The organism is Achromobacter pulmonis (assembly GCF_902859765.1).
Taxonomy (GTDB): Bacteria; Pseudomonadota; Gammaproteobacteria; order Burkholderiales; family Burkholderiaceae_B; genus Achromobacter; species Achromobacter pulmonis.
On sequence record NZ_CADIJV010000001.1, the window covers coordinates 57672 to 282031 of the forward strand.

Sequence of the window (224360 nt, forward strand, 5' to 3'; positions counted from 1 at the left end):
CGCGTTCTCCCGGCCGCGGCGGGTCGGCCTCGGGGCTGCCGATGCGCAGCTCGACCCCGTCCACCGGGTAGCCGGCGCTGCAATCCGTGGGCGGCGCGTCGATGTCGGTGATGAACATGGAACCGGCGTACTCGGTGATGCCATAGCCGTGATGCATGGCGACGCCGAAATAGCGTTCGGCGTCGCGCTTGAGGGTGGGGTCGAGCGCCGCGCCGCCGGTGTACAGGTAGCGCAGTGCCGGCGCGCGCAGTTCGCCGCGCGGCGGCGCGGCCGCCAGCATGCGGTTGAACATGGTCGGCACGCCCTGCAGGATGCTGACGCCCGGATGGGCCAGCGCCTTGAAGGCATCCTCGGGATCGAAGCGGCTGCGCAGCACCAGGCTGGCGCCGGCATGCAGCGTGGCCATCAGCACGGTGGCGATGCCGAAGATGTGCGATAGCGGCAGCGCGGCGTAGCCGATGTCCTGCGGCGTGAGGCGGCGCGAGGCGGCCGAAACGCCGGCAAAGTGCAGCAGGCCGCGATGCGGCACCATGACCCCTTTGGGGGCGCCGGTGGTGCCGGACGTGTAGATCACGGTGGCGACCTCGGCGGCCAGAGCACCGGCTTCGGGTTGCGTCGGGCTGTCCGCGTGCCGCGCCTGCACGCCCGGGCCCCAGGTCTCGGCGTCGGCGGGACGCGCGCTGGCGGCCTCGGCGTGGGCCGTGGCGGCGGCGGAGACGCCGCAGGTATAGAGCGTGATCTCGGGCTGGGCATGAGCGCTGATCGCGGCGATCTCACGCGCCGACAGGCGCGCGTTCACCCCCACCGGCCAGGCGCCGGCGAGGCCGCAGCCGAACAGCGCGGCGATCATGGCGGCGCAATTCTCGCCGACCATCAACACGCGGTGCCCCGGCCGCACACCCGCCGCCGCCAGCCAGTCGGCCGCGTGCCGGACCCGTTGCCAAAGCTGCGCGTAGGTCAGGATGCCGCCGCCTTCCTCGTACAGGCAGATGGCGTCGGGCTGGCGGCTGGCCTGGCGGGCCAGCAACTGGTGGATGCGGGTAAGCGGTTCGGTGTGCGACATGGTTGCTGCGGTCGGGATCAAAGCGTGGCGGCGGTGCCGAGGATGGCGGTGGCCTGGCTGGACAGGGTGCCGCCGTTGCCATGCACCAGCGCCAGTTCGGCGCCGGCCACCTGGCGCGCCCCGGCCTCGCCGCGCAATTGCCGCACCGCCTCGATCATGATGAAGACGCCGTACATGCCCGGATGCACGCAGCACAGGCCGCCGCCGTTGGTGTTGACCGGCAGCCGTCCGCCGGGGGCGATGGCGCCGCCGGCGATGAAGTCCTTGCTCTCGCCCTTGGCGCAGAAGCCCAGGTCCTCCAGGAACAGCAGGGTGTTGATGGTGAAGGCGTCGTACAGCTCGACCACATCGATGTCCTTGGGCGTCACGCCCGCCATGGCGTAGGCGCGGCGGCCCGATTCGCTGGCGGCGGTGACGGTCAGGTCTTCCATCGACGAGATCTGGCGGTTCCAGACGGCGGTGGCGTTGCCCAGCACATAGACCGGCGGCCGCGGCAGGTCGCGGGCGCGGTCGGCGCGCACCAGCACGTAGGCGCCCGCGCCGTCGGTGACCAGGCAGCAGTCGCGCACGCTCAGAGGGTCGGACACCATGCGCGCGGCCAGGATCTGTTCCAGCGTGGCCGGGTCGCGCAGTTGGGCCTCGGGATTGAGCTGGGCCCACTGGTTGGCGGCCAGCGCCACCTGCGCCAGGTGCTCGCGGCGGGTGCCGTACTGGTGCATGTGACGCGCCGCCGCCAGCGCATACGACGACAGCGGGCTCAACGGGTCATACGGCGTCTCGTAGGGCTGCGGATCGAACTGCTTGCGCACGCGGCCGATTTCGGCGCGGCTCAGCGTCGAAGTGCGCTGCGTGCTGCCATAGCAGACCAGCACCGCGTTGCATTGGCCCGAGGCCAGCGCGTGCAGCGCCGGCAGCAGGTGCGCCACGAAGCTGCTGCCGCCCAGCATGGTGCTGTCGATGAAGCTGGGGCGGATGCCCAGGTGCTCGACGACTGGCATCGCCCACATCGGCGCGGCCACGCTGGCGGTGCAGAGGCCATCGATGTCGCGCATCGACAGGCCGGCGTCGGCCACGGCGCGCTGCGCCGCCTGCACCAGGATTTCCATTTCGGTGAAGCCGTGGGCCTGGCCCAGGCCGGCATGACCCACCCCTGCCACCGCGACGGCGCCGCGCAGATCGTTCAGCGTCATTGCGCCTCCTCGTTGGGAACAAAGACCAGCAGTCCGCGGCCTTCGGTCACGGCTACCTGTGCGCGCACCGCCATGCCGATGCGCACGGCCTCGGGCGCCACGCCTTCGACCCGGCTCATCAGGCGCACGCCGTCGGCCAGATCAATCAGCGCCACGTTGTAGTCGCCGCCCGCCTCGGGCTTGCGCCGCACGATGGTGGTGGAATAGACCGTGCCGCGGCCGTCCGGCACGCGCCACGACAACTGATCCGCGCCGCAATGGGGGCAGAGCATGCGGGGATAGAACACGGCGCGGTCGCAGGCGCCGCAGTGCTGGATCTGGAAGCGCCCCTGGTCGAGCGCCTGGCGGTACTGCGCCTCGACGCCTTCGGTGGCGCGTGGGTCGGTTGCGGTCATTGCATACGTTTCCGGATGGATGAGCCGCCAGTGTCGGGGCTGGCGCCGGCCCATGCCATTCTTCATTGCTGAAGCAGGCCTTTTGCCGACCCGTAGTGCCGTGCCCTACACCGAGGCAGAAGCCGGTCTTCGGCAACCGCAGATTGTCCGACGCGCGGTCGCCATGGCTAGATACCCGCCAAAGGAGGTAGGCCATGAATCTGACCTGGACGCCGGAAGAAATCCGGTTCCGCGAAATGGTGCGCGCGTTCGCCGCCGACCGGCTGCCGCGCGACATCCGCGACAAGGTGCGCCGGCACCAGCGCCTGGAGCGCGACGACTACGTGCGCTGGCACAACATCCTGGCCGACCAGGGCTGGGGCGCGCCGAACTGGCCGGTCGAGCACGGCGGCACGGGCTGGAACGCGCTGGAGCGATTGATCTTCGAAGTCGAATGCTTCAAGGCCGGCGCGCCGCGGCTGTTGCCGTTCGGCCTGTCCATGATCGGCCCGGTGCTGATGAAGTACGGCAGCGCCGAGCAGCAGGCGCGCTTCCTGCCGCGCATGCCGCGGGTGCAGGACTGGTGGTGCCAGGGCTATTCCGAGCCCGGCTCGGGCTCGGATCTGGCCTCGCTCAAGACCCGCGCGGTGCGCGACGGCGATGACTACGTGGTCAATGGCCAGAAGACCTGGACCACGCTGGCGCAATACGCCGACTGGATGTTCTGCCTGGCGCGCACCGATCCCGAGGCGCGCGCCCAGCGTGGCATTTCGATGCTGCTGCTGGACATGCGCGCGCCGGGCGTGACCGTGCGCCCGATCCGCACGCTCGACGGCGGCCACGACGTCAACGAAGTCTGGCTGGAGAACGTGCGCGTGCCGGCCGCCAATCTCGTCGGCGAGGAAAATCAGGGCTGGACCTACGCCAAGTACCTGCTGGGCCATGAACGCACCGGCATCGCCGGCCTGGGCCATTGCCATCGCGAACTCGGCATCCTCAAGGACATGGCCGCGCGCGCCACCGCGCGCGGCCGGCCCCTGCTGGCCGATAGCCGCATGCGCGACCGCATCTCGCGCATCGAGGTCGACATCATGGCGCTGGAAATGCTGCTGCTGCGCGTGGCCGCCAGCAACGGCGGCACGCCCGGCCCGGAAGCCTCGGTGCTGAAGATCCGTGGTTCCGAGATCCAGCAGGACCTGGCCATGCTGCAGATGGAAGTGGCCGGCCCCGATGCCTGGCCCTACGACCCCGAATGGATGCGGGCCGAGGCCGCGTATCACGGTCCTGGCCCGGAGCTGGCGGCGGCCTCGGGCGCCGGCTATGCCGACATGCGCAAGACCTCGATCTACGGCGGCACCACTGAAGTGCAGAAGGGCATCATCGCCCGCCTGGTGCTGGGCCTGTAGGCCCGGCCCGCATCCGCAAGGAACACGACGCATGGATTTCCTCTATACCGAAGAACAGCGCATGCTGGCCGACAGCCTGCGCCGCCTGGTGGACCAGGCATGGACCCGGTCGCAGCGCCGCGCCCGCGAGGCGGCGGGGCGGCTCGATCCGGCGGCCTGGGCCGCGCTGGCCGAGCTGGGCGTGCTGGGCCTGAATATCCCACAGGAAGCGGGCGGCTTTGGCGAAGTGCCGGCCAGCCTGTTGCCGGTGCACCTGGAACTGGGGCGCGGATTGGTGGCCGAGCCGGTGATCCCCAGCGCGGTGATGGGCGCGGCCCTGATCGGCGCCTGCGGCGATGCGGCGCGCGCGCACTGGTTGCCCGCCATCGCCTCGGGCGAAAAGGTGGTCAGCGTGGCCTACCAGGAACCCGGGCGCCGCTATCAGGACGATCCCCAGGCCTGCCGCGCCACGCGCGGCGGCAACGGCTGGCGCCTGGACGGCGCCAAGCATCTGGTGTGGCACGGCGCGGCCGCCCACGCCTGGCTGGTGAGCGCGCGTGACGAAGACGGCGCCACGCTGTTGTTCGCGGTGCCGGCCGATGCCGCCGGGGCGCATCTCACCGATACGCCGACGCTGGACGGCGCGCGCTGTGCGCGCCTGGATTTCGACGCGCTGTCGTTGTCGGCCGACGCCCTGCTGGCGCGAGGCGAAGCGGCCGACGCCGCCTTGGCGCAGGCGCTGCAATGGGGCACCGCCGCGCTGTGCGCCCATGCGGCGGGCGCGATGGAACGATTGCTGGAAATCACCGTCGACTATCTCAAGACGCGCAAGCAGTTCGGCCAGCCGCTGGCGACGTTCCAGGCGCTGCAGCACCGTCTGGCGGAAATGCTGGTGGCCAAGGAGCTGGCGCTGTCGATGGCCTACGTGGCCGTGGCCGCCCTGACCGAAGCCGACCCGGCGCAGCGCCGCCGCATGCTGGCCTCGGCCAAGCTCGAAACCGCGCGCGCCGGCCGGCTGGTGGCGCAGATGGCGGTGCAACTGCACGGCGGCATGGGCATGACGGACGAACTGGAGGTCGGCGACTTCTTCAAGCGCCTGACGGTGGCGGACCTGCTGCTGGGCGACAGCGCCGAGCAGTTGGCGGTGCTGGAGGAACTGGCATGAGCGCCGCGGACGATACCCAGATCATCTTCACCCTGGAGCAGGGCGTCGGCGTCATCACGCTCAACCGTCCTGAGCGCTTGAACAGCTTCACCGCTGTCATGCACGCCGAACTGGCGCGGGCGCTGGACACGCTGGAAGCGCATGCCGGACTGCGCGGCGTGATCCTGACCGGCGCCGGGCGCGGTTTTTGCGCCGGCCAGGACCTGGCCGAACGCAAGCCGGCCGAGGACGGCTCGCGCCGCGACCTGAGCGAGAACCTGGAAAAACACTACAAGCCGCTGATCCTGCGGTTGCGCGCACTGCCGGCGCCGGTGGTGTGCGTCATGAACGGCGTCGCGGCCGGGGCTGGCGCCAGCCTGGCGCTGGCGTGCGACGTGGTGTTCGCGGTGGAATCGGCGCGCTTCATCCAGGCCTTCAGCAAGATCGGCCTGTTGCCGGATGCCGGCGGCACCTGGTTCCTGCCGCGCCTGGTGGGGTCGGCGCGGGCCATGGGCGCGGCCTTGTTCGGCGAGGCGCTCAGCGCGCGTCAGGCCGAGGCCTGGGGCCTGATCTGGCGCGTGGTGCCGGATGCGGACCTGGCGGCCACGCTGGCCGAGGTCCGCGCCACCCTGGCGGCCGGGCCGACCCGCGCCTATGCCGCGACCAAGGCCGCCCTGCACGCGTCCAGCGGCAATACGCTGGCGCAGCAGTTCGACCTGGAATGCGGCTTGCAGCGCCAGCTGGGCTACACCGACGATTACCTGGAGGGCATGCGCGCCTTCGCACAAAAGCGCGCGCCTGCGTTCAAGGGACGCTAGGACGCGTAATCGAAGCAGGGGGGCAGCGCGCGAAAGCGCGCCGCCGCCGCGGTTACCGTTGCCGATCGGCGAGGCCTCAGGCGGCCGCCGGCTGTCGGATCTGTCCGATCAGTTCGCGCGCGCAGCCGGGCAGGGCGTCGATGTCGCGCACCAGCAGCTTGCGTTCGCGCACCACCCAGGGCTCGTCCAGTTCCACCACCTGCAGCTTCATTTCCGCGCCATAGCGGCGCGCAGCGGAATCCGGGATCACGCCCACGCCCACGCCGGCCTGCACCATGCGGCAGATCGAGTCGAAGCTGTACAGCTGGATGCGTTGCGGCAGGCGCTGGCCGACACGTTCGAGCTGGTCGCGCAGGAACGCCACCAGGGTCGAGCCTTCGTGCATGGTGATGAAGGGGTAGCGCACCGCGTCGGCCAGCTTGACCTTGTCCTGGCCTTGCAGCGCATGGCCGTTGGGCACCACCAGCACCAGGCGGTCGGTGCTGAAGTGGATGGTCTGCAATTCGGGCGCGTCGACCGGGCCGGCGACGATGCCCAGGTCGGTGGTGCCGTCCAGCACGCCGCGCACGATGTCGCGCGTCAGGCGTTCCTGCAGGTCGACGGTGACACCGGGATGGCCCGCCAGGAACTGCGCCAGGATGTCCGGCATGAATTCCGTCACCGCCGTGGTGTTGGCGAAAATGCGGATGTGGCCGGCGTCGCCGTCGGCCTGCTCCTGGAAGTCGTGCTTCAGGTGGTCGACCTGGCGCATGATGACCCGCGCATGCTGCAGCAGCCGCTGGCCGGCCGGGGTGATTTCCACGCCACGGCTGTCGCGGTACAACAGGCGGGTGTTGAGCTGGTTCTCCAGCGCCTTGATGCGCACGCTGACCGCGGCCAGCGACAGGTGCGCCCGCTTGGCGGCTTGCGTCAGGCTGGGGGATTCGGCGATGTGGATGAACAGGCGGAGGTCGGCGAGATCGAAGTGCATGGCGCCTATATTACGGCGGCCGGCGCTGGCCGCACGATTCAGGCGCCCCAAACCCGGCCTTGAGGAAAAATGAATTCACAGTATCCCCGCCATGCGGGATGCTAGCTGTCAGATCAATCATCAGAGGAATTTCGGCATGACATCGACAGACCCGGCCGGCTGGATCGGCAGCGGCGAGCGCCAGGCGGACGCCCTGGACCCCGGCCATGCGGCGCGCATCGCCGCCACGCTGGGCGCTCCCGCGCCCGCCGCCGGCGACCCCCTGCCGCCTTTGTGGCAGTGGGCGTTCTTTATCAGCACAGTCGCGGCCGACGGGTTGGGGACGGATGGGCATCCCGCCCGTGGCGGCTTCCTGCCGCCCGCGCACGACCGCAACCGGATGTGGGCCGGCGGCCGCGTCGAATTCCGCCAGCCGCTGCGCGTGGGCGTGCCGGCCGAACGGGTCTCGGTGGTGGCCGACGTCAAGGAAAAGGCCGGCCGCACCGGCGCGCTGCTGTTCGTGACGGTGCGCCACGAGTACCGCCAGGACGGCGAGGTGGCCATTCTCGAAGAGCAGGACATCGTCTATCGCCAGCCCTCGCCGCCCAAGCTCACCGGCGCCGAGCCGGCGCCGCAGGCGCAGTGGCGCGACACCATCGAGCCGTCGTCGGTGCTGCTGTTCCGCTACTCGGCCGTGACCTTCAACGGCCACCGCATTCATTACGACCATCCCTACGTCACCGGCACCGAAGGCTATCCGGGCCTGGTGGTGCACGGCCCGCTGATCGCCACCGAGATGGTCGCCGCGTTCCTGCGCGCCCATCCCGGCGCGCGCCCCACGCACCTGTCGTACCGTGGCCTGCGGCCACTGATTTCGCCCACGCCCTTCCAGGTGGCCGGCCGCCTCGACGAACCGGGCCTGGCCCGGCTCTGGGCCGAGCAGGACGGCACGCTGGCCCACCAGGCCGAACTGAGGTTCACCGCATGAGCACGCCAGCCCCCCGCCCGCTGGACGGCATTACCGTCGTCAGCCTCGAACACGCCATCGCCGCCCCGTTCTGCACCCGCCAACTGGCGGACATGGGCGCGCGCGTCATCAAGATCGAACGCCCCGGCGCGGGCGACTTCGCCCGCGGTTACGACGAGCGCGTGCGGGGCCTGTCGTCGCACTTCGTCTGGACCAACCGCTCCAAGGAAAGCCTGACGCTGGACCTCAAGCGCGACGAGGCCGGCGACATCATGGAACGCCTGCTGCAACAGGCCGACGTGCTGGTGCAGAACCTGGCGCCGGGCGCCGCGGCGCGCCTGGGCCTGTCGTTCGAGGCCCTGCACGCCCGCTTCCCGCGCCTGATCGTCTGCGACATCTCCGGCTACGGCGAGGGCGGCCCCTACCAGGACAAGAAGGCCTACGACCTGCTGATCCAGAGCGAAAGCGGCTTCCTGTCGGTCACCGGCACGGCCGACGACCCGGTCAAGGCGGGCTGCTCCATCGCCGACATCTCGGCCGGCATGTACGCCTATTCCGCCATCCTCAACGCGCTGCTGCTGCGCCAGAAGACAGGCCAGGGCAGCCGCCTGGACGTCTCCATGCTCGAAAGCATGGTCGAGTGGATGGGTTTTCCGATGTACTACGCGTTCGAGGGCGCCAAGCCGCCGGTGCGCGCCGGCGCGGCCCACGCCTCGATCTACCCGTACGGCCCGTTCCCCACCGGCGACGGCAACACCATCATGCTGGGCCTGCAGAACGAACGCGAATGGCGCGTGTTCTGCGCCCAGGTGCTGCGCCAGGCCGAGTTGGCCGAGGACCCGCGCTTTGCCACCAACTCGCTGCGCACTGCCAACCGCGAAGCCTTGCGCGCGCTGATCGTGGCGGCCTTCGCCGACCTCAGCGTGCAGCAGGTCACCAACCGACTCGAAGACGCGCAGATCGCCAATGCCCGCGTCAATGACATGGCCGGTGTCTGGGCCCACCCGCAATTGCGGGCGCGCGACCGCTGGAGCCAGGTCGACAGCCCGGCCGGCACGCTGCCGGCGCTGCTGCCGCCGGCCAGCAGCAATGCCTTCGCGCCGCGCATGGCGGCGGTGCCCGCCGTGGGCGAGAATACGGATGCGGTGCTAGCATCGTTGGGATACGCGCCCGAACAGGTGGCGCAATTCCATGCTTCGGAGGTGGTGTGATGCATTCCGTCGTTCGTACCGCGCTGTTCGTGCCGGCCTCCCGTCCCGATCGCATCCCCAAGGCCCTGGCCAGCGGCGCCGACGCCGTCATCGTCGACCTGGAAGATGCGGTCGAACACCTGGCCAAGGCCTCGGCGCGCGAGGCGCTCTGTGATTTCCTCGGCACGCAGCCGCAGGCGCGCGTGTGGGTGCGGATCAACGACGCCTCCACCTCGTGGCACGACGACGACCTCAAGGCCTGCCGCGGCAAGCCGGCGGTGGCCGGCATCCTGCTGCCCAAGGCCGAGAGCCTGGCGCAGGTGCGCCACGTCGCGCAGGCCGGGCTGCCGGTCATTCCCATCCTGGAAACCGCGCGCGGCATCCTCAACGCCGCCGAGGTCGCCGCCACGCCCGGCGTGGCGCGGCTGGCCTTCGGCAGCCTCGACTACGGCCTGGACCTGGGCCTGGCGCCGGACACCGCCGGCGCCGAAACGGTCCTGGACCACGCCCGCGTGCAGGTGCTGCTGCAGACCCGCTCGGCCGGGCTGGCGCCGGCGCTGGACGGCGTATTCCCTGGCGTCCAGGACCAGGCCGGCCTGTCCGCCGCCGCGGCGCGCGCGCAGCAGATGGGCTTTGGCGGCATGCTGTGCATCCATCCGGCACAGGTGCCGGCGATCCACGCCGCCTTCGCGCCCGATCCGGCCGAGCTGGCCTGGGCTCGCCGCGTGGTCGAGGCGCACCGCGACAAGGCCGCCGGCACCTTCATGCTGGACGGCGCCATGGTCGATGCGCCCGTCATCAGCCGCGCCCGCCGCGTGCTGGCGCAGGCGGGGGAGGCCGCCGGCGGCTGACCCGTCCGGCGCTGGCCGGCCTACAATCCGGCAACCCTTTTCGCGGACGGTCTCATGAGTGCAGCGCTTTTCATCGGGCATACCTATATCGACGTCACCGTGCTGGCCGACGAGTGGCCCACCGGCGACGAGAAAAGCGTGGCGCGCGACTACGCCGTGTCATTCGGCGGCAATGCCGTCACCGCGGCCTTCGCCTGCGGCCAGCTCGGTACGAAGCCCGACCTGATCTGCTCGCTGGCGCCGGACTGGCTGGGCCATATGTACACCGACATGGCGGCCGCGCACGGCGTCACGCTGCACGGGCGCCAGGTGCGGCGCTCGTCGCTGTCGTTCATCATGCCCAACCATGGCAAGCGCGCCATCGTGCGGGCGCGCGACGCGGACTATCTGAACGACTTCCCGCGCCTGGACGTCAGCGGCTATCGCGCGCTGCACCTGGACGGCCACCAGCCCGACGCCGCGCTGCACTACGCGCGCGCCTGCCGCCAGGCCGGCATCCTGACCTCGCTCGATGGCGGCGGCGTGCGCGAAAACACCGACGAATTGCTGCGCCACATCGACGTGGCGGTGTGTGCCGAGCGCATGTGCGAACAGCTGGGCCTGTCGCCGCACGGATTGCTGGACCTGCTCAAGCAGCGCGGCTGCCGCATCGGCGCGGTGACGCTGGGCGAGCGCGGCATGCTCTGGTACGACGAAACCGGCGCGGTCGACACGCTGCCGTCGCTGGACGTGCCGGCCGAGCGCATCATCGATACCTCCGGCGCGGGCGATGTGTTCCACGGCGCCTATGTCTGGTCTTACCTGAACCGGCCCGAGCTGGCCTGGAAAGAGCACTTCACCTTCGCCCGCGCCGCCTCGGCGCACAAGATTCAGCACCTGGGCAACGAGGCTGGCCTGCCCGCCGTGGACGACGTCGAGCGCGCCATGCTGGCGTTCGCGCCCAAGGCCTAGCGCGGCAAAAAAAGACAGGGAGGCGGGCCGCGCCGTCCGGCGCGGTTCAGGCCAGGCGTTCGATCGGCTGGTCGGTGAGGTCGCCGAGCCAGGCGTCGATGCCGCGCCCGGCCAGTGTCAGCGCCGGCGCCAGGTCGCGCAGCGGGCGCAGCACGAAGGCGCGCAGCCGCATGCGCGGATGCGGCAGTGTCAGGCGCTCGTGCGCCAGCGTGGTGTCGCCGTGCAGCAGCAGATCCAGGTCGAGCGTGCGCGGCGCGTTGCGGTAGGGCCGCTCGCGGCCGTGGCGCAGCTCCAGCGCCTGCAGCTGGTCCAGCAGATCCAGCGGCGCCAGCGTGGTGTCCAGGGCCGCGACCGCGTTGACGAAGTCCGGGCCGCTGGCATCCACCGGCGCGGTGCGGTAGAACGGCGAGGCCGTCACCGCCAGGATGCCGTCGGTGGCGGCCAGTTCGGCCAGCACCGCGCGCAGCGTGGCCGCGCTGTCGCCCAGGTTGGCGCCCAGCCCGATATAGGCGCGCACGGGGGCGGCCATGGCCTTATTCGGCGCTGCCGGCATTGCCGCCGCCACCGCCCGCGCTGCGGGAGGGCGAGCGGCGGCGCGGGCGGCGCTTGCGCGCGGCCGGCGCCGGGCCATCGCCGGCCTCGCGCGGCAGGCGCGAGATTTCCTCGATCATGTCGGCGCGGGTGGCGTCGTCGGCATTGGCCAGGTCCATCCACCACTGCGCCAGCACGCTGTCGAACTCGCCGGCGGCGGCGCGCAGTTGCAGGAAGTCGCAGGCGGCGCGAAAGCGCGGCTGCTCGATCATGCGGAAAATGGTCTTGCCCATGCGGCGCTCGAAGCGCGGCTGCATGAACCAGATCTCGCGCATGTCGGACGAGAAACGGCGCTGGATCGCCAGCTTCTCGGTTTGCTCGTCGAGCACCGAATCGGCGGCCTGCGACAGCGCCGGGATGGTGTGCTCGCCCTGGGCGCGCAACTGCTTCCAGCGCACCTCCACCTGCTGCCACAGCAGCGCGGCGAACAGAAAGCTGGGGCTGATGGTCTTGCCGGCGCGCACGCGGGCGTCGGTGCGTTCCAGCGCCAGCTCCACGAAGTGCTCGCCGCCCGGCTGTTCCAGCACCACGTCCAGCAGCGGCAGCAGGCCGTTGTGCAGGCCGTCGGCGCGCAGTTGGCGCAGGCAGTCCATCGCGTGGCCGCAGGTCAGCAGCTTGAGCATCTCGTCGAACAGGCGCGAGGCCGGCACGTTCTCGATCAGGTCGGCCATGGTGCGGATCGGCTGGCGCGTGGCCGGATCCAGGGTGCCGTTGAGCTTGGCGGCAAAGCGCACCGCGCGCAGCATGCGCACCGGGTCTTCGCGATAGCGCTTGGCCGGATCGCCGATCATGCGGATCTGGCGCTTCTTCAGGTCGGCCACGCCGTCGTGGAAGTCGATCACTTCCTCGTTGTGCGGGTCGTAGTACAGCGCGTTCATGGTGAAGTCGCGGCGCGCCGCGTCTTCCTCGTGGGTGCCGAACACGTTGTCGCGCAGGATGCGGCCGTGCGCGTCGGTTTCCTGGTCTTCCGAGGCAGGCGCGCGGAAGGTGGAGGTCTCGATGATTTCCTGGCCGAACACCACGTGCACCAGCTGGAAGCGGCGGCCGATGATGCGGGCGCGGCGGAACAGCGGGCGGATCTGCTCGGGCGTGGCGTTGGTGGCCACGTCGAAGTCCTTGGGTTCCAGGCCGACGATCAGGTCGCGCACCGCGCCACCCACGATATAGGCTTCATAGCCGTGCTGGCGCAGCACTTCGCACACCTTGATGGCATGGCGCGAGACATTGCGGCGGTCGATGCCGTGCTTGTCGCGTCCGATGCGCAAGGGCCCCCGGGCTGCCGGCGCGAACAGTCGGCCGACGAATTTTTTTATGGTTTCGGTGATCATTTAGGACTTGGCATCAATGACGTGGTCGAACAGGTCGATCACTTGCCAGCCCCGTTCCATGGCGATGGCGCGCAGGCTGGGGCTGGGGTTGGCGGCGATCGGGCGGGTCACCTTTTCGAGCAGCGGGACATCGTTGACCGAATCGCTATAGAAAAACGATTCGGGGAAATCCGCAAGCCCCAGGCCCATGGCGGCCAGCCAATCGTTCACGCGCACCACCTTGCCTTCCTTGAAGCTGGGGGTGCCGAGAATGCGGCCGGTATAGCGCCCGCGCTGGACTTCGGCGTCGGTGGCCACCAGGTGGGGGATGCCGAAGGCGCGGGCAATGGGGGCGGTGACGAAGCTGTTGGTGGCGGTGACCACGGCGCACAGGTCACCGGCCGCCAGGTGCGATTCCACCAGCTCGCGCGCGGCGGGCGTGATCGACGGCCGGATGACTTCGGCCATGAAGTCTTCGTGCCAGGCCGCCAGCTCGAACGGCGCGTGCGCGGCCAGCAGGCCCAGCATGAACTCGGCGGCCTGCTCGGCGGTGAGTTCGCCGCGGTTGTAGCGGTCCATCAGGTCGTCGTTGCGGCGGCGGGCCTCGTCGGGATCACCGGCGCGGCCGGTGCGTGCCAGGTAGTCGGCCCATTGGTAGTCGCTGTCCAGCGGCAACAGGGTGTGATCCAGGTCGAACAGGGCGAGACGTCGGGAGGTCATGTGCGTTGTGAATCAGGGTCTGCGAGCATGGCGCGCAGCAGGGGCAGGGTGATGGGACGGCCAGTGGCCAGGGAATAGCGGTCCAGCGCGTCCAGCAACGCCGCCAGCTTGCGGATGTCGCGCTCGTGGTGCGTCAACATCCAGTTGATGATTTCGGGCGCCAGGTGCAGGCCACGCTCGGCCGCTTGCGCGGCCAGCGCCGCCAGCTTGTCGGCGTCGGACAATGGGTCCAGGCGGAACACCAGGTCCCAGCCCAGCCGGGTGCGCAGGTCTTCGCGCAGCGGCATCGACAGCGGCGAGCGGTCGCCAGCGACGGCCAGCGCGAAGGCGCGGCCGGTGGCGGCGGATTCGCGCCAGCGGTTGTACAGGGCAAACAGGCCCGCCTGGCGGTGGTCGTCCATGCGGTGCACGTCGTCCACGGCCACGAACTTGGGCATGGGCGACTTGGAATCGGCTTCGGCCAGCACGCGCAGGATGTTGGCGCTGTTGGCCGCTTCGATATAGACGGCGTCGGGGCGCGCGGTCAGCGCGCGCAGCAGGTGGCTGCGGCCGCAGCCCGCCGCGCCCCAGATATACAGCGCGCGGCCGGGAGCGAGCGTGCGCACGGCTGCCAGCGCCTCTCCGTTGGGACCGGCGATGTAGTTGTTCAGCGAAGGCGCTGGCGCGGGAAGAACGTCGAGCAGCAGCTGGCGGTTCATGAGAGGTTATCGATCAGGCGGGGCATGGCTGGGGGGCGAACCCATGGCCGGCGGCGGCGTTGCCCGCCAGAAGCTGGCAAAATCACTATCGGCCAACCCTACACTTTAAACCACCCGGGGCGCCGGTGTCGCGTCCCAGCCCATTGCCTGGCTTGGGTTTGCGCCAAAATGGCGCCGCGCCGGGCCGGGGCCGTCCCGCCCGCCGCGGACGGCTTTCGCCGGCCGCCGGCCTGGACCGGGCCGCAACATCGTAAAATGCAGGGCGTTCCACCCCAATTCCCAGCAATTGTTACATATCCCACGGCATTTCTCATGACGAATCAACCCAAAGCTCCCCTGACCTACCGTGACGCCGGTGTCGACATCGACGCGGGCGACGCCCTGGTCGACCGTATCAAACCGCTTGCGGCGCGCACCATGCGCCCCGGGGTGCTGGCCGGTATCGGCGGCTTTGGCGGCCTGTTCGAAGTGCCCAAGCACTACAAGGAACCCGTGCTGGTCTCGGGCACCGACGGCGTCGGCACCAAGCTGCGCCTGGCGTTCGACTGGAACCGCCACGACACCGTCGGCATCGACCTGGTGGCGATGAGCGTCAACGACATCCTGGTGCAGGGCGCCGAGCCGCTGTTCTTTCTGGATTACTTCGGTTGCGGCAAGCTTTCGGTGGACACGGCGGCGGCGGTGGTGGGTGGCATCGCCAAGGGCTGCGAACTGTCGGGCTGCGCCCTGATCGGCGGTGAAACCGCCGAGATGCCGGGCATGTACCCGGACGGCGAATACGACCTGGCCGGGTTCGCGGTGGGCGCGGTCGAGAAGTCGGCCATCATCGACGGCAAGTCGATCAAGGTCGGCGACGTGGTGCTGGGCCTGGCGTCCAGCGGCGCGCACTCGAACGGCTATTCGCTGCTGCGCAAGATCCTGGAACGCGCCGGCGCCAAGCCCGACGACGACTTCCACGGCCAGCCGCTGGTCGACGTGGTCATGGCCCCGACCCGCATCTACGTCAAGCAGGTGCTGGCCGCGCTGGCCAAGCACGGCACCGCCATCAAGGGCCTGGCCCACATCACCGGCGGCGGCCTGCTCGACAACGTGCCGCGCATCCTGCAGGACGGCCTGTCGGCCCGCCTGCGGCGCGATAGCTGGGAAATGCCCAAGCTGTTCCAGTGGCTGCAGGAACAGGGCGGCGTCGAGGACACCGAGATGTACCGCGTCTTCAACTGCGGCATCGGTATGGTGCTGGTGGTGGACCCGGCCCAGGCCGACGCCATCGCCGCCACGCTGCGCGAGCAGGGCGAAACCGTCAGCAAGCTGGGCGAGATCGTCGCCCAGACCGAAGGCATGCCGCAGACCGTGGTGGTCTGAGCCGGCAAGGCCGCATGACAAGACCCGCCCTGGTGGCGGGTTTTTTACTTTCGCGGTTAGAAGAATTTCACCCGCCCCGCGTCCTCGCGGAATTCTTCCCCCGTATCCAGATCCGTGCGCCACAGGGTGTCGTGAACGGACAGAAAGCCACGCATATCCTGGTTGGCGGCTCGCGCGTCGCGCCACGCCGCCTGGAACCAGGCGAGGTATGTCTGCGTCATTTTTTCGCGCAGTTCATCGCAAAAATCATCGTCCTCGTTATCCATGGCTTCAGTCAACGCGGCGTCGACATCCGGCGGAATCAACGGCAGCGGCAACGTCAGCGGCAGGCCCCGCCCACAGTAGCCGGAACGCGTGTTCAATGGAATCGCGACGGGCGCGAACGACTCCCAGTCGTACTCGAAGTGAATGGCGTCCACGGCTTCCTTGGAAACGCCCGGATTCAGCGTGAACGGGCGCTCCTGAAGCAACCGCCGGATTTCGCTGATCAAGGCTTTGTCTTGCGTGCGCAGCATGGCGGCAAAAGACGGGTGTGCTTCGTTGATGTCCATCCGTTCAGTATCCAGGGATCCATGGCCGCCGCGGGCGGCCGGTTGCGATGCGAGGCCGGGCCCGAAGGCGGGCATCCACTTGCGTCAGGGCGCGTCGGCCAGCGCCACGGCCATCGCGTCGATGGTCTGCGCCACCGCGTCGGCCGCCAGGCAGTCGACGATGATGCGCTCGGGCTGCGCCCGCAGCCAGGTGATCTGGCGCTTGGCCAGTTGGCGGGTCGCGGCGATGCCTTGCTCGCGGGCCTCGTCCAGGCGGACCTCGCCATCCAGGTGGGCCCACATCTGGCGGTAGCCCACGCAGCGCACCGACGGCAGGCCGGGGTGCAGGTCGGCGCGCGCGTGCAGGCCGCGCACCTCGTCCAGCAGGCCGTTGCTCAGCATGGCGTCAAAGCGCTGTTCGATGCGCGCGTGCAGCGCGGCGCGGTCGGAGGGTTCGAGGCTGATGGTCAGGTAACGGTCGGCGCCGTCATCGGGCGGCCGTTGGCCGCGGCTGAGCAGGGCGGACATGGGCCGGCCCGACAACTGGCAGATTTCCAGCGCGCGCTGGATGCGCTGGCTGTCGTTGGGCGCCAGCCGCGCCGCCGTGACAGGGTCCAGCACGGCCAATTCGGCGTGCAGCGCCGGCCAGCCGTCGCGGGCGGCGCGGGCTTCCAGCTCGGCGCGCAGCGCGGGGTCGGCCTGCGGCAGGTCGTCCAGGCCGTCGCGCAGCGCCTTGTAGTACATCATGGTGCCGCCGGCCAGAAGCGGAATGCGGCCGCGCGCGCGGATCTCGGCAATCAGGCGCAGGGCGTCGGCGCGGAATTCGGCGGCCGAATACGACTGCGCCGGGTCCCGGATATCAAGCAGGTGCTGAGGCACCTGCGCTTGTTCGGCCAGTGACGGCTTGGCGGTGCCGATGTCCATGCCGCGATAGATCGTGGCGGAATCGACGTTGACGATCTCCAGCGGCCAGCGTTCGGCCAGCGCCAGGGTGGACGCGCTCTTGCCGGCGGCGGTGGGGCCGGCCAGGCAGATGACGAGCGGGGAGGTGGGCCTGGACAACGTCTATTGCCCGCGCAGGAACAGCTTGTACAGGTCGGACACCGACCATTGCACCCAAGTGGGCCGGCCGTGGTTGCACTGGTCGGCGCGTTCGGTGGCTTCCATCTGCCGCAGCAGACCGTTCATCTCTTCGATCGTGAGCTTGCGGTTGGCGCGCACTGAGCCGTGGCAGGCCATGGTCGACAGCAGCTCGTTGCGCTGTTCGGTCAGCAAACGCGACACGCCCACGCCGGCCAGATCGCGCAGCACGGCGCGGGCCAGTGTCTCGATATCGCCGCGCGCCAGGATGGCGGGTACCGAACGCACCGCGATCGACGTTGGGCCGGACGGGCGCATCTGGAAGCCGAGGTCTTCCAGCTGTTCCTGGAATTCCTCGACCACCGCCACGTCTTTTTCCTGGGCGTGGAACACCACCGGCACCAGCAGGTCCTGGCGCGGCAGGCTGCGCGCGTCCAGCGCCTGCTTGAGCTGTTCGTAGACCACCCGCTCGTGGGCGGCGTGCATGTCCACCAGCACCATGCCGCGGCGGTTCTGCGCCAGGATGTAGATGCCGTGCAGTTGGCCCAGCGCCATGCCGAGCGGGTGTTCCTCGTCGGCCGGCAGCGTCGGCGCCGGCGAGGCCAGGGGCGTTGGCGTGGCCGCATCGCGCAGCGGCTCGACGCGCGATGCGGTGTCGTCGTTCAGCGGGCGGTACAGCGATTGCCAGTCGGCGGCGGGAATGCCGGCCGGCTCCGCGTGCAGACGGAACGGCACTTGCGTGTGCGGGCGTTGCGGTGTCGGGGAGGGCCGCAGGCCGTAGCCGGGCGCGGCGCTCTGGCCGGCGCCGTGGTGGCCGGGGCGGGGCGCGGGCGCGTCGGCCAGCGCGGACGCGGGCAGTCCGCCGGACGCAACCGGGGATGACGGCGACACGGTCTCGAATTCATCGTCGTCGCGTGCGCTCGCGGCCGGCGCCACCGCCGATGAGCCGCCGGTCTGCGCCAGCGTCTGGCTGACCGCATGATTGACGAAGCGGTGCACGGCGCCGCTGTCGCGGAAGCGCACCTCGTGCTTGGCCGGGTGCACGTTGACGTCGACCGCGCCCGGGTCGATGTCCAGGAACAGCACGTAGGCCGGCTGGCGGTCGCCGTGCAGCACGTCGGCGTAGGCGGCGCGCAGCGCGTGGCTGACGGTGCGGTCGCGCACGTAGCGGCCGTTGACATATAGGTACTGCCGATCGGCGCGGGCGCGCGCCGCGGTGGGGCGGGTGATCATGCCGGCCAGGCTGACCGTGCCGACACTGTGCGACAGCAGCAGGCCATGCTCGGCAAATTCCGCGCCCAGCACGTCGCGGATGCGCTGCGGCGGCTCGGCCGGCAGCCATTGACGCTGCGCGCGGTCGTGGTGGAACAGGCGGAAGGCGATCTGCGGATGCGCCAGCGCGATGCGCTCCATGGCATCGACGCAGTGCCCGAATTCGGTGGCTTCCGAGCGCAGGAACTTGCGCCGCGCCGGCACCGCGTCGAACAACTGGCGCACGTCCACCGTGGTGCCCGGCGGGCCCGAGGCGGGGCTGACCTGCATGTTGCCGGCCTGGATCTGCCAGGCGTGTTCGCCGTCGCGCGTGCGCGAGATGATCGACACCTGCGCCACCGAAGCGATCGAGGCCAGGGCTTCGCCGCGGAACCCCATCGACGCGACCGATTCCAGTTCGCGCAGGTCGCGGATCTTGCTGGTGGCATGGCGCGCCAGCGCCAGCGGCAGTTCTTCCGGGGGGATGCCGCCGCCGTCGTCGGTCACGGCGATGCGGCGGATGCCGCCACCCTCCAGGCGCACCTCAATCGCGCGGGCACCCGCGTCGATGGCGTTCTCGAGGATTTCCTTGAGCACCGAGGCGGGTCTCTCGATCACCTCGCCCGCGGCGATCTGGCTGATCAGCAGATCGGGCAGCGCAAGAATGGAGCGGCGTTCTGTCATGAGGGATTCCGGTGTAGCTACAAGGATGATTTTAGCCTCTTGACCCGGTGGGCTATAGTCGTTGCCTGATTCCCCTTCCGCCTCCAGGGACGTATTGATGCTTGATTTTTTCCAAATGGTGCTCCACATCGACCAGACCCTCGGGGTCTGGGTCCAGCAGTACGGCGTGTGGGTCTATCTGGTGCTGTTCCTGATCGTTTTCGCGGAAACCGGGCTGGTGGTGCTGCCGTTCCTGCCGGGCGATTCGTTGCTGTTCATCGCCGGCGCCTTCGGCGCCACGGGCAGCCTGGACCCGGTGCTGCTGGCGGCGTTGCTGATCGTGGCCGCCATCACCGGCAACAGCGTGAACTACGCCATCGGCCGCTATATCGGCCCGCGCGTGTTCTCGATGAACCTGCGCTTTCTGGACCGTGGTGCGCTGATGCGCACGCATGCGTTCTACGAGAAGCACGGCGGCAAGACCATCGTCATGTCGCGCTTCATCCCGGTGGTGCGCACGTTCGCGCCGTTCGTGGCCGGCGTGGCCGGCATGCCGCTGTCGCGTTTCCAGCTGTTCAACATTCTGGGCGCGCTGCTGTGGGTGGTGAGCCTGGTGGCGGCGGGGTATTTCTTCGGCAACATTCCGCTGGTCAAGGAACACCTGAACACCATTGTGCTGATCGGCCTGGGCGCGGCCATCGTGCCGGTGGTTGGCGCGGCGTTGTTCAAGCTGCTGCGCGCGCGCCGGGGCGGCTAGCGGCGCCGCTGGGCGCGCAGCCGCTGCCGGAAAGGGAGCAAGGACGAAATCAGAAGATTGCCGTGACGCTTAGCTGGTAAGTCCTGCCAGGCGCCACGCCAAGAGCGATATCACGCAGATCCTGATCCGAGGTCATCGGCATTTTCCTATTGCTGGCGTAATTCCAATACTTGCGATTGGTGAGGTTGTAAATGCCCATCGCCAGTGTCAGGTGTTTCTTCACGTTGTAATAAGCCGTCAGATCGAAAATGCTATAGCCAGGAATGCGCTTGTAGTCCTTTTCGTATTTCTCGGCATATTCCTCAAATGTAAGACTGCCATTGTTGGAGAAATTCTGCCGGACGGGATCGACCGCCTGCTTCCCCTTGACGAAGGTGGCGGTGATGCTCGCACCATAACGGTTTTGAGGGTCGTCCCAGGCCAATGAGGCAATGGCTTTAACCGGTAGGACACTGTCCAGGTCCACCCAGCCATCGCCCGAATACGATGATTTCGATTTGCCTTGGTTGTACCCTACGGCAAAAGTGCTGCTCAGCCCTCTGGCGTTCCTGAACAGGGCGCCATAGTTGATCCGGGTTATCAATTCGGCGCCGTAGATATACGCCTTGTCGCGATTTTCCGCGATGGTGAGGCTGGAAATCGAGGCTGGAAGCTTGGCAAGCAGGTTCTCAACGCCGGGTTTCGGCAAGCCTGTTCGGTAATCCCGCAAGGCGTATTTGCGGTTGTAGATGAAATTATCGTAGCTGTTGTAGAACACATTGCCGCGCACGGTGATTCCACTCGTGGCCTGGCCAACCACCCCCAATTCAAACTGATTGCTGGTTTCGGACTTCAAGTCGGAATTGCCAACCATGGCTGGCGATGCGCGTCCAACCTTGGGGTGCAGCCAGATTCCCGCTATTTGACTGCTGGTGGGGTAGGAAACGCCGCGTTTGTATTGCAGATAGGTATTGAACTGGGGGTTGAGCGCATACATGACGGTCAACGAAGGCAACAACTTGCCGTCCGTGAACGTCTTGCTGTGTATCTGATTGATTTCTTCCAGAGTCAACCCGCCCAGTGCCTTGTCGTCGGCGGGCGCGTCAAAGCCTTGCGGTTTGATTCTGTGCCATGAATATTTCAGCCCCGGCATTACGGAAAAGGCGCCGATGGTGACGGTGTCACCCAGCCACACATTCGTATCGTAAGTTCTGTTGTTGCCCTGTGGCTGCAAGGTTGGATATTCGTCGCCAACTTGCCTGAAGGGCCGCGAAAACTGTACCGCCGAGAAATTCACGCCGTAATTCAGTGTCTGGACGCCATATTCCTTGGTGATTTCGCTCTGGAAGCCAAAAGTCTTGGTGTTCAAATCGGAGAAGGTCGACACATTCTCCAATGGGCTTTCCGTCTCTTGTCCGGTAAACCACGACATGAAGGAAGTGGCGATATCTTGCTGTGTAAAGGTATTGTCGCTGACGCGCGTCTGCTGGTAGAAGGCCCTGTTTTCCATCGTGTCTATCAGCCAGTTGTTTTTTGGCGTAAACACATGGGCCAGGCTGACTGAATGGCGTTGCGTGGCGTTCTTCTGCCTGGCCGAGCCAACAATGCTTTCGTGGGCGGCGAGGCTATTCAGCTTTTTGTACATGGGCGCGCTTTCCGCGCTGGATTTGTGATAGAAATCCAGTGTGCCCATGATGCGGTTGCTGTTGTCGATGTCGACCACGCCATTGATCAGCGCGGCGTCGGAATGCCAGCGCATCGGGTAGGCAGCCAGATAATCGCTGTTGTTTTGCGTCTGCCGGCCATCGCGCCGGCTGTAGGCGAACAGAACCCTGGCGCTATCGTTGCCGAACGCCGAGGTCACGCCGTTGTGCCAGGCATGGTCGGCCGAGTCGAACTCGCCGGTGTAATCAAAATAGCTGCTTTCAGTGTCGGTGAGATACGCGTCCGGCGATTTGCTGATAAATGACACCGAGCCGCCCACCACGTTCTTGACCGTACTTTGCCGCGCCGAGCCTGACGTAATGTTCACCTGGCCGTACAGATAGGGGTCGATGTAATCGCGGCCGATGCCAAAAGTGTCTTCGCCGGTCGTGACTGCGTAACTGCGGCCGGTGGCGTCCGGCAAGGGGATCCCGTTGACATCCAAGGCCACGCGGTTGCCATCCAGGCCGCGAATGTTATAACTGCTGTAACCGCCACGGTCAAAGCTGGATTTGCCGTTGCGAGAACCGCTATTTACGCCTGATGCGCTGATCAGGGGTTGATAGCGCATGATGGTGCCAAAATCATTCCCGCCTATCTTTTTCAGCTCGTCAGCAGAAATGGACTGGGTGGTCACGTCTTCCGGCTTGATGGTCGTGGTGACGGTGATCGGCGAGAAAATCTTCACCCCATTATGGGCGCCCTTCCTGGCCTCGTCAGGCACGGCCTCGCTTGGCGCGCTCTGGCCATACGAGGTTGTGGATAACAAGAGGGCGGCTGCCAGCGATATTTTCGTGCATTTCATTTTCCAGGATCCCTGCATGATAAATACAGGATGGCGCTGGAATGCGGGGCGGGGTGGCGGCGGCCATAAATCTTTCCAAAAGGATGGCTGCTAATTTACCCAGGCTGACTGCGAAGCGTTGTGGGGATCAGTCTGAAAATCCAGAGGCAAGTCTTGCACTCGCCTTTATATAAGATCGGGTAACCCGGGACGTGTGAATGAGCGCATGGGGGCGCCCCAAAAGAAAAGGGCCATGCGCGCGCGCATGGCCCTGATTGCGACCGGCGGGCGGTCAGCTGATGTTGCCCAGCCGCGCCAGCGGCGGATTGGCGGTGAAGTAGCGCTGGATGCCGGTCATCATGGCCTGCGCCAGCTTCTCCTGGTGCGCCGAACTCTTGAGCAGGGCCTCTTCCTGCGGGTTGCTGATGAAGGCCGTTTCCACCAGCACCGACGGAATGTCAGGCGCTTTCAGCACGGCGAAGCCGGCCTGTTCGACGCTGTTCTTGTGCAGCCGGTTGATCTTCTTGATTTCGTCCAGGAAGGCGCTGCCGAGCTTGAGCGAGTCGTTGATCTGCGCGGTGGTGGACAGGTCCAGCAGCACCTTGGCGACCTGGCGGTCGTGGCTGCCCAGATTGACGCCGCCGATCAGGTCGGCCGCGTTTTCCTTGTCGGCCATCCAGCGCGCCTGGGCGCTGGAGGCGCCGCGCTGCGACAGCGCGAACACTGAGGAACCGTTGGCCGTGGGCTTGATCCAGGCGTCGGCATGGATCGACACGAATAGGTCGGCATGCACCCGGCGCGCCTTCTGCACGCGCACATGCAGCGGCACGAAGAAGTCGTCGTCGCGTGTCAGGTAGGCGCGCATGTAGGGCTGGGCGTCGATCAGCGCTTTCAGGCGCCGCGCGATGCGCAGCACCACGTCTTTTTCGCGCAGGCCGCTGCGGCCGATGGCGCCTGGGTCCTCGCCGCCGTGGCCGGGGTCGAGCGCGATGGTCAGCATGCGCTGCTTGCCGCGGCTGGCGGTGGCCGGGGGCGACTTGGGTATCGGCAGCGGCGCGGCCGGCTGCTGGCCCTTCACCCGTGGCGGTTCCGGTGGATCGGCGCGCGTGGCGGGGTTGCGCTGGATGTCTTCGAGGATGCGCGCCAGCGGATCGTCGGCGTCGGGTCCGGTTTTGTTGAGAATCGCCACCAGGGGGTCCTGGGCGACCTTGGGGTACAGGTCCAGCACCAGGCGGTATTGGTAATCGGCTACCGGCTTGAGGGTGAACACCTGCGGCGCCACCGCCTGTTTCAGGTCGAACACCAGCCGCACCACGTTGGGACGGTTCTGCGCCACCCGCAGGCTCTGGATGTAGGGATCGCCGGGCCGGACCTTGGAGACCAGGTCGTTCAGGGCAGCGCTCAGGGTCAGTCCCTCGATATCGACCACCAGGCGATGCGGATTTTCCAGGGTGAAGTGTTCGGCCTTGAGCTCGCTGTCCAGTTCCAGCGTGACGCGGGTGTATTCGTCGGCGGGCCAGGTGCGCACCGCGAGGATGGTGGCGGCCTGCGCCAGCCGGGGCACCACCGGCAGGACGAGCAGGGTGGCGGCGACGCTGATCAGGCGGCGTCGGGTGGCGCCGGCTGCGGGGAGGGCGCCGTTACGGGCGGGGGGACAATCGCGTTCAACCATGTTTGTCCTCGGGCGGTGTACGCGGTCAGGGTGGCGTCGCGTCCCTGGCCGGCATACGCCAGGGAAATCTGCAGGTCGGGAGGGGGCAAAAGGCCCTCAGCCCGCTCCGGCCATTCGATCAAAACGACCGCATCTTCACGCAGTAAATCCCGGAATCCTGCGTCCAACCATTCGCGCGAATCACTAAATCTATAAAAATCAAGGTGATAGAAGTATAAGTTAGAAACTTTATAGGATTCAAGCAGCGCGTAGCTCGGACTCTTGATTCGGCCTGTGATGCCGCATTCCCGCAACAATGCCCTGGAGAAGGCCGTTTTTCCTGCCCCCAGGTCGCCTTGGAGATGGATACATGCGCCTGCCAGCCCGGTTTCGCGGCCAGAGACAAGCGGGGCGAGCTGCCGCGCCAACGCTTCCGTGGCGGCTTCATCGGGCAGGTGCAGGGTCAGGCTGCGCAGGGGAACGGACATGGCGCGGGTCGCGGGGCGAGTGGTAAAAGGTCAGGATGGGAAATACCGATTGAACGCGATTATAGGAATTCGGGTTTCTGCTAATCTTATAAGTGATTGCTATTCTCAAATGGTCCGGCCAGGCGGAGTCCCGCCGGCCGCGACGGACGCCGCCACGGAGCAGTAAGCGCCATGAAGACCCGCATCGAAAAAGACACTTTTGGCCCCATCGAAGTCCCCGAGGATCACCTCTGGGGCGCGCAGACGCAGCGCTCGCTGCATTTTTTCTCGATCTCCACCGAGAAGATGCCCGAGCCGCTGGTCATCGCGATGGCGCGCCTGAAGCGCGCGGCCGCCAAGGTCAATGCCGAACTTGGGGAGCTCGACCCCACGATCGCCGATGGCATCGTCCGCGCCGCCGATGAGGTCATCGCCGGCAAGTGGCCCAACGAATTCCCGCTGTCCGTGTGGCAGACCGGCTCCGGTACCCAGAGCAACATGAACATGAACGAGGTGCTGGCCAACCGCGCCTCCGAATTGCTGGGTGGCGTGCGCGGCGAGGAACGCAAGGTCCACCCCAACGACCACGTCAACCGCGGCCAGTCGTCCAACGACACCTTCCCCACGGCCATGCACGTGGCGGCCGCGGTCGAAGTCGAACACCGCCTGCTGCCGGCCCTGAAGGCCCTGCGTGCCACCTTCGCCGCCAAGAGCGCCGAGTTCTACGACATCGTCAAGATCGGCCGCACCCACCTGCAGGACGCCACCCCGCTGACCCTGGGCCAGGAATTGTCGGGCTACGTCGCCCAGCTCGACCTGGCCGAGCAGCAGATCCGTGCCACGCTGCCGGGCCTGCACCAGTTGGCCATCGGCGGCACCGCCGTCGGCACCGGATTGAACGCCCATCCGCAATTCAGCGCCAAGGTCTCGGCCGAACTGGCCCACGCCACCGAAACCGCGTTCGTGTCCGCGCCCAACAAGTTCCAGGCGCTGGCCTCGCACGAAGGCCTGTTGTTCGCCCACGGCGCGCTCAAGTCGCTCGCCGCCGGCCTCATGAAGATCGCCAACGACGTGCGCTGGCTGTCCAGCGGCCCGCGTTCCGGCCTGGGTGAAATCAGCATCCCCGAAAACGAACCCGGCAGCTCCATCATGCCGGGCAAGGTCAACCCGACCCAGTGCGAAGCCATCACCATGCTGGCGGCCCAGGTCCTGGGCAACGATGTCGCCATCAACATCGGCGGCGCCAGCGGCAACTTCGAGCTGAACGTCTACAAGCCCCTGGTGATCCACAATTTCCTGCAGTCGGTGCGCCTGTTGACCGATGGCATGGCGAGCTTCAACCAGCATTGCGCCGCCGGCATCCAGCCCAACCGCGAGCGCATCGCCGAACTGGTCGACCGCTCGTTGATGCTGGTCACCGCGCTGAACCCCCACATTGGCTACGACAAGGCCGCCCAGATCGCCAAGAAGGCGCACAAGGAAGGCCTGTCGCTGAAGGAATCGGCGCTGGCCCTGGGCTACGTCACCGAAGCCCAATTCGCCGAATGGGTCGTGCCGTCGAGCATGACGAACGCCGGCAAGTAAGCCCTGACGCCATCGAGCGCAAGCCGCCCCGCAAGGGGCGGCTTTTTTGATGCGCGTTGTACCGTCCTGTTGATCCTGGCGTCAGGCGTTCAGGCATTCCCCGTCAGCAGCAGCCACCCCGGAATCGTCAGCGCCGAAAACAGCGTGCCCAGGGAAATGAGCACCGCCACCATCCGCCCGTCCCCACCCATCCGCATTGCCAGCACGTAGGCCGCCGAAGCCGTGGGCAAGGCCGCGAACAGCAACAGCATCCGCCCCTCCAGCGGCGCCAGCCCCAGCACTCTGGCCACGGCCAGCGCCACCAGCGGCAGCGCCACCAGCTTCACCGCCAGCATCCACGCGATCAAGCGGCCGTAGCCCTTGCCGCCTTCCCATGCCAGGCTGGCCCCCACGCACAGAATCCCCAGCGCGATCGCGGCCGCGCCCAGCCGCGCCAGCACCGTGTCCACCGGCCCGGGCAGGTGCAGTCCCGCCAGATTGCAGGCCAGCCCCGCCAGCGTCGATATCACCAGGGGATTGCGCGCCAGCTCGCGCAGCAGATTGCCGCCGTTATGGCGCGCCAGCCCGTACACCGCGGCCACGTTGGCCATCGGCACGGCGAAGCCGATGATCAGCGCCATTACCGTTTGCCCTTGCGTGCCGCCCAGGCTGGCGGAGAGGGCCAGTCCGATATAGGTGTTGAACCGGTAACCGCATTGCGCCGACGAGGCCAGGCCCAGCGACGAGGGTTTCAGCACCGGACCCGCCAGCCACGACAGGGCCACGCCAGAGACGATCACCGCCGCGGTTGCCTGCAACAGTATTGCGGCGTTGCCTGCGCTGATCGGTGTGCGCAGGATGGCCTGAAATAGCAGGGCGGGGAACAGCACGAAGTAGACCAGGCGCTCGGTGCCGGCAAAGAATTCGCGCGAAAAATTCAATTTGTGGCGGAGCGCCCACCCGAGCGCGACCAGCATGAAATCAGGGAAAACCAGCAGTGCAACCGACATGGGAATTTGCGTTTTTTCGTGAGCGCCCGCCGGAGATCGGCGCGCTATGCGACGGTAAGCGTTTGCTGCTATTCTCCGTCATTCTGGCGGGCGCGTGTGCCACAAGCAACTCGATAAAAAGCACGGTTTTCTGCCCTGCATTCCAAGCGATGCCCCGCCGACGCTAACTGCTCACCCGTTCACAGACGGGGGCGCCACAAGACGGTCCGTTCACACTCGGGCACGCACATTTGGAGGAAACACACCAATGATTAAAGTTCGCTCCCTGGCTGTCGCCATCGCGCTGGCCGCCGGTACGGTCGGTGCCGCTCACGCCGCCGACGCCTATCCCAACAAGCCGATCCGCGTCATCGTGCCGTTCGCGCCGGGCGGTTCGACCGACATCATCGCGCGCCTGGTGACGCAGCGCATGAGCCAGGAACTGGGCCAGCCCATGGTGGTCGAGAACAAGGGCGGCGCCGGTGGCGCCATCGGCGCGGCCGAAGCCGCGCGCGCCGAGCCGGACGGCTACACCCTGTCGATCGCCACGGTCTCGACCATGGCCGTCAACCCGGCGTGCCGCCCCAACGACCTGCCCTACGATCCGATCAAGGACTTCCAGCCGGTCACTAACTTCGCCAACACCGCCAACGTGGTCGCCGTGAATCCGAAGTTCCCGGCCAAGGATTTCAAGGGCTTCGTCGAAGAACTGAAGAAGAACCCCGGCAAGTATTCCTATGGCAGCTCGGGCACTTGCGGCGTGCTGCACCTGATGGGCGAATCGTTCAAGATGGCCACCGGCACCGACATCGTGCACGTGCCGTACAAGGGCTCGGGCCCGGCCGTGGCCGACGCCGTCGGCGGCCAGATCGAAATCCTTTTCGACAACCTGCCGTCCTCGATGCCGCAGATCAAGGCGGGCAAGCTGAACGCCATGGCGATCGCGTGGCCGCAGGAAATTCCTGCCATCAAGGGCGTGCCGACCTTCAAGGAAGCCGGCTTCCCGGTCCTGAACCAGCCGGTCTGGTATGGCCTGCTGGCGCCCAAGGGCACCCCCATGGACGTCGTCAACAAGCTGCGTGACGCGGCGGTCGTGGCCCTGAAAGACCCGAAGGTCATCAAGGCGCTGGATGACCAGGGCTCGGCGCCGTCGGGCAACACGCCGGAGGAATTCGCCAAGGAGATCAAGGAGCAATTCGACTGGGCGAAAGACGTCGTGAAAAAGCAGAACATCAAGCTGGACTGACGACATCGCAGGCGGCACGGGCGCGCGCCCGTCCGCCGCCTCGCGTGGCGCGCCTTGCGCGCAGACCCTCGAACGCTGGACCTGGTCCCAGCATTCGAGGGTTTTTTACATGGTGGGTCAGGGTTCCAGCGCGGCCTGGCTGGCGGCGCAGGCCGCGCGCAGGCGCTCGATCAGGTCGCGTTGCAGGGCCGTCAGGGGATCCTGGCTGCGAGCCAGCACGCTGATCGGCACCTGCAGCACCGGCGTCAGGCGCCGCAGCCGCATGTCCGGACGCCGCATGGCCTGGGCCGTGATGGCGTCGACGATGGCATCGCCCGCGCCCGCCTGGGCCAGCGCGCAGGCCACATAATGAGTCTGCACCCGCACCGCTGCGCGCGGATCCAGACCCTGCGCATCCAGCGCCATTTGCAGCAACGCGCCCGCCGCGTCGCTGGCGTCCAGCAGGATCAGGGTGTCGCCGGCGATGTCGGCCAGCGCCAGCGGACCGCCGTCGCCGCCGCCGCGCCCCAGGTTCACCAGTTCGGTATGGCCCAGTTCGATCCGCGTCAGCCCGGGCGTGTCGTGGGTATCGAAGGTCACGGCCAGGTCCAGCTCGCGAGTCAGCATGCCGCGCACCAGTTCGGCGCTGTGATACGTATGGATATCGAAGGTGATGCCGGGTTGGGCGGCGCGGCTGTCGCGCACCACGCCGGGCAGCAGGCCCAGGCCGAGCGCCGGCGCGCAGCCCAGCCGCAAGTGGGCATGGGGGCGGTCGCGCAGGCTGGCGGCCAGGCGGCGCACGCTGTCCAGATCCTGGTTCAGGCGCGCCACCTCGGGTGTCAGGATATCGGCCTCGCGCGTGGCGACCAGCCGCCCCTTGATGCGTTCGAACAGTTTGAAGCCCAGTTGCGCCTCGGCGCTGGCCAGCAGCTTGCTGGCCGCAGGCTGGGTGATGTGCAGCGCCGCCGCGGCCTGGGTCAGGGAACCAGTACGGCGGATGGCTTCGAAGATCTCGATATGGCGCAGGCGCATGAGGCGGGCGGGGGTTGGCGCAAACCCGCATTCTACGGCGCATCGCGGCGCGCGCGACAGCGGCGGCGGCCTTGTCTATCATGGCATCCATGCCGGCCTGCCGGCGCCACCATGGAGTCCGTCATGCGCGTGTGCCGTGCCGCCGCCGCCCTCTTGTCCGCCGCCACGCTGGCCGCGGCCGCACCCGCCTGGGCTCGTTCGCCGGCGGCCACCGAGGACCTGAATCCCGAAGCCGCCACCGGCAGCCAGGCGCGGGCGCTGGTGCGCGCGCCGCATTTCATGATGGTCGCGGCCAATCCGCTGGCGACCGCGGCCGGCGAGGAAATGCTGCGCCGGGGCGGCAGCGTGGTGGATGCCGCCATTGCCACGCAGCTCGTGTTGAACCTGGTGGAGCCGCAATCCTCCGGCATCGGCGGCGGCGCCTTCATGGTGGTGTATTCAGCCAAGGACCACCGCATCGTGACCTACGACAGCCGTGAGACGGCGCCCGCCGCGGCGCGGCCGGACCGGTTCCTGGACGCCGACGGCAAGCCGCTGCCCTTTGCGCAGGCGGTCAACAATGGCATGGCGGTGGGTGTGCCCGGCCTGTTGCGCGGCCTGGAGCTGGCGCATAAGCGCCAGGGCAAGCTGCCGTGGGCCGACCTGTTTCAGCCGGCGATCCGCCTGGCCGAACAGGGCTTTGCCGTGTCGCCGCGCCTGCACAAGCTGCTGGCGGGCAACCGGGCGCTGCCGCGCCAGCCGGCGGCCGCGGCCTATTTCTATGCGCCCGACGGCAGCGCCTGGCCGATCGGCCATGTGCTGAAGAACCCGGCCTTCGCGGCCACTTTGCGGGCGGTGGCGCAAGGCGGCGCGGACGCCTTCTACCAGGGCGACATCGCGCGCGACATCGTCGCGGCGGTGCATGCCCACCCCAAGCCGGGCGACCTGACGCTGGCCGATCTGGCCGGCTACCGGCCGCGCCAGCGCGAGCCGGTCTGCGGCGCCTATCGCGGTTATGAATTGTGCGGCATGGGTCCGCCCAGCAGCGGTCCGATCGCGGTGCTGGAGATGCTGGGCGAGCTGGAGCAATACCCCATGGGCAGCTACGCGCCCGGCAGCGTGGAGGCGGTGCACTACTTCGCCGAGGCCGGCCGGCTGGCGTTCGCCGACCGGGATTTCTATGTGGCCGATCCGGATTTCGTGCATGTCCCGGTGCGCGCCATGCTGGATCCGGCCTATCTGCGGGCGCGCGGCGCGCTGATCCGTCCCGACCGCAGCATGAAAGTCGCGCTGCCCGGCGACCCCGAGGGCAAGCTGCTGGCGCCGGGGCGCGACAACGCCCTGGAACGGCCCTCCACCAGCCACCTGGTGGCGGTGGACGCCGACGGCAATGCGCTGTCGATGACCACCACCATCGAGAACGAGTTCGGCAGCAAGATCTTCGTGCGCGGCTTCCTGCTGAACAACGAAATGACGGATTTCTCGTCGTCGTTCCGGGATCCCGAAGGCCGGCTGGTGGCCAACCGCGTCGAGCCGGGCAAGCGTCCGCGCAGCGCCATGGCGCCGATGATCGTGCTGCGCGACGGCAAGCCCTATCTGCTGGTGGGTTCGCCGGGCGGCAGCGCCATCATCAACTACGTCGCCAAGACCATCATGGCGGTATTGGACTGGAAGCTCGACATCCAGGCCGCGGCGGCCTTGCCCAACATGGGCAGCCGCAACAAGGAGACTGAACTGGAGCGGGGCACCGCGCTGGAGGCGCTGGCGCCGGCGCTCGAACGCATGGGGCATCCCGTGAAGATCACCGATTTCCCCAGCGGCATCCATGGCATCGTGATCGACCGCGACGGCCTGCAGGGCGGGGCCGACCCCCGCCGCGAAGGGCTGGCGCTGGGCGGCTAGGGGGGGGCATGCCGCCCGGCGCCCGTATGCGCCGGTGCTGCCACGGGCCCGGCGCCGGGCGCGAGCGCGTCCGGCCGCGCCGCTACGGCCCGGTCGGTTCCAGGTCCGGCGGCAGGCTGCGCAACGTGGCTGGCGTGCGCGACAGCTTGATCGGCGAGCCGACGCCGCGATAGTCGCCCTGTTCCAGCACCATGCCGCGATGCCGGGTGTGCGGGTGCGCGAGCGCCTGGTCCACCGTCTGCACCGCTGCCGCGGGCACGCCGGCGCGCAGCAGGCGGTCCGCCAGCGCCACCGCATCGTGCCGCGCCAGCAACGCCGCCAGATCGTCGCGCAGCGCCTGCCGGTGCGCCAGCCGATCGGCATTGGCGGCATAGCGCGGGTCAGCGGCCAGCGCCGGTGCGTCCAGCACCTGCGCCAACAGCGCGAACTGACGGTTGTTGCCGACCGCCAGGAATATCGGCCCGCTGGCGGTCGGCAGGGTCTCGTAGGGGGCGATGTTGGGGTGCGCATTGCCGCTGCGGCGTGGCGTGTTGCCGCTGTAGAAGTAGTTTGGCGCATGCGGATGCAGCAGCGACAGCGCGCAGTCGTACAGCGTGATGTCGAGGAACTGGCCCAGCCCGCTGCGCCCGCGCTCGTTCAAGGCCAGCAGGATGGCCACCGCCGCGTTCAGGCCGGTCACCATGTCCACCACCGGCAGGCCGACGCGCGTGGCCTCGCCATCGGCCTCGCCGTTCACGCTCATCAGTCCGCACATGGCCTGGGCGCAGGCGTCGTAGCCGGGCAGCCCGCCCAGCGGGCCATCGGCGCCGAAGCCGCTGACGCGGCAGTGGATCAGCGCCGGAAAGCGCTGGCTCAGCGTGTCGTAGCCCAGCCCCCATTTCTCCAGCGTACCCGGCTTGAAGTTCTCGACCAGTACGTCGGCGTCGGCCAGCAGGTGGCGCAGCAGGTCCTGGCCCGCCGCTTGCGACAGATCCAGCGTCATGCCGCGCTTGTTGCGGTTGACGCCGACGAAGTACGAGGCCGTGTCGCCCAGGAACGGCGGGCCCCAGCCGCGCGTTTCGTCGCCGCCGGGCGGCTCGATCTTGAGCACATCGGCGCCATGGTCGGCCAGTATCTGGGTGCAATACGGCCCCCCCAGCACGCGCGACAGGTCGATCACTTTGCTGCCGGCGAGGGCGCCGGCGTTCGGTAGCTTGGGTGCCATGGCGCCTCTGGGGTCAGTCGATGGAAACGTTGGCGCTCTTGATGAGCGCGCGCCACTTCGGCACTTCGGTGGCGATGAAGGAGGACAGGCCCTGCGGCGTCTGATCCTGCGCGCGCACGATGCCCTGGCTGTGCAGGGTCTGTTCGATCACGGGGTCGGACAGCGCCGTCTTGAATGCCTGGTTCAGCTTGGCCACGACGTCCGCCGGCGTATCCTTGGGCGCGACAATGCCGAAGAACACGCTGACGTCATAGCCGGCCAGTCCTTGTTCGGACAGCGTGGGCAGCTCGGGCAGCGCATCGGAGCGTTGCGCGCTGGCCAGGCCGATGGCGCGCAGCTTGCCGGCCTTGATGTGCGGCAGCGCGGTCAGGATATCGGTGAACGACATCGACACCTGGCCGCCCAGCAGGTCGTTGAGCGCCGGCCCGGTGCCCTTGTACGGAATGTGCATGATGCGGGTGCCGGCCATCTGGTTGAACAGAATGCCGGCCAGGTGCGACGACGCGCCGTTGCCGGACGAGGCATAGCTGAGCTTGTCCGGGTTCTTCTTGGCGTAGGCAATCAGTTCCCGCGCGTTGTTGGCCGGCACCGACGGATTCACCACCAGGATGTTGGGCAGATGGCCGATGCGGATGATAGGAGCGAAACTGGTTTCGGGGTTGTAGCCTTGGTTCTTGTACAGGCTGATGTTGATGGCCAGCGGCCCCGAGGTACCGAACAGCAGGGTGTAGCCGTCCGGCTTGGCATTGGCGACGTACTCCGAGCCGATGTTGCCGCCGGCGCCGCTGCGGTTCTCGACGATCACGGTCTGGCCCAAGGGGTCCTTTAGCTTGTCGGCCAGGCGACGCGCCAGCGCGTCGGTGGGGCCGCCGGGCGGGAATGGCACGACCAGCGTGACCGGGCGCGCCGGCCAGGCGTCGGCGGCCAGCGCCGGCGGCGCGGCGGCAATGGCGGCGGCCGCCAGCAGCAAGGGGGTGAACAGGCGTTTCATGGGTGTCTCCAGTGGTGTGGGCGCGCTGGCTGTGCCGCCAGCGTCGGGGTGGGGCGCCGTATTACAGCGCGTCTTGCAGAATGCCGCGGCAGGCGGCGCTTTCGTCGGTAGGGATGGCGTAGGGGTCGCGCGGCGCCAGGCGATGCTGCAAGACCTGGTCGGCCAGCAGCGCCCGGCTGGCCAGGCCCGCGCCCGCGGCTTCCCAGCGCAGCGCCGCCATCGACACCGCGTGGTACAGCAGCGAGGCGGCCTGGCGCGCCAGTTCGTCGCGGCCCTCCCGCGCGGCGCGTTCGGCCAGGGCATAGGTCTGCCGCAGGGCGTCGGCCTGCATCGCGGCCAGCGCCGGGGGGCAGGGCACGCCTTCGGCCAGCAATTGGTCGACATGGCGTTGCAGCGCCGGCAGCGAGCCTTCCTTTTTGATGGCGCGCAGCACGTCCAGCGCGACGATGTTGCTCGTGCCTTCCCAGATCGAGCCCAGGTGCGCATCGCGCACCAGGCGCGGTTCGGTCCATTCCTCGATGTAGCCGCAGCCGCCGCGCACCTCCATGCCGTCGCCGGTGACCTTGCGGGCATCGCGGCAGGCGCGGAACTTGATCAGCGGCGTCAGGATGCGCGCCAGGGCCGGATCGCCCCTGCCCTGGTCGGCGTCGGCCAGCGCGCGGGCGGTCTGGAACATGACGCTGCGCGCCTGCTCCGCCCACACGGTCATCTTGACCAGTTGGCGTTGCATCAGCGGCATGTCGATCAGGCGCTTGCCGAAGGCGCGGCGGTGTTGCGATACGTAGACTGCCTCCGTGACGGCGCGGCGCATCAGGCCGGCCGCGCGCATGCCGTTGGACAGGCGCGAGTTGTTGATCATGTCCGCCATGTGCTTGAAGCCCTTGCCGCGCTCGCCCACCAGCCAGGCCACCGCGCCTTCCAGCCGGATTTCGCCGCTCGCCATGGAGCGCGTGCCGAGCTTGTCCTTCAGGCGCAGGATGCGGTAGTGGTTGTGCGAGCCGTCGGCCAGTTCGCGCGGCAGCAGGAACAGGGATACGCCCTTCAGGCCGGGCTCGCTTTCGCTGCGCGCCAGCACCATGGCGAAGCCGGCGTCGGGGTTGGAGCAGAACCATTTGTCGCCGTGGATGCGCCAGCTGCCATCGTCCTGACGGGCGGCCGTCACTTCGGTGGCGCTGACATCCGAGCCGGCGCCCTGCTCGGTCATGAACATGGCGCCCTGGCGCAGCGTGTCGAAGTCCTGGCTGGTGACCTGCGGTAGCACCCGTTCCACCAGCGCCGGATCGCCGAACTTGCGCAGAGTACGGGCCAGGGAATCGGTCATGCTGACCGGGCAGCACAGGCCAAACTCGGCCTGCACGAACAGATGGCTCAGGGCGTACTTGGCGGCGGCCGGCATGGGTTCGGGCCAGCCCAGCACGCCGCCGCGGTGCGACAGCGCCGCCAGGCCGAATTCACTGTAGGCCAGGCGTTCCAGTTCGACGTAGGCGGGGTGCTTGTCGAGGCGGGATTCGTCGGCGCCGGCGCGGCTGCGCACCGACAGGGTGGGGGGATGCTTGTCGGCGGTGGCCGCCAGTTCGTCCATGTGGCCGCCAGCCAGGGCCCCCAGGCGATCCAGGTGCGGCAGCAGGTGCGCATGCAGCGCGGGCGGCAGGTAGCGCTGAGCCAGCGGCGCGGCGTAGGGATCGGCGCGGAACAGGTTCAGGCCGCGCGCGTCCGGAATGGGCGGGGCGGCGGTGGCGACGGGGTGGGCGGGGGTATCCATGGCGGCATCCTGCGCAAAAGGGGATCGCTGGCATGGTGCGACGATGGATTAATCTATACAAATACCGTTTTAATGTAGACCTATCCAAAAAAAATATGGATCTCGGGGCGCCGCCCAGGGAGGAGACCGATGGACCTGGACCCGCGCCTGCTGCGCTATTTCATCGCCGTGGCCGAAGAGCGCCATTTCAGCCGCGCCGCCGCGCGCCTGCATATTTCCCAGCCGCCGTTGAGCTACGCCATCCGCCAGCTCGAGGACAACGTCGGCGCGCGCCTGCTGGCGCGCACCAGTCGGCAGGTGGAGCTGACCGCCGCCGGCCAGGTGCTGTACCGCGAGGCGCAGACCCTGCTGCGCCAGGCCGAGGACGTGCGCATGCTGGTGCAGCGGGTCGACGCCGGTCTGCGCGGCCGCCTGCGCATCGGCTTCGTGGGGTCGATGCTGTATCGCGGCCTGCCGGCCCTGCTGGGGACGATGCGGGCCGAACTGCCTGACGTGGAGCATGTGCTGACCGAACTGAATTCGCACGACCAGATCGAGGCGGTGCGGCGTGGCGAGCAGGATCTGGGCTTCATCCATGCCAACCCGGTGCCGGCCGGCGTGGCCGCGCGCGACCTGCTGGCCGAGCCTTTCGTGGTCTGCCTGCCCGCCAGCCACCCGCTGGCCGGGCGCCAGTCGCTGGCGCTGGCCGAACTGGCCGCGGACGATTTCGTGTTTTTCGCAAGAGCGGCGTCGCCCAGCTATTACGAGACGGTGCTGTCGCTGTGCGTGGGGGCCGGCTTCATGCCGGTGGTGCGGCACGAGGTGCGCCACTGGCTGAGCGTGGCCTCGCTGGTGTCGCAGGGGCTGGGGGTGTCGATCGTGCCGTCCTGCCTGTCGCGCAGCGGCCTGGCGGGAACGCGCTTCATCGCCTTCGAGCATCAGGCGCGCTCGGTCAGCCAGGTGATCTGGCCAGGGACCGAGCGCACGCCGCTGCAGGACAAGGCGCTGGCGCTGGTGGCGCGCCAGTTTCCCGCCAGCGCGCCCGGGAAAGACAAGCCCAGGCCTGGCGGCCGGGGCGCATGAAGCCTGGCGGACAAGCGCCTAGCGGAACACCACGGTCTTGTTGCGGTTCAGCAGAATGCGGTGCTCGACGTGGCTGCGCACGGCGCGCGACAGCACCAGCGACTCGATATCGCTGCCGACCTGGGTCAGGTCCTGCGCCGTCATGGTGTGGTCGACACGCTCGATGTCCTGGTCGATGATCGGGCCTTCGTCCAGGTCCGAGGTGACGAAGTGGGCGGTGGCGCCGATGATCTTGACGCCGCGCGCGTGCGCCTGGTGATACGGGCGGGCGCCCTTGAAGCTGGGCAGGAAACTGTGGTGGATGTTGATGGCGCGGCCATTGAGCGCCTGGCACATCTCGGCCGACAGGATCTGCATGTAGCGCGCCAGCACCACCAGGTCGATGTCGTAGCGGTCCACCAGCGCCAGCACCTGCCGCTCCTGTTCGGCCTTGGTGTCGGGCGTGACCGGCAGATGGTGGAACGGAATGCCGTAGGAGGCGGCCAGGCCGGCGTAGTCGTTGTGGTTGGAGACGATGGCCGCCACGTCCGCGTGCAGCTGGCCGCTGTGGACGCGGAACAGCAGGTCGTTCAGGCAGTGGCCCTGCTTGCTGACCATGATCAGCAGGCGTTCCTTGCGGCGGGCGTCGTGCAGCTGCAATTGCATGCCGTACTCGGCCGCCATCTCGTCCAGGCGGGCGCGCAGGGCGTCCGGGGCTTCGCCGGCGGGCAGGTCGAAGTGCACCCGCAGGAAGAAGCGGCCGGTTTCCTCGTCGCCGAACTGCTGCGAATCGAGGATGTTGCAACCCGATTCGAACAGCAGGCCGCTGACGCGGAAGACGATGCCGGTGCGGTCGGGGCAGGACAGGGTCAGGATGTAGTCGTTGTGCTGCATTGTTCAGGGAAAAGAAGGTGAGGAAGCGTCATCGGCCAGGCGCGCCAGGGCTTCTTCCGCCAGCGCCAGGCTGGAGGTCAGTCCGGGCGATTCTATGCCAAACAGGTTCACCAGGCCGGGCACGCCGTGCGCGGCCGGACCGGCGATGACGAAGTCGGCTGCCGGTTCGTGCGGACCGGAAATCTTGGGGCGGATGCCGGTGTAGCCGGGCGCCAGGGCGTCGTCCGGCAGCGCCGGCCAATAGCTGCGCACGGCGGCGTAGAAGACCTCGGCGCGCGCCGGGTCGAGGGTGTAGTCCTCGGTGCCGACCCATTCGGTATCGGGGCCGAACTTGGCCTGGCCGCCCATGTCGAGCGTCAGGTGCACGCCCAGGCCGGCATGCTGCGGCACCGGGTAGATCAGGCGCGAGAACGGCGCCCGGCCGGACAGCGTGAAATAGCTGCCCTTGCACAGGTAGTCGGTGGGGATGCTGGCGGCCGGCACGCCCTCGATGCGGCGCGCCAGCGCCGGGGCCTGCAGGCCGGCCGAGTTGATCAGCACGTTGCAGCGCAGGCTCATGGCTTCGTCGCCGCCGAATTGCAGTTCGAATCCGCCTTCGGGACAGGCACGGCCGGAGACCAGCGGAGTGTGGAACACGCATTGCGCGCCGGCATTCTCGGCATCGCCCTGGTAGGCCAGCATCAACGCATGGCTGTCGACGATGCCGGTGGAAGGCGACACCAGCGCGGCGGTGCAGCGCAGGGCGGGCTCCAGCCGCATGGCGTCCTCGCCGGAAATGAACTGCAGGTCATCCACGCCATTGGCGCGGGCGCGCTGCGCAATGCCTGCCAGTTGGGCGGCCTGTTCGGTGTCGGTCGCCACGATCAGCTTGCCCAGCCGCTTGTGCGGAATGCCGCGTTCGGCGCAATAGGCGTACAGCAGGTGCTTGCCGCGCACGCACAGGCGGGCCTTGAGACTGCCCGCCGGGTAATAGATGCCGGCGTGGATCACTTCGGAGTTGCGTGAACTGGTACCGGTGCCGATGGCTTCGGTGGCCTCGGCCACCAGCACTTCGCGGCCCGATTGGGCCAGGGCGCGGGCGATGGCCAGGCCGACCACGCCGGCGCCGATCACGACGCAATCGATATCGACGCTCACGAGACCGCTCCCTGGCCGCGGGAACCGGCCGGCGTCAGGTCGAATCCGCCGGCATGAAAGACCAGCGGCGGCTCGCTGCTATGTCCGCAACGTTCGACTTCTCCCACCATGATGACGTGATCTCCTTCGACGTAGCGGCTGCGGTTGTGGCATTCGAACCAGGCGGCGCAATGGCCGTCCAGCATCGGGGTGCCGCCCGGCGCGTGGTGCACGGTGAGGCCCGCATAGCGCTCGGGCGTCTTGCCGGTGGCAAAGCGCCGCGCCAGGGCAATCTGTCCGGCGCCCAGCACGTTGACGACATAGCGCTGGCACTGCTCGAAAGCGGCCAGCGACGAGGAATTCCGCGACAGGCTCCACAGCACCAGCGGTGGGTTCAGCGAGACCGAATTGAAGGAACTGACCGTGAGCCCGATCGGCGCGCCATCGAGGTCGGCGGTCGTCACGACCGTCACACCGGTGGCGTAGCGGCCCAGCGCGGTACGGAAAAAGGCGGCATCGAAATCAGGGGAGGAGGCTGGCATGCAAGTGAGAGATGGGGCGGGCGCCGCGGCGAGGCGCGGCGCCCGGCGGCGTCAAGGCGACAGGCGTTCGATCTTCCAGCCCTGGCCGTCGGCGACATAGCGCAGGCGGTCATGCAGGCGCGAGGGCCGGCCTTGCCAGAATTCCAGGGTGGTGGGCTTGAGGCGGTAGCCCCCCCAGTGCGGCGGGCGCGGCGGCTGGTCGCCGTAGCGGGCGCGGAATTCCTGCTCGCGGGCCTCCAGCTCGGCGCGGGTGATGGGCTGGCTCTGGCGCGAGGCCCAGGCGCCGATGCGCGAACCGGCCGGGCGGCTGTGGTAATAGGCGTCCGATTCCTCGGCCGACACTTTCTCCACCACACCCTCGATGCGCACCTGGCGCTCAAGCGGTTGCCAGAAGAACAGCAGGCAGGCGCGCGGCTCGGCCAGCAGGTCGGTGCCCTTGCGCGACTCGTAATTGGTGAAGAACGTGAAACCGTGCTCGTCGAAGCCCTTGACCAGGACGATGCGGGCGCTGGGCTGGCCAGCGGCGTCGACGGTGGCCAGGGTCATGGCGTTGGGCTCGGGCACCTTGGCGGCCAGGGCTTCGTCGAACCAGCGGGTGAACTGCTCGAACGGGGACGCGGCCGCCTCGCCTTCCAGCAGCACATTCTTTTCGTAGCTTTGACGCAGATCGGAGACAGACATGGGGCGTGTGTTTCAGCGTTGATGACAAGCAGTTTATACCGCCGCAGATACGCTCCCCTTATTGACCCCGCGCAGGGCCCGGGGAAGTTTTTGCGCCGGAAGGGCGCCGGGGACGTGTCAGGCGCCCTCGGGCAGGCCGTGGCCGTCCTGTTCCAGGCGCCGGGCGATAGTGTCGAGCCGGGCATCGTGGATGCCGGCGGCGCGCAGCGCCTGGGCGGTCTGCACCACGTATTCGGTGCAGGGGCCATAGCGGCCGGCGGCACGGCGCACGATGGCCAGCAGTTCGGCCTCGGGCAGCGCGCGGATATAGGCGGGGTTGTCGCGGTTCATGATGAACACCAGCGCGCGCACCGTGCCGGCGTCCGTGTTGCAGTTGATCCAGCGCGGCAGATAGGCCCCGGTCGACATCTCGCGCTCCCACAGCGCCGGGAAGTAGGCCGGCACCTGGCGGCCCGCCAGGCGGTAGACCACGCCGCGGCAGGAACCGCCGCGGTCCAGGCCGAACACCAGTCCGGGGCATTCCGGCGTGCCGCGGTTGACCCGTGACCACAGGCACAGCGCGCGGTGATGGCCGCGCAGGGTGGCCAGCCGGCGTTCCTCGAAGTCGAAGTCGGGACGCCAGATCAGTGATCCGTACCCATATACCCACACGTCCTCGCCGTCGCGCCAATGTTGCAGGGCGGCCTGCAGGGAGGCTTGCCGCTCTTCGGGGGTCCAGAGGCGGAAAGGCAGGCTGGCGCCGGCCACGGGGGGAGAGGACTGCATGTTCACGACGACGGTTTCCGGTCAGACTCGAGCGGGGGGTTGCGATTGGCCCAGCCACCGGCCATCAAGGCCACGGAATAGGCCCAGAACAGCGGGGCAACGCCGATGACCGCACCGAGCGCGCCGAAGGTCAGCGGCAGGGACACCTGGGATCCGTTGATCAGCGCCATCCGCAGCCCGACGGCTTCGGCGGCGCGGCCCGGCGGCGAATGCTGGTGCAGCAATGAAAGCATACTCGGTTGGCAGCACCCCAGCGCAAGCCCAAGGATGAATGACAGCACGATCAGGATGCCAACGTCGGTGAAAAGCGGGTAAAGCATGAAATCGATGGCGGCGGTGGCCATGGCCGTCCGTACCAGGGTCCACGACCGCACTCGGCGCTGGATAAGCGGCAATACGAGGCGGATGACGAACGTTGCCCCCGCGAAGGACGCAAGAATGACGCCGATGGTGGTGGCCGACAGGCCGATGGCAACGCCAAAGATCGGCACCACGAACAGATGCGTGTCCCAGGCGCCCGACAGGATGGTATTGACCATCAGGATGCGGCGCAGCGCCGGCACCGCCAACAGCTCGGTCACGCGGCGGCGCTGCGCCTGCCTGGCGCCGGACAACTGCGAATCGACCGCCCTCAATTGGCGGCGCAACATGTACAAGCCGCCGGCGGACAGCAGCGGGCCCAGCGTCAGCAGGCCGAATGCCAGCCGCGTGCCCAGATGGTCGATCGCCAGGCCGGCAATCAGCGGCCCCGAGAAACCCGAGCCGGCCAGCGCCAGCGACATCAGCGAAAAATTGCGCAGGCGCTGGGTCGGTTCGGCATGACCCAGCAGATCCTGCGTGGCCACCTGGTGCAGCATGAAGCCGATGCCGATGCAGCAGGAGGCCACCAGCAGCGCGGACTGGGTCTGCGACAGAAACGGCAATGCCGTGCCGGTTGCCACCAGCGCGGTACCGATGACCAGTGGGCGCACGATGCCGACCCGGTCGACCCAGCGGCCGGCGCCCACCGAGAACAGCATCGGCAATACCGCGAATACCGCCACCAGCGTTCCGACCTTGAAGGTCGACAGGCCCATCTGCAGCGCCGTCAGGGACACCGTGATCCGTCCCCCCGTGAGCGCCACGTGGTTCAGCATGGCCAGCACGCACAACAACGCCGCCCCGGAAAACTCCGGGGCGGCGTTGTGAGTAGAGGGAGAGGGGGGCGGATTGGACACGGATGCGGCGTAACTGAGTCCATTCTGTGCCTATCGTCGGCCTATGTCGAGGCGCGCTTATTTTGCGTCGCCGCAATCCATGATGAGCCGGGGCGAGCGGATAGGCTGCATCTATGGCCCTTCTACGGCAAGGATGCCGCAAGATGGCATCACGTTGCGGACAGGGTTGCGCAAAATGGAAACGCTAATGCGCCGCAACAGATGTATCGTTCATGCAACGGAACAATTCTCCTGGTCGCGCGACCCAATGGGGGCTTTACCGTTTTTCACCCTTTCGGCACAGATAGCCATGCTTTGACGGCACTCGCCGTTTAGCATGAGCGGTCAGTATGGGTACGCATGACTCCGCCGATCCGCGTCGACGCATTCGGGAGGCGGAGAGTGCCTCCGCCGCCTTCTCCTGACTGGTTCAATGAAAAAACCTCGCAGCAAAGTCCAGCGTTACAGCCTGATCGCCGTTGTTCTTCTGGTCATCGTCTTTGGCGTCCGGGCCGCGTTTTTCTCGTCGCCGCCACCGCCCACCTTCGCCGTGGCCGAGGTCGTGCGCGGCAACCTCGAAGACAGTGTGCTGGCCAGCGGCACCATGGATGCCATCGAGCGCGTCAGCGTCGGCGCGCAGGCCTCCGGCCAGTTGAAATCGCTGAAGGTGGCGCTGGGCGACCGGGTGAAAAAAGGGCAACTGGTCGCCGAAATCGATGACCTGACCCAGCAGAACGACCTGCGCAACGCCCAGGCCGCGCTGCAGACCCGCCGCGCCGAGCGCGCCGCCAAGGTGGCGACCCTGAAGCAGGCCGAGCTGGCCTTCCGCCGCCAGCGCCAGATGCTGGCGGCCGACGCCAGTTCGCGCGAGAACTATGAGGCGGCCGAGGCCACGCTGGGCGTGACGCGCGCCGACATCGCCGCGCTCGACGCCCAGATCGTCCAGGCCGAGATCGAGGTCGACAAGGCCAAGGTCAACCTGGGCTACACCCGCATCGTCTCCCCCATCGATGGCGTGGTGGTGGCGGTGGTGACCAAGGAAGGCCAGACCGTCAACGCGATCCAGAGCGCGCCCACCATCATCAAGGTGGCCCAGGTGGCCACCATGACCATCAAGGCGCAGATCTCCGAGGCCGACGTGACCCGCGTCAAGCCGGGCCTGCCGGTGTACTTCACCATCCTGGGCGAGCCCGATCACCGCTACCACGCTACGCTGCGCGCGGTCGAGCCGGCGCCGGACTCGATCCAGAAGGACGACGCCACCTCGTCGCTGACCTCGTCCAGCGCCAATTCCACCAGCGCGGCGGTCTATTACAACGGCTTGTTCGACGTGCCCAACCCCGACGAGAAGCTGCGCATTTCCATGACCGCGCAGGTCTCCATCGTGCTGGGCGAGGCGCGCGACGCCGTGGTGGTGCCCGCCTCGGCCCTGGGCAAGCGCGGCGCGGACGGCCGCTACGAAGTGCGGGTGGTGGGCAAGGACAACCAGACCGAGACCCGCCTGGTCAGGATCGGCATGAACAACAACGTGCAGGCGCAAGTGCTGGATGGCCTGGCGGTGGGCGAGCGGGTGGTGTCGGCCGACGCCGCGCCAGCGGCGGCGGGACGCTGACATGGCTGCACCGTTGATTTCGCTGTCCGGGGTCCGGCGCGAATTCCCCGCGGGCGAGCAGACCATCGCCGTCCTCAAGGACATCGACCTGACCATCGAGGCCGGGGAAATGGTGGCCATCGTCGGCGCGTCCGGGTCGGGCAAGTCGACCCTGATGAACATCCTGGGCTGCCTGGACCGCGCCACCAGCGGCGACTACCGCGTCAGCGGGCGCAGCACCGGCGAACTGGATCCGGACGAGCTGGCCGAACTGCGCCGCGAGCATTTCGGCTTCATCTTCCAGCGCTACCACCTGCTGTCCGACCTGACGGCGCAGGGCAACGTCGAGGTGCCGGCCGTCTATGCCGGCAAGCGCCGCGAGGCGCGGCTGGCGCGCGCCGCCGAATTGCTCGAACGCCTGGGGCTGGGCGAGCGCACCGGCCACCGTCCTGGCCAGTTGTCCGGCGGCCAGCAGCAGCGCGTGAGCATTGCCCGCGCGCTGATGAACGGCGGCGACATCATCCTGGCCGACGAGCCGACCGGCGCGCTGGACACGCATACCGGCCAGGAAGTGCTGCGCATCCTCGAAGAGCTGAACGCCGCCGGCCACACCATCATCCTGGTCACCCACGACATGAACGTGGCGCGCCACGCGCAGCGCATCATCGAGATCAGCGACGGCGAGATCGTCGCCGACCAGCGCAATCCCGACGCGCCGCGCATCGAGGCGGCGCGCGAAGCAGCCGCGCCGCTGCCGCCGCGCCCGGCCTGGCAGGCCTACCTGGACCGCTGTGGCGAGGCGCTGCGCATGGCGCTGCTGGCCATGAACGCGCACCGCCTGCGCACCTCGCTGACCATGCTGGGCATCATCATCGGCATTGCCGCGGTGGTGTCGGTGGTGGCGCTGGGCGAGGGCTCGCGCCAGAAGATCCTGGAAGATATCAGCGAGATCGGCACCAACACCGTCGAGGTGTTCCCGGGCAAGGACTTCGGCGACGAAAAGGCCATGACCATCCGCACCCTGGTGCCGGCCGATGCCGAGGCCCTGTCACGCGAGTCCTACGTGGACAGCGTCACGCCCGAGGTTTCCACCAGCAACACGCTGCGCTATCGCAATGTGGCGGTGAACGGCTCGATCCAGGGCGTGGGCGAGCAGTACTTCCGCGTGCGCGCGGTCAAGCTGGCGCAGGGCAAGTTCTTCGATGCCACCAGCGTGGCGCGGCGCGCCCAGGAAGTGGTGATCGACGAGAGCACCCGCAAGACCTTGTTCGGTTCGCACACCGACCCGATCGGGCAGGTCGTGTTCCTGGGGTCGATGCCGGCGCGGGTGATCGGCGTCACGAAAAAGAACGACACCGTGTTCGGCAACAACGAAACCCTGAATGTGTGGATTCCTTACACCACGGCGCTGTCGCGCGTGCTGGGACAGCAGCATCTGAAAAGCATCACCGTGCGCGTCAACGACGCCGCGCCGCCAGCGGCCGCCGAACAGGCCATCACCAAGGTGCTGCTGCGCCGCCACGTGGTGAAGGATTTCTTCGTGTTCAACACCGATGCGATCCGCAAGACCATCGAGCGCACCACGGCCACCATGACGCTGCTGGTGTCGCTGATCGCGCTGATCTCGCTGATGGTCGGCGGCATCGGCGTCATGAACATCATGCTGGTGTCGGTGACCGAGCGTACCCGCGAGATCGGCGTGCGCATGGCGGTGGGCGCGCGTCGCAGCGACATCATGCAGCAGTTCCTGATCGAAGCCGTGCTGGTCTGCCTGATCGGCGGCGCCGTGGGCATCGCGCTGTCGCTGGGGCTGGGCGTGCTGGTGTCCAAGGCTACCGGCGGTTCGTTCCGCATGATCTATTCGACCGCGTCGATGGTGGCGGCCTTCACCTGCTCGACACTGATCGGCGTGCTGTTCGGCTATTTACCGGCGCGCAACGCGGCGCGCCTGGACCCCGTCGAGGCCCTGGCCCGGGAATGAGGAAGATGAAAGTGGTTTCCCTGATCCGCAAACCCGCCGCAGTGGCCCTGACGCTGGCCCTGGCCGGCTGTGGCGGTCTGCTAAAAAGCGAATACCGCGCGCCCGCGACGCAGGCGCCGCCCGCCTGGACCCATGGCGCCGCTGCGGCCCCCGCCAGCGCGCTGGCCACCGGCGGCGCCTGGTGGCGCAATTTCAACGACCCGGTGCTGAACGGCCTGGTCGACGGCGCGCTGGCGCGCAACAACGACCTGGCCGCCGCCGCCATCCGCGTGCGCCGCGCGCAACTGCAGGCCGGCTTGGCGCAGGACCAGCTGATCCCGCAACTGTCCGGCACCGGCAACGTGACGCGCGCCCGCAACCTGCGCGGCGAACGCGAAATCACCCGCACCAACAGCGCCGAACTGTCGATCGGCTACGAGGTCGACCTGTGGGGCAAGCTCTCGCGCCAGCTCGATGCCGCCGAATGGGAGGCATTGGCCAGCGAGCAGGACCGCCAGAGTTCGGCGCTGTCGCTGGTGGGCACCACGGCCACGCTGTACTGGCAGACCGCCTTCATCAACCAGCGCATCGCCAGCAGCCTGGAGAGCATCGCCTACGCCCGCAAGACGCAGGACCTGGTGCGCGCGCAGTACGCCGCCGGCGGCGCCTCGGCGCTGGAGCTGGCCGAGGCCGAGCAGACCGTGGCGAGCCAGCAGGCGGCGCACGCGCTGCTGGTGCAGCAGCGCGTGGAATACGTGAACGCCCTGGCGATCCTGTTCGACGGCCCGCCCGACCGTACCATGGCCGACCCGCAACGCCTGCCGCAATACCCGCTGCCGCAGGCGCGCGAAGGCGTGCCGGCCGAACTGCTGGGTCGTCGCCCGGATCTGCGCGCCGCCGAGTTGCGGCTGCGCGAATCGCTGTCCAACATCGACGCGGCGCGCGCCAGCTTCTATCCGACGCTGAACCTGACAGGCGCGCTGGGCAGCTCCAGTCCGACGCTGTCGAATGTGCTGCAGAACCCCGTGGGATCGTTGGCGGGAGCGCTGACGCTGCCATTCCTGCAATGGAACCGCCTGAGCCTGAACCTGCGCGTGTCGCAGGCCGATTTCGACGAGCGGGTCGTGAGCTTCCGCCAAGCCCTGTACCAGGCGATGGCGGACGTGGAGAACGCCTTGTCCAATCGTACCCAGTTGCGCCTGCAGGCCGAGCAACTGGACGCGTCCCTGAAGGCGGCGCGCGAGGCCGAGCGCCTGTACGAGGTACGCTACCGGGCCGGCTCGGTCTCGTTGCGGTTCTGGCTGGACGCGCAGGAAAAGCGGCGCGCGGCCGAGATCGCGCGGGACGAGAACGCCCTGAACCGCCTGATCAACCAGGTGAAGGTCTATCAGGCGCTGGGCGGCGACGATGCCGTGCCGACGCGGAACGATTCCGTCGGTGTGAATGCACGCTGATCCTTCCGCCCCGGCCACGCGCGGCGCAAGACCCCCCTCCGCGCCCATATAAAATACCCCCATGATCCCCCCAGAAGAAAAAGCCGACATCGCCCGCCGCTTCGGCAGCCTGTCCCGCCTCTATGGCCCCGACGCTCCCGCCCGCCTGCAAGGCGCCCACATCGCCGTCGCCGGCCTGGGTGGCGTTGGCTCCTGGACCGTCGAAGCCCTGGCCCGTTGCGGCGTCGGCGCCCTGACGCTGATCGACCTGGACCACATCGCCGAATCCAACGTCAACCGGCAGATCCATGCCCTGACGCAAACCCTGGGGCAATCCAAGGTGGATGCCATGGCCGAGCGCGTCTTGGCCATCAATCCCGAGTGCCGCCTGACACGCGTCGATGATTTCGTATCGCCGGAGAACGTCGGGCAAGTGCTGCCCGGTCCCTACCACGCCATCATCGACTGCACCGATCAGGCCACCGCCAAGATCGCCATGATCCTGCATGCGCGGGCGCTGGGGATACCGATGCTGCTGTGTGGCGGCGCCGGCGGCAAGACCGATCCGCTGGCGTTGCGCGCCGGCGACTTGTCGGCCGCCGTCAACGACGCCTTGCTGTCCAAGCTGCGCAACAAGCTGCGGCGCGAGCATGGGTTTCCGCGGGCGTCCGACAAGAACGGCAAGGCGCTCAAGCGCGTGCCGAAGATGGGGATTCATGCCCTGTGGTTCGATCAGCCCGCCATCCTGCCCGATGAATGGACGCGGCAGGCCGAGGCCGAGGACGATATGGGTGCCTCGGCGCAGGCCGTGGCGCCGCAGGGGTTGTCCTGCGCCGGCTATGGCTCGGTGGTCACCGTGACCGCCGCCATGGGCATGGCGGCCGCCAACGAGGCCTTGCGGCTGGCGCTGTAAGGCGGGGACTGGCGCCGCCCGGTTCGGAATGGCGGGCCGCCGCGCCGCGCTTGCGGCGCCGCGCCATGCTCACAGCGCTACGAACACCACGCCGTCCTCGATCCTGACCGGATAGGTGGCCAGGTTGTCGCGCAGCGGCGAACAGAGCGCGCGGCCGTCGCGCACGTCGAAGCGGCCCTGGTGCAGCGGGCACTCGATCTCGTGGCCCGTCAGGAAACCGTCGCACAGGCGCGCATTGCCGTGCGTACAGAGGTTGTCGGTGGCGTAGACGTTGCCTTCCACGCCGTACAGCGCGATCTCGCGATCGCCCGCCTGCACGGCGATCACGTCCTCGTCCGGCACGTCGGCCAACGCGATGGCCTTGATCCAATTCGTAGTCATGTCCTGGTGTCCTGGTCAGATGGGGTAGATCAGCGAATTCGGGATCAGCTCGCTGTCGAAGATGCACAGGCGCGACGCGAACTTCAGTCCGTCGGGCGTCTGCCGGATCACGTCCAGGTAGCGGCCGACGTTGTAGACCGTGGTCAGCTGGTTCGGCTTGGTGCGGAACACCGCGTAGTTGGCTTCCGATTCGATCCGGTCGCCCTGCACCGACAGCACGCGCGGCGCGCCGACCACGTGGCGCTGGTAGTAGGGGTCGTGGAAGATGGTGTCGGTGGCGCCGTAGATGCGGTCCTTGAGCATGCCGCGGCTCTCGAACGACATGGTCGCCAGCGGGTAGCCGCGCTCGTGGTTCTCGCGCGGCAGCACCTTGTAGACACAGTCCTCCAGGAAGAACTCGGGCCATTGCTCCCACTGTTCGGCGTCGAGCGCGGCGGCGTAGTCGGTGTACAGCCGGGTCAGTTGGTAGTACAGGGGAAAGTCCAGCATCCTTACGCCTCCGCTTCCATCACGCGGCGCCAATAGGCGTACATGCCGCGGATCAGGGTTTCGGTCACCATGTGGTCGGTGTTCTCGGCGGTCTTGCCGCCCAGCTCGGCCACGCTGCGGTGCCAGGGCTTCTGCGCGAAGCCGGATTGCGAGAACTCGATGACTTCGCCGTCGTCGGCCGACACGAAGCCGGCGGGGCCGAACAGGTTGGCCTGGCGCAGGCGGCGCTGCGTCATCTCGGGCGTGTCGTCGGCAAAGCCGAAGTGCGTCCAGACAAAGTCGAAGGCGTCGTGGCCCACCGGCTGGATGTGGCGCGTCGACAGCGAATTGACCTGCTGCTGGATGATCACGCTGGGGAACAGCGTCATCAGCACGGCGGTCGGGCCGTTCCACCAGGGCTCCGGCACGATGTCGAGAAAGCGGTCGTCGTTCAGCGTCATCTGCTCCTTGAAGCTGGACACGCCGCTGGTGACGCTGCCCTTGCCGCCCTGGCCGCGGGTCGAGATCATGGCGGCGTGGCGGAAGTGGCGGTCCATCTTCAGCTCCGAGCGATTGTCCGCGCGCCACAGTCCGAAGGTGACGAACCAGGTGTGCAGCAGGCCCGGGTGGTACGGGTCCTTGATGTTCTCCTGCATCAGCTTCCAGTTGCCGGGAATGCGCTGGCGGCTGTAGCCGTGGATCACCAGTTGGCGGCCATCGAAGACCCGGTCGAAGTAGTGCAGGATGTCCGGGCCCAGGTAGTCCTCCAGCGGCTCAACCTCATGGTCGAACGAGGCGAACACCACGCCGTTGCGGCAGGCCACGGCCAGCTTGGTCAGGCCGTGTTCCTCGGGTTTGAAGTCGGGCGGCATACCGCCGTTGACGCGGCCGTCCTGCTTGACGCCGCGGCGGAACGGCACGCCGATCAGATTGCCCTGCAGGTCGTAATTCCATTGGTGGTAGGGGCAGACGAATTCGCTGCGGTTGCCGGACCGTTCGCGGCAGAACTGCACGCCGCGGTGGGCGCAGACGTTCTCCACCACGCGCACCTGGCCGTCGTTGTCGCGCAGCAGGATGACCGAACGCTCGCCCACGGCGGTGCGCTTGAAGTCGCCGGGGTTGGGGATTTCCGCTTCCAGGCCGACGTAGCTCCAGTGGCCGCGATAGAAGAAGCGCGCCAGCTCGCGCTGGTGCAGGGCGGCGTCGGTGTAGACGCCGAAGGGAATGCGGTGGCTGCCGTCGCCCTGCCAGGGCGGCACGAACGACAGCGGCTGTTCGGGGGCGTTCATCGGCGGCCTCCGGCGAGGCGGCCGCGCCGACAGGGCGGGGCGGGGGGATGGCGCATGGTTGTCTCCTTCATCCATCGGGGCCCGCGCGGCATGGGCGCAGGCGTTTGTTGCATCATCGGCCAGGGTGTGAAATAAATAAATAGAATCTGGATGATGACAACAATCACCAAAATGAATATTGGTGGAGACAAGCATGAACCTGCAAGACATGGACCTGAACCTGCTGGTCGTGTTCAACGCGTTGTGCAAGCACGGCCGGGTGTCGGCGGTGGCGCAGAACCTGGGCATCTCGCAGCCCGGGGTCAGCAACGCGCTGGGGCGGCTGCGCAAGCTGCTGGGCGACGAGCTGTTCCTGCGCACCTCGCGCGGCATGGTGCCCACGCCGTATGCCGAGGCGCTGGCGCAACCCATCGCCGACGCGCTGGCAGCGCTGCACGGTACGCTCAACGCCCGCGCCAGCTTCGATCCGGCGCGCAGCGAGCGGGCCTTCGTCATCGGCGTCAACGACGTCGGTGAAACCTATTTCCTGCCGCGCCTGATGCGGGCCCTGGACGGCGCCGCGCCCGGCGTCACCATCCGCACCGTGCGCACCACCTCGATCGACGTGAAGGACGAGATGGAGCGCGGCCGCATCGATCTGGCGATGGGGTTCCTGCCGGGCCTGAAGCACGGCTTCTTCCAGCGCCGGCTGTTCCGCCAGCCGTACGTGTGCATTTTCCGCGAGGACCACCCGCTGGCGCGCACCGGCGTGTCGGCGCGGCAGTTCCGCGCCGCCGAGCACGTCGCCATCGTGTCCGAGGGCACCGGCCACGGCGTGGTCGACCAGGTCATCGAGCAGGCCGGCATTCGCCGGCGCCTGCGCCTGACGGTGCCGCACTTCATGGCGGTGGGGCCGGTGCTGCAGGCCACCGACATGATCGCGGTGGTGCCGCGCCGCTTCGCCGATTGCGCCTGCAAGCCCTTCGGCCTGGCCACCGCGCCCTGTCCGGTGAAGATCCCGGAGTCCGTCATCAACGTGTTCTGGCATGCCCGTAACCACCGCGAGCCCGCCAACCAGTGGCTGCGGCAGGTGGTGGTGGAGCAGTTCGCGGATTAGCGGGACCCGCGCGCGAGGCGGGCGGCCGGTTCAGGCTTCGCGCAGGGTCACCGTGAACCAGCCGCGCAAGGCGTTGGACAGGCGGATCTCTTCAGCCGCATGCAGATCGGCCAGGGTCAGCACCCGTTCCTTGGCGTTGCCGGTGTCGAGCAGTTCGGCGCGCTGCACGCCGGGCAGACAGCCACTATCGACCGGCGGGGTGTACCACTCGCCATCCAGGCGCAGGTAGACGTTGCTGCGGCTGCCTTCGCACAGCTCGCCGCGTTCGTTCAGGTAGACCAGGTCGAAGATGTGCGGATGGGCCGGCAGCCATTCGATGGTCTTGGTGTACCAGGGCCGGTAGGTGGTCTTGTAGCGCAGCAGCGGTTCGGACGAGCGCAGCGCCTCGGGCGCCAGCATGATTTCCTGCACCGCCGGCAGCGGCGGCAGCACGGCGGTCTGGATGTGGCGGTTGCCATCGCGCGCGGCCAGCAGACGCAGGCGGTGCGCGCCAGGCGTGTTCAGGCTGAGGGCGGCGATCATGATGTCGCTTTCGACCGCGCCGCCGCCCCAGGCATAGCCCAGCGCCTTGCAGGAGTGCTCCAGACGGCGCAGGTGGCGCGCCAGCAGCGGCACGCGACGCTCGGCATCGACCAGGATGGTCTCGATCAGTTCGGGTTGCATGGGGGCTCCTGGGAAACGGCCGACGGTGGCGGGCGGGGCCGGGTTCTATCCTACCCCGCGGACGCGGATTGCGCACTCAGGCGCGCAGGATACGGGCCTTCCAGTGGCATTCCTGCCATTCCTCGGCCGGGTCGGAGTCATGCACGATGCCGCCGCCGACGCTGTAGACGCCATGCCCGGCCCGGTCCAGCACCAAGGTGCGGATGGCCACGTTGAGCGAGAAATCGCCGTCCGGGGCCAGCCAGCCGATGCTGCCGCAGTACAGGCCGCGCGGCGCGGTCTCCATCTGGCGGATGCGGCGCATGGCGGCGACCTTGGGCGCGCCGGTGATCGAGCCGCAGGGGAACAGCGCGCGCAGCACGTCTTCGAGCGTGGCGTCAGGCGCCCGCGCCGAGACGGTCGAGGTCATGGTCCAGACGGTGGGATAGCGTTCCAGCGCGAACAGCGCCTCGACCGTGACCGAGCCCGGTTCGGCCAGCCGGCCCAGGTCGTTGCGCAGCAGGTCGACGATCATCAGGTTCTCGGCGCGGTTTTTCTCGCTGGCCAGCAGCGCCTGGCCCAGGCGCTGGTCCTCGGCCGGATCGGGATGGCGGGGCGCCGTGCCCTTCATGGGGCGGGTGGTCAATCGCGCACCGCGGCGGGTCACGAACAGCTCGGGCGAGAACGACAGCACCGTGCGCGCGCCGTCCTCGATGTAGGCGCCGTGCGCCACAGGATTGCGGGCGGCGATGCGGCGGTATAGCGTGGTCGCGTCTCCCTGGTATTGCACGTCCAGCGGCTGGGTGTAGTTGACCTGGTACAGCTCGCCGGCGCCGATCAGGTCGCGGATGGCGTCGATCCGGCGCACATAGGCGGCTTCGGTCATGCGCGGCGCGGGAATGCTGAGCGCGCCTGGCGCGCTGTCGGCCGCCGGCGCGTCCCACGGGGCTTCGTCGAACTTGCGCTCGAATACCAGCGCCGTCAGGCGCGCCCGGCCGTCGTCATGCGGCGGCGTCCAGGGGCCGGCGGGCGCGGGCAGGGCGGCTTCCGGCAGCAGCCATTCGCCCAGCTCGTAATCCAGCAGCAGGGCAACCCAGTGCCCGCGTCGGCGCGCCGCGTCGATGGCGGCCAGGGCGGGGCCGACCTCGGCCGCCGCGCGCGCCTCGATGCGGGCGCAAAAACCGTCCAGCCGCAGCGCGCGGCCGGCCAGCCGGTCTTCAAAACGACAATGCATGACTCTCTTTTACTGTTGCGCCAGGAATTCCGTCAGGACGCGGCCGGTATGGGAGTGGTCGCGCAAGGTCATGACGTGTTCCGGCGAGCCCTGCGCCACCAGCTTGCCGCCGCCGGTGCCGCCTTCGGGGCCCAGGTCCAGCAGCCAGTCGGCTTCGGCGATGACGTCGAGATTATGTTCGATCACCACCACCGTGTTGCCGGCTTCCACCAGGCGATGCAGCACGTGGATCAGCTTTTCCACGTCGGCCATCGACAGGCCCACGGTCGGCTCATCCAGCACGTACAGCGTGTGCGGGATGCGCGAGGCGCGGCCGGTCTTGATCAGACCGTCGGTCAGGCGCGCCTTGGATAGCTCGGTCACCAGCTTGATGCGCTGCGCCTCGCCGCCGGACAGCGTTGGCGACGGCTGGCCCAGCGTCAGGTAGCCCAGGCCGACGTCCTGCATCAGTTGCAGCGGACGGTGGATCTTGGGATGGGCGGCGAAGTACTCGATGGCGTCATCGACTTCCATGGCCAGCAGTTCGCCGGCGTTCTTGCCGCGCATCTGCACGCTCAGCGTGTCGCTGTTGAAGCGCGCGCCGTTGCAGGCATCGCACGGCACCTTCACGTCCGGCAGGAAGTTCATTTCGATGGTGCGCATGCCCTGGCCTTCGCAGATCGGGCAGCGGCCGTCGCCGGTGTTGAACGAGAAGCGCGCCGCCGTCCAGCCGCGCATGCGCGCTTCGCGCGTGTCGGCGAACTGCTTGCGCACGTCGTCCCAGAAGCCGACGTAGGTGGCCGGGCACGAGCGCGGTGTCTTGCCGATCGGGGTCTGGTCCACTTCCAGCACGCGGTCGATCGCCTCCCAGCCGCGGATGCTCTCGCAGCCGGCCCAGCCGGGCGCCTTGCCCTGCGAAACGGCCTGCATCAGGTTGTCCAGCAGCACTTCGCGCGCCAGCGTCGATTTGCCGGAACCGGATACGCCGGTGACCACGCTCAGGCGGCCCACCGGGATCTTGGCGTCAACGCTGCGCAGGTTGTGCAGGCGCGCGCCCTTGATCTCGATCATCGGCGTGTCGGCCTCGACCGGGCGGCGGCCTTGCAACGGGTGTTGCAGCGGCTTGGCCAGGTAGCGGCCGGTGACGGATTCGGGCGCGTCGATCAGGTCCTGCGCGCTGCCCTGCGCCACCACGCGGCCGCCGCGGATGCCGGCGCCGGGGCCGATATCGATGATGTGCGAGGCGCGGCGGATGGTGTCGTCGTCATGCTCGACCACCACCAGCGTGTTGCCGTTGCCTTCCAGCCGCGCCAGTGCGTCCAGCAGGATGCGGTTGTCGCGCGGGTGCAGGCCGATGGTGGGCTCGTCCAGCACATAGCAGACGCCTTGCAGATTGGAGCCGAGCTGCGCCGCCAGGCGGATGCGCTGCGCCTCGCCGCCCGACAGGGTGGGGGCGGCGCGGTCCAGCGCCAGGTAGTTCAGGCCGACTTCCTGCATGAAGTTCAGGCGGCCGCGGATTTCGGTGAGGATGTCGCGGGCGATCTCGCCTTCGCGGCCGCGCGCCACCAGTCCGGTGAAGAAGGTATGCGCGTCCGATACCGGCAGCGCGGCCAGTTCGGCGATCGACTTGTCGCGCCAGCGCACCGCGCGGGCGACCCGGTTCAGACGCTGGCCGTCGCACTGCGTGCAGACCTTGGCCTCGCCTTCGTACCAGGCGTTCCAGGCGGTTTCCTCGCCGGTCTGCGCTTCGTCGAAGCCCTGCAATTGCAGGCCGGTGCCGAAGCAGCCGGTGCACCAGCCGTGCTTGGAGTTGTACGAGAACAGGCGCGGATCGGGCTCGGGGAAACTGGTGCCGCACGACGGGCAGGCGCGCTTGACCGAGAAATGCTGCTGCTGCAGTTCGCTGTTGAGCGCCTCGTGCAGCTTGTCCACCGGCCACACCACCGACATCACGCCCTGGCCGTTCTCCAGCGCGCTCTTGACCGCGGCGCGCAGGTCGGCCTCGTTGGCCGGGTCGACCACCACGTCGGCCACCGGCAGCTCGATGGTGTGTTCCTTGTAGCGGTCCAGGCGCGGCCACGGCGCCACGGGGATGAATTCGCCGTCGACCCGCAGGTGCGTATGGCCCTTGGAGCCGGCCCACTTGGCCAGGTCGGTGTAGTAGCCCTTGCGCGCGGTGACCAGCGGCGCCAGCAGGCCGATGTGCTCGCCTTTGCGTTCGCGTAGCAGGCGCGCCACGATCTGGTCGGTGTTCTGCGGCTCCACCGCGACGTTGCAGTCAGGGCAGTATTGCGTGCCCAGCTTCACGTACAGCAGGCGCAGGAAGTGATGGATCTCGGTCATCGTGGCCACGGTCGACTTGCGTCCGCCGCGGCTGGTGCGCTGCTCGATGGCCACGGTGGGCGGGATGCCGAAGATGGCGTCCACGTCGGGCTTGCCGGCCGGCTGCACGATGGCGCGGGCGTAGGCGTTGAGCGATTCGAGGTAGCGGCGCTGGCCTTCGTTGAACAGGATGTCGAAGGCCAGGGTCGATTTGCCCGAGCCGGACACGCCGGTGATCACCGTGAACTTGTCGCGCGGAATCTCGACGCTGACGTTCTTCAGGTTGTGCTCGCGCGCGTTGCGGATCTCGATCGCCAGGTTGTTGTCCTGGCGGCGCTTGCGCATGACCGATTGCAGCGGCGTGCCTTCGCCGGCGCCATAGCTGGCGGTGGGTTCGGCGACCAGGGCCGTCAGGCCGGCCTGCTCGGCTTCCTGCGCGTCGATGTCGCTGCTGACCACCACGTCGACCGGCAGGATGCTGACTTCGTAGTCGCGCAGCGCCGCGCCGGTGTGCGAGCCGGGGTTGGCCATCAGGTCCTGCGGCGTGCCGACGCCGATCACCAGGCCGCCGGCATCGCCGCCTTCGGGGCCCAGGTCGATCAGCCAGTCGGCCGCGCGGATCACGTCCAGGTTGTGTTCGATGACCAGCAGCGTGTGGCCCGCGGCCAGCAGCTTGCGGAAGGCGCGCATCAGGCGCGCCACGTCATCGAAGTGCAGGCCGGTGGTGGGCTCGTCAAACAGGAACAGGCTGCCCTTCTTGGCGACCTTGGCGGTGGAGATGCCGCTGCGCGCCGCTTCGGCCAGGTGGCCGGCCAGCTTCAGGCGCTGCGCCTCGCCGCCCGACAGCGTTGGCACCGGCTGGCCCAGCCGCACGTATTCCAGGCCGACATCGGCCAGCGGCGCCAGGCCGGTCTGCACGTCGCGCAGGCCCTTGAAGAACGTCAGCGCCTCGCTCACCGTCATTTCCAGCACCTCGTCGATCGAGGCGCTCTTGCCCAGGTGCTCGACGCGCACTTCCAGCACTTCGGGGCGGAAGCGCTTGCCGTCGCAATCGGGGCAACGCAGGTAGACGTCGGACAGGAACTGCATCTCGACGTGCTCGAAGCCGGTGCCGCCGCAGGTCGGGCAACGGCCGTCGCCGCCGTTGAAGCTGAAAGTGCCGGCGGTGTAGGCGCGTTCGCGCGCCAGCGGCGCCTGGGCGAACAGCTTGCGGATCGCGTCGAACGCGCCGACGTAGCTGGCCGGGTTGGAACGCGCGGTCTTGCCGATCGGGGTCTGGTCGACCATGACGACGTCGGCGATCTGCTCGGCGCCCAGCAGGCGCTCGAAGGCGCCCGGCGCTTCCGACGGCTTGCCCTTTTGCTTGAGCAGGGCCGGGTAGAGCACGTCCTGCACCAGGGTCGATTTGCCCGAGCCGGACACGCCCGTGACGCACACCAGCCGGCCCAGCGGCAGCTCGACCGAAACGTTCTTCAGGTTGTGCGCGCTGACGCCTTCGAGCAGCAGGCGCGGCGTGCTGGCCGCCACCGGCATGGGGCGCGGCGCTTCGACGCGCTGGCGTCCGCCGAGGTAGTCGCCGGTCAGCGTGCGGGCCGCGCGCAGTTGCGCCGGCGTGCCGTCGAACACGATCTGGCCGCCGCGTTCGCCGGGGCCGGGACCGATGTCGATGATGCGGTCGGCGGCCACCATGACCTGCGGGTCATGCTCGACCACCACCAGCGTGTTGCCGGCGCTGCGCAGGCGGTGCATGACCTCGACCACGCGGTGCATGTCGCGCGGGTGCAGGCCGATGGACGGCTCGTCCAGCACGAACAGCGTGTTCACCAGCGAGGTGCCGAGCGCGGTGGTCAGGTTGATGCGCTGCACTTCGCCGCCGGACAGCGTACGGCTCTGGCGGTCCAGCGTCAGGTAGCCCAGGCCGACGTCGCACAGGAACTTCAGGCGCGCGCGCACCTCGGTCATGAGCAGGTCGGTGGCGGCGTCGAGCGCGCCTTCGAACGACAGGGCGTCGAAGAACGCGCGCACCCGCTCGATCGGCAGCAGCATCACGTCGTGGATCGACAAGCCGTCCAGGTTGTCGAGCTGCTCGCGGCTCCAGTTGGCGCCGACCGGCATGAAGCGCTTGTAGCGGCCATCGTCGGGCGGCAGCACGGTGTCGGCCTCGGCCTTGGTGCCCAGGCGCCACAGCAGCGCGTCGGGCTTGAGGCGCGCGCCGTTGCAGGTGGGGCAGGGCGTGTAGCTGCGGTATTTGGACAGCAGCACGCGCACGTGCATCTTGTACGACTTGGTCTCGAGCCAGTCGAAGAAGCGTTGCACGCCGTACCACTGGTGTTTCCAGGCGTCGTTGCCGCCCTTCCAGTCGGGCGTGCCGTATAGCACCCAGCGCTTGTGTTCCTCGCTCATGCTCTTCCACGGCACCCCCAGCGGGATGCCGGCGCGCGGCGCGTATTTCTGCAGGTCGTCCTGGCATTCCTTGTACGACGGCGTGGTCCAGGGCTTGATGGCGCCTTCCAGCAGGGTCTTGTTCTCGTCGGGGATGACCAGGCCGAAGTCGATGCCGATCACGCGGCCGAAGCCGCGGCAGGCCTCGCAGGCGCCCAGCGGCGAGTTGAACGAGAAGCTGCTGGGCAACGGATCGGTGTACTCGATATCGCAGTCGGCGCAGTGCAGCCGGTCGCTGTACTTCCAGAGATGCGCGTCGGCGCCCTCGGCGTCCATGGCGTACACGGCCAGGTGCCCGGCGCCCATGCGCAGCGCGGTGTCCAGCGCTTCCATCACGCGTTCGCGCTCGGTGCCGGCGAAGCGGAAGCGGTCCTGGATGACATGCAGGATGCGGCGCGCCTCGGTGGCGGCCTTGGCCTTGCCCTTTTCCTTCTTGGCGCCCTTGGCCGGCGCGGCGGCGCGCGGCACGGCGGTTTCCTCGGTATGCACGCGGGTATAGCCCTGCTGCTCGAGGAAGCCGCGCACTTCGTCTTCGGTGAAGTTGGCGGGCACCGCGATGGGGAAGGTCACCACCAGGCGCGGGTCGCCGGCGGCGGCGGCGCGTTCGGCCAGCGAGCGGTAGATGGAGTCGGGCGTGTCGCGCTGCACCACCTTGCCGCAGCCGCGGCAGTGCAGGCGCGCGCCGCGCGCGAACAGCAGCTTGATGTGGTCATTGAGCTCGGTCATCGTGCCGACCGTGCTGCGCGAGCTGCGCACCGGGTTGGTCTGGTCGATGGCGATGGCCGGCAGGATGCCCTCGATACGGTCCACCTGGGGCTTGTCCATGCGGTCCAGGAACTGGCGCGCATAGGGCGAGAAGGTCTCCACGTAGCGGCGCTGGCCCTCGGCATAGAGGGTGTCGAAGGCCAGCGAACTTTTGCCGGACCCCGACACCCCGGTCACGACTACCAGTTCGCCGGTGGCGATGGTCAGGTCGAGGTTCTTGAGATTGTTCTGGCGGGCGCCAACGATGCGGATTTGGGAGCTCATGGACGGTATCGTAGCCTGAGGGAGGGCGGGGCCCCGGACGGCGGCCTGTGGCTGGTTCGGGGCGTGGCGATGTGGAATAATTGCCTATATCGTGAGGCATGTGTCCACAATGTGGGCAATCATGCGCGACGCTGCTATACAAATAAACAGTATCGCAGATTCGTCTGAATTTAGCGCGCTTTGCCTGCGGTATTCCGCAGCGACACGGGCGCGGGACATCTTCCAGAGGTGGGGGTGATGGTGTCGGAAACCAAGGTGGCGGGCGCGGCGGCGTTCGCCAAGTTCATGGTGGTGCTGCAGGCGGTGGCCGATGCCCCGCAGCCGCCCAGCGCGGCGGCGCTGGCGCGCCGTTGCGGCTATCCCCGGCCCACGGTCTACCGAATTGTCGCGGCGCTGGCCGAGCAAGGCATGCTGGCCGAGACCGGCGGCGCCTATCGCCTGGGGCCGCGCCTGCTGGCGCTGGCCAGCCGCGCCTGGTCGCAGTTCGACCTGCGCGCCACGCTGGCGGCCGACCTGCGGGCGCTACGCGATGCCACTGGCGAAACCGTGCACTTGGCGGTGCCGGCCGGCGCCGAAATGATCTACATCGACAAGCTCGAAAGCCCTGGGCCGGTGCGCATGGCCTCGCGCGTCGGCGCGGCGGTGGCGCTGCATTCCAGCGCGGTCGGTAAGGCCTATCTGGCGGCGCTTGGCGAAGCGGCGCGCGAACCCCTGCTGCGCGACCTGCCGCTGGAACCGCGCATGCCCGGCACGCTGGCGGACTTGCCCGCGCTGCGGGCCGCGCTGGCCGAGACGGCGGCGCGCGGCTATGCCCTGGACAACGAGGAAAACGAGCCCGGCATCGTCTGCTACGGCGTGGCGCTGCGCGACGCCGCCGGTCAGCCGGTGGCCTGCGTCAGCATCAGCACCCTGCTGTTCCGCCGCCATGATGACCCGCAATCCGCCTATATCGAACCCCTGCTGCGGCTGCGCGATGCGGCCACGGCCAGACTCGCCCTGCTGCCTGCCGGCGGCGCCTGAACGATCCCTCCCGAAAGGAATGCCATGACCGCTGCTCCCCGTGCCTCGAAACTCGACGCCTTGTTCGCCGCCCGGGTCGTGCCCGTGCTGCGCTACCAGGACGCCGCCACCGCGGCCTACGCCGCCGAGGTGGCCGTGGCCGCCGGCTGCGCCACGCTGGAACTGACCTGGACCATTCCCGGCGTCACCGACCTGGTGCGCGCGTTGCGCGACAAGCACGGCCCCGCGCTGCTGCTGGGCGTGGGCACGGTGCTGGACGAGACCCAGGCGCGCCAGGCCCTGGTGGCCGGCGCCGACTTCCTGGTGTCGCCGGCCCTGGCCACCGAGATCGTCGACTTGGCGCACGCCGCCGATGCCCTGTGCCTGCTGGGCGCCTTCACCCCCACCGACGTGCTGGCCGCGCGCCGCGCCGGTGCCGATGTGGTCAAGGTGTTCCCGGCCGACACCGGCGGCCCCAAGCACCTGGCGGCGTTGAAGTCGGTGTACCCGGATACGGTGTTCTGCCCCACGGGCGGCGTCACCGCCGAGAACATGGCGTCCTACTTCGCCGCCGGCGCCGGCCTGGTCGGCATCGGCAGCAACCTCTACGACAAAGCCGCCTTCGCCGCGCGCGACACCGCCGCGCTGGTGGCGCAGATCACCCGCACCCGCGAGGCCGCCCATGGCTGATTTCGATATCGTCGCGCTGGGCGAGCCGCTGGTCGAGCTGAACCAGACCGGGCAGGACCCGCGCCAGTTCCTGCAAGGTTTCGGCGGCGACACTTCCAATGCCATCATCGCCGCGGCCCGCCAGGGCGCGCGCTGCGCCTATCTGACACGGGTCGGCGACGACGCCTTCGGCGCGCAGTTCCTGGCGCTGTGGCGCGAAGAGGACGTGGACACCTCGGGCGTCGAGGTCGACCCCAGCGCCCATACCGGCCTGTATTTCGTGCAGCACGGTCCCGACGGCCATGCCTTCAGCTATCTGCGCCGGGGCTCCGCTGCCAGCCTGATGACTCCCGCCAGCCTCGACGGGGGGCTGATCGAACGCGCCCGGTTCTTGCACGTCTCGGGCATCAGCCTGGCAATCAGCACCAGCGCCTGCGACACCGTCTTCGCCGCCATCGCCCGCGCTCGCGCGGCCGGCGTGCAGGTCAGCCTGGATTCGAACCTGCGGCTGCGCCTGTGGCCGCTGGACCGGGCCCGCGCCGTGCTGCGCGAGGCGCTGTGCCATGCCGACCTGTTCCTGCCGAGCATGGACGACATGCAGCACCTGACCGGCAACGACGACCCCGAGCGCACGCTCGACTGGATCCGCGACGCCGGCGCCACGGGCGTGGTGGTGCTGAAGCTGGGCAAGGACGGCGCCATCATCGACGATGGCAAGACCCGCACCCCGGTGGCGGCGCTGCGCGTGGACGCAATCGACGCCACCGGCGCCGGCGATTGCTTCGCCGGCAGCCTGCTGGCGCGCCGCTGCCAGGATGACGACTGGGCCGACGCGGTGCGCTACGCCAACGTGGCGGCGGCGCTGTCGACGCTGGGCTATGGCGCGGTCGACCCCTTGCCGCGCGCCGAGCAGGTGCTGGCCAAGCTGCGGACCTGAGGCAGCGGTCGTCCTGACCGCCGGCCCAAAGAAAAATCCCCGCCGGTTCGCACCAGCGGGGATTTTTTTCGATCAGGCGGCGCGCCAGGAACCTGGCGCGGCGCGCGTGTCATTTAGACGCGCTTGATCTTTTCCAGCATCTTGAACACACCCTTGGGCGACTTGACGAACAAGCGCTTGAAGGCCTTGCCCAGGCAACGGCGTTCCAGGGTATTGCGACGCACGCGTTTGCGTTCAGCCATGTTGATTCTCCTGTTGAATTTGCGGAAATCGAATTAGCGGATCGAAATCTGCCTCCAGGCTTGGCTTGAAGGCGTCTTGGACCCGACCGCACAACCGGAAACCGGGCTGGCGGGGAAATTGGGTAACTCGGTATTCTAGCCTGAAAGTGGCGAGGGTGCCAATTTCGGGGGGGGCTAGCCTGCAGACCCAACAAGAAAAAAATAGGGACGCACTTAGGCCCGCCGATCCCGCCGCGCGCGGCTCAAGAACCCGCATCGTCCAAAAAACAAAGACTACTCAGCCGGTCCCAACTTAGGCCGAATGAAATCCATGAACGCCCGGGTCTTGGCCGGCTGGATACTCGACGGATAAATCACGTAGATGGAAATGGGATCCACCGACCACCCCGGCAACACCCGCCGCAACGAATTGCGCTTGATGATCGGATCCAGCGCCTGGCAATGCGGCATCCGCGTGATCGCCAGATCCAGTCCCGCCAGGGTCCCCGCGATACTCATGTTGTTGGCCGCCAGATGCCCGCTCACGGGAACCTGCTCGCGCACCTGGCCGTTGTACAGCGTCCAATGGGAATGGGCGTCATCGATTGTCGTGCGCAGGCACTGATGCTGCGTCAGGTCCCCCGGCGTCTTTGGCTCGCCGAAGCGTTCCAGATAGCGGTCCGACGCATAAAGGTAGTTGTCCAGCGACACCAGCTCCTGCACCACCGCGCCGTCGCTGCGCGGCGCCGGCGCGCCGCCATTGCCATTGCCGGTGTCGATATTGGCAACCGGATAGTCGCTGTTGCGGCCGAATCGCAGCACGATGTCGAACGGCGTGCCCTGGGCATCCGACGCCGTCATCATGCTCAGGTCGAACTCGCACTCCACTTCCGGATAGCGGTCCGTGAAATCCCTGATCGTCTCCGGCAGCAGCCAGATCGCCAGGCTATAGGGCATCGACACCCGCAGATTGCCGGACGGGCCGCCCGACAATGTCTGTAATTGCTCGTGCGCCAGGCGCGCCTCGTCGATCAGGCCCTGGCAGCGGCTCATGTAGGCCGCGCCCGCCTCGGTCAGGTCCAGGCGGCGGGTGTTGCGATTGATCAGGCGCAGGCCGATCGCGCGTTCCAGCTCGTTGATACGGCGTGACAGCGTCGACGTGGGCATGTTCAGGGCCCGGGCGGCCAGGCTGAAGCTCTTGCGCTTGGCAACCTCTACGAACAAGGCGATGTCATTGAGCTGGACGGTCGAAGCTTCCATAGGCATTCCGGTGTGGGCCGCCCGAGTTTACGCCACTCCGGCGCCCCGTCCCAAAGGGGGCGGCGGTTGCCAGGACCCGTCCGGGAATCCGCGCATTGTCAGATTTGATTGCAAATTTGCATGCGATGGCATCAGTTGGCACAGGCATTTCCCCTACACTTCAGGCAAAAACGACACAGACCAAGACCGCAGCGGTTGTCCGGAAATCGCAAAGGGGCACAGTTCGCATGACCGATACACCGACGTTCTTCACTGTCCTGACGCCCACCTACAACCGGGCGGGCACGCTGCATCGGGTGTATGAATCGCTTTCCCGCCAGACGTTCCGGGATTTCGAGTGGGTGATCGTGGACGACGGTTCCACCGACAACACGCACGAGGCCGTGCTCGACTGGCAGCAACGCGCCAACTTTCCCATCCGCTACTTCTGGCAGAACAACCAGCACAAGAAAACCGCTTTCAACCGCGGCGTGCGCGAGGCCCACGGCGAGCTGATCGTGGCGCTGGACAGCGACGATGAAATGCCGGCGCAAGCGCTAGCCACCTTCAAGGCCGCCTGGGATGCCATCCCGCCGGCGCGCCGGGACGCCTATGTCGCGGTGACCGGCCTGTGCGCGCGACCCGACGGCAGCATCGTCGGCGACCGCTATCCGCAGGACGTGTTCGACAGTACCTCCGTGGACGTGTACTTCCGTTACCGCATCAAGGGCGAGAAATTCGGCTGTATGCGCACCGACATCCTGCGCAAGTTCCCCTTTCCCGAAGACGTGGCCGGGTTCGTGCCGGAAAGCCTGGTGTGGTGGGCGATTGCGCGGGCCGGCTATCTCAGCCGTTTCATCAACCAGGTGGTGCGCACCTATCACGACACACCGGGCGGCTTGAGCCAGGGGGCGGTCTCGGTTGGCAACAATGCCCAGGGCCTGTACCTGCTGGCCTGGGACATGCTGCAGCATCACCTGGAATTTTTCCGCTTCCGGCCGCGCGAATTCATCATGGCCGCCGCGCGCTACACACGCTTCCGGCTGCACCTGAAGCACTCCGGCGTGCCGACGGCGGTGCAGGCGTACCGCCTGACCAACCCCTGGGCGCGGCTGATGGTGGGGGCGATGTGGCCGCTGGGTTATGCGCTGTATCGCCGCGACCGGCGGCGCGGCGTGGCCTGAACGGCGGCCGGACGCCCGCCGCGGCCTGCTGGCAAAGCGCTGCGCAATACTACGCCGGGGCCGGCGCTGCGTGTCCCAGCCCCAGGTAGACCTCGACCACGCGCGGGTCCACGGCGACCTGGGCGGCCGGACCTTCCAGCGTGACGCTGCCGGTTTCCAGCACGTAGGCGTAGTCCGCCACCTGCAGCGCGGCGCGCGCGTTCTGCTCGATCAGCAGGATCGACACGCCCATGGCGCGCAACTGCTCGACGATGCGGAACACCTCGCGCACGATGCGCGGCGCCAGGCCCAGGCTGGGTTCGTCCAGCATGAGCAGGCGCGGCTTGGCCATCAGCGCGCGGCCCACCGCCAGCATCTGGCGTTCGCCGCCGGACAGCGTGCCCGCCAACTGCGCGCGGCGTTCGCGCAGGCGCGGAAACAGGTCGTAGACCTCGGCCAGCGTCTGGTCCTGGTCGCGCAGGCCGCGGCGGAAGCGGTCGAAGGCGCCCAGCATCAGGTTGTCCTCCACTGACATCTCGGCGAACAGCTCGCGCTTTTCCGGCACCAGGTTCATGCCGGCGGCCACCATTTCCTCGATCTCGGCGTGTTCCTGGCGCTTGCCGCCGAACACGATCTCGCCGCGCGAGGGCAGCACGCCCATGATGGCCGACAGCAGCGTGGTCTTGCCGGCGCCGTTGGGGCCGATCACGGTCACGATCTTGCCCTCGTCCACCGACAGGCTCACGCCCGAGACGGCCTCGACCTTGTCATAGGCCACGCGCAGGTCGCGCACTTCCAGCAGTTTCGCGCTCATCATTCCGCTCCACCCAGATAGGCTTCCAGCACCGCGGGGTTGTGCTGGATCTCGGCCGGCAGGCCCTCGGCGATCTTCTCGCCGAAGTCCATCACCACCACGCGGTCCACCAGGCCCATCACGAAATCCATGTCGTGCTCGACCAGCAGGATCGCCATGCCCTCGGCCCGCAGCTTCTTCAGCAATTCGGCCAGTTCGCGCTTTTCCTGGTAGCGCAGGCCGGCGGCCGGTTCGTCCAGCAGCAGGATGCAGGGGTCGGACGCCAGCGCCCGCGCGATCTCCAGGATGCGCTGCTGGCCCAGCGCCAGCGAGCCGGCCTCGTCGTGCAGGTGCTTGCCCAGGCCAACGCGCTCGACCTGGCGCGCGGCCTCGGCCAGCAGGCGGGCTTCCTCGGCGCGGTCCAGCCGCCAGGCGGCCGGCAGCACGCCGCGATGGCCACGCAGGTGGGCGCCGATGGCGACGTTCTCCAGCACGCTCATGCGGCCCAGCAGGCGCACGTGCTGGAAGGTGCGCGACAGGCCCAGGCGGGCGATGCGGCGCGCGCCGGCGCCGGCCACCGGCTGCCCCAGCAGCGTGACTTGGCCAGAGGTGGGCGTGTCCACGCCAGAGATCTGGTTGAACATGGTGCTCTTGCCGGCCCCGTTGGGGCCGATCAGCGCCAGGATCTCGCCGGCGCGGATTTCCAGGTTCATGGCATTGTTGGCGACCAGGCCGCCGAACTTGCGGGTCACGTCGACGGCCTTGAGCACCACCTCGCCGCGCGGCGGCATCGGCTTGCGCGGCAGCGGCTCGGCCTGCGGGTCAATCTGCCGCGGGCGCTTGCGCACCGGCACGCAGCGCGCCAGCACCGGCCACAGGCCGCCGCGGAAGCGGTGCAACAGCAGCACCATGCCGAAGCCGAACACGATCACCTCGAAGTTGCCGCTCTGGCCCAGCAGCTTGGGCAGCCAGTCCTGCAGCCATTGCTTGAGCACCGTGAACACACCCGCGCCGACCAGCGCGCCCCAGACCTGGCCGGCGCCGCCGATGACGGTCATGAACAGGTATTCGATGCCCATCTGCAGGCCGAACGGGTTCGGATTGACGAAGCGTTGCATGTGCGCGTAAAGCCAGCCCGAGGCGCAGGCCTGCAGCGCCGCGATGATGAAGATCACCATGCGCGAGCGGGCCGTGTCCACGCCCATCGACTCGGCCATGACGCGCCCGCCCTTGAGGGCGCGGATGGCGCGCCCTTCGCGCGAGTCCAGCAGGTTGCTGGTCGACCACATGGCCACCAGCAGGAAGGCCCAGATCAGATAGAAGATGTCTTCGCCCTGCGTCAGCGCCCAGCCGAACAGGTGGATGGCCGGCACATCGGGAATGCCGGTGTGGCCGCCCAGGCCTTCGACCGAGCCGAAGGCGAAGTACAGCGACAGGCCCCAGGCGATGGTGCCCAGCGGCAGGAAGTGGCCGGACAGCTTGAGCGTGATGGCGCCCAGCAGGTAGGCCACCACGAGGGTCAGCAGCAGCCCGGCCAGCAGCGTCAGCCAGGGCGACGCGCCGATCCACGCCAGCCAGGCGGGCAGGGCGTCGGCGCGGGTGGTGAGCAGCGCGGTGGTGTAGGCCCCCACGCCGACGAAGGCGGCCTGGCCGAAGCTGGTCAGCCCGCCGACGCCGGTCAGCAGCACCAGCCCCAGCGCCACCATGGCGTACAGGCCGATGTAGTTCAGCAGGGTGACGTAGAACGGCGGCAGTCCCAGCGGCGCGACCGCCAGCAGCGCCAGGAACACGATGACGAGGTGGCGCGGGGTCATTCTTCTTCTTCCTCGACGTGGTGGCTTTTCAGGGAACGCCAGAGCAGCACGGGGATGATCAGCGTGAAGACGATGATCTCCTTGTAGGCGCTGGCCCAGAACGAGGAAAAGGCCTCGATCAGGCCGACCAGCAAGGCGCCGGCGGCGGCCAGCGGGTAGCTCACCAGGCCGCCGATGATGGCGCCGACGAAGCCCTTCAGGCTGACCATGAAGCCGGAATCGAAATACATGGTGGTGATGGGCGCGATCAGGATGCCCGAAACGGTGCCGATCAGCGCCGCCAGGAAGAATGTGGCCTTGCCGGCGAACACCGGCGAGATGCCCATCAGCCGCGCACCCAGCCGGTTGAAGGCGGCGGCGCGCAAGGCCTTGCCGTACATCGAGCGTTCGAAGAACTGGTACAGCACCACGATCAGCAGCGCCGACACCGCTACCACCCAGAGCGCCTGGCTGTTGACGTTGATCGGACCCAGCGCCAGGCTGGCCTCGTTGAACGGCGCGGTACGCGCGCCCTCGGCGCCGAAGGCCAGCAGGCCCAGGCCCACCAGCGCCAGGTGCACCGCGATCGACACGATCAGCAGCACCAGCGTCGAGGCCGAGGCGATCGGCTGGTAGAACAGGCGATACAGCTGCGGCCCCATCGGCACCACCAGCAACAGCGTCAGCAGCGCCTGCACCGCCATCGGCAGCTGCGCCAGCGGCAGGCGGTAGAGCAGCGCGGCCAGCGCCAGCGGATACACCGCCTTGGCGCCGATGCGCCACAGGGGCGCGCGGCGGCCGGAGCGCCTGGCGCGCGCGATCAGGTCGGCCACGGCCTCGGCCAGGGCGAAGGCCAGCAGCAGCCACACCAGCAGCACCGGTTTACCGGCCTGCAAGGCGGCCATCGTGAGCGCGCCGAAGGCGACGAACTCGCCCTGGGGGATGAACAGCACGCGGGTAACGGTAAAGACCAGCAGGATGGACAAGGCCAGCAGCGCATAGATGGCGCCGTTGGTGATGCCGTCCTGCCCGAGTATCAGGGCGATCTGAGCATTCATCGGTACTTCCGGATAGAACGGAAAAACATTGCAGCGGTTTTATCCCCCCCGAAGCGCTGCGCGCTTCCCCCCGGGGGGCATGCCTGCGGACCGGCGGAGCCGGCTCCGCGGCATCTCGATGTGGCAGCGTTCAAGGGGGGTTACTTGACTAGCGTCCAGTTGCCGTCCTTGACCATGATGAGTTCACGGCCGCGGTCGTCGAAGCCGCTGTGGTCGGCGGCGCTCATGTTGTAGACGCCCTGGGTGCCGACCAGCTCGTGGGTCTGTTCCAGCGCGTCGCGCAGCGCGCTGCGGAACTCCTTGGTGCCGGGCTTGCCGGCTTTCTCGGCCAGCGGAACCGCCTTTTCCAGCAGCAGGCCGGCGTCGTAGACGTTGGCGCCGAAGGTGGCGGGCTTGGAGCCATTGAGTTTTTCGTAGGCGGCGATGTAGTCGCTGGCGACCTTCTTGGACGGATTGCTGTCAGGCATTTCCGGCAGCACCAGCATCAGGCTGGCCGCCAATATGGTGCCTTCGACCTTCTTGCCGCCAAGCTTGAGGAAGTCGGGCAGCGCGGCGCCGTGGGTCTGGTAGAACTTGCCCTTGTAGCCCTGGTCGAACAGCGTCGTCTGCGGCAGCACGCTGGCGGCGCCGGGCGCGGCCACCAGCACGGCATCGGGCTTGGCCGCCAGGATCTTCAGCGCCTGGCCGGTGACCGAGCTGTCAAAGCGCAGATAGCGCTCGTTGGCCGTGATCTTGATGCCTTTGGCGGCCGCCAGGCCGGAGAACACCTTGTACCAGTTCTCGCCATAGGGATCGTTCAGGCCGATGAAGCCGACCGTCTTGATACCGGTCTTGGCCATGTGGTCGACCAGGGCGCGGGCGATGATGTCGTCGTTCTGGGTGGTCTTGAAGACCCATTTCTTCTGTTCGTTCATCGGCAGCACCACGGCCGCGGTGCCCACCGGCGCCAGCATCGGCACGCCGGCCTCGGCGGCGAACTGGATCACGCCCATGGCGTTGGGCGAGCCGGACGGGCCGATCAGCGCGTCCACGTTCTGTTCGGTGATGAGCTTCTTGAAGGCCGTGACCGAATTGGTCGAATCGCTGGCGTCGTCCAGCGAGATGTACTCCACGGTCAGATCGCCAATCTTCTTGGGCAGCAGCGGCACCGTGTTCTTCTGCGGGATGCCGACCAGCGCGGTGGGGCCGGTGGACGAGGTGACGACGCCGACCTTGACCTGGGCCAGGGTGGGCAGGGAGACCAGGGCGGCCAGCACGGCGGCGGCCAGGGGGAGTTTCTTCGACAGCATGGCAAAACCTCCGGATAGGGAGCAGAGTGGGTGCGGCTGGAAAACGGAGAAAACGGGCAAGGCGGAAATTATTTTCGGCTTCAACTTTCTGAGAGACGCGGCACTGCACTGTAGACCTGGTCTCGGTGCTTACCTATCCGTCAAAACCCGAAGCGGATGCGCGGGACGCCGCTCAGATGGTGATGGAGCTGACGCTGGCGCCGCCGCAGACGAACAGCGTCTGGCCGGTAACGAAGCTGTTGGCCGGGTCGGCGAAGAACATCACCGCCCGCGCCACGTCGTCCGCGCGCCCCAGCCGCTTGACCGGGATGCCGTTGGCCAATTGCTTTTCGCGTTCGCTGCCGGGTTCGATTACGTCGTAGAACATGTCGGTCTGGATCGGGCCCGGCGCCACCACGTTGACGGTGATGCCGTAGGGCGCCAGTTCCAGCGACCAGGTGCGCGCCATGCCGACCATGCCGGCCTTGGTGGCGGAATAGGCGGTGCGGGTGGGCAGGCCCAGCGCGCCGCGCGAGGACATCATGACGATGCGGCCGAACTTGCGTTCCTGCATGCCGGGCAACGCCGCCTGCGCCAGGCTGATGGCCGCGCCCAGGTGGATCTGGGTCAGGCCGTGCAGTTCCTCCTGGGTCACCTGCGGCAGCAGGTTGGGCCAGATGACGCCGGCGTTGTGGATGACATGGCTGACCGGAAAGCGCGCCACGATTTCAGCGCCCGCCTGCGCGGTGGCGTCGGCGTCGAGCAGGTCGACCTGCACGTTGTGCAGGCGCGGGTGGCTGAAGTCGGCGGCGCGGCGCGCCATCGAGATCACCTCGTAGCCGGCGTCGAGCATGCTGCGGCAGATCTCGGCGCCGATACCGGCGCTGCCGCCGGTGACGATGGCGACGTTGGTTTGCGTCATGGTGATTCCCCCTGTGTTCTGTTGTTATGCGTGGCCGGTCAGGCGCGCGGCGCCAGCGCCAGCACCCGCAGCGGGCTGCCCGAGCCGCTGCGGATCTTCAGCGGCGCCGAGAAGATCACCGCGCCGGTGGGCGGCAACTGATCCAGGTTGGTCAGGCATTGCAGCCCATAGCGGTTGTTGCCGTGCATGAAGTAGTGGCAGGGGTAGGGCGGATTCAGGTGGTGGGCCTGGCCGGCGTCGGTGCCCACCGACTCGGTGCCGAAGCCGTGCACGTCGCGTTCCTTGATCAGCCACGGCACCACCTCGGCGTCGGGGCCGGGCGAATGGGCGCCGTCTTCCTGCATGTTCAGGTATTCGGCCGGCTTGGCGCGCTTGGACCAGTCGGTGCGCATCAGCACCCACGAGCGGGCCGGAATGCGGCCGTGCTTTTCTTCCCACGTCTTGACGAAGTCGATGGTCAGCAGGAAGTCGGGGTTGTCGCGCGCCTCGGCCGAACAGTCGATGACGCAGGCGCCGGCGATGAAGGCCTCCACCGGGATAGTGTCGACGGTGTTGTCGGGCTGGTCCTTGCCGGTGACCCAGTGCACCGGCGCGTCGAAGTGGGTGCCCGTGTGCTCGGAGCAAGAAAAATTGTTCCAGTACCAGGCCGGGCCGCGCTCGTCGTAGCGCGAGATCTCCTCGATGCGGAAGGGCCAGGCCTGGCCGAACTCCGGCGGCAGCACGATGGTCGGGAACTCGGGCGTCAGCGTCTCGGTCAGGTCCACCAGGCGGATGCGGCCCGACACCAGTTCGGTCATGAATTGCGCAAGTATGGGTTGGCTCATCTGTTGCTCCTTTGGTTTGCGTGTCGGGGGCGTCAGGCGCCCAGTTCCCGTTCCAGTCCCTTGGGGTTCTCCGCCAGCCGCGCGCGGAATTCCTGCGCCACGTCGCCGACGTACACGTCCTCGAGGCCTTCCTTCAGTGCGCGCACGATGGCGTTCGCGATGGCCGCGGGGGCCACGCGCGGGGGCGGTGTGCGCTGCTCCCACTCATGGTCCACCGGACCCGGAAACACATTCACCACGCGCACGCCGGCCGGCCGCATTTCCGCCCGCAGGCATTGCGCCAGTGACAGCGCGGCGGCCTTGGAGGCCGACCACATGCCGCGCGCCGGCAGGTTGACGTGGGCGTAGATCGACAGCACGTTGACCCAGGCCGTGGCGTTGTTGACGCCGTCGGCGGCGCGGCCGCACAGCGCCGGGCCGAAGCCCTGCGCCAGCCGCATCAGGCCCAGCACGTTGACGTCCAGGGCGTCGCGCGCGGTGTTGACATCCTTGCGCCCGAGCAGTCCGCCTTCGCGCTCCTGGTCGGCGGTGTTGACCAGGATCTCGACCTTGCCGCCGATCGAGGCGGCCGCGCGCTCGACCGCGTCGCTGTCGGTTACGTCCAGCGCCAGCACCTGCACCCGCGGATCGGCCGCCAGCGCGTCGAAGGCGGCATCGCGGCGCCAGGTCTGCGGGTCGCCGACGAACACCGTGGGACTGCCGGCGTCCAGCAGCGCGCGCGCCACCGCCAGGCCCACCGCCGACTTGCCGTCGGTGACCAGCGCCCGGCGGAACTTCGGATCGCACGAGGTCTCGCGCAAGGTCTTGTCGTCTTCCATGTTGGGCGTATTCCTTTCGGGCAGGGCGATCATCACGGCCTGGCCGCTGCGATCGAGCTTCAGCGCCAGCCGCACGCGGGCGCCGTCGGCGCAGTCCTGGTGCACGTGCGCCACCACCGACGGGCCGGCGTCCATGCGCACCGTGCCCACGCGCCAAGGCAGGCGTTCACGGAAATAGAGGTCGTTGCTGTGGTGCAGGGTGGTGCTGACCAGCAGTTCGCCGCGCGGGTCCACCGGCCGCCACGGCAGGCGTTCCGACAGGCAATGGCCGCAGACTTCACGCGGCGGGTATTGCACCGCGCCGCAATCGGCGCAGGTCTGCAGTTCGAAGCGCCCTTCGGCGGCCGCGGCCGTCAGCCCCAGCGCCGCGCGGCTGCGGGCGCCGGGCGGCAGGGTCGGCTGGCGTGTGCGCGCCACGGGATTCTTGCGCGGCGGCTTGGCTAGCGGCTCGGTCATGCGTCGCTCCTGGCCAGGATGGCCGCGGCGGTGCACAGGCCGCGGTCGTAGTTGATCATGCCGAAGCCGCTGACCAGGCCCAGCCGCGCGTCGGCCACCTGGGTGCCGCCGGCCGTGCCGGTCAACTGGCGCAACGCCTCGACCAGGCCGAGGTAGCCACCGGCAGCGCCGGCCTGGCCCACCGACAGCTGGCCGCCGTTGGTGTTGAAGGGCAAGCTGCCGTCGACGGTGAAGGTATTGGCGCGCACGAACGCCGGCGCCTCGCCCTTGGGGCAGAAGCCCAGGTCTTCCATCTGCATCAGGTTGATGACCGGGTAGTCGTCATAGGCCTGCAGGAAATCCATGTCGGCCGGCGCGGCGCCGGCCATGCCGTAGAGCTCGTCGATGTCCATGGTCCAGCCGCCGCGGGTCTGGATCGGATCCTCGATCCAGGCGTTGTGGCGCTCGATGGTGGACAGGATGCGGGCGTAGGGCAGGTTCAGCGCCCGCGCCCGGTCCTCGCGCATGACCAGGAAGCCGTCGGCGCCGGCGCACGGCATGACGCAGTCGAACAGGTGGATCGGGTCGGTGATGACGCGCGCGTCCAGGTATTGACCGAGCGTCAGCGGTTTTTTCATCAGCGCGTGCGGATAGCGCAGGGCGTTGTCGCGCTGCGCCACGCAGACCTTGCCGAAGTCTTCGCGGGTGGCGCCGGTGCTGCGCATGTAGTGCGCGGTCAGCAGCGCGAAGCTGGCGTTGGGGCCGCCCGCGCCGTACGGATAGACCGCATCCTGGGCGAAGCGCGAAAACTGGCTGACGGTGTTGCGGAACGAGTCGACCTGGTTGGTGTCGCCCGCGATGCAGGCGACGATGCCGGCGTCGCCCGCCTGCACCGCGCGCGCGGCGCGGCGCAGGGCGCCCACGCCGCTGGCGCCGCCCATGGGGATGTGATCGAGCCAGCGCGGACTCATGCCCAGGTGCTGCGTCAGGCCCACGGCGGTGTCCGGCGCCAGCGTGAAGCTGGACACGCACAGGCCGTCGATGTCGGTCTTGGCGATGCCGGCCTGGCGGATCAGCGCGCCCAGCGCGCGGCCCAGCCACCAGTGGGCGGCATGGGTGGAGTAGCGCTCGTAGGGAATGCTGACGGGCAGGGCCGCCACCACGCCGTCGTAGCGGGCGCGCGGCGCGCTCATCGGGCCGGCTCCTGGCGTTTCTTCATGGCGGTGGTGTCGACGCAGCAGGCCGTTCCCGGCAGGGTTGGCGCCAGCGCCTTCATCTCGCCGCGCTGGATCTTGTTGGTGGTGGTCAGCGGCAGGCTGTCGACGAAGGCGACGTAGCCGGGCGCCTTGTAGTAGGCCAGTTGCTGCAGGCTCCATTGCACGATGTCGCGGGCCGCGCCGGCGCGGGCGGCCGCGTCGGCGGTCGGCGTTTCGGCCACCACGCAGGCCAGCACCTCGTCGCCGCGCACCGGGTCGGGCACGGCGGCCACCGCCACCGCCTTGACCAGCGGATGCTGCAACAGCACGCTTTCGACTTCCACCGCCGAGATGTTCTCGCCGCTGCGGCGGATCACGTTCTTCTTGCGATCGACGAAGCGCAGCGCGCCGTCGGCCTCGCGCCGGACGATGTCGCCGGTATGGAACCAGCCGTCTTCCCACGCCTGGGCGGTGGCGTCGGCGTCCTTCAGGTAGCCGGCGAAGAAGCCGTAGCGCGGGTCTTTGCCGGCATGGCGCACCAGCAGCTCGCCCGGCTCGCCCGCCGCGGCCTCGGCGCCATGATCGGCGACGATGCGCACCAGCACGTCGTCTTCCTCGCGGCCAAAGCAGCTGCTGCCGATGTGGCGCGGTTCCTGGTTGGCGATGATGACCGCGCCGGCGCCGGTCTCGGTCATGGCCCAGGCTTCCAGCAGCGGGAAGCCGAAGCGTTCCTCGAACGGTTGGTGCAGCTTGCGGTCAACGCCGGCGCCGAAGCCGAAGCGTATCGCCGGCTGCCTGTCCCGCGGCGACGGCTCGGCCTTCATCAGGATCGCCGGCATCACGCCCAGGTAGTGCAGCACGGTGGCGCCCGAGTCGCGCACGCTGTCCCACCAGGTCTTGGGGTGGAAGCGATCCAGCGGAATCAGGCAGCCGCCGGTCAGCACCATGGCCATGGCGGAATAGGCCATGGCGTTCATGTGCACCAGCGGCAGCGGCGTCAGCATGCGTTCCTCGCCGGGACGCAGTTCGGCCAGGCCGCCGATGCGGGCGTACCAGCCGCCCGCGTGCAGGAAGTAGCGGTTCGGCAGAATGCAGCCTTTGGGGCGGCCGGTGGTGCCGGACGTGTACAGCAGCGCGCATTCGCTCAGCTCGTCGGGTTCGCCTGCCAGCGGCGCGGGGAAGGGCGCCGCGGGCGGCGCGTCGTCCGGGCCCATCACGCGCAACGGCCGGCCAGCGCGCTCGGCGGCGGCCAGCAGGTCGGCGTGGCGCTCGGGCAGGGCCACGGCCAGCGCGATCTCGGAGTGGCCGGTCAGGTATTCCAGTTCCGCCGCGCGCAGGTCGGGATTGATCGGCACCACCGACACGCCCAGCGCGTTCAGCGCGAACCAGTGCAGGAAGAAGGCCGGACGGTTTTCCAGCAACAGGCCGGCGCGATGGCCGTGACCGTAGCCGGCGCGCGCATAGGCCGCGCGCAGCGTTTCGATGGCGCTGGCCGCCTGCGCATAGCTCAGCTCGCCGGCGCCGATGCCATAGATGGCGGCGGTTTCCGGCAGGATGCACAGGAAGGGGCGGGCGCCGTGGCGCGCTGCGGTGTCCAGGAATGCCTGGTGGACGGTGGTGCTCACAAGCCGCTCCTACATGAACAATTGGATGTTGCCGAAGGCGGCGTCGCAATTCACCAGGTCGACGCGCTTGAGGCGGATGCGCAGCGCGCCGTCCTGCTCGACCAGATGATGCGTGGCCCAGCCGGCGTACAGGGTCTGCGTGTCCTGCCGCGTCTCGACGTAATGGAAGGCGGTGCGCAGCACGTGGCGGCCCTGCCCGGGCGCCGATTCGGGATGATCGCGCTCGATGGTGGGCGCCTGCAACAGGTGGTGGCAGCGGCTCCTGGGTTGCTGCGAGAACGTGCGCTGGCCCGCCAGCCGCTCGACCCGCACGCGCAGCAGCAGCTTGTCCTCATACATCAGCGAGGCGTGCAGCCGGGCGTCGGTCTGGTCGTGCGCCAGGGGCATCCAGTAGTAGCCATCGTCGGTGTACAGGTCGAGCCAGTCCTCGAAGCGCAGTTCGTCAAGCAGGCGCGCCTCGGCGTAGACGAAATCGATCAGGTCGCGGTCGCTCAAGCTCATGCCTGCTCCGTCATGTAGCGGCCCCATGCGCGGTACTGGTTGCGCATCTGCCATTCGTTGGTGCCGTTGGTGGTGACGTTTTTCTGGCCGGCTTCGGCCGGGTCGTACAGGCGGCCGACATTGACCCAGTCGCGGGCGCGCGATTGCAGGCCGTCCTGGGCGCGTTCGTACATCTCCAGGTCGTCGTGGCCGACCACGGAGGTGGGGGCGTTGATCAGGCGGTTGTACATGAGCGTGCGCTCCAGCAACAGGTCAGGCGCGCCGACCAGGCGGAAGGTCCACGACTCCACCAGGGTGCGGTCGGCGGCGATCGGCTTGAACACGCGCAGGGTCTGGATCGGGCCCTTGACCATGATGTTGGGGAAGTACACCGTGTTGTGGCGCACGTCGCCCAGGATCTGGTGCGCGCGCTCCTCGCCATAGGCCGCGACCATCGATTCCCAGTAGCCGGGGACGCCCGAGTACGCGGCGTGGATCGAATCGGATACGCCGGTATGGCCGTGGCCGTTTTCCCAGACGCGGATGCCCATGTTCTCGAAGAATTCGTAGGGCGAAATGAACGGCGCGAACAGTTCCACCGCCATCGGCTTGGGCGTGCCGGCGGGCGCCTGCTCCCACACCTTGACCGCGGTGCCGGCCGACGATTCGTGCGCCACCATCGGGTGGCAGGTGTCGGTCTGGTTGTCGACCAGCATCTTCCAGTTGCAGCGGTGCATGTAGCGCAGCACGCCGCCGGCCACTTCCAGCCGGCCCTCGGGCGAGCGGTCGACCATGTTGTCCAGCGTCGACAACGCGTCGCCGAAGAAGTCCTCGAACGATTGGCCGTTGGGATTCAGGCGGCAGAACACGAAACCGCGGTGGTTGCGTACGTCCTTCACCGCCGCCATGCCCTGGCTGGCCTCGCACTGTTCCAGGCCGGTGTTCTCATAGCCCTTCTTCAGCGGAATCGACAACAGGCTGCCGTCGGTCTTGAAGGTCCAGGCGTGATACGGGCAGCGGAAGAACTTGCCGGTGTTGCCGCAGGCGTCGCCCGCCACCATGGTGCCCTTGTGCGGGCAGCGGTTGTGCAGCACGCGCACCGAGCGGTCGCTGTGGCGCACCATCACCACCGGCTGGTTGCCGACGGTAGTGGTGATGTAGTCGCCCGGGTTGGGCACCTGGCTGTCGTGGCCGACGTAGACCCAGGTGTTGGCGTACAACCGTTCCATCTCCAGGTCGAACAGCTCGGGGTCGATGAACAGGTCCTTGTGCACCTCGGTCTCGCGCAGCAGCGCGCGGATGGCGTCGGGGTTGTCGCGGTATTTGGCCATGGGGGTCTCCTCGTCTCGCGCCCGCCGCTACAGGTCCAGCACCAGGCGCGCCGACTTGGCGCGAGAGATGCAGATCTGGATGATCTTGCCGCTGGCTTTCTCGGTATCCGACAGGTAGTAGTCGCGGTGGTCGGGCTCGCCTTCCAGCACCGTGGCCTGGCACACGCCGCATTCGCCGCGCTTGCAGTCGTACATCGGGTCGCAGCCTTCCTCTTCCATCACGTCAACGATGGTCTTGTCGGCGGGAATGGTCAGCACCCGGCCGGATTGGCGCAGCTCGACCTCGAAGGGCTGGTCGCCGGCCTGCGGCGCGGCGGTGGCGAACAGCTCGAAATGGATGTGGGCGTCGGGCCAGTGGCGCGCGCGCGCTTCCTGGATGACGGCGTCGATCAGGCCCTTGGGGCCGCACACATACAGGTGCTGGCGCGGATTGGCGGCGTCCAGCAGCGCCTTCAGGTCGAAGCGGCAGGCGTCGTCGTCATCGGCATGCGGCACCAGCGCGTCGCCGGCCAGCGCCTGCAGCTCCGGTAGGAACGCTAGCTGGTCGCGGCTGCGGCCGCTGTAGTGCAGTTCGAAGGCGCGGCCGGCGGCCTTGAGCGCCGCCGCCATGGACGCCACCGGCGTGATGCCGATGCCGCCGGCGATCAGCAGCACCGGCTCGTCGCCGGCCGGACCTTCGTGCAGCGGGAAATCGTTCTTGGGGCCTTCGGCACTGAGTGTGTCGCCAACCGCCAGGCCGTGCATGTGGCGCGAGCCGCCCGCGCTGGCTTGCTCCAGCCGCACGCCCAGGCGGTACTCGACGGGTTCGGCGAAGCGGCCGGCTTCCGGCGTCAGTTGCACCAGCGAATAGCAGCGCGGTTCGCGCAGGCCTGGCACGCTCACCTTCAGGTGCGCGCCGGGGCCGAAAGCGGGCAGGGTGCCGCCATCCTCGCGCGCCAGGCGCAGCGAGCGGATCAGCGGCGATTCCTGCCGCACTTCACGGACGATGAGTTTCAGGGTTTGCACGGCGTCGTCTCTATCTCGGTGTCAGGCGGCCAGTTTCTCGGCCAGTTGGCGTTCCAGGGGGCCGCATTTCTCGTCGGCCAGCGCGGCCTGGCGCAGCGCGCGCAGCGATGCCGCCGCGTCCGGCCGGCCCGCCAGCTTGGCGGCGGCCGCGATCAGTTGGCGGTACTTGCCGCCGCCGCGCACGTGGGTGTCGCTGTAGCCTTTGACCAGGCGGCGGCAGTTCACGGTTTCCACCGCCAGGTCGTAGTCGCGCGGCGCCAGGCTGGCGATCAGGTCGAGCCATTGCGCCAGGCCTTCGGATTCGATCTGGTGGCGCAGCGTGCGGCGGCGGAAACGGCGCATGCCGGCCAGCGTGTACAGCATCAGGAAGCCGCCCAGCGTGCCGCTCTGCATGCGGCGGCCCTTGCCCAGGCGGCGCTCGACGAAACCGCCGAAGGCCTTGGATCGTTCCAGCCAGCGGCCCAGGCCGGCCGGCAGCGTGCCGCAGATCTCTTCCAGCCGCGGGTGCATGAATTCGGTCGTGTAGACCAGTTGGCCGGGCTTGGCGCCGACCTCGGCGCGCACCCGTTCGAAGCGCGTGCCGCGCGTCTTCAGGTCGGCCACGCGGATGACGTCGTCGTAGGCCATGGCGGTGGCCAGGTAGCGCGCGGCGGCACAGGTCAGCGCCCATTGCTTCGATTCGCCGCCATGGCGCGCGTCCAGTTCGCGGATCGCGGTCATGCGGGCCAGGTAGTCTTCGGCGTATGCCAGATCCTGGAACTCGATCTGGCGGCGCGCGCCGGCCGTCAGCAGTGGCTGCGCACAGGCGGGAAAGTCGCGGGTGATGCGGTCCAGCAATGCCTGTGCCCGCGGGCTGGCGGCGCGTTCGGGCACGGCGGGCACGGGGCGCGTCAGGTCGATTGCGGCCGGTTGCGCCGGCGCCTGTGCGGCGGCCTCGAAGCCCAGCGCGAAGGCGCGCAGGCTGGCGTCCACGCCGACGCCGGCGCGGCGCACGGTGGCCTCGAAATCGTCGCGCGAGAACGGCAAGGCGCCGCTGCCGGCCACGGCGCCGAACAGGCTGGCGCTGATGACGCTGCCGGCGCGGTCGGCCAGTTCCTGCAAGTCGAAGCAGAGGAAGCGGCGGGCCGCGGCGCGGCCGGCTTCCAGCACTTTGTTGGGATCGGCGATGCCGTTGCCCGGCGCCGATTTCTCGCTGACCGCGTAGCTGCGGTGCGACGAGGCGATCAGCACGCTGCGGTCGGGCGTGACCAGACCGCGCTGGATGGCGCGGCCGCCTTCCATCAGCTCGGCCGCCACCACCAGGTCGACGTCGCCCGGCGTGGGCATCAACGCCAGCGCGGGCGCGCGGCCGGCGCGGTCCACGTCGGCCTCGGGCAGCAGTTCCAGGTAATAGATGGTGGCGCCGGTGCGCTGGGCCACGCCCGGCACCGAGGTGGTCTGGGCCCACCAGCCGGCGTGCTCGGCCATGTCGACGATCCAGTCGGCCAGCACGCCGCCGCCCTGGCCGCCCATGGCCAGGATGGCGATCTTGATGGGAGTGCCTTGCTGCAATGCCACCGGGTTCATGGGGCGGGTCCTCACAGGGCGAATTTGGCCAGGCGCGCTTCGCGGCGGCGCTGCAGGTAGCCGATCACGCCCTGGCGCAGGCGCGCCAGGAAACGGTCGCGGCCGCTGGGGTTGTGGACGATGTCGGCGCGGTAGAAAGACGGGCACAGCACGGCGGCGTGCGCCACTTCGCCGCAGTTGCCGCAGCCGACGCAACTGCTCTCGACGTGGGCCACCGGGTCTTCCTTGAGGGGATCGCCGCTGTCCTTGACCGTCAGCGACGGGCAGCCGGACAGCCGGATACAGGCATGGTCGCCGGTGCAGACGTCGGGGTCGACGCCGAAGCGTTCCTTGACCACGCGCTTGCCGGCCTTGACCGCCTGGTTGAACAGCGGCTTGATGCGGCGCTGCTTGTTCAGCATGCATTCGGACTGGGCGATGATGACCTTGGGGCCCTTGATGTCGGTGGTCAGCGCTTCCTCGATGGTGGCGCGTACCTTGGCCACGTCGTAGGTGCGGTCGAGCGTGCGCACCCACTTCACGCCCACGCCGCGCACGGCCTGGTCGATGGGGTTATTGGTGGAGCGATCCGGATTCTCGGCGCGCGAGGACAGGATGTCCTGCCCGCCGGTGGCCGAGGCGTAGAAGTTGTCGACGATGACGATGACGCCGTCGTACTTGTTGAACACCGCATTGCCGATGCCCGAGGCCAGGCCGTTGTGCCAGAAGCCGCCGTCGCCCATGATGGAGATCGGTCGCTTGGCCGCCGGCACGTTGAAGGCCGCGGCGCTGGAGGCGCCCAGGCCGTAGCCCATGGTGGTGGCGCCCAGGTTGAAGGGCGGCAGGATCGAGAACAGGTGGCAGCCGATGTCGCAGGAAATATGATGCTGGCCCAGCGTCTCCTGCGCCAGCGTCAGGGCCGAGAAGATCGGCCGTTCCGGACAGCCGGTACAGAAGCCGGCAGGACGCGGCGGCACCACGGCGGCCAGTTCCGCGACGTGCTTGTGGAAAGTGATGGGCTGTTCGGCCGGGCGCGGCGCCGGCTTGGGCCGCGTGATCTCGGTGACCTGCAGCGCGGGTTGCGCCGCGCCGCTGTCGGCGGCCACGGCCGGATGGGTCTGCAGCGATTCCGGACGCTCGCGCTTGAGGAATTCACGCAGGCCGTCGCGCATCACCTGGGTGGTGTATTCGCCCGCCATCGGCAGCACGTCCTTGCCGGACAGCTTCGTATCGACGCCGGCCTTGCGCAGCACCGCGTGCAGGGCCTGCTCCAGGTAATCGGGCTGGCCTTCCTCCAGCAGCAGCACGGCGCGCTTGTCGCGGCAGAAATCGATGACCTCGTCCTCGATCACCGGGTAGGCCACGTTCATCACATACAGCGGAATGCGGCTGTTGCCGAAGTTGTCCGCCAGGCCCAGCAATTGCAGGGCGCGGATCACGCCGTTGTAGAGGCCGCCTTGCAGGATCAGGCCGATGTCGTCCTGGTCGCCGTCGAAGTGCTCGTTGAGCTTGTGTTCCTTGATATAGCGGATGGCGGCGGGCCAGCGTTCCTTGATTTTTTCCTGCTCGTGCAGGAAAGAGGCCGGCGGCAGCACAATGCGGCTGGTGTCGCGCGCCGGGTTTTCCAGCGCCTCGGCCAGCGAAAACGCCGGCCGCTGGTTGTCCTTGGCGATGAAGCGGCCATGCACGTGGCAGCCGCGGATGCGCAGCTGCAGCATCACCGGCGTCTTGCTGGCTTCCGACAACGCGAAGCCGTCTTCCACCGCCTTGACCATGCTTTCAAGGTTGGGACGCGGATCGAGCAGCCAGATCTGCGATTTCATGGCGAACGCGTGCGAGCGTTCCTGCATGATGGACGAGCCTTCGCCGTAGTCTTCGCCGACGATCACCAGCGCGCCGCCGGTGACGCCGCCCGAGGCCAGGTTGGCCAGCGCGTCCGAGGCGACGTTGGTGCCGACGGTGGATTTCCAGGTGACCGCGCCACGGATCGGATACATGACCGAGGCGGCCAGCGTGGCGGCGGCGGTGGCCTCGGAAGCGCTGGCCTCGAAGTGCACGCCCAGTTCCTGCAGGATGTCGTTGGCGTCGGCCAGCACGTCCATCAGGTGCGAGATGGGCGAACCCTGGTAGCCCGCCACATAGCCCACGCCGGATTGCAGCAGCGCCTTGGTGACCGCGAGAATGCCTTCGCCGCGGAACTCTTCGCCCGCGCCGATGCGCAACTGCTGGACTTCTTTCTTGAAAGACCTTTCAGCCATCTCGAACTCCTCTACGCGGACCGGCATCCGGGTCCCGCAGCCATGCTGCTTAGCAGCAACGCCATGTCACGAAATTTCGCCCTGAAAAATACTTTAGGAGTCAACGTTTTAGCTGTCAACAAAAAAGATGAAATTTCATGGAATCAAAAAAATATCACGCTAAAACAAGGGTGTATATACTGGTTGTTCTCTATCCCGAGCGCCCGAAAAAGGCGCTTTGATGGTGCAAAAACGGGTTGCGCTTCGGGGTATACCCTGTGCTGCGCAACAGCATTGCGCCGCGTCATGGCGCGCGCCCGCGCCAACGTGGTGCAATGCGCCTGCCGGCCTCGGGTCGTCCATTCAATATTGATGCGTGGGAGCGGAACAACATGCGGTCGGACAAGCAGGGCGAAGGTACCCAGGGCGGCGGCGCGCGCTTCGTCGACGACTACCTGGCCTACCTGCTGGCGCAGGCCAGCCAGCGCATCTCGGCGGAATTCCATCAGCAGGTCAAGGCGGCCGGATTGTCGGTGACCGAATGGCGGGTGCTTGCCAGCCTGGAAGGCAGCCAGGGCGAGACCATCGGCGATCTGGCGGTGCTCGCCATCACCAAGCAGCCGACCCTCAGCAAGGTGGTGCAGCGCATGGAAGCCGAAGGTCTGGTGGCGCGTACGGGCGTGCGCGCCGATCGCCGCCAGACGCGCGTGGTCATCACCACCAAGGGCCGCAACCTGATCGCCGCGCTGTGCGGCCAGGCCATGCAGCACCAGAAGGCGGTGCTGGCGCCGTTCGGCGAGGACAAGGCGGCCTTGCTGATCGACATGCTGCGGCTGCTGATGACCGAACACGTGCCGCTGGACCTGCCGCTGGATACCGACGAATAGGCGCGTACACGGCCCGCCCCCGGCCCGGAAGCTCGACGGCGGCTTTTTGGCCGGGCAAACGTTGTTCACTTTCGGGGAGCAGCGTTTTTTTTCTCATATTCATATATGTCCCTGAATAGGTTTTCCCTGTGAAAACCCCCTCCGCTACGCATAAACCCTTAATTGACGGGGTTCCTGGCGCTAGGCAATATCGCGCCGATATTCAGACTACTGTCAGGAGTTGAATCTATGCGCCGCACTTTGATTGCTATCGCGATCGCCGCCGCCGTGGCCGCGCCCTCGATCGGGCAGGCCAAGACCTTCCGCTGGGCCGCCCAGGGCGACATCCTCACCTTCGATCCCCACTCGCAGAACGAAGGCATGACGATCGCCGCCAACAGCTACGTGTATGAGCCGTTGGTGGACTACGACAAGGACTTCAAGGTGGTGCCGCGCCTGGCAACCGAATGGCAGCAGGTTTCGCCCACGCTCTACCGCTTCAAGCTGCGCCCCGGCGTCAAGTTCCACGACGGCGCCGCCTTCACTGCCGACGATGTGGTGTTCTCGGTGCACCGCGCCATGGCGCCCACCTCGAACTACAAGGCCTATACCACCGGCATCAAGGAAGCGCGCAAGATCGACGACCTGACGGTCGAGATCGAGACCTCCGCGCCCAACCCGGTGCTGCTGCGCCAGTTGCCCAACGTGTTCATCATGAACAAGGCCTGGTCGGAAAAGAACAACATCGCCAAGCCGCAGGATTTCGTCAACAAGGAAGACACCTTCGGCGCGCGCAACACCAACGGCACCGGCCCCTACAAGCTGAAGTCGCGCGAAGTCGACGTGCGCACCGTGTTCGAAGAGAACAAGGACTGGTGGAACAAGGCCAACAAGGTCGGCAACGTCACCGAAGTGGTGTTCACGCCGATCAAGCAGAACGCCACCCGCACCGCCGCGCTGCTGTCGGGCGAGATCGACTTCGTGCTCGATCCGGCCGCGCAGGACCTGGACCGCCTGCGCCAGTCGGCCAAGGTGGTCGAGGGCAATGAATACCGCACCATCTACCTGGGCCTGGACCAGAAGCGTCCCGAGCTGCAGTACTCGAACATCAAGGGCAAGAACCCGTTCCAGGACATCCGCGTGCGCGAGGCGCTGTACCGCGCCATCGACGTCGACGCCATCAAGCGCGCCGTGATGCGCGGCCTGTCGGCGCCCACCGGCACCATGATCGCGCCGCAGGTCCACGGCTGGACCGAATCGCTGCACAAGCGCGTGCCCTACGACCCCGCGAAAGCCCGCGCCCTGCTCAAGGAGGCCGGCTACGACGGCACCCTGAACTTCACGCTCGACTGCCCCAACAACCGCTACATCAACGACGAAGCGATCTGCCAGGCCGTGGTCGGCATGTGGGCCAAGGTGGGCGTGAAGGCGAGCATGAACGCCATGCCGCGTTCGACCTACTTCCCCAAGGTGCAGAGCGCCGACACCAGCGCCTATCTGTTCGGCTGGGGCGTGCCGACGTTCGACGCCATGTACACGCTGCAGAACCTGATCCGCACCAAGGGCGAGGGCGCGGACGGCATGTACAACCTGGGCAACTACAGCAACAAGGAACTGGACGCGATCATCGATCGCATCAAGACCGAGACCGATGCGGCCAAGCGCGACGCCGACATCCGCAAAGTGCTGGAAGTCCACGCCCAGGAATTCGGCCACATCCCGCTGCACGACCAGGTCATTCCCTGGGCCATGCGCAAGAACGTGTCGGTGATCCACCGCGCCGACAACCGCCTCGTTGCCGACTGGGTCAAGGTCGACTGACCCCGCCCCGGCTAAACAGACAGCGAAGCCCCGCGGGGTTTCGCCGTCCTGCCTTTCCCGCCTATGTTCGCTTTCATACTGCGCCGCCTGTTGCAGGCCGTAGCGGTGATGCTCACCGTCGCGCTGCTGGCCTTCGTGCTTTTCCAATACGTCGGCGACCCTGTCACCATCATGCTGGGACAGGACGCCACCGATGCCGAGCGCATCGAACTGCGTGAGCGCCTGGGCCTGAACCAGCCCGCCATCGTCCAGTTCGGCCATTTCGTGGCCAACGCCGCGCAAGGCAATTTCGGTATTTCCCTGCGCCAGAGCGAACCGGTCTCCAGCCTGCTCAAGTCGCGCCTGCCAGCCACGCTGGAGCTGTCCATGGTGGCGGCCCTGCTGGCGCTGGTGGTGGGCGTGCCCCTGGGCGTATACACCGCGCTCAAGCGCAACAGCCTGCTGTCGCAGCTGCTGCTGGCCGGCTCGCTGCTTGGGGTGTCGTTGCCGACCTTCCTGATCGGCATCCTGCTGATTCTGGTGTTCTCGGTGCAATTGGGCTGGCTGCCCAGTTACGGCCGCGGCGATACCGTGGCGCTGGGCTGGTGGACCTCCGGGCTGTTCACCGCCAACGGCTGGAAACACCTGATCCTGCCCTCGATCACGCTGTCGCTGTTCCAGATGACGCTGGTGCTGCGGCTGGTGCGCTCGGAGATGCTGGAGGTGCTGCGTTCGGACTACATCAAGTTCGCCCGCGCCCGGGGCCTGAAGCGCCGCGCCATTCATTTCGGCCACGCGCTCAAGAACACCATGGTGCCCGTCATCACCATCACCGGGCTGCAGCTGGGCGGCATCATCGCCTTCGCCATCGTGACCGAAACGGTGTTCCAGTGGCCCGGCATGGGCCTGCTGTTCATCCAGGCGGTGCAATTTGCCGACGTGCCGGTGATGGCCGCGTACCTGTGCCTGATCGCGCTGGTGTTCGTGGTGATCAACCTGATCGTCGATCTTCTGTATTTTGTCGTGGACCCGCGCCTGCGTTCCGGGCTGACCCGCGGCGGAGGTGGCCACTGATGCGTGCCGTACTGAAACGCTGGTGGGACAGCGATATCGCCTGGGCCTGGCGCCGGGCGCCCGTGGCCATCGTCGCCACCGTCATGCTGGCGGCGCTGCTGATCGGCTCGTTCGGCGCCGGCTGGGTGGCGCCGCACAATCCGTTCGACCTGACCCAGGTCGAGTTGCTGGACGCGCTGCTGCCGCCGGCCTGGTCGCCCGACGGCCAGTCGACCTATCTGCTGGGCACCGACAGCCAGGGCCGCGACCTGTATTCGGCCATCCTCTACGGCACTCGCGTGTCGCTGCTGATCGGGCTGGCCTCGGTGTTGCTTTCGATGCTGATCGGTATCGTGCTGGGGCTGGTCTCGGGGTACGCGGGCGGGCGCATCGATGCTTTCATCATGCGCGTCGCCGATGTGCAGTTGTCGTTCCCGGCGATCCTGATCGCGCTCCTGATCGACGGCGTGGCGCGGGCGGCGGTGCCGCGCGAGCTGCACGAGATCATCGCGTTCCCGGTGCTGATCGGCGCCATCGCGCTTGCCGGCTGGCCGCAGTATGCGCGCACGGTGCGCGGTTCGACCCTGGTGGAGAAGAACCGCGAATACGTGCAGGCGGCGCGCGTGATCGGCGTGGCTTCACCCGTCATCATGTTCCGCCATGTGCTGCCCAATGTGTTGGGGCCGGTGCTGGTGCTGGCCACGGTGCATCTGGCGACCGCCATCATCACCGAGGCGACGCTCTCGTTTCTGGGGGTGGGAGTGCCGCCGACAGCGCCGTCGCTGGGCACGCTGATCCGCATCGGCAACGATTTCCTGTTTTCCGGCGAGTGGTGGATCACCATCTTCCCGGGCGCGGCGCTGGTGCTGCTGGTGCTGTCGGTCAACCTGCTGGGTGATTGGCTGCGCGACGCATTGAATCCACGCCTGAACTAGAGATATACCCATGAGCGCATTACTTGAAGTCCGCAACCTGCGCGTCGAGTTTCCGACGCGCCGCGGCACGCTACGCGCCCTGGACGATGTGTCCTTTTCCATCCAGGCGGGTGAAGTCCTGGGCGTGGTGGGGGAATCGGGCGCCGGCAAGTCGCTGACCGGGGCGTCCATCATCGGCCTGCTGGAGCCGCCCGGCCGTATCGCCGGCGGCGAGATCCTGCTGGCCGGCCGCCGCATCGACAACCTGCCCGACGAGCAGATGCGCCGCGTGCGCGGCCGCGAGATCGGGGCGGTGTTCCAGGATCCGCTGACCTCCCTGAACCCGCTGTACACGGTGGGCCGGCAATTGGCCGAGACCATCGTGACGCACCTGGACCTGAGCTGGTCGCAGGCGCGCGACCGGGCGGTCGAGCTGCTGGCGGCCACCGGGATCCCGGCGGCGTGCGAGCGCATCGACCATTACCCGCACCAGTTCTCCGGCGGCATGCGGCAGCGCGTGGTGATCGCGCTGGCGCTGGCGGCCGAGCCCAGGCTGGTGGTGGCCGATGAGCCGACCACGGCGCTGGACGTGTCGATACAGGCCCAGATCATCGAACTGCTCAAGCGCCTGTGCCGCGAGCAGGGCACGGCGGTGATGCTGATCACCCACGACATGGGCGTGATCGCGGAGACGGCCGATCGCGTGGCGGTGATGTACGCGGGCCGGGTGGCCGAGATCGGCCCGGTGCGCGATGTGATCCACCAGCCGCGTCATCCCTATACGGCGGGACTGATGGGATCGATTCCCTCGCTGCAGGGGCATACCGAGCGGCTGGTGCAGATCGACGGCAGCATGCCGCGCCTGAACGCGATTCCGCCAGGCTGTGCCTTCAATCCACGCTGCGGCCGGCGCCTGCCGCGCTGCGGCCACGACCGGCCCGAGTTGATGCCGGCGGGCACGTCCCGCGCGGCCTGTTGGTTGCATGCAAACGAAACCGAGGTGACGGCATGAGCACGCCGCTGGTGCAAGTGAACGACGCGGCGCGCTGGTTCGATGTGTCGCCGCCCTGGCTGGAACGCAAGCTGGCGGGCAAGCCGCGCGTGCTGCTGCGCGCGGTCGATGGCGTGTCGTTCGAGATCAATCGCGGCGAGACGCTGGCGCTGGTGGGCGAGTCGGGCTGTGGCAAGTCGACGGTGGCGCGCATGCTGGTGGGACTGTATGGCCTGACGCGCGGCGACATCCGCTTCGACGGCCAGCCGCTGTCGCGCATGGCGGAGCCGGGCGGGCGCGCGCTGCGCAAGCGGCTGCAGATGATCTTCCAGGACCCGTACGCGAGCCTGAATCCGCGCTGGCGCGTCGGCCGCATCATTGCCGAGCCGATGCTGACGCATACCAAGATGACGCCGGCCGAGCGCATGGCGCGGGTCGGCGACCTGCTCAGCCAGGTGGGGCTGGACCCGGCCGACCAGGGTCGCTATCCGCACCAGTTCTCGGGCGGCCAGCGCCAGCGCATTTCGATTGCGCGGGCGCTGGCGGTGAATCCCGAGTTCCTGGTGTGCGATGAGCCGACCTCGGCGCTGGATGTGTCGGTGCAGGCGCAGGTGCTGAACCTGATGAAGGATCTACAGCGCGAGCTGGGGCTGACCTATCTGTTCATCTCGCACAATCTGGCGGTGGTGCATCACGTGGCCGATCGGGTCGGGGTGATGTATCTCGGGCGGATGGTGGAGGTGGCGCCCCGCGATGAGCTGTTCGCGCGGCCGCGGCATCCGTATACGCGGATGCTGCTGGAGGCGATTCCGGACATCGACGGGGCCGGCAAGCCGCGCACGGCGGTGGCGGGGGAAGTGCCGAATCCGTTGAATCCGCCGTCAGGGTGTACGTTTCATCCGCGCTGTCCGCATGCGAACGAGCGGTGCCGGGCGGAGGCGCCGCAGGCTCGGATGGCGGGGGTAGCGGTTGTGGCTTGCCATGCGGTGGAGGAAGGGCGGATTGCAGTCTGACCCGGTGTTGGCGCCTTGGTGAATTCTTGAGGTGTCTCGCGGCGGGCGGCTCGTCGTGTCCGCCTGCTTTCTCGTTCAGTGGCGGTGGCCGGAATCGTTGTGGTCGTGGACGTGATCGTGGCCGTCGTCTTCGTCCTCTTCGTCTTCGTCGTCTTCCTCGTCCGGATCGGGCAGGGGCTCCTCGGTCAGGGCGAAGGGCAGCACGTCTTCCAGGCTGTCGGACCAGGCCGACTCTTCGCCGTCGTGGTCCAGCTTGATGAAGCGTTCGCCTTCGTTCAGCGAGATCTGGATGGCCCAGAGGTAGAGGCAGTCGTAGGTGTCGTCGCCGGTCTGGGGCAGGCCGCCGCGATTGCCCAGGAGGCGGGCGCCGGGGCCGCCCAACTGGACGCGGGTCTGGTCTTCGCCGGGTTCGGCGTTCTCGTCGATGGGCACGCCATAGGTGACCCATTCGGTGCCTTCTTCACCCAGGACCACTTCGGCCAGGACCGGCTTGCCCAGGTAGGCACTGAGGGCGTCGGCGGTCTTGGCGAGCATGTCCAGCTCGGTCGCGCTGAAATGGGTCAGGGAAGGCGGGGGCGTGGCGGAGGCGGACATGGAGGTTCCTGGCGCGATGATGCCGCGGGGACGGCGTTACGAAAAAACAGACGCTATTGTCTCGCGATCGCGCGCGGCTTGCATCCGACGGTTGGATGACGAAGGTGGCGGGTGGCCGCGAGGTTGCTTCAGGCGGGCGCGGCGGCGCGCTTGCGGGCCGTGTCGGGTGACTGGCCGGTCAAGCGCTGGAACATGGCGATGAAGGCCGAAGGGGTGCTGTAGCCGAGTTCGCGTGCCACGGCCTGCACGGGTTGGCCGGCGTCGAGCCGTTCGAGCGCGCTGACCACGCGCAGGCGTTGCCGCCATTCATTGAAGGACATGCCCAAGTGCTGCTGGCAGTGGCGCAGCAGCGTGCGTTCAGTGATGCCGGCGGTGGCGGCCCAATGGGCGGCGCCGCGCTTGTCGCCGGGTTGGCGTTGCAGCGCGGCCAGGACGGACGCCAACACGGGCTCGGTGGTGGACGGCAGATAGCTGGCGTAGACGCGCGCGACGCGGATCTGGTCGATGACGACCTGGGCCAGGCGCCGGTCTTCCGGCGTATCTGGATAGGCGATGCCGCGCCGTTCGAAGTCGGCCAGAATAGCGCGCATGACCGGGCTGATCTCCAGCGTGCACGGCGTGGCGGGCAGGTCGGCGCAGGCGGCGGCGGGGATGTCGATGCAGGCGTAGTGCACTTCGACCTGGTTCTGGCAGCAGTGCGGTACGCCGGGTGGTATCCAGATGGCGTACTGCGGGGGCGACAGGTAGGTCGAGTCCTCGATGCCGATTTCCATGATGCCGGACAGCGCGAAATTCAATTCGCCCCACGGCGAGGCATGGCGCTGGATGCGCGAGTGCGGCAGGAAGTGCAGGATGCGGCAGGCCAGCGGATAGGGCCGCGCCGGGCCGAGGTCGGGCGGGGAAACGGCAGGGGCCATGTCCGAAGTTCGGTGGAGTTTGTCGGTTTTTCATTATATACAGCGAGTCGGACAGATCCTAAACTGGCCAGCCATCTTTCCGCTCTGGCTGTTTTTCCATGACCCGCGCTGCTGTTTCGCCCTCTCCCGCCCGCTATTTGCTGTTTCCGTTGCTGGCGGCGCTGATCTGGTCGGTCAACATGATCGTGACCAAGATGGCGGCCGGCGTGATCGCGCCCGCCGCCATCGGCTTTTACCGCTGGGCGCTGGCGGGGCTGCTGCTGACGCCTTTTGCGTTGCCGGCCGCCTGGCGCCAGCGGCGCGCGCTGTGGCCGTACCTGCCCAAGTTCGCGGTGCTCGGCGGCCTGGGCATGGCGCTGTACCAGGGCCTGGCGTATGTGGCGGCCGGCAGCACCACCGCCACCAATATGGGCATCATCACCGCGATGATTCCGCTGCTGACCATCGCCGTCAGCGCCGTGGTGCTGCGGGAGCGGCCTTCCGTGATGGCGCTGCTGGGCGGCCTGCTGTCGCTGGCGGGATTGGCGCTGTTGATCGGCGAAGGCGATCCGGCGCGGTTGCTGGCGGTGGGCGCGAACCACGGTGACGTGTTGATGGGCGTGGCGGCGCTGGCCTATGCGCTGTACGGCGTGCTGCTGCGGCGCTGGGGCCTGCCGGCCGGGCCGTGGGTGTCGCTGTACGTGCAGGTGGCGTTTGGCGTGCTGTTCCAGTTGCCGGCTTTCCTGATGGCGCCGGCCTCGCCGCTCAATGGCGACAACCTGCCGCTGGTGCTCTATGCCGGCCTGTTCCCGTCGCTGTTCGCGCCGTTCCTGTGGATGCAGGGCGTGCGCCACCTGGGGCCGGCGCGCGCCAGCGTGTTCCTGAACCTGATGCCGGTGGCCACGGTGGCGATCGCGGCGCTGTTCCTGGACGAAAAGCCGCATCTGTTCCATATCGTCGGCGGCGCGATGGCGCTGGCCGGCGTGATGCTGGCACAGATGCGCGCGCCATTCGCCGGCTCACGGCCGGCTCGGGCGGCGTCGTAGGGCGCGGCGGGCGCGGGCCGGGATGCGGCGCGCGCCTGTCCGGGTTCCGGCCTACAATCAACGATTCTTCAGCTTTCTTACCCTATACGAGCCCATGGCCCAATACGTCTACACCATGAACCGCGTCGGCAAGATCGTGCCGCCCAAGCGGCAGATCCTGCGTGACATCTCCCTTTCGTTTTTTCCTGGCGCCAAGATCGGCGTGCTGGGCCTGAACGGCTCGGGCAAGTCGACGCTGCTGAAGATCATGGCGGGTGTGGATCGCGAGATCGAAGGCGAAGCCATCCCCATGCCGGGCCTGAATATCGGCTACCTGCCGCAGGAGCCGCAGCTCAACCCCGAGCACACCGTGCGCCAGGCGGTTGAAGAAGGCCTGGGCGCGGTGGTCACCGCCAAGAAGCGCCTGGACGAGGTCTACGCCGCCTACGCCGAGCCGGACGCCGACTTCGACGCGCTGGCCGCCGAGCAGGCCGAGCTGGAAGCCATCATCGCGGCCGCCGCTTCCAGCGGCGCCGACGACATCGAGCATCAGATGGAAATCGCCGCCGACGCGCTGCGCCTGCCGCCCTGGGATGCCATCGTCGGCAACCTGTCCGGCGGTGAAAAGCGCCGCGTGGCGCTGTGCCGCCTGCTGCTGTCCAAGCCCGACATGCTGCTGCTGGACGAACCGACCAACCACCTGGATGCCGAAAGCGTCGAATGGCTGGAACAGTTCCTGCACAAGTTCCCGGGCACCGTCGTGGGCGTGACCCACGATCGCTACTTCCTGGACAACGCGGCCGAGTGGATCCTCGAACTGGATCGCGGCTACGGTATCCCCTGGAAGGGCAATTACAGCTCGTGGCTGGAACAGAAGGAAGACCGCCTCAAGCAGGAAGAGTCGTCCGAATCGGCCCGCCAGAAGACCATCAAGAAAGAACTGGAGTGGGTGCGCCAGAACCCGAAGGGCCGCCAGGCCAAGGCCAAGGCGCGCCTGGCCCGCTTCGAGGAACTGTCGTCCTACGAATACCAGAAGCGCAACGAAACCCAGGAAATCTTCATTCCGGTCGGTGAGCGCCTGGGCAACGAGGTCATCGAATTCAACAACGTCAGCAAGGCCTACGGCGACCGCCTGCTGATCGACAACCTCAGCTTCAAGGTGCCGCCGGGCGCCATCGTCGGCATCATCGGCGCCAACGGCGCCGGTAAGTCGACGCTGTTCCGCATGATCGCGGGCCGCGAGCAGCCCGATTCGGGCGAAGTGAAGATCGGCCAGACCGTCAAGCTGGCCTACGTCGACCAGTCGCGGGATGCGCTCGAAGACAAGAAGACCGTGTTCGACGCGGTCGCCGACGGCGCTGACCTGCTCACCGTGGGCAAGTTCGAAATGTCCTCGCGCGCCTACCTGGGCCGCTTCAACTTCAAGGGCGGCGACCAGAACAAGGTGGTCGGCCAACTGTCGGGGGGTGAACGCGGCCGCCTGCACATGGCCAAGACGCTGATCGCCGGCGGCAACGTGCTGCTGCTGGACGAACCGTCCAACGACCTCGACGTCGAAACGCTGCGCGCGCTCGAAGACGCGCTGCTGGAGTTCCCCGGCAGCGTCATGGTCATCAGCCACGATCGCTGGTTCCTGGACCGTATCGCCACGCACATCCTGGCCTTCGAAGGCGATTCGCAAGTGGTGTTCTTCGACGGCAACTACCAGGAGTACGAAGCCGACAAGAAGCGCCGCCTGGGCGAAGAGGGCGCCAAGCCCAAGCGCCTGCGCTACAAGGCGCTGAAGTAAGCGCGCCCGCCAGTCAGCCTGAGAATCCCGGCCATTGCGCCGGGATTTTTTTTGCCGGCCTGGGCCCGGGTGACGGTCCTGGCGCCAGGCAGGCAGGCCGGCGAGCCTGCCGCGATATCATGAGCGCTATGGCGTCGCGCAGGCGGTGGCCCGCCGATGCGGCGCGATCAGGCCGTTCTCAAGATTCCAGGAGATCCCCATGCTGCTGCAAGCTTCCGATTCCACGCTGCTCATCGTCGATATGCAGGGGCGCCTGATGCCGGCGATCCACGACGGCGACGCGGTGGTGGCGGCCAACGCCAAGCTGGCGCGGGCCGCGCGGCTGCTGGAGGTGCCGGTGGTCGCCACCGAGCATCACGGCAAGATGCTCGGTGTCACGGTGGCGCCGCTGGCCGAACTGGTGCAGTCCACCTTCCAGAAGATGCACTTCGGGGCCACGCGCGAACGCGGCTTCGATGCCTGGCTGCCGGCCGCGCGCAAAACCGTGCTGGTCACCGGTTGCGAGGCGCACATCTGCGTGTTGCAGACCGTCATCGGCCTGACTGAAATGGGCTACAAGGCGGTGCTGGTGACCGATGCGGCCGGCTCGCGCAAGCCCGCCGACCACCATGCCGCGCTGCGCCGCGCGCGTGCCCATGGCGCCGAGATCGTCACCACCGAAATGGCGATCTTCGAATGGATGGAAACTTGCGAGCATGCGCGGTTTCGGGACGTGTTACGTCTGGTCAAATAGGGGGCGCCAGCTGCAACATTGTCCCGGGGAGTCGCAAAGATTCCCTCGCCCTTTGACACAATTCCTGGGCAAACTTCACACCCCGCGCACGGATATTTTGCGATCCTGGAGATTCCAAACCCATAAGGGGTATCGTGCGCTCGCGTCAGGACTCAGGTGCGGCCCCGGGGACAAGAATAGGAGCCTCATCATGAAAATCGCATCTCTTTCCAAAATCTGTGTCGCTGTGGCCATGACCGCCGCAATGGCGGGATGCTCGTCGTGGGACAGCATGAGCCACCGCCAGAAAAGCACGGTGGGCGGTGCGGCGCTCGGCGGTGTGGCGGGTGCTGTCATCACCAATGGCGGCATCCTGGGCACGGTGGGGGGCGCGGCCATCGGCGGTGTCATCGGCGACCAGGTGGGCAAGCACTGAGCCACGGCGCCCCGCGCCGCCGCCTGTGCGACGGCGCCAGACGCAAAAACGCCCGGCATCGCCGGGCGTTTTTCGTTGCGGGCGCCGCGAGCGCCCGCGTCCGGCGCCGGCCAGCGGCGCGCGGAACGCTTCAAGACTCGCTTTGCGGCATCTCGATCTTCACTTCCAGGACTTCCAGGGTGTCCTGGCGTTCCAGGTGCACCTTGATGTCTTCGGGATTGATCTTCACGTACTTCGAGATCACCGCGATCAGCTCCTGCTGCAATTGCGGCAGGTAGTCGGGCGAGTCGCCGCGGCCCCGCTCGTGGGCCAGGATGATCTGCAACCGTTCCTTGGCGACGGACGCGGAAGTTTTCTTTTGACCAAGCAGAAACGACAGGAAGGACATTGCTTACTTGCCTCCGAACAGGCGCTTCAGGAAACCCGGCTTTTCATAATCGGTAAAGCGCAGGGCCTTGTCTTCGCCCAGGTAGCGGGCCACGACGTCTTTGTAGGCCTCGGAGACGTCGGTGTCTTTCAGGTGGATGGCGGGCAGGCCCTGGTTGGAGGCTTGCAGCACGGCTTCGGATTCGGGAATGACGCCGATCAGCTTGATGCGCAGGATGTCCTCGATGTCGCCCAGCGACAGCATTTCGCCGTCGACCACGCGCTTGGGGTTGTAGCGCGTCAGCAGCAGGTATTCCTTGACCGGTTCGTCACCCTCGACGGCGCGCTTGGACTTGGCCGCCAGGATGCCCAGGATGCGGTCGGAGTCGCGTACCGACGAAACCTCGGGGTTGGTCACGACCAGTGCGTCGTCGGCGAAATAGGCCGCCATCAGCGCGCCGGTTTCGATGCCGGCGGGCGAGTCGCAGACGATGTAGTCGAAGCCCATTTCCTTCAGGTCGTTGATGACCTTTTCCACGCCTTCCTGCGTCAGCGCATCCTTGTCGCGCGTCTGCGAGGCCGGCAGGATGAACAGGTTTTCAAGCTGCTTGTCCTTGATCAGCGCCTGGTTGAGCGTGGCTTCGCCCTGGATCACGTTGACGAAGTCGTACACCACGCGGCGCTCGCAGCCCATGATGAGATCGAGGTTGCGCAGGCCGACATCGAAGTCGATGACAGCGGTCTTGTGGCCCCGCATCGCGAGGCCCGCGGAAAAACTGGCGCTCGTCGTGGTTTTGCCCACGCCGCCTTTGCCGGAAGTCACCACAACAATGCGTGTCATGACGATCAAACCCTTATGTTCGAATAAATCGCGTTATCGTAAAGCAAAAAGCCCGTGTAAGGCTTCTTACAGAATGTGTTGAATGCGCGCGGATTGCGTTGATGCAACCGTGGCTTGCAGGAACGGCCCGGGCCGGGATCGGCGGCGCCCATCATGGGGCCGCGGCGCGGGTGCGCCATGTCAGGCTTTCAGCGCCTCGATGCGCAGGGTATCGCCGTCCAGGCGCACCAGCGCGGGCTGGTTGTGCAGCGACCGGTCCAGCTTGTCCTCCACCACGCGGTACACGCCGGCCACGGCCAGCAGTTCGGCATCCAGATGCGTGGTGAAGATGCGCGCCGAGGTGTCGCCGCGCGCGCCGGCCATGGCCTTGCCGCGCAGCGGGCCGTACACGTGCACGTTGCCGTCGGCGATGACTTCGGCGCCCTGGCTCACCATGCCGATCACGACCAGGTCGGTATGGCGCGCATAGACCCGTTGGCCCGAGCGCAGCGGCCGGGTAATGACCAGGGCCGACGAAGACTGGGGCGCGGCCGGCGTCGGGCTGGGCGCCGACGTGGTGCTGGCGGCGGCGCGCCCGGGCAGCGGATCGGCGGCTTGGGCGGGTTGCTCCGCGGCCTTGTCCTTTGCCTGGCCGGCGTCGATGGCGCCTTCGGCGGCGGCAGAGGGTGTGGCAGTGGGGGCGGGCGCGATCTCGACCGCGGCCGCCGGCACGGACGGCACCGGCGTCGCCACGTCGTTGGGCGGCGCGGTGTCGATCACTTGCGCCGGCCGGGCCGAAGGGGTGGACAGTTCCACGGGCGTCAGGCCGGCGGCGCGGGCCGCGTCCAGGTTGGCGCCCTCGGCCACCACGCCGATGGGGGGCAGGTTGTGCGCGCGCAGGGCGGCGACCAGCGCGTCCCAGTCAATGGTCTCTTCGACGCGGCTGGCGTCGACGACCACGGGCTCGTTCTCGAAGAAACTGCCGGCATCGGCCATGCGCTTGGCCAGCGCGGCGTTCAGGCGCTCGGGGTCGGCGCTGTGCAGGACCACCCGGATGGCATACAGGGTGGCGCTCTTGAAGTCCAGGGCTAGGGATTCAGTGTTCATCTTGATTGGGGCTGGCGGTTCGGGGCGCCTGGAAGGGGCGCGCGCAACCGGCTGCGGAATGTCGGGCATGATAACCCGCCGCGGGCCCGCGCAATCGCTTCGCCAAGGGGAAAAACCCCGGGCTGTGCGGGGGATAGCGGCGCGGCCGGCCCTGGAAAACCGACCGCGCGGCGGATCAACCCTGCGCCCAGGAATCCCGCAACGTCACCACGCGGTTCAGCACCGGCTTTTCCGCCGTCGAGTCCTTGAGATCGGCGGTGAAGTAGCCCAGGCGCTCGAACTGCCAGGTGGCCCCCGGCGTGGCGATCGTGCCCGGCTCCAGCCAGGCGGTTACCGTCTGCTTGGAGTTCGGGTTCAGGCAAGCGATGAAGTCCTTGTCGCCGCCGTCCGGGCGCGGGTCCGCGAACAGGCGGTCGTACAGGTGGATCTGCGCCGGCACCGCATGGGCGGCGCTGACCCAGGTGATATTGCCCTTGACCTTGACGCTGTCCGCGCCCGGCGTGCCGCTCTTGGTGTCCGGCAGGTACTCGGCCTGCACTTCGACCACCTCGCCCGCCTCGTTCTTGGTGAAGCCGGTGCAGCGCACCACATAACCGTACTTCAGGCGCACCGTGTTGCCCGGGAACAGGCGGAAATACTTCTTCGGCGCTTCCTCGCGGAAATCGTCGCGCTCGATCCAGAGTTCGCGCGACAGCGGGAATTCGCGCACGCCGGCATCCGGATCGTGCGGATTGCGCGGCGCCGTGCAGAGCTCGGTCTGGCCTTCCGGATAGTTGGTGATGACCAGCTTGAGCGGGTCCAGCACCGCCACCGAGCGCGGCGCGATCGGATCCAGGTCGTCGCGCACGGCCTGTTCCAGCAGGCTGTAGTCGATGCGCGAATCCGACTTCGACACCGCCGTGCGGTCGCAGAACAGGCGGATCGAGGCCGGGGTGTAGCCACGGCGGCGCAGGCCGAAAATGGTCGGCATGCGCGGATCGTCCCAGCCGTCCACGTGGCCTTCGCGCACCAGTTGCAGCAGCTTGCGCTTGCTGGTGACCACGTAGCTCAGGTTCAGGCGGGCGAATTCGTACTGGTGCGGCAGCGGCCGGGCCAGCTTGCCCAGTTCCGCCAGGCGTTCCAGGATCCAGTCATAGAACGGCCGCTGGTCTTCGAACTCCAGCGTGCAGACGCTGTGGGTGATGCCTTCGAGCGCATCCTCGACCGGGTGGGCCCAGCTGTACATCGGGTAGATGCACCACTGGTTGCCGGTGCGGTGGTGGGTGGCATGGCGCACGCGGTACATGACCGGGTCGCGCAGGTTGATGTTGGGCGAGGCCATGTTGATCTTGGCGCGCAGCACCAGGCTGCCGTCCGGGTGCTTGCCGTCGCGCATCTCGCGCAGCAGCGCGATCGACTCGGCGGCCGGGCGGTTGCGCCAGGGCGAGTCGGTGCCGGGTTCGGTCAGGGTGCCGCGGTTGGCGCGGATCTCGTCGGGGCTCTGTTCGTCGACATAGGCGTGGCCGGCCTCGACCAGCGCCTCGGCGAATTCATACATGTAGCCGAAGTAGTCGCTGGCGAAATACAGGTTGTCGCGGCCATCGGCCTTCCAGTCGAAGCCGAGCCAATGCACCGCCTCGATGATGGCGTCAACGTATTCCTGGTCTTCCTTCTCGGGGTTGGTGTCGTCAAAGCGCAGGTGACAGACACCGCCGAAGTCGCGGGCCAGGCCGAAGTTCACGCAGATGCTCTTGGCGTGGCCGATGTGCAGGTAGCCGTTGGGCTCCGGCGGAAAACGGGTGCGGATCTTCGCCGGATCGGGCTCGCCCTGCTGCTGCACGGCGGCCGGCCCAGGCTTGCCCGCCCAACGCTTGCCCTGGAAGCGGTTGGCTTGCAGGTCGTCTTCGACGATGTTGAGCAGGAAATTTGATGCGGCGGGGGTCGGCGTCGTGGCGGAGGTCATTCTTGAAAGAATAGGAAAAAGCAGCGACAAAGCGTCAATTTTGCCACGTTCCCGCGGCGAGCCCTTTTTGGCCCGCTGCAAGCGGTTTCAAACCGGCCCCCATTGTCATGTAACTGGCTCTACACTACGGGCCATCATGGATATCTCCACCCTTTCCCTGGCCCGCGCGCAATTCGTGGCCAGCCTGAGCTTCCTGGCGCTGTTCCTGGCCGTGGCCCTGGCGCTGGCTTGGGTTCTGCTGTTCTTCAAGATCCGCGCCCGCGTTTCGGGACGCAGCGGCTGGACCGCCGCCTATCGCTTCTGGGTCCGCATCTTCGCCCTGTCGTTCGTGCTCACGCTGGCCGCTTGCGTGCCGGTGCTGATCCAGCTGGGCAGCTTGTGGTCCGGGCTGATGGACAAGATCGGTAACGTCGCCGGCCCGCTGCTGGGCTACGGCATCCTGTCGGTCTTCATTCTCAAGTCCTGCTTCCTCGGCGTCATGCTGTTCGGCCAGCGCCGGGTGTCGGATGGCATCCATACCCTGGCGGTGCTGATGGTGGCGGTCGGCCAGCTGGTGGCGCTGTTCTGGGTGCTGGCGCTGCAATCCTGGATGCAGACGCCGGATGGCGCGGTGCTGGTCGATGGCCGCTACCAGGTCTACGACTGGGCCGCGGTGGTGCTCAACCCCTCCGTCGGCTGGCGCCTGGCGGGGGTGGTGGTGGGCGCGGCCCTGGCCGCCGCCTTCCTGATGATGGGCGTGACCGCGCTGCAAGCGCTGCGTCGTCCGCTTGGCGACGGCGAGCGTGCCACGTTCAAGACTGGCCTGGTCATCGCCGCGCTGGCCGCCGTGCTGCAATTGCCCGTGGCCGTCGGCGCCGGCCAGACAATGGCCAAGTACCAACCGGCCAAGGCTGCCGCCGCCGCTGGCTACTGGGAAAGCGGCAGCGAGCCGAACCTGGTGCTGTTCGGCTGGCCCGACGCCCGCGCCCACACCAACGTGGCGGACTGGACCCTGCGCAATGCCGGCGGCATGTGGCTGCACCGCAACGAGGACGGTACCTACCAGGGGCTGGACAAGTACTCGGGCATGCTGCCGCCGGTGGCGCTGACGTTCTGGTCGCTGCGGGTCGCCGCGGGGCTGGGCCTGCTGATGCTGGCCGTTTCCTGGGTCACCTTCCTGTGGACCTGGCGCCGCGGCATGGACGTCGCGGTGCTGCCGCCATGGTGGCAGCGCGTGCTGTGCGGCATGATGTTCTCGGGCGGCATCGCCGTGGTGGCCGGCTGGTGGGTTTCCGTGATCGGTCTGCAGCCCTTCGTCGTCAACGGCACGGTCACGCAATCCGAGGTGCTGGGCAGCGTGTCCTCCAGCACCGTGCTCTATGGCCTGGCCGGCTACGGCCTGTTGTACGCATTGCTGCTGGCGGCCTTCGCCGGCATGCTGTTCCACGCGGCCCGCTACGGCGTGGTGCCGGTGCGCAAACTGGGTGGAGGCACGCCATGATTGCCATGCTCGCGGCTTCGCAGGGGTTGAGCCCCGACGATCCCTCCTTCTGGATGCCGCTCGCGTTCATGGGCCTGCTGTTCATCGTCATCGCCGCGGGCGTGGTGCTGGACGGCTTCGACCTGGGCGTGGGGATTCTGCTGCAACTGGCGCCCGAGCAGGAGCGGGGGCGCATGATGAGCCTGCTGAGTCCCTGGCGCGATGCCAACGAGTTCTGGCTGCTGCTGGGCATGGGCCTGTTCGCCTCGGCCTTCCCGTTCGCGTGGGGCGCCGTGCTGGGCAAGCTGTACGGGCCGCTCACGTTCATGGTGCTGGGGGTGGTGCTGCGCAGTGTGGCGTTCGAATTCCGCATCCGCGCCCGCACCGAGGCCAAGCCGCGCTGGATTCTCGGCTTCTGGGCCGGCTCGCTGATAACCGCCTTCGGCCAGGGCATGCTGCTGGGGCGCATCGCCACCGGCTACCAATCCGATGCCGGCTACGGCTGGTTCGCGCTGTTCGTCGGCCTCTGCGCGGTGGCTGCCTATGTGCTGCTGGGCGCGTCCTGGCTGGTGATGCGGGTCGATGGCGACCTGCAACGCCGCGCCGCCAACTGGGCGCGCCACGCGATCCGTTGGACTGCCGTCGGCATGGTCGCCATTGCCGTCACGCTGGGCCTGGCCAACGCCGGTATCTTCTACAAGTGGAGCAACATCGCCCACCTGAGCCTCGCGGCCACCGTCTGGCTGCTGATGCTGGCGGGCTTTGTCGCCGCCGAAATGCTGCTGGCGCGCCTGCCTGGCCGCGCCGACCGCTTCAGCTGGCTGCCGTTCGTACTATGCGTGGCGCTGTTCCTGCTGATGCTGAGCGGCCTGGCCTACAGCCTGTTCCCCTACTTGATCCTGGACGACATGACGCTGTGGGACGGCGCCGGCGCGCTGGGCTCGATGCGGCTGGTGATGGCCGGCGCGGTGGTGGGGATCCCGGTGGTGCTGGTGTTCAATATCCTGGCCTACCGCTCGGTGTTCGGCAAGGAGCGCGCGCCCGTGCCGCTGTTGCCGCCGCCGTCGTCTTGACCGCTGCCGCGGGATACGCCGGCGGCCGGCAGCCGTGCCGGCGCGTCTTGGTCCCGCACCCCGGCGCGCGGATGCCGTCCGGCGCCCGGCGCTACAGCACCGGCCGCGCCACCCGCTGCAGGATTTCCTCGCCGTAGGCTTCCAGCTTGCGCGCGCCGACGCCACTGATGTGGCTGAGTGCGTCCATCGAGTCCGGCTGGGCCAGCGCGATCTCGCGCAGCGTGGCATCGTGGAAGATGACATAGGCCGGCACGCCGTGGCTCTTGGCCACTTCTCCGCGCCAGGCGCGCAGCGCCTCGAACACCGGCTGCAGTTCGGCGGGCAGGTCGATCGCCGCGGCCTTGGCGCGGCTGCCGCCGGTCTTGCCGGAGCGGGTCTTCTTTTCGGATTCGCGCCGCAGCATCAGTTGGCGCTCGCCCTTGAGCACGGCGCGGCTGCCTTCGGTCAGGGCCAGCGTGCCATAGCCTTCGTTGTCGACCGTCAGCAGGCCCTGCGCCAGCAGCTGCCGCAGCACGCCGCGCCAGGCCGTGTCGCTCAGGTCTTCGCCCACGCCAAACACGCTGAGGGTTTCGTGGCCATGCTGCCTGGTGCGTTCGGTGACCTTGCCGCGCAGGATGTCGATGATGTGGCCGGCGCCATAGCGCTGGCCGCGTTCCTTCCAGAGCCGGTACACCGCCGACAGCACTTTCTGCGCGGCCACCGTGCCGTCCCAGGCCTGGGGCGGGTCGAGGCAGACATCGCAATTGCCGCAGGCGCTGATGTGCTGGCCGAAATACGCCAGCAGCCGCACCCGCCGGCATTCCACGGTTTCGCACAGGCCCAACATGGCGTCCAACTGCTGGCCGAGGCGGCGGCGATACGCGTCGTCGCCGGGGGATTCGTCGATCATGCGGCGCTGCTGCACCACGTCTTGCAGGCCGTAGGCCAGCCAGGCAGTGGCGGGCAGGCCGTCGCGGCCGGCGCGGCCGGTCTCCTGGTAATAGCCCTCGACCGACTTGGGCAGGTCGATGTGGGCCACGAAGCGCACGTCGGGCTTGTCGATGCCCATGCCGAAGGCGATGGTGGCGACCATGACCACGCCGTCCTCGCGCAGGAAGCGCGCCTGGTTGGCGGCCCGCACCTGCGCGCTGAGCCCGGCGTGATAGGGCATGGCGTCGATGCCCTGGTTGCAGAGGAATTCGGCCGTTTCCTCGACCCGCGCCCGCGACAGGGCGTAGACCACGCCGGATTCGCCTTCGTGTTCGGTGCGGATCATGTCCAGCAACTGCTTGCGCACCTCGTTTTTTTCGACGATGCGGTAGCGGATGTTGGGGCGGTCGAAACTGGAAACGAAATGGTGCGCGTCGGTCAGCGACAGGCGCTGGGCAATTTCGGTGCGGGTCTCGGCGGTGGCGGTGGCGGTCAGCGCGATGCGCGGCACGTCGGGCCAGCGCTCGTGCAGCATCGACAGGCCCAGGTATTCCGGCCGGAAGTCGTGGCCCCATTGCGAGACGCAGTGGGCCTCGTCGATGGCGAACAGGGCGATGTTGCCGCGTTCCAGCAACTGCAGGCAGCGGTCGGTCAGCAGGCGCTCGGGCGCCACATACAGCAGGTCGAGCTCGCCGGCCAGGAAGGCCTGCTCGACGTCGCGGGCCACGCGCCATTCCTGGGTCGAATTCAGGAAGGCGGCGCGCACGCCGAGTTCGGTCAGCGCGTCGACCTGATCCTGCATCAGCGCGATCAGCGGCGACACGACGATGCCGGTGCCCGCGCGCACCAGCGACGGAATCTGGTAACAGAGCGACTTGCCGCCGCCGGTGGGCATCAGCACCAGCGCGTCGCCGCCGTCGATGACTTGCTGGACGATGGCTTGCTGGTCGCCGCGGAAGGATTCGTAACCGAAAACGCGCTGCAGGACACCTAGGGCGCGCGTGTCAGACATGGGGGTAGGCCGTGAGCATCATGGCGGGGATTTTAAGCCGCAAATCCGGCCGCCCGGGCGCGGCTGGACATTTCCGTCCGTCGGCCCGCCGATTCACCAGCTCAGCCACGTGCCGCGCATGAAGGCGTCCACCGGCATGCTGAGATTGGCGCGCCACTCGTAATGGCCCGAAATGATGTCGCGATCGGCCCCCACCGCCAGCTTGACCCGCGGCGCCACGAACATGCTGTGACTCAGGCCGAACCGCTGTTCGGCCAGCGCCGAGCCTTCGTGCAGCCCCGAATAGGTGCCGCTCAAAGTGCCCCAGCCGGTGATGGGCACCCCGGCCGAGAAGGTGTTGCGGGTTTGCGGCGCGCTGGCCACGCCGCTGGTATAGGTGGACAGGTCGCCGAAACCGGCGCCGATCTGTTCGTTGGTGTAGCCCAGATTGACCATATCGGCCACGTCGACGCGGTAGCCGAAGCGGTAGCGCCAGGCGTTGGTGGCATCGAACGAACTCTGGGTGGCGCCGGCCTGGAAGGTGCCGTAGTCGCCGGCGGAGTAGGTGGTGCCCAGGCCGCGGGTGGTCAGCGATGGCGCGCTCTGCATCTGGCCTTCCAGTGTCAGCACCGGCGTCAGCCCGTAGCGCACCGTGCCATTCCCGACCGAGGCGCCATAGTCGACCGCTCCCGAGGTGGCGGCCGGGTCCATGCGGTTGAGTCGTCCGAGCGACGACGAATAGCCGAACGCGCCCTCCGCCAGCGGTGCCGTGCTGCTTTGCAGGTTGGAGATCTGCAGCCCGCCGACCGGCGCGCTGCTGCCCCAGGCGGGCGCATTGGCGCTGATATTGCCCACCGCGAACGACGGCCCGCTGAGGTTGCGGTAGGTCCAGCTGCGGTCGCCGTCGTAGCGCAGGCCGTCCTGGCCGCTGACCGAGGCAAACCAGGGGCGGCTGGGGCGCGACACGCCGGAGATGACGACCACTGGCGGCCGGGGTATGTCCCCGCTTTCGAGGTCGAACGTATAGTCGGGCGTTTCGGCCGGGGCCGCGGCGATCTCGGCGGTGTCGCAGCCCAGCGGGCCGGCGGCGGCATCGCCGGACAGGGTCGGCCCTGTCCCCGGTATCACTTCGGCGTCGCTGCCGGCCACGCTGGTGTCCATGGCCGGCTCGCTCGTCTGCATTTCGCAGGGAGCCGGGTCCAGCGGCACCGCCCGCGAGGCCATCGAGGTGGCCGGCCGCACCGGCACCGGCTGCACTGGCGACAGCACGCCGATGCCGCGCGCGATGTAGGCTGGCACCGGCGCAGCGGATGTGGAGACGGCCGACGCGCTGCCGAACGCCGGCATCATAGGGCTGGCCAGTCCAGCCACGAATACCGTGTGCAGCAATAACCGTTTGCGCCAATGTGCAGGGGCGACCATAACCGACAGTGTAGAAAGGGGACGTTGCCGCCGCTGTAAACGATTTTTAGTAAACCCGACCAGCGTATGCGCGGGCAATGGGCGGTATTTTAGGGCCAGTCCGATTGCCGTGCCATGTCGGCGCCAATGGGCCGGCATCCGCGCCAAACATCGTGCAACAGGTATATTTCAGATGATTTCCCGGCTCTTGCCGCCGACGTCGGACGGCTCCACTATGGCATCCATGGACAATCCCCACACCAAGCTGCTGGTCGTCGACGACGACCCGGCCCTGCGGCAACTGCTGGCCGACTACCTGAACCGCCATGGCTACGACACGCTGCTGGCGCCGGACGCCAGCGACCTGCCGTCGCGCATCACCCGCTATGCCCCCGATCTGCTGGTGCTGGACCGCATGCTGCCGGGCGGCGACGGGGCCGATGCCTGTCGCCGCCTGCGCGAACAGGGCGAGGACATCCCCGTGATCCTGCTGACCGCCCGCGACGAGGCGGTGGATCGCATCATCGGCCTGGAGGCTGGCGCCGACGACTACGTCGGCAAGCCCTTCGATCCCCGCGAATTGCTGGCCCGCATCGAGGCCGTGCTGCGGCGCAAGCGCGGCCCCTCGGCGCTGACCAAGGACGCGCCGGTCACCTTCGGCCCGTTCCTGTTCGACCCCTCCACCCGCCAGCTCTCGCGCGACGGCACGGTGGTCAAGCTCACCGGCGGCGAAATCAACCTGCTCGAGGCGCTGGTGCGCAATGCCGGCAAGCCGCTGTCACGCGAACGCCTGCTGGCGCTGGCGCGTGACGACGACGCCGGCGAACGCAACGACCGCGCCATCGATATCGCCATCCTGCGCCTGCGCCGCGTCATCGAGGACGACCCCAAGCAACCCCGCTGGATCCAGACCGTCTGGGGCATCGGCTACCGGTTCTCGCCCTGATGCGCTTCTCCGCCAGTTCCCTGGTGCCGCGCTCGCTGCGGGCGCGGCTGATTCTCCTGATTCTCGGCTCGGTGCTGTTGACGCAGGCGGCGACGCTGGTGACCGTCTCGTACTTCCGCCACAAGTTCATGGAAGACGTGGCCATCGGCTACATCACCACCACCATCCGTACCCTGCGCGCGGCCGTGTCGCAGGTGCCGGCCGAGGACCGCGCCGATTTCGTGCGCGCCGCCTCGCAGAACCAGTGGCGGCTGTGGTCGCGGGTATTGCCGGCCGAAGCCAAGCTGCAACGTTTCAATGGCCGCCGTCCGCCGCCGCGCAATCTGCCGCGGCCGCCGCTGCCGAACGCGCAGATCCACGGGCCGCCTTTGCCGCCGGACATGCGCGGCGACGAGCGCGAGGTCGACGAGCAGGCGGCCGAGCGCGCGCGTCAGCGCGAACGTGAAGAATATGTGCGCCGCCACAAACCCGAGCCCGACGACATCCGCCGCGATCTGCGCGGGCTGGTGCAGCAGCTCAACGAGCGCCTGAACGACGGCACCCGCGTCGCGCTGTCGCATGGACCCACGCCGGAAATCTTCATTTCGCTGGCGCCCAACCCGGCCACCGAGGACGCGCCGCGCCTGCGCGAATGGCTGGTCATCCCGCTCGACCGTCTCGATCCGCCCGTGGCCACGCCGTTGGTCGCGGCCTGGCTCGGCGGCCTGGGCCTGTTGCTGTTGCTGGCGGTGGGCTTCTCGTGGCATATCACCCGGCCCATCACCCGCCTGGCCGACGCTGCCGATCGCCTGGCCGCCGGCCAGCCGCAGCGGGTCGAGCCCTCCGGTCCGCACGAAACCCGCGTGCTGGGCGAGCGCTTCAACGCCATGCTGGACGCGCTGGCCGAGTCCGATTCGGTCAGGCGCACGCTGTTGTCGGGTTTGCCGCACGACCTGAAGGGGCCGCTGTCGCGCATGTGGCTGCGCATCGAACTGGCCGACGATTCCGCCCTCAAGGAGGGGCTGCGCACCGACCTGCAGGACATGCAGCACATGGTCGACCAGTTCATCGGTTTCGTGCGCGGCACCGATCCGGCGGCCTACCGCTACGCCTCGATGGCGCTGCCCGACTGGCTCACCGAGCGCGTCAATGCCTGGCGTGGCGCGGGCACCGACATCCAGCTCAAGACCTACGACGGCGATGATGCGCTGGTGGTGCAGGGCGATGCCGTCGCCCTGGGCCGGCTGCTCGACAACCTGATCGGCAACGCCCTGAACCACGGCGCGCCCCCGGTCGATGTCAGCCTGCGCCGCGAAGGCCGCGATGCGGTGCTGGACGTGGCCGACCATGGCCCGGGCATCGCGCCGGAACGCCGCCAGGAGGCATTGCGGCCGTTCAGCCGCCTGGACGATGCCCGTACCCGCACCGGCAGCGTCGGCCTGGGACTGGCGCTGGCCGAGGCCATCGCCCGCGCCCACGGCGGCTCGCTGGAACTGCTGCAGGCCGGGTCGGGCGGGTTGTGCGTGCGGGTCAAGCTGCCGGTCGCGGACGGCGGCTGATCCGGCCCGGGCGCGTTTTGCACCCGGCGCCGGCGCCGCGTGCGGCGGTTACGGTACGATGCAGCATCCCGCTCAGCATTCTGTTGTTTCCGCACCATGGCCATCCAGTCCGATTCGCTTTCCTCTCGTCCCGACGCGCCCCGCATCGTGGCGCCGCAGCCGGCGTCGCCCAACGAGGAGTCGATCGAACGCGCCCTGCGTCCCAAGGCGTTGCAGGAGTATGTCGGCCAGCAGCGTGCGCGCGAACAGCTCGAGATCTTCATCGCCGCCGCCCGCAAGCGCGGCGAGGCGCTGGACCACGTGCTGCTGTTCGGCCCGCCGGGCCTGGGCAAGACCACGCTGGCCCACATCATCGCGCACGAAATGGGCGTGCAGCTGCGCCAGACCTCCGGCCCCGTGCTCGAACGTCCCGGCGACCTGGCCGCGCTGCTGACCAACCTGGAAAAGAACGACGTCCTGTTCATCGACGAAATCCACCGCCTGTCTCCCGTGGTCGAGGAAATCCTCTATCCGGCGCTGGAGGATTTCCAGATCGACATCCTGATCGGCGAAGGCCCGGCCGCGCGCAGCGTCAAGCTCGACCTGCAGCCGTTCACGCTGGTCGGCGCCACCACCCGCGCCGGCATGCTCACCAACCCGCTGCGCGACCGTTTCGGTATCGTTTCGCGGCTGGAGTTCTACAACGCCGACGACCTCGGCCGCATCGTCACCCGCAGCGCCGGCCTGCTCAATGCCATCATCACGCCGGATGGCGCCGCCGAGGTGGCGCGCCGCGCCCGCGGCACGCCGCGCATCGCCAACCGCCTGCTGCGGCGCGTGCGAGACTACGCCGAGGTCAAGGCGGGCGGCACGATCGACGCCGATGTCGCCGGCCGCGCCCTGGCCATGCTCGAGGTCGATCCGCAAGGCCTGGACCTGATGGACCGCAAGCTGCTCGAGGCCATCATCCACAAGTTCGACGGCGGCCCCGTGGGCGTCGACAGTCTGGCCGCCGCCATCGGCGAAGAACGCGACACCATCGAGGACGTGATCGAGCCCTACCTGATCCAGCATGGCTATCTGCAGCGCACGCCGCGCGGCCGCACCGCCACCCTGAGCACCTGGCGCCACCTGGGCTTGACCCCGCCCGCGGGGTCAGCCAGCGGCAGCGGCGAGCTGTTCGGCAAGTAAATCGCTCGGGCATCCCGGGGCAGCGGCGCCGGCGGGTTTATGATCCGGAGGTTTCGTTTCCGACTTTCTCCGCGATCCAAGGACTGCTTCCATGCTGCCCGAACTACCTTCATTCGACGACGTCGCGCGCGCCAGCGAGCGCCTGGCCGGCCATGCGCATCGCACGCCGGTGCTGACCTCGACCACCGCCGACGCCATCGCCGGCGCCTCGCTGTTCTTCAAGTGCGAGAACTTCCAGCGCATGGGCGCGTTCAAGTTCCGCGGCGGCTTCAACGCCATCGCGCGCCTGACCCCTGAGCAGCGTGCCGCCGGCGTGGTCACATTTTCGTCGGGCAACCATGCGCAGGCGATTGCGCTGGCCTCCAAGCTGCAGGGCGTGCAGGCCACCATCATCATGCCGCTGGATGCGCCCGCGGCCAAGCGCGCCGCCACCGAGGGCTACGGCGGCCGGATCGTCACCTACGACCGCTACACCGAAGATCGCGAGGAAATCGCCCGCCGCATCCAGGCCGAGACCGGCGCCACGCTGATTCCGCCGTACGACCACGAGGACGTGATCGCGGGGCAGGGCACCGCGGCCAAGGAGCTGTTCGAGGACGTCGGCGAATTGGATTACCTGTTCGTGTGCCTGGGCGGCGGCGGGCTGTTGTCGGGCTCGGCGCTGTCGGCGTTCGCGCTCAGTCCGCGCTGTCTGGTCTATGGCGTCGAGCCGGAAGCCGGCAACGACGGTCAGCAATCGCTGCGCAAGGGCGAGATCGTCCGCATCCAGGCGCCCAAGACCCTGGCCGATGGCGCCGCCACCACCCATCTGGGCCATCTGACCTTCCCCCTCATCCAGAAGTACGTGCGCGACATCGTCACGGTGACGGATGAGCAGTTGGTCTCGACCATGAAATTCTTCGCCGAGCGCATGAAGATGGTGGTGGAACCCACCGGCTGCCTGGCGGCCGCGGCCGTGCTGCAGGGGGTGGTGCCGGTGCGCGGCGCGCGCGTGGGCGTCATCATCAGCGGCGGCAACGTCGACCTTCCGGCCTACGGCAAGTTGCTGGCGGGCTGACCCGGCCAGGCCGGAGCGCCGGCGGGATATCGTCCGGCGCTTTGGCCGCGCGCTTGCGGATGCGGCCGGTGCAAGGCAGAATCGGGCCTGAATCCTGAAGAACAGGGGCTGCTACATGCGTATCCTTGTCATCGGCGGCACCGGCTTCATCGGCCGTCATCTCATCGCCCGGCTGTCGGGCGGGCAGCACCAGATCCTGGTGCCCACCCGCCGCTACGGCCAGGGGCGCGAACTCCAGATCCTGCCCACCGTCACGTTGGTCGACAGCGACGTGCATGACGACGACGCGCTCGATCGCCTCGTGCGCGGCTGCGACGCCGTGGTCAACCTGGTCGGCATCCTGCACGGCAATGCCGGCCGACCCTATGGTTCCGATTTCGCGAAGGCGCACGTGCACCTGCCGCAACGCATCGCGCGCGCCTGCCGCCGCCAGGGCGTGCGCCGGCTGCTGCATGTCAGCGCGCTGGGGGCGGATTCCAGCGGCGCCAGCATGTACCAACGTTCCAAGGGCGATGGCGAGGCCGCCATCAAGCAGGAACTGGTCGGCTGGCGCGAAGGCGGCTGGACCCTCTTTCGCCCGTCGGTGGTGTTCGGGCCTGATGACAATTTCACCAACCTGTTCGCGCGTCTGGCGCGCTGGCTGCCGGTGCTGCCGCTGGCCGGCGCGAATGCGCGCATGCAGCCGGTGTATGTGGGCGACGTGGTGGCGGCGATGCTGGCGGCGCTGGGCGATACGCATACCTGCGGCAAGACTTACGAGCTGGGCGGGCCGCAGGTCTACACCCTGGGCGAGATCGCGCGCCTGTGCGCAGCCTGGAGTGGCCATCCGCGGCCCGTGGTGGGCATGCCGATGGGCGTGGGCCGCATGCAGGCCTTGCTGTTCGAATGCCTGCCGGGCGAACCGCTGATGTCGCGCGACAATCTCGATTCCCTGCGCAGCGACAACGTCTGCGGCGCGCCGATGGCGCCCGAATTGAACGTGGTGCCGACCGGCCTGGAGGCCGTGGCGCCCGGTTACCTGGCGCCGGCGCGATAGGGGCGCGGTCCGGGCGCGCCGCTCAGCGCACCAGCGCCTTCAAGGCCTGCTTGATGCCGTCCGACACGCCGACGCCTTCCGGCAGCGTCTTCAGGGCCGACAACGATTCCTTCTCGGAGTACCCCAGCGCCAGCAGCGCATTCAGGATGTCGGACTGGTTGTCCTGCACCGCGTGCGCGCTGGCGCCGATGTCCGCGCCCAGCTTGCCGCGCATTTCCAGCAGCAGACGTTCGGCGGTCTTCTTGCCGATGCCCGGCACGCGCGTCAGGCGGCCCGATTCCTGCAGCGTGATGGCCTGGGCCAGATCGGCCACCGACAGGCCCGACAGGACCGATAGCGCGGTGCGAGCGCCGATGCCGCTGACCTTGATCAGCTCGCGGAAGGCGCTGCGTTCGCCGGCGGTGGCGAAGCCATAGAGGATGTGGGCGTCTTCGCGCACCGTCAGGTGCGTATACAAGGTGACGCGCGCGCCGGTTTCCGGCAGCGAATACAGCGTGCTCATGGGCACGTCGATGTCATAGCCCAGACCGTTGACGTCCACGCACACAGTGGGCGGCAGTTTCTCGATCAGGGTTCCGGTGATGCGTCCGATCATGGTGGCAGTGGCCTGGCAAAAGAGGGGCCGCGTCAGTCGCGGCGGATGCGGGGATTCTATACGGGTCCGCGCGCCGGGGGGCGGGCCCGCCTCAGCCGAGCAGGCGGCCGTTGCGCATGCGGGTTCTGCCGCCCAGGCTCAGGCGGGTGCCCAGTTGCGTCAGCTTGTCCTGCAAGGGGCCGACGTGGGCGTGGCAGATGGCACAGGCCAGGGCGTCGGCCGAGTCGGGGGCGGGCGTGCCGTCCAGCGCCAGCAGGTGCTGCACCATCATCTGCACCTGCTCCTTGGCGGCGCGGCCGGTGCCCACCACCGCCTTCTTGATCTGCAGCGCGGTGTACTCATGCACCGCCAGCGAACTGTCGGCCAGCGCGCAAAGCGCCGCGCCGCGCGCCTGGCCCAGCAGCAGGGTGGAGGCCGGATTGGTGTTCAGGAAGACGATTTCCAGCGCGGCCACGTCGGGTTGCGTGTCGCGCGCCACCTGGCGCAGATTGTCCAGGATGACCTTGAGGCGTTCGGACAGCGTCAGCGCCGGCGGCACCACGATGGTGCCGCTGGCGACGTAACGCAGGCGCGGGCCGTCGGCATCGATCACACCGAAGCCGGTGCGGCGCAAGCCGGGATCGATGCCGAGGACGCGCATCAGTGGCGGAAGTGGCGGGTGCCGGTCAGCACCATGGCGATGCCGTGCTCGTCGGCCGCGGCGATGACTTCGTCATCGCGCACGCTGCCGCCGGGCTGGATCACGCAGGTCGCGCCCGCGGCCACCACCACGTCCAGGCCATCGCGGAACGGGAAGAAGGCGTCCGAGGCCACCGCCGAGCCCTTCAGCGTCAGGCCGGCGTTCTCGGCCTTGATCGAGGCGATGCGGGCCGAGTCGATGCGGCTCATCTGGCCGGCGCCCACGCCCAGCGTCATGCCGCCGCCGACGAACACGATGGCGTTGGACTTGACGTACTTGGCGACCTTCCAGGCGAACGCCAGGTCGTTCATTTCCTGCTCGGTGGGCTGGCGCTTGGTGACCACTTTCAGGGCGTCGCGCGGCACGTTGTAGGCATCCGGCGTCTGCACCAGCCAGCCGCCGCCGACGCGCTTGACGTCGAAGGCGTTCTGGCCCGTGCCCATCGGCACTTCCAGCACGCGCACGTTCTTCTTGGCGGCCAGGATGGCGAGCGCCGCGCCGTCATAGGCGGGCGCCAGCAGCACTTCCAGGAACTGGGCGCTGACCGCTTCGGCAGTGGCGGCGTCGACCGGGCGGTTGAAGGCGATGATGCCGCCGAAGGCCGAGGTCGGGTCGGTCTTGAAGGCCTGCTGGTAGGCGCCCAGGGTGTCGGCCGCCACGGCCACGCCGCAGGGGTTGGCGTGCTTGACGATGACGCAGGCGGGCGCCTCGAAGCTGCGCGCGCATTCCCAGGCGGCATCGGCGTCGGCGATGTTGTTGTACGACAGTTCCTTGCCCTGCAACTGGCGGTAGTTGCCCAGCAGGCCGGCGGGACGTTGCGCGTCGACGTAGAACGCCGCATTCTGGTGCGGGTTCTCGCCATAGCGCAGCGCTTGCTGTTGCTTGACCTGCAGGGTCAGCGTGCCGGGCCATTCCTGGCGGGCCGGCACGGCATCCTGCGCCGGCTCGGCCTCGGTCAGGCTGGTCAGGTAGGCGGCGATGGCGCCATCGTAGGCGGCGGTGTGGGCGTAGACCTTGGCGGCCAGCGCCAGGCGCAGGCCGTAGGAGGTGGCGCCGCCCTGGTCCATTTCGGACAGTACGCGCGAATAGTCGGCCGGGTCGATCACCACCGTCACGCCACCGGCCTCGGTGCCGTGGTTCTTGGCGGCGGCGCGCAGCATGGCCGGGCCGCCGATGTCGATGTTCTCGACCGCGTCGGCGAACGTGCAATCGGGCTTGGCCACGGTTTCGCGGAACGGATACAGGTTGACCACCAGCATGTCGATGCGATCGATGCCGGCCGCCTTGATGGTGTCCATGTGCTCGGCGCTGTCGCGGCGGGCCAGCAGGCCGCCGTGGATCTTCGGGTGCAGCGTCTTGACGCGGCCGTCCAGGATCTCGGGCGAGCCGGTATGGGCGGCCACTTCGGTGACGGTCAGGCCGGCGTCGGCCAGCAGGCGGGCGGTGCCGCCGGTCGACAGCAGGCGTACGCCACGCGCGGCCAGGGCGCGGGCAAATTCAACGATGCCGGTCTTGTCGGACACCGAAAGCAGGGCGGTTTCGATTTTCATGGTGAGGGACGGGAGTGGGGCGCGTACGCCTGTCTCGCTTCAGGTCGGGATGGGAAATCGGTGAAGCGGGCGCGCCTGCCGGCCCGCCCGCGCGGCAATGCTCTATACCTGGATGTTGTGGGCCAGCAGCTTCTTGCGCAGGGTGTTGCGGGTGATGCCCAGCATTTCGGATGCCCGCGACTGATTGCCGCCAGACCGTTCCAACGCCACTTCAAGCACCGGGCGCTCCACGCAGCGCATCACCATGTCCCACATGTCGTGGGGCTCGGATTCACCCAGGTCTTCGAAATAGCGCTCCAGGCTGGCGCGCACGCATTCTTCCAGGACATCTTTCTTGCTCATCGGAGTACAGATATTTTTATGTTGGTGTTGAGGCGGTTATGCCGCCAGCAGGGCTTTCGCGACCGGCGCCGGGTTGGGGTTGCCGTCACGGGAAAGATTGAGGAACCATTCCGACACCGCCCGCCACTGGTCGCGGGTGTTGTCGATGAGGTTCATGCGGTCGCGGAACGAGTCCGCGCCCGGCAGGCCGTCCAGATACCACCCTATGTGCTTGCGCGCCGTGCGTACGCCGGTGTGTTCGCCATAGAAGCGGTAGTGGTCGTCGAGATGTTCGAGCAGCAGTTCGCGCATTTCCCCATAGCTGGGAGGGGCCAGTATTTCGCCCGTGCGCAGATAGTGATCAACTTCGCGGAAGATCCAGGGCCGCCCTTGGGCTGCCCGGCCGATCATGACCGCGTCGGCGCCAGTGTAATCCAGGACGCGCCTGGCCTTTTCGGGCGAGTCGATATCGCCATTGGCGATCAGCGGGATTTTCAGCTCGGCGCGGACGGCGCGGATAGTGTCATATTCCGCCTCGCCCGTATAGAGGTCGGCGCGCGTGCGTCCATGCAGTGTGAGCGCGGCGATGCCGGCGTTTTCGGCCAGCCTGGCCACGCGCAGGGCGTTGCGGCTGTCGCGGTCCCAGCCGGTGCGGGTCTTGAGCGTGACCGGCACGCCCAGCGGCGCGCAGGCCTCGACCACGGCCTCCAGGATGCGGGCGATCAGGTCCTCGTGGCGCAGCAGGGCCGAGCCCGAGGCGACGTTGCAGACCTTTTTTACCGGGCAGCCCATGTTGATGTCGATGATGCGCGCGCCCTTGTTGGCGTTGAACACGGCGGCCTCGGCCATCATGGCCGGGTCGGCCCCGGCGATCTGCACCGATATGGGGGCGATCTCGCCATCGTGATTCAGACGGCGCGAGGTCTTGACGCTATCCCACAGCCTGGGGTTGCTGGCGGCCATTTCCGAGACGGCATAACCCGCCCCCAGTTTCTTGCAGAGCTGACGGAAAGGGCGGTCCGTCACGCCCGCCATGGGCGCGACCAGAACGTTGTTGGGAAGAGTCCACGGGCCGATGCGCATGCTCACATTTTAACCGGCTCGATCGAACCCTCTTTTTTGTCCCGCAACCGCTTGGTAACAGCCGGACGAAAAAGGGCAGGATCAGACCCGGAAACCCTGTAGCAGATGGCGCGCCAGCGGCGCCCGCAGTGGCGTGGCCAGGTCCAGGCCCAGCAGGGCCAGGCCGCAGGCATGCTCGACCGGCGCCAGGCCGGTGGCGAAGATGCGCGGCATCAGGTCGGTGACACTGGCGGTGATGAGCCGGTCCACCTGGCGTGCGCGGGCGAAATCGCGCAGCGCCTGGGCCGGAGTGGCGTTCGGCTGCGCCAGCCAGCCGCCCAGTGACTGGGCCAGCCGGGCGGCATCGCGCAGTCCCAGGTTGAGCCCCTGGCCGGCCACCGGGTGCAGCGTCTGCGCCGCATTGCCGATCACGGCTACGCGGCCTTGCACCAGGCCGCGGCGCGCGTTCAGCGCCAGCGGGAAGACGTGGCGCGGCGCCTGGCACGTCAGGCGGCCGAGACGATCGCCAAAGGCCGCGCTCAGGGCCTGCGAGAAGGCGAGATTGTCCAGCGCCGCCAGTTCGGCCGCGCGCTCGGGCGCGCTGCACCAGACCACTGAATAAGCGTCCGGGGTCTGCGGGTGCGGCAGCAGCGCCAGCGGCCCCTCGGCGGTGAAGCGCTCCCAGGCCCAGCCGCGGCGCGGCAGGCTGGCGTGGGCGGTGGTCAGCAGGGCGTGCTGGCCGTAGTCGCGGCGCACGTCGCCGCCGCCGGCGCCATCGGACTGCACCGCGATCCGGCAACTCAGCGCGGTCTCCCCCTGGCTGATGCGCACGCCGTCGGCATCCTGGCCATCGACCACGGCCGGCGGCCCGGACAGCAGCGTGACACCGCTGGCGGCTACGCATTCCTCCAGCCTGGCGTGCAGCGCCGAGTAGGCGACCACGCAGCCCAGCTGCGGTACGTCGAAATCGGTGTTGCGGATCACGCTGCGGCCGAGTCGGCCGCGCTGCGAGACGTGGATGTTGAGGATGTCCGCCGACCTGGCCGGCCAGGCATGCAACGATTCGAGCAGCACGCGGCTGCCATGGTTCATGGCCAGCACGCGCGGGTCGGTGGCGGGCACGGCGGCGGGCGCAGCCGCCGCGCCCTGCAGCAGGGCAATGCGGGACGGGTCCGGCGCCACGCGCGCCAGCATCAACGCCAGGACACGCCCCACGGGGCCGGCGCCGAGAATCGCAATGTCGAAGGCGGAGAGAGTCATGCCGGGATTTTACCTGTCCACTACAATCCGGTTCTGCCGGCGCGGCTTGGCGCCCGGGACCCATTACCGGTTGATCGATATGACGCAGCTTGAGGCTTCTTCTTCGCTGTCCGCCACCGTCGCGCGCCGCCCTCGCGGCAAGGTCGCCGTCGGCCTGCTGGCCTGTCTGTTCGGCTGGCTCGGCGCGCACTGGTGGTACCTGGGGCGGCGCCATGCCTGGCTGGTGACGACGCTGGCGCTGCTCAGTCTGTTCTGCGCGCTGCGCTACTACCCCGTCTGGTACGACAACCCGGCCTTCTTCCTCTTGTTCATTCCCATGATCGACGGTTTCATCGAGAGCGCGGTGTTCTCGCTGATGCCGGACGAGAAATTCGACCGGCGCTACAACCCCGGGCTACCGCCATCGCCGAAGACCGGCTGGGGGCCGGTGCTGGTCGCCATCCTGGCCTGCCTGGTCGGCGCCACCGTATCCATGTTCGCCATCGCGATGGTGGTGGTCTATGTGTGGGTGGCGATGGGCTGGCTGGATGGGCTGGCGCTGTAGGCCGGGGGCGGGCCGGCGGGAGGCGCGCCGCGCCCGGCAAGCGGCGCGGCCCCGCGTGCCGATGGGTTATTCGCGCATCAGCGCCTCGATTTCGCCGGCCTGCACCGGCACGCCGCGGGTAATCAGCTCGCAACCCTCGTCCGTCACCAGCGCATCGTCCTCGGTGCGGATGCCGATGTTCCAATAGGCCTCGGGCACGTCATCGGCCGGGCGGACATAGATGCCCGGCTCGATCGTCAGCATCATGCCGGTTTCCAGCTTGCGCCAGGGGCGCTCGGCGCCTGGCGCCGCGCCCGGCTGGCGGTAGTCGCCCACGTCATGCACGTCCAGCCCCAGCCAGTGGCCCGTGCGGTGCATATAGAAGCGGCTGTAGTCGCCCGACTCGATCACCCCGTCCAGCGACCCTTTGAGCAGTTTCAGGTCGAGCATGCCCTGCGCCAGCACGCGGACCGCGGCCTCGTGGCCGTCGTTCCAGCCGCGGCCCGGCGCGGTGGCCTGGGCCGCGGCCTCCTGGGCCGCCACCGTCAGGTCGTACAGGGCGCGCTGGGGGCCGCTGTAGCGGCCATTCACCGGGAAGGTGCGGGTGATGTCGCTGGCGTAGCTGTCGACTTCGCAGCCGGCGTCAATCAGCACCAGGTCGCCGTCGCGCAGCACCGCTTCGCCGGCAGGGTAGTGCAGCACGCAGGCATTGGCGCCGGCCGCGACGATGCTGTTGTAGGCCACCGCCTGGGCGCCGTGGCGGCGGAACTCATACAGCAGTTCCGCTTCCAGTTCGTATTCGCGCATGCCCGCGCGAGTGGCCCGCATGGCGCGCGCGTGGGCGCCAGCGGAGATCTTGGCGGCGCGCCGCATCGCGGCGATTTCGCTGGCGTCCTTGATCAGCCGCATCTCGGCCAGGATCGGGCGGATGTCCAGTTGCCGCGCGGGCGGCTGGTGGCCGCCGCGGCTGGCTTCGCGCGCCGCCGCCAGCCAGCGGTGCAGCCGGCCGTCGCTGCGCTTGTCGCCCGCCAGCGGCGCATACAGGGTCGGCTGGTCCAGCAGCAGCTTGGGCACCAGTTCGTCCAGCGCGTCCAGAGGATGCGCGTCGTCGAAGCCGAAGTGCTCGGCCGCCGCTTCCGGGCCGAAGCGCCGGCCTTCCCAGATCTCGTGCTCGATATGGCGAGGCCGGCAGAACAGCAGGGCGCGGTCGGTGGCCCCGGCGATCAGCACCAGCCAGGCGCCGGGTTCGGTGAAACCAGTGAGGTAGAAGAAGTCGCTGTCGTGCCGGTAGGGGTATTCGGCGTCACGGTTGCGGATGGCTTCGGGCGCGGTGGCCAGGACGGCGATGCCGCCGCCGTCGGCGCGCATCCGCGCCATCAGGCGCTGGCGGCGGGCGGCAAAAGGGGCGATATCGGTGGGAGGCAGGCTCATGGGCAAGGGGGGCGCAAGGCCCGGCGGGAAGCTGTGGTGCCACTTACTTTACTCGCCGTGCCGCCGATGCGACAGCCCGCGCGCATTCCCCCACCCGACACATGGATTCACTGGACTGTCACCGATGGACTGCTACAATCGCGGCTCTGTCATTGGGGAGTAGCCATCCTTTGTCCCCAAAGGAGTTAGCGTCAACAGACTTGGTGGTTCGGTACCGCGCAGCGGTCGCCAGAACGCCATGGCGCTAACGGTCTCCATGCCGCGGTCCGCCCGCGCATGGATCAGCCAGGCGAGACCTTTGGCCGCGTAGCGTTCACCCTGGCCGGGCGAGCCGCTGCGTCGCGCCAATTGGTTTCTGCTCGTCCGGCTCGTCCCCATGTTGCTTACCCTGTTCCTGTTTTTCCTGTCCGCGGCAGTGATCTATCTCGCCTGCGAATTCTTCGTCAATGGCGTCGAATGGGTCGGACACCGCTTCCAGCTCGGCGCCACCGCGACCGGCACCGTGCTGGCCGCATTCGGCACCGCCCTGCCCGAAAGCGCCGTGACCTTCATGGCGGTGGTGTTCGGCGATACGCCCGAACAGAAGGACATCGGCGTCGGCGCCGCCATGGGCGGCCCGCTGGTGCTGGCGACACTGGCCTACGCGGTGGTCGGTTTCGCCCTGTGGCGCGCCCGTCGCGGCCAGCCTGCCCAGGCCAACTGTATCAACGCGGACCAGCGCCGGCTGGCCCGCGACCAGGCCTGGTTCATGGGCATCTTCGTCTTCAAGGTCGGCCTGGGCCTGCTGGCCTTCGCCTGGAAGCCGTGGCTCGGCATCCTGTTCCTGGCCACCTACGGCCTGTACGTCAAGCGCGAGCTGAGCAATGACGAGGAATGCCTGGACTGCGAGGACCTGGAGCCGCTCAAGCTGCGTCCCCGCGACGACAATCCCTCGATGTTCTGGGCCGTGACCCAGACGCTGCTGGCGCTGATCGTGATCGCCGGCGCGTCGCACGTGTTCGTCAACCAGATCGAACTGCTGGGCATCGCCATGGGCGCCTCGCCGCACGTGGCCGCGCTGCTGCTGGCGCCCGTTGCCACGGAACTGCCGGAGATCATGAACGCGCTGATCTGGGTGCGCCAGGGCAAGGAACGCCTGGCGCTGGCCAATATCTCGGGCGCCATGATGATTCAGGCCACCATCCCCAGCGCCCTCGGCATCTTCCTGACCCCCTGGCTGCTCGACGGCCCGCTGCTGGCCGCGGGCTTGTTCACCATGCTGTCCATCGGCCTGTTGTGGCTGCGCTTCCGCCGTGCCGGCATGAGCGTGCCGGCGTTGTCGGCGGCGGGCGGCTTCTACGCGCTGTTCGCGGCCTACTTGGGTTGGCATTTCTACGCGTGACGGCATGACGGCGCGAGGCCTCGCGCCGGGTTGCACAAAAAGCAATTTTTGTGCCGGAAAACCTTGTCCATCAGTGGAAACCCGCGTAAAATCGTGCCCGTTATCCATCCCAGGAGCAGTCTTCGTGAATACCGATTCCGGCGAAAGTAGTCGATCTTGTATCGACGCCGCTGTTTGACAGGTCCACGCAGAACTCCGTCTGCCGCAGCCTGTTGAGCAGGTTGCGGTTTTATCCCAGGTCCGGGGCCTTATGCCCGGCGACAGCGCAAGCCAACGGCTTGCGGGGATGCTCCCCAACATAATCCGCCAGAACCGCCGCCAGTCGCAGCGCTTGTGGTCGTGCACGTCTCTTCCGTGCGCGTCAGGCGCGGTGGACTTGCGTGCGCGCGTATACGCGAAAGCCGCTCCCCATTCGCAATGGAGGTCGCTATGCGTTTCTTCGACTTGTTCCTGCGCCGCGCCGGCGTCGACCGTGCCACCGCCTTGGGCCGCCGCCGCGGCACGTCGCGCCTGACGGTCATCTGCCCGCGTAATGAATTGGGCGCGCTGCGCAAGCAGATCTGCCTGGACTTCAGCGCCGCCGGGCTCGATGTTTCGCAAGTGCAGATCGACCAGGGGCGCGACCCCGGCATGGCGTCGGCCTGCATTACCGTGAATTGCCCGCCCGAGCTGCGTGGCGAACTGATGTCGCAAGCCCGTCGGCTGAGCGCCAACCCCGCCGTGCGCCATGTGCATTTCGGCGCGCAACCGCTGGCGGCCTGAATCCGCCCGTCATCCCAAGGAGAGACCATGCCCAGTGCCTTAGACCCCGAGCCTCGATTGCGCCCTGCGCGCGGTACCGGCCTGCCTGTCTGACCTGTCTCCTCCTTTGCGAGCCGACTGGCCGGACACTCACCCGGTCTAGTACGGAATCCGCAGCCCCGAACCCCCGGCCTGGCCCGCTCGACGCGCGTCACTGCCGCCGGTCCCGGTTCTCCCGCTAGTTTCCCGTTCCGCTTCCCGCACCCGGCGCGCCTCGACGCGATCCGGACGCCGGCAACATCGCCCCGGTGCCTGCGCACGCCCGTACGGGGCGGCAACGGCCCGCCTCCGTGCGGGCCGCGGCCCCGTGCTGCCCGCGCGCGGCGCCTGGCGTCTGTCGTCCGTGTCTTCCCCAACAACACCAATAACGGGAACACTCCGATGTTCACATTCCTCAAGACCTTTTTCTCCTCCGCCGCCGGGCTGCGGCGGTCGGGGCGCCATTTCCGGCGTTCTCCCCTGCTGGAGCAGGGCGGCGCGCAAGCCGCCGCCGACAGCTCCGACGCCGCGCGCCGCGCCAATCGCCGCATGCTCGATGTGGCCCAGCGGGATGTCGAGGCGCTGTTCTCTCTGTTCCGCAGCAGCCGCGGCGGACTCTCGCAGGCCCAGGCAGAAGAGGCCCGCGCCCGCTACGGCGCCAATGACGTCGACCACGAAAAGCCGCTGACCTGGTATGCGCACCTCTGGCAATCGTTCCGCAATCCCTTCAACCTGCTGCTGACCGGACTGGCTTTGCTGTCCTGGGTCACCGACGTGTACATGGCCGGACCCGACGACCCGTCATGGAAGGGCGTCATCATCATTGGCTCGATGGTGGCGATCTCGACGCTGCTGCGCTTCGTGCAGGAGCGCCGTTCCAATCGCGCCGCCGAAGCGCTCAAGGCCATGGTGCAGAACACCGCCACCGTGCTGCGCAGCGATCCCGCCGGCATGGCCGAGGGGGATGCCCGCCGCTTCTTCGGCGCCACACTGCACGGCTCGGGTTCGCGCCAGATCGAGGTGCCACTGGCGGAGCTGGTGCCCGGCGATGTGGTGCTGCTGTCCGCCGGCGACATGATCCCGGCCGATTGCCGTATCCTGGGCGCGAAGGACCTGTTCGTGGCGCAGGCCGCGCTCACCGGGGAATCGCTGCCGGTGGAGAAGTACGCGGAGGCACGGGCCCAGACGGGCAACGCGCTGGAACTGGAGAACATGGCCTTCATGGGCACCAACGTGGTCAGCGGTTCAGGCAGCGCGCTGGTGGTGGCCACAGGCGCCGGCACCTATTTCGGCCAGTTGGCCGGACGCGTGACCCAGGCCTCGCGCATGCCGACGCAGTTCCAGCAGGGGATCAACCGCGTCAGCTGGGTGCTGATCCGCTTCATGCTGGTGATGGCGCCGATCGTGCTGCTGATCAACGGCTTCACCAAGGGCGACTGGCTCGAGGCCTTGCTGTTTGCGCTGGCCATCGCCGTCGGCCTGACGCCGGAAATGCTGCCGATGATCGTCACCGCCACGCTGGCCAAGGGCGCGGTGCGGATGTCGCGGCGCAAAGTCGTGGTCAAGCGGCTGGACGCGATCCAGAACCTGGGCGCCATGAACGTGCTCTGCACCGACAAGACCGGTACCCTGACCCAGGACCGCATCGCGCTCGAACGCCATACCGACGTATACGGCGCCACCAGCGACGATGTGCTGGCCTACGCCTATCTCAACAGCTACTACCAGACCGGCCTGAAGAACCTGCTCGACGTGGCCGTGCTGCGCCACGCCGAGGTGGAGCGCAAACTCGACCTGGCCGCCCGCTACCGCAAGATCGACGAAATTCCGTTCGACTTCTCGCGTCGCCGCATGTCGGTGGTGGTCAGCGAAACCGAGAACGGCCGCGAGCATCATGAACTGATCTGCAAGGGCGCGCTGGAGGAAATGCTGTCGGTCTGCACCCGGCTGCGGGTCGGCAATGACGTCCACCTGTTGACCGACGCGCGCCGTGCCGACATCCGCGGCGTCACCGCCGACCTGAACCGCGACGGGCTGCGGGTGATCGCGGTGGGCGTGCGCGAGTTGCCGCCCACCCAGCAGGCCTATGGCGTGGCCGACGAGGCCGACCTGGTGCTGGTCGGATACATCGCCTTCCTCGATCCCCCCAAGGAATCCACCGGCCCGGCGCTGGCCGCCCTGCGCGACTCCGGCATCGAGGTCAAGGTGCTGACCGGCGATGTCGAACTGGTGACGCAGAAAGTGTGCCGCGAAGTCGGCTTCGACGTGCGCAAGGTCTGCCTGGGCGCCGACATCGAGTCCATGGATGACGGCCGGCTGGCCGTGGCGGTGCGCGAGGCCAATGTGTTCGCCCGCCTGACCCCGGCGCACAAGGAGCGCATCGTGCGGATGTTGCGCGCCCAGGGCAATACCGTGGGTTTCATGGGCGATGGCATCAACGACGCCCCGGCCCTGCGCGCCGCGGACGTGGGCATCTCGGTGGATTCGGCGGTCGATATCTCGAAGGAGGCCGCCGACATCATCCTGCTGGAAAAGAGCCTGATGGTGCTGGAGGACGGCGTGATCGAGGGCCGCAAGACCTTCTGCAACATGCTCAAGTACCTGAAGATGACCGCCAGCTCCAATTTCGGCAACGTCTTCTCGGTGCTGGTGGCCAGCGCCTTCCTGCCGTTCCTGCCGATGTTGCCGATCCACCTGCTGCTGCAGAACTTGATGTACGACATCTCGCAGACCGCGATTCCGTTCGACAACGTGGACGAGGAGCTGCTGAAAAAGCCGCAGCAATGGGATCCCGCCGGGCTTGGCCGCTTCATGGTGTTCTTCGGGCCGATCAGTTCCCTTTTCGATATCGCCACGTATGCGCTCATGTGGTACGTGTTCCAGGCCAATGCGCCCGAGCACCAGACCCTGTTCCAATCGGGCTGGTTCGTCGAGGGCCTGTTGTCGCAGACGCTCATCGTGCATATGATCCGCACACGCAAGGTGCCGTTCCTGCAGAGCCGGGCCGCCTGGCCATTGATGGCGATGACGGCGATGGTGGTGGGGTTGGGAGTGTTCCTGCCGTTCTCGCCCTTGGCCGGATATTTCCAGTTGCAGGCGCTGCCGTGGAGCTACTTCCCCTGGCTGGCGGGCATCCTGTTGGGCTACTGCGCGCTGACCCAATTGCTCAAGGGCCTCTGGGTACGCCGCTATGGTTGGCAATAGGCATTCTTGACATGTACCGCGGCGGGCCAGCCCGCCGCGGCTTCTGGAGAACAGCATGAAAATCTCGACTGTTGCCGCCGCCATGGTGGCGGGCGCGGCCTGTTGGCTGCCGGGCGCCTGTGCGGCCGCCGACCCTCCGGGGGTGCAGCTCTACGGCGTGGTCGACGCCGGTATCGCCACCACGCATATCTCGGGGCAGGGCAGCCATACCGGCATGCTCAGTGGCGGCCTGACCGATTCCCTGTGGGGGTTGCGCGCAAGCGAGGATCTGGGCGATGGCTGGCATACCCGCTTCCAGCTTGAAAGCGGCTTCGACCCGGCCACCGGCAAGCGCGCCGACGATGCGCGCCTGTTCAACTATGGCGCCTGGGTCGGTTTGGCCCACGAACACTATGGCGACCTGCGCCTGGGGCGCCAGTACACCGTCGGCAAGACCTACGGCAATGCGCTGGAACTGGCGTCCTGGAAGGAAATGGGCATGGGCGCCACTTTCAAGGCTTCGGACAACTACCAGTTCAGCAACCTGATCAACTACTACACCCCCACCTGGAACGGCTTGCAGGCCGGCATCGGCTACGCCTTCGATGCCGACGACCGTGGCCGCTTCCAGACGGCGGCCAACAACCGCGCGCTCAGCCTGGGCGTGAAGTACGAGGAAGGGCCTTGGCTGGCGGTCGCCACCTGGGATCGGATGCGCCTGGCCGAGCCGCCCGCGGGCAGCGACGGACAGCCGCAGGCGCTGCAACTGGGCATCGCCTACGACTTCGAGGTGGTCAAGGTGTCGCTGGCCTGGTCGCGCCAGCGCAACGGCTACGTCGGTCTGGACGGGGGCGATCCGGACAACCTGGGCCAGAACCTGGGGCCGGCGGCCTTCGTGCGCGGCGGTCGCGTCAATGCCTGGCTGCTGGGCGCCAGCGTGCCGGTGGGCCATGGCGCGGTGGTGGCGCAGTGGTCGCTGGCGCAGCCCGACTGGAAATGGGAGGACGGTTCGACGGCGCGCAATGCGCAAGTGTTGACATTGGGTTATACGTATGATCTGTCGCCGCGCACCACGCTCTATGCGTTCGCCGGCTACGCGTCCAATTACACCCTGGACAACCAGTTCGACCCGGGGCATTCCCACACCACGCGCTTCGGCACCGGCATTGCGCACCGGTTTTGAGGCGCGAAGGGCGGCCGGGTCCACTACAATCGACCCGGCCGCGCGTTCAGGCCCGGCAGGGCCGGGGCGCGCCCCGTCGGCATTTTCCGGATGACCCGCATGGACAGTCTCGAATGGCTCATACCCTGGGAGTTCTCTCCCACGCTGGTGGCCTCCTTTCTGGTGGCCATCGTGCTGTTCGTGCGCGGGCAGCGCGTGCACCACGTGACGGCGGCGCGCCGCGTGCTGTTCTGGGTGGGCATGGTGCTGTTGTACCTGTCGCTGCACACCCGTCTGGATTATTACGCCGAGCGCATGTTTTTCATCCACCGCATCCAGCATCTGGTGCTGCACCACCTGGGGCCCTTGCTGGTGATGGCGGCGTTTCCCGGGCAGGTCATGCGGGCCGGGCTGCCGCTGCGCTGGCGCGTGCGCCTGCGTGACTTCCTGCGCACCGGCGCCGGCCGCGCCACCGTGGCGGCGCTGACCCACAAGATCCTCGTGCCGGCGCTGTTCGTGTTCCTGGTGCTGGTCTGGTTGATCCCGTCGGTGCAGTTCTACTCCATGCTCGACTGGCGGTTGTACCGACTGATGAACTGGTCGGTGGTGATCAGCGGCTTCATGTACTGGAACCTGATCCTGGACCGCCGCCCTGCGCCGCCGGCCGCGATGACGCCGGGCGGGCGCGTGATATCACCGATCCTGACGATGCTGCCGCAGATGGTGGCGGGCGCCGTCATCGCCTTCACCGAAAGCGATATCTATCCCTTGTTCGAATTGTGCGGCCGGGCCATCGCCATGTCGGCGCAGACCGACCAGACCATCGGCGGGCTGACCATGTGGATTCCCGCCGCGTTGGTCGAGGTGATCGGGCTGATGGTGGCGCTGGGCACGCTGATGCGTTTATCGGCCAAAGGCCGTTTGCGCAAGGCCGACCGCGATGCCCTGGCACGTGCCAGGGCGCGCCGGGCGGCGTCGGTCTAGCTGCCACCAGGGCCTGGCGGCGGGCATGGGGCAGGCGGCCGCTTGCGGCCGCCGTGTCATTCCGGCAGCAGGCCGTGGTATTTCTTGCCGAGCGCCACGGTGGCCTGGAACATCCCGGCCTTGTTGCCGCAGTCATAGCGCGTGCCTTCGTAGCGATGCGCATACACCGCGCGTTCGCGCATCATCGAGGCGATGCCGTCGGTCAGCTGGATCTCGTTGCCGGCGCCCATCTTGGTCGAGCGCAGGTGATCGAAGATCGCCGCTTCCAGCACGTAGCGTCCCACCACCGCGAGGGTCGACGGGGCGGCGGCGGGATCGGGTTTTTCGACGATGTGGGTGACGCGCTCGGTACGGCCATCGCCCTCGCCATCGCGGGTGGCCACGATGCCATACTTGCGCGTGTCTTCGCGCGGCACATCCTGCACGCCCAGCACGCTGGCGTTCTGCGCCACGGCGATGTCCACCAGTTGCTTCATGGCCGGCGTGTCGGCGTCGATCAGGTCGTCGGCCAGCAGCACGGCGAAGGGCTCGTCGCCCACGGCCGGCGCGGCCGACAGCACCGCGTGGCCCAGACCCAGCGGCGCCGATTGGCGGATATAGAGGCAATTGACGTGGGCGGGTAGAATGCCCCGCACCATGGCGAGAAGCTCGTGCTTGCCCTTGCTTTCGAGGTCGGATTCCAGCTCGGGCGCGGAATCGAAATGGTCTTCGATGGCCCGTTTGTTGCGACCCGTAACGAAGATCAGGTCGGTGATACCGGCGGCCACGGCTTCTTCGACGGCGTACTGGATCAGCGGCTTGTCGACCACGGGCAGCATTTCCTTGGGCATCGCCTTGGTGGCGGGCAGGAACCGCGTGCCCATGCCGGCGACAGGGAAAACGGCTTTACGGACGGGACGCATTGAAACCTCGTTTGGGGTATCGATGAAACATTTTAAGCGCATCGCTATCATAGGCTCATGAACCGCAGGAAAATGCCATCCATTTGCTCGATTGCGCGGCGAGGCGCGACCATCGGAATCTGTGTCGCGCTGGCGGTGCCAGCCTTGCCCGTGACGGCCTGGGCCCAGCCGGTGGGCCTGCCCTCGATGGGCGCGGCTTCCGCCGCGGACCTGTCGCCCGCGCTGGAGCGCAGTCTGGGCGAAGCCATCATGTCGCAGGGGCGGCGCGATCCGACCTACGTCGATGATCCCGAACTCAGCCAGTACCTCACCACCATGGGGCGCAAGCTGGCGGCGTTCTCGCCCGGCGCGGTGCCCGATGTCGAGATGTTCGGCGTGCGCGACCCCGAGATCAACGCGTTCGCCATGCCGGGCGGCTTCATCGGCGTCAACACCGGGCTGATCGTGTCCTCCGGCAGCGAATCCGAACTGGCGGCGGTGCTGGCGCACGAAATCGGCCACGTGGTCCAGCGGCACATCGCGCGCGGCATGACGCAGCAGAGCCAGAACAGCATGGTCATGCTGGCGAGCCTGGCGGGCGCGCTGCTGGCGGCGCTGGCCGGCGGTGGCGGCAACCTGGCGATGGGCGTGGCCGCGTTCGGCCAGGCCGCCGCCATCAATCGCCAGCTGGGCTTCTCGCGCGATGCCGAGCGCGAGGCCGACCGCGCCGGCTTCACCATGTTGACCAAGGCGGGCTATGACCCGCAAGGCATGGCGCAGATGTTCTCGCGCCTCATGAGCGCCTCGCGCCTGAACGAAGGCGCCGGCGGCGGCTCGTGGGCCAGTACCCACCCGCTGTCCATCGAGCGTATGTCCGATGTGCAGAACCGGGTGCGTTCGCTACCGCCATCTCGCCATGTCGACAGCGATGATTTCTGGTACATCCGCGCCAAGATGCGCGTGGTGCAAGGGCGCGATGCGGTCAGCCTGCGCACCGCCGGACAGCAGTTGCAGGACGAGGCCCAGGCCCTGTCCGGGGTGCGCCGTTCGGCCGCGTACTACGGGCTGGCCCTGCAGGCGTTCCAGCGCAACAGCCTGGACGAAGCCGAGCGCCAGCTCGCGCAGGCCGCCGCCGACGGTCGCGATTCGCCGCAGATGGCCAAGCTTGCCGTCGATATCGCGTTGGCGCGCAAGGATTACCGGCGGGCCCAGGACCTGGCGCAGGCCGCGATCCGGCGCTGGCCCGGGCAGCGGGCGCTGGGCATCGCCTACGCCTCGGCGCTGCAGGCCAATGGCCGCCACGCCGAGGCCCAGGAGTATCTGCGCGCCAGGATCAAGCAGTGGGGCTCGGACGAGCCCAGCCTCTACCAGATGCTGGCGCAGAGCGAAGAGCGCACCGGCAAGCCGGTGCAGGCGCGCCGCGACCTGGCGCGCTATTACGTGATGACCGGCGCCTTCGCGGCGGCGGAGTCGCAGCTGCAGCAGGCGCGCGGCATGTCCACCGATTTCTACGAGCAATCGCAGATCGACGTGCAGATCAAGGAAGTCAAGGACCGGCTGGCCGAAGAGCGCCAGTTGCTGGAGCGTTTCAAGTCGGGTTGATGCGGCGCCGGTGCGCGCGTGGGCGCTGCCGGGGCGAGCCGGGCCCGCGCCAGCGCCGGAACCGGTGCGCAGGCCGCGCCTGGCGAACGACTACAGGCCGGTCTCGAAGAATCGGCCCAGCCGCTGCGGCAGCCAGCCCAGATGGGCCGGAAACGCCCCCGTCGGGAATCCCGCGTGGCCGCCGTCGGTCGGCTGGTGCAAGAGGATGCTGGACGAGCACTCGTCCGGCTTGGGCAGGGCGCTGGCGGGAATGAACGGATCGTTCAGCGCGTTCAGCACCAGCGTCGGCACCGCGATCCGTGGCAGCCAGGGCTTGCTTGAGGCCCGCGTCCAGTAATCGAGCGCATTGCGGAACCCATGCATGGGCGCGGTGTAGGCGTCGTCGAAATCGCGCAGGTCGCGCGCGTGGGCGATGCGCATCACGTCGATGGCGCCGGGATAGCGGTGCGCCTTCTCCAGGACCTTGTGCTTGAGCGTCTTGAGGAAATGGCCGGTGTAGACCTTGCGGTTGAAGAACCCGGTCGACAGCGTCTTGCCGCAGGCCACCAGGTCCAGCGGCACCGACACGCCCGCGCAGGCTGTCAGCCAGCCGGTGTCTTCCTGGTGTTCGCCCAGGTATTTCAGCAGAGCATTGCCGCCCAGCGACACGCCCACCGCGTGCCAGCGCGCGTGCGGGATACGGTCGCGCACCGTGTTCAGCAGGAAGCCGACCTCGGCCGAGTCGCCGGAATAATACGCCCGCGCCAGGCGGTTGGGCACACCCGAGCAGCCGCGGAAGTGGGCGATGACGACGATCCAGCCACGCGCCCGGAAGTGGTGCGCGATGGACTGGGCATAGCGGCTGTTGCTGCCGCCTTCCAGGCCATGGAACAGCAGCAGCGCCGGCGTGTCGGCCGTCTGCGGCAATGATTTCCAGTCGGCTTCGGTCATCCAGCGCGCGGCCGCGGTCTTGCCGTTGGCGACCGGCCGCTGGCCGCTCACGGGCGCGCCGTCGGCGGCCTTGTGCGGGAACAGCCCGGGCCCGGTCCAATCGAAATCGACGAAGTCGGTGTCGGGCGTTTCGACCCGGTCTCGCACGAAGGCGATGCGGTGGTACTGCGCGAACAGCGCGGCGTAGACCGTCTGGGCATCGCCTCCGGGCAGCCAGGAGGGAACAGGGCAGGGCGTTGTGTCGAAGCGAGCAGCAGCCAAAGTCGACCCGGTCAGTGCAGCATGTCGGGCACGTCGTGCAAGTCGAGCACCCCGGCTTCGGTGGGCGCCGACGAGGCGTGGTGCATGACCATGCGCCAGCCGGTGGGGCCCTTGTGATAGATATTGGTGGCGTAGCAGTTGGCGAACTGCGTGCCTTCCCGTGTGCGCACCGCGACCTGCTCGACCAGTACATGCACCGCGCACATCATGCTCAGCATGACCAGCGGGCGCAGCGGCCGGATGTGCAACGGCCCATTCGCCAGCACGTGTTGCCAGGATTCCTGCACGGCCGAGTGGCCGACGATACGCAGGCCGCCCGGGTGAATGCAGACGACTTCCTCGTCGTCCGCCCACACCTGCATCAGGCGGACGGTGTCCCCCTGCTCAAGGGCTTCATAGAAGGCGTGTTCTGCTTCTTCGGGCGTGGCGAACATGGTGGCGGAACGGATGGCTATTGGGCGGCGGGTCTTCTCAGTGGCCGTGGCCGTGCAGCACGGTGCCGGGCTTGAGCCGATACTCGGCGCCACAATAGGCGCAGCGCGCCGAGCCGTTGTGGGCGACGTCCAGGAAGACGCGCGGGTGCATGCTCCACAGCGGGGCCTTGGGACCCGGACAGAACACAGGCAGGTCTTCGGCGCCGACTTCGATGACTTCGTGGGGGGCGGCGGCCGGGGCAGCGGCGGTCATGGAATTTCCTGAATAAAAAATACCGGTGATACGGTAGGTTGGGGCAGTAATGCTGCCCTGCCAGGGCAGGGCGGCGCGAATCAGACTTTGCTCAGCCAGTGATGGTACTTCGGGTTGCGGCCATTCACCATGTCAAAAAACGCCTTCTGCAGTTTCTCGGTGATGGGGCCGCGCCGGCCCGAGCCGATCTGGCGGTTGTCGACCTCGCGGATCGGCGTGACTTCCGCGGCGGTGCCGGTGAAGAAGGCTTCGTCGGCGATGTAAACGTCGTCGCGCGTCACGCGCTTGGTCACCACGCGCAGGCCGAAATCGGCCGCCAGCGCATGGATGGTGGAACGGGTGATGCCGGTCAGCGCCGAGGCGATTTCGGGCTCGCACAGCACGCCATCCTTGACCAGGAACAGGTTTTCGCCCGAGCCTTCGGCCACGAAGCCCTCGGTGTCCAGCAGCAGGGCCTCGTCGTAGCCGTCCTGCAGGGCCTCGGTATTGGCCAGGATCGAGTTGGCGTAGGTGCTGGCGACCTTGGCGCGCGGCATGGTCACATTGACATGCTGGCGGGCGAACGACGATACCTTGACCCGAATGCCCTGCGACAGGGCTTCTTCGCCCAGGTAGGCGCCCCAGGGCCAGGCGGCGATGGCCACGTGCACCTTGGCGCCCTTGGGCGACACGCCCATCTTTTCGGGGCCGTAGAACACCAGCGGGCGCAGGTAGCAGGATTCCAGCTGGTTCTCGCGCACCACCGCGCGCTGGGCTTCGTTGATCGTGTCGCGATCGAACGGCATCGGAATCTGGTAAATGTGCGCCGAGTTGAACAGACGGTTGGTGTGGTCTTCGAGGCGGAAGATGGCGGTGCCGATCTCGGAGCGGTAGGCGCGCACGCCCTCGAATACCGACAGGCCGTAGTGCAGGGAGTGCGTCAGGACGTGCGTGGTCGCATCGCGCCAGGGCACGAGCTTGCCGTCATACCAGATGAAGCCATCGCGGTCAGCCATCGACATGGTCTGCTCCCTGTCTAAACCCGAGGGCCGTATTGTATCAAGCGGCGAGGTTACAATAACGCGCTATTCGCGCACCGGCGCGGTGCCCTCGGGCGCCGACGGGCCCGGCGGGCGAACAGGTTGTCGTGCGTTTCCTTTCCCACAGAGTTTCCATGTCGTCCTGTCCGAATCCCCAGGGGCCCGCCGTTGTCCTCTGAGTCTGCGCTTTCCGAATCCGAAGATCCGCGGCAGGTCCGCCAGGAGCGCATCGCCGCTTTCCGCGCCGGGGTCCACGCCATCGTGCCCGCCCTGATCGCCACCGCCACCTGGGGGCTGGTGACCGGCGTGGCCATGGTCAAGTCGGGCCTGACCGAATCCATGGCATTGGCCATGACCCTGCTGCTGTACGCCGGATCGGCGCAGCTCACGTCCCTGCCACTGATCGCCACCGGCGCGCCGCTCTGGCTGGTCTTTGCCGCCGGTTGCGTGGTGAATCTGCGCTTCCTGATCTTCGGCGCGGCGTTGCAACCCTATTTCCGCCACCTGTCCTGGCCCAAGCGGCTGGGGCTGGGCTACTTCACCACCGACATGGGCTTCGTGCTGTTCATGCCGCGCTTCGGTGACGCCGCCGAGCGCGGCACCCGCGAACAACTGTGGTATTTCCTCGGCACCATTGCGCCGGGCTGGTTGGTCTGGCAGACCTCGTCGATCATCGGCATCTACCTGGGGACCATGGTGCCGTCGGCCTGGTCGCTGGATTTCGCGGCGGTGCTGGCGCTGTTGGCCATTACGGTGCCGCTGGCCAATTCCAAACCCATGCTGGTGTCGATGCTGGCCGCGGGCGTGGTCGCCTGGACCGGCCAGGTGCTGCCGCTGCGCCTGGGCCTGGCGGCCGCGGTCATCGCGGGCGTGGTGGCCGGCATGTGGGCCGAACGCTTCTTCAAGGCGCGCACATGACATTCTGGCCGTCCGAAATCTACGTCTATTCGGCGATTCTGCTGCTGGCGCTGTGCAGTGTGCTGACGCGCGCCGGCTTCATGCTGTTCGGCGACTACATCCCGCTGCCCGATGGGGTGCGCCGCGCGCTGCGCTATGCGCCCGCCGCCGCGCTCACCGCCATCGTGGTGCCCGACCTGCTGCCCTGGAAGGCCGGGCTGGGCCCGCTGTTCGACTACAAGCTGGTGGCTGGCATCGTCGCCATTCTGGTGTTTCTGCGCACCCGCAGCGCGGTGCTGGTCATCGTGGTCGGCATGCTGGTGCTGTGGGGGCTGCGCTGGCTGGCGGGTTGAGGCCGGTCAGCCGAGCGCCGCGGCGGCTTCCATTTCGGATTTCAGCCCGCTGAGGAAATAGCGTTTCAGGATCAGCCTGGGCAGCAGGCGTAAGGCCGTATTGCGCAGGCCAAAGGCGAATGCCGAGGCCGGCACGTAGACGGGCGCCAGCTTGCGGCTGCGCTGCTGCAGGCTGTCGATCACCGGGCGCAGCCGCCGCTCATGGGCCGCCAGGGCCTGTTCGATCGGCAGCCTGCCCAGTTCCTGCGCCAGCACGTAGGCGCCGGCCAATGCCATCCCCGCGCCCTGGCCAGAAATCAGGGACAGACTATGGGCGGCGTCGCCGGCCAGCAGGATGCGGCCCTGATGCCAGCGCGGCAGCTCGACCAGCGCCAGGTCATCCATGACGATCGGCGTGTCGGCGGACAGTGTGTCCAGCTGCCGGCCCACTTCCGCGTGGGTGGTGCGCGCCAGTTCCCGCAGCAGGCCCAGCCGCCGCGGCGCCTCGACCCAGCCGGTCTCGTGGCTGCGCCAGACGTGCAGGGCTGCTTTGCGGCCGCCGCCCAGCCCGTGATATTCGACCTGATGGCCCGGCGCGGCATAGGACACGAAGTCGCGCGCCATGCCGGTGTCGTCGTCGACGTCATAGGCCGCATAACGGTAGCCCAGCGGCGATGGCGCCGCCGCTTCGGCGCCGAAGACCTGGGCGCGCAGGGGCGAGCGCACGCCATCGGCGCCGATCAGCAGATCGGCGCGCAATTGGGACCCATCCGACAATGTCACGTCCACGCCATGGGCATCCTGGCTACAGCCCGCCACCGTGGTGGCCAGCCGGATCTCGGCGTGGTCGCGCACGGCGGCGTGCAGCACCTGCACGAGATCGGTGCGGCGCAGGGTGATCCAGTCCAGTTGCCGCAGCAGTTCGCGATAGCGGATCCGCATCACCTCGCGGCCGCGGCGGTCGCGATAGACGTTCTCGCCGATTTCGCGCTCCACGGCGCGCAGGGCGGGCACCAGTTCCATGCGGCGGGCGGTCAGCAGGCCGGGGCCGGACAGGCCCATCATGTAGCCGCCATCGCGCAGATGCGGCGCGCGTTCGGCCACCACGGCGCGCCAGCCCTGCCGGGCCAGCCACCAGGCGCAGGCCAGCCCGGCGACGCCGGCGCCCGCAATGACGACGGTGCGTTCAGACATGTTCATTCTCCAGAAGACGAGGGCGGCGCGGCGCGCCGCATCAGGACGAAAAGGGCGGGCAGGCCGGCCGCGCCCAGGACGGCGGCGATGCCGAAGCAGGCGCCATAGCCCAGGTGCTGCGCCAGCCAGCCGGCGGCCAGGCCGCCGACCATGGCGACCAGCGCGTCGGCGCACTGGAACAGCGTGAAATCGACGCCGGCCTGGGCCGGCGAGGCCTGCCCCATGAGAAAGGCGTACAGCGCGACGAAACCGGTGGCGGCCGTGGCCGCCTTGAGCAGCGCCAGCGCCACCAGCCAGCCGGGGCCGGCGGCCGGCAACCCCAGGCCGGGCGCGGCGACGCCGGCCACGAACAGGATCAGCGCGGCCGCCTGCAGGGCCATGGCCGCGACCACCGCGCGCGGCGCCCGCCAGCGTTGCAGCGCCAGCGCTCCCAGCAAGGTGCCCGCCAGTCCCGCGACGACCGCGCCGGCGCCGTTGATCCAGCCCACCGAGGCCAGCGGCACGCCGCGGTCCAGCAACAGCGGCGAGGTCATGCCGGCGGCGAGCCGCGAGCCGACCTGGAACACCACGGTGATGAGCAGGCCAAGCCGCACGCCTGGCCGGCCCAGCGCGTGCGCCAGGCTGGGGCGGTGCGCAGGCGCATCGGCCGCGCGGGCCGGCTCGCGCAGCCCGGCGAACGGCAGGGTCAGCAGCAGCACCAGCAGGCCCATCACGGCGGCCGCCACGCGCCAGCCATGGCTGTCCGCCAGCACCACGAACAGCCCCGCCCCCAGGAACATGCCCAAATAGCTGGAACCGACCTGGGTCGCATTGCCCCAGCCGCGCCGGCGCGCCGCCAGTTGCTCGACCGCGAAGGCGTCGCCGGCAATGTCGACGGTGGCCGCGGTGAGGGAGATCAGGCCAAGCACGGCCAGCAGCACGGGCAGGGTCGGCTGGCCCAGGATGGCCAGCAGGAACAGCAACGCGGCCAGCAGCCATTGGCCCGGCAGCACGATGCGCCGGGTGCGCCGCCGCGCCTGGCCCTGGGGCAGGCGATAGCGCTCGATCCACGGCGCCCACAGGAATTTCAGGGCCCACGGCAGGAAGGCCAGATAGGCCAGGCCCACCTGGCCCAGCGGCGCGCCACTGTCGCGCAGCAGCGCCGGCACGCCCTGGAAGGCGATGCCGCTGACCAGGCTCTGGACCATGCAGATGCCGCCGATGGCGGCAATGACCCGCGCGGTCGGCAGACGCGCGGGGGAGGCGTTCGGCATCGCGTCGGGTCCCGGCGTCAGTATTCGAAGGCGACGTTCAGGCCCACGGTGCGGCCGGGATCGACCTGCGCGTAGCTGCCGCGCGCGCCGCCGCCAAAGGCGTAGGTGCGGTAGCGCCGGTCGGTCAGGTTGTTGACGTACAGCGTGGCCTCGACCTGCGGCCGGATGCGCCATGCCAGGCTCAGGTCGACCAGCGTGTAGGCGTCCTGGCGCAGGCTGTTGCCGATGTCGAAGAACTGCGCGCCGATCCGGCGCACGGTCAGGGCCGGCGAGAGGCGGCCGATGCCCGCGTCGAAGTGGCCGCGGGCGCTGGCGTTCAGGCCGTAGCCCGGCGAGAACGGCACGCGGTTGCCGTCGCAGCCGGGGCAGACCGCATCGCTGTTGAAACTGCGGAACGTGGTGTGGTTTAGAAAACCGTCCAGCCCCAGTGTCCATTGCGACGTCACGTCCCAGCTCAGGTCGAACTCGACGCCGGTCGAGCGCGTATTGCCGACGTTCTCGATGTGCTGATAGCCGATCTGGTCGCTGACATAGAGTTGCGCATCGCGGATGTCGGTGCGGTACAGCGCGGCCCCGCCGCGCAACGTATCGCCGTCAAAGCGCGCGCCCGCTTCGTAGCTGACGCCGCGTTCCTTGCCGAAGGGACGCGCATCGGCCGGGTTGGACGGCGCCAGGTTGTAGCCGCCGGGCTTGTAGCCTTGCGCCGCATTGGCGTACACGCGCCATTCGGGCGACAGGCGGTAGCCGGCGGACAGCTTGCCGAGCACCGTGCTGCCCGACGTCGTGCCCGCGCCGCCGAAGGGGTCCTGGCCGTAGGTCACGCCATTGAGCGTCGAGCCGTCGTAGCGGGTGGATGCCTTGTCGCGGGAATAACGCAGGCCGGCCGACAGATCGAGCGCGTGGGTGGCGTGCCAGGTGGCGTCGCCATAGAGGGCGATTGATTCGCTGGTGTTGCGGGAGCCGGCCGTGAATGCGTCGATTTGCATCCCGGGCATCTGCATCTGGCTGAGCGCGGAACGCGACTGCGTGACCCGCTGGCGGTACAGGCCCACGACGCCGTCGACCGCGTGCGTGCCGGTGGTCGACAGGCGCAGTTCCTGCATCTGCTGGCGCCAGCGCTCGGGCTGGCTGGTGTAGGTCGGCCCGAGGGTGAAGTGGCGGTCGTAGTGCAACTGCTGCCAGGCGGCCACCGCATTCAGGCGCCAGCCATCGAAATCGTAGCGGCCGGTCAGCGCCTGGCTGCCGCTGCAGCGCTTCTGGTAGGGATCGGCCAGCGACGCAGGCATGTCCGGGGAAATCGCGGCTTGCCGGCTGCCGGGATCGTCGAAGGGCACGTAGACGTCCTGGCTGCCGCGGGTGCATTCGCCGCTGACCGCCAGGCCCATTTCCCAGGGGCTGCCGGCCGGCGCCAACCGCAGACGCGCCGCGCCCGCGTTGGCCGAGGTGCCGCCGACATGGCTGGCGCCGGTGACCGGGTTGTCGAGCCGGCCGGGGGCGTCGTTGACCGCGGCGGCCACCGAGCCGTACAGCAGGTTGTCGACCAGCGGCCCGCCGCCGCTGGCCTTGAACAGGTAACCGTCGCGGCTGGCGACGCCGGCGGCGGCGCGGAAGTAGGGATCGTTGTCCGGTTGCCGCGACACGATGTTCAACACGCCGCCCATCGCGCTCTTGCCATACAGCGTGCCTTGCGGGCCTTTCAGCAGTTCCACGCGTTCGACGTCGGTCAGCAGCTGTGAGGCGAAGGTGGGCAACTGCGGCACGCCGTCCACGTAGACGGTGAGCGCGGGGTTGTAGAAGTCCTGGGCCGACGTGATGCCGCGCACCGAAATGACGGGGAACAGGAACGACCCGCTGCTGGACATCTGTACGCCCGGCAGCACGCGCGACAGTTGCAGGGTGCTGTCGACCTGCGCGGCGTGCAGGGTGTCGGCCGGCACCACCACGGCGGCGCCATTGAAATCGCGCAGCGCCTGTTCCTGCTTGCTCGCGGTGACGGTGATGGGGGCCAGCTCGCTGACGGACTGGGACTGCGCGGCGGCGGGAACGGCCAGGGCGCACAGGGCGGCCGTCAGCGCGGTGTGGCGGAAGGGGAGCGAAAGTGTCATGTCGTCAAAGCGGGATTTCAGTAGAATTATTAATGAGAATTATTGTTATTGGTATCGGGGCGCACTAACGGTTTCCGTACCCGCACTGTTCAATTCGGGGTCTAAATTTGGATTTCGCCACTGGCGCGCTGGCGCCCGCGACCGACTGGCCGGGACACCGTTGCGGCCACCCCTTGCTGCCCGCCGCGCCGATTCCCGCTGCATGGGCGGCGCTGTCACGGGTGGAGGCGTTCGACGAAGACCTGACCCTGTCGGTCTGGAACGGCGCGCCGGAAGTCGGCCTGGACGTCGCCGCCGAGGGCCCGCCCATGTTCTGCATCGCCGTCTTCCTGGAAGGCCGGGCCTGCATGTCGATCGACGGCGGGGTGCCGCTGAACGTCGGCTCCGGCATGGCCGTGGTGCAGACGGGCGAACGCGGGGCGCGGGGCCGTTTCCAGATGCCGGGCGGGCAAGCCGTCCGCCTGGTGGACATCCGTTATTCATCCGCCGGGCTGTTACGCGCCGGGGGCCGGCCGCTGGCGGCCCTGCGCGGCGCGTTCGTGCTGGATCACAGCGTGCCGGCGGCCGGTTCGTTGATGGCCGGCTTTCCGGCGCCGCCCGGCCTGCTGCGGTTGGCCGCCGACGTCCTGGACTGCCGCCACGAAGACGCCACCGCGCGCCGGCTGTACATGCGCGCCAAGGCGCTCGAGGCCCTGGCCATCGTGCTGGAAACCATGAGCGGCGCGGCCGGAGAGACGCCGGTGGCGGCCCGCGAGCGGCGCCAGCTGGCGCAGGCCCGGCGCCTGATCGAGGCCCGCTATGGCGAGGAATGGACGGTGCTGCGCCTGGCGCGCGAGGTTGGCCTGAGCGAGAAAAAGCTCAAGGCGGGCTTTCGCCAGGTGGCCGGACGCTCCGTCCACGCCTACCTGAAGGCGGTGCGGCTGGATGCCGCAGCGTCCATGCTGGAGGCGGGATACCGGGTCACCGATGCCGCGCTGGCCACCGGATTCGGCAACCTCAGCCATTTCAGCAAGAGCTTCCGCCAGGCCAAAGGAGTCGCCCCCCGGCACTGGCTTGACCGCCCCGGCGCCCGGCTGCGCTAAAATCAAGTTATCCACAGCAATCCGGGCCTGGTACTGCCCTCATAAGTATCGAAACCAGAATGCGCCACCTGGCCAGCAAGGCAGGGTGCTGATTACCCGCGATGCGCATGCGTCTCGAGGTGGTTCGCACATGGCCGCGCGAGCGTGGCGCGCGTTCCGGTTGTCCCGATGCATATGCAGTGCAGTGCTCGCAGCTCTCTCGTTTTGTTCTTTTTCACTGGTCCCGGTACTTGCCTAACCCTGATGACTGAATCCACTCAATCCGCAGCACCCACCGCCGCAGCAGCGGCGCCCACGCCCACGTTTTCCGACTTCGGGCTGCATCCCCTGCTGTTGCAATCGATCGCCGAAACCGGCTACACCACGCCCACCCCGATCCAGGCGCAGGCCATTCCCGTCGTGGTCGAAGGGCGCGATGTCATGGGCGCGGCCCAGACCGGCACCGGCAAGACGGCGGCGTTCACGCTGCCAATCCTGCACCGCCTGATGCCGCTGGCCAACACCAGCGCCTCGCCCGCGCGCCATCCGGTGCGCGCGCTGATCCTGACGCCCACGCGCGAGCTGGCCGACCAGGTATACGAAAGCGTCAAGCGCTACAGCAAGCAGACGCCGCTGCGTTCCGCGGTGGTGTTCGGCGGCGTCGATATCGGTCCGCAGAAAGAAGCGCTGCGTCGCGGGTGCGAAGTGCTGGTGGCCACGCCCGGCCGCCTGCTGGACCACGTCGAGCAGAAGAACGTGAATCTGAGCCAAGTCGGCATCCTGGTGCTGGACGAAGCCGACCGCATGCTGGACATGGGCTTCCTGCCCGACCTGGAACGCATCATCCGGCTGCTGCCCGCGCAGCGCCAGGGCCTGCTGTTCTCGGCCACCTTCAGCAACGAAATCCGCAAGCTCGGCCGTTCGTACCTGAACCATCCGGTGGAAATCGAAGTCGCGGCGCGCAACGCCACGGCCAACACCATCACGCAGATCGCCTACAAGATGAGCGGCGACCAGAAGCGCGCGGCGGTGGTGCACCTGGTGAAGTCGCGCGGCCTGAATCAGGTCATCGTGTTCTCGAACACCAAGATCGGCACGGCGCGCCTGGCGCGCGAACTCGAGCGCGACGGCGTCAAGGCCGAATCGATCCACGGCGACAAGACCCAGGCCGACCGCATGAAAGCGCTCGAGGCCTTCAAGGCCGGCGAACTCGAAGTGCTGGTGGCCACCGACGTGGCGGCGCGCGGCCTGGACGTGGCCGGCGTGCCTTGCGTCATCAACTACGACCTGCCGTACAACGCTGAAGACTACGTGCACCGCATCGGCCGCACGGGCCGCGCCGGCGCCTCGGGCGAGGCCATCGCGCTGTTCACCGCCGATGAAGAGCGTTTCCTGCTGGACATCGAGAAGCTGATCAAGCGCGAAGTGCCGCGCGGTACCCTGGAACTGCCGGCCGATCTGGTCGCCCGCAGCCACGGCCGGCGCGAAGAGCGCGGCCCGTCGTCGCGCGATGGCGGCCGCGAGCGTGGCCGTTCGTCGGATCGCCGCTCGGGCGGTGGCACGACGCGCCAACCGGTGGATGATTTCTTCCTCAAGCCCTACGAGCCTTCGGCAGCGTCGGCCCAGGTCGAAGAGCAGGCGCCGCGCCAGAATGGCAATTCGTCTGCGCCCAAGCGCCAACTGGCCGTGCTGTTGGGCGGCAGCCGCAAGTAGCGGGCACGCCTGCGTGGTGGCATCGTTGATGTCATCCACGACCATGAAAAAAGCGCCAGGCACGGCGCTTTTTTTGCGGCTGGAGGCCTCAGGCGGCGAGGAGCCGGGGTAGATCCGGCAGCGCTGTCGTCACGGGCGCGCTGTGCTCGTCCAGGCTGTCGAGCAAGCGTTCGAGATGGCCGATGTGGGGCAGCATGGGGCCATAGAAGACGACCCGCCCGCCGATCTGGACCAGCAGGGTGGGGAAGTTCTCGACGTCGACTTCGCCCAGCAGCTCGGCGTGGTCTTCGATGTCGATCCAGGTGAATACATGCTGGGGCCGGGCGCTGGACAGCGCCCGCAGCTTGGGTTTGTATTCTTCGCAGGTGTCACACCACGCGGCGCAGAAGCAAGCGACCAGCCAGGCTTGCGGCGAGGCGGCCAGTTGTGCCCGCAGGGCGGTGAGATCGGAGCCGGGTACCAGTAATGTCATACGAGCGCGGGAAAGCAGGTTTGACTATCATACCCGGGATGATCACCCGCCATTCCTGCCTACATGCCTGTCCTGCGTCCTGACTCCGAATCCACCGGCACCAGCCGCTTCGCTCGCAGCACCGGGGGCGTGGCGCAGGCCTTCAAGCGCGCCCTGGTGTCGCAGTGCCACCCGACGATGCTGTTTGCGCTGCTGCTGCCCTTCCTGATTGCGCTGCTCGGCGCGCTACTGCTGTTCTGGCTGTTCTGGACACCGCTCACCGACTGGCTGGCCGCTCAGGCATCGCATTGGGACTTCATCAACCGCACCGACGAATGGTTGCTGGCGATGGGCTTGTTCTCGCTCAAGCTCTATCTGGTGCCGTTGGTCGCGGTATCGATCCTGTTGCCGCTGTCGGGTGTGCTGGGCCTGGCGATCGCAGCGGTGTTCGTCATGCCGCTGGTGCTGCGCCACGTGAGCCAGCGCGAATACGCGAGCCTGCGTCATCAGGGCAAACTGGCCACCGCCGTCAGTGTCTGGAACGCGGTCTGGGTGTCGGGCGCGTTCGTGCTTGGCTGGCTGTTCACCCTGCCGCTCTGGCTGGTGCCGCCCATGGCCCTGGTGCTGCCGGTCTTCTGGTGGACGTTCGCCTTCTCGCGCATGATGCGGGTCGACGCCATCGTCGAGCATGCCAGCCCCACCGAACGCAAACTGATCCTCGAACGCCACAATGGCGGGTTCTGGATCATCGGCCTGATCTGTGCCCTGCTCAACCTGTTGCCACCGGCCTGGATCGTCCTGCCGGTGTTTTCGGCGCTGGTCTATGCGCACTATGGACTGGACGCACTCCAGCGCCTGCGCCAGGAACGCACCATCGATGTCGCCTGAGGCGGTATCGCGCTCATTCAATCCCACTCTCTGGAACCGGACATGGCAGCAGAACCCGCCTCCCGCCGCATCGGCCTCATCATCGTCGGCGACGAAATCCTCTCTGGCCGCCGGCAGGACAAGCACTTTTCCAAGGTGGTCGAATTGCTTGGCGCCCGCGGCATGCAGCTGGGATGGGCGCAATTCCTGCCGGATGACCGCGACACCCTGGTGGACGCCTATCGGCGCAGCTTCGCCAGTGGCGACGTGGTGTTCTCTTGCGGCGGCATCGGTGGCACGCCCGACGACCACACCCGGCAGGCCGCGGCCGCCGCCCTGGGACGGGCGCTGGCCTTGCACCCCGAGGCCGAGCAGGCGATCGCGTTGCGCACGGCCGAGATGGCGGCCAAGGGGCAGGGCACGGCCGACATGAGTGCGCCCGAGAACCAGCAGCGGCTGCAGATGGGCATGTTCCCCGAGGGCTCCGAGATCGTGCCGAACCCGTACAACCGCATCCCCGGGTTCTTCATCCAGGATCACACATTCGTGCCGGGATTTCCCGTGATGGCGTGGCCGATGCTCGAGTGGACGCTCGATACACGCTATCGTGCGTTGCAGCATATCCGTCGTCACGCCGAGCATTCCTTCCTGGTGTTCGGCATGCCCGAGTCGCGCATCACGCCGGCCATGCAAACCGTGGAAACGCGCTGGCCGGGTGTGCGGGCCTTCAGCCTGCCCAGCGTGGGCGAGGCCGGCGGCACGCCGCATATCGACCTGGGCGTGAAGGGCGAACCCGAGGGGGCGGCCGAGGCTTTGGCCTTCTTGCGGGCGGAAGTGCTGCGCCTGGGAGGCAAGCTGGCGCCGCCGGGAATCTGATGGATAGGCATGGCCCTGGTCAAGCGCCTCGGCAGTCCGATGGGCAAAAAAACGATTGCCAAATGGCCCGGTAAATTTCACAATACGGGAAAGAACTGTTTGCTGCGTTGCCGCAAGTAAGGTCTCTTTCGGCGGCGCGGCGCTAGCCACTGTTGGTCCCATGTCCCGTCCTTCTTTCACTCGCAATGCCCAGGAAGCCGAAACCGATGGCGCCGCGGGCAGTCCCATCGCCATCCAGGTCATCGAGCGCGCCATGCGCCTGCTCGACGCGCTGGCCGCGCAGCCTGATCCCGTCACGCTCAAGGAATTGTCCGCGACCACGGGCCTGCACGCGTCCACCGCGCACCGCATCCTGAATGACCTGGTGGTGGGGCGCTACGTCGAGCGGGTGGACAATGGCCTCTACCAGCTAGGCATGCGCCTGCTGGAGCTGGGGTCGCTCGTCAAGGGACGGCTCAATGTGCGCGAAGCGGCGATCGCCGCGATGCGCTCGCTGCACAAGCTGACCGGCCAGACCATTAACCTGTCGGTGCAGCAGGGTGATGAAATCGTCTATATCGACCGGGCCTGGAGCGAGCGCTCGGGCATGCAGGTGGTGCGCGCCATCGGGGGCCGTGCGCCATTGCATCTGACCTCCACCGGCAAGCTGTTCCTGTCCACTGCCGATACGCGTCAGGTGCGCGCGTACGCCTTGCGCACGGGCCTGGCCGGGCATACCCGCAACAGCCTGACCGATCTCGACCGGCTCGAGCGCGAGCTGGCGCTGGTGCGCCGCCATGGCTACGCGCGCGACAACGAGGAACTGGAGCTTGGGGTGCGATGCATCGCCGCCGGTATTTTCGATGACACCGGCAAACTGGTGGCGGGTCTGTCGATCTCGGCGCCGGCGGAACGTCTGCAGGACGACTGGATCAAGGCCCTGGTCGATACCGCCGCGAGTATTTCCGAGGCGCTCGGCTATGAACCCTCGGTGTCCAGCGGTTTCAACGGATTGGGCATGGCGGCGGAAGCCCTGCGCCCCTGAGGCGCGCCGGGCGTCCATCCTGCCGAAGGACACGACAGGCCCCGCCAGGGCGGGGCCTGGTCAGGTTACTGCGGTTCGACGCCGGCTTTCTTGAACAGCTCGGCCCACTGCGGCACTTGCTGCTTGACCTTGGCCTCCAGGGCCTGGGGATTGGCGTCGGCGGTCAGCACCGTGGCGCCCAGCTGTTTCATGCGTTCCTGGAACTTCGGATCCGCAAGGCCAGCCTGCAGGCTCTTGACCAGCTTGTCGACCACCGGCTTGGGCGTGCCCTTCGGCACCCACATGCCATGCCAGATGCCGACCTCGAAGCCCTTGTAGCCGGATTCGTCCATGGTCGGGAGCTTCGGCAGGGTGGGCACGCGCTTGAGGCTGGTGACGGCATAGGCCTTGACCTTGCCGCCGTCGATCTGTTGCGTGGTGTTGGTGGTCTGGTCGCAAAGCATGTCGACCTGCTTGCCCAGCAGGTCGTTCATGGCGGGGGCCGTGCCCTTGTAGGGAATGGTCAGCAGCTGCACGCCCAGCGCTTCGACCAGCATGGTGCCGCACAGGTGGCTGGCGGCCCCGATGCCGGCGTTGGCCAGCGAAACCTTGTCCTTGTTCTTTTTGACGTACTCGGCCAGTTCCTGGATGGTGTTGGGCGGGAAGTCGGCGCGCGCGATGATGGTCATGGGCACATCGACGACCAGGCCGATCGGCTCGAAGCTCTTGTAGGGGTCGTATCCCGGATTCTTGTACAGCGAGGGCGCGGTCGAGAAGCCGGCATGCATCAGCAGCACCGAATAGCCGTCGGGCTGCGAACGGGCCACCTGCGTGGTGCCGATCGTGCCGCCCGCGCCGCCCTTGTTTTCGACCACGACGGTCTGGCCCAGCGAGTGCCGCATGGCTTCAGCCAGCGAACGCGCGACGTTGTCCGTCGGGCCGCCTGCGGCGAACGGCACCACCATGTTGATGGGGCGTTCCGGGAATTCCGCGTGGGCGGCGCCGGCCGCGAGCATGGCGCTGGCCGCGAGCAGGGCCGATAGCGTGCGGGGGATGAGGGTCATGAAGTCTCCAATTGCAGGGTTTTGCTTGCTGCGATGTGTTTTTGACCGCTGACTTATTGTTTGTATTTGTCTGTCATCAGCGTGCAAGCAGTGTAGAAAAGAATTGATACGCCGTCATGTCCGGTATTTCCCGGATCCTGGGAAATCCTTGTCCTGGATCAAACCCGGTCCGGGGCTTGCACTGTTAATGTGCAAATAGTTGTTGCGTTGCACCAATATTGCTTGACAACGATTTTCAGGCCCGTAGAATGTCAATTGTGCAGTGCATCAAACGGGCCGGCGGTAGCTTGTAGTACCAGTTTCCGCGCACGTTCCTTATTTCGTCGCAGACACCATCCTTACCTGCCGGACAGCCTCCGGCGACCCCTAAAAGGAGCAATTCTATGAGCGCTATCCCGCAACAAGTCCTGGACCGTCAAAAAGCCGGCATCAATACTTTCGTGGCCGCCCAGTCGGCCGTGTTCGCCGGTTTCGAAAAACTGGTCGAGCTGAACCTGAAGGTCGTGCGCGCCACCCTGGACGAAGTCGCCCAGAAGTCGCAACAAGCCGCTGAAGTGAAGGACCCGCAGGAAGCCGCGGCGTTCGCCTCCGGCCTGCTGCAGCCGGGCGCCGAAAAGGCCCTGGCCTACACCAAGCACGTGTACGACATCGTTGCCGGCGTGCAAGGCAACCTGGTCAAGCTGACCGAAGAACAAATCGCCGAAGGCCAACAGCAACTGAGCGACGCCGTCGAGCAGTTCTCGAAGAACGCCCCCACGGGTTCGGAAAGCGCCGTCGCCCTGATCAAGTCGTCGCTGGCCACCGCCAACAGCGCCTACGATTCGCTGACCAAGGCCGCCAAGCAGGCCGCTGAAGTCGCCGAATCCAACATGAATGCCGCCGCCAACGCGACCTTCAAGGCCGCGACGGATGCCGCCGACGCCGCCACCAAGGTCGCCAGCCGCAGCCGTCGCAGCGCCTGAGTATTCGCGCGCGCAGGGCTGCGCAAATCGCAGTTATGTAGTACTGTTGAGTGACAGAGCAGAGCTGGAATTAGGGCCACCCTTCGGGTGGCCTCTTTTTTTGCCTGTTCCTGCGCGGCGCGTCCGGCCGGCGGCAGGGGGCTGCCCGGGCTGCAAAGGCCCGCCAGGCGGTCTTCGCGGCCAAGTATCCCGGCCCTTCGGGCGGCAGGGGGCGATCAGGCCCGGCGGGCCACCGCCCGCACGCATTCCCCCACCAGGGCGGGGCCGCGGTAGATCAAGCCCGTGTACAGCTGCACCGCGTCGGCGCCGGCCTCGATCTTTTCGCGGGCCTGCCGGCCCGATAGCACGCCGCCCACGCCGATGATCGCCAGGCTGTCGCCCAATTGCTGCCTGAGGCGGCGGATCACCGCCAGCGACAGCTCATGCACCGGCGCGCCGGACAGGCCGCCGGCCTCGTCGGCGTGCGCCATGCCCGTGACGGCCTCGCGCGACAGCGTGGTGTTGGTGGCGATGACGCCGTCGATGCCGTGGCGCGGCAGGGCCTCGGCGATCGCATCGATCTGCTCGGTTGTCAGGTCCGGGGCGATCTTCACCGCCATCGGCACGCGGCGCTGGTACTGGTCTTCGAGCGCATGGCGTTTGTCCGCCAGTTGCGCCAGCAGCGCCGACAGTTCATCGCCGCCCTGCAGCGCGCGCAGGTTCTTGGTGTTGGGCGACGAGATGTTCACCGTCACGTAGTCGGCATGCGGATAGACACCCGCCAGGCCGATCAGGTAGTCGTCGGCCGCGCGCTCGATCGGCGTGTCGGCGTTCTTGCCGATGTTCAGCCCCAGGATGCCGCCCTGCTTGCGCCATTGGCTGCGTTGCACGTTGGCCAGGAACGCGTCCAGCCCCTGGTTGTTGAAGCCCAGGCGGTTGATCAGCGCATTGGCCCGCGGCAGGCGGAACATGCGGGGCTTGGGGTTGCCCGGCTGCGCGCGGGGTGTCACCGTGCCGACCTCGATGAAGCCAAATCCCAGATTGCCCAGCGCGTCGATATAGGCGCCGTTCTTGTCCAGTCCGGCCGCCAGCCCGATGGGGTTGGCCAACTGCATTCCCATCAGCCTGCATGGCGCCTTCGGCTGCGCGTGCAGCAGCTTGCGCGTGGCGCCGCAATCATAGGCCCGCTGCAACCCCGACAGGGTGACTTCGTGGGCGGTTTCCGCGTCCATGGCGAACAGCGCCGGGCGGGCCAGGGGATAGGCGTGGAAGAGGATCGACATGGAGCGGGATTGTAAAGGGTCTGGGCCCCGACATCCGCGGCGACGCGCTGGCGCGCTTCAGGCGGGGCCCGGGGTGGGCGCAGGACGTTCGCCCCAGGTGCCGTCCATCAGGTATTGAGCCGGGTGGAAGCTGGCCTTGTACGACATCTTGCGGCTGTCCTCGATCCAGTAGCCCAGATAGAGCCAGGGCAGGTTGAGGGTGCGGCACTGCTCGATCTGCCACAGGATGCTGTAGGTGCCCAGGCTGCCCGGCACGTCGGGATCGTAGAAGGTATAGACGGACGACAGGCCATCGTCGAGCACGTCGATGATCGAGACCATCATCAGCACGCCGTCCGGATCGCGGAATTCCACCAGGCGGGTATTGACGCGGCTGGTCAGCAGGAATTGCGCGTACTGGGTGCGGCTGTCCTCGTCCATGCCGCCGCCCGGATGGCGGCCCTGCTGGTAGCGGGTGTAGAGCCGGTAGTGTTCGGGAGACCAGGCCAACTCGGCCACGAATGACTGCAGGTCGCGGTGCTCGCGCCAGGCGCGGCGCTGGCTGCGATTGGGGGCGAAGCCGGCGGTGTCGACGCGCACCGGCACACAGGCGCGGCAGTTGTCGCAGTGCGGTCGATAGGTGAACAGCCCGCTGCGGCGAAAACCCTGTTCGACCAGTTGCGAATAGGTGCCGGCATTGATCAGGTGGCCGGGCGCGGCAACCTGCGACCGCGCTTGGCGATCCGGCAGGTAACTGCAGGGATACGGCGCGGTTGCGTAGAACTGCAGCGTGGAGAAGGGGAGTTCTTTTAGCTGGCTCATGTGGCGTCCCGGCCAGTGCGTGACGGAGACAGGTACATATTAACGCCTAACCTGCGATCACATGTGGACCGGGACATCCTCTTGGGGAGGCGTCAGGTTCGCGCCGCCGTCAGCGGCGTCAGCCGGCCGCTGCTGTCGAGCCAGCCCGGTGCCCAGGCAAGGGGGGGCTCGGCGCAGGCGGCGCGGACATGCGCCAGGAAGTGCGAGCGCGGCACGGGCCGCGCGCCCAGGCTGGCAAGATGGCGTGTCTGCTGCTGGCAGTCGATCCACTGCACGCCCTGGGTGCTGAGGTAGCGCACCAGGTAGGCCAGCGCGATCTTCGAGGCATTGGGCACCAGCGTGAACATCGATTCACCGAAAAACATGCGGCCCAGGCTGATGCCGTACAGCCCGCCCGCCAGTTCGCCGTCGATCCAGGTTTCGATGCTGTGGACGTAGCCGGCCTGGTGCCAGGCGGCATACGCCTGGCGCATCGCCGCGGTAATCCAGGTGCCCGGCTGGCCGTCACGCGGCGCGGCGCATTGCGCCATCACGGTGCTGAAGACCGTGTCCACCCGCACCTGGACGCGCGGCGCGGCGTCGTGTTTCTGGCGTGCGATCTGGCGCAGCAGCTTGCGCAGTGAGTGCGAGGGCGCGAAGTCCTGGCAGGCCAGCACCATGCGCGGATCGGGACTCCACCACAGGATGGGTTCGCCTTCGGAATACCACGGAAAGATGCCGTTCGAATAGGCCTGGATCAGGCGGGGCGCCGACAGGTCGGCGCCAGCCGCCAGCAGGCCGTCCGGATCGGTCAGGGCGAACTCGGCTGGCGGAAACGGCGTGTCGGCGGCGAGCCAGGGCAGCTTCAACGGTGCGATTCTAGGGTGTAGTGGTGAGGGCCGAATGTGCCGCGCTTGCGGTCCTCGAAGTAGCGTTGCAACGTGGTCGCCACGGTGCGGAACGCCAGGTCGTCCCAGGGAATCTCGGCCTCGTCGTAGAAGCGGGCCTCCAGGCTCTCCGGGCCGGGATCCAGCTCGGGGCCCAGCACCTCGGCCAGGTAGAAGACATGGACTTGCTCGATCTGCGGCACGTCGATGATGGTGTAGATATCGCCCAGCCGGATGCGCGCGCCGGATTCCTCCAGCGTTTCGCGGCCGGCTCCCTGCGCGGTGCTCTCGCCCAGCTCCATGAAGCCGGCCGGCAGCGTCCAGGTGTTGTAGCGCGGCTCGATCGCGCGTCGGCACAGCAGCACGCGGTTGTCCAGCACCGGCACCGTGCCCACCACCAGGCGCGGGTTCTGGTAGTGGATCGCGCCGCAGTGGTCGCAGATGTCGCGCTCGCGGTTGTCGCCCTCGGGCACCCGGCGGTTCACCGGCGAGCCGCACTGGCTGCAGAAGTTGGCACGGCGCGGCGCGGGGAAGTATTCGAGGGGCGATTTGGCGGTCATGGATACGATTCTAACGGCTGCGGCGCCGGCTGGCGCGGCGGGCGGGCGCCATCGGCGTTCCGCTGCCGAAGCGGGCTTCCAAGTGCTCGACAAAGGAGCGCACCTTGGGCGACAGGAAGCGCCGGTGCGGATACGCGGCGTACATGGAAATCGGGGTATGGGTGTAGTCCGGCAGCAGGGCGGTGAGGCGGCCGCTGCGCACGTCCTCGCCCACCAGGAACTCCGGCTGCAGAATCACGCCGTGTCCGGCCAGCGCGGCGGTGCGCAGCACATCGCCATTGTTGGCGCGCAGGGCGGCATTGATCCGCACCAGATGAGTGACGCCGTCCTTCTCGAAATGCCATTCGTTGCCGGTACTGGCGTAGGCGTAGTGCAGGCAGCGGTGCAGCTTCAGGTCTTCGGGGGTGCGCGGCACGCCGTGACGTTCCAGATAGACCGGTGCCGCGCACACCAGCAGTTGCTGCGGCGCCAACGGCCGGGCCACCAACGAGGAATCCTGCAGCGGGCCAATGCGCACGGCGACGTCGTAGCCGTCCTCGACCAGGTCGACCACGCGGTCGTTCAGGTCCAGGTCGATGATCACGTCCGGATAGCGCAGCAGGTATTCGGCGATGGCCGGCCCCAGGTGCAGGATGCCGAACGACACCGGGGCGCTGACGCGCAGGCGGCCGCTGGGCACCTGGCCTTCGGCCTGCAGCGACAGTTCCAGGTCGGCCACTTCGGCCAGGATGGGGCGCACGCGCTCATAGAAGGCGCGACCCGCGTCGGTCATGCTGAGCTTGCGGGTGGTGCGATTCAGCAGCCGCACGCCATACTTTTCTTCCAAGTAGGCGATCTGCCGTGTAACCACGGAACGTGCCTGGCCCATCTTGTCCGCGGCGGCCGCGAACGAGCCCAGTTCGACGACCCGGGCATAGGTCTGCATGGCAGTGTGGGTATCCATGATTGTTTCTTAAAGGGGAACAATAAGTTGCGATTTTGCAGGTTTATCTTTGTTTTTGGAATCGCAAGAATAGCGGCCATGAAGAATCTTCCCGTCCTGGGCGATTCGCTCACGGAGAATGCAATGATCGATACCCGTACCGCGCCGTATGCCGCGCTCCTGCTCCGCCTCGCGCTGGGCGTGATGTTCCTGGCCCACGGCCTGACCAAGTTGCTGGTGTTCACGCTGCCCGGCACCGCGCAGTTCTTCGCCAAGATCGGCTTTGCCGGCTGGTTGGCGTATCCGGTGACCTTCTTTGAGATCGGCGCCGGCGTGCTGTTGATTCTCGGCGTATGGCCGCGCTGGATCGCGGTGATCGCCGCGGTGCAACTGTTCGTGGCGTCGACGGTGCATTTTGGCAATGGCTGGGGTTTCAGCAACCCGGGCGGCGGTTGGGAATACCCGATTTTCCTGGCCGTGGCGGCCGCCGTGCTGGCGCTGCTGGGGGACGGCAAGTACGCGCTGCTCAAGCGCGGTCGCGGCGGCTGAGCGTCTCGCGCATCACGCAGTCCGCAGGAGCGGGCGTCATCGCGGCCGAGGCGTGGCCGCCGCGGGCAGGCAAGGCCCGCCACGCCCCTTCGGTGGGCCTTAGGCCTCAGGGTTGGCCTGGAAGCCCAGCGTGAGGGGCACGGCGCCGCGCTCGAGCAGGCGCAGCGGCGCCGTGCCGTAGATGCCGGGCAGCGTGACATCCAGGGGGCGCGCCGGCGCCAACTGTTCCAGCGACGCCAGCAGCGGCTTGCCGTCCGGCGTGGCCAGCCGCTCCATCAGCGGCGCCAGGTCGCGATCCAGCACGATGCCGCCGCCTTGCGCGGTCATGGCATACAACTGCCCGGTGTCATCCAGCCACCAACTGGCAATCGCGGTTACCGGTTCATCGGTGTGGGTGCGCAGCGCGCGGCCTTCGTCGTCCAGCCGCAGCACATACGGTGCCGCGTCCAGCCGCAGGAACACGCGCTGCGGACCGTTCTGGAAAAACCAGCGGCCCGCGTCGTCGTGTTCGTAGTTGCGGTTGATGAAACCCAGGATCTGCGGATTGGTGATGGGCTCGCCTGCGCCGCCCTGTGCCGCCAGTCCTTGTGGATGCAGGCGCCAGCGGCCGCGCGGATCCAGCGACAGCCAGCCGAACACCGCGGGCACGTCGGGCCAGCGGGCGATGGCGTCTTTGACCGAAGGATCCATGTTCAGGGGCGGATGATGATGGGAGGCGGATTGATGACGATGGCGGGCGCGGGCATGGCCGGCACCAGCACCGGCTGCGGCGCGTAGCCGTAGCGGTAATCATCGCGGCATTTGCGCTTTTCGGTGTATTCGCCGTTGCGCTTCCACTTGCGCTCGACTTTGCACGCACCGTCCCAGTACTTCTCTTTGTACTCGCCGCGGCCATGTCCATGGCGGTGGTGATGTCGATCGGAATCCGCTTCGGCGGCCCAGGGCGCCAGCGCCATCAATGTGGCGGCGGACAGGGCGAGCAGGGAGGGGCGGCCGCGGCGCGATGAGTGATTGTTGTGCATGGAGTCGGCGTCAAATGAAAACGGCGTCACCTTAGCAATCAATCGATTGACCGGGCGTAGGGATGGGTAACGAGATGCAGGGGGGGAGATACTGGAGGCGCAAGCCGGAATCGAACCGACGTACACGGATTTGCAATCCGCTGCATAACCACTCTGCCATTGCGCCAGTACTGCAAGAAAAAAGGAAGCGCGGTATAGGCCGGTGCTTCCTTTTTGTATTTGGAGCGGGAGACGAGTCTCGAACTCGCGACCTCAACCTTGGCAAGGTTGCGCTCTACCAACTGAGCTACTCCCGCGGGGCACTGCGTTTGATGAACCGGGGATCAGATCCCACTAGTCGCTTTTTGAACTAGCCGCTTTTTTGAAAGAGGCCGTGTCCACCAAAGACAGCGATTATACACAGTTTTTAGGACTTGTGCGGGCCTGTCGGCAGGTCTCGCAAAAAAGTCGCCGCAACGATGCGCGGGCCCCGGATTCCCTTGCAATGGGCCGAGAGATTGCGCGGGCAAGGTGCGTGGCATTGATGGCGATGCGGGCATCGAGGCGCAAGGCGGCAAAGCAGAACTGGGGAGGGGAGACGACGGGAATCCGTCGTTGAAGAAAGCGGCGCCGATGATGCCGGGCGATCCGGTCAATAAGACATCCGGCTGGCGGATCCAACGATGCGGCGCGTTCAAGAAAACGGCACATCGGATGGAGCGGGAGACGAGTCTCGAACTCGCGACCTCAACCTTGGCAAGGTTGCGCTCTACCAACTGAGCTACTCCCGCGCGGATACTGCGTACTGCGAAGAGGCGAGAGTATACCTTAATTCGACGCCGGAGCAAGCGGGCGTGCCCGCATCGCGACCCGGGCGGTGTTGCCCAGGCAATATGGCCCAGGCCAAATGCCGATTCATGGCGCTTTTTCATCGGGGCTCCTGGCGGCACCATGAGGGTATGCGGCGATGTCGTCCGCAATCCATTCCACAAAGGTGTACGCAACATGACCCAGCGTTTGAATTATTTCCAGGTCTCCGCCGACCTGTCCAAGCATTACCTCGACTTTAGCGCCGCGCTGAAAAAGAAGGCTGTCATCCGGGAGTTCAATGACCTCGTGACGATCCGCGCCTCGCAGATCAATGGCTGCGGTTTCTGCCTGGACATGCACGTCAAGCAGGCCAGGATCGGCGGTGAGCGTGAGCTGCGCCTGCACCATGTGGCGATCTGGCGTGAATCCCCGCTGTTCAGTCCGCGCGAGCGCGCCGCGCTGGAATGGACCGAGGCGCTCACCACATTGCATCCGCACGGCGTGGCGGACGCGGTGTACCAGCAGGTCCGTAGCCAGTTGTCCGAAGAGGAAATCTCGGATCTGACCTTCCTGGTGGTGGGCATCAACGGCTGGAACCGCCTGAACGTCGCTTTCCGTACCGAGCCAGGTTCCGCCGACGAGGCGTTCGGCCTGGACAAGGCCGGGTTGAAATAGGCGGATTCAAGCGGCGGCGGCGCCTCGCCCGTGGGCGGCGCCGTCGCTACATCAGTTCCAGGATGCGGCGGCCAAGCTGCTCGGCGCGTTCCTGCGACTCGATGTTGGTGAAGCTCATCAGCAGGCCGGCGCCGCATGGCGCGGCGCTCGTCCAGCGCGACAGGGCGTGTGCGTAGATGCCGTGCTCGAGCATGCGCTGCGCCAGCGGGCGATCCGTCTGGTGACCCTGCATCCGCACCAGCAGGTGCATGCCGCCCGGTTGCGGATCGATCGGCATGGCGGGGCCGAATACCTTGGCCAGCCCCGCTGCAGTGGCGTTGCGGCGTTCCGCATAGAGCCGCCGCATGCGTTGGATGTGGCGCGCGAAATGACCCTCCAGCATGAAGGCGCTGACCAGCGCCTGGGTCAGTCCGGGGATGCCATTGCCGAGCACGCGGTTGACATCCTCGAAGCGCCGCACCTGGGCCTCGGGCACCACCAGGTACGCGAGGCGGATGCCGGGAAACATGACCTTGCTGAACGTGCCCGCGTATAGCACGCGGCCTTGCCGGTCCAGGCTCTTGAGCGCCGGCAGCGGCCGGCTGACGTAGCGGTATTCGCCGTCGTAGTCGTCTTCGACGATCCAGCGTTGATGGCGCCCGGCCCACTCCAGCAGCGCCTGGCGCCGCGTCAACGACAGGGTCACGCTCAGCGGGCTTTGGTGGGCGGGTGTCACGATCGCGGCGCTCGCATGCGGCGCCTGCGCGATACCCCGCGACACCATGATGCCCTCGGCATCGACTTCCACCGGCGCCGACGCCAGGCCCGAGTGCTTCAGCAGCTCTCGCGTGGGGGGGTAACCTGGGTCTTCCACCCAGACCTGGTCCCCGGGTTGCAGCAGCGCCTGGATCACCAGGTTCAGGCTTTCGCGATAGCCGGACGTGATGAACACCTGCGCCGGCGTGCAGTGGATGCCGCGCGCGACCTGCAGGTGCGCGGCGATCGCATTGCGCAGCGCGGGCAGGCCATCGGCGGGCGGGTAGGACAGGTCGGCCGCCTGCGTGGCGCGCAGGTGGCGGGCGCCAAGCCGCGCCCAGATCTTGCGCGGAAAGGCATCCAGCGCCGGTAGCCCCATCTGGAACGGCAGCAGCGTCGGCGGCTGGCGCCATGTGTCGGGGTCGGTCTTGGCGGGGGGCGGCGAGGGGCGCGGCGCGGCCTGGGCCTGCAGGCCGGGCGTGACCACGGTGCCGGCCTGGCCGCGCGGCTGCACATAGCCTTCGGCGTGCAGCAGCGAGTAGGCCATCTCGATGGTGCCGCGCGCCACGCCCAGGTCCTTGGCCAATGCGCGCGCGGATGGAATGCGGTCGCCGGGCTTGAGCGTGCCCTGGGCGATGGCGCCGCGGAAGCGCTCATAGACCTGCCGGTACAGCGGATCGTCGTCGGAAGTGGCGGGCGGCAGATTGGCGAGGGAGGCGGGCGTCATGGCCTAGTTAGAAGATCAATTTATGGTTCTTCAAATTATGGCATGGCGTCCTTAGCATCATGCTTGTGCCCGCCCTTGCGGCGGGCGGTTTCTTTCAAGACAGGATCCTCATGAGTCAACCGGACATCCGCCCTATCGAGACCGACGAGGCGCTGCGCGCCTGCTTTCCGGTCATGCGGGAATTGCGCCCGCACCTGGCCGGCGCGCCCGATTTCGTCGAGCGCGTTGCGCGCATGCGCGCCGAACATTACGCCCTGCTGGCGGTGTGGGAGGGCGATGCGCCCGTCGCGCTGGCCGGTTATCGCTTCCAGGAAAACCTGATCTACGGCCGCTTCCTCTACGTCGACGACCTGGTCGTCACCGAACAGAGTCGCGGCACGCGTCATGGCGCCAGCCTGCTGCAGGCGCTTGAGCGGATGGCGCGCGCGGCCGGCTGCGCTAAGCTGGTGCTGGATACTGGGCTGGCCAACGCGCTGGCGCAGCGCTTCTACTTCCGGCAGGGGTTGCTGACCGGCGCGATGCGCTTCAGCAAGGCGCTGGGGGAGCAAGCGGCATGAGCGTCCTGCGTTTGACCTGCAGCCCGCGCGGCACGGAATCGGAAAGCCATCGGCTGTCGCAGTTCATCGTCGATGCCTTGGCGCGTGCCGATATCGAACGCGGCCGCGATGTTATCGAGATCGATGCCAATCTTCTGGCGCACGTGGATGCCGAGTATGCCCGCGCGTTGGGTTCGCCCGCTGACCCCGACGGCGATCCGAGCGGCGCGCTGCGCCAGTCCGATCGACTGATCCAATCCCTGGCCGAGGCCGACTACGTGGTCATCGCCACGCCGATGCACAACTACACGGTGCCGTCGGGGTTGAAAGCGTGGATCGATCATGTGGTGCGGGTGCGCAGCACGTTCAGCGTGACGCGCGAAGGCAAGGTGGGCGTGCTGGCGGACAGGCCGGTCTTCGTGGCGGTGTCGTCCGGCGGCCTGTTCTCCGGAGCCGAGGCGCGCCAGCCGGATTTCCTGACGCCCTACCTGAAGGCGGCGCTTGCCACGATCGGCTTGAAGCGCCTGACGTTCTTCTCGGTGGAGGGCACTGCGATGGGCGGGCTGGCCCTGGAGGCGGCGCGGCTGCGGACCCAGGCGGCGATAGCAGCGTATTTCGCGGGCGCGACGGACGCCGTGGCCGAGGTTGCCATCCAGGCATCCATCCATGCGTCTTCGTAGCCCTGGTCGTCAATGATGAACTTCGCGCCTGGGGGGCAGGCGCAGGTAGTCGACGATCCGCGGCGGCAGCGTCGCCAGGTGCGCGGCGGGGATTGGCGGGTAGAAGCCTTCGGCGGCCGAGTCTTCGCTGCAGTGGATGAACCAGCTGATGGTGCCGTGCTGCGGGCGACCCAGGAGCGAGCCGTTCATGACCGGCTCGGAAATGAAAAAAGGGCCCGCGGGCCCTTTCTTGCAACATGGATAGTGTAAGAACACTGTCCATAGAATCTGGAGCGGGAGACGAGTCTCGAACTCGCGACCTCAACCTTGGCAAGGTTGCGCTCTACCAACTGAGCTACTCCCGCATGGGTCCGCAAGGGCTGGCGGGTGGAAATTCCACGCTTGCCAGATGCAAACCATTTCTTATTGCCAACCGCTTTCGCGATTGCCTGATCAACTTGGTTATCGATCAGAAGGCGCGCATTCTACATGATTTTTTTCGATCGTGCTTGCCGCGGGCAGTTGCCGGGACAGGCGGATCGCGCTGAGCTTTGCGTTGCCGCGCCAACCCTTGCGGGCGTCCTGGCGAACCTGGCTGCCAAGCTCAATCAAGTAATATGAGCGAAGACAGAAAATATAGCATACCCGGTAGTATCCATGTCAAATTCCTCTACCAGCACGCCTGCCTTGATCCCCACGACACGGGATCTTTCCGTCCTGAATACCCTGGGCCTGGCCGCCACGGCCCGGGCCTGCGTGACGCTCGAGGATGTGGCGCAATTGCCGGGGCTGTCCGCCCTTGCCGCGCAATACGAGCCGCTGCTGGTGCTGGGCGGGGGCAGCAATGTGGTGCTGCCCGAGAGCGTGCCGGGCCTGGTGGCGCGCGTGGCTTTGCGCGGTGTGCGCCTGCTGCGGGCAGAAGCCGGCGCATGGCTGGTGGAGGCGGCCGGCGGCGAAACCTGGCACGGTTTCGTGGCCGAGTGCGTGAAGCAGGGGTGGGATGGCCTGGAAAATCTGGCGTTGATCCCGGGCACGGTCGGCGCGGCGCCGGTGCAGAACATCGGCGCCTACGGGGTCGAGCTGGCCGACCGCTTCGATAGCCTGACGGCCTGGGATGTGCAGGCAGGCCGGTATGTCGACATGAGCGCGGCGGATTGCCGTTTTGCCTATCGCGATAGCGTCTTCAAGCATCAGCCGCCCGGCCGTTGGGTGATCGTGGCGGTGCGCTTGCGCCTGCCGCGGCCCTGGCGGCCGGTGCTGTCGTATCCGGACCTGCAACGCTATCCCGGCCTGGCGGGGGAGCCGTCGGCGCGGGCCATTTTCGAGGCGGTCTGCGAGATCCGGCGCGCCAAGCTGCCGGACCCGGCGGTCACCGGCAACGCTGGCAGTTTCTTCAAAAATCCCATTGTGTCGGCCGCGCGGCGCGACGCGCTTGCCGCACTTCATCCCGGGCTGGTGTCGTATCCGCAACCGGACGGCAGCTACAAGCTGGCCGCCGGCTGGCTGATCGACCAGTGCGGCTGGAAGGGCCGCAGCCTGGGCGCGGCGGGCGTGCACGAGCGGCAGGCGCTGGTGCTGGTGAATCGGGGCGGCGCCACCGCTGCCGACATCCTGGCGCTGGCGCGCGCGATTCAGGACTCGGTCGCCGAGCGCTACGGCGTGGCGCTGGAGCCGGAACCCGTGATGGTGTGAGCGGGATGCCCAACAAGAAAAGGACCCTCGCGGGTCCTTTTCTTGGCGTGGCGGCATCAGAGTCCCAGCACCGCCTGCATGTCGTACAGGCCATTGTGCTTGTCTTGCAGGAAGCGCGCCGCGCGCACCGCGCCTTCGGCGTAGGTGGCGCGGCTGGCCGAGCGATGGGTGATCTCGATGCGTTCGCCGATGCCGCAGAATGACACCGTGTGGTCGCCAACGATATCGCCGCCGCGCAGCACCGAGAAGCCGATGGTGCCCGGCTTGCGCACGCCGGTATCGCCGTGGCGGCTCCAGGTGGCCACGTCGGGCAGGGCGACGTCCCAGGCCGAGGCGATGGTCTCGCCCATCTTGAGCGCGGTGCCCGAGGGGGCGTCGACCTTGTTGCGATGGTGGGCTTCGAAGATCTCGACGTCGTAGCCCGAATTCAGGATGCGGGCAGCCATGTCCAGCAGCTTGAGGGTGGCATTCACGCCCACGCTCATGTTGGGAGCGAACACGATGGCGGTTTTCTGCGCGGCCACTTCGATGGCGGCGCGGCCGTTGTCATCGAAGCCGGTGGTGCCGATGACGGCCTTCACGCCCAGCCGGGCGCAGGCATGCAGGTGTTCCAGCGTACCCTCGGGGCGGGTGAAGTCGATCAGGCAGTCGGCGTTGGCCAGCGCGGCCAGGTCGTCGGTGATGGCGACGCCGGTCTGCTGGCCTAGCGGAGCCCCCGCGTCCTGGCCCAGCGAGGCTGAACCTTTGCGGCCGAGGGCAACCGTCAGTTGCAGGCCGTCGGCGTTGAGGACGGCGTCGATCAGCATCTGGCCCATACGGCCGCCGGCGCCGGCGATAGCGATACGCATGAAGAAAGTCCTTGGGGTTAGCGCAGCGGCTCGGGCGCGTTGCCGGGCTGGCCGGGGTACTGGTTCATCGGGCTGGTGGGGGCGGCGGCGTCGCGCTTTTTCTGATCTTCTTCCTGCTTGAGCCGGGCTTCGTCTTCGCTCAGGCGCTTGTCGGCCTTTTCGTCGGCGGCGGCGCTGGGAGTGTTCAACTGATAGGGCTGCAGGTCGGGCTGCTTGTCGCCTTCCCAGCGGGTCAGCCGGTCGTTCTCGAACCAGACCGTGAACTTGCGTTCCTGGGCTTTACCGTAGCCGGGCTTGTAGTAGTAGGGGTAGTCCCAGCGATTGGCGTGCAGCACGCTCGTCAGGGTGGGGCTGCCCAGGGCGAAGCGGACCTGTTCGCGCGTCATGCCCGGCTGCAGCAGGGCGACCTGCTCCTGGGTGATCCAGTTGCCTTGCTGGACACCGGCCTTGTAGGGGAAGCCCCACTTGTCCCCCGTGCAGCCGGCGAGGGCGACGGCCAGGGCGGCGATGGCCAAACCGGTCTTGAGCGAGCGGGAAGGAATTCGTGCAATCATGGACACTACGCGCCCCTATTATTTGGAAGCAGACAAAACCGTTATCATAAAGGTTTCATAAGGATAGTTCTGCGGGGCGGCAGGAATTCTGGGGGAGCCGGCTCGCGGTGACCGAGTATCCTTGCCCATGCCCACGCGGACGGAGAGCGATTACACCATGAGCGACCAAAGCGAACTGAAAAACATGGGTTTGAAGGCGACTTTCCCGCGCCTGAAAATTCTTGATATCTTCCGTAAGTCGGACCAGCGCCACCTCAGCGCCGAAGACGTCTATCGTGCCCTGATCGGCGAAAACGTCGAAATCGGCCTGGCCACCGTCTATCGCGTCCTGACCCAGTTCGAGCAGGCCGGCATCCTCGCCCGTAGCCAGTTCGACAGCGGCAAGGCCGTGTTCGAGCTGAACGACGGCGACCACCATGATCACCTGATCTGCACCAATTGCGGCAAGGTGGTCGAATTCTCCGATCCGGATATCGAAAAGCGGCAGCAGAAGATCGCCAAGGACAACGGTTTCGCGCTGGAAAGCCACGCCATGGTGCTGTACGGCATCTGCGGCAGCTGCCTGAAAGGCCGCTGAGCGGCCGTCGCGCCGGACCGTGGCAGCGCTCGCCGCGGTGCGGTGAAGGCAAAAGCCCCTTCTTCAAGAAGGGGCTTTTTTTATTTCCGGACGCAATCCCGGTGCAGGAGATCGCGCCCGGCAAGGGCGGTGGGGGGAACGGATGACGCCTGCGCCCCGCCTCAGGCGGGCGCGCGGCCGACGCTTTCCAGCATCTCCCGCGCGTGTTCGCGAGTGGTGGCGGTGAGCTTGATACCGCCCAGCATGCGGGCGATTTCCTCGACCCGGGCGCTGTCGTCCAGCTCCTCGATGCGCGAGCGCGTGGTGCCGCGCGATTCGGTCTTGCTGACCAGAAACTGGTTGTTGCCGCAGGCCGCGACCTGCGGCAGGTGGGTGACGCACAGCACCTGGTGGCGTTCGCCCAGTTCGCGCAGCAGTTTGCCGACGGCTTCGGCCACGGCGCCGCCAACGCCGCTGTCGACCTCATCGAAGATCAGGGTGGGCACGCGCGCCGCGCGGCTGGCGATGACTGACAGCGCCAGCGAGATGCGCGACAGCTCGCCGCCCGAGGCGACCTTGGCCAGCGGTCGTGGCGTGGTGCCGGCGTGGCCGGCCACCAGGAATTCCACCTGCTCGGTGCCATGGGCCGATGGCGCGGCCGCCGCCAGTGTGGGTTCGAACTTGCCGCCCTGCATGGCCAGCGTCTGCATCGCCAGCGTGACTTGCTTGCCGAGATCCTTGGCGACCTTGCGGCGCGCCGTCGTGAGCTTGGCGGCGACGGCTTCGTATTGCGCCTGCGCCGTCTGCGCCTGGGCGCGCAACGCGTCGATATCGGCGGCCGCCTGCAGGGCCGACAGTTCGGCGTGCAGGCCGTCGCGCAATTCGCACAGGGCCTCGGGTTCGGCGCGGAACTTGCGGGCGGTTTCGAATACCGCGCTCAGGCGCGCCTCGACGTCGGCCAGCCGCTGCGGATCGAGATCGACGCGGCTGACGTAGTTGTTCAGGTCGGATACGGCTTCGCTAATGGCGATGCGCGCGGATTCGAGTTCGTCGTGGATATCCTGCAGGCCGGGGTCGTGCCGCAGCATCTGTTGGAGGCGATGGTTGGCGGCGGTCAGGCGGTGATGGGCCGAATCTCCCTCGCCGTCAAGGGCGTCCAGGATCTGCGTGGCGCCATCCAGCAGCGACTGCGAGTGCGACAGGCGGGTGTGTTCAGATTGCAGCGCATCCCATTCATCCGGCGCGAGGCCAAGGCGATCGAGTTCGTCGACCTGCCATTGCAGCCGCTCACGCTCGGCGGCCAGGCCGGCGGCGTCCTTTTCGGCCAGTTCCAGCTGCCGCGCCAACCCGCGCCATTGCTTCCAGGCGTGCGCCACCGCCTGACGCAGTTCGCCGTGGCCGCCGTGGGCATCCAGCAGGTCACGCTGGGCCTCGGGCCGCATCAGGCTCTGGTGCGCGTGCTGGCCATGGATGTCGACCAGGCTGTCGCCGAGTTCGCGCAATTGCGTGACGGTGGCGGGCGTGCCGTTGATGTAGGCGCGGCTGCGGCCCTGCGCGTCGATCACGCGGCGCAGCGCCAGTTCTTCGTCGGCGTCGAATTCGCGTTCGGCCAGCCAGGCGCGCAGGGCCGGCGGGGTGTCGAAGACGGCGGTGATGTCGGCGCGCGCGGCGCCTTCGCGCAGCACGCTGACGTCGCCGCGTTCGCCCAGCGCCAGGGCGAGCGCGTCGATGAGGATGGATTTACCCGCCCCGGTCTCGCCGGAGAAGACGGTGAAGCCGGGGCCGAAATGGATTTCGGTCTGCTCGACGATGACGAAGTCGCGGATGTGCAGGGTGCGCAGCATGGCGGGGCGCTTACTACTCTACGTTGTCGGTGGCCTGCGGCATCAGGTTCCAATGCAGCTTGCGGCGCAGGGTGGAAAAGAAGCTGTAGCCTTCCGGGTGCACGAATCGGATGGTGTACGGCGCGCGTTGCACCACGATGCGGTCGCCGGGCTGCAGGTCGGACCAGGTCTGCATGTCGAAATGCACGCTGGCGCCGACCTCGACGCGGCCCATGGCGGTGAGCGTCATGTTCAGCACGCCGGTGTCGGGAATGACGATGGGGCGGTTGGACAGGGTCTGGGGCGCCACCGGCACCAGCACCATGGCGTTCATGCCGGGGTGCAGGATCGGACCGTTGGCCGACAGCGCGTAGGCGGTCGAGCCCGTGGGGGTGGCGATGATCAGGCCGTCGGCGCGCTGGGTGTACATGAAGGCGCCGTCGAGTTCGACCCGCACTTCGATCATGCCGCCGCGCCCGGCGCGGTTGAGCACCACATCGTTCAGCGCCGAGGCCGCGTACATCTGCTGATCGCCGCGCCAGGCGCTGCCTTCCAGCAGCATGCGTTCCTCGATCTGGAAGTTGCCTTCCAGCACGCGCGTCAGGGCGCCGTGCGCGTCCTGCACCGGGATGTCGGTAATGAAGCCCAGATGGCCGTGGTTGATGCCGACCACCGGCACGCCGTAGGGGGCGAGATGGCGGGCGGCGCCCAGCACCGTGCCGTCACCGCCCATGACCACCGCCAGCGAGGCATCCTTGCCGATCTGCTCGTAGGTGGCGACCGGATATTCCGTGAGGCCGGTATTGCGGGCCGTGTCGGCGTCGACCAGCACCTGCCGCCCGGCCTGCGTGAGCGCGTGCGCAAGCGCCCTCAACGGAGTGGCCAGGCCGGCGTCCTGGTATCTGCCGATCAGCGCGACGATAGGAAAGTGCATGGTGGCGAGGCGAATCAAAAAACGGAATCGGCCCGGAATCGGGCCCGTTGGCCGATTATATGGGGCCGCATATCGGCTTGCGGGACAAAAATCGCCTTAATTGGAAAAGATTCCCTAAAATACGGGGTATGGATGACCGCGCACGCGCTTTACTGAAGGCGTTGATAGAACGCTACATCGCCGATGGGCAACCAGTCGGCTCGCGGACGCTATCGAAAGTCTTCGATCTGTCGCCCGCCACTATCCGCAATGTCATGGCGGACCTGGAGGAATTGGGGCTGATCCACAGTCCGCACACTTCGGCGGGGCGTATTCCGACGCCGCGCGGCTATCGCATGTTCGTCGATTCCCTGCTGGCGGTGCAGTCCTATCAGCTCGAACCGCATAACATGGGCGACATGCTGGCGGCGGCCGAGCCCACCCGCGCGGTCAATGCGGCGGCGGCGCTGCTGTCGAACCTGACGCAGTTCGCCGGCGTGGTGCTGACGCCCAAGCGCGCCCAGGTGTTTCGCCAGATCGAATTCATCCGCCTGTCCGACAAGCGGGTGTTGCTGATCATCGTCACCCCCGACGGCGACGTGCAGAACCGCATCCTGTTCGTGCAGCGCGACTATGCCGAGGCCGAGCTGCTGGAGGCCGGCAACTTCTTCAACGTGCATTTCGCCGGCAAGTCCTTCGACGCGGTGCGGCGCACCCTGTCCACCGAACTGGCCCAGTTGCGCGAGGACATCTCGCGCCTGATGCAGGCGGCGGTCGAGGCCAGCGCCGAGGCGGCCGAGGACGGCGACGCCGTGGTCATTTCGGGCGAGCGCAAGCTGCTCGACGTCACCGACATCGCCTCCGACATGGACCGGCTGCGCAAGATGTTCTCGCTGTTCGAAAAGAAGACCGATCTGCTGCAGTTGCTCGACGTTTCCAGCCGCGCCCAGGGCGTGCAGATCTATATCGGCGGCGATTCCCAGCTGGTGCCGATGGAAGAAGTCTCGGTGATCACCGCGCCCTATGGCGTGGACGGCAAGGTGGTCGGCACGCTTGGCGTGATCGGTCCGACCCGCATGGCCTACGAGCGCGTCATTCCTATCGTGGACATCACGGCACGGCTGCTGTCCAACGCCCTCAGTCACAACCAGTAGTTCCATTCGAACCGACATCCTCCTGGCGGAGGAAGGGGAGTTTTTGTGTTTCTTCGCCTGTTCAAGTATCTCTGGCCTGAACGCTACCTGCCCGAAACCGAGCAGGACGACCCCTTCAACGAAGACCCGCCGCCGCGCGCGGCGGCCAAGGTCGGCGTGCTGCTGGTGAACCTGGGTACCCCGGATACCCCGACCAAGCGCGATATCCGCAAGTACCTCGGCGAATTCCTCTCGGACCCGCGTGTGATCGAGATCCCGCGCTATCTCTGGAAGCCGATCCTGCACGGCCTGGTGTTGACCCTGCGCCCCAAGAAGTTGGCGCCGCGCTATGCCGGCATCTGGCTCGAAGGCGGCTCGCCGCTGATGGTCTACAGCCAGCGCCAGGCCGAGGGCGTGCGGGCCACGCTGGCCGCCGCCGGGGGCGAGGCGGTGGTGGAGTTGGGTATGCGCTACGGCAACCCGTCGATTCCCGATGCCATCTCGCGCCTGCGGGCGCAGGGGTGCGAACGCATCCTGACCGTGCCGCTGTATCCGCAATATGCCGCCAGCACCACCGCCACCGTGGTCGATGCCGTGACGCATCACGCCGGCCGGCTGCGCGACCAGCCGGAAATGCGCTTCACCAAGCGTTTCCATGAGGAACCGGCCTACCTCGATCCGCTGGCCGCCCGTATCGAGGCCTATTGGCGTGAACATGGCAAGCCGCAGCGATTGGTGATGAGTTTCCACGGCCTGCCGCGCTATTCCATCGAACTGGGCGACCCGTATTACCGCGATTGCATGGAGACCGCGCGGCTGCTGTCGCAACGCCTGTCGCTGCCGCGCGAGCAGATCGAAGTGACCTTCCAGAGCCGTTTCGGTACCGCCCGCTGGCTTGAGCCCTACACCGAGCCGACCCTCAAGGCGCTGGCCGCCTCGGGCGTTACCGAGGTGGATGTGGTGTGTCCGGGATTTGTGGCAGACTGTCTGGAAACCCTGGAAGAGATCAGCCTGGAGTGCCGCGACGCCTTTCTCGGCGCGGGCGGCCGGCAGTTCCGTTACATCCCGGCGCTGAATGACGATCCGGCCTGGATCGCGGGGTTGGCCAGCCTGGTGGAACGACACTTGCAGGGGTGGCCCACACATCCACGGACTTGAAGGAGAGGGCGCATGCAGCATGATCCCAAGACGGACAAGATTGTGAAAAAGGGGAACGTCAGTACCCCGGTGGACGAGGATCAGGTCGAGCACGAGCTGGACGAGGCGCTGGCCGAGACCTTTCCAGCCAGCGACCCCATCGCGATCAATCCTGAACCCGAAGATGATCCCGAGGTCGACCGGGCCCTGAAGGACTCCTTTCCCGCCAGCGACGCGCCGGCCCCGGCCCAGCCGGGCAAGAAGTGACCTGTCGATGATCGGAACGGGCGCCGTTTTGCGCCCGGATCCCGGAGGTCGAGGGGAATTTCCTGGAGGTTGAGCGCTTTTGGCCGTAGGTTTGGTCCCGCCGCAACGGTGGCCCGCGACGGGGAATATTTGCTCTCCCGGGCTTGAAATAGGGGTATTGGCCCCCATTCATGGTTGCGAAAGCCATTCTTTTTGGAGGATTCCCCATGACGGCACCCAACGAGCCTGTAGATCAGACGCCCGGATTCGGCGAAGACGCCGATGCGGCCCCCGCGGCCCAGGGCGCGGCACAGGCCGAGTTGAACGAATTGCGGGCCCAGCTGGACGCGGCCCAGGCTACCGTCAACGAGCAACAGGACCAGCTTCTGCGCATTCGCGCCGACGCCGAGAACGTGCGCCGCCGCGCCCAGGAAGAAGTCTCCAAGGCGCGCAAGTTCGGTATCGAGTCGTTCGCCGAAAGCCTGGTGCCGGTCAAGGACAGCCTGGAGGCCGCGCTGGCCCAGGCCGACCAGACCGTCGAAACCCTGCGCGAGGGCGTCGAAGTCACGCTCAAGCAGCTGGCGGCGGCCTTCGAGCGCAACCTGCTCAAGGAAATCGCGCCGGCCCAGGGTGACAAGTTCGATCCGCACCTGCACCAGGCGATTTCCTCGGTCCCGTCGGAGCAGCCCGCCAATACGGTGATCCAGCTGCTGCAGAAGGGCTACGCCATCGCCGACCGCACCCTGCGTCCGGCCCTGGTGGTGGTGTCCGCCGGCCAAGGCTGAACGGACGGCGCGCCATGACCGACCCCAGGTTCGACCCGGCCCAGGTTTTCGCGGTGTTCGGCATGCGGCATGTCGACACCGCGGGCTTCGATGCCGCCGTGGTCGAGGCGCCGGGGACGGACCTGCGCTGCGTATTCCTGTGGGGCCAGGATTGCTATAACTGCAATCTCTTCAAGCAGGCGGCGTTGCTGCACCAGGAATCCCTGCTGGACCTGGGTCTTGGCTGGTTCGAGGCCGACGTGTACGCCGATGAACCCTTGGGCCGCCGCTTTTCCCTGCATGGCGTCCCCACTTTTGTGTTCTACCGAGCCGGAAAGCGGCTCGGACGCATTACCGGTTGGCCCGGATTGCCCCAGTTCACGGCGGCGGTCCGGCGCCTGCAGGAAGCGCCGGCGGAAAATTCCAGCCAGGTGTCTTGAAAAACCCTGTAGGCAGCCCCAGTTATGTGGGGACAGGAAATTTCTCTCTAATTTCACAGATTTATCCAAGGTAACCCGACCATGAGCAAAATTATTGGCATCGACCTGGGCACGACCAACAGCTGCGTGGCTGTCATGGACGGCGGTCAGGTCAAGATCATTGAAAACGCCGAAGGCGCCCGGACCACCCCCTCGATCGTCGCCTACATGGACGACGGTGAAACGCTGGTGGGCGCGCCCGCCAAGCGCCAGGCGGTGACCAATCCCAAGAACACCCTGTACGCGGTGAAGCGCCTGATCGGCCGCAAGTTCGAGGAAAAGGCGGTGCAGAAGGACATCAACCTGATGCCCTATGCCATCGTCAAGGCCGACAACGGTGACGCCTGGGTGGAAGTGCGCGGCAAGAAGATGGCGCCTCCCCAAGTGTCGGCCGACGTGCTGCGCAAGATGAAGAAAACCGCCGAGGACTACCTGGGCGAGGAAGTGACCGAAGCCGTCATCACGGTGCCGGCCTACTTCAACGACAGCCAGCGCCAGGCCACCAAGGACGCCGGCCGCATCGCCGGCCTCGAAGTCAAGCGCATCATCAACGAGCCGACCGCGGCCGCGTTGGCCTTCGGCCTGGACAAGACCGAAAAGGGCGACCGCAAGATCGCCGTCTATGACCTGGGCGGTGGCACGTTCGACGTGTCCATCATCGAAATCGCCGACGTCGATGGCGAAAAGCAGTTCGAAGTGCTGTCGACCAACGGCGACACCTTCCTGGGCGGCGAAGACTTCGACCAGCGCATCATCGACTACATCATCGGCGAGTTCAAGAAGGAACAGGGCGTCGACCTGTCCAAGGACGTGCTGGCCTTGCAGCGCCTGAAGGAAGCCGCCGAAAAGGCCAAGATCGAGCTGTCCTCGAGCCAGCAGACCGAGATCAACCTGCCGTACATCACGGCTGATGCCTCGGGTCCGAAGCACCTGAACCTGAAGATCACGCGCGCCAAGCTGGAAGCGCTGGTCGAGGAACTGATCGAGCGCACCATCGAGCCCTGCCGCGTGGCCATCAAGGACGCCGGCGTGAAGGTTTCCGACATCGACGACGTGATCCTGGTCGGCGGCATGACCCGCATGCCCAAGGTCCAGGAAAAGGTGAAGGAATTCTTCGGCAAGGAGCCGCGCAAGGATGTGAACCCCGACGAAGCCGTCGCCGCGGGCGCCGCCATCCAGGGTTCCGTGCTGTCGGGCGACCGCAAGGACGTGCTGCTGCTGGACGTCACCCCCCTGTCCCTGGGTATCGAAACCCTGGGCGGCGTGATGACCAAGATGATCCAGAAGAACACGACCATTCCGACCCGGTTCTCGCAGACCTTCTCGACCGCCGACGACAACCAGCCGGCCGTGACGATCAAGGTCTTCCAGGGTGAGCGTGAAATCGCCGCGGGCAACAAGGCCCTGGGCGAGTTCAACCTCGAAGGGATCCCGCCGTCGCCGCGTGGCATGCCGCAGATCGAAGTCACGTTCGACATCGACGCCAACGGCATCCTGCACGTGTCGGCCAAGGACAAGGGCACCGGCAAGGAAAACAAGATCACCATCAAGGCCAACTCGGGTCTGTCGGAAGACGAGATCCAGCGCATGGTCAAGGATGCCGAGGCCAACGCCGAGGAAGATCACCGCGTTGCCGAGCTGGCCCAGGCCCGTAACCAGGCCGATGCGCTGGTGCACGCCACCCGCAAGTCGCTGACCGAATACGGCGACAAGCTCGAGGCGTCCGAGAAGGAAGGCATCGAAGCGGCCATCAAGGAGCTCGAGGACACGCTGAAGGACGGCGACAAGGCGGCCATCGACGCCAAGGTCGAAGCCTTGTCGACCGCTTCGCAGAAACTCGGCGAAAAGATGTACGCCGACATGCAGGCGCAGCAAGCCGCCGGCCAGCAGCAGGCCGCCGACAACGCGAAGCCGGTGGACGACAACGTCGTCGACGCCGACTTCAAGGAAGTCAAGCGCGACCAATAATGGCCGGGCGCTGACCTGCCTCTGCCGCCCGGTAGCCGGAGAAATCCGCCTACCGGGCGAACTCATTCTGTAGCACTGAAAAGAAGGCTCCTTCCCGGGCCCACCGATCATGGCAAAACGCGACTATTACGACATCCTGGGCGTGGCGAAAAACGCTTCGGATGACGAACTCAAGAAGGCCTATCGAAAGCTGGCCATGAAATACCATCCGGACCGCAATCCGGACAGCAAAGAAGCCGAAGAGAAGTTCAAGGAAGCCAAGGAAGCCTACGAGGTCCTGGGCGATGAACAGAAGCGCGCCGCATACGACCGCTACGGCCACGCGGGCGTCGACCCCAACGCCGCCGGCATGGGCGGTGGCATGGGCGGCGGTTTCGCCGATGCGTTCGGCGACATTTTTGGCGAGATATTCGGCGGCGGCGGTGGCCGTCGCGGGGGCGGCGGCCCGCAGGTGTACCGCGGCGCCGATCTCAAATATGCGCTGGAAATCACGCTGGAGCAGGCGGCCGCCGGCTTCGACACCGAGATCCGCGTCCCCAGCTGGGAACACTGCGACACCTGCCACGGGTCCGGCGCCAAACCCGGCACCTCGCCCAAGACCTGCCGCACCTGCGGCGGTTCCGGCGCGGTGCGCATGCAGCAGGGCTTCTTCAGCGTCCAGCAGACCTGCCCGACCTGCCATGGCAATGGCAAGGAAATCACCGATCCCTGCACGGCCTGCGATGGCGTCGGCCGCATCCGCCGCAACAAGACCCTGCAGGTCAAGATTCCGGCCGGCATCGATGACGGCATGCGCATCCGCTCCAGCGGCAACGGCGAACCGGGCATCAATGGCGGTCCGCCGGGCGATCTGTATGTGGAAATCCACATCAAGCAGCACAAGATCTTCCAGCGCGATGGCGATGACCTGCACTGCGAGCTGACCATCCCGTTCACCACGGCGGCGCTGGGCGGCGAGCTGCAGGTGCCGACGCTGGGCGGCAAGGCCGAGATCTCGATTCCCGAGGGCACGCAGTCGGGCAAGACCTTCCGCCTGCGCGGCAAGGGCATCCGCGGCGTGCGCGGCAGCTACCCGGGCGACCTGTACTGCCATGTGGTGGTCGAGACGCCGGTGCGCCTGAGCGACGACCAGAAGCACATCCTGCGCCAGTTCGAGGCCTCGCTGAACGACGGGGGCGACCGCCACTCGCCGCAAAGCAAGTCGTGGACCGATCGCGTCAAGGAGTTCTTCAGCTGAATCGCATGAGCTGATCGCCGCCCCGCGAGGCGCATCACGGCCCAGCATCCGGAGACTTCCGGGTGCTGGGCCGTTGTCCTTGGGCGTTCCTGCGCCGGGCAAAAAAAACCGCGGCTTGCGCCGCGGTTTCACTGCAGGTACTGCTACTTCAGACTTCGTACTGCTACTTCAGGTACTGCCACTTCATACTGCTACTGCGGGTACTGCTACAACAACCGCGTGGTGCGGCCTTATCCACGCGCCTGTTTTGCCGCTGTGGCCGAAAAAACCGACCCCGGGCCACGATGCCGCCCGAGGCCGGCCGGGCTACAGCAAGCAGCTCACCGGGTGATCGGGGGATACTCGAGTTCGCCGAAGGTGTATTGGCCGCTGGCCTTGGCCTGGGCCAGTTCCTGCTGGACTTCAGCGCGCGACTTGGCGCTGGCCGGAGCCGCGGCGACGGGCGGGTAGTCCAGTTCGCCGAAGGTGTATTCGCCGCTGGCCTTGGCCTGTTGCAGCTGGGCTTGCACGTCCTGCGAGCTCAGGCTGGTGGTCTGGGGCAGGGCGGGCGGGTAGTCCAGTTCGCCGAAGGTGTATTGACCGTTGATCTTGGCCTGTTGCAGTTCGGTCGCCACTTGGGCGCTCGACTTGGCTTGTTCGACACCGGCGGCCTGGGCGCCGGCTCCCGCCAGGGCTAGGGAAATCAGCAGGGTAGTCGTCAGGGTTTTCATAATGACCTCCAATATGTTGTGGGGCGGGGCCGCATCTGGCGGCTTGCCGTCGTGGTTCGTTGTTTGTTCCCGATGAATGAATTGTGCGCGGCATTTCACCTGGGATAAACCCGTATATCCTGAAAACATCTTTCCAAATAAGCATGCAATAAAAATTTGGATAAGAAATTTCCCCGTTTATGGCATGATCTTGGTGATGGTCGGCCCCTTTTTCTGTCGCCGGCATGCGCGGCAGGCGAAAAAAAACCCCTGCCGCAGCAGGGGTCGGAACAGCGGGAGGACGCGGCGCGTCAGGGCGCTTTTTTCTTGAAGTCACCGGCGACGGCGGTACTGAAGCCGTCGGGCCGCAGGTACTTGCGCAGCGCCGCGTTGACTGCCGCGGGCGTGAGCGCGCTGATCTTCCGGTCCATCTCGGCCGACCATTCGAAGCTGCGGCCGCGCTGCAGATAGTCGAGCCACGTGCCTGCCAGCACGTCGTCCTGGGCGCGCGCCAGGTTGCGGTAGTTCAGCAACGCGGTGATGCCATCCGAGATTTCCTTATCGCTGAAACCGTCCTTGAGCACGCGGGCGAGTTCTTCGCCGATGGCCTTTTCCAGGCGTTCGCGGTTCTGCGGCGCGTAGATGGCGTACATGGTCCAGCTGGCGCTGGGTTCGAACGACGAGACCGACAACGAGCTGCGCACGTTGTAGGACAGGCCTTCGGTTTCACGTACGCGGTTCCACAGGCGCGAGGTCTCCGAGGCGCCGAACAGATAGTTGGCCAGGTACAGCGCCGGATAGTCGGCATCCGTGTCCTGCAGCTTCAGCGGCATGCGCGAGATGTAGAACGCATTGGCCTTGTCGGGCGTCTCGATGTCGAACTGCTTGGCCGGGATGTCGCGGTAGGGGTTGGCGACGCGGGTATAGGCGGGGGCGCGCTTCCAGCCGGCCAGGCCATCCGCAATGGCCTTTTCCACCGCGCCGGGCTCGAAATCTCCCACCGCGGTGTATTCGATCTTGCCCGCGCCGTAGAACTTGGCGTGGAACTTGGCCAGCGCCTCGCGGTTCAAGGCGCGGATGCCGGCCAGCGACTCCTCGAACGTCGGCACATAGCGCAGATCGTTGGCCGGCCACGGATTGTCCTGGCGAGCCAGGGCGCGCGCGGCCAGGGCCTGCGGTTCGGTCATGGCGTTCTGGATCGAGGTTTCGAGTTGGCGTTGGTATTCCTCGATCTGTTCCTTGGGGAAGTTGGCGTTGCGCACGATGTCCAGCGCCAGGCGGGTCAGCTCGGGCAGGTTCTCGCGCTTGGTGGACATGGCGATCTTGAGCGTAGTGCCGCCGCCGCTGAAGCCCAATTCGGCCTGCAACTGGTCCAGGCGGTCCTGGATGTCCTGACGCGACAGCTTGGCGGTGCCGCGCATCAGCAGGTCGGCCACGGCGCTGGCGTTGACGCGCTGGCCGAGCAGGTCTTTTTCGTTGCCGAACTGGATCAGCATCTGCGCCTGCACGCGGTTACCGCGGGTGGCCTTGGGCAGCAGGGCCAGTTGTACCGGGCCATTGGGCAGGTCGAGCGTCTTGCGCTGAGTCAGGCGGTCGATGTTCTGCGGCGAAGGGTCGAAGGCGGAGGCGGCCTTGAAATCGGGGTCTCCCTTGTAGTCCTTGAAGACCTCGGTGAGATCGGCGCGCTGCATCTGCGGCGTGCGCACCGGCTTGTCGGTGGGGATGTAGCGGCCTTCGATGCGGTTGCTCTGGATCAGGTAGGTGGTGGCGGCCTGCTGCACTTCGGCCAGCGTGGCCTTGCGAGCGCGGTCGCGCTGCAGGAAGAACAGGCGCCAGTCGCCGGCGGCGATGGCCTCGGACAGCGCCACGCCGACCTGTTCGGGATCGCTGTAGGTCTGCTCCCAGGAGGTCAGCCACTTGCTGCGGGCCCGGTCAAGCTCCTGCTGGGTGAAGGGCTTCTTGCCCAGGCTTTCCAGCGTGTTGGTCAGGGCCTTCATGGCGGCGTCCTGGTTCTTGCCCGGCGTCAATTGCGCCGCGAACATCGCCAGGCCCGGGTCCAGGTTCTCCATGGTGAAACCGAACACGCCCGAGGCCAGCTTGGTCGGCACCAGCGCATGATAGAGGCGGCCCGACGGCGTATCGGCCAGGATGGTGGTGGCCAGGTCGAAAGGCACGAAGTCGGGGCTGCCGGCGGCGGGGATGTGGTACATCGCCGCGACCAGCGGCGTGCCGCCGGCGCGGCGCAGGGTGACGCTGCGCTCGCCGTCCTGGGCCGGCTCGATGGTGTATTCAGGCGGCAGCTTGCGGTCCGGCTTGGGCAGCTTACCCAGGGTGGCTTCGATGTCGGCCAGGGTGGCCTGCGGATCGAACTTGCCGGCCACGATCAGCACCGCGTTGTCGGGCTGATAGTACTCGTGGTAGAAGGCGCGCAACTGGCCGATGTCGACGTTTTCGACGTCGGAACGGGCGCCGATGGTGTTCTTGCCGTAGCTGTGCCATTGGTAGGCGGCGGCCTGCATCTTCTGCATGAGGATGCGGAAGGGGCTGTTTTCGCCGCTTTCCATCTCGTTGCGCACCACGGTCATTTCGGAATCGAGGTCTTCCTTGGCGATCAGGGAGTTGACCATGGCATCGGCCTGCCAGCCAAGGTACCACTTGAGGGTGTCGGGGTTGGCGGCGAAGCTGGCGAAATAATTGGTGCGGTCGCTGGAGGTCGAGCCGTTGGCCTGCAGGCCGCGGCGCGAGAACTCGCCCATCGCATTGCGGGTGGTGGAGGTGCCCTTGAACAGCATGTGTTCAAGCAGGTGGGCCATGCCGGTCTGGCCGTAATTCTCGTTGCGCGAGCCGACCAGGTAGGTCATGTTGACCGTGGTCGACGGCTTGGATTCATCGGGCACCAGCAGGACCCGCAGGCCGTTACTGAGACGGTATTCGGTAATGCCTTCAATCGAGGCGGCCTCCGTGACGCCATCCGGCAGGCTGGCGGCTCCGGCCTGGAAGGCCAGGAAGGATGTGAACAGCAGCGCGCCCAGAGGGCGCGGCAGCTTCGATATGGACAGGCGCATGGCGGACTATTCCTTTGGCATGGCAGAATCCGTTGGAGTGTATACGGTGTGAATGGTTCAGGGGCCCGCCCCTGGCGCACCGGCCTGTCGTTCCGTCTGGAAAAAACGCGCATGTCGCTATCCCTTGAAATTGAGACTCCCCGCTTGGTGCTGCGGCAGTGGCTGGCGGCCGACCGCAAGCCGTTCGCGGCCATGAATACCGATGCGCGCGTGACGCGTTACCTGTTGCCGCTGACCGCGCCGGAAAGCGACGCGCTGGCCGACCGGCTGGCCGCCGGCATCGATGAATACGGCTGGGGCTTCTGGGCTGTCGAGGCGCCGGGCGTCGCGCCGTTCATCGGGTTCGTCGGCATCAAGGCGCTGGCGCCGACGCTGCCGTTCGCGCCCGGCGTGGAAATCGGCTGGCGCCTGGCCGCGCCCTATTGGGGCAGGGGCTATGCCAGCGAAGCCGCGCAGGCCGCGCTGCGGGTGGGATTCGAGCAGGTCGGTCTTTCCGAGATCGTGGCGTTCACGGTTCCGGAGAACGAGCCGTCACGCGCGGTGATGCGGCGCCTGGGCATGCGCGAGGAAGCAGCGCGCTTCGCGCATCCGGCGGTGCCGGACGGCCATCCGTTGAAGACGCACGTGCTGTACCGGCTGGCGCGCGAGGCCTGGCATGCGCAGAAAAATAGTGACGCAGGCCCAGGCTCGGAGCCGTTTGCAGCGGCATAAGTACCGGCAGCCCCTGTCATGCCGACGTGTTGCGGCGCAACATCCTGGCGTGGCGCGGCCGATTTGAGGTCGGGACGGGCGCGGGTGTAAGCTTTGCAGAACGTAGTTGCTGTTGTCGACGGGACGCGCGACAGCCGTCTACAGGTTTCCCGTCCAACGCCAGCCGCCGCCTCGCCGGGTCGCAGACCGGCCCCATGCCGGATCGCGTCCCCACCCCGCGGGCGACGACGGTGCTTGTTGTTCGCGCCTTCGCCGCCGGCATCCTGCCGGCGCATCTTTCGGAGGAACGACCCATGCTGACCGAGATCGTCACGCGTGCCTTGTCCCAGTTGACCGGCAGCCCCATGAGCGGCGACCGCATCAAAGGACAATTCCAGTACGCCTATGCCAGTGATGACGGCCAATTCGTGGCCATACTGACCCATGACATGACCACCTACGTGGTGGATCTGCGCGCGCAGCGCTACTTCGCGGAGTGCGGCGGTTCGCCGCGCGGCTTTGCCGGGCACGTGCTCGAAATGGAGGGCGCGCAGGCCCGCGAACATCCCTGGCCCGCGGCCAACGACCTGTTTGACCTGGACATGGACGCCGACGAATTGTGCTGGCGCCAGTGCCCTGGCGTACGCGGCATGGCCGGGATCCCCCACCGATCAGTCGAGAGCCGCGCCGCCTGAGAGTGGCCAGAAGCGGCAGTCCCTTCACTGAACCGGCGATTACGCCGGTTTTTTTTGTCGCGGCATTGCCGCGGATCGCTACAATCCGCGGCATGACTACGCACGCTGACACGGGCGCCCCGCAGGGCGCCATCCTGGTCGATTGCACGCACGAGCGCCACGCGGACCAGATTCTGGCCATTTTCAACGAGGCCATCCTCACCTCGACCGCGTTGTATGACTACAAGCCGCGGCCGCGCGAGGCGATGCAGGGCTGGTTCCAGGCCAAGGCCGGTGGCGGATTCCCGGTGGTGGGTTTCGAAAACGCGGCGGGCGAGTTGATGGCATTCGCCAGCTATGGCACGTTCCGCGCCTGGCCTGCCTACAAGTATTCGGTCGAGCATTCCGTCTATGTCGACGGCCGTTTTCGCGGGCAGGGATTGGGCGAGGCATTGATGCGCGTGCTGATCGGGCGCGCCCGCGCCAACCAGGTGCATGTGATGATCGGCGGTATCGACGCGGCCAACCAGGGCAGTATACGGCTGCATGAGAAGCTGGGTTTCGTGCACGCCGGCACCATTCGCGAGGCCGGTTTCAAGTTCGGCCGCTGGCTCGACCTGGCGTTCTATCAGCTGACGCTGGACACGCCGGCGCAGCCGGTGGATGGCTGAGGCGCGACACCGCGGCGAGCGGCCGGCAGGTTACTTGGACAGCACCCGCATCGCCTGCTCCAGCCCCGCGACCGTCACCGGGTACATGCGGTCCTGCATGATGTCGCGCATCAGCGCGATGGACTGGCGGTACTGCCACGACGCGGTGGGCTCGGGATTGAGCCACACGGACTTGGGCCAGGCGTCCAGCAGCCGGCGCATCCACTGCGCGCCGGGTTCCTTGTTGTAGTGCTCGACCGAGCCGCCCGGCTGCAGGATCTCGTAGGGGCTCATGGTGGCATCGCCGACAATGATCAGGCGCCAGTCGGGGTTGTATTTACGCAGCACGTCCCAGGTGTCGAAGCGTTCGTTCTGACGCCGCCGGTTGCTCTGCCACAGGCTCTCGTAGGGGCAATTGTGGAAGTAGTAGACCTCGAGGTTGCGGAACTCGCTGCGCGCCGCGGAGAACAGTTCCTCGACGCGGCCGATGTGGTCGTCCATGCTGCCGCCGACGTCCAGCAGCATCAGCACCTTGACCGTGTTGTGGCGCTCCGGGACCATGCGCAGGTCCAGGTGGCCGGCGTTGCGCGCGGTGCTGGCGATGGTGTCGTCCAGGTCCAGCTCGAGTTCGGCACCTTCGCGCGCGAAGCGCCGCAGGCGACGCAGCGCGATCTTGAAGTTGCGCGTGCCGAGTTCGACCTGGTCGTCGTAGTCCTTGAACTGGCGCATGTCCCAGACCTTGACCGCGCTGCGGTTGCCGGCCGACTGGCCGCCGACGCGGATGCCTTCGGGGTGGTAGCCGCCGTTGCCGAAGGGCGAGGTGCCGCCGGTGCCGATCCATTTGCTGCCGCCGGCGTGGCGCTCCTTCTGCTCTTCCATGCGCTCCTTGAAGAGCGCCATCAGCTTGTCCCAGCCGTGCTTCTCGATGGCGGCTTTTTCTTCCGGCGTCAGGCTTTTCTCGAACTGCTTGATGAGCCAGTCCAGCGGGATGTCCTTGCCGGCCGGCAGCGCCGCCTCGATGCCCTTGTAGTAGGCGCCGAAGGCCTTGTCATAGCGGTCGTAGAGCGATTCGTCCTTGACCAGCGCAGTGCGCGCCAGGAAGTAGAAGTCGTCCAGCGTGGGCGTCATCAGGTCCTGGCGCAGCGCGTCCACCAGTGTCAGGTATTCCTGCACCGAAACCGGCAGTTTGTGGGCCCGCAAGTGGTAGAAAAAGTCGATCAGCATGGCGGCCGCCGTTGGGGGCGCGTCAGCGGCGCTGGGTGCCGCGGGTCATGGCGGCGAGCCGTTCCAGCAAGTGCACGTCCTGCTCGTTCTTGAGCAGGGCGCCCGCCATCAGCGGCACCGCGGTGGCGGTATGGGCGTCGATCTGCGCGGCGCTGACATCTTCGGCCAGCAGCAGGCGCAACCAGTCCAGCAGTTCCGAGGTGGACGGCTTTTTCTTCAGGCCAGGCGCATCGCGCAGGGCGAAGAAGGTGTCGAGCGCCGCGCGCAGCACGTCCTGCTTGAGTTCGGGGAAGTGCACCGCGACGATGTCGCGCATGGTGTCGCGATCGGGGAAGCGGATGTAGTGGAAGAAGCAGCGGCGCAGGAAGGCGTCGGGCAGGTCCTTCTCGTTGTTGGAGGTGATGATGACCAGCGGGCGGTGGCGCGCGGCGATGGTCTGGCGCGTTTCGTAGACATGGAATTCCATGCGGTCGAGTTCGCGCAGCAGATCGTTGGGGAATTCGATGTCGGCCTTGTCGATCTCGTCGATCAGCACCACCACTGGCTGCTCGGCCTCGAACGCCTGCCACAGCGTGCCTTGCACGATGTAGTTGCGGATGTCGCGCACTTTCTCGTCGCCGAGCTGCGAGTCGCGCAGGCGCGACACCGCGTCGTATTCGTACAGACCCTGATGCGCCTTGGTGGTCGACTTGATGTGCCACTGCAGCAAAGGGCGGCCCAGCGCGCGCGCCACTTCCTCGGCCAGCATGGTCTTGCCGGTGCCGGGTTCACCCTTGATCAGCAGCGGGCGTTGCAGCGTCAACGCGGCGTTGACGGCAAGCTTGAGGTCATCGGTGGCGACGTAACGATCGGTGCCATCGAAGCGTGTTTGCGGTGCGGAAGGAGCGGTCTGGGCAGCGGACATGGATCGGTGGGCTTCTCGGAGTTGAGGGAGATCAAGGCCATTTTCGGGTATTAATCCTAGACAATTATCGTACAATCAGGCGGTTTTGCAGTGGGGTTCGACCCGCAACGTGTTTGCCGGGGGCCTTTCCGTGTGAGCAGGCCCTAGTCCTCAAGCCATACCAAGAAGAGCCATCCCAATGAAGTTGCGATTCTCTCTGAAGTACACGGTTTCTCTGCTGACCTTGGCCTCCTGTGCGATCGCCGGCCAGGCAGCCGCTGCGGACGCGGCGCCGGTCGGCAACGTCCAGAATGCCCGTGACAAGGTCTCCATGTGCATCGGTTGCCACGGCATCGAAGGCTACAAGGCGACCTTCCCCGAGCTGTACCACGTCCCGATGATCGCCGGCCAGAACGCCAAATACATCGAGACCGCCCTCAACGAGTACAAGAAAGGCGCGCGCAGCCATCCCACGATGGACGCCATTGCCGGCAGCCTGTCCGACCAGGACATCGCCGATCTGGCCGCGTACTACTCGAATCTGAAATGACAGGGGGCAATCACATGAACCGCATCATGCTTGCCCTCGCGGGCGCGACGTTGGCCATTTCGGGCGCGACTGCCCAGGCCCAGGACCTGGCGGCCGGCAAGGCCGTGTTCGACAAATTCAATTGCGCCTCCTGCCATGGCGCCGACGCCAAGACGGCGGTGGACCCGGCCTATCCGACGCTGGCCGGCCAGCACGCCGACTACCTGGTGCATGCGCTCAAGGCCTACCGCCGTGGCGCCTCGGGCAGCGCGGCCACGGCCAACGTGCGCAAGAATCCCATCATGGGCGCTTTCGCCACTCAACTGTCCGACCAGGACATCGGCAATGTGGCGGCCTGGCTGTCCTCGTTGCCGAGCGACCTGGGCGTGCGCAAATAAGGCCGCGCGCCCCGGCGCAAACGCAAAAAACCCTCGGGTGACCGAGGGTTTTTCATGGGGCGCGGCAACGGCCTAGCGCTCGGCGCGCTGGCGGATCAGGTCGATGTAGGTATCGCTGTCCAGCGGCGTGCCCAGGCGTTGGGCTTCCCAGACCACCCGGCCCAGGCATTCCATGATCTCGTGCGCCGCCTGGTGCGCATCGCTGCGCGCCACCAGGCGCTGGTAGGCGTTGCGGATGCCTGGCGGGTGGTCGATGGACAACTGCTCGGCGATGGCCAGGTGCATCGACAGGTGCAGGAATGGGTTGGTGCGGCCTTTCTCCACCGCGTATTCGGCGCTCATGGCCTCGGGGCTTTCCAGGTCGGCATGGTATTCCTGGTGCTCGATGATCCAGTCCAGGGCCATGGCCTCCAGCGGGGTCAGGACTTCGTTGGCGCGGTGCTTGCGCCAGGTTTCGATGAAGAATTCGCGGACTTGGTCGCGGGAAGGGTTGAACATTGTCAGACGGTTGCCAGGCTGGCCAGAGAGGCCTTTATTTTACCGCCCGCCGGCACGTCGCCCGCCCGCCGGCGCCAATGCGATATAGAATTGGTTGCTATCCGCCATCCAGTGGGCGTTCGGCCAGGGCCACGCGGCCCGCGGCGCTCACGCCAGCCGATGCGGCGCGCGTGCAGAAAAACCACCCGGAGCAAATGGAGCATTCATGTCCTATCAACATATCAAGGTGCCCGCTGGGGGCCAGAAGATCACGGTCAATGCTGATTTCTCGCTGAATGTGCCTGATCAGCCCATCGTGCCCTACATCGAGGGCGACGGCACGGGCGCGGACATCACCCCCGTGATGATCAAGGTCGTCGATGCCGCGGTGCAAAAGGCCTACGGCGGCAAGCGCAAGATCCACTGGATGGAAGTCTATGCCGGCGAGAAGGCCACCAAGGTCTATGGCCCGGACGTCTGGCTGCCCGACGAGACCCTGGAGGTCGTCAAGGACTACGTGGTGTCGATCAAGGGCCCTCTGACCACCCCGGTCGGCGGCGGCATCCGTTCGCTGAACGTGGCGCTGCGCCAGCAACTGGACCTGTACGTCTGCCTGCGCCCGGTGGCCTATTTCAAGGGCGTGCCTTCGCCGGTGCGCGAACCCGAAAAGACCAACATGGTGATCTTCCGCGAGAATTCGGAAGACATCTACGCCGGTATCGAATACATGGCCGAGAGCGAGCAGGCCAAGGAACTGATCCAGTTCCTGCAGACCAAGCTCGGCGTCAAGAAGATCCGTTTTCCCAACACCTCGTCCATTGGCATCAAGCCGGTGTCGCGCGAAGGCACCGAGCGCCTGGTGCGCAAGGCGGCGCAGTACGTCATCGACAACGACCGTACCTCGCTGACCCTGGTGCACAAGGGCAACATCATGAAGTTCACGGAGGGCGGCTTCCGCGACTGGGGCTACGCGCTGCTGCAGAAGGAATTCGGCGCGCAACTGATCGACGGCGGCCCGTGGTGCAAGTTCAAGAATCCCAAGACCGGCCGTGAGATCATCGTCAAGGACGTCATCGCCGACGCGTTCCTGCAGCAGATCCTGTTGCGCCCGGCCGAATACGACGTGATCGCCACGTTGAACCTGAACGGCGACTACATCTCCGACGCGCTGGCCGCGCAGGTGGGCGGCATCGGCATCGCCCCGGGCGCTAACCTGTCCGACTCGGTCGCCATGTTCGAGGCCACGCACGGCACGGCGCCCAAGTACGCGGGCAAGGACTATGTGAACCCGGGGTCCGAGATCCTGTCGGCGGAAATGATGCTGCGCCACATGGGTTGGACCGAGGCGGCCGATCTGATCATCTCCAGCATGGAGAAATCGATCCTGTCCAAGAAGGTGACGTACGACTTCGCCCGCCTGCTCGAAGGGGCGACGCAGGTGTCATGCTCGGGCTTCGGCCAGGTCATGATCGAAAACATGTGACGGGATCTTTCCTTGTCGGCGTGCCACCTGAAAACCCGCAAGCCCTCTGGCCTGCGGGTTTTTTCAGGGCCCGCATGTTCTTTCCGGTCTGGCCTGCGCAACTGTGCGCGCTTTATGCGTCGGGGTATGACAAAAAGAAATAATTTGTGATTATTGTGACAGTATAATTACAGCGCTTGTAATACGGTAATCCCTTCAGCCCGCGTATTTTTCTTTGATATGGCACAACCCGCCCCCGATATGCCGCCTTACGATGCCTCGGCTTCTGTGCGTGGCTTGCGCGAAGCCAAGCGCATCGCGCTACTGATGGCGCCCAGGCTGGGCGACACGCTGTTGATGATGACGATGGCGCACAATCTGGCTGCGCATGGGCGCGAGGTCACCGTTTTTGGCGATTTTGCCTATGGCCTGAGGACCTGGTTCCCGGGTATGGACATCCGGCCGTCGCTGCCGAAGGAGCAGGCCGCGCAGGCGCTGGCCGGCTATGATTGCGCGGCGCAGATGCATATAGGCTGGCCATACGCCCTGCACGACGTTGCCGCATCCTATTTCTATTACGACGCGCACGTGGTCATTACGGGCAAGGGCTTCGTCAAGCTCAACCAGATCAGTGATTACTGCCGCGATGTATTGGAACTGCCTTTGTCTGGCACCGATATCGGCCTGCGGCCCCCGGTGGCGGGGCGTCATCGTGTGTTCGAAGCCCGGGTGGCGGTGCATCCGTCGTCCACGGGCGCCCAGCGGTGCTGGGCGCCCCGGCATTTTGTCGAGCTTGGCCTGCGCCTGCAGCGACAAGGGTATGAGCCGGTTTTCATTCTGGCGCCGCACGAGCGGGCCGAATGGGCCTGCCTGACGGATGCGGGCCTGCCCATCCAGCAGTCACCATCATTGGCTGATGTGGCCGCGTTCATCCATGAGTGCGGTTGGTTCATCGGCAACGAGTCCGGCATTGGCCACCTGGCTTCCAGCGTCGGGGTGCCAACCTTGACCTTGACGGGCCGCCCGACCCGTACCAAGGCCTGGCGGCCGGGCTGGTCGATGTCGCGCATCGCCTATCCCGCCTACATCCCGGGCGGCCGTTGGCGTGACCGGCTGTGGCGCGAGTGGTTGCGACCGGGCAGCGTCATGGCGGCGTTCGAAGGGTTGACGCGCGACTATAAAAAATCCATGGCGGCCTCCAAGGCCGTCCGTTCTTGACTCCGGACAGCGGTGCCGCGGTAAATGGTTGCTCGATTCCGCGCAAACCGTTGCTGCCTGTGCGCTGGCCAATTCCTATCCCTAGATGTGCCGACCGGTCGTCGCAAAGGCTGAGCTGAACCTATCATGTCCATTAATTGCTTGCGCAGCGTCGCATTCCTGACGTTGCTGATCCCCGCTCTGGCCCTGACCAGCGCCGTGGGCGGACCCGCCATTCTCTACCTGACGGCTGTGATCGCATTGACGGCGATGGCGATGAACCTGGTGCGCTCCGGCGAACCCTTTGCGTTGCGCGAACTGTGGCCGATGGCCGTGGCACTGATGGCGCCGCTGCTGGCGATGCTCGTCAGCAGCACCTACCTGGGGGTGTGGAGTTCTTCTGAAATCGAGAAGCTGCTGCGATTCGCCCTGGCGGTGCCGGTCTGCTGGCTGTTGCTGCGGGTGCCCCGCAACTGGCTGCAGCATGTGCAATGGAGCTTCCTGTTCGGTGCCTTCGCCGGTTCGCTGATGCTGATCTACATCGTGCATTCCCCGAGTCTGGGCCGTGGCGCGGTTTCCGATTTTGGCGGGCGCTATAACGCCGTGGCCTTTGCCGACCTGACGATTCTTTTCGGCCTGGGAGCGCTCCTGACGCTACCCTGGCGGTTGTCGCCCTGGCCTCGTCTCGAGGCGGGGCTGAAGATTGCCGCGGTGCCCCTCAGCATCTATGGCGTCTGGGTATCGCAGACGCGCAGCAGTTGGGCCTTGCTGCTGGTGTTCGGCCTGGTCTATCTGCTGACCAAGCGCCAGTGGCGCCTGCGCAGCAAACTGTTGTTCCTGGGCGGTCTGGTCATGGTGATGGCGGTGGTGGCCGCCGTGTCCTGGCATTCGAAGGAAAGCCGCTGGAAAGGGGTGGTGTCGGACCTGAACCGCTACGAGCAACATGATCGCGATACCTCGGTGGGAATCCGCATCCAGCTGTGGGAAGCCTCGTGGCTGATGTTCAAACAAAGCCCGCTGGTCGGTGTCGGCGTGCCGCACTTCCGGTCCGAACTGGTGAAGCTGCAGAAGCAGGGCATCGTGACGGAAGAGGTGGCGGTTGGTTATGGCGAGCCCCACAACGATATGCTGGGGGCGTTGGCCGGTTATGGCCTGCTGGGCCTGCTCAGCATCCTGGCGCTGTATCTGATTCCGGCGGCGATTTTCTGGCGCCGTTCCGCCAGCAACGACCCGGTGGTGCATGTCGGCTCGCAGATCGGCATGCTGTTCTGCCTGGGCTACTTCGTCTTCAGCCTGTCGGAAATGATGTTCCGTAACATGCGCAGCGTGCCGATCTATGCGTTGACCGTGGTGGTGCTGTATGCGCTGACCTCGGCTCGTACCGGACTGGCGCAGCAGCATCTGGCGGCGCGGCGCTAGACGGCATCGCCGCCTGCGCGGGCGGCTTGTCCGCAAAAAAAGCGAGGCTTGTATGGCCTTGCTTTTTTTTCGCGCGCGCGTTGCGCAACAAATGCCGAATGCGATTGACGTAGATCAAGCCAGCCTGCCCTCGTCGGTGAAAACCCCTGCTGCACCCTCGTATGCTGCTCGGACGCAACATATAAATAGTCACATTCCGCAGTCTTTGGTTGCGAGCGCGGAAGGACAGGACGAAGAGGGTCTATGAAGAATTCAAGCTTGCGCAGGGAGCTACTGTGGTTCGTGTTCGCCGTTGGCGCCGCCGTGCTCGCGTTGGGAGGCTGGGAAGCATGGGAGCGGCGTGGCGAGATGCTGGTCGACCGCAAGACGGAACTGCGCCATGTACTGGACCTGGCGGCCGGTATCGTGCGCAACGGCAAGCAACGCGCTGTCGACGAAGGCTTGTCGGTTGAGCAGGCCAAGCGCAATGTGGCGCAGCGCCTGGCGCAGTTGCGCTATGGCGCGGATGGCTACGTCGGGGTGTTCGATGACCGCTATGCGCTGCTGGTGCATCCCGATGCCAAGCTTGTGGGCACCCATGTGCGCGCGGTCAAGGACAGCGACGGCCTGCCGATCTTCGAGGAACTGTACGACCGTGGCAAGCAGGGGGGCGGCTTCATTGAATACCGCTTCCCGCGGCCGGGGGCGGATGCTGCCCTGCCCAAGATCAGCTATGCGGTCTACGATGCGGAATGGGGCTGGTTGCTGTTCACCGGGTTGTATGTGGACGACGTCGATGCGGCCTTCAGCGCCACGCTGTGGCGCCAGGGAGGGGTGACGGTGGGACTGCTGGCGGTGTTGTTGGCGGCGGCGCTGCGTTTTTTCCGCTCCCATATCATCCGTCCGCTGGACGAGGCGGTCGAGGTGTGTGAGCGGGTGGCGCGGGGGGATCTGTCGAGCGTCATCTCACGCCATCACCGGGGCGAGATCGGCCGGCTGTTCGGCGCCATGGCGCTGATGCAGGAGCGCCTGGACGTGGCGGTGCGCAGCATCGTTCATTCCACCGGCTCGATCGCCGCAGCCTCACGCCAGATCGCAGCGGGCAGCATGGACCTGCATGACCGCACCGAGAAGCAGGCGGCGGCGTTGGAACAGACCGCGGCCAGCGTTGAGCAGATCACCGCCACCGCCAGGCAGAGCGCGGAACACGTGCGCGAAGTCAGTTCGTTGGCGGGGCAGTCGGCGCAGCTGGCGCGCCAGGGCAGCGAGGAAACCCAGCACGCGATTGATGCGATGCGCGAGATATCGCAAAGCTCGCAGCGGATTGACGAGATCATCCGCCTGATCGACGAGATCGCGTTCCAGACCAATATCCTGGCGCTCAATGCGGCTGTGGAGGCCGCGCGCGCGGGCGAACAGGGCCGCGGGTTCGCGGTGGTGGCCGGAGAAGTGCGGGCATTGGCGCAGCGTTCGGCCACCGCCGCCAAGGAAATCAAGACGCTGATCGAGGCGTCCTCGGATTCCGTCGCGCGTGGCAGCCAACGGGTGGAGCAGGCCAGTGCCACCATGGGCAGTGTGTTGCAGTCGGCCGCGACCAGCGCGCCCTTGATGGGTGAGATCGCCACGGCCTCGGCCGAGCAGAGCGTGGGCATCGAGCAGATCAATCAGGCAGTGACGCATCTGGACGGCGTGACGCAGCAGAACGCGGCGCTGGTCGAGGAGTTCGCGGCGTCGGCCTCCACCCTGCACGACCAGGCCGACGACTTGGCGCGCGCGGTGGCCGTGTTCAAGCTGTCTGCAGCCTACTAGGAGAACCCTGTGCCACGCTCATGGCGCGTTGCAGGCGCGCGGTCAATTCGCGGCTGGCGCTGGTCATGGGCAGGCGCAATTCTTCGGCGATGAGGCCCTGCAGGGCCAGCGCGCGCTTGATCGGCGCCGGATTGGGCTCGGCGAACAGCAGGCGGATCAGGCCGCGCAGCGGTTCGAACAGATCGCGCGCGGCATCGGCGCGGCCGTCGCGCGCCAATTGCATGACTTCGACGAAGCGTTCAGGAAACAGATGCGCGGCGGCGGGAATGGCGCCCCGTCCGCCGGCCAGGAAATGGTCGAGCAGCGCCATGTCCTCGCCGCAGAGCGCCGCGAGGTGGCCGCGCGCGTTCAGCGCCATCAGCACCGGGGGATTGCATTCCTTGACGGCGCGGAAATTGGGCAGCAGCGCCAGCGATTCCATGGTTTCGACCGTCATGGTGACGCCAGCGCGCTTGGGAATGTTGTAGAGGATGATGGGGCGTTCGGTGGCCCAGGCGATCTGCCGGTAGTGCCACAGGATGCCTTGCTGCGACGGGCCCAGGTAGTAGGGCGGCGGCACCAGGTAGCCGGCGGGCGCGTACTTGTCCAGGCGGCGGATGGCGGCGGCCACGCCACGCGTGTCGACGCCGCCCGCGCCGAACACCAGCGGCAGGGCGTGTGGATCGCGGCGGATGGCCTCGATCATCTCGATCTTCTCGGGAATGGACAGCAGGTTGCCTTCGCCGGTGGAACCGAACAGCACCAGGCCGGCGATGCCGGCGTTGCGGTAGTAGCGCGCCAGCGCCTGGGCGGCTTCGCCATCGACGTAGCCGCCGCGCATCGGCGTGACCATCGGCAGCCAGAGGCCCTCGAAAGCGGAAGTGAGCGGGGTATCCATGGCTTACTGCACCGTGATGGCGCCCGCGGGGCGCAGCGGGCCGAATTCGGCCTGGGGCAGGCCGCACATCACCGCGTGCATCAGGGCGTCGACCTGTTCGCGGTCGCAGTGCAACTGCAGGACGCTCTGGCCATGAGCGTGATCCACCGACAACACGTAGACGCCGATCCGTTCGCCCAACTCACGGTGCAGGGCCAGCCGGACCTTCAAGGCGTCCAGCGTGTCGATTCTGACGGTCAGGGAGACTCTCTCCGCTGGCCGCGGCGCGAGGGCCTGGGCGGGGCGGTCAAACGAGGCGTGCGTGCTGCGTTCTTGGCGGGGAATCATGGGGGTTGGCGGGGCGCAGGCGGGCTTGCGCGTATCCGGTTGGTTGATGACGATTCCACTATAGAAAGCGGACCGTAAAACCCGCCAAAAAATGCGGGCGCGACGCGTAAAAAGCGCGTCAACGCCCGGGCGCCTCAGAATGTCCTGGTCACCGACAGCAGGCCGGTGGCACGGCCCATGTAGCGGCCACGGCTGTTGGTGTAGACGGCACGGTCGGCGTTCGTGTCGAGGTAGGCGAGGGAGATCGTCAGGCCCTGGCCGAAGTCCTTGGTCAGCCCCAGTTTCCAGTCGGTGTAGGCGCCGTCGGTGACGTTGCGCACCGTCTGGTGGCCGACGTGGGCATTGACCGTCAGGTCCCAGAAGCCGGTGTCGAAGTTGCCGCTCAGATCGAAGTACTGGCTGTACTTGCTGGCGGCAAAGCCGAACAGGTTGGTCATGGCGATCGAGTATTTGAACAGCACCGGACCGTAGCCCAGGCCGGCATACAGCTCGGTGGTGTCCGGACGGGTGTAGCCCGATGGGTAGTCGCCGGGGTAGTAGTACTGCAGCACGCCCAGGTCGAACGGCACGTTCGGCGCCAGATTGCCCTTGTAGCCGCCGTAGAAGTCCATTTCCACTGGCGCTGAGACCTTGCTGTTGCCGTCGTTGAGCCAGCTGATGCTGGAGTTCCAGTTGCCCAGGTACAGGCCGCTGGCGTGGGTGAAATCGAAGCCGCCCTGGATCGCGGGCTGGTTGTTGGTCTGCATCAGGCCGCGGTAGCGGTACTGGCTGGCCAGGGTGACGTTGGCGCTCAGCGAATACTCGGGGGCGGGTTCGCCGACCGTCGCGGGGGCGTCGGCCGCGTGGCCGGGGGCGGCCAGGGCCAGCAGCGCAAGCGCGGCCAGGGTGTTGCGGGACATGGAATTCTCCTGTGTTGGACGGGATCGCCACAATAGGAGAAGCGGCATAAACGGCGAGACAAGAGTGGCTCGGCCCGCGTAAAAGGCGCATCAACGGCGCCGCATGTCGCGCCTGCTTGCGCGTCGGGCTTCACCCCGCGAAGCGGTAGCCCACGCCAATCTCGGTCAGCAGGTAGACCGGTTGCGCCGGATCCGCCTCGAGCTTTTGCCGCAGGTGGCCCATGTAGATGCGCAGGTAATGATTGCTTTCCACATGCGACGGGCCCCAGACCTCGCGCAGCAGTTCGCGGTGCGTCATGACCTTGCCGCGGTGCGCCAGCAGCGCGGCCAGCAGCCGGTATTCCATGGCGGTCAGATGCACATGCTGGCCGCCGCGTTCGACCACGCGCTTGGCGAAATCCACGCGCACCTCGCCGAAGCGGATCTCGGCGGCGCTGCCGGCGCCGCCGCGGGCATGACGGCGCAGCAGCACCCGCAGCCGCGCCAGCAGTTCGCTGACGCCGAACGGCTTGGTCAGATAGTCATCGGCGCCCGCGTCGAGCGCGGCCACCTTGTCGGTCTCGGCGGTGCGCGCCGACAGCACCAGCACCGGCACTTCGGTCCAGCCGCGCAGTTCGCGGATCAGGGTCATGCCGTCCTCATCCGGCAGGCCCAGGTCCAGCACCACGGCATCGGGTTGGCGCGTACCGGCCTCGATCAGGCCGCGCTTGACGGTGTCGGCCTCGAACACGGCGCAGCCTTCGCTCTCCAGGGCCTGGCGCACGAAGCGGCGGATATTGGCGTCATCCTCGATGATGAGAACGGTGGGCTGAAAGTCGAACATGGTTCAGGCGATTTCGGGTTGGATCGGAGGCGGGCTGCCCAGGGGCAGGGTGAAGACGAACTGCGCGCCGTTGGGTTCTCCCGGCGCATGCTCGACCCAGATGCGGCCGTGGTGGGCGCTGACGATGGCCTCGCACACCGCCAGGCCGAGGCCGACGCCGGGTGTGGCGGACTCGCGTTCGCCCCGGGTGAATTTCTCGAAGATGCGGCGCTCGGCGCCGGGCGCGACGCCGGGGCCGTTGTCGCACACCGCCACGCGCAGCTCGCCGTCCCGCGCCATGGCGTGCACGCGGATGGCGCTGCCGGCCGGGGTGTACTTGGCGGCATTCTCCAGCAGGTTGCACAGCACCCGTTCGATCAGCACGCCGTCGCATTCGACCAGCGGCAGGCCGGACAGGCGGTCGACCGCAACGCGATGTGCCGCGAGCGGTTCGCGCATGGCGGCCAGCGAGGCGCCGACCAGTTCCTCGATCGATTGCCACTCGCGCCGCAGCGGCGTGTCGCGGCTCTGCAGCCGCGCCATGTCGAGCAGGTTGGCGACCAGCGCGTGCATGCGCTGCGCCTGGTCGCGCATGGCGCGGATGGTGTCCTGGACGTCGCCCGGCAGCGTGTCCTGGCGTCGCATGAGCGTGTCGGTCATGCCGACCAGGCTGGTGAGCGGCGTACGCAGGTCGTGCGATACCGCCGCCAGCAGCGAGTTGCGCAGCTTCTCGGATTCCATGCTGACCAGCGCCTGCTGCGCCACTTCCACATAGTGCAGACGTTCCAGGGCGATGGCGATGAGCGTGGCGTAGGTCTCGATCTGGCGGCGTGAGTCGGGCTGCGAGAACAGGCCGCGGCGCGGCGCGGCCAACGCCAGCACGCCGCGGGTGCGCATCGGCGCCTTCAGCGGCAAGTAAAGCAGCTCGCTGTTGGACAGCGTGGCGGTGCCGGCGCCTGCCGGTTGGCCATGGTCGTAGACCCACTGGGCCAGCGCCGATTCCAGCGGCGGCATGTCTTCGGCGGCCGGCGAGGCCAGCTTGAGGCGGTCGTCCAGGCCCAGGATGTAGAGCGCGCAGCGCGCACCGAAAGTGGCATGGACGAAGGCGCCGGCGGATGCGACGATCTGCTCGGGCAGCAGCGCGGACGACAGCTCGCGCGCGAATTCGTACAGGCTGCGCGCGTCGGCCTCGCGCTTGGCGGAGGCCTGGGCCTGCAATCGCAGGCCGGCGGTGAGCTGGCCGATCAGCAGACCCACGGCCAACAGCACGCTGAAGGTCAGCAGGTATTGCACGTCCGAGACCGCGAAGGAGGCCAGCGGCTGCACGAAGAAGAAGTCGAACAGCCCCACGCTGACGACCGAAGCCAGCGCGGCCGGGCCGCGACCGTGGCGCAGCGCCACCGCGACCACCGCCAGCAGGAACAGCATGACGATGTTGGTCTGGTGCAGCGCGGGGAACGCCAGCGCCGACAGCGCAGTGGCAGCCCCGCAATAGCACAGCGCCCAGGCGTAGCCGGCCAGCGCCAACGGGCCGCGTTCATCGGCCGGCAGGCGGCCGCGGCGGCCCAGCGTCAGCGGATCGCGGCCCGGCCCGCTGGCCGCGGGCAGCGGCGGCGCGCCCAGGCGGATGACGTCGATCTCCGGACAGCCGGCGGCCAGCATATCGGCGAAGCTGTGGCGGCGCCACAGCCAGCCGGGGCTGATGGCTGCGGTCAGCAATGCCGACAGCGACAGGCGCAGCCGTTGCAGGCCGCTGGCGCGGGTGCGGCCGACGATGGCCTTGGTGATGTTGTGGCGACGCACGTAGCGCACCACCGCGTCGACCATGTCGCCGCCGGCCAGGGTTTCACAGCGCGCGCCAAGCGAATCGGCCAGCGCCAGGCTGCGTTGCAGTCGCTCCCGTTCGGCTTGCGGCGGCGGCGCAGCGCGCGGCGCGTCAATGGTGACCACATGCAGGTCGCATTCAAGTTGCTGGCTGAGGCGGTGGGCGCTGCGGATCACGTAGTCCGCGTCGGCATCGGGGCCGACGCAGGCCACGACCGCTTCGCGCGTGCGCCAGACCGGTTCGATGGCGCGGTCGCGGCGGTAGGCCTGCACGTCATCGTCGACGTGCTCGGCGGTGCGGCGCAGGGCCAGTTCGCGCAGCGCGATCAGGTTGCCCTTGCGGAAGAAGTTGCGGGTGGCGTGGCGCGCCTGCTCGGGCAGGTAGACTTTGCCCTCTTTGAGGCGGCGCAGCAGTTCGTCGGCCGACAGGTCCACCAGGATGACTTCGTCGGCGGCGTCGAAGATCTCGTCGGGCACGGTCTCCCAGACCCGCACGCCGGTGATGCTGCCGACGGCCTCGTTCAGGCTGTCCAGATGCTGCACGTTGAGCGTGGTCCAGACGTCGATGCCCACCGCCAGCAGTTCCTGGATATCCTGCCAGCGCTTGGCGTGGCGCGAGCCGGGCGCGTTGGAGTGGGCCAGTTCGTCGACCAGCACCAGGTCGGGATGGGCGGCAAGGGCGCCGTCCAGGTCGAACTCCTTGAGCACGTGGCCGCGGTAGGCGACGTCTTTCAGCGGCAGGACCGCCAGCCCGTCGAGCAGGGCGGAGGTCTCGCGTCGGCCGTGGGTTTCGACGATGCCGGCGAGCACACGGGCGCCTTGCGCGGCCTGGGCGCGCGCCGCCACCAGCATGGCGTAGGTCTTGCCGACACCGGCCGAGGCGCCGAAGTAGACCCGCAACTTGCCGCGCACCGCCTGGCGCGCGGCCTCGTCGAGGTCTTTCAAGAGCGCGTCCGGATCGGGACGCTCGCCAGCAGTGTCAGCCATGAACGCGCAAATAGAGGGAGATAACGGCTGGCAATACTATACGCTGGCGCTTCATTTCACCGGCGCCTGCTGATCCAGCGCCAGGTTGAGCTTGAGCACGTTGACGACCGGCTCGCCCAGCACGCCCAGCCACGGTCTGCTGGTGTTGGCCTGGATCAGGGCGTCGACCTGGGCGCGGGTCAGGTGGCGGGCGCGGGCCACGCGCGCGGCCTGGTATGCCGCTGCCGCCGGGCTGATGTGAGGATCCAGGCCGCTGCCGGACGCCGTGACCAGGTCCACCGGCACGGGTGTGGGGTTGTCCGGATCGGCGGCCTTCAGGGCGGCGATCCGCGTCTGGATCGCCTGGGCCAGGGCCGGATTGCGCGGCCCCAGGTTGGAGCCGCCGGAGTTGGCGCCGTTATAGGGCATCGGCGACGTTGCCGACGGGCGGCCCCAGAAGTATTGGGGCGCGCTGAACGACTGGCCGATCCACTCCGAGCCGATCACCTTGTCGCCTTGCCGGATCAGCGAACCGGAGGCCTCGTGCGGGAACACGGCGGCGGCGATGCCGGTGGTCAGGAAGGGATAGGCCAGGCCTGTAACCAGGGAGAGGGCGACAAAGACCACCAGCGCGGGGCGCAGGATGCCGCCTTGGCGCGGCAGGGAAAGGGTGGGTTTCATGTGGCGTTCCTTTTTCGTTAGCGGGTAGGGGTCAGGCCCAGCCCAGGGCGGTCAGCACCATGTCGACCAGCTTGATGCCGGCGAATGGCACCAGCAAACCGCCCAGTCCGTAGATCAGCAGATTGCGGCGCAGCAGGATCGAGGCGCCCAGCGGCCGGTAGCGCACGCCCTTGAGCGCCAGCGGGATCAGCACGATGATGATGAGCGCGTTGAAGATCACGGCCGACAGGATGGCCGAGGCCGGCGTGGTCAGGCCCATGATGTTCAGCACATTCAACTGCGGGTACACCGTGGCGAATGCCGCCGGGATGATGGCGAAGTACTTGGCCACATCGTTGGCGATGCTGAAGGTGGTGAGCGCGCCGCGCGTCATCAGCATCTGCTTGCCGATCTCGACGATCTCGATGAGCTTGGTGGGGTTGGAATCCAGGTCCACCATGTTGCCGGCTTCCTTGGCGGCTTGCGTTCCGGAATTCATCGCCACCGCGACGTCGGCCTGGGCCAGCGCCGGCGCGTCGTTGGTGCCGTCGCCGGTCATCGCCACCAGGCGGCCTTCGCCCTGGTAGTCGCGGATCAGCTTGAGCTTGGCTTGCGGTGTCGCCTCGGCCAGGAAGTCGTCGACACCGGCCTCGGCCGCAATCGATGCGGCGGTGAGTTTGTTGTCGCCGGTGATCATCACGGTCTTGATACCCATGCGGCGCAATTCGGCGAAGCGCGACTGGATGCCGGGCTTGACGATGTCCTTGAGCTCGACCACGCCCAGGGCGCGGTTGCCGTCGCTGACCAGCAGGGGCGTGCTGCCGCGGCGCGCGACATCCTCGGCCAGCCGCAACACTTGCTCCGGCACGGTCGCATCCTGCTCGGCCAGCCAGGCGCACACCGCGTCGACCGCGCCCTTGCGGATGAGGCGGTCCTTCAGGTTGACGCCGCTCATGCGGGTCTGCGCGCTGAACGGCACGTACTCGGCGTCCGAGGCGTGCAGGGCCGGGGCGTGGATGGCCTTGTCGGCCAGCGCCACGATGCTGCGGCCCTCGGGCGTCTCGTCGGCCAGCGAGGCCAGGCGCGCCGCGTCGGCCAGTTCGCGCGGCGACACGCCGGGCGCGGGCAGGAAGGTGGAGGCCTGGCGGTTGCCGAAAGTGATGGTGCCGGTCTTGTCCAGCAGCAGCACGTCAACGTCGCCGGCGGCTTCCACCGCGCGGCCCGAGGTGGCGATCACGTTGGCGCCCATCATGCGGCTCATGCCCGCTACGCCAATGGCCGACAGTAGGCCGCCGATGGTGGTGGGGATCAGGCACACCAGCAGCGCCACCAGCACGGTGATGGTGATGACGGCGCCGCCGCCGGCGCTCGTGACCGCGTAGATCGAGAACGGCATCAGGGTCGTGACCACCAGCAGGAACACCACCGTCAGGCCGACCAGCAGGATGGTCAGCGCCAGTTCGTTGGGGGTCTTCTGGCGCTTGGCGCCTTCGACCATGGCGATCATGCGGTCCAGGAAGCTATCGCCCGGATCGGCGGCGATGCGCACGAAGATCCAGTCGGACAGCACCCGGGTGCCGCCGGTGACCGACGAGAAGTCGCCGCCGGACTCGCGGATCACCGGGGCGGACTCCCCGGTGATGGCGCTTTCGTCCACCGAGGCGACGCCGGCGATGACCTGGCCATCGCCCGGGATCGTGTCGCCGGCCTCGACCAGCACCACGTCATGGCGGCGCAGCAGGCCGGAAGGCTGGCTGACGGCGCGGCTGCGCCATTGCGCCGGTTCGGCATGGCTTGCGTCCTCCTCGCGAAAGCCCTTGAGCAGGCGGGCCTCGATGGTGGTGCGCAGGCCGCGCAGAGTCGCTGCCTGCTGCTTGCCGCGGCCCTCGGCCAGCGCCTCGGCGAAATTGGCGAACAGCACGGTGAACCAGAGCCATATCGTGATCGCGAGGGTGAAGCCTGCAGGGGCCTCGGCGTGGCCACCTAGCGCCATGAGCCACAGGATCGTGGTCAGGATGCTGCCCACATAAACCACGAACATCACCGGGTTCTTGAGCTGGGCCGCGGGCGAGAGCTTGCGAAGGCTGTCCAGCAGCGCGGGGCCGACCAGGGCGCCGGACCACATGCTGAATTTGCGTTCCGGCGGCACAGCCGCGGGTACGCGGGCGGTCGCGCCGCCGGCGCCTTGGGTAGACATTTCAATCTTGGCCATTTTCTTTCCTAGCCTGTTGTGTTCAGGGTTGCAGGTGTTCCGCGACCGGGCCCAGGGCCAGCGCGGGCACATAGGTCAGGGCGCCCACCAGAAGCACCGCGCCGATGAGCAGCACCACGAACAGAGGACCGGTCGTCGGCATGCCGCCGGGGCCGGCGGGCAGGCGGCGCTTGGGGGCCAGCGAACCGGCCAGCGCCAACACCGCGACGATCACGGCGAAGCGGCCGAACCACATGGCGGCGCCGAGCAGTACGTTGTAGAAGGGGCTATTGGCCGACAGGCCGGCGAAGGCGCTGCCATTGTTGTTGGCGGCCGAGGACAGCCCGTACAGAATCTCGGAGAAACCGTGGGCGCCGGGATTGAGCACGCCTGCCTGGCCGGCCGCCGCCGATACTGCCAGCGCCGTGCCGCCCAACACCAGCAGCGGCGTCGCCAGGATCACGATCGACACCATCTTCATGTCATGGGCCTCGATCTTCTTGCCCAGGTACTCGGGCGTGCGGCCGACCATCAGGCCGGCGATGAACACGCCCAGGATGGCGAACGCCAGCATGCCGTACAGCCCCGAGCCGACCCCCCCGTAGACCACTTCGCCCAGTTGCATCAGCAGCATCGGCGACAGCCCGCCCAGCGGATTCAACGAGTCATGCATGCCGTTGACCGCGCCGCAGGAGGCCGCCGTGGTGATGGTGGCGAACAGCGAGGTGGCGGCGATGCCGAAACGGGTTTCCTTGCCTTCCATATTGCCGCCGGGCGCGAGCGCGCTCATCGCGTTGTTGACGCCGGCTTGGGCGGCCATCGGATTGGGCTGCTGTTCGAAATAGGCGGTGCTCAGCGCGAACGCCGCGAACAGCAGTGTCATGGCCGCGAGGATGGCGATGCCCTGGCGCCGGTTGCCCACCATCTCGCCGAAAGCGAAGCAGAGCGAGGCGGGGATCACGAGGATCGCCAGCATTTCCAGAAAGTTCGACAGCGCAGTCGGGTTTTCGAACGGGTGAGCCGAGTTGGCATTGAAGAAGCCGCCACCATTGGTGCCCAGCATCTTGATGGCTTCCTGCGAGGCGACCGGCCCCATCGCCAGCGTCTGCGTCCGGGCGATGACCGGGTCGGTGACGGCCTGGCCGCTGGCATCCAGCACCGGCTGCCCCTGCGCGTCAACGCGTGGCTGTTCGTAGTGCAGGGCTTCGAGCGTCTGCGCTTCCTGGTAGGGGTTGAAGTTCTGGATCACGCCTTGGCTGACCAGCGCCAGCGCCAGCACCAGCGACAGCGGCAGCAGCAGGTACAGCGTGCAGCGCACCAGGTCTGTCCAGAAATTGCCCAGCGTGGCCGAGCCGTGGCGCGCCAGTCCGCGGATCAGCGCGAACAGGACCGAGATGCCGGTGGCGGCCGAGACGAAGTTCTGCACCGTCATGGCCAGCATCTGCGTCAGGTAGCTCATGGTCGATTCGCCGCCGTAGCCCTGCCAATTGGTATTGGTGACGAAGCTGATGGCGGTATTGATCGAGGAGTCGGGCGAGACCGCGCCCATGCCCGCCGGGTTCAGCGGCAGCAGGCCTTGCAGGCGCTGCAAGGCGTAGACCGCTATGACGCCCAGGATATTCAAGGCCAGCACGGCCAGGGCGTAGCGTTTCCAGCCCATTTCGGCCTGCGGGTCGATGCCCGCCAGCCGGTAGATGCCACGTTCGAGCGGGCGGCCCCAGGCGGTCAGCCGGGATTGCCGGTCTTCCATGACGATGCGGATGTAGCGCCCGAGAAAAGGCGCTATGGCAAGCAGGACCGCCAGGTACAGGACCAGCAATCCGATGAATTCGGCAGTCATCAGAACTTCTCCGGTTTGAACAGGGCGATCAACAGGTACACAAAAAGCAGCGCGGCCGTGACGCCGCTTAGCCAGTAAAGCGCGCTCATGATTGCGTTCCTGCAGACAAGGCTTCGCAGAACCGGACCAGGGCGCAGGTCAGCCCGGCCATGGCGGCGAAGATCGCGATATAGATGACATCCACGTTTTTCCTCCCGGGAGCGACGCTCCCTGCGAACGATGGGCCGGCGCGGCAAAAGGGATGCGGACCGCGCGGGCGTAATGACCAATCAGGACGCCGGCAGGTTACGGAGCGGGGGGTAAAAACGGGGTATAGCTTTGGCGTGCCGATGTAAACGGAACGTAAAGACGCGCGACTATCATTGCGGCCAGCGCATGCGCCGCCATGGCGCGGCAGGGCTGCCCGGAAAGCGGGCGCGGCGCGTGCCCGGAAGCGGGCGCGGCGGCGGCCGATTCTTGAGCCGGGCTCAAAATCGGGCGTGCCGGCGCGGGCCGAGGCAGTCTGGAAGTCGGGATTTGATGGGGAAAATCCCAGTATTTAGAATGGAAACACCAAAACGCACCAATATGGTGCGAGTAATAAGTAAATGAATGCGCCGAATTAGGGCATTCCCCTAGTGTGACATTCCCGCATCTGGTGCAGAATCTCTTCCCATGCAGGTGAGGAGACAAAGCCCTGCATGGGCAATTACCGGCGGCACCGGTACATAAAAAAAGTAGCAGTACTCAAAAAAAGCAAAACGCACAACGGCTGGCACCAGGCAGTGCCAGCCGTTGTCGCATAAAAAGCCCGAATTTCGTCCCGCCAGGCTTTTCAAGCGCCGCGTTTCGCGATATTCCTCAGGTTTCGCTCACGCCAGCTATGCCGGAATCCCGCGTTTCCTCCGAATCTTCCTCCCCGTCCCGCTATTGGCGCCGCAACGTGCGGCTGATCGCATTGCTGGTGGTCGTGTGGGCGGCGCTGACATTCATTCCATCCTATTTCGCTCGCGACCTGTCGTTCGACTTCATCGGCTGGCCGTTCTCGTTCTGGATGGCGGCCTATGGCGCGCCGCTGGCCTACCTGATCATCATCTGCATCTACGCCCGGCTCATGAACCGCGCCGACCGGCGCGCCGAAGAGGCCAGGGGGAATCGCTGATGCCGTTCGGCGGAGATACCCCGCAGGAATTCCGCATCCGGCTGCGCCGCATCTACGTGCTGTATACGGCCGGATTCGCGCTGATGATCCTGCTGATGGCGCTGGCCGAGATCCTGGGCCTGCCGCGCAACTGGATCGGCTATGTGTTCCTGCTGGTCACGGTAAGCCTGTATGCGGGCATCGGTATCGTCTGCCGCACTTCGGACCAGGTCGAATACTACGTCGCCGGCCGGCGCGTGCCGGCCATCTACAACGGCATGGCGACCGCCGCCGACTGGATGTCGGTGGCGTCCTTCATCGGCGTGGCCGGCACGCTCTACCTGACGGGCTACGGCGGGCTGGCGTACATCATGGGCTGGACCGGCGGCTACGTGCTGGTGTCGATGCTGCTGGCGCCGTACCTGCGCCGCTTCGGCCAGTACACCATTCCCGATTTCATGGGCGCGCGCTATGGCGGCAATCTGCCGCGGCTGGCGGGCGTGGCCTGCGCCATCCTCTGCTCGTTCACCTATCTGGTGGCGCAGATCTACGGCGTGGGCATCATCACCACACGCATGACCGGCATTTCGTTCGAGCTGGGCATCTTCGTGGCGTTGGGCGGCATGCTGGTCTGTTCTTTCCTGGGGGGCATGCGCGCCGTTACCTGGACCCAGGTGGGGCAGTACATCATCCTGGTCATTGCCTATCTGGTGCCCGTGGTGTGGCTGTCGATCAAGCATACCGACATGCCGGTGCCGCAGCTGTCGGCCGGGGTGGTGCTGCAGCAGGTGACGGAAAAAGAGGTCTATCTGCAGAACGATCCGGCCGAGATCGAGGTGCGCCGGTTGTGGCAGCAGCACGCCGATGAGATGGCGCAGCGGGTGCGCGACCTGCCGGAATCCTGGGCGCTGGAAAAGGACAAACTGCGTAGCCGCCTGGCCCAGCTCAATGCCAGCGATGCGCCCATGGTCGAGATCCGCTCGGTCGAGCGCGAACTGGCGACGTTTCCGCCGACGGTGGAGGACGCCCGTATCGCCTGGTCGCAGGCCAAGTCCACTTTCGAGGCGCGCGCCGCGCCGCTGACGCCGCATGCGGAGCCTTTTCCATCGGCCGATCCGGAAGAGCGGCGCAACATGCGCATCAACTTCCTGGCGCTGGTGCTGTGCCTGATGCTGGGCACTGCCGGCATGCCGCACATCCTGATGCGTTCATATACGACGTCGTCGGTGGTCGAGGCGCGCCGTTCGGTGTGCTGGTCGTTGCTGTTCATCCTATTGCTGTATTTCATGGCGCCCGCCCTGGCGCTGTTGGTGAAGTACGAGGTCTATACCCAGGTGGTGGGGTCGAATTTCCTCAGTCTGCCGAACTGGGTGCATGCCTGGAGCGCGGTCGACAGCAACCTGCTGGACGTGACCGACATCAACCGCGATGGCGTGGTGCAGCTCAGCGAGATCAGCATCGGCGCCGACGTGGTGGTGCTGGCCATGCCCGAGATCGGCGGCTTGCCCTATGTGATTTCCGGCCTGGTGGCGGCGGGCGGCCTGGCGGCGGCGCTGTCGACCGCCGACGGCCTGTTGCTGACATTGTCCAATTCGCTGTCGCACGACATGTGGTACCGGATGGTTTCGCCGCGCATGTCGGCGGCGCGGCGGGTGATGGTATCCAAGATCCTGTTGCTGGTGGTGGCCTTCGGCGCGGCCTGGGTGGCGGCGCGCAAGCCGGCCGATATTCTGTTCATGGTGTCGGCGGCGTTCTCGTTCGCGGCCTCGTCGTTCTTCCCGGCGCTGGTCATGGGGGTGTTCTGGCGCCGCGCCAACAAATGGGGGGCCACGCTCGGCATGGCGGCGGGGCTGCTGGCGACGTTCGCATACATGACGCATACGCATCCCTGGCTGCGGGAGTGGGTGCTGGGGATTTCGCGGACCGAGCCGGTGGACCTGTGGTGGGGCATCCAGCCGATCGCTGCCGGCGTGTTCGGCGCGCCGGTGGCGTTCCTGACGATCATTGTGGTGTCGCTGCTGACCCCGCGGCCGGATCGGGCCACGCTGGCCCTGGTGGACTACCTGCGCCAGCCGGGGGCGTCGAAGCCGCCGACGGAGAGCGCCTAAGGCGCTTCGCAGGCGTGGGCGTGCCGGTTGTGTGGGTCGATGCAGGTGTTCCAGGCCTGCCGGGGCATGGCCTGCAGCAAGGTGTGGATCTGTCCGGGCGCCCACAGCCATTGCACCCCGCCCGGCGTTTCGCCGGCGGCTTCCCAGACGCGCTTGCGTTGCGCGGCGCTCAGAATGAACTGAGCGCCGTTGCCGCTGTTGCCTGTGGCGAGCACCTGGGCCGGGTCGCGCTTGGCGGCATAGACATCGCTGGCGTCATCGGTCGGGGTGGGTTGCACGATGGCCCAGTCGTAGTGATAGGACTCCAATGCGGGCGGGCGCCACGCGGGGCCGGGCAACACCATGATGGCGTGCTCGCCCGGGCGGTCCCGATAGGGCGGACCCAACTGGGGACGGCCGTCCGGTTGTACCGAGACTTCCCGCAGATAGCGCGCCGCCGCGCGGCCATGCGTGTCAAATGTCGTCACCGCGACGGCATCGCCGGATTCGACCTGGTACGAGATGGTGCGCAGCAGCCTGCCGGCGGCGTTGTGGACGTAACGGCTGCTGGGCCGGGCGGCCGCGCAGTCGTTGGCGCCCACCTCCGCCAACCAGCCATATTCGTCGTAGCGCAGGCAGTAGCGCGCTGGCCGGCCCGCGACGCCGTTCCATGCGCGCGTGCGTTCCTCGTAGCCCGCCAGGCGGCCCTGCGCGTCATAGTAGTAGCGGGTTTCCGCTGCGGGACGGGGCAGGGTAGCGTCACCCGAGGCCCGCACCCGGCGCACCGTGTCGGCGGCGTATCGCGCGATGCCGCACAGGCGTGGGCGGCCATCGGCGCGGATTTCCCAGCGCAGCATGGTCACCCCGATACGGGCGCCCGGGGCGGCGGCGTAAACCGACCAGTCCACCTGTTCGGCCCAGATGACGGGCCTGGCGCGCGTGCCGGTTTCGACGGTCACGCTGGGCAGCCATGAGCGGATGCGCGAGCCATCCAACGCCAGCAGGGTGTTCTGCTCATCCAGGCTGATGTCGATGACCTGGGTGTGGCGCCGCGCGGACGCGGCGAGCGGTTCACAGGCCGCGTGGACGAGTCCGGGCACGACGGCCAGCAATGTCAGCGCCAGCCGGAGCGGAAACGAATCAATGCGCGGCATTGTGCAAGTAGGCGACCAAGCCCCAGAGTTCGGCGCCGATGCCGCCCAGGCGCGGTGTGGCGTCCTGCAGATCCATCAGCACGAAGGGGTAGGCATTGCGTTCCAGCTTGCCGGGGGGCGGCAGCCGGTAGGGCTTGAAGTGTTCCCCTGACAGGAGGTAGGTGTTGGTCATGTCACCGACGTCCACGTGCAGGTACCAGACCGTCAGTGTCGTAACGTCCAGGGCGGGGTCGCTTTCCGGGTACGGCCCTCCTTGCCCGGCGGGAATGGCGCTGTCCAGCACGGCCATGAGCACGGTGCGCGGGCCGGGCCGCGGAAAATAAGTGGTGCCGCCGGCGCGTTGCGTGAACGCCTGGCGGATGAACGCCGCGCCGCGCGAACCTGGCACGACCGAGCTGGCGAAGAGGGCGTCCAGTTCGGCTTCCGACAAGGGGCGGCGGATGGCCGCCAGCCGGTCCATGTCCTGTTTGAAGAGCGCCAGCCAGGCCCGGTAGCGCAACTGCTGCGCAGCCCGGTCGAATTCCTGTCCCCAGGCGTTGCCGGCCAGCAGCAGACTTAGCCAGGCCAGACATAGCCCTGCGGCCAGCCGGTGGCGCCAGGAGGCCGTCGAGGGCGCGGTTTGACGGATCAATGGGGCACGGACTTCGAGAAGACGTTCATCACCACCACGCCGGCGATGATCAGGCCGATGCCGATCAGGGCGGGCGTGTCCAGGTGCTGCTTGAAGAACAGGGCGCCGACGATGGAGATCAGCACGATGCCCACGCCCGACCAGATGGCATAGGCGATGCCGACCGGCACCTCGCGCAGCGTCAGCGATAGAAAATAGAACGAGATCGTGTAGCCGAATACCGTCACGAGCGACGGCAACAGGCGCGAAAAGCCGTCGGAGCTTTTCAGCGCGCTGGTGGCGAAGATTTCGGCGACGATGGCCACGCCGAGGTAGAGCCACTTCATTTGCGCGGCCCGTCCGACTGCCGCAGCAGCACCAGCAGGGCGCCAGCGCCGCCTTCGCGTTCGGGCGCCTCCGAAAACGCCAGCACCTCGTTTTTCTGCACCAGCCAGGTGCGGGCCTTGTCCTTGAGCACGGGTTCCAGCCCTTGCGAGCCGTAGCCCTTGCCATGCACGACGCGCACGCAGCGGATGCCGTGTTCCTGGCATTCGTCCAGGAATGACAGCAGGGCGTGGCGCGCCTGTTCCACGCGCAGGCCGTGCAGGTCGAGTTCGGCGCCGGCGCGCCATTGGCCGCGGCGCAGGTTGCGCGCGGTGTCGTGCGCGGCATCGCCGCGCACGAAGGCGGTGCCGCCTTCGGACAGCAGATGGGTGATTTCGCCGCCGTCCGAGACGCCTGCGTCGGCTCGCACGCTGGTCTCGCCCAGCGCATTGGCGCGGCGCAGGGCCGGCGCGGGCGGGGGCGCCGGTTTGTGCTCGACGCGCGCGACCTGGCGGATCGGCGTGACCGATTGCATGGAGCGCCGGAAGGCGGCCATGTCATCGGCCGGGTCCGTTTCGGCCGCGGCGGACGGCGCGGCTTGCTTGAGCGCGGCCACCCGCTGGGCGAGGGCGGCGCGCTCCCGCTCGGCCTGCAGGTCTTTCTTGAGGCGTTTCAGGTCGGCCGCGCCGACCTTATTGCCCCGCATTCTCCAGCCACCGTTGTGCGTCCAGGGCGGCCATGCAGCCCGTGCCGGCGCTGGTGATGGCCTGGCGGTAGACGTGGTCCTGCACGTCGCCGGCGGCGAACACGCCCGGGACCGAGGTCATGGTGGCCATGCCGGACAGGCCGCTCTTGGTGACGATGTAGCCGTCCTTCATTTCGAGCTGGCCCTGGAAGATCTCGGTGTTGGGCTGGTGGCCGATGGCGATGAAGGCGCCGGTGACCGCCAGGTCTTCGGTGGCGCCGGTGTCGACGTGGCGCACGCGCACGCCGGTGACGCCGCCGTCGTCGCCCAGCACTTCGTCCAGCGTGTGGAACAGCTTCAGTTCCATGTTGCCGTTCTCGACCTTGCTCATCAGCTTGTCGACCAGGATCGGTTCGGCGCGGAACTTGTCGCGGCGGTGGATCAGGGTGACCTTGCGGCAGATGTTGGACAGGTACAGGGCTTCCTCGACGGCGGTGTTGCCGCCGCCGACCACCACCACGTCCTGGTTGCGGTAGAAGAAGCCGTCGCAGGTGGCGCAGCCGGACACGCCACGGCCCATGAAGGCCTCTTCCGAAGGCAGGCCCAGGTACTTGGCCGAGGCGCCGGTGGCGATGATCAGGGCGTCGCAGGTATAGACCTTGCCGGTGTCGCCGGTCAGGGTGAAGGGGCGCTTGGACAGGTCGACCTTGGCGATGTGGTCGAACAGCATTTCGGTATTGAAGCGCTCGGCGTGCTTCTGGAAGCGCTGCATCAGGTCCGGACCCTGCACGCCCTCGGCGTCGGCCGGCCAGTTGTCGACGTCGGTGGTGGTCATCAGCTGGCCGCCTTGGGCCAGACCTGTAACAAGGACGGGGCTCAGATTGGCGCGTGCCGCATAGACGGCCGCCGTGTAACCGGCGGGGCCGGATCCGAGTATCAAAACTTTAGCGTGCGTAGGCGTGGACATGGGCGGGTATCTTTAGGTTAACGCCCAATTATAATGAGCCGCATGCCGCGTATCTCGACTGCTTCTCCGCGCGCCTCGCGCAATACCCGCAACGGGCCCTCGCCCCTGCAAACGCGTATTTCCGCGTTGCTGCGCGAGGCCCGCTGGATCCTCTTCGCCGCCCTGGCGGCCTGGCTCACCCTGGTGCTGGCCACCTGGAGCGCGGCCGACCCGGGCTGGTCGCATTCCGTCCCCGCCGGGGTCATCCACAACAAGGGTGGGACGCTGGGTGCCTACCTGGCGGACATCCTGCTGTATCTGTTCGGTTTTTCCGCCTGGTGGTGGGTGGTGCTGCTGCTGCACCGGGTGCGGGCGGGTTATCGCCGCCTCGCCAGCCATCTTCGCGTTACAAATGGTAAGCAGCCAGAGGTGTTGCCGCGTGTCCACTGGGAAGAGGGCATCGGGTTCCTGCTGCTGCTGGTCGGTTCGCTGGGGATGGAAGCGCTGCGTCTGGCCAGCCGCGGCACCCATCTGCCGGGCGCCTCGGAAAACGCCAGCGGCGCGGGCGGCGTCATCGGCCATACCCTGGCCGATCTGATGAGCCGCAGCATCGGTTTCACCGGCAGCACGCTGGCCTTCCTGGTGATGCTGGCGATCGGCCTGAGCCTGTTCTTCTCGTTCTCGTGGCTGACCGTGTCCGAGCGGGTCGGCGCCTGGCTCGAAGGCCTGGTGCGCCGGGTGCGCAACTCGTATGCCGCGCGCGAAGACCGCAAGGTCGGTGAAGTCGCCAAGGCCGTACGCACTGAACAGGTGGTGGCCAAGCAGGAAAAGCTGGTGCACGAGCAGCCGGTGCGCATCGAGCCGGCAATCACCGTGGTGCCCAAGTCCGAACGGGTCGAAAAGGAAAAGCAGCAGTCGCTGTTCTTCGCGCCGCCCGGCGGCGAAGGCGACCTGCCGGCCATCAGCCTGCTGGATCCGCCGCTGGCCAACCAGGAAACCGTGTCGGCCGAGACCATCGAATTCACCTCGCGCCTGATCGAAAAGAAGCTGGCCGACTTCGGCGTGTCCGTCACCGTGGTGGCGGCGCAGGCCGGTCCGGTCATCACGCGTTACGAAATCGAGCCGGCCACCGGCGTCAAGGGCAGCCAGATCGTCAATCTGGCCAAGGATCTGGCGCGCGCGCTCAGCCTGGTCAGCATCCGCGTGGTGGAAACCATCCCCGGCAAGAACCTGATGGGCCTGGAGCTGCCCAACCCGCGCCGCCAGATGGTCAAGCTGTCCGAGATCCTGGGGTCGCAGACCTATCACGCCAGCCATTCGGTCGTGACCATGGCGCTGGGCAAGGATATCGCCGGCAATCCGGTGGTGGCCGACCTGGCCAAGATGCCGCACCTGCTGGTGGCGGGTACCACCGGGTCGGGCAAGTCGGTGGGGATCAACGCCATGATCCTGTCGCTGCTGTACAAGGCCGATGCTTCGCACACCCGTGTGATCCTGATCGACCCGAAGATGCTCGAAATGAGCGTCTACGAAGGCATTCCGCACCTGCTGGCGCCGGTGGTCACGGACATGCGCCAGGCCGCCAATGCGCTGAACTGGTGCGTGGGCGAAATGGAAAAACGCTATCGCCTGATGAGCAAGATGGGCGTGCGCAACCTGGCCGGCTACAACACCAAGATCCGCGACGCGATCAAGCGCGAGGAGCCGATTCCGAATCCGTTCTCGCTGACGCCCGACCAGCCCGAGCCGCTGTCGCCGCTGCCCACCATTGTGGTCGTGATCGACGAACTGGCCGACCTGATGATGGTGGTGGGCAAGAAGATCGAAGAGTTGATCGCCCGCCTGGCGCAGAAGGCGCGCGCGGCGGGCATCCACCTGATCCTGGCGACGCAGCGTCCCAGCGTCGACGTCATCACCGGCCTGATCAAGGCCAACATCCCGACCCGCATCGCCTTCCAGGTGTCATCCAAGATCGACTCTCGCACCATTCTCGACCAGATGGGCGCGGAAACCCTGCTGGGCCAGGGCGACATGCTCTACATGCCGCCGGGCACCGGCCTGCCGGTGCGCGTGCACGGGGCCTTCGTCAGCGACGATGAAGTGCACCGCGTCGTGGAAAGCCTGAAGGCGCAGGGCGAGCCGAACTATGTCGAAGGCCTGCTGGAAGGCGGGCTCGAAGGTGACGGCGGCGAAGGCGCCAGCAGTGTCACCGGCATCGGCGGCGACGCCGAGTCCGATCCGATGTACGACCAGGCTTGCGAGGTGGTGCTCAAGCATCGCCGCGCCTCGATCTCGCTGGTGCAGCGCCATCTGCGCATTGGTTACAACCGTGCGGCGCGGTTACTGGAACAGATGGAGCAATCGGGTATCGTGTCGGCGATGCAGTCCAATGGCAACCGGGAAATCCTGGTGCCCGCCGCCGCCCGAGAGGAAGCATGATGAAGACGTTTCGCGGCCTGGCCGCCACCCTGGCCTTGTGCGTGGTTCCGGCCCTGGCGCCGGTTTCGGCCATGGCCGCCAGCGCGCAGGAGCAGTTGCGCGCGTTCGTGAGCACGGTGACGGCGGCGACGGGGTCGTTTTCGCAATACACCGTCAATACGCAGGGACGTACCCAGCCGGCGCAGACGGGCGTGTTCTCGTTCCAGCGGCCGGGCAAGTTCAAGTGGGCGGTGCAGAAGCCCTATGAGCAATTGGTGATTTCCGATGGCAAGCAGGTGTTCCAGTTCGATCCGGATCTGGCGCAGGTGACCGAGCGCAAGGTGGACGCGGCAATCGGCACGTCGCCGGCGGCGATCCTGTTCGGGTCGGGATCGCTGGAGCAGTCGTTCGTGGTGACGGCGTTGCCGTCCAAGGATGGCATCGATTGGCTGCGGGCCAAGCCGCGCACGGCGGATGCCGGGTTTTCGCGGGTGGATATCGGAATGAAGGACAATCTGCCGGTGCGGGTTGAACTGCTGGATTCTTTCGGGCAGACGACGCGGGTGGATCTTTCGGGGATCGTGCCCAACCCCAAGCTTGGCGAGGGGGAGTTTCGGTTTGTGGCGCCCAAGGGCGTGGATGTCGTCAAGATGTAGGGAGTCCAGCGGCGTCTTTGCTGGCTTGCCTTTGAGTTCTTGAGTATTTGTTTCTTGCTTGGTGCGGTGGTTGCTTCGTAGGCCGCCCGTCACGGGGCGCGCAGGCGGTGAGCGCGCCAACGATTGCGGTCCGGAGCGTTCGCTCCGGACTACCCCATCCTCATCCTCGTTGCCGCCTGCGGCGGCTGCCTTCGGATTCCGTCGGGCGCATCGACGGCGCGCTCACCGCCTGCGCGCCCCGCGGGCGGCCGATTCCGGCATACGTGATGTCTTGCGGCGGGGTGGTGGTCGCTGCGCGCTTGCTAGGGGCTTGATGGGCGATGTCGCCCGATGCGCGCAGCGAGCGGCTTGGGCTGGGAGGGTCGCCCGGCCGCCCGGCCGCCCGAAGGCCGGGCAGCCCCCTCGGGGGGCAGCTAGCTCACGCAGTGGGCGCGGCGTGGGGGCGCTTATACGCCACACAGTCGATTTCCACCTTCGCATCCACCATCAGCGGCGACTGCACGCAGGCGCGGGCGGGGGGATTTTCGCCGAAATATTCCTTGAAGACCTTGTTGAACGACGGGAAGTCGCGCGCGTCGTCGAGCCAGACGCCGCAGCGCACGACGTGCTCGGGGCCGTAGCCGGCTTCCTTGAGGATGGCGAGGACTTGCTGGATGGCCTTGTGGCATTGGGCCACGGTGCCGCCTTCGATGACTTCGCCGTTTTCCATGGGCACCTGGCCCGAGACGTAGAGCCAGCCGTCGGCGGCGACGGCGCGGGCGAAGGGCATGTGGGAACCGCCCTGGCCGGTGCCGCCGGCAACGCCGTAGCGGGTGATGCCGTTGTTGTCGGGGGTGGGGATGGTGCTGCTCATGTCAGGGCTCCTTGGGGGCAGGGGTTGAGGCGGCGAAGCTGGCGCGCAGGTCGCCGTTGCGGGGCAGCCAGCGGCCGGCGCGGTCGCCGGTGGGTTGGCCGTGGCGGTAGGACAGCACGCCGTTGACCCAGACGGCTTCGATGCCGGCGGCGGTCTGGACCGGGGCGGCGAAGGTGGCGCGGTCGATGACGGTGGCGGGGTCGAACAGCACCAGGTCGGCATGAAAGCCTTCGCGCACCAGGCCGCGCTCGGCCAGGCCGAAGCGGGCGGCGGACAGGCCTGTCATCTTGTGGACGGCCTCGGGCAGCGGGAACAGGCCGACGTCGCGGCTGTAGTGGCCGAGCACACGCGGGAAGGCGCCCCACAGGCGCGGGTGCGGCATGGGGTCGTTGGGCAGGCCGTCGGAGCCGACCATGGTGAGCCGGTTCGACAGCACGCGGCGCACGTCGTCCTCGTGCATGTTGTGATAGACCGCGCCGGCTGGTTGCAGGCGCCTGGCGGCTTCCAGCAACGATGCATTCCAGTCGGCGGCGATGGCGGCGAGTTTGCGGCCGGCCTGTTCGGGGTGCGGCACCGACCAGGTGATGTCGATATCGAATTCGTCGGTGACCTGCTTGAGGTCGAGCGTGGACGAGCTGGCCGAGTACGGGTAACAGTCGCAGCCCACGTGTTGCATGCGGCCGGCGTTCTCCAGCTTGAACAGCACTTCCTTCGTGCGGCCCCAGTTGCCGGCCCCGGCGCATTTCAGGTGCGACACCACCACCGGCACGCGCGCATGCAGGGCGATGTCGAAGGCTTCCTGCATGGCTTCGAGGATGGCGGCGAATTCCGAGCGCAGGTGGGTGGTGTAGAGCGCGCCGAACTCATCCAGGACCTCGGCCAGCAGCTTGACCTCGGCGGTGTCGGCCTCGATGGCCGAGCCGTAGGCCAGGCCGGTGCTCAGGCCGATGGCGCCGTGCGCCAGGGCCTCGCGCAGCTGTTCGCGCATGGCCATCACTTCGTCGCGCGTGGCGCTGCGGTCGAGGCGGTCCAGGTAATTGTTGCGCAGGGCGGTATGGCCGACCAGCGCGGCGACGTTCACGGCGGGTTGCGCGGCCTCGATGGCGCGGGTGTAGTCGGCAAAGGTCGGGTAGGCAAAGTCCTCGCGCCGGCCCAGCAGGTTCATCGGGTCGGGCGGCTCGCCGCGCAGCGCAACCGGCGCGGCGCTGATGCCGCAATTGCCTACCACCACGGTAGTCACGCCCTGCGACAGCTTGGGCAGCATGCCGGGCGTGCGGATGACGTTGGTGTCGTCATGGGTGTGGACATCGATGAAGCCGGGCGCCAGCGCCAGGCCGGCGCCGTCGATGACCTGGCGCGCCGCGGTGCCGGACAGGTCGCCGATGGCGGCGATGCGGCCGCCGGCCAGCGCCACGTCGGCGGCATATTCGGCAGCGCCCGAGCCGTCGAGCACGCGGACGTTGCCGATGAGGGTGTCGTACATCTTGGTTTCCAGGGTCAGTCGCCCAGCGGCAGCCGGTTCGGGCCGCCGCGGTATTCGTCCAGCGCCAGCTTGATGCGGCGCAGGCGTTCGCGGTTTTCTTCTTGGTTCAGCATGGCCAGCTCGGTCGACAGCAGATCGATCGCCAGCATCATGGCGTAGCGCGAGGCCGAGGGCTTGTAGATGAAGTCGGTTTCGTCGGTGCGTATCGGCAGCACCACGTCGGCCAGCTTGGCCAGTTCCGAGGTGGCGTCGGTGACGGCGACGATGCGGGCGCGGTACTGCTTGACGATGCGCGCCGCGCCGACGATCTCCGGCGTCAGGCCCGAGGCCGACAGGATCACCACGGCATCGCGCTCGTCCAGGGTTGCGGCCACCATGCGCAGCAGCACCGCGTCGCTGTAGACCGCGATCGGGTAGCCCAGGCGCACCAGGCGCGACTGCACTTCCTGCGCCAGCACGGCCGAGGCGCCGCCCATGCCGAATACATACACCATGCGGGCGCCATCGACGATGCCGGCGGCAGCCTCGAACAGCGGCTCGGTGAAGGTGGGCAGATGGGCGCGCAGCGTGCTTTCGATGTCGGCGTAGATACGCGCATAGAACGTGCTTTCCTCGGCCGGCGCGCTCGGGTCCAGGAAGCGGCTGCCCACGGTGCTGGCCTGCGCCAGTTTCATCTTCAGGTCGCGGGTGTCGTCGCAGCCCACGGTGCGCGCAAAGCGCGAGATGGTGGCGATGCTGACGCCGGCCTTGGCCGCCAGTTGGTCCACCGTGGCGCTGGCGCTCCAGATGATGTTGTCCAGGATGGCGTCGGCGACCTTGCGTTCGGTGACGCTCAGGTCGTCGCGGCGGCTGCGGATCTGGAAGACGATGTCGCGGATGATGTTCATGTGGTATTCCTGGGTCGAAGCGGGCGGAGCCCTTTACACGGCCAGTTCGGGATCGCCGAGGCGCGAACAGGCCGCGAAGTGGCCAGGTCCGACACTGACGTCGCGCGCTTCGGTGATGGCGCAGGCCTCGATGGCGTGCGGGCAACGGGTGCGGAAGACGCAGCCGGAAGGCGGATTGACCGGGCTGGGAATATCGCCCTTGAGCAGGATACGCGAACGCGGCGCACGCGGATCGGGCACCGGCGCGGCCGACAGCAGGGCGCGGGTGTAGGGATGGCGCGGCCGCGCGTAGACCTCGCGGGTGGGGCCGCGTTCCATCACGCGGCCCAGGTACATCACCACCACTTCGTCGCAAAGATAGTCGACCACCGCCAGGTCGTGGGCCACGAACAGCATGGTCAGGCCCAGGTCGCGTTGCAGGTCCTGCAGCAGGTTCAGCACCTGCGCCTGCACCGACACGTCCAGCGCCGACACCGGTTCGTCCGCCACGATGAAGTCCGGCTCCACCGCCAGGGCGCGGGCGATGCCGATGCGCTGGCGCTGGCCGCCGGAGAACTCGTGCGGATAGCGGCGGCGGTGATCGGCGTTCAACCCGACGCGCTCGAGCAGTTCGCCGATGCGGGCCGCGCGGCGGTGCTGGGCCAGCTCATGGGTGTCGAGCGCCTCGCCCAGGATCTCGGCCACGGTCATGCGCGGGTTGAGGCTGGCGTAGGGGTCCTGGAACACGATCTGCATGCGGCGGCGCCACGGCAGCATCTCTTTTTCAGACAGGCGGGTGAGGTCGTGGCCGTCGAACACCAGGCGGCCGGCGGTGGGCGCGAACAGGCGCAGCAGGGCGCGCCCGGTGGTGGTTTTGCCCGAGCCGGACTCGCCCACCAGGCCGACGATGGTGTTGCGCGGCACGTCGAAGCTGACGCCGTCGACCGCTCGCACCACCGGCGCGTTGCGCGCCTGCGAGGTGGGGAAGTGGACCTTCAGGTCCTCGATGCGCACCAGGGGTTCGGCGGCGCGCGCGGGTTGGGGGCTTGCGGTCATAGCGGGGTCACCTTGATGCAGCGGGCGTGGTGCCGGTCCTGCACCGCCACCAGTTCGGGCACGTCGCGGCGGCAGTTGTCGTCGGCCAGCGCGCAGCGCGGCGCGAAGGTACAGCCGGCGGGCAGCGACAGCACGCTCGGCACGTTGCCGGGAATGGCGCGCAGGCGCTCGCCGGCGGCCAGCAGCGCGGCGGTCGGCAGGCAGGACAGCAGGCCGCGCGTGTACGGATGGGTGGGCTTTTCGAACAGGTCGTAGACGCCGGCGTCCTCGACCACGCGGCCGGCATACATCACGGCCACGCGATGCGCGATCTCGGCCACCACGCCCAGGTTGTGGGTGATGAACAGGATGCTCATGTTCATCTCGGCCTGCAGCCGGCGCAGCAGGTCCAGGATCTGCGCCTGTACCGTCACGTCCAGCGCCGTGGTGGGTTCGTCGGCGATCAGCACGGCCGGGTTGCAGGCCAGCGCCAGGGCGATCATGACGCGCTGGCGCATGCCGCCGGACATCTGGTGCGGGTATTCGTTGACGCGCCGGTCGGCCGCCGGGATCTCGACCCGGTCGAGCATGTCGCGGGCGCGCTTCATGGCCGCCGCGCGCGAGCCGCCCTCGTGCTGCAGCACGGCCTCGGCGATCTGGTCGCCCACCGTGTACAGCGGGTTCAGGCTGGTCATGGGCTCCTGAAAGATCATGGCGATCTCGGCGCCGCGGATGCGGCGCAGCGTGGCCGGCGAGGCATGGGCCAGGTCGTGTTCCTGCCCGCGGCGGTCGCGAAAGCGGATCTGGCCCGCTTCGATGCGGCCGGCCGGCTTGGGCAGCAGGCCCATGATGGACAGGCTGGTGACGGATTTGCCCGAACCGGATTCGCCGACGATGGCCAGCGTTTCGCCGCGCGCCAGGTCGAAGGTGACGCCGTCCACCGATTTGGCGATGCCGTCGCGGCTGTGGAACCAGGTCTTCAGGCCTTCCACCGACAGCACGATGTCACGGGTGCTTGCGGTCATGATTACAGCTCCTTGCGCAGGCGCGGATCGAGCACGTCGCGCAGGCCGTCGCCGACCAGTTGCAGCGACAGCACCGAGAGGACGATGGCGATGCCGGGGAAGATCATGATCCAGTCGGCCGAGCCCATGTACTGCTGGCCGGCGTTGATCATGGTGCCCCAGGTGGGAATGTCGGGCGAGACACCCACGCCCAGGAACGACAGGCCGGCTTCGGCCAGGATCGCGTAGGCGAAGATGAAGGTGCCTTGCACCAGGATCGGCGACAGCAGGTTGCGCAGCACGTGCACGGTGACGATGCGCCAGGTCGATACGCCCAGCGCGCGGGCGGCTTCGACGAACGGCAGCTCGCGGATCACCAGGGTCGAGGCGCGCACGATGCGGGCCAGACGCGGCGTATAGACAATGCCCAGCGCGATCACCACGTTCACCAGCGACGGCCCCAGCGCCGCCACCAGCGAGATCGCCAGCAGGATGTCGGGAAAGGCCATCATGGCGTCGATCAGGCGCGAGACGAACTTGTCGGCCGAGCGGAAGAAGCCGGCGATCAGCCCCAACGCGATGCCCAGCACGCTGGACAGGATCACCACCGAGAAGCCCACCATCAGCGACAGCCGGCCGCCGTAGATGACGCGGCTGAACACGTCGCGGCCGAAATCATCGGTGCCGAACCAGTGCGCGGCGCCGGGCGCCTTGAGCCGGTTCATGATGGAGAGCTTGAACGGGTCATAGGGGCTGAGCCACGGCGCCAGCAGCGCCGCGGCCACCAGCACGACCAGCACGATCAGGCTGACCAGCACGGTCTTGCGCGCCACCAGCAGGCGCAGCACCTGCCAGCGGTCCGTGCCGGCGTCAACTGTAGTCGGATTAGTCATTTCGGTCGTTTCGTTCGCAACACTTCCAAGCGGGGCCACCGCGGAGCCGGCTTTGCCGGGCCGCCGGTGGCGTCCCCTTGAGGGGGAGGCGCCGAAGGCGCGTCGGGGGTGGGTTCATCATCAATAGCGTACGCGCGGATCGACCAGCAGATACAACAGGTCGATGAACAGGTTGATGAGCACGTAGATGGCCGCGATGATCAGCAGCGCACCCTGGATGACGGGGTAGTCGCGGCGCAGCACCGCCGACACCACCAGGCTGCCCACGCCGGGCAGGCCGAACACGGTCTCGGTGACCACGGCGCCGCTGATCAGCAGGGCGGTGGTCAGGCCCAGCACCGTCAGGATCGGGATCAGCGCGTTGCGCACGGCATGCTTGAGGATCACGCGGCTTTCCGGCAGGCCTTTGGCCCGGGCGGTGCGCACGTAGTCGTCGCGCAGCACGTCCAGCATGCTGGCGCGGATGAAGCGGGTGATCAGCGCCGAATTCACCAGTCCCAGCACCACCGCCGGCAGCACCAGGTGCGATACCCGCGTGGCGAACGAGGCATCCGGGCCGCCATAGCCCGACACCGGCAGCCAGCCCAGCTTGACCGAGAACACCTGCATCAGCAGCAGCCCGAGCCAGAAGCTCGGCACGCTGGAGGTGAACATGGAAAACGACAACACCGACTGGTCCAGCGTGGTGCCGCGCTTGACCGCCGACAGGATGCCCACCGGCAGCGCAATCAGCGTCGCGATGCACAGCGACATCAGCGTCAGCAGCAGGGTCGGTTCGGCGCGGTCGGCCAGGGCCGACAGCACCGGCTTGTTCATGAAGATGGACTGGCCCAGGTCGCCCTGCGCCAGCTTGCCCAGCCATGAGAGGTACTGCACGGGCAGGGGCCGGTCCAGACCCAACTGGTGTTCCAGCGCGGCGATGTCGGCCTGGCTGGCCTGGGGACCGAGCATCACGGCGGCGGGATTGCCGGGCGTGACGCGGATGATGACGAACACGATGGTCGCGACGATGAACATCACGGCCACCAGCCCGACCAGCCGGTTCAAGAGATAACGCAACACAGTGGCATCCTAGGATGGGCGCGCCAGTGCCGGCGCGGTGGTTCGGGCGGGGCGGGCCCGAGGCGGCCCGGCCCCGCGCCCCGGCTTACTTCGGCGTTTTCCAGGCGTTCCAGAAGAACGGCCACGGCGCCGGCTTGACGCCTTGCAGCGACGGCGAACGGGCGGCCTGGGCGTTGAAGTCGCCGACCTTCACGAACGGCACTTCGTCATACACGGCCTGCTGCACGTCAGCCCAGCGCTTGACGCGTTCTTCCTGCGTGCGGGCCTGGTTGAAGGCGTCCATCACTTGCGCGCGGCGCGGCGTGTCCCACCAGCCCGGCGCATCCTTGGACGGAAAGTCGATCAACGCGGGCTCGGGCAGGAACACGCTGTGGGTGATGAAGATGTCCCACACGGCCGGGTCCTGGCGACGCTGCGTCAGCGTGGCCCAGTCCACCACCTGCATGTCGACGGTGAAGCCGGCGGCCTTGAGGTATTCCGCCGCCACCAGCGCCATCTTGTAATGGAATTCGTATTGCTGGCTGGTCAGGATGCGCACCTTCTTGTCGGCCACGTTGGCGCTGTCGAGCAGTTTCCTGGCCGCCGCGGCATCCCCCTTGTTGTAGACCTTGCCGCCCAGCGACGTGGCCCACGGATAGCCTTCCGGATAGAGGTCGCCATTGAGCTTGTAGAAGTCCTTGTTGCCGAAGGCGGCGTACAGCATGTCTTCTTCGTTCAGGGCCAGTTGCACCGCCTGGCGCACCGCCAGGTTGGACATGATGCCCTGCTTGGTGTTGAGCACCAGGCGCGGCCAGCCGAACGGCTTGAGCATGATCGGGTCGGAGCGGCCGCCCTTGAGCTTGTCCAGCGCTTCCACCGGCAGCGAATCGACGTAGTCGAACTGGCCCGCGGCGGCGGCTTCGGACCGGGTGTTGGCGTTGGCCACCGGCACGAAACGGATCTCGTCCAGGTATTGCTTGCGTGCGCCGCCGTAGCCGTCGGGCTCGCCTGCGCGCTGCTTGTAGCCTTCGAAGCGGGTCAGCTGGATGTACTGGTCCGGCACGCGCGCCTTGAGCTGGTAGGGGCCGGTGCCGACGATCTCGGTCAGGACCGGGGCGATCTTGCCCTTGGGCATGATCACGGCGGCGGCATTGTTCATGGCCAGCAGTGCGGTCAATGGCGCGTAGGGCTGCTTGAGGGTGATGCGGATGGTGTTGGCGTCGGGCGCTTCGATGCTGGCGATGACCTTGGCGGCCATCTTGCCGCGCGTGGCGGTCTCGGTCCAGCGCTTGAGCGAGGCCTGCACGTCCGACGAATCCATCTTGGAACCGTCATGGAAGGTGATGCCCTGGCGCAGGGCGATGGTGTAGACCAGGCCGTCCGGCGTCACCTCGGGCATCTTGTCGGCCAGCAGCGGCGTCAGGTTCCACTTGGCGTCGAAGGTGTACAGCGTTTCGAAGAAGTGCTGCGTCAGGATACCGACCAGATCGGCGGTGCTGCTCATCGGATCGAGGGTGGGCGGCTCGCCGATGGTGGCCACCGAAATCGTGCCTCCCTTGACCGGCGTGGCACAGAGGGCGGGGGACGACAATGCGGTCAAGCCAATCGCGCCGGCCACGAGCAGGCTTTTCAGCCCGCCGCCTTGCCGGGAGGTACGGAAGTTCATGATTCTCTCTCCAGAGGGTCAAAAACAGGGTGTCGCGTGATTCGGTGAATGCGGGTAAGGCGCCGGAGGCCCGAGTACTTTCTTGCCCCCCCGGGCGTGAGGCTTGTCGGTATTGCAACGGACCGCGCGGCAGGCCGCGCCGCCGGAATCAGAAGAAGGTGTCGGCCACGTCGATGACGCGGTACTGCTCGTCCACCAGCAGGACCTGGCGCCACTTGTCGAACGTCAGGCAGGGGTGGGAGATGTCGAAGGCGATCATGTCGCCGACCTGGATGTCGTCGGCGTCGCCGATCTGCATGAAGGCGTGCTGGTCCATCATGGCGGTCAGCTTCCAGTGCGCCGGCGCGGTGCCGGGCGCGCGTTGCCCGGGGCGGAAATGCAGCGACGGCACCGGCAGGCCGGCGTCGAAGGCGGCATCGCGTTTGCCCAGGGCCACGATGGCGCGGCCGGATTCGGGCAGCGACTGCACATAAGCCCAGACCTGCAGGGCCGGCTGCAGGCCCGGTTCCATGTCGTGGGCCACCGGATTGTGGGCGTTGATGCGTTCGGCCGCGGTGCGGTACACGCCGACGTCGTGCGACAGGTAGCAGCCCGGGCGCAGCACGATTTCCAGCGGCGCGCCGATGTCCAGTTGCGAGAATTCCTCGGCCACCACGTCGAACCAGGCCGAACCGGCGCCGGAGATCAGGGCGGGGCCGTTCTTGCGCAGGCGGCCGGCCGTCGCCAGGCGGCGCAGCGCGTCGGTGGCGCGGCGCAGGAAGGCGCGGATCGCGCTTTCCTCCTGCAGCACGCCTTCGTAGACCTCGATGCCTGCCAGCGCCAGGCTGGGCCAGCGGCCGATTTCCTCGACCACGGCCTGCAATTGCGCGTCGTCGCGCACCCCGGTGCGGCCGCCGGCCGGGCCCAGTTCGATCAGTACCGGCAGCACCAGGCCCTGCTCGCCGAAGTAGCGGCCCAACTGGGCGGCATTGGCGGCCGAGTCGACGATACAGAAATAGGTGAACGCCGGGTCGCGCAGCAACGTGGCGATCAGCGCCATGTTGGCGCGGCCGACCAACTGGTTGGCCATCAGCACCCGGCGGATGCCGTGGTGGTAGGCCGCCACCACCTGCGGCGCGGTCGCCAGGGTGATGCCCCAGGCGCCGTTGTCGATCTGGCGCTGGAACAGCGCCGGGCTCATGGTGGTCTTGCCGTGCGGCGCCAGCTTGACGCGGTAGGCTTCCATGAAACGCTGCATCCATTGCAGGTTGTGGCGCACACGCGCCTCGTACAGCACGGCCGCCGGCAGGCTGACGTCCTCGGTCAGCAGATTCCAGTTCAGCGCGGCCACGTCGGCGTTGGTATAGGCGGCGGGAAAGGCGCCCAGGCCTTTGCCGTTGGCATCCAGGAGGGCTGCGGTGGTCGAGGAGTGGGGCATGGCGGCGGTTCGTTTTTGGAAAATATTTACGGTAAATCCGTTTTTTTTAATTATCCTGAAAGAAATTTACAAGCGGGAGTTGGGAGTTACCCGTAGTCGCTGCCGGCCGCGGGTTGGCGCGACAATAGGAAACCGCGCGGCGCAGCCCGTCCGTCGCCCCACACACAAGGAAGATTCATGCTGAAAGTTGCTTTGGGCCAGTTCGCCGTCAGTCGCGTCTGGGAAGAAAACGCCCAGGTCTGTGTCGACCTCATGGCGCGCGCCAGCGCGGGGGGCGCGGGCCTGCTGGTGTTGCCCGAGGGCATCCTGGCGCGCGACATCACCGATCCCCAGATCGTGCTGAAGGCCGCGCAGCCGCTGGACGGCCCTTTCATGACGAGTCTGCTCGAGGCCAGCCGGGGCTCGTCGCTGGCCACCATGATGTGCGTGCACGTGCCGGCCGGCGACGGCCGGGTCTGGAACACCCTGGTCACGTTGCAGGATGGCCGCATTGTGTCCCAGTACCGCAAACTGCACCTGTACGACGCCTTCACCATGAAGGAATCGACCAACGTCACGCCCGGCAACGACATCCCGCCGCTACTGGAGATCGGTGGCCTGAAGGTCGGCCTGATGACCTGCTACGACGTGCGTTTCCCCGAGCTGGCCCGGCGCCTGGCGCTGGACGGGGCCGATCTGCTGGCGTTGCCGGCGGCCTGGGTGCGTGGCCCGTTGAAGGAAAGGCACTGGGAAGTGCTGGTGACGGCGCGCGCGCTGGAAAACACGTGCTACGTCGCCGCCACCGGCGAGTGCGGCGAACGCAATATCGGTTGCAGCATGGTGGTCGATCCGTTGGGCGTGGTCACGGCGCAGGCCGGCGAGGCGCCGGCGCTGGTGTTCGCCGACATCGACCCCGAGCGCCTGGCGCATGCCCGCAAGGTGCTGCCGGTGCTGGCCAACCGCCGTTTTTCCAGGCCGGAACTGGCCTGAGGGGCGGGTTGCGCCCCGGCCCGCCGGGCGGGGCACGGACGCCCGTTGCCAGCCGGGGCTGCGGGCGCGAAGGGCGGCCGGACATGTTGTAATACTGGCTTGATTTCCTCGCCGTCTTCCCTCATCTGCTGCCAATGAGCAATGATCTCTTCGCGGCCGATCCCGCCCATCGGCCTTACGTGCCCCTGGCCGAGCGCCTGCGTCCGCGCACGCTGGCCGACGTGGTCGGCCAGTCGCACCTGCTGGGGCCGGACAAGCCGCTGCGCGTGGCGTTCGAGTCGGGCCGCCCGCATTCCATGATCTTCTGGGGGCCGCCGGGCGTGGGCAAGACCACGCTGGCGCGCCTCATGGCCGACGGCTTCGATGCCCAGTTCATCGCTATTTCCGCCGTCCTGGGCGGCGTCAAGGACATCCGCGATGCCGTCACCGTGGCGCAGGTGGCGCAGGGCCAGGGCCGCCGCACCATCCTGTTCGTCGACGAGGTGCATCGCTTCAACAAGGCGCAGCAGGACGCCTTCCTGCCCTACGTCGAAAGCGGGCTGTTCACCTTCATCGGCGCCACCACCGAGAACCCGTCGTTCGAGGTCAATTCGGCGCTATTGTCGCGCGCCCGGGTCTACGTGCTGCAATCGCTCACGCCCGAGGAACTGCAGCAACTGGTCGACCGCGCCATCGCGGCGTTCAACGACGGCCACGAAGAGGGCGCACGCATCCACATCGACGCCGACGCGCGCGAACAACTGGCGGCCTGGGCCGATGGCGACGCGCGCCGCCTGATCAGCGCGGTCGAGGTGGTGGCCGAATCGGCCCAGGCCGCCGGCCGCGATACCGTGGACGCGGCCTGGCTCGAGATCTCGCTGTCGCAGAACCTGCGGCGTTTCGACAAGGGCGGCGACGCCTTCTACGACCAGATCAGCGCGTTGCACAAGTCGGTTCGCGGCTCCAACCCGGACGCTGCCCTGTACTGGTTCTGCCGCATGATCGACGGCGGCGCCGATCCCAAGTACCTGTCGCGCCGGCTGGTGCGCATGGCGGTCGAGGACATCGGCCTGGCCGACCCCCGCGCCACCGACCTGGCGGTCAACGGCGCCGACATCTACGAGCGGCTCGGTTCGCCCGAGGGCGAGCTGGCGCTGGCCCAGGCAGTGGTCTACATGGCCTGCGCGGCCAAGTCCAACGCCGTCTACAACGCCTACAACCAGGCGCGAAAGTTCGCCGCCGAACACGGCAGCGCGCCCGTGCCCATCCACTTGCGCAACGCGCCCACCAAGTTGATGAAGCAACTGGGGCACGGCAAGGCCTACCGCTATGCCCACGATGAGCCGCATGGCTACGCCGCGGACGAGCAATATTTCCCCGATGGACTCAAGCCTTCCTTCTACCGGCCGACCGATCGCGGCCTGGAGGCTAAAATCCAGCAGAAGCTGGCATTCCTGCGCGAGCTGGACGCGCAGGAACGTGCCAAGAAACGGTAACGGGCGCCGCCCGTTGCTCCCCGCAATCTCACCGATATCACCATGCTAGACCCGATACTGCTGCGCAAAGACCTGCAAACCGTCGTCGACCGCCTCAAAAGCCGTGGCGTGTCCTTCGACACGGAACGGTTCAACGAGCTGGAGTCTCGCCGCAAGGCGGTCCAGACCGAAACCGAATCCCTGCAAGCCCGCCGCAACGCGCTGGCCAAGCAGATCGGTCAACTCAAGGCCAAGGGCGAGGACGCCAGCGCCGTCATGGCCGAATCGCAGGCCGTGCCCGAGCGCCTGAAGCAACTGGAAGAAGAGCTGGCCGCCCTGCAGCAGCCGCTCAACGAACTGCTGATGTCGGTGCCGAATCTGCCGCACGCCAGCGTGCCGCTGGGCGAATCCGCCGACGACAACGTCGAAGTGCGCCGCTGGCTGCCCGCCGCGGCCGGCGCCGACGGCAACCCGCCGCCGCTGCCGTTCGAGGCCCGCGACCACGTCGCCTTGGGCGAACCGCTGGGCCTGGATTTCGACACGGCCGCCAAGCTGTCGGGCGCGCGCTTCTCGTTCATGCGCGGCCCCATTGCCCGCCTGCACCGCGCGCTGGCGCAGTTCATGCTGGACCTGCAGACCGGCACGCATGGTTACACCGAGTGCTACACCCCGTATATCGTCAATGCCTCGACGCTCTACGGCACCGGCCAATTGCCCAAGTTCAAGGACGACATGTTCGCCGTCTCCAAGGGCGGCGGCGATGACGATCCCAAGCTCGACGAGCACGGCAAGCCGTTCGTGCGCGAAGACCAGTACCTGATCTCCACCTCGGAAATCACGCTGACCAGCGTGGCCCGCGACACCATCCAGGCCGCCGCCGACCTGCCGCTCAAGCTCACCGCGCACACGCCGTGCTTCCGTTCCGAAGCCGGCAGCGGCGGGCGCGATACGCGCGGCATGATTCGCCAGCATCAGTTCGACAAGGTCGAAATGGTGCAGATCACGCAGCCCGACCAATCCTACGAGGCCCTGGAAGACATGGTCGGCCACGCCGAGCGCGTGCTGCAGTTGCTGCAGCTGCCGTACCGCGTGGTGTTGCTGTGCACCGGCGACATGGGCTTTGGCTCGGCCAAGACCTACGATCTGGAGGTCTGGCTGCCGGCGCAGAACACCTGGCGTGAGATCTCGTCGGTGTCCAACTGCGAAACCTTCCAGGCCCGCCGCATGCAGGCGCGTTTCCGTAACGCCCAGGGCAAGCCGGAATACGTGCACACGCTGAACGGTTCCGGCCTGGCCGTGGGCCGCGCGCTGGTGGCCGTACTGGAAAACCATCAGCAGGCCGATGGCAGCATCCTGGTGCCCGAAGCGCTGCGCCCCTACATGGGCGGCCTGACGGTCTTGAAACCCTGACGCCTGGCGGCGTTCGGCAATGAAAAACGGAGCCCGCGGGCTCCGTTTTTCATACATCGTCCGGTCCGGGCACGCTGCTTGCTGATCGCGCAAGTCCGCCATACGGCGGATGGGGCGGCACGCCCGGCTTATTTATGATCGAGACATAATTCTGTCGTCTGCCCGCATTATCTTGACGACGTGAGTGCTTGATTTTGATGTGAGCAATTGTGTATTTTCAATAAAAGGGCCGGATAGTTCGGCACAATACGCCTGCGTTCTACACGCTTCATTCACTTATATAACAAGGAGTTGTCCATGACTTCAAGAATGATTGGAGATTTTCGTGTGAGATGCTCTGTGGCTCAGGACGATGAACAGGGCTTCCGCGTGCAAATATGGACCCGCCGGGTTGGCGGAACCGCACCGGAAAAATGCTGGACCGTGCCCGGACAGGCGCCGTTCACCAGCTTGCATGAAGCGGAACAGGAAAGCCGTCAATTGTTTGAAGAAATAAATGGTGTTCGTTTCAATGGTGAACCGGAGTTTGCGCATGCGTCCGCATAATGGTTGGTGGCGGGCGTCGAGTGCTCCCCGTCGCTGGATTGATCTGGTCCAGGAATCGTCGCGTTGGGCTGCGGGTAAACCCGTCCCGGCGCCGCAGCAGCCGCCCGCCGTTGCGACGGAAAAATCCGTCCAGGGCCCCGCGGCCTGATTCGTTTTCAACGGGGTACCGGAACTTGCCCCGCAGAAAAAAAAGGCCACTCCCAGGAGTGGCCTTCTTTTTTTCGAGGGGTAGTGGCGCCGGCGCGGCTCAGCGGTGCCAGCCGCCACGGCCGTGGTGGTAACCGCGGTCCGGACCGCGCCAGTGGCCACGATTGCCCCAATATCCGCCGCCGCGGATATATACCGGCGCCGGATACACCACCGGAGGCGCCACGTAGACGGGAGCCGGGCGGTAGTAGACCGGGGGCGGGGGCGCGTAGACCGGGGCCGGCGCCACATAGACGGGCGCGGGCGCCGCATAGACCGGCGCCGGGTACACCACGCCGGGCAGGCCGATGGAGATACCGACATCCACCCGGGCCAGCGCGACGCTGGAGAGCAGCAGACCCGCGACACCCGCTCCTGCGATGAGCCATTTTTTCATTTTGCACCTGCCTGCCGCGTGACGCGGCCAAGTTGAGTATTCGTTGACGCTATTTTCGGTCTTTTCGGCAGGGCAGGCGTAAGCGGGGGCCGTCCAATAGCGACAATCCGCAACGGTCGCGCAGCCGGGCGTCGATACCATGCTGCGGCGCCGCAACCTGAATTCCACCCTGGCGTCCCCCATACTGAAATCGACTGAAATAGGGTGCGATGGCATGGCGCGGGGACGCAGGGTTACAGCTCGTCACCATCACGCCGCCCGATTTCTCTGTCAGCCATACCGGTACGCCTGCGCCAGGCGCGAGGCTGGGACGGCCATGGCCGCCCCGTTTACCTAAGTCTCGTCCGGCTGCTGGCAGCGGAATTCGACCACCCATACCCAGGGGTTGGCGGCCCACGCATGCGCGCCGTAGCGTTCGCACCAGGTCAAGGCAAACGCGGTCTGCAAGGGCACGCCGGGCAGCAGCGCGGAGGCATGGTAGAGCGCCTGCGTGCCCTCGGCGCGGGCATCGGCCTCGGACAGCTTCTGCAGCCGCTGGATGCGCACCCCGACGATGACCGCCGTGGCGAAAGGCTGGCCGTTTTCATCCTCAAGCACGATGCTTTCACCCGATTTTCCGTATGGGCAACTGATCCAGGGGGAGGTTTTGCGCAATTCACCGGCGCCGTCCTGGGCCGGCCCCATGGCCACCCATTTGCCGGAATCGGCCGCGTCGGCGTACCAGGCGGTGGTCGGCTTGGTGGGTTGAGGCTTGACGATACGCCGCGTCTGCACTTTTCGGCCATCCAGGATGGCTTGCTTGAGCGGCTCGCTGAATTGGAGTGCTTGCCTTTTCATGGCGGTGTTATTCCCCTCACGTTCGACCCTTGCATCCCTATGGTGTTGCGGCCGGGTCGACGCGTGCCAACATGTGGCGGGCTACTGGAAGCTCCCAAGAAACAGTATGACGTGTGACTCCCGTCATGTCAGGCTAAGGGTTACCAGTGTGTCTTTTTGAATACGGCGCGGCGTTGTTTGTATACTCGGAACATGAATACTGACCTGCACGATCTCAAGCCCGGCTACTACTGGTACACCATGGCCAATGACCCGCTGGCCGTCATCCATATCCACGACGACGGCGGCGCCACCTTGATGGGCACCGACTATCGCCTGAGCGCCGAAGGCGTGGCGGACATGATCCGCCAAGGCGAGCGTTTCTTCTGGATCGAACCGCCCCAGCAAGCCTGATCTGGCGCTGCCGGGGCCCGAGACGCCGCCGGCCCGCGCCCGAGGAAGCCCATGACCGACCTGTTGTTGAACAACGTTCGCCTGCCAGACGGCGAGGTGGCCGACGTGCTGATCTCCCGTGGCCGCATCGAGCGCATCGGTCCTGGCCTGGGCGCGCCCGCCGGCGTGGCGCGCGAGGCGGGTGATGGGGCGCTGCTGCTGCCCGGCCTGGTGGAAGGGCATACCCATCTTGACAAAACCACCTGGGATTCCCCTTGGTACGTGAACCAGGTGGGTCCGGCGCTGACCGACCGGATCAATAACGAGCGCGCCTGGCGCGCCGCCAGCGGCCATGACGCAGCCGCGCATTCACGCGCGCTGGCGCTGGCTTTCCTGCGTGAAGGCACGACGCGCATCCGCAGCCATGTCGATATCGATACCGAGGCTGGCCTGCGCCATCTCGAAGGCGTGCACCGCACGCGCGAGGCCCTGGCTGGCCTGGTCGAGATTCAGACGGTGGCGTTCCCGCAGTCGGGCCTGCTGGTGCGGCCGGGCACCGCCGCGCTGCTGGACCAGGCGTTGGCGCAGGGCGCGGATGTGCTGGGCGGGCTCGATCCCTGTGCCATCGACCGCGACCCGGCGCAATCGCTGGACCTGCTGTTCGGCCTGGCCGACAAGCACGGCAAACCCATCGATATCCATCTGCACGAACCGGGCGAGCTGGGCGCGTTTTCACTCGACCTGATCCTGGATCGGGTCCAGGCCTTGGGCATGCGCGGCCGTGTCGTCGTCAGCCACGCCTTCTGCCTGGGCGGCGTGGATGCCAAACGGCTGGATGGGCTGCTTCAGCGCCTGGCCGCGCTGGACGTGGCGCTGCTGACCACCGCGCCGCCGTCGCGGCCGGTGCCGCCGTTGCGGGCCTGTCGCGAGGCCGGCGTGACGCTGTTCGGCGGCAACGATGGCATCCGCGACACCTGGACCCCGTACGGCAGTCCCGACATGCTGGCGCGCGCCATGATGATCGGCTTGCGCAATGACTTGCGGCGTGATGACGAGATCGGCTGGGTCTTCGACTGCGTCACGACCGCCGCGGCCCGTGCCTGTGGTTTCGCGGATTATGGGCTGGCGCCCGGTGCCCGCGCCGATCTGGTGCTGGTGGCGGCCAGCGGCGTGGCCGAGGCCGTGGCGCAGCGCGCGCCGCGCCGCCTGGTGATCTCCGGCGGCACGCGGGTGGCGCGCGAGGGCCGTCTGCTGGGCAACCTGGCCGAGCCTGCGGCGCCGGGGGCGTCAGCGGAACGGCCGGCGTAGCCGGGACCGACGGCGTCGCCATCGCTGGCGCCGCCGTCAGCGCGCCGCGGTGTCGCTTTCCGCCAGCGCCACGAACACCCGCATCAACTCCGAGCGCACGCCCGAGCGCGGCCAGATCGCGCCCACCGTGCGCACCGGGCATGGCGCCGGCAGCGGCCAGCGCTTGACCGGCGCCGAGACCCCGGTGGTGGCCCAGTCAGGCAGCAGCGCAACCCCCAGCCCTTCCGAGACCAGCTTGGCGATCGAGTCGATGCCGTCCAGCTCGAAGCGCACTTGCGGCCGCAGGTCACGGGCGCGCAGGTAATCATCGGCCATGCGGCCGCCCACCACGCTGCGGTCGTAGCGGATGTAGGGTTCGCGCCTGATCACCGCCAACGGGTCGCGCACGATCATGTCTGCCGGGGTCACCAGGACCAGCGGCTCGCGCCGCAGATCGCGCCAGACACAGGATTTGGGAATCGCGAACAGCGGATGCACCAGCAGCGCGCCGTCCAGTTCTCCCGCCAGCACCTTGCCGTAGAGCAGGGTGGTGGGCGCCGGCTCGATATAGATCTCGATGTGGGGATGGCGCGCCGCCCACGCGCGCAGCACCGGCGGCATGATGCCGGTCAGCGCGGTGGGCGTGGCGCCCAGGCGCAGCGGGCCGGCGGGCAGGTCGGACTCGGTGGCGGCCGAGCGCAGATCGCGCAGGTCGCGCAGCAGGTTGCGGGCCCGTTCCAGGATGCGGGTGCCGGCGGCGGTAGGCTTGACCGTGCGGCCCGAGCGGGCGATCAGCGCGCTGCCCATGTCCGCCTCCAGCGCGCGCAGCCGCTGCTGCACGGTCGCCGGCGTCAATCCCTGGTGGCGCGCGGCCTGCGCGATGGAGCCCAGTTCCACCACATGCACATAGGTCTGCAGAAATCTCGAATCCATGTCGCGACACTCAAAAGATGTTTTTTACATATTCTAAATATGGTTAAGCATAATTGTTTGTTTCTTTAGGGCCAGCAAGAATGCGTCTGAGCGTTGCGCCGGCGCAAGGCGCGCCGGCAGCGCAACGCGCACTATTCCCGTTATCAGGAGCCAGCCGTGCCCATCATTGAATCCATCGACGTTTGCGCCGCCGCGGTGCCCTTGGACAAGGTCACTTCGTTTTCGAACCGTACCGTCTCCACCCGCCACTACGGACTGGTGAAGGTCCGCAGCGCCGACGGCGTCGAAGGTATCGGTTTCTGCTACGTCGGCAGCGCCGGTGGCGCGATTTTTGAGGCGGCGGTGCAGAGCCTGCTGGCGCCGGTGCTGCTGGGCAAGGACTCGCACGCGGTCGAGGGACTGTGGCAGGCCATGTACCAGGAAGCCCTGCTGCAGGGACGCCAGGGCACGGTGATGCGCGCGCTCAGTGCGCTGGACATTGCGCTTTGGGACCTGAATGCCAAGACCGCCGGCCTGCCTTTGCACAAGTTCCTCGGCGCGGTCGAGCTGGAGTCGGTGCCGGCCTATGCCAGCGGCGGCTACTACCTGGACGGCAAGACGCCGCAGCACCTGGGCGAGGAAATGGCCAGCTATGTCGCCAAGGGCTTTTCCGCCGTCAAGATGAAGACCGGCCGCCTCTCGCCGCGTGAGGAGGAGGCGCGGCTGAAGGCGGCGCGCGAGGCCGTCGGGCCGGACGTCGAGCTGATGATGGACTGCAACAACGCCTGGCAGGACGTCACCCAGGCCATGCAGTACATCCGCCGCTTCGAACAGTACGAACCGTACTTCATCGAGGAGCCGTTCGGTCCTGACGACATCGACAGCCATGCCAAGCTGGCGCGCCTGACGCATTTGCCCATCGCCACCGCCGAGATCGGCTATGGCCGCTGGTATCACAAGGAATTGCTCGACAAGGGGGCGGCCGGCATCCTGCAGACCGACGCCGCGGTATGTGGCGGCATCACCGAGTGGAAGCGCATCGCCGCCACCGCCGCCAGCCATGGCGTGGTGGTGTGCCCGCACTGGTTCCACGACGTGCATGCGCCACTGGTGGCCGCGACCCCCAATGCGCGTTACGTCGAGTTTTTCTGGGACGACCAGGTGCTGAATTTCCGTAGGCTGGTGGACCGCCAGTTGACTCATAAGCAGGGCCGCGTGGTGTTGCACAAAGAGCCGGGTCTGGGATTCGGTTTCGATGAACGCATGGTCGAGCGCTACGGCAGGTGGACCCGCCTCGGCCGCTGACAGGAGATCCTTCATGAGCAAACGTGCCGCTGACCGGCCCCAAGGCGTCTATTCCCCGGTCCTCACCCCCTTCAATGCGGACCTGTCGCCGAGCGTGCCGCGCTTCGTGGCGCATTGCCGCGCCCTGCTGGAACAGGGGGCCGGCCTGGCGATCTTTGGGACCAATTCCGAGGCGAATTCGCTCAGCGTGGCGGAAAAGCGCCAATTGCTGGACGCCTTGCTCGATGCCGGCCTGCCTGCCGCGCGCATGATGCCGGGCACTGGCGCCTGCGCGTTACCGGATGCGGTGGCGCTGACCCGCCATGCCGTCAGCGCCGGCTGCGGCGGCGTGCTCATGCTGCCGCCCTTCTACTACAAGGGGGTCAGCGACGAAGGCCTGTTCCGCGCCTATGCCCACGTGATCGAGCAGGTCGCCGACGAGCGTCTGCGCATCTACCTGTATCACATCCCGCCGGTGTCGGGCGTGCCCATCAGCCTGGGCCTGATCGAGCGGCTGCTGGGTGCGTTTCCGGGCATCATCGCCGGCATCAAGGACAGTTCCGGCGACTGGGACAACACCGCGGCCATGCTGCGCGACTTCCAGCCGCGCGGCTTCGACGTGTTTGCCGGCACCGAGACGGTGCTGCTGGAGACGATGCGGGCGGGCGGCGCGGGCTGCATCACCGCCACCGGCAACGTCAACGCCGCGCCCATCGTCGCCTTGTACCGTTCCTGGCACGAGGCCGGCGCCGAGCAACGGCAGCGGGCCCTGAACGAAACCCGCGCCATCTTTCAGTCGTATCCGATGATTCCGGCCATGAAGGCCACGCTGGCACAGCGGCAGGGCGATCCGGTCTGGGCCACGGTGCGGCCGCCGCTGGTGGAGCTGGGCGCCGCCCAGGCGGCGCAACTGGCCCAGCGGCTGGTGGTACCCGCGGCCTGAGCCGCATTGCAGGACCCCGCGCCGTGGGCCGGCCGCCAACCGGCGGCTGGACGGCGGACGCGGCAGGCTCAACAACAGTCACCGGGCACGAACCCGGTGCGCGAGGAGACAGATATGCAACGCAGGGATTTCATTGCCGGCGCCGCGGCGCTAGGGGCCGCGCTCGTCCTGCCATCGGCCCGGGCGCAGGATCTGCCGGCGGGGCCGGTCAAGATCGTGGTCGGCTTTCCGGCGGGGGGCGGCACGGATGTGCTGGCGCGCCTGCTGGGACAGAAGCTGGGTCTGCTATGGAACATGCCGGTCATCATCGAGAATCGCGCCGGCGCGGCCGGCATCATCGCCGCCGAGCAGGTGGCGCGCCAGCCGGGTGACGGCAACACCCTGCTGATGGCCCACATCAACAGCCACGGCATCGCGCCGGGCCTGCATCCCAAACTGGCTTACTCGGCAGAACGCGATTTCTCGCCCATCGCGCTGGTGGGCAAGACGCCGACGCTGCTGATCGGCGGCGCGGCGCAGCCGGCCAAGAGCCTTCCCGAGCTGGTGGCGCTGTGCCGCGCGCAGCCGGGCAAGATCATCTTCGGGTCGGCCGGCAGCGGCTCGGCGCAACACCTGGCGCTGGAAATCTTCAAGGCGCGCGCCGGCATCGATGTGCTGCACGTACCCTACAAGGGCTCGGCGCCGCTGATGAACGATCTGCTGGGCGGCCATGTACAGTACTGCTTCGAGGGCATGACCACGGCCACCCCCCTGATCCGGGCCGGCAAGGTGCTGGCGCTGGCGCAGACGCTGCGGCAGCGCTCCCCCAGTCATCCCGGCGTGCCGACGGTGGCCGAGCAGGGCTATCCGGGCTTCGAGGCCAGCATCTGGTTCGGCATGGTCGGCCCGGCCAACATGCCGGCCGACATGGTCGCGCGCATGAATCGGGACATCGACCGGGTGCTGGCCATGGCCGATGTGCAGGAAAAGCTGGCCCAGGTGGGCGCCGAAGACGGCGGCGGCAGCGCGCAGCGTTTCGCCGACTTCATGCGCGATGAGCAGCGCAAGTATGCCAAGACCATCCAGGACGCCGGCATCGTCGCGCAAGGGTGACGGCTCACCGCCAGGACGGGGCCATCACCCCGCGCCTTGCCGGTGGGGCCGCGCAAAGAAAAAGGCCAATCCCGAGGGATTGGCCTTTTTTGAATACTGGCGGAGAGGGTGGGATTCGAACCCACGGTACGGGGATACCGTACGCCTGATTTCGAGTCAGGTACATTCGACCACTCTGCCACCTCTCCGTGGCTGGATTCCGTAACGGCGAAATTCCTGGTCAAGCACCGGCAGGTTCTGGCCTGTCGAGGTTTTTCCGGGTTTCCCGCAATCAGATCCCTGGTCGGAAGAATCTGCGTTGTCGGAGCAGCGAAGCCCGCAATTCTACAGCAAAAAAAAGTTTTGTGTAAAGCCCTTCGATATCGAACGCTTCAGCGGGTTTCATCTGCTTCCCAGGCAAGTCATCCTTGCTCAGAATCGGATTGTTCCGATCCGCCCGTTCCGCGCCGATGAACCTGATCCTGATCCTGTTGCTGGCCGCCGTGCTGTGCGTGCCGCTGACCCAGCGGCTGGGCCTGGGTGCCATTCCGGGCTACCTGCTGGCCGGCGTGCTGGTGGGGCCCTCGGGCCTGAAGCTGGTGACGGACGTTCCCGACATGGTCAATGTGTCGCAGTGGGGCGTGGTGATGATGTTGTTCATCATCGGCCTGGAGTTGGCGCCCAAGCGCCTGTGGGCGATGCGCCACGAGGTGTTCACGCTGGGGGCCGCGCAGATGCTGGCTTGCGGCCTGCTGCTGGGCGTGGTGTTCGGGGCCGCCTTGCGTCACATGGCGGGCATGGCGTGGCAGGCGGCGGTGTTGTGCGGCCTGTC

At 67.4% G+C, this 224360-nt stretch carries 206 protein-coding genes, 6 tRNA genes, 1 pseudogene and 1 riboswitch (2 of these 214 cut by a window edge); of the genes and pseudogenes, 92 read left to right on the plus strand and 121 right to left on the minus strand.

Annotated features, from left to right (window positions below; genetic code table 11):
* The 3 genes in view from HV701_RS00235 to HV701_RS00245 are tightly spaced (at most 17 nt apart) and all read right to left on the minus strand, a layout consistent with a single transcriptional unit that may run on beyond the window.
* A protein-coding gene (locus HV701_RS00235) for a class I adenylate-forming enzyme family protein (protein WP_175131147.1) crosses the window boundary here: on the minus strand, window positions 1-1063 show its 5' portion. The gene continues 458 nt to the left of window position 1, outside the view; 1063 of the gene's 1521 nt are visible here — the first part of the coding sequence; its start codon is at window positions 1061-1063; its stop codon lies beyond the left edge, outside the window.
* A gap of 17 nt (window positions 1064-1080) precedes the next feature.
* Window positions 1081-2253, minus strand: coding sequence for a thiolase (locus tag HV701_RS00240; RefSeq protein ID WP_175131148.1), 1173 nt, complete (start codon window positions 2251-2253; stop codon window positions 1081-1083).
* Entirely contained in the window at window positions 2250-2648 is a 399-nt protein-coding gene (locus tag HV701_RS00245) for a Zn-ribbon domain-containing OB-fold protein (RefSeq protein WP_175131149.1), read from the minus strand. The genes HV701_RS00240 and HV701_RS00245 overlap by 4 nt, the downstream gene beginning before the upstream one ends.
* A gap of 194 nt (window positions 2649-2842) precedes the next feature.
* Between HV701_RS00245 and HV701_RS00250 the strand changes: the two genes are divergently transcribed.
* The 3 genes from HV701_RS00250 to paaG are packed head-to-tail and all read left to right on the plus strand — an operon-like array spanning window position 2843 to window position 5974.
* Window positions 2843-4033, plus strand: coding sequence for an acyl-CoA dehydrogenase family protein (locus HV701_RS00250; protein ID WP_175131150.1), 1191 nt, complete (start codon window positions 2843-2845; stop codon window positions 4031-4033).
* A 31-nt stretch (window positions 4034-4064) separates the two neighbouring features.
* On the plus strand, window positions 4065-5177 hold the full coding sequence (locus tag HV701_RS00255) for an acyl-CoA dehydrogenase family protein (RefSeq protein ID WP_175131151.1): 1113 nt from the start codon (window positions 4065-4067) through the stop codon (window positions 5175-5177).
* Window positions 5174-5974, plus strand: coding sequence for a 2-(1,2-epoxy-1,2-dihydrophenyl)acetyl-CoA isomerase PaaG (gene paaG, locus HV701_RS00260; protein ID WP_175131152.1), 801 nt, complete (start codon window positions 5174-5176; stop codon window positions 5972-5974). Before HV701_RS00255 ends, paaG begins: the two co-directional genes overlap by 4 nt.
* A gap of 76 nt (window positions 5975-6050) precedes the next feature.
* On the opposite strand, the gene HV701_RS00265 is transcribed toward paaG, so the two are convergent.
* A complete protein-coding gene (locus tag HV701_RS00265) occupies window positions 6051-6944 on the minus strand; it encodes a LysR substrate-binding domain-containing protein (protein WP_175131153.1) in 894 nt (297 codons plus the stop codon).
* 136 nt (window positions 6945-7080) lie between these two features.
* On the opposite strand from HV701_RS00265, the gene HV701_RS00270 reads away from it, so the two are divergent.
* Genes HV701_RS00270 through HV701_RS00285 form a run of 4 tightly spaced genes read left to right on the plus strand, consistent with a single transcriptional unit; the run spans window position 7081 to window position 10882 of the window.
* Complete coding sequence (locus HV701_RS00270; protein WP_175131154.1) at window positions 7081-7911, plus strand: HTD2 family dehydratase; 831 nt, start codon at window positions 7081-7083, stop codon at window positions 7909-7911.
* A complete protein-coding gene (locus HV701_RS00275) occupies window positions 7908-9101 on the plus strand; it encodes a CaiB/BaiF CoA transferase family protein (protein ID WP_175131155.1) in 1194 nt (397 codons plus the stop codon). The genes HV701_RS00270 and HV701_RS00275 overlap by 4 nt, the downstream gene beginning before the upstream one ends.
* Window positions 9098-9931, plus strand: coding sequence for an HpcH/HpaI aldolase/citrate lyase family protein (locus HV701_RS00280; protein WP_175131156.1), 834 nt, complete (start codon window positions 9098-9100; stop codon window positions 9929-9931). The genes HV701_RS00275 and HV701_RS00280 overlap by 4 nt, the downstream gene beginning before the upstream one ends.
* Before the next feature lie 54 nt (window positions 9932-9985).
* Window positions 9986-10882: a sugar kinase gene (locus HV701_RS00285; RefSeq protein WP_175131157.1), complete on the plus strand. Its 897-nt coding sequence runs from the start codon at window positions 9986-9988 to the stop codon at window positions 10880-10882.
* Between the two features lie 46 nt (window positions 10883-10928).
* Here HV701_RS00285 and HV701_RS00290 read toward each other — a convergent pair whose 3' ends face one another.
* The 4 genes from HV701_RS00290 to hda are packed head-to-tail and all read right to left on the minus strand — an operon-like array spanning window position 10929 to window position 14198.
* A complete protein-coding gene (locus HV701_RS00290; RefSeq protein WP_175131158.1) occupies window positions 10929-11411 on the minus strand; it encodes a 2-amino-4-hydroxy-6-hydroxymethyldihydropteridine diphosphokinase in 483 nt (160 codons plus the stop codon).
* A 4-nt stretch (window positions 11412-11415) separates the two neighbouring features.
* On the minus strand, window positions 11416-12801 hold the full coding sequence (gene pcnB / locus HV701_RS00295) for a polynucleotide adenylyltransferase PcnB (protein ID WP_175131159.1): 1386 nt from the start codon (window positions 12799-12801) through the stop codon (window positions 11416-11418).
* Complete coding sequence (locus tag HV701_RS00300; protein WP_175131160.1) at window positions 12802-13500, minus strand: HAD family hydrolase; 699 nt, start codon at window positions 13498-13500, stop codon at window positions 12802-12804.
* Window positions 13497-14198 carry a DnaA regulatory inactivator Hda gene (hda, locus tag HV701_RS00305; protein WP_175131161.1) on the minus strand — a complete coding sequence of 234 codons (702 nt, stop codon included), beginning with the start codon at window positions 14196-14198 and terminating at the stop codon, window positions 13497-13499. The genes HV701_RS00300 and hda overlap by 4 nt, the downstream gene beginning before the upstream one ends.
* Window positions 14199-14510: 312 nt before the next feature.
* On the opposite strand from hda, the gene purM reads away from it, so the two are divergent.
* Window positions 14511-15560: a phosphoribosylformylglycinamidine cyclo-ligase gene (gene purM, locus HV701_RS00310; RefSeq protein ID WP_175131162.1), complete on the plus strand. Its 1050-nt coding sequence runs from the start codon at window positions 14511-14513 to the stop codon at window positions 15558-15560.
* Window positions 15561-15616: 56 nt separating this feature from the next.
* On the opposite strand, the gene HV701_RS00315 is transcribed toward purM, so the two are convergent.
* The 3 genes from HV701_RS00315 to mutL form a co-directional block, all read right to left on the minus strand.
* Window positions 15617-16111 carry a hypothetical protein gene (locus HV701_RS00315; protein ID WP_175131163.1) on the minus strand — a complete coding sequence of 165 codons (495 nt, stop codon included), beginning with the start codon at window positions 16109-16111 and terminating at the stop codon, window positions 15617-15619.
* An 84-nt stretch (window positions 16112-16195) separates the two neighbouring features.
* The gene (gene miaA / locus HV701_RS00320; protein ID WP_175131164.1) at window positions 16196-17152 is read right to left on the minus strand and encodes a tRNA (adenosine(37)-N6)-dimethylallyltransferase MiaA; all 957 of its coding nucleotides are present in this window, start codon (window positions 17150-17152) and stop codon (window positions 16196-16198) included.
* A gap of 3 nt (window positions 17153-17155) precedes the next feature.
* Window positions 17156-19105 carry a DNA mismatch repair endonuclease MutL gene (gene mutL, locus HV701_RS00325; protein WP_175131165.1) on the minus strand — a complete coding sequence of 650 codons (1950 nt, stop codon included), beginning with the start codon at window positions 19103-19105 and terminating at the stop codon, window positions 17156-17158.
* A 97-nt stretch (window positions 19106-19202) separates the two neighbouring features.
* On the opposite strand from mutL, the gene HV701_RS00330 reads away from it, so the two are divergent.
* Window positions 19203-19841 (plus strand): VTT domain-containing protein, encoded by a 639-nt coding sequence (locus HV701_RS00330; RefSeq protein ID WP_175131166.1) that lies wholly within the window; start codon window positions 19203-19205, stop codon window positions 19839-19841.
* A 49-nt stretch (window positions 19842-19890) separates the two neighbouring features.
* On the opposite strand, the gene HV701_RS00335 is transcribed toward HV701_RS00330, so the two are convergent.
* From HV701_RS00335 to tsaE, 3 genes are all read right to left on the minus strand, one after another.
* Complete coding sequence (locus HV701_RS00335; RefSeq protein ID WP_254595084.1) at window positions 19891-22329, minus strand: TonB-dependent receptor domain-containing protein; 2439 nt, start codon at window positions 22327-22329, stop codon at window positions 19891-19893.
* A gap of 271 nt (window positions 22330-22600) precedes the next feature.
* A complete protein-coding gene (locus HV701_RS00340; RefSeq protein WP_175131168.1) occupies window positions 22601-23980 on the minus strand; it encodes an N-acetylmuramoyl-L-alanine amidase in 1380 nt (459 codons plus the stop codon).
* Entirely contained in the window at window positions 23908-24447 is a 540-nt protein-coding gene (gene tsaE, locus HV701_RS00345; protein ID WP_175131169.1) for a tRNA (adenosine(37)-N6)-threonylcarbamoyltransferase complex ATPase subunit type 1 TsaE, read from the minus strand. Before tsaE ends, HV701_RS00340 begins: the two co-directional genes overlap by 73 nt.
* Window positions 24448-24618: 171 nt before the next feature.
* Between tsaE and fumC the strand changes: the two genes are divergently transcribed.
* On the plus strand, window positions 24619-26010 hold the full coding sequence (gene fumC / locus HV701_RS00350; protein WP_175131170.1) for a class II fumarate hydratase: 1392 nt from the start codon (window positions 24619-24621) through the stop codon (window positions 26008-26010).
* 89 nt (window positions 26011-26099) lie between these two features.
* On the opposite strand, the gene HV701_RS00355 is transcribed toward fumC, so the two are convergent.
* On the minus strand, window positions 26100-26999 hold the full coding sequence (locus HV701_RS00355; protein ID WP_236755056.1) for an AEC family transporter: 900 nt from the start codon (window positions 26997-26999) through the stop codon (window positions 26100-26102).
* A 247-nt stretch (window positions 27000-27246) separates the two neighbouring features.
* Between HV701_RS00355 and HV701_RS00360 the strand changes: the two genes are divergently transcribed.
* The gene (locus HV701_RS00360; protein WP_175131171.1) at window positions 27247-28224 is read left to right on the plus strand and encodes a tripartite tricarboxylate transporter substrate binding protein BugE; all 978 of its coding nucleotides are present in this window, start codon (window positions 27247-27249) and stop codon (window positions 28222-28224) included.
* A 117-nt stretch (window positions 28225-28341) separates the two neighbouring features.
* On the opposite strand, the gene HV701_RS00365 is transcribed toward HV701_RS00360, so the two are convergent.
* Window positions 28342-29235, minus strand: a complete 894-nt coding sequence (locus HV701_RS00365; protein ID WP_175131172.1) for a LysR family transcriptional regulator — start codon at window positions 29233-29235, stop codon at window positions 28342-28344.
* Window positions 29236-29358: 123 nt separating this feature from the next.
* Between HV701_RS00365 and ggt the strand changes: the two genes are divergently transcribed.
* A complete protein-coding gene (gene ggt, locus HV701_RS00370; protein ID WP_175131173.1) occupies window positions 29359-31116 on the plus strand; it encodes a gamma-glutamyltransferase in 1758 nt (585 codons plus the stop codon).
* A gap of 82 nt (window positions 31117-31198) precedes the next feature.
* Here the strand turns inward: ggt and HV701_RS00375 are convergent, their stop codons facing one another.
* From HV701_RS00375 to HV701_RS00385, 3 genes are all read right to left on the minus strand, one after another.
* The gene (locus HV701_RS00375) at window positions 31199-32320 is read right to left on the minus strand and encodes a CaiB/BaiF CoA transferase family protein (protein ID WP_175131174.1); all 1122 of its coding nucleotides are present in this window, start codon (window positions 32318-32320) and stop codon (window positions 31199-31201) included.
* 13 nt (window positions 32321-32333) lie between these two features.
* Window positions 32334-33311, minus strand: coding sequence for a Bug family tripartite tricarboxylate transporter substrate binding protein (locus HV701_RS00380; protein ID WP_175131175.1), 978 nt, complete (start codon window positions 33309-33311; stop codon window positions 32334-32336).
* 61 nt (window positions 33312-33372) lie between these two features.
* Window positions 33373-35073 (minus strand): acyl-CoA dehydrogenase family protein, encoded by a 1701-nt coding sequence (locus HV701_RS00385; protein ID WP_175131176.1) that lies wholly within the window; start codon window positions 35071-35073, stop codon window positions 33373-33375.
* 129 nt (window positions 35074-35202) lie between these two features.
* Between HV701_RS00385 and HV701_RS00390 the strand changes: the two genes are divergently transcribed.
* Complete coding sequence (locus HV701_RS00390) at window positions 35203-36135, plus strand: LysR family transcriptional regulator (RefSeq protein ID WP_175131177.1); 933 nt, start codon at window positions 35203-35205, stop codon at window positions 36133-36135.
* Window positions 36136-36153: 18 nt separating this feature from the next.
* Here HV701_RS00390 and purU read toward each other — a convergent pair whose 3' ends face one another.
* The 6 genes from purU to HV701_RS00420 all read right to left on the minus strand — a co-directional run bounded on the left by purU (window position 36154) and on the right by HV701_RS00420 (window position 41248).
* The gene (gene purU / locus HV701_RS00395) at window positions 36154-37008 is read right to left on the minus strand and encodes a formyltetrahydrofolate deformylase (RefSeq protein WP_175131178.1); all 855 of its coding nucleotides are present in this window, start codon (window positions 37006-37008) and stop codon (window positions 36154-36156) included.
* A 3-nt stretch (window positions 37009-37011) separates the two neighbouring features.
* Window positions 37012-38145, minus strand: a complete 1134-nt coding sequence (locus HV701_RS00400) for an NAD(P)/FAD-dependent oxidoreductase (RefSeq protein ID WP_175131179.1) — start codon at window positions 38143-38145, stop codon at window positions 37012-37014.
* Window positions 38142-38666, minus strand: coding sequence for a flavin reductase family protein (locus HV701_RS00405; protein WP_175131180.1), 525 nt, complete (start codon window positions 38664-38666; stop codon window positions 38142-38144). The genes HV701_RS00400 and HV701_RS00405 overlap by 4 nt, the downstream gene beginning before the upstream one ends.
* 51 nt (window positions 38667-38717) lie before the next feature.
* Window positions 38718-39347, minus strand: a complete 630-nt coding sequence (gene pdxH / locus HV701_RS00410; protein WP_175131181.1) for a pyridoxamine 5'-phosphate oxidase — start codon at window positions 39345-39347, stop codon at window positions 38718-38720.
* 117 nt (window positions 39348-39464) lie between these two features.
* On the minus strand, window positions 39465-40118 hold the full coding sequence (locus HV701_RS00415) for a gamma-glutamylcyclotransferase (RefSeq protein ID WP_419761586.1): 654 nt from the start codon (window positions 40116-40118) through the stop codon (window positions 39465-39467).
* Window positions 40115-41248 (minus strand): MFS transporter, encoded by a 1134-nt coding sequence (locus tag HV701_RS00420; protein ID WP_236756941.1) that lies wholly within the window; start codon window positions 41246-41248, stop codon window positions 40115-40117. Before HV701_RS00420 ends, HV701_RS00415 begins: the two co-directional genes overlap by 4 nt.
* 493 nt (window positions 41249-41741) lie before the next feature.
* On the opposite strand from HV701_RS00420, the gene HV701_RS00425 reads away from it, so the two are divergent.
* The 4 genes from HV701_RS00425 to HV701_RS00440 all read left to right on the plus strand — a co-directional run bounded on the left by HV701_RS00425 (window position 41742) and on the right by HV701_RS00440 (window position 47205).
* Window positions 41742-42920, plus strand: coding sequence for an efflux RND transporter periplasmic adaptor subunit (locus tag HV701_RS00425; RefSeq protein ID WP_175131184.1), 1179 nt, complete (start codon window positions 41742-41744; stop codon window positions 42918-42920).
* A gap of 1 nt (window position 42921) precedes the next feature.
* Window positions 42922-44880, plus strand: coding sequence for a MacB family efflux pump subunit (locus tag HV701_RS00430; RefSeq protein ID WP_175131185.1), 1959 nt, complete (start codon window positions 42922-42924; stop codon window positions 44878-44880).
* A 5-nt stretch (window positions 44881-44885) separates the two neighbouring features.
* Window positions 44886-46313 carry an efflux transporter outer membrane subunit gene (locus tag HV701_RS00435; protein WP_175131186.1) on the plus strand — a complete coding sequence of 476 codons (1428 nt, stop codon included), beginning with the start codon at window positions 44886-44888 and terminating at the stop codon, window positions 46311-46313.
* Between the two features lie 61 nt (window positions 46314-46374).
* Window positions 46375-47205, plus strand: coding sequence for a tRNA threonylcarbamoyladenosine dehydratase (locus HV701_RS00440; protein WP_175131187.1), 831 nt, complete (start codon window positions 46375-46377; stop codon window positions 47203-47205).
* A gap of 69 nt (window positions 47206-47274) precedes the next feature.
* Here HV701_RS00440 and HV701_RS00445 read toward each other — a convergent pair whose 3' ends face one another.
* Genes HV701_RS00445 through HV701_RS00455 form a run of 3 tightly spaced genes read right to left on the minus strand, consistent with a single transcriptional unit; the run spans window position 47275 to window position 49343 of the window.
* The gene (locus HV701_RS00445) at window positions 47275-47586 is read right to left on the minus strand and encodes a non-heme iron oxygenase ferredoxin subunit (RefSeq protein ID WP_006393099.1); all 312 of its coding nucleotides are present in this window, start codon (window positions 47584-47586) and stop codon (window positions 47275-47277) included.
* Window positions 47587-47601: 15 nt separating this feature from the next.
* Window positions 47602-48075 carry an aromatic-ring-hydroxylating dioxygenase subunit beta gene (locus tag HV701_RS00450; protein ID WP_175131188.1) on the minus strand — a complete coding sequence of 158 codons (474 nt, stop codon included), beginning with the start codon at window positions 48073-48075 and terminating at the stop codon, window positions 47602-47604.
* 2 nt (window positions 48076-48077) lie between these two features.
* Window positions 48078-49343, minus strand: coding sequence for an aromatic ring-hydroxylating dioxygenase subunit alpha (locus HV701_RS00455; RefSeq protein ID WP_175131189.1), 1266 nt, complete (start codon window positions 49341-49343; stop codon window positions 48078-48080).
* Window positions 49344-49536: 193 nt separating this feature from the next.
* Between HV701_RS00455 and HV701_RS00460 the strand changes: the two genes are divergently transcribed.
* Entirely contained in the window at window positions 49537-50439 is a 903-nt protein-coding gene (locus HV701_RS00460; RefSeq protein WP_175131190.1) for a LysR family transcriptional regulator, read from the plus strand.
* Window positions 50440-50469: 30 nt separating this feature from the next.
* Here HV701_RS00460 and HV701_RS00465 read toward each other — a convergent pair whose 3' ends face one another.
* The 3 genes from HV701_RS00465 to uvrA form a co-directional block, all read right to left on the minus strand.
* Entirely contained in the window at window positions 50470-51102 is a 633-nt protein-coding gene (locus tag HV701_RS00465) for an aminotransferase class IV family protein (protein WP_175131191.1), read from the minus strand.
* A gap of 76 nt (window positions 51103-51178) precedes the next feature.
* Entirely contained in the window at window positions 51179-52315 is a 1137-nt protein-coding gene (locus tag HV701_RS00470; protein WP_175131192.1) for an aminodeoxychorismate synthase component I, read from the minus strand.
* A gap of 9 nt (window positions 52316-52324) precedes the next feature.
* A complete protein-coding gene (uvrA, locus tag HV701_RS00475) occupies window positions 52325-58087 on the minus strand; it encodes an excinuclease ABC subunit UvrA (RefSeq protein WP_175131193.1) in 5763 nt (1920 codons plus the stop codon).
* Between the two features lie 237 nt (window positions 58088-58324).
* Between uvrA and HV701_RS00480 the strand changes: the two genes are divergently transcribed.
* The 3 genes from HV701_RS00480 to HV701_RS00490 are packed head-to-tail and all read left to right on the plus strand — an operon-like array spanning window position 58325 to window position 60692.
* Window positions 58325-59107 carry an IclR family transcriptional regulator gene (locus HV701_RS00480; protein WP_175131194.1) on the plus strand — a complete coding sequence of 261 codons (783 nt, stop codon included), beginning with the start codon at window positions 58325-58327 and terminating at the stop codon, window positions 59105-59107.
* Between the two features lie 24 nt (window positions 59108-59131).
* On the plus strand, window positions 59132-59776 hold the full coding sequence (locus HV701_RS00485) for a bifunctional 4-hydroxy-2-oxoglutarate aldolase/2-dehydro-3-deoxy-phosphogluconate aldolase (protein WP_175131195.1): 645 nt from the start codon (window positions 59132-59134) through the stop codon (window positions 59774-59776).
* Window positions 59769-60692: a sugar kinase gene (locus HV701_RS00490; RefSeq protein WP_175131196.1), complete on the plus strand. Its 924-nt coding sequence runs from the start codon at window positions 59769-59771 to the stop codon at window positions 60690-60692. The genes HV701_RS00485 and HV701_RS00490 overlap by 8 nt, the downstream gene beginning before the upstream one ends.
* 113 nt (window positions 60693-60805) lie before the next feature.
* Here HV701_RS00490 and HV701_RS26935 read toward each other — a convergent pair whose 3' ends face one another.
* Both HV701_RS26935 and HV701_RS00495 read right to left on the minus strand, forming a co-directional pair.
* Entirely contained in the window at window positions 60806-60934 is a 129-nt protein-coding gene (locus HV701_RS26935) for a hypothetical protein (protein WP_006226408.1), read from the minus strand.
* A gap of 273 nt (window positions 60935-61207) precedes the next feature.
* Entirely contained in the window at window positions 61208-62173 is a 966-nt protein-coding gene (locus HV701_RS00495; protein ID WP_175131197.1) for a LysR family transcriptional regulator, read from the minus strand.
* A 227-nt stretch (window positions 62174-62400) separates the two neighbouring features.
* Here HV701_RS00495 and HV701_RS00500 point away from each other — a divergent pair, with 227 nt between their 5' ends.
* Window positions 62401-63336 carry a glycosyltransferase family 2 protein gene (locus HV701_RS00500; RefSeq protein WP_175131198.1) on the plus strand — a complete coding sequence of 312 codons (936 nt, stop codon included), beginning with the start codon at window positions 62401-62403 and terminating at the stop codon, window positions 63334-63336.
* A 49-nt stretch (window positions 63337-63385) separates the two neighbouring features.
* On the opposite strand, the gene HV701_RS00505 is transcribed toward HV701_RS00500, so the two are convergent.
* From HV701_RS00505 to HV701_RS00570, 14 genes are all read right to left on the minus strand, one after another.
* Window positions 63386-64129: an ABC transporter ATP-binding protein gene (locus HV701_RS00505; RefSeq protein ID WP_175131199.1), complete on the minus strand. Its 744-nt coding sequence runs from the start codon at window positions 64127-64129 to the stop codon at window positions 63386-63388.
* Complete coding sequence (locus tag HV701_RS00510) at window positions 64129-65922, minus strand: branched-chain amino acid ABC transporter ATP-binding protein/permease (RefSeq protein ID WP_175131200.1); 1794 nt, start codon at window positions 65920-65922, stop codon at window positions 64129-64131. Before HV701_RS00510 ends, HV701_RS00505 begins: the two co-directional genes overlap by 1 nt.
* A complete protein-coding gene (locus HV701_RS00515) occupies window positions 65919-66959 on the minus strand; it encodes a branched-chain amino acid ABC transporter permease (RefSeq protein ID WP_175131201.1) in 1041 nt (346 codons plus the stop codon). Before HV701_RS00515 ends, HV701_RS00510 begins: the two co-directional genes overlap by 4 nt.
* 140 nt (window positions 66960-67099) lie before the next feature.
* A complete protein-coding gene (locus HV701_RS00520) occupies window positions 67100-68248 on the minus strand; it encodes an ABC transporter substrate-binding protein (protein WP_175131202.1) in 1149 nt (382 codons plus the stop codon).
* Window positions 68249-68420: 172 nt separating this feature from the next.
* Window positions 68421-69149 carry an SDR family NAD(P)-dependent oxidoreductase gene (locus tag HV701_RS00525; protein WP_175131203.1) on the minus strand — a complete coding sequence of 243 codons (729 nt, stop codon included), beginning with the start codon at window positions 69147-69149 and terminating at the stop codon, window positions 68421-68423.
* A 38-nt stretch (window positions 69150-69187) separates the two neighbouring features.
* Window positions 69188-69973, minus strand: a complete 786-nt coding sequence (locus HV701_RS00530) for a cyclase family protein (protein WP_175131204.1) — start codon at window positions 69971-69973, stop codon at window positions 69188-69190.
* A 32-nt stretch (window positions 69974-70005) separates the two neighbouring features.
* Complete coding sequence (locus HV701_RS00535) at window positions 70006-71247, minus strand: SDR family NAD(P)-dependent oxidoreductase (protein WP_175131205.1); 1242 nt, start codon at window positions 71245-71247, stop codon at window positions 70006-70008.
* Entirely contained in the window at window positions 71244-72419 is a 1176-nt protein-coding gene (locus HV701_RS00540) for a thiolase family protein (RefSeq protein ID WP_175131206.1), read from the minus strand. Before HV701_RS00540 ends, HV701_RS00535 begins: the two co-directional genes overlap by 4 nt.
* A complete protein-coding gene (locus HV701_RS00545) occupies window positions 72416-74047 on the minus strand; it encodes an AMP-binding protein (protein WP_175131207.1) in 1632 nt (543 codons plus the stop codon). The genes HV701_RS00540 and HV701_RS00545 overlap by 4 nt, the downstream gene beginning before the upstream one ends.
* 9 nt (window positions 74048-74056) lie before the next feature.
* The gene (locus HV701_RS00550) at window positions 74057-74548 is read right to left on the minus strand and encodes an aromatic-ring-hydroxylating dioxygenase subunit beta (RefSeq protein WP_175131208.1); all 492 of its coding nucleotides are present in this window, start codon (window positions 74546-74548) and stop codon (window positions 74057-74059) included.
* Window positions 74545-75858, minus strand: coding sequence for an aromatic ring-hydroxylating dioxygenase subunit alpha (locus HV701_RS00555; RefSeq protein ID WP_175131209.1), 1314 nt, complete (start codon window positions 75856-75858; stop codon window positions 74545-74547). Before HV701_RS00555 ends, HV701_RS00550 begins: the two co-directional genes overlap by 4 nt.
* A gap of 27 nt (window positions 75859-75885) precedes the next feature.
* Entirely contained in the window at window positions 75886-76863 is a 978-nt protein-coding gene (locus HV701_RS00560; RefSeq protein WP_175131210.1) for a PDR/VanB family oxidoreductase, read from the minus strand.
* Between the two features lie 21 nt (window positions 76864-76884).
* On the minus strand, window positions 76885-78429 hold the full coding sequence (locus HV701_RS00565; RefSeq protein WP_175131211.1) for an indolepyruvate oxidoreductase subunit beta family protein: 1545 nt from the start codon (window positions 78427-78429) through the stop codon (window positions 76885-76887).
* 11 nt (window positions 78430-78440) lie between these two features.
* Complete coding sequence (locus tag HV701_RS00570; RefSeq protein WP_175131212.1) at window positions 78441-80666, minus strand: indolepyruvate ferredoxin oxidoreductase subunit alpha; 2226 nt, start codon at window positions 80664-80666, stop codon at window positions 78441-78443.
* 371 nt (window positions 80667-81037) lie between these two features.
* Here HV701_RS00570 and HV701_RS00575 point away from each other — a divergent pair, with 371 nt between their 5' ends.
* The 6 genes from HV701_RS00575 (at window position 81038) to HV701_RS00600 (ending at window position 87282) form a co-directional block, all read left to right on the plus strand.
* Window positions 81038-81532, plus strand: coding sequence for a MarR family winged helix-turn-helix transcriptional regulator (locus HV701_RS00575; protein WP_175131213.1), 495 nt, complete (start codon window positions 81038-81040; stop codon window positions 81530-81532).
* Between the two features lie 228 nt (window positions 81533-81760).
* Window positions 81761-83332, plus strand: a complete 1572-nt coding sequence (locus HV701_RS00580; protein ID WP_175131214.1) for an ABC transporter substrate-binding protein — start codon at window positions 81761-81763, stop codon at window positions 83330-83332.
* Window positions 83333-83395: 63 nt separating this feature from the next.
* Window positions 83396-84385, plus strand: a complete 990-nt coding sequence (locus tag HV701_RS00585; RefSeq protein WP_175131215.1) for an ABC transporter permease — start codon at window positions 83396-83398, stop codon at window positions 84383-84385.
* Window positions 84385-85299 (plus strand): ABC transporter permease, encoded by a 915-nt coding sequence (locus HV701_RS00590; protein WP_175131216.1) that lies wholly within the window; start codon window positions 84385-84387, stop codon window positions 85297-85299. Before HV701_RS00585 ends, HV701_RS00590 begins: the two co-directional genes overlap by 1 nt.
* Before the next feature lie 10 nt (window positions 85300-85309).
* A complete protein-coding gene (locus HV701_RS00595) occupies window positions 85310-86290 on the plus strand; it encodes an ABC transporter ATP-binding protein (RefSeq protein WP_175131217.1) in 981 nt (326 codons plus the stop codon).
* Complete coding sequence (locus HV701_RS00600; RefSeq protein WP_175131218.1) at window positions 86287-87282, plus strand: ABC transporter ATP-binding protein; 996 nt, start codon at window positions 86287-86289, stop codon at window positions 87280-87282. The genes HV701_RS00595 and HV701_RS00600 overlap by 4 nt, the downstream gene beginning before the upstream one ends.
* 75 nt (window positions 87283-87357) lie before the next feature.
* Here HV701_RS00600 and HV701_RS00605 read toward each other — a convergent pair whose 3' ends face one another.
* Complete coding sequence (locus tag HV701_RS00605; RefSeq protein WP_175131219.1) at window positions 87358-87876, minus strand: hypothetical protein; 519 nt, start codon at window positions 87874-87876, stop codon at window positions 87358-87360.
* A 128-nt stretch (window positions 87877-88004) separates the two neighbouring features.
* Window positions 88005-88793: an AraC family transcriptional regulator gene (locus tag HV701_RS00610; RefSeq protein ID WP_175131220.1), complete on the minus strand. Its 789-nt coding sequence runs from the start codon at window positions 88791-88793 to the stop codon at window positions 88005-88007.
* Between the two features lie 98 nt (window positions 88794-88891).
* Here HV701_RS00610 and HV701_RS00615 point away from each other — a divergent pair, with 98 nt between their 5' ends.
* From HV701_RS00615 to HV701_RS00630, 4 genes are all read left to right on the plus strand, one after another.
* The gene (locus tag HV701_RS00615) at window positions 88892-89818 is read left to right on the plus strand and encodes a DMT family transporter (protein ID WP_175131221.1); all 927 of its coding nucleotides are present in this window, start codon (window positions 88892-88894) and stop codon (window positions 89816-89818) included.
* A 94-nt stretch (window positions 89819-89912) separates the two neighbouring features.
* A complete protein-coding gene (gene ettA / locus HV701_RS00620; protein ID WP_175131222.1) occupies window positions 89913-91586 on the plus strand; it encodes an energy-dependent translational throttle protein EttA in 1674 nt (557 codons plus the stop codon).
* Between the two features lie 199 nt (window positions 91587-91785).
* Window positions 91786-92319, plus strand: a complete 534-nt coding sequence (locus HV701_RS00625; RefSeq protein ID WP_175131223.1) for an isochorismatase family protein — start codon at window positions 91786-91788, stop codon at window positions 92317-92319.
* A 190-nt stretch (window positions 92320-92509) separates the two neighbouring features.
* Window positions 92510-92734 (plus strand): glycine zipper 2TM domain-containing protein, encoded by a 225-nt coding sequence (locus HV701_RS00630; protein WP_175131224.1) that lies wholly within the window; start codon window positions 92510-92512, stop codon window positions 92732-92734.
* A 130-nt stretch (window positions 92735-92864) separates the two neighbouring features.
* Here the strand turns inward: HV701_RS00630 and minE are convergent, their stop codons facing one another.
* The 4 genes from minE to HV701_RS00650 form a co-directional block, all read right to left on the minus strand.
* Complete coding sequence (minE, locus tag HV701_RS00635; protein WP_006393143.1) at window positions 92865-93122, minus strand: cell division topological specificity factor MinE; 258 nt, start codon at window positions 93120-93122, stop codon at window positions 92865-92867.
* Window positions 93123-93125: 3 nt separating this feature from the next.
* Window positions 93126-93941: a septum site-determining protein MinD gene (gene minD, locus HV701_RS00640; RefSeq protein ID WP_175131225.1), complete on the minus strand. Its 816-nt coding sequence runs from the start codon at window positions 93939-93941 to the stop codon at window positions 93126-93128.
* A 180-nt stretch (window positions 93942-94121) separates the two neighbouring features.
* Window positions 94122-95027 carry a septum site-determining protein MinC gene (minC, locus tag HV701_RS00645; RefSeq protein ID WP_175131226.1) on the minus strand — a complete coding sequence of 302 codons (906 nt, stop codon included), beginning with the start codon at window positions 95025-95027 and terminating at the stop codon, window positions 94122-94124.
* Between the two features lie 175 nt (window positions 95028-95202).
* The gene (locus HV701_RS00650) at window positions 95203-96969 is read right to left on the minus strand and encodes a glutamine--tRNA ligase/YqeY domain fusion protein (RefSeq protein ID WP_175131227.1); all 1767 of its coding nucleotides are present in this window, start codon (window positions 96967-96969) and stop codon (window positions 95203-95205) included.
* A gap of 136 nt (window positions 96970-97105) precedes the next feature.
* Here HV701_RS00650 and HV701_RS00655 point away from each other — a divergent pair, with 136 nt between their 5' ends.
* Together HV701_RS00655 and HV701_RS00660 are read left to right on the plus strand one after the other, a co-directional pair.
* Window positions 97106-98449 (plus strand): cytochrome ubiquinol oxidase subunit I, encoded by a 1344-nt coding sequence (locus HV701_RS00655; RefSeq protein ID WP_175131228.1) that lies wholly within the window; start codon window positions 97106-97108, stop codon window positions 98447-98449.
* Window positions 98446-99501: a cytochrome d ubiquinol oxidase subunit II gene (locus HV701_RS00660; RefSeq protein WP_175131229.1), complete on the plus strand. Its 1056-nt coding sequence runs from the start codon at window positions 98446-98448 to the stop codon at window positions 99499-99501. Before HV701_RS00655 ends, HV701_RS00660 begins: the two co-directional genes overlap by 4 nt.
* Before the next feature lie 91 nt (window positions 99502-99592).
* On the opposite strand, the gene recQ is transcribed toward HV701_RS00660, so the two are convergent.
* Together recQ and HV701_RS00670 are read right to left on the minus strand one after the other, a co-directional pair.
* Window positions 99593-101422: a DNA helicase RecQ gene (gene recQ / locus HV701_RS00665; protein WP_175131230.1), complete on the minus strand. Its 1830-nt coding sequence runs from the start codon at window positions 101420-101422 to the stop codon at window positions 99593-99595.
* Between the two features lie 93 nt (window positions 101423-101515).
* Window positions 101516-102787, minus strand: coding sequence for a fimbrial protein (locus HV701_RS00670; RefSeq protein ID WP_420867798.1), 1272 nt, complete (start codon window positions 102785-102787; stop codon window positions 101516-101518).
* A 259-nt stretch (window positions 102788-103046) separates the two neighbouring features.
* Between HV701_RS00670 and HV701_RS00675 the strand changes: the two genes are divergently transcribed.
* From HV701_RS00675 to HV701_RS00695, 5 genes are all read left to right on the plus strand, one after another.
* A complete protein-coding gene (locus HV701_RS00675; protein WP_175131231.1) occupies window positions 103047-103748 on the plus strand; it encodes a response regulator in 702 nt (233 codons plus the stop codon).
* A complete protein-coding gene (gene risK, locus HV701_RS00680; RefSeq protein WP_175131232.1) occupies window positions 103748-105286 on the plus strand; it encodes a sensor histidine kinase RisK in 1539 nt (512 codons plus the stop codon). Before HV701_RS00675 ends, risK begins: the two co-directional genes overlap by 1 nt.
* Before the next feature lie 96 nt (window positions 105287-105382).
* Window positions 105383-106456 carry a Holliday junction branch migration DNA helicase RuvB gene (gene ruvB / locus HV701_RS00685; protein WP_175131233.1) on the plus strand — a complete coding sequence of 358 codons (1074 nt, stop codon included), beginning with the start codon at window positions 105383-105385 and terminating at the stop codon, window positions 106454-106456.
* A gap of 91 nt (window positions 106457-106547) precedes the next feature.
* Window positions 106548-107513, plus strand: coding sequence for a threo-3-hydroxy-L-aspartate ammonia-lyase (locus tag HV701_RS00690; protein WP_175131234.1), 966 nt, complete (start codon window positions 106548-106550; stop codon window positions 107511-107513).
* A 115-nt stretch (window positions 107514-107628) separates the two neighbouring features.
* Entirely contained in the window at window positions 107629-108549 is a 921-nt protein-coding gene (locus HV701_RS00695; RefSeq protein WP_175131235.1) for a complex I NDUFA9 subunit family protein, read from the plus strand.
* A 22-nt stretch (window positions 108550-108571) separates the two neighbouring features.
* On the opposite strand, the gene ruvA is transcribed toward HV701_RS00695, so the two are convergent.
* The 6 genes from ruvA to HV701_RS00725 form a co-directional block, all read right to left on the minus strand.
* On the minus strand, window positions 108572-109144 hold the full coding sequence (gene ruvA / locus HV701_RS00700; RefSeq protein ID WP_175131236.1) for a Holliday junction branch migration protein RuvA: 573 nt from the start codon (window positions 109142-109144) through the stop codon (window positions 108572-108574).
* A 91-nt stretch (window positions 109145-109235) separates the two neighbouring features.
* A complete protein-coding gene (gene ruvC, locus HV701_RS00705) occupies window positions 109236-109784 on the minus strand; it encodes a crossover junction endodeoxyribonuclease RuvC (protein WP_175131237.1) in 549 nt (182 codons plus the stop codon).
* Entirely contained in the window at window positions 109784-111373 is a 1590-nt protein-coding gene (purH, locus tag HV701_RS00710; protein ID WP_175131238.1) for a bifunctional phosphoribosylaminoimidazolecarboxamide formyltransferase/IMP cyclohydrolase, read from the minus strand. Before purH ends, ruvC begins: the two co-directional genes overlap by 1 nt.
* Window positions 111374-111475: 102 nt before the next feature.
* Window positions 111476-111715, minus strand: a complete 240-nt coding sequence (locus HV701_RS00715) for a helix-turn-helix domain-containing protein (protein ID WP_006217670.1) — start codon at window positions 111713-111715, stop codon at window positions 111476-111478.
* Between the two features lie 36 nt (window positions 111716-111751).
* Entirely contained in the window at window positions 111752-112777 is a 1026-nt protein-coding gene (dusB, locus tag HV701_RS00720; protein ID WP_175131399.1) for a tRNA dihydrouridine synthase DusB, read from the minus strand.
* 81 nt (window positions 112778-112858) lie between these two features.
* Window positions 112859-114016: a UbiH/UbiF/VisC/COQ6 family ubiquinone biosynthesis hydroxylase gene (locus HV701_RS00725; RefSeq protein WP_175131239.1), complete on the minus strand. Its 1158-nt coding sequence runs from the start codon at window positions 114014-114016 to the stop codon at window positions 112859-112861.
* Window positions 114017-114095: 79 nt separating this feature from the next.
* Between HV701_RS00725 and HV701_RS00730 the strand changes: the two genes are divergently transcribed.
* Entirely contained in the window at window positions 114096-114560 is a 465-nt protein-coding gene (locus HV701_RS00730) for a TM2 domain-containing protein (protein ID WP_175131240.1), read from the plus strand.
* Window positions 114561-114626: 66 nt separating this feature from the next.
* Here HV701_RS00730 and HV701_RS00735 read toward each other — a convergent pair whose 3' ends face one another.
* Window positions 114627-115970, minus strand: a complete 1344-nt coding sequence (locus tag HV701_RS00735) for an aminopeptidase P N-terminal domain-containing protein (protein ID WP_175131241.1) — start codon at window positions 115968-115970, stop codon at window positions 114627-114629.
* Window positions 115971-116105: 135 nt separating this feature from the next.
* A riboswitch (yybP-ykoY riboswitch) is annotated at window positions 116106-116268 on the plus strand.
* 78 nt (window positions 116269-116346) lie between these two features.
* Here HV701_RS00735 and HV701_RS00740 point away from each other — a divergent pair.
* The 7 genes and pseudogenes from HV701_RS00740 to HV701_RS00770 all read left to right on the plus strand — a co-directional run bounded on the left by HV701_RS00740 (window position 116347) and on the right by HV701_RS00770 (window position 123460).
* Window positions 116347-117351, plus strand: coding sequence for a sodium:calcium antiporter (locus HV701_RS00740; protein ID WP_175131242.1), 1005 nt, complete (start codon window positions 116347-116349; stop codon window positions 117349-117351).
* A 429-nt stretch (window positions 117352-117780) separates the two neighbouring features.
* Complete coding sequence (locus HV701_RS00745; protein ID WP_175131243.1) at window positions 117781-118113, plus strand: hypothetical protein; 333 nt, start codon at window positions 117781-117783, stop codon at window positions 118111-118113.
* 420 nt (window positions 118114-118533) lie between these two features.
* Window positions 118534-121335, plus strand: coding sequence for a magnesium-translocating P-type ATPase (gene mgtA / locus HV701_RS00750; RefSeq protein ID WP_175131244.1), 2802 nt, complete (start codon window positions 118534-118536; stop codon window positions 121333-121335).
* Between the two features lie 214 nt (window positions 121336-121549).
* Window positions 121550-122131, plus strand: a pseudogene (locus HV701_RS27005) (porin); the annotation flags it as partial.
* Window positions 122132-122267: 136 nt separating this feature from the next.
* Window positions 122268-122387 (plus strand) — tRNA-Ser (locus HV701_RS00760).
* On the plus strand, window positions 122345-122497 hold the full coding sequence (locus HV701_RS00765; RefSeq protein ID WP_175131102.1) for a hypothetical protein: 153 nt from the start codon (window positions 122345-122347) through the stop codon (window positions 122495-122497). Before HV701_RS00760 ends, HV701_RS00765 begins: the two co-directional genes overlap by 43 nt.
* Window positions 122498-122587: 90 nt before the next feature.
* Window positions 122588-123460 (plus strand): cytochrome c oxidase assembly protein, encoded by an 873-nt coding sequence (locus HV701_RS00770; protein WP_175131245.1) that lies wholly within the window; start codon window positions 122588-122590, stop codon window positions 123458-123460.
* A 56-nt stretch (window positions 123461-123516) separates the two neighbouring features.
* Here HV701_RS00770 and galU read toward each other — a convergent pair whose 3' ends face one another.
* Window positions 123517-124362 carry a UTP--glucose-1-phosphate uridylyltransferase GalU gene (galU, locus tag HV701_RS00775; RefSeq protein ID WP_175131246.1) on the minus strand — a complete coding sequence of 282 codons (846 nt, stop codon included), beginning with the start codon at window positions 124360-124362 and terminating at the stop codon, window positions 123517-123519.
* Window positions 124363-124419: 57 nt separating this feature from the next.
* Between galU and HV701_RS00780 the strand changes: the two genes are divergently transcribed.
* Window positions 124420-125943, plus strand: coding sequence for a M48 family metalloprotease (locus HV701_RS00780; protein ID WP_175131247.1), 1524 nt, complete (start codon window positions 124420-124422; stop codon window positions 125941-125943).
* Between the two features lie 90 nt (window positions 125944-126033).
* On the opposite strand, the gene HV701_RS00785 is transcribed toward HV701_RS00780, so the two are convergent.
* The 4 genes from HV701_RS00785 to HV701_RS00800 form a co-directional block, all read right to left on the minus strand.
* Window positions 126034-127134, minus strand: a complete 1101-nt coding sequence (locus HV701_RS00785; protein WP_175131248.1) for a YheT family hydrolase — start codon at window positions 127132-127134, stop codon at window positions 126034-126036.
* 11 nt (window positions 127135-127145) lie between these two features.
* The gene (locus HV701_RS00790; RefSeq protein ID WP_025136834.1) at window positions 127146-127568 is read right to left on the minus strand and encodes a YybH family protein; all 423 of its coding nucleotides are present in this window, start codon (window positions 127566-127568) and stop codon (window positions 127146-127148) included.
* 37 nt (window positions 127569-127605) lie between these two features.
* Complete coding sequence (locus HV701_RS00795; protein ID WP_175131249.1) at window positions 127606-127821, minus strand: zinc-finger domain-containing protein; 216 nt, start codon at window positions 127819-127821, stop codon at window positions 127606-127608.
* Window positions 127822-127901: 80 nt separating this feature from the next.
* Window positions 127902-128822 carry a branched-chain amino acid transaminase gene (locus HV701_RS00800; protein ID WP_175131250.1) on the minus strand — a complete coding sequence of 307 codons (921 nt, stop codon included), beginning with the start codon at window positions 128820-128822 and terminating at the stop codon, window positions 127902-127904.
* A gap of 186 nt (window positions 128823-129008) precedes the next feature.
* On the opposite strand from HV701_RS00800, the gene HV701_RS00805 reads away from it, so the two are divergent.
* A complete protein-coding gene (locus HV701_RS00805; RefSeq protein ID WP_175131251.1) occupies window positions 129009-129758 on the plus strand; it encodes an AzlC family ABC transporter permease in 750 nt (249 codons plus the stop codon).
* A complete protein-coding gene (locus HV701_RS00810) occupies window positions 129755-130090 on the plus strand; it encodes an AzlD domain-containing protein (protein WP_175131252.1) in 336 nt (111 codons plus the stop codon). Before HV701_RS00805 ends, HV701_RS00810 begins: the two co-directional genes overlap by 4 nt.
* Window positions 130091-130096: 6 nt before the next feature.
* On the opposite strand, the gene HV701_RS00815 is transcribed toward HV701_RS00810, so the two are convergent.
* From HV701_RS00815 to HV701_RS00825, 3 genes are read right to left on the minus strand one after another with little or no spacing between them, the layout of a single operon-like run.
* Window positions 130097-131263 carry an FAD-dependent monooxygenase gene (locus tag HV701_RS00815; protein ID WP_244957850.1) on the minus strand — a complete coding sequence of 389 codons (1167 nt, stop codon included), beginning with the start codon at window positions 131261-131263 and terminating at the stop codon, window positions 130097-130099.
* Between the two features lie 2 nt (window positions 131264-131265).
* Complete coding sequence (locus HV701_RS00820; RefSeq protein WP_175131254.1) at window positions 131266-132516, minus strand: MFS transporter; 1251 nt, start codon at window positions 132514-132516, stop codon at window positions 131266-131268.
* Between the two features lie 17 nt (window positions 132517-132533).
* Window positions 132534-134621 (minus strand): TonB-dependent receptor, encoded by a 2088-nt coding sequence (locus HV701_RS00825; protein WP_175131255.1) that lies wholly within the window; start codon window positions 134619-134621, stop codon window positions 132534-132536.
* Between the two features lie 107 nt (window positions 134622-134728).
* On the opposite strand from HV701_RS00825, the gene HV701_RS00830 reads away from it, so the two are divergent.
* Both HV701_RS00830 and HV701_RS00835 read left to right on the plus strand, forming a co-directional pair.
* Window positions 134729-135703, plus strand: a complete 975-nt coding sequence (locus HV701_RS00830) for a helix-turn-helix transcriptional regulator (protein WP_244957849.1) — start codon at window positions 134729-134731, stop codon at window positions 135701-135703.
* A 243-nt stretch (window positions 135704-135946) separates the two neighbouring features.
* On the plus strand, window positions 135947-137395 hold the full coding sequence (locus HV701_RS00835; protein ID WP_175131256.1) for a DEAD/DEAH box helicase: 1449 nt from the start codon (window positions 135947-135949) through the stop codon (window positions 137393-137395).
* Window positions 137396-137483: 88 nt separating this feature from the next.
* Here the strand turns inward: HV701_RS00835 and HV701_RS00840 are convergent, their stop codons facing one another.
* Window positions 137484-137867, minus strand: a complete 384-nt coding sequence (locus HV701_RS00840; protein WP_175131257.1) for a thioredoxin family protein — start codon at window positions 137865-137867, stop codon at window positions 137484-137486.
* A gap of 63 nt (window positions 137868-137930) precedes the next feature.
* On the opposite strand from HV701_RS00840, the gene HV701_RS00845 reads away from it, so the two are divergent.
* The 3 genes from HV701_RS00845 (at window position 137931) to HV701_RS00855 (ending at window position 140613) form a co-directional block, all read left to right on the plus strand.
* Window positions 137931-138734 carry an EI24 domain-containing protein gene (locus HV701_RS00845; RefSeq protein WP_175131258.1) on the plus strand — a complete coding sequence of 268 codons (804 nt, stop codon included), beginning with the start codon at window positions 137931-137933 and terminating at the stop codon, window positions 138732-138734.
* Window positions 138735-138776: 42 nt separating this feature from the next.
* Window positions 138777-139589, plus strand: a complete 813-nt coding sequence (locus HV701_RS00850) for a competence/damage-inducible protein A (RefSeq protein ID WP_175131259.1) — start codon at window positions 138777-138779, stop codon at window positions 139587-139589.
* 160 nt (window positions 139590-139749) lie between these two features.
* Window positions 139750-140613, plus strand: a complete 864-nt coding sequence (locus HV701_RS00855; RefSeq protein WP_175131260.1) for an IclR family transcriptional regulator — start codon at window positions 139750-139752, stop codon at window positions 140611-140613.
* 65 nt (window positions 140614-140678) lie between these two features.
* On the opposite strand, the gene HV701_RS00860 is transcribed toward HV701_RS00855, so the two are convergent.
* The gene (locus tag HV701_RS00860; RefSeq protein ID WP_175131261.1) at window positions 140679-141656 is read right to left on the minus strand and encodes a tripartite tricarboxylate transporter substrate binding protein BugD; all 978 of its coding nucleotides are present in this window, start codon (window positions 141654-141656) and stop codon (window positions 140679-140681) included.
* Between the two features lie 383 nt (window positions 141657-142039).
* Between HV701_RS00860 and phaP the strand changes: the two genes are divergently transcribed.
* The gene (gene phaP, locus HV701_RS00865; protein ID WP_175131262.1) at window positions 142040-142618 is read left to right on the plus strand and encodes a TIGR01841 family phasin; all 579 of its coding nucleotides are present in this window, start codon (window positions 142040-142042) and stop codon (window positions 142616-142618) included.
* A gap of 215 nt (window positions 142619-142833) precedes the next feature.
* Here phaP and HV701_RS00870 read toward each other — a convergent pair whose 3' ends face one another.
* The 5 genes from HV701_RS00870 to HV701_RS00890 form a co-directional block, all read right to left on the minus strand.
* The gene (locus HV701_RS00870) at window positions 142834-143880 is read right to left on the minus strand and encodes a quinone-dependent dihydroorotate dehydrogenase (protein WP_175131263.1); all 1047 of its coding nucleotides are present in this window, start codon (window positions 143878-143880) and stop codon (window positions 142834-142836) included.
* Window positions 143881-143937: 57 nt separating this feature from the next.
* Window positions 143938-144681: an arginyltransferase gene (locus tag HV701_RS00875; RefSeq protein ID WP_175131264.1), complete on the minus strand. Its 744-nt coding sequence runs from the start codon at window positions 144679-144681 to the stop codon at window positions 143938-143940.
* A gap of 92 nt (window positions 144682-144773) precedes the next feature.
* Entirely contained in the window at window positions 144774-145529 is a 756-nt protein-coding gene (aat, locus tag HV701_RS00880) for a leucyl/phenylalanyl-tRNA--protein transferase (RefSeq protein ID WP_175131265.1), read from the minus strand.
* Window positions 145526-146107 (minus strand): NUDIX hydrolase, encoded by a 582-nt coding sequence (locus tag HV701_RS00885; RefSeq protein ID WP_175131266.1) that lies wholly within the window; start codon window positions 146105-146107, stop codon window positions 145526-145528. The genes aat and HV701_RS00885 overlap by 4 nt, the downstream gene beginning before the upstream one ends.
* 10 nt (window positions 146108-146117) lie before the next feature.
* Window positions 146118-147050: a LysR family transcriptional regulator gene (locus HV701_RS00890; RefSeq protein WP_175131267.1), complete on the minus strand. Its 933-nt coding sequence runs from the start codon at window positions 147048-147050 to the stop codon at window positions 146118-146120.
* A gap of 123 nt (window positions 147051-147173) precedes the next feature.
* Between HV701_RS00890 and HV701_RS00895 the strand changes: the two genes are divergently transcribed.
* On the plus strand, window positions 147174-147578 hold the full coding sequence (locus HV701_RS00895; protein WP_175131268.1) for a DoxX family protein: 405 nt from the start codon (window positions 147174-147176) through the stop codon (window positions 147576-147578).
* 99 nt (window positions 147579-147677) lie between these two features.
* On the opposite strand, the gene HV701_RS00900 is transcribed toward HV701_RS00895, so the two are convergent.
* From HV701_RS00900 to HV701_RS00920, 5 genes are all read right to left on the minus strand, one after another.
* Window positions 147678-148268, minus strand: a complete 591-nt coding sequence (locus HV701_RS00900) for a DUF2946 family protein (RefSeq protein WP_175131269.1) — start codon at window positions 148266-148268, stop codon at window positions 147678-147680.
* Between the two features lie 2 nt (window positions 148269-148270).
* The gene (locus HV701_RS00905; RefSeq protein WP_175131270.1) at window positions 148271-148600 is read right to left on the minus strand and encodes a hypothetical protein; all 330 of its coding nucleotides are present in this window, start codon (window positions 148598-148600) and stop codon (window positions 148271-148273) included.
* A 92-nt stretch (window positions 148601-148692) separates the two neighbouring features.
* Window positions 148693-148766 (minus strand) — tRNA-Cys (locus HV701_RS00910).
* A 54-nt stretch (window positions 148767-148820) separates the two neighbouring features.
* Window positions 148821-148896: transfer RNA gene (locus HV701_RS00915), tRNA-Gly, on the minus strand.
* Between the two features lie 398 nt (window positions 148897-149294).
* Window positions 149295-149370, minus strand: a tRNA-Gly gene (locus HV701_RS00920).
* A 214-nt stretch (window positions 149371-149584) separates the two neighbouring features.
* Between HV701_RS00920 and HV701_RS00925 the strand changes: the two genes are divergently transcribed.
* A complete protein-coding gene (locus HV701_RS00925) occupies window positions 149585-150064 on the plus strand; it encodes a carboxymuconolactone decarboxylase family protein (protein WP_175131271.1) in 480 nt (159 codons plus the stop codon).
* Between the two features lie 46 nt (window positions 150065-150110).
* Here HV701_RS00925 and pdxR read toward each other — a convergent pair whose 3' ends face one another.
* Entirely contained in the window at window positions 150111-151526 is a 1416-nt protein-coding gene (pdxR, locus tag HV701_RS00930) for a MocR-like pyridoxine biosynthesis transcription factor PdxR (protein ID WP_175131272.1), read from the minus strand.
* A gap of 110 nt (window positions 151527-151636) precedes the next feature.
* On the opposite strand from pdxR, the gene HV701_RS00935 reads away from it, so the two are divergent.
* A complete protein-coding gene (locus tag HV701_RS00935) occupies window positions 151637-152083 on the plus strand; it encodes a GNAT family N-acetyltransferase (protein ID WP_175131273.1) in 447 nt (148 codons plus the stop codon).
* Window positions 152080-152742, plus strand: coding sequence for an FMN-dependent NADH-azoreductase (locus tag HV701_RS00940; protein ID WP_175131274.1), 663 nt, complete (start codon window positions 152080-152082; stop codon window positions 152740-152742). The genes HV701_RS00935 and HV701_RS00940 overlap by 4 nt, the downstream gene beginning before the upstream one ends.
* Window positions 152743-152751: 9 nt before the next feature.
* Here the strand turns inward: HV701_RS00940 and HV701_RS00945 are convergent, their stop codons facing one another.
* Entirely contained in the window at window positions 152752-152931 is a 180-nt protein-coding gene (locus HV701_RS00945) for an immunity protein Imm33 domain-containing protein (protein WP_175131275.1), read from the minus strand.
* Window positions 152932-153010: 79 nt separating this feature from the next.
* Window positions 153011-153086: transfer RNA gene (locus tag HV701_RS00950), tRNA-Gly, on the minus strand.
* A gap of 292 nt (window positions 153087-153378) precedes the next feature.
* On the opposite strand from HV701_RS00950, the gene murB reads away from it, so the two are divergent.
* Window positions 153379-154413 (plus strand): UDP-N-acetylmuramate dehydrogenase, encoded by a 1035-nt coding sequence (gene murB / locus HV701_RS00955; protein ID WP_175131276.1) that lies wholly within the window; start codon window positions 153379-153381, stop codon window positions 154411-154413.
* A gap of 56 nt (window positions 154414-154469) precedes the next feature.
* Here the strand turns inward: murB and dapB are convergent, their stop codons facing one another.
* Entirely contained in the window at window positions 154470-155261 is a 792-nt protein-coding gene (gene dapB / locus HV701_RS00960; RefSeq protein WP_175131277.1) for a 4-hydroxy-tetrahydrodipicolinate reductase, read from the minus strand.
* Between the two features lie 17 nt (window positions 155262-155278).
* Window positions 155279-155815 (minus strand): outer membrane protein assembly factor BamE, encoded by a 537-nt coding sequence (locus HV701_RS00965; RefSeq protein WP_175131278.1) that lies wholly within the window; start codon window positions 155813-155815, stop codon window positions 155279-155281.
* Window positions 155816-155972: 157 nt separating this feature from the next.
* On the opposite strand from HV701_RS00965, the gene fur reads away from it, so the two are divergent.
* A complete protein-coding gene (gene fur, locus HV701_RS00970; RefSeq protein ID WP_006223539.1) occupies window positions 155973-156392 on the plus strand; it encodes a ferric iron uptake transcriptional regulator in 420 nt (139 codons plus the stop codon).
* Window positions 156393-156553: 161 nt separating this feature from the next.
* Here the strand turns inward: fur and recN are convergent, their stop codons facing one another.
* Together recN and HV701_RS00980 are read right to left on the minus strand one after the other, a co-directional pair.
* Window positions 156554-158215 (minus strand): DNA repair protein RecN, encoded by a 1662-nt coding sequence (recN, locus tag HV701_RS00975; protein WP_175131279.1) that lies wholly within the window; start codon window positions 158213-158215, stop codon window positions 156554-156556.
* Window positions 158216-158228: 13 nt separating this feature from the next.
* Window positions 158229-159128, minus strand: a complete 900-nt coding sequence (locus tag HV701_RS00980; protein WP_175131280.1) for an NAD kinase — start codon at window positions 159126-159128, stop codon at window positions 158229-158231.
* A gap of 128 nt (window positions 159129-159256) precedes the next feature.
* Here HV701_RS00980 and hrcA point away from each other — a divergent pair, with 128 nt between their 5' ends.
* The 7 genes from hrcA to dnaJ all read left to right on the plus strand — a co-directional run bounded on the left by hrcA (window position 159257) and on the right by dnaJ (window position 166071).
* Window positions 159257-160261, plus strand: a complete 1005-nt coding sequence (gene hrcA, locus HV701_RS00985; RefSeq protein WP_006389041.1) for a heat-inducible transcriptional repressor HrcA — start codon at window positions 159257-159259, stop codon at window positions 160259-160261.
* 45 nt (window positions 160262-160306) lie between these two features.
* The gene (gene hemH, locus HV701_RS00990) at window positions 160307-161398 is read left to right on the plus strand and encodes a ferrochelatase (RefSeq protein WP_175131281.1); all 1092 of its coding nucleotides are present in this window, start codon (window positions 160307-160309) and stop codon (window positions 161396-161398) included.
* A gap of 12 nt (window positions 161399-161410) precedes the next feature.
* A complete protein-coding gene (locus HV701_RS00995) occupies window positions 161411-161644 on the plus strand; it encodes a hypothetical protein (RefSeq protein ID WP_175131282.1) in 234 nt (77 codons plus the stop codon).
* Between the two features lie 206 nt (window positions 161645-161850).
* Window positions 161851-162408 (plus strand): nucleotide exchange factor GrpE, encoded by a 558-nt coding sequence (gene grpE, locus HV701_RS01000; protein ID WP_175131283.1) that lies wholly within the window; start codon window positions 161851-161853, stop codon window positions 162406-162408.
* A 14-nt stretch (window positions 162409-162422) separates the two neighbouring features.
* Window positions 162423-162827 carry a thioredoxin family protein gene (locus HV701_RS01005; protein WP_175131284.1) on the plus strand — a complete coding sequence of 135 codons (405 nt, stop codon included), beginning with the start codon at window positions 162423-162425 and terminating at the stop codon, window positions 162825-162827.
* Window positions 162828-162908: 81 nt separating this feature from the next.
* Window positions 162909-164834, plus strand: coding sequence for a molecular chaperone DnaK (dnaK, locus tag HV701_RS01010; RefSeq protein WP_175131285.1), 1926 nt, complete (start codon window positions 162909-162911; stop codon window positions 164832-164834).
* A 109-nt stretch (window positions 164835-164943) separates the two neighbouring features.
* Window positions 164944-166071: a molecular chaperone DnaJ gene (dnaJ, locus tag HV701_RS01015; RefSeq protein WP_175131286.1), complete on the plus strand. Its 1128-nt coding sequence runs from the start codon at window positions 164944-164946 to the stop codon at window positions 166069-166071.
* A 320-nt stretch (window positions 166072-166391) separates the two neighbouring features.
* Here dnaJ and HV701_RS01020 read toward each other — a convergent pair whose 3' ends face one another.
* A complete protein-coding gene (locus tag HV701_RS01020) occupies window positions 166392-166781 on the minus strand; it encodes a DUF4148 domain-containing protein (RefSeq protein ID WP_175131287.1) in 390 nt (129 codons plus the stop codon).
* A gap of 290 nt (window positions 166782-167071) precedes the next feature.
* The gene (locus HV701_RS01025; RefSeq protein WP_175131288.1) at window positions 167072-169825 is read right to left on the minus strand and encodes a M16 family metallopeptidase; all 2754 of its coding nucleotides are present in this window, start codon (window positions 169823-169825) and stop codon (window positions 167072-167074) included.
* A 111-nt stretch (window positions 169826-169936) separates the two neighbouring features.
* Between HV701_RS01025 and HV701_RS01030 the strand changes: the two genes are divergently transcribed.
* The 3 genes from HV701_RS01030 to HV701_RS01040 all read left to right on the plus strand — a co-directional run bounded on the left by HV701_RS01030 (window position 169937) and on the right by HV701_RS01040 (window position 171860).
* Window positions 169937-170536, plus strand: coding sequence for a GNAT family N-acetyltransferase (locus HV701_RS01030; protein ID WP_175131289.1), 600 nt, complete (start codon window positions 169937-169939; stop codon window positions 170534-170536).
* 293 nt (window positions 170537-170829) lie between these two features.
* The gene (locus tag HV701_RS01035) at window positions 170830-171210 is read left to right on the plus strand and encodes a hypothetical protein (protein ID WP_175131290.1); all 381 of its coding nucleotides are present in this window, start codon (window positions 170830-170832) and stop codon (window positions 171208-171210) included.
* 92 nt (window positions 171211-171302) lie between these two features.
* Window positions 171303-171860 carry a GNAT family N-acetyltransferase gene (locus tag HV701_RS01040; RefSeq protein ID WP_175131291.1) on the plus strand — a complete coding sequence of 186 codons (558 nt, stop codon included), beginning with the start codon at window positions 171303-171305 and terminating at the stop codon, window positions 171858-171860.
* 30 nt (window positions 171861-171890) lie between these two features.
* Here the strand turns inward: HV701_RS01040 and HV701_RS01045 are convergent, their stop codons facing one another.
* Window positions 171891-173063: a vWA domain-containing protein gene (locus HV701_RS01045; protein WP_175131292.1), complete on the minus strand. Its 1173-nt coding sequence runs from the start codon at window positions 173061-173063 to the stop codon at window positions 171891-171893.
* A gap of 22 nt (window positions 173064-173085) precedes the next feature.
* Window positions 173086-173967: an AAA family ATPase gene (locus tag HV701_RS01050; RefSeq protein WP_175131293.1), complete on the minus strand. Its 882-nt coding sequence runs from the start codon at window positions 173965-173967 to the stop codon at window positions 173086-173088.
* Between the two features lie 178 nt (window positions 173968-174145).
* On the opposite strand from HV701_RS01050, the gene HV701_RS01055 reads away from it, so the two are divergent.
* The gene (locus tag HV701_RS01055) at window positions 174146-174496 is read left to right on the plus strand and encodes a c-type cytochrome (RefSeq protein WP_049071752.1); all 351 of its coding nucleotides are present in this window, start codon (window positions 174146-174148) and stop codon (window positions 174494-174496) included.
* A 14-nt stretch (window positions 174497-174510) separates the two neighbouring features.
* Complete coding sequence (locus HV701_RS01060) at window positions 174511-174873, plus strand: c-type cytochrome (protein ID WP_175131294.1); 363 nt, start codon at window positions 174511-174513, stop codon at window positions 174871-174873.
* Between the two features lie 72 nt (window positions 174874-174945).
* Here HV701_RS01060 and HV701_RS01065 read toward each other — a convergent pair whose 3' ends face one another.
* Complete coding sequence (locus HV701_RS01065; protein WP_175131295.1) at window positions 174946-175371, minus strand: DUF1841 family protein; 426 nt, start codon at window positions 175369-175371, stop codon at window positions 174946-174948.
* Window positions 175372-175576: 205 nt separating this feature from the next.
* Between HV701_RS01065 and icd the strand changes: the two genes are divergently transcribed.
* From icd to HV701_RS01085, 4 genes are all read left to right on the plus strand, one after another.
* Window positions 175577-176833, plus strand: coding sequence for an NADP-dependent isocitrate dehydrogenase (icd, locus tag HV701_RS01070; protein WP_049071757.1), 1257 nt, complete (start codon window positions 175577-175579; stop codon window positions 176831-176833).
* A 219-nt stretch (window positions 176834-177052) separates the two neighbouring features.
* Window positions 177053-178030 carry a glycosyltransferase family 9 protein gene (locus HV701_RS01075; RefSeq protein ID WP_175131296.1) on the plus strand — a complete coding sequence of 326 codons (978 nt, stop codon included), beginning with the start codon at window positions 177053-177055 and terminating at the stop codon, window positions 178028-178030.
* Window positions 178031-178156: 126 nt separating this feature from the next.
* On the plus strand, window positions 178157-179428 hold the full coding sequence (locus HV701_RS01080; protein WP_175131297.1) for an O-antigen ligase family protein: 1272 nt from the start codon (window positions 178157-178159) through the stop codon (window positions 179426-179428).
* A gap of 243 nt (window positions 179429-179671) precedes the next feature.
* A complete protein-coding gene (locus HV701_RS01085) occupies window positions 179672-181216 on the plus strand; it encodes a methyl-accepting chemotaxis protein (RefSeq protein WP_175131298.1) in 1545 nt (514 codons plus the stop codon).
* Here the strand turns inward: HV701_RS01085 and HV701_RS01090 are convergent.
* From HV701_RS01090 to kdpF, 9 genes are all read right to left on the minus strand, one after another.
* Window positions 181194-182093 (minus strand): 4-hydroxy-tetrahydrodipicolinate synthase family protein, encoded by a 900-nt coding sequence (locus HV701_RS01090; RefSeq protein ID WP_175131299.1) that lies wholly within the window; start codon window positions 182091-182093, stop codon window positions 181194-181196. The two genes, HV701_RS01085 and HV701_RS01090, sit on opposite strands and share 23 nt — an antisense overlap.
* A 3-nt stretch (window positions 182094-182096) precedes the next feature.
* Entirely contained in the window at window positions 182097-182420 is a 324-nt protein-coding gene (locus HV701_RS01095; protein ID WP_236755030.1) for a hypothetical protein, read from the minus strand.
* Window positions 182421-182554: 134 nt separating this feature from the next.
* Entirely contained in the window at window positions 182555-183319 is a 765-nt protein-coding gene (locus tag HV701_RS01100; protein WP_175131300.1) for a TorF family putative porin, read from the minus strand.
* Window positions 183320-183449: 130 nt separating this feature from the next.
* The gene (kdpE, locus tag HV701_RS01105) at window positions 183450-184142 is read right to left on the minus strand and encodes a two-component system response regulator KdpE (protein WP_175131301.1); all 693 of its coding nucleotides are present in this window, start codon (window positions 184140-184142) and stop codon (window positions 183450-183452) included.
* 3 nt (window positions 184143-184145) lie between these two features.
* Window positions 184146-186932 (minus strand): sensor histidine kinase, encoded by a 2787-nt coding sequence (locus HV701_RS01110; RefSeq protein WP_175131302.1) that lies wholly within the window; start codon window positions 186930-186932, stop codon window positions 184146-184148.
* A gap of 51 nt (window positions 186933-186983) precedes the next feature.
* Entirely contained in the window at window positions 186984-187592 is a 609-nt protein-coding gene (kdpC, locus tag HV701_RS01115) for a potassium-transporting ATPase subunit KdpC (RefSeq protein WP_175131303.1), read from the minus strand.
* 31 nt (window positions 187593-187623) lie between these two features.
* Window positions 187624-189783, minus strand: a complete 2160-nt coding sequence (gene kdpB / locus HV701_RS01120; protein WP_175131304.1) for a potassium-transporting ATPase subunit KdpB — start codon at window positions 189781-189783, stop codon at window positions 187624-187626.
* Window positions 189784-189805: 22 nt separating this feature from the next.
* Window positions 189806-191602: a potassium-transporting ATPase subunit KdpA gene (gene kdpA, locus HV701_RS01125; RefSeq protein ID WP_175131305.1), complete on the minus strand. Its 1797-nt coding sequence runs from the start codon at window positions 191600-191602 to the stop codon at window positions 189806-189808.
* Window positions 191602-191691, minus strand: coding sequence for a K(+)-transporting ATPase subunit F (gene kdpF / locus HV701_RS01130; RefSeq protein WP_175131306.1), 90 nt, complete (start codon window positions 191689-191691; stop codon window positions 191602-191604). Before kdpF ends, kdpA begins: the two co-directional genes overlap by 1 nt.
* A gap of 773 nt (window positions 191692-192464) precedes the next feature.
* On the opposite strand from kdpF, the gene HV701_RS01135 reads away from it, so the two are divergent.
* Both HV701_RS01135 and HV701_RS01140 read left to right on the plus strand, forming a co-directional pair.
* Window positions 192465-192743: a DUF4212 domain-containing protein gene (locus HV701_RS01135; RefSeq protein WP_175131307.1), complete on the plus strand. Its 279-nt coding sequence runs from the start codon at window positions 192465-192467 to the stop codon at window positions 192741-192743.
* Complete coding sequence (locus tag HV701_RS01140; protein WP_175131308.1) at window positions 192743-194830, plus strand: sodium:solute symporter family protein; 2088 nt, start codon at window positions 192743-192745, stop codon at window positions 194828-194830. The genes HV701_RS01135 and HV701_RS01140 overlap by 1 nt, the downstream gene beginning before the upstream one ends.
* Here HV701_RS01140 and HV701_RS01145 read toward each other — a convergent pair.
* The 5 genes from HV701_RS01145 to trxB are packed head-to-tail and all read right to left on the minus strand — an operon-like array spanning window position 194827 to window position 198549.
* Window positions 194827-195963 (minus strand): hypothetical protein, encoded by a 1137-nt coding sequence (locus HV701_RS01145; RefSeq protein WP_175131309.1) that lies wholly within the window; start codon window positions 195961-195963, stop codon window positions 194827-194829. The genes HV701_RS01140 and HV701_RS01145 overlap by 4 nt on opposite strands.
* Window positions 195950-196594: a hypothetical protein gene (locus tag HV701_RS01150; RefSeq protein ID WP_175131310.1), complete on the minus strand. Its 645-nt coding sequence runs from the start codon at window positions 196592-196594 to the stop codon at window positions 195950-195952. The genes HV701_RS01145 and HV701_RS01150 overlap by 14 nt, the downstream gene beginning before the upstream one ends.
* Window positions 196591-196920: a DMT family transporter gene (locus tag HV701_RS01155; RefSeq protein WP_175131311.1), complete on the minus strand. Its 330-nt coding sequence runs from the start codon at window positions 196918-196920 to the stop codon at window positions 196591-196593. The genes HV701_RS01150 and HV701_RS01155 overlap by 4 nt, the downstream gene beginning before the upstream one ends.
* Complete coding sequence (locus HV701_RS01160) at window positions 196917-197603, minus strand: Smr/MutS family protein (protein ID WP_175131312.1); 687 nt, start codon at window positions 197601-197603, stop codon at window positions 196917-196919. The genes HV701_RS01155 and HV701_RS01160 overlap by 4 nt, the downstream gene beginning before the upstream one ends.
* Window positions 197590-198549 carry a thioredoxin-disulfide reductase gene (gene trxB, locus HV701_RS01165; RefSeq protein WP_175131313.1) on the minus strand — a complete coding sequence of 320 codons (960 nt, stop codon included), beginning with the start codon at window positions 198547-198549 and terminating at the stop codon, window positions 197590-197592. The genes HV701_RS01160 and trxB overlap by 14 nt, the downstream gene beginning before the upstream one ends.
* 42 nt (window positions 198550-198591) lie before the next feature.
* On the opposite strand from trxB, the gene HV701_RS01170 reads away from it, so the two are divergent.
* A complete protein-coding gene (locus tag HV701_RS01170; RefSeq protein ID WP_175131314.1) occupies window positions 198592-200967 on the plus strand; it encodes a DNA translocase FtsK in 2376 nt (791 codons plus the stop codon).
* On the plus strand, window positions 200967-201602 hold the full coding sequence (gene lolA, locus HV701_RS01175) for an outer membrane lipoprotein chaperone LolA (RefSeq protein ID WP_175131402.1): 636 nt from the start codon (window positions 200967-200969) through the stop codon (window positions 201600-201602). The genes HV701_RS01170 and lolA overlap by 1 nt, the downstream gene beginning before the upstream one ends.
* A 418-nt stretch (window positions 201603-202020) precedes the next feature.
* Here lolA and HV701_RS01180 read toward each other — a convergent pair whose 3' ends face one another.
* From HV701_RS01180 to HV701_RS01220, 9 genes are all read right to left on the minus strand, one after another.
* Window positions 202021-202455, minus strand: a complete 435-nt coding sequence (locus HV701_RS01180; protein WP_175131315.1) for a RidA family protein — start codon at window positions 202453-202455, stop codon at window positions 202021-202023.
* 1 nt (window position 202456) lies between these two features.
* The gene (locus HV701_RS01185) at window positions 202457-203938 is read right to left on the minus strand and encodes an N-acyl-D-amino-acid deacylase family protein (RefSeq protein WP_175131316.1); all 1482 of its coding nucleotides are present in this window, start codon (window positions 203936-203938) and stop codon (window positions 202457-202459) included.
* A 14-nt stretch (window positions 203939-203952) separates the two neighbouring features.
* Complete coding sequence (locus HV701_RS01190; protein WP_175131317.1) at window positions 203953-204825, minus strand: MurR/RpiR family transcriptional regulator; 873 nt, start codon at window positions 204823-204825, stop codon at window positions 203953-203955.
* Window positions 204826-204858: 33 nt separating this feature from the next.
* Complete coding sequence (locus tag HV701_RS01195) at window positions 204859-205860, minus strand: ABC transporter ATP-binding protein (RefSeq protein ID WP_175131318.1); 1002 nt, start codon at window positions 205858-205860, stop codon at window positions 204859-204861.
* Window positions 205857-206864, minus strand: a complete 1008-nt coding sequence (locus tag HV701_RS01200) for an ABC transporter ATP-binding protein (protein ID WP_175131319.1) — start codon at window positions 206862-206864, stop codon at window positions 205857-205859. The genes HV701_RS01195 and HV701_RS01200 overlap by 4 nt, the downstream gene beginning before the upstream one ends.
* 2 nt (window positions 206865-206866) lie before the next feature.
* Window positions 206867-207736 (minus strand): ABC transporter permease, encoded by an 870-nt coding sequence (locus HV701_RS01205; RefSeq protein ID WP_175131320.1) that lies wholly within the window; start codon window positions 207734-207736, stop codon window positions 206867-206869.
* Between the two features lie 120 nt (window positions 207737-207856).
* A complete protein-coding gene (locus HV701_RS01210) occupies window positions 207857-208798 on the minus strand; it encodes an ABC transporter permease (protein ID WP_175131321.1) in 942 nt (313 codons plus the stop codon).
* Between the two features lie 85 nt (window positions 208799-208883).
* Window positions 208884-210443 carry an ABC transporter substrate-binding protein gene (locus HV701_RS01215; RefSeq protein ID WP_175131322.1) on the minus strand — a complete coding sequence of 520 codons (1560 nt, stop codon included), beginning with the start codon at window positions 210441-210443 and terminating at the stop codon, window positions 208884-208886.
* A gap of 148 nt (window positions 210444-210591) precedes the next feature.
* Window positions 210592-211860, minus strand: coding sequence for an amino acid deaminase (locus tag HV701_RS01220; RefSeq protein WP_175131323.1), 1269 nt, complete (start codon window positions 211858-211860; stop codon window positions 210592-210594).
* Window positions 211861-212037: 177 nt separating this feature from the next.
* Here HV701_RS01220 and HV701_RS01225 point away from each other — a divergent pair, with 177 nt between their 5' ends.
* The 4 genes from HV701_RS01225 (at window position 212038) to HV701_RS01240 (ending at window position 216239) form a co-directional block, all read left to right on the plus strand.
* A complete protein-coding gene (locus HV701_RS01225; protein ID WP_175131324.1) occupies window positions 212038-212829 on the plus strand; it encodes a deaminated glutathione amidase in 792 nt (263 codons plus the stop codon).
* Between the two features lie 134 nt (window positions 212830-212963).
* Entirely contained in the window at window positions 212964-214304 is a 1341-nt protein-coding gene (locus HV701_RS01230) for a replication-associated recombination protein A (protein WP_026382308.1), read from the plus strand.
* Window positions 214305-214346: 42 nt separating this feature from the next.
* Complete coding sequence (serS, locus tag HV701_RS01235) at window positions 214347-215693, plus strand: serine--tRNA ligase (RefSeq protein ID WP_175131325.1); 1347 nt, start codon at window positions 214347-214349, stop codon at window positions 215691-215693.
* 297 nt (window positions 215694-215990) lie between these two features.
* Window positions 215991-216239 (plus strand): hypothetical protein, encoded by a 249-nt coding sequence (locus HV701_RS01240; protein ID WP_175131326.1) that lies wholly within the window; start codon window positions 215991-215993, stop codon window positions 216237-216239.
* A 247-nt stretch (window positions 216240-216486) separates the two neighbouring features.
* On the opposite strand, the gene HV701_RS01245 is transcribed toward HV701_RS01240, so the two are convergent.
* Together HV701_RS01245 and HV701_RS01250 are read right to left on the minus strand one after the other, a co-directional pair.
* A complete protein-coding gene (locus tag HV701_RS01245) occupies window positions 216487-216822 on the minus strand; it encodes a virulence factor (protein ID WP_175131327.1) in 336 nt (111 codons plus the stop codon).
* Between the two features lie 333 nt (window positions 216823-217155).
* Window positions 217156-217659 (minus strand): ASCH domain-containing protein, encoded by a 504-nt coding sequence (locus HV701_RS01250; RefSeq protein ID WP_175131328.1) that lies wholly within the window; start codon window positions 217657-217659, stop codon window positions 217156-217158.
* Between the two features lie 192 nt (window positions 217660-217851).
* On the opposite strand from HV701_RS01250, the gene HV701_RS01255 reads away from it, so the two are divergent.
* Window positions 217852-218052, plus strand: a complete 201-nt coding sequence (locus HV701_RS01255) for a hypothetical protein (protein ID WP_175131103.1) — start codon at window positions 217852-217854, stop codon at window positions 218050-218052.
* 51 nt (window positions 218053-218103) lie between these two features.
* On the plus strand, window positions 218104-219339 hold the full coding sequence (locus tag HV701_RS01260) for an amidohydrolase family protein (RefSeq protein ID WP_175131329.1): 1236 nt from the start codon (window positions 218104-218106) through the stop codon (window positions 219337-219339).
* 36 nt (window positions 219340-219375) lie between these two features.
* Here HV701_RS01260 and HV701_RS01265 read toward each other — a convergent pair whose 3' ends face one another.
* On the minus strand, window positions 219376-220251 hold the full coding sequence (locus HV701_RS01265; protein ID WP_175131330.1) for a LysR family transcriptional regulator: 876 nt from the start codon (window positions 220249-220251) through the stop codon (window positions 219376-219378).
* Between the two features lie 156 nt (window positions 220252-220407).
* Between HV701_RS01265 and HV701_RS01270 the strand changes: the two genes are divergently transcribed.
* From HV701_RS01270 to HV701_RS01280, 3 genes are all read left to right on the plus strand, one after another.
* A complete protein-coding gene (locus HV701_RS01270; protein WP_175131331.1) occupies window positions 220408-221535 on the plus strand; it encodes a mandelate racemase/muconate lactonizing enzyme family protein in 1128 nt (375 codons plus the stop codon).
* Between the two features lie 13 nt (window positions 221536-221548).
* Window positions 221549-222457, plus strand: coding sequence for a dihydrodipicolinate synthase family protein (locus HV701_RS01275; RefSeq protein WP_175131332.1), 909 nt, complete (start codon window positions 221549-221551; stop codon window positions 222455-222457).
* A 114-nt stretch (window positions 222458-222571) separates the two neighbouring features.
* The gene (locus HV701_RS01280; RefSeq protein ID WP_175131333.1) at window positions 222572-223549 is read left to right on the plus strand and encodes a Bug family tripartite tricarboxylate transporter substrate binding protein; all 978 of its coding nucleotides are present in this window, start codon (window positions 222572-222574) and stop codon (window positions 223547-223549) included.
* A gap of 97 nt (window positions 223550-223646) precedes the next feature.
* Here the strand turns inward: HV701_RS01280 and HV701_RS01285 are convergent.
* Window positions 223647-223737, minus strand: a tRNA-Ser gene (locus HV701_RS01285).
* 261 nt (window positions 223738-223998) lie between these two features.
* Here HV701_RS01285 and HV701_RS01290 point away from each other — a divergent pair.
* Window positions 223999-224360, plus strand: the beginning of a protein-coding gene (locus tag HV701_RS01290) for a cation:proton antiporter domain-containing protein (RefSeq protein ID WP_175131403.1). The gene runs 892 nt beyond the window's last position; only the first 362 of its 1254 coding nucleotides appear in the window; its start codon is at window positions 223999-224001; its stop codon lies beyond the right edge, outside the window.

Bases quoted from the DNA above. Each gene is read 5' to 3' on its own strand.
- minC (WP_175131226.1), bottom strand. From the start codon at position 95,027: ATGAACACTGAATCCCTAGCCCTGGACTTCAAGAGCGCCACCCTGTAT.
- HV701_RS01205 (WP_175131320.1), bottom strand. From the start codon at position 207,736: ATGACTAATCCGACTACAGTTGACGCCGGCACGGACCGCTGGCAGGTG.
- HV701_RS01180 (WP_175131315.1), bottom strand. From the start codon at position 202,455: ATGAGCAGCACCATCCCCACCCCCGACAACAACGGCATCACCCGCTAC.
- HV701_RS00460 (WP_175131190.1), top strand. From the start codon at position 49,537: ATGAACCTGCAAGACATGGACCTGAACCTGCTGGTCGTGTTCAACGCG.
- HV701_RS01050 (WP_175131293.1), bottom strand. From the start codon at position 173,967: ATGTCCGCTGCCCAGACCGCTCCTTCCGCACCGCAAACACGCTTCGAT.
- mutL (WP_175131165.1), bottom strand. From the start codon at position 19,105: ATGACAGAACGCCGCTCCATTCTTGCGCTGCCCGATCTGCTGATCAGC.
- HV701_RS00715 (WP_006217670.1), bottom strand. From the start codon at position 111,715: ATGAGCAAGAAAGATGTCCTGGAAGAATGCGTGCGCGCCAGCCTGGAG.
- HV701_RS00690 (WP_175131234.1), top strand. From the start codon at position 106,548: ATGCTGCCCGAACTACCTTCATTCGACGACGTCGCGCGCGCCAGCGAG.
- HV701_RS00675 (WP_175131231.1), top strand. From the start codon at position 103,047: ATGGACAATCCCCACACCAAGCTGCTGGTCGTCGACGACGACCCGGCC.
- purM (WP_175131162.1), top strand. From the start codon at position 14,511: ATGACGAATCAACCCAAAGCTCCCCTGACCTACCGTGACGCCGGTGTC.
- purU (WP_175131178.1), bottom strand. From the start codon at position 37,008: ATGCAGCACAACGACTACATCCTGACCCTGTCCTGCCCCGACCGCACC.
- ggt (WP_175131173.1), top strand. From the start codon at position 29,359: ATGCGCGTGTGCCGTGCCGCCGCCGCCCTCTTGTCCGCCGCCACGCTG.
- murB (WP_175131276.1), top strand. From the start codon at position 153,379: ATGTCAAATTCCTCTACCAGCACGCCTGCCTTGATCCCCACGACACGG.
- trxB (WP_175131313.1), bottom strand. From the start codon at position 198,549: ATGTCCACGCCTACGCACGCTAAAGTTTTGATACTCGGATCCGGCCCC.
- recN (WP_175131279.1), bottom strand. From the start codon at position 158,215: ATGCTGCGCACCCTGCACATCCGCGACTTCGTCATCGTCGAGCAGACC.
- HV701_RS00800 (WP_175131250.1), bottom strand. From the start codon at position 128,822: ATGTCGATGGCTGACCGCGATGGCTTCATCTGGTATGACGGCAAGCTC.
- HV701_RS00550 (WP_175131208.1), bottom strand. From the start codon at position 74,548: ATGAGCTTGAGCGACCGCGACCTGATCGATTTCGTCTACGCCGAGGCG.
- HV701_RS00855 (WP_175131260.1), top strand. From the start codon at position 139,750: ATGTCCCGTCCTTCTTTCACTCGCAATGCCCAGGAAGCCGAAACCGAT.
- HV701_RS00890 (WP_175131267.1), bottom strand. From the start codon at position 147,050: ATGGATACCCACACTGCCATGCAGACCTATGCCCGGGTCGTCGAACTG.
- HV701_RS00900 (WP_175131269.1), bottom strand. From the start codon at position 148,268: ATGGATCCTTCGGTCAAAGACGCCATCGCCCGCTGGCCCGACGTGCCC.
- HV701_RS01085 (WP_175131298.1), top strand. From the start codon at position 179,672: ATGAAGAATTCAAGCTTGCGCAGGGAGCTACTGTGGTTCGTGTTCGCC.
- uvrA (WP_175131193.1), bottom strand. From the start codon at position 58,087: ATGAGCTCCCAAATCCGCATCGTTGGCGCCCGCCAGAACAATCTCAAG.
- kdpF (WP_175131306.1), bottom strand. From the start codon at position 191,691: ATGAGCGCGCTTTACTGGCTAAGCGGCGTCACGGCCGCGCTGCTTTTT.
- HV701_RS00730 (WP_175131240.1), top strand. From the start codon at position 114,096: ATGACGCAGCTTGAGGCTTCTTCTTCGCTGTCCGCCACCGTCGCGCGC.
- HV701_RS00845 (WP_175131258.1), top strand. From the start codon at position 137,931: ATGCCTGTCCTGCGTCCTGACTCCGAATCCACCGGCACCAGCCGCTTC.
- HV701_RS00495 (WP_175131197.1), bottom strand. From the start codon at position 62,173: ATGGAAGCTTCGACCGTCCAGCTCAATGACATCGCCTTGTTCGTAGAG.
- phaP (WP_175131262.1), top strand. From the start codon at position 142,040: ATGAGCGCTATCCCGCAACAAGTCCTGGACCGTCAAAAAGCCGGCATC.
- HV701_RS00945 (WP_175131275.1), bottom strand. From the start codon at position 152,931: ATGAACGGCTCGCTCCTGGGTCGCCCGCAGCACGGCACCATCAGCTGG.
- fumC (WP_175131170.1), top strand. From the start codon at position 24,619: ATGAAGACCCGCATCGAAAAAGACACTTTTGGCCCCATCGAAGTCCCC.
- HV701_RS01220 (WP_175131323.1), bottom strand. From the start codon at position 211,860: ATGCCCCACTCCTCGACCACCGCAGCCCTCCTGGATGCCAACGGCAAA.
- HV701_RS00570 (WP_175131212.1), bottom strand. From the start codon at position 80,666: ATGGCTGAAAGGTCTTTCAAGAAAGAAGTCCAGCAGTTGCGCATCGGC.
- HV701_RS00390 (WP_175131177.1), top strand. From the start codon at position 35,203: ATGGACCTGGACCCGCGCCTGCTGCGCTATTTCATCGCCGTGGCCGAA.
- dusB (WP_175131399.1), bottom strand. From the start codon at position 112,777: ATGCGCATCGGCCCGTGGACTCTTCCCAACAACGTTCTGGTCGCGCCC.
- HV701_RS00825 (WP_175131255.1), bottom strand. From the start codon at position 134,621: ATGACACTTTCGCTCCCCTTCCGCCACACCGCGCTGACGGCCGCCCTG.
- kdpC (WP_175131303.1), bottom strand. From the start codon at position 187,592: ATGAAACCCACCCTTTCCCTGCCGCGCCAAGGCGGCATCCTGCGCCCC.
- HV701_RS00490 (WP_175131196.1), top strand. From the start codon at position 59,769: ATGGCTGATTTCGATATCGTCGCGCTGGGCGAGCCGCTGGTCGAGCTG.
- HV701_RS00315 (WP_175131163.1), bottom strand. From the start codon at position 16,111: ATGGACATCAACGAAGCACACCCGTCTTTTGCCGCCATGCTGCGCACG.
- HV701_RS00520 (WP_175131202.1), bottom strand. From the start codon at position 68,248: ATGCTGTCGAAGAAACTCCCCCTGGCCGCCGCCGTGCTGGCCGCCCTG.
- purH (WP_175131238.1), bottom strand. From the start codon at position 111,373: ATGAAAATCGAAACCGCCCTGCTTTCGGTGTCCGACAAGACCGGCATC.
- HV701_RS00290 (WP_175131158.1), bottom strand. From the start codon at position 11,411: ATGGCCGCCCCCGTGCGCGCCTATATCGGGCTGGGCGCCAACCTGGGC.
- risK (WP_175131232.1), top strand. From the start codon at position 103,748: ATGCGCTTCTCCGCCAGTTCCCTGGTGCCGCGCTCGCTGCGGGCGCGG.
- grpE (WP_175131283.1), top strand. From the start codon at position 161,851: ATGACGGCACCCAACGAGCCTGTAGATCAGACGCCCGGATTCGGCGAA.
- kdpB (WP_175131304.1), bottom strand. From the start codon at position 189,783: ATGGCCAAGATTGAAATGTCTACCCAAGGCGCCGGCGGCGCGACCGCC.
- HV701_RS00465 (WP_175131191.1), bottom strand. From the start codon at position 51,102: ATGCAACCCGAACTGATCGAGACCATCCTGGTCGATGCCGAGCGTCGC.
- dapB (WP_175131277.1), bottom strand. From the start codon at position 155,261: ATGCGTATCGCTATCGCCGGCGCCGGCGGCCGTATGGGCCAGATGCTG.
- kdpE (WP_175131301.1), bottom strand. From the start codon at position 184,142: ATGTTCGACTTTCAGCCCACCGTTCTCATCATCGAGGATGACGCCAAT.
- HV701_RS01225 (WP_175131324.1), top strand. From the start codon at position 212,038: ATGCTGAAAGTTGCTTTGGGCCAGTTCGCCGTCAGTCGCGTCTGGGAA.
- HV701_RS00655 (WP_175131228.1), top strand. From the start codon at position 97,106: ATGGATATCTCCACCCTTTCCCTGGCCCGCGCGCAATTCGTGGCCAGC.
- HV701_RS01155 (WP_175131311.1), bottom strand. From the start codon at position 196,920: ATGAAGTGGCTCTACCTCGGCGTGGCCATCGTCGCCGAAATCTTCGCC.
- HV701_RS00435 (WP_175131186.1), top strand. From the start codon at position 44,886: ATGAAAGTGGTTTCCCTGATCCGCAAACCCGCCGCAGTGGCCCTGACG.
- HV701_RS00740 (WP_175131242.1), top strand. From the start codon at position 116,347: ATGTTGCTTACCCTGTTCCTGTTTTTCCTGTCCGCGGCAGTGATCTAT.
- HV701_RS00265 (WP_175131153.1), bottom strand. From the start codon at position 6,944: ATGCACTTCGATCTCGCCGACCTCCGCCTGTTCATCCACATCGCCGAA.
- HV701_RS00530 (WP_175131204.1), bottom strand. From the start codon at position 69,973: ATGAGCCAACCCATACTTGCGCAATTCATGACCGAACTGGTGTCGGGC.
- HV701_RS00780 (WP_175131247.1), top strand. From the start codon at position 124,420: ATGAACCGCAGGAAAATGCCATCCATTTGCTCGATTGCGCGGCGAGGC.
- HV701_RS00580 (WP_175131214.1), top strand. From the start codon at position 81,761: ATGCGCCGCACTTTGATTGCTATCGCGATCGCCGCCGCCGTGGCCGCG.
- HV701_RS00630 (WP_175131224.1), top strand. From the start codon at position 92,510: ATGAAAATCGCATCTCTTTCCAAAATCTGTGTCGCTGTGGCCATGACC.
- ruvC (WP_175131237.1), bottom strand. From the start codon at position 109,784: ATGCGCGTCCTCGGCATCGATCCCGGCTTGCGCCGCACCGGCTTCGGT.
- HV701_RS00745 (WP_175131243.1), top strand. From the start codon at position 117,781: ATGCGTTTCTTCGACTTGTTCCTGCGCCGCGCCGGCGTCGACCGTGCC.
- HV701_RS00905 (WP_175131270.1), bottom strand. From the start codon at position 148,600: ATGCACAACAATCACTCATCGCGCCGCGGCCGCCCCTCCCTGCTCGCC.
- minE (WP_006393143.1), bottom strand. From the start codon at position 93,122: ATGTCCTTCCTGTCGTTTCTGCTTGGTCAAAAGAAAACTTCCGCGTCC.
- HV701_RS00540 (WP_175131206.1), bottom strand. From the start codon at position 72,419: ATGAGCGCGCCGCGCGCCCGCTACGACGGCGTGGTGGCGGCCCTGCCC.
- lolA (WP_175131402.1), top strand. From the start codon at position 200,967: ATGAAGACGTTTCGCGGCCTGGCCGCCACCCTGGCCTTGTGCGTGGTT.
- HV701_RS00610 (WP_175131220.1), bottom strand. From the start codon at position 88,793: ATGGCCCCTGCCGTTTCCCCGCCCGACCTCGGCCCGGCGCGGCCCTAT.
- HV701_RS00575 (WP_175131213.1), top strand. From the start codon at position 81,038: ATGCGGTCGGACAAGCAGGGCGAAGGTACCCAGGGCGGCGGCGCGCGC.
- HV701_RS00355 (WP_236755056.1), bottom strand. From the start codon at position 26,999: ATGTCGGTTGCACTGCTGGTTTTCCCTGATTTCATGCTGGTCGCGCTC.
- HV701_RS01020 (WP_175131287.1), bottom strand. From the start codon at position 166,781: ATGAAAACCCTGACGACTACCCTGCTGATTTCCCTAGCCCTGGCGGGA.
- HV701_RS00525 (WP_175131203.1), bottom strand. From the start codon at position 69,149: ATGACGCAAACCAACGTCGCCATCGTCACCGGCGGCAGCGCCGGTATC.
- HV701_RS00450 (WP_175131188.1), bottom strand. From the start codon at position 48,075: ATGCTGGACTTTCCCCTGTACTACCAACTGACCCGGCTGTACACCGAC.
- HV701_RS00375 (WP_175131174.1), bottom strand. From the start codon at position 32,320: ATGGCACCCAAGCTACCGAACGCCGGCGCCCTCGCCGGCAGCAAAGTG.
- HV701_RS01260 (WP_175131329.1), top strand. From the start codon at position 218,104: ATGACCGACCTGTTGTTGAACAACGTTCGCCTGCCAGACGGCGAGGTG.
- HV701_RS00505 (WP_175131199.1), bottom strand. From the start codon at position 64,129: ATGAGCGCGAAACTGCTGGAAGTGCGCGACCTGCGCGTGGCCTATGAC.
- HV701_RS00515 (WP_175131201.1), bottom strand. From the start codon at position 66,959: ATGAATGCTCAGATCGCCCTGATACTCGGGCAGGACGGCATCACCAAC.
- HV701_RS01055 (WP_049071752.1), top strand. From the start codon at position 174,146: ATGAAGTTGCGATTCTCTCTGAAGTACACGGTTTCTCTGCTGACCTTG.
- HV701_RS00965 (WP_175131278.1), bottom strand. From the start codon at position 155,815: ATGATTGCACGAATTCCTTCCCGCTCGCTCAAGACCGGTTTGGCCATC.
- HV701_RS01190 (WP_175131317.1), bottom strand. From the start codon at position 204,825: ATGAACATCATCCGCGACATCGTCTTCCAGATCCGCAGCCGCCGCGAC.
- pdxR (WP_175131272.1), bottom strand. From the start codon at position 151,526: ATGACGCCCGCCTCCCTCGCCAATCTGCCGCCCGCCACTTCCGACGAC.
- HV701_RS01195 (WP_175131318.1), bottom strand. From the start codon at position 205,860: ATGACCGCAAGCCCCCAACCCGCGCGCGCCGCCGAACCCCTGGTGCGC.
- HV701_RS01185 (WP_175131316.1), bottom strand. From the start codon at position 203,938: ATGTACGACACCCTCATCGGCAACGTCCGCGTGCTCGACGGCTCGGGC.
- HV701_RS01140 (WP_175131308.1), top strand. From the start codon at position 192,743: ATGCCGTTCGGCGGAGATACCCCGCAGGAATTCCGCATCCGGCTGCGC.
- HV701_RS01240 (WP_175131326.1), top strand. From the start codon at position 215,991: ATGACTTCAAGAATGATTGGAGATTTTCGTGTGAGATGCTCTGTGGCT.
- HV701_RS01060 (WP_175131294.1), top strand. From the start codon at position 174,511: ATGAACCGCATCATGCTTGCCCTCGCGGGCGCGACGTTGGCCATTTCG.
- HV701_RS01255 (WP_175131103.1), top strand. From the start codon at position 217,852: ATGAATACTGACCTGCACGATCTCAAGCCCGGCTACTACTGGTACACC.
- HV701_RS01280 (WP_175131333.1), top strand. From the start codon at position 222,572: ATGCAACGCAGGGATTTCATTGCCGGCGCCGCGGCGCTAGGGGCCGCG.
- HV701_RS01025 (WP_175131288.1), bottom strand. From the start codon at position 169,825: ATGCGCCTGTCCATATCGAAGCTGCCGCGCCCTCTGGGCGCGCTGCTG.
- HV701_RS01035 (WP_175131290.1), top strand. From the start codon at position 170,830: ATGCTGACCGAGATCGTCACGCGTGCCTTGTCCCAGTTGACCGGCAGC.
- HV701_RS01110 (WP_175131302.1), bottom strand. From the start codon at position 186,932: ATGGCTGACACTGCTGGCGAGCGTCCCGATCCGGACGCGCTCTTGAAA.
- HV701_RS00250 (WP_175131150.1), top strand. From the start codon at position 2,843: ATGAATCTGACCTGGACGCCGGAAGAAATCCGGTTCCGCGAAATGGTG.
- HV701_RS00835 (WP_175131256.1), top strand. From the start codon at position 135,947: ATGACTGAATCCACTCAATCCGCAGCACCCACCGCCGCAGCAGCGGCG.
- HV701_RS01005 (WP_175131284.1), top strand. From the start codon at position 162,423: ATGACCGACCCCAGGTTCGACCCGGCCCAGGTTTTCGCGGTGTTCGGC.
- ruvA (WP_175131236.1), bottom strand. From the start codon at position 109,144: ATGATCGGACGCATCACCGGAACCCTGATCGAGAAACTGCCGCCCACT.
- tsaE (WP_175131169.1), bottom strand. From the start codon at position 24,447: ATGTCCGTTCCCCTGCGCAGCCTGACCCTGCACCTGCCCGATGAAGCC.
- hda (WP_175131161.1), bottom strand. From the start codon at position 14,198: ATGAACCGCCAGCTGCTGCTCGACGTTCTTCCCGCGCCAGCGCCTTCG.
- HV701_RS00925 (WP_175131271.1), top strand. From the start codon at position 149,585: ATGACCCAGCGTTTGAATTATTTCCAGGTCTCCGCCGACCTGTCCAAG.
- ruvB (WP_175131233.1), top strand. From the start codon at position 105,383: ATGGCCATCCAGTCCGATTCGCTTTCCTCTCGTCCCGACGCGCCCCGC.
- HV701_RS01245 (WP_175131327.1), bottom strand. From the start codon at position 216,822: ATGAAAAAATGGCTCATCGCAGGAGCGGGTGTCGCGGGTCTGCTGCTC.
- HV701_RS00425 (WP_175131184.1), top strand. From the start codon at position 41,742: ATGAAAAAACCTCGCAGCAAAGTCCAGCGTTACAGCCTGATCGCCGTT.
- HV701_RS00405 (WP_175131180.1), bottom strand. From the start codon at position 38,666: ATGCCAGCCTCCTCCCCTGATTTCGATGCCGCCTTTTTCCGTACCGCG.
- HV701_RS00860 (WP_175131261.1), bottom strand. From the start codon at position 141,656: ATGACCCTCATCCCCCGCACGCTATCGGCCCTGCTCGCGGCCAGCGCC.
- HV701_RS00935 (WP_175131273.1), top strand. From the start codon at position 151,637: ATGAGTCAACCGGACATCCGCCCTATCGAGACCGACGAGGCGCTGCGC.
- HV701_RS01080 (WP_175131297.1), top strand. From the start codon at position 178,157: ATGTCCATTAATTGCTTGCGCAGCGTCGCATTCCTGACGTTGCTGATC.
- HV701_RS01275 (WP_175131332.1), top strand. From the start codon at position 221,549: ATGAGCAAACGTGCCGCTGACCGGCCCCAAGGCGTCTATTCCCCGGTC.
- HV701_RS00820 (WP_175131254.1), bottom strand. From the start codon at position 132,516: ATGCCGAACGCCTCCCCCGCGCGTCTGCCGACCGCGCGGGTCATTGCC.
- HV701_RS00300 (WP_175131160.1), bottom strand. From the start codon at position 13,500: ATGACCTCCCGACGTCTCGCCCTGTTCGACCTGGATCACACCCTGTTG.
- HV701_RS00275 (WP_175131155.1), top strand. From the start codon at position 7,908: ATGAGCACGCCAGCCCCCCGCCCGCTGGACGGCATTACCGTCGTCAGC.
- icd (WP_049071757.1), top strand. From the start codon at position 175,577: ATGTCCTATCAACATATCAAGGTGCCCGCTGGGGGCCAGAAGATCACG.
- HV701_RS00770 (WP_175131245.1), top strand. From the start codon at position 122,588: ATGACCCGCATGGACAGTCTCGAATGGCTCATACCCTGGGAGTTCTCT.
- HV701_RS00510 (WP_175131200.1), bottom strand. From the start codon at position 65,922: ATGACCCCGCGCCACCTCGTCATCGTGTTCCTGGCGCTGCTGGCGGTC.
- HV701_RS01230 (WP_026382308.1), top strand. From the start codon at position 212,964: ATGAGCAATGATCTCTTCGCGGCCGATCCCGCCCATCGGCCTTACGTG.
- HV701_RS00875 (WP_175131264.1), bottom strand. From the start codon at position 144,681: ATGAGCCAGCTAAAAGAACTCCCCTTCTCCACGCTGCAGTTCTACGCA.
- HV701_RS01265 (WP_175131330.1), bottom strand. From the start codon at position 220,251: ATGGATTCGAGATTTCTGCAGACCTATGTGCATGTGGTGGAACTGGGC.
- HV701_RS01170 (WP_175131314.1), top strand. From the start codon at position 198,592: ATGCCGCGTATCTCGACTGCTTCTCCGCGCGCCTCGCGCAATACCCGC.
- HV701_RS00335 (WP_254595084.1), bottom strand. From the start codon at position 22,329: ATGAAATGCACGAAAATATCGCTGGCAGCCGCCCTCTTGTTATCCACA.
- HV701_RS01160 (WP_175131312.1), bottom strand. From the start codon at position 197,603: ATGCGGGGCAATAAGGTCGGCGCGGCCGACCTGAAACGCCTCAAGAAA.
- HV701_RS00815 (WP_244957850.1), bottom strand. From the start codon at position 131,263: ATGTCTGAACGCACCGTCGTCATTGCGGGCGCCGGCGTCGCCGGGCTG.
- HV701_RS00735 (WP_175131241.1), bottom strand. From the start codon at position 115,970: ATGAGCCTGCCTCCCACCGATATCGCCCCTTTTGCCGCCCGCCGCCAG.
- HV701_RS00895 (WP_175131268.1), top strand. From the start codon at position 147,174: ATGATCGATACCCGTACCGCGCCGTATGCCGCGCTCCTGCTCCGCCTC.
- HV701_RS01040 (WP_175131291.1), top strand. From the start codon at position 171,303: ATGACTACGCACGCTGACACGGGCGCCCCGCAGGGCGCCATCCTGGTC.
- HV701_RS00240 (WP_175131148.1), bottom strand. From the start codon at position 2,253: ATGACGCTGAACGATCTGCGCGGCGCCGTCGCGGTGGCAGGGGTGGGT.
- ettA (WP_175131222.1), top strand. From the start codon at position 89,913: ATGGCCCAATACGTCTACACCATGAACCGCGTCGGCAAGATCGTGCCG.
- HV701_RS00870 (WP_175131263.1), bottom strand. From the start codon at position 143,880: ATGTCGATCCTCTTCCACGCCTATCCCCTGGCCCGCCCGGCGCTGTTC.
- HV701_RS00600 (WP_175131218.1), top strand. From the start codon at position 86,287: ATGAGCACGCCGCTGGTGCAAGTGAACGACGCGGCGCGCTGGTTCGAT.
- HV701_RS00840 (WP_175131257.1), bottom strand. From the start codon at position 137,867: ATGACATTACTGGTACCCGGCTCCGATCTCACCGCCCTGCGGGCACAA.
- HV701_RS00725 (WP_175131239.1), bottom strand. From the start codon at position 114,016: ATGACTCTCTCCGCCTTCGACATTGCGATTCTCGGCGCCGGCCCCGTG.
- HV701_RS00590 (WP_175131216.1), top strand. From the start codon at position 84,385: ATGCGTGCCGTACTGAAACGCTGGTGGGACAGCGATATCGCCTGGGCC.
- HV701_RS00445 (WP_006393099.1), bottom strand. From the start codon at position 47,586: ATGACTACGAATTGGATCAAGGCCATCGCGTTGGCCGACGTGCCGGAC.
- HV701_RS00980 (WP_175131280.1), bottom strand. From the start codon at position 159,128: ATGCACTTTCCTATCGTCGCGCTGATCGGCAGATACCAGGACGCCGGC.
- HV701_RS01065 (WP_175131295.1), bottom strand. From the start codon at position 175,371: ATGTTCAACCCTTCCCGCGACCAAGTCCGCGAATTCTTCATCGAAACC.
- HV701_RS01250 (WP_175131328.1), bottom strand. From the start codon at position 217,659: ATGAAAAGGCAAGCACTCCAATTCAGCGAGCCGCTCAAGCAAGCCATC.
- pcnB (WP_175131159.1), bottom strand. From the start codon at position 12,801: ATGATCACCGAAACCATAAAAAAATTCGTCGGCCGACTGTTCGCGCCG.
- HV701_RS00615 (WP_175131221.1), top strand. From the start codon at position 88,892: ATGACCCGCGCTGCTGTTTCGCCCTCTCCCGCCCGCTATTTGCTGTTT.
- HV701_RS00430 (WP_175131185.1), top strand. From the start codon at position 42,922: ATGGCTGCACCGTTGATTTCGCTGTCCGGGGTCCGGCGCGAATTCCCC.
- HV701_RS00270 (WP_175131154.1), top strand. From the start codon at position 7,081: ATGACATCGACAGACCCGGCCGGCTGGATCGGCAGCGGCGAGCGCCAG.
- HV701_RS01045 (WP_175131292.1), bottom strand. From the start codon at position 173,063: ATGCTGATCGACTTTTTCTACCACTTGCGGGCCCACAAACTGCCGGTT.
- HV701_RS00470 (WP_175131192.1), bottom strand. From the start codon at position 52,315: ATGCATTGTCGTTTTGAAGACCGGCTGGCCGGCCGCGCGCTGCGGCTG.
- HV701_RS00625 (WP_175131223.1), top strand. From the start codon at position 91,786: ATGCTGCTGCAAGCTTCCGATTCCACGCTGCTCATCGTCGATATGCAG.
- HV701_RS00995 (WP_175131282.1), top strand. From the start codon at position 161,411: ATGCAGCATGATCCCAAGACGGACAAGATTGTGAAAAAGGGGAACGTC.
- minD (WP_175131225.1), bottom strand. From the start codon at position 93,941: ATGACACGCATTGTTGTGGTGACTTCCGGCAAAGGCGGCGTGGGCAAA.
- HV701_RS00245 (WP_175131149.1), bottom strand. From the start codon at position 2,648: ATGACCGCAACCGACCCACGCGCCACCGAAGGCGTCGAGGCGCAGTAC.
- HV701_RS00440 (WP_175131187.1), top strand. From the start codon at position 46,375: ATGATCCCCCCAGAAGAAAAAGCCGACATCGCCCGCCGCTTCGGCAGC.
- HV701_RS00255 (WP_175131151.1), top strand. From the start codon at position 4,065: ATGGATTTCCTCTATACCGAAGAACAGCGCATGCTGGCCGACAGCCTG.
- serS (WP_175131325.1), top strand. From the start codon at position 214,347: ATGCTAGACCCGATACTGCTGCGCAAAGACCTGCAAACCGTCGTCGAC.
- HV701_RS00330 (WP_175131166.1), top strand. From the start codon at position 19,203: ATGCTTGATTTTTTCCAAATGGTGCTCCACATCGACCAGACCCTCGGG.
- HV701_RS00585 (WP_175131215.1), top strand. From the start codon at position 83,396: ATGTTCGCTTTCATACTGCGCCGCCTGTTGCAGGCCGTAGCGGTGATG.
- HV701_RS00790 (WP_025136834.1), bottom strand. From the start codon at position 127,568: ATGTTCGCCACGCCCGAAGAAGCAGAACACGCCTTCTATGAAGCCCTT.
- HV701_RS00500 (WP_175131198.1), top strand. From the start codon at position 62,401: ATGACCGATACACCGACGTTCTTCACTGTCCTGACGCCCACCTACAAC.
- HV701_RS01100 (WP_175131300.1), bottom strand. From the start codon at position 183,319: ATGTCCCGCAACACCCTGGCCGCGCTTGCGCTGCTGGCCCTGGCCGCC.
- paaG (WP_175131152.1), top strand. From the start codon at position 5,174: ATGAGCGCCGCGGACGATACCCAGATCATCTTCACCCTGGAGCAGGGC.
- HV701_RS00480 (WP_175131194.1), top strand. From the start codon at position 58,325: ATGGTGTCGGAAACCAAGGTGGCGGGCGCGGCGGCGTTCGCCAAGTTC.
- HV701_RS00555 (WP_175131209.1), bottom strand. From the start codon at position 75,858: ATGGCCAAATACCGCGACAACCCCGACGCCATCCGCGCGCTGCTGCGC.
- HV701_RS01200 (WP_175131319.1), bottom strand. From the start codon at position 206,864: ATGACCGCAAGCACCCGTGACATCGTGCTGTCGGTGGAAGGCCTGAAG.
- HV701_RS01030 (WP_175131289.1), top strand. From the start codon at position 169,937: ATGTCGCTATCCCTTGAAATTGAGACTCCCCGCTTGGTGCTGCGGCAG.
- HV701_RS00605 (WP_175131219.1), bottom strand. From the start codon at position 87,876: ATGTCCGCCTCCGCCACGCCCCCGCCTTCCCTGACCCATTTCAGCGCG.
- HV701_RS00285 (WP_175131157.1), top strand. From the start codon at position 9,986: ATGAGTGCAGCGCTTTTCATCGGGCATACCTATATCGACGTCACCGTG.
- HV701_RS00340 (WP_175131168.1), bottom strand. From the start codon at position 23,980: ATGGTTGAACGCGATTGTCCCCCCGCCCGTAACGGCGCCCTCCCCGCA.
- pdxH (WP_175131181.1), bottom strand. From the start codon at position 39,347: ATGTCTGTCTCCGATCTGCGTCAAAGCTACGAAAAGAATGTGCTGCTG.
- hrcA (WP_006389041.1), top strand. From the start codon at position 159,257: ATGGATGACCGCGCACGCGCTTTACTGAAGGCGTTGATAGAACGCTAC.
- HV701_RS00420 (WP_236756941.1), bottom strand. From the start codon at position 41,248: ATGCTGAACCACGTGGCGCTCACGGGGGGACGGATCACGGTGTCCCTG.
- HV701_RS00565 (WP_175131211.1), bottom strand. From the start codon at position 78,429: ATGAACCCGGTGGCATTGCAGCAAGGCACTCCCATCAAGATCGCCATC.
- galU (WP_175131246.1), bottom strand. From the start codon at position 124,362: ATGCGTCCCGTCCGTAAAGCCGTTTTCCCTGTCGCCGGCATGGGCACG.
- HV701_RS00885 (WP_175131266.1), bottom strand. From the start codon at position 146,107: ATGACCGCCAAATCGCCCCTCGAATACTTCCCCGCGCCGCGCCGTGCC.
- HV701_RS00695 (WP_175131235.1), top strand. From the start codon at position 107,629: ATGCGTATCCTTGTCATCGGCGGCACCGGCTTCATCGGCCGTCATCTC.
- HV701_RS00810 (WP_175131252.1), top strand. From the start codon at position 129,755: ATGACATTCTGGCCGTCCGAAATCTACGTCTATTCGGCGATTCTGCTG.
- HV701_RS26935 (WP_006226408.1), bottom strand. From the start codon at position 60,934: ATGGCTGAACGCAAACGCGTGCGTCGCAATACCCTGGAACGCCGTTGC.
- HV701_RS00365 (WP_175131172.1), bottom strand. From the start codon at position 29,235: ATGCGCCTGCGCCATATCGAGATCTTCGAAGCCATCCGCCGTACTGGT.
- recQ (WP_175131230.1), bottom strand. From the start codon at position 101,422: ATGTCTGACACGCGCGCCCTAGGTGTCCTGCAGCGCGTTTTCGGTTAC.
- HV701_RS00795 (WP_175131249.1), bottom strand. From the start codon at position 127,821: ATGACCGCCGCTGCCCCGGCCGCCGCCCCCCACGAAGTCATCGAAGTC.
- HV701_RS01135 (WP_175131307.1), top strand. From the start codon at position 192,465: ATGCCGGAATCCCGCGTTTCCTCCGAATCTTCCTCCCCGTCCCGCTAT.
- HV701_RS00385 (WP_175131176.1), bottom strand. From the start codon at position 35,073: ATGGATACCCCCGCCCACCCCGTCGCCACCGCCGCCCCGCCCATTCCG.
- HV701_RS00455 (WP_175131189.1), bottom strand. From the start codon at position 49,343: ATGAACGCCCCCGAACAGCCGCTGTCGTTCGTGCCGCCCTGGCAGGGC.
- HV701_RS01145 (WP_175131309.1), bottom strand. From the start codon at position 195,963: ATGCCGCGCATTGATTCGTTTCCGCTCCGGCTGGCGCTGACATTGCTG.
- HV701_RS00850 (WP_175131259.1), top strand. From the start codon at position 138,777: ATGGCAGCAGAACCCGCCTCCCGCCGCATCGGCCTCATCATCGTCGGC.
- HV701_RS00380 (WP_175131175.1), bottom strand. From the start codon at position 33,311: ATGAAACGCCTGTTCACCCCCTTGCTGCTGGCGGCCGCCGCCATTGCC.
- HV701_RS00485 (WP_175131195.1), top strand. From the start codon at position 59,132: ATGACCGCTGCTCCCCGTGCCTCGAAACTCGACGCCTTGTTCGCCGCC.
- kdpA (WP_175131305.1), bottom strand. From the start codon at position 191,602: ATGACTGCCGAATTCATCGGATTGCTGGTCCTGTACCTGGCGGTCCTG.
- mgtA (WP_175131244.1), top strand. From the start codon at position 118,534: ATGTTCACATTCCTCAAGACCTTTTTCTCCTCCGCCGCCGGGCTGCGG.
- HV701_RS00360 (WP_175131171.1), top strand. From the start codon at position 27,247: ATGATTAAAGTTCGCTCCCTGGCTGTCGCCATCGCGCTGGCCGCCGGT.
- HV701_RS00595 (WP_175131217.1), top strand. From the start codon at position 85,310: ATGAGCGCATTACTTGAAGTCCGCAACCTGCGCGTCGAGTTTCCGACG.
- HV701_RS01090 (WP_175131299.1), bottom strand. From the start codon at position 182,093: ATGGATACCCCGCTCACTTCCGCTTTCGAGGGCCTCTGGCTGCCGATG.
- HV701_RS00650 (WP_175131227.1), bottom strand. From the start codon at position 96,969: ATGACCTCCGCCACGACGCCGACCCCCGCCGCATCAAATTTCCTGCTC.
- HV701_RS00940 (WP_175131274.1), top strand. From the start codon at position 152,080: ATGAGCGTCCTGCGTTTGACCTGCAGCCCGCGCGGCACGGAATCGGAA.
- HV701_RS01095 (WP_236755030.1), bottom strand. From the start codon at position 182,420: ATGATTCCCCGCCAAGAACGCAGCACGCACGCCTCGTTTGACCGCCCC.
- HV701_RS01075 (WP_175131296.1), top strand. From the start codon at position 177,053: ATGGCACAACCCGCCCCCGATATGCCGCCTTACGATGCCTCGGCTTCT.
- HV701_RS00535 (WP_175131205.1), bottom strand. From the start codon at position 71,247: ATGACCGAGCCGCTAGCCAAGCCGCCGCGCAAGAATCCCGTGGCGCGC.
- dnaK (WP_175131285.1), top strand. From the start codon at position 162,909: ATGAGCAAAATTATTGGCATCGACCTGGGCACGACCAACAGCTGCGTG.
- fur (WP_006223539.1), top strand. From the start codon at position 155,973: ATGAGCGACCAAAGCGAACTGAAAAACATGGGTTTGAAGGCGACTTTC.
- HV701_RS01215 (WP_175131322.1), bottom strand. From the start codon at position 210,443: ATGAACTTCCGTACCTCCCGGCAAGGCGGCGGGCTGAAAAGCCTGCTC.
- HV701_RS00660 (WP_175131229.1), top strand. From the start codon at position 98,446: ATGATTGCCATGCTCGCGGCTTCGCAGGGGTTGAGCCCCGACGATCCC.
- dnaJ (WP_175131286.1), top strand. From the start codon at position 164,944: ATGGCAAAACGCGACTATTACGACATCCTGGGCGTGGCGAAAAACGCT.